The 220,782-nt window shown below is 67.4% G+C and carries 220 protein-coding genes, 3 pseudogenes and 1 riboswitch (1 of these 224 only partly in view); of the genes and pseudogenes, 128 read left to right on the top strand and 95 right to left on the bottom strand.

The window, feature by feature from the left end; all coding sequences use genetic code 11:
* From AXA74_RS04775 to AXA74_RS04745, 7 genes are all read right to left on the bottom strand, one after another.
* Window positions 1-95, bottom strand: partial view of a hydantoinase B/oxoprolinase family protein gene (locus AXA74_RS04775; protein WP_032977932.1) — the beginning only. 1,546 nt of this gene lie to the left of the window's left edge; only the first 95 of its 1,641 coding nucleotides appear in the window; it begins with the start codon at window positions 93-95; the stop codon falls past the left edge of the window.
* 6 nt (window positions 96-101) lie between these two features.
* Complete coding sequence (locus tag AXA74_RS04770) at window positions 102-2,120, bottom strand: hydantoinase/oxoprolinase family protein (protein ID WP_032977929.1); 2,019 nt, start codon at window positions 2,118-2,120, stop codon at window positions 102-104.
* Between the two features lie 86 nt (window positions 2,121-2,206).
* Window positions 2,207-2,902 carry an ABC transporter ATP-binding protein gene (locus tag AXA74_RS04765; protein ID WP_032977926.1) on the bottom strand — a complete coding sequence of 232 codons (696 nt, stop codon included), beginning with the start codon at window positions 2,900-2,902 and terminating at the stop codon, window positions 2,207-2,209.
* Entirely contained in the window at window positions 2,889-3,671 is a 783-nt protein-coding gene (locus tag AXA74_RS04760) for an ABC transporter ATP-binding protein (protein ID WP_029578361.1), read from the bottom strand. Before AXA74_RS04760 ends, AXA74_RS04765 begins: the two co-directional genes overlap by 14 nt.
* On the bottom strand, window positions 3,668-4,627 hold the full coding sequence (locus AXA74_RS04755) for a branched-chain amino acid ABC transporter permease (protein WP_080700912.1): 960 nt from the start codon (window positions 4,625-4,627) through the stop codon (window positions 3,668-3,670). Before AXA74_RS04755 ends, AXA74_RS04760 begins: the two co-directional genes overlap by 4 nt.
* 2 nt (window positions 4,628-4,629) lie before the next feature.
* Complete coding sequence (locus AXA74_RS04750) at window positions 4,630-5,505, bottom strand: branched-chain amino acid ABC transporter permease (protein ID WP_029578363.1); 876 nt, start codon at window positions 5,503-5,505, stop codon at window positions 4,630-4,632.
* Window positions 5,506-5,533: 28 nt separating this feature from the next.
* Window positions 5,534-6,676 carry an ABC transporter substrate-binding protein gene (locus tag AXA74_RS04745; RefSeq protein ID WP_032977923.1) on the bottom strand — a complete coding sequence of 381 codons (1,143 nt, stop codon included), beginning with the start codon at window positions 6,674-6,676 and terminating at the stop codon, window positions 5,534-5,536.
* A gap of 187 nt (window positions 6,677-6,863) precedes the next feature.
* Here AXA74_RS04745 and AXA74_RS04740 point away from each other — a divergent pair, with 187 nt between their 5' ends.
* Complete coding sequence (locus AXA74_RS04740; protein WP_032955474.1) at window positions 6,864-7,643, top strand: IclR family transcriptional regulator; 780 nt, start codon at window positions 6,864-6,866, stop codon at window positions 7,641-7,643.
* A 9-nt stretch (window positions 7,644-7,652) separates the two neighbouring features.
* Here the strand turns inward: AXA74_RS04740 and AXA74_RS04735 are convergent, their stop codons facing one another.
* The gene (locus AXA74_RS04735; RefSeq protein ID WP_029578365.1) at window positions 7,653-8,453 is read right to left on the bottom strand and encodes an IclR family transcriptional regulator; all 801 of its coding nucleotides are present in this window, start codon (window positions 8,451-8,453) and stop codon (window positions 7,653-7,655) included.
* A 5-nt stretch (window positions 8,454-8,458) separates the two neighbouring features.
* A complete protein-coding gene (locus AXA74_RS04730; RefSeq protein ID WP_032955473.1) occupies window positions 8,459-9,268 on the bottom strand; it encodes an HAD-IIB family hydrolase in 810 nt (269 codons plus the stop codon).
* A gap of 133 nt (window positions 9,269-9,401) precedes the next feature.
* Here AXA74_RS04730 and ribBA point away from each other — a divergent pair, with 133 nt between their 5' ends.
* The 6 genes from ribBA to AXA74_RS04700 all read left to right on the top strand — a co-directional run bounded on the left by ribBA (window position 9,402) and on the right by AXA74_RS04700 (window position 13,720).
* A complete protein-coding gene (ribBA, locus tag AXA74_RS04725; RefSeq protein ID WP_032955472.1) occupies window positions 9,402-10,577 on the top strand; it encodes a bifunctional 3,4-dihydroxy-2-butanone-4-phosphate synthase/GTP cyclohydrolase II in 1,176 nt (391 codons plus the stop codon).
* A gap of 9 nt (window positions 10,578-10,586) precedes the next feature.
* Window positions 10,587-11,108, top strand: coding sequence for a 6,7-dimethyl-8-ribityllumazine synthase (ribH, locus tag AXA74_RS04720; RefSeq protein ID WP_032955469.1), 522 nt, complete (start codon window positions 10,587-10,589; stop codon window positions 11,106-11,108).
* Between the two features lie 19 nt (window positions 11,109-11,127).
* Window positions 11,128-11,619: a transcription antitermination factor NusB gene (nusB, locus tag AXA74_RS04715; RefSeq protein WP_032955468.1), complete on the top strand. Its 492-nt coding sequence runs from the start codon at window positions 11,128-11,130 to the stop codon at window positions 11,617-11,619.
* 7 nt (window positions 11,620-11,626) lie between these two features.
* Window positions 11,627-12,595 (top strand): thiamine-phosphate kinase, encoded by a 969-nt coding sequence (gene thiL, locus AXA74_RS04710; protein WP_032977920.1) that lies wholly within the window; start codon window positions 11,627-11,629, stop codon window positions 12,593-12,595.
* A gap of 67 nt (window positions 12,596-12,662) precedes the next feature.
* Window positions 12,663-13,166 carry a phosphatidylglycerophosphatase A family protein gene (locus AXA74_RS04705; protein ID WP_032977917.1) on the top strand — a complete coding sequence of 168 codons (504 nt, stop codon included), beginning with the start codon at window positions 12,663-12,665 and terminating at the stop codon, window positions 13,164-13,166.
* Window positions 13,163-13,720, top strand: coding sequence for a CinA family protein (locus AXA74_RS04700; protein ID WP_032955466.1), 558 nt, complete (start codon window positions 13,163-13,165; stop codon window positions 13,718-13,720). Before AXA74_RS04705 ends, AXA74_RS04700 begins: the two co-directional genes overlap by 4 nt.
* A gap of 9 nt (window positions 13,721-13,729) precedes the next feature.
* Here AXA74_RS04700 and pyrF read toward each other — a convergent pair whose 3' ends face one another.
* The 9 genes from pyrF to AXA74_RS04655 all read right to left on the bottom strand — a co-directional run bounded on the left by pyrF (window position 13,730) and on the right by AXA74_RS04655 (window position 21,733).
* Complete coding sequence (gene pyrF, locus AXA74_RS04695) at window positions 13,730-14,548, bottom strand: orotidine-5'-phosphate decarboxylase (RefSeq protein WP_032977914.1); 819 nt, start codon at window positions 14,546-14,548, stop codon at window positions 13,730-13,732.
* Window positions 14,549-14,553: 5 nt separating this feature from the next.
* Entirely contained in the window at window positions 14,554-15,867 is a 1,314-nt protein-coding gene (locus tag AXA74_RS04690) for an NAD(P)/FAD-dependent oxidoreductase (RefSeq protein ID WP_032977911.1), read from the bottom strand.
* A 67-nt stretch (window positions 15,868-15,934) separates the two neighbouring features.
* Entirely contained in the window at window positions 15,935-16,327 is a 393-nt protein-coding gene (locus AXA74_RS04685; RefSeq protein ID WP_029578375.1) for a diacylglycerol kinase, read from the bottom strand.
* Between the two features lie 76 nt (window positions 16,328-16,403).
* On the bottom strand, window positions 16,404-17,297 hold the full coding sequence (locus AXA74_RS04680) for a YihY/virulence factor BrkB family protein (RefSeq protein WP_029578376.1): 894 nt from the start codon (window positions 17,295-17,297) through the stop codon (window positions 16,404-16,406).
* Window positions 17,298-17,449: 152 nt separating this feature from the next.
* Window positions 17,450-19,090 carry a chaperonin GroEL gene (gene groL / locus AXA74_RS04675; RefSeq protein ID WP_029578377.1) on the bottom strand — a complete coding sequence of 547 codons (1,641 nt, stop codon included), beginning with the start codon at window positions 19,088-19,090 and terminating at the stop codon, window positions 17,450-17,452.
* 34 nt (window positions 19,091-19,124) lie between these two features.
* Window positions 19,125-19,412, bottom strand: a complete 288-nt coding sequence (locus AXA74_RS04670) for a co-chaperone GroES (RefSeq protein ID WP_029578378.1) — start codon at window positions 19,410-19,412, stop codon at window positions 19,125-19,127.
* A gap of 458 nt (window positions 19,413-19,870) precedes the next feature.
* Window positions 19,871-20,641 (bottom strand): ImmA/IrrE family metallo-endopeptidase, encoded by a 771-nt coding sequence (locus AXA74_RS04665; RefSeq protein WP_032977908.1) that lies wholly within the window; start codon window positions 20,639-20,641, stop codon window positions 19,871-19,873.
* Window positions 20,631-21,047 carry a hypothetical protein gene (locus AXA74_RS04660; RefSeq protein ID WP_032977905.1) on the bottom strand — a complete coding sequence of 139 codons (417 nt, stop codon included), beginning with the start codon at window positions 21,045-21,047 and terminating at the stop codon, window positions 20,631-20,633. The genes AXA74_RS04665 and AXA74_RS04660 overlap by 11 nt, the downstream gene beginning before the upstream one ends.
* The gene (locus AXA74_RS04655; RefSeq protein ID WP_230588809.1) at window positions 21,044-21,733 is read right to left on the bottom strand and encodes a hypothetical protein; all 690 of its coding nucleotides are present in this window, start codon (window positions 21,731-21,733) and stop codon (window positions 21,044-21,046) included. Before AXA74_RS04655 ends, AXA74_RS04660 begins: the two co-directional genes overlap by 4 nt.
* 5 nt (window positions 21,734-21,738) lie before the next feature.
* Between AXA74_RS04655 and AXA74_RS23795 the strand changes: the two genes are divergently transcribed.
* From AXA74_RS23795 to AXA74_RS04640, 5 genes are all read left to right on the top strand, one after another.
* Entirely contained in the window at window positions 21,739-22,041 is a 303-nt protein-coding gene (locus AXA74_RS23795; protein WP_312026061.1) for a DUF2188 domain-containing protein, read from the top strand.
* Window positions 22,042-22,044: 3 nt separating this feature from the next.
* A complete protein-coding gene (locus AXA74_RS04650) occupies window positions 22,045-22,764 on the top strand; it encodes a toll/interleukin-1 receptor domain-containing protein (protein WP_032977899.1) in 720 nt (239 codons plus the stop codon).
* A 463-nt stretch (window positions 22,765-23,227) separates the two neighbouring features.
* Window positions 23,228-23,794: a hypothetical protein gene (locus AXA74_RS24110; RefSeq protein WP_126623660.1), complete on the top strand. Its 567-nt coding sequence runs from the start codon at window positions 23,228-23,230 to the stop codon at window positions 23,792-23,794.
* Window positions 23,795-23,809: 15 nt separating this feature from the next.
* Window positions 23,810-24,076 (top strand): TauD/TfdA family dioxygenase, encoded by a 267-nt coding sequence (locus AXA74_RS24845; protein ID WP_126623661.1) that lies wholly within the window; start codon window positions 23,810-23,812, stop codon window positions 24,074-24,076.
* Between the two features lie 86 nt (window positions 24,077-24,162).
* Window positions 24,163-25,626 (top strand): SIR2 family NAD-dependent protein deacylase, encoded by a 1,464-nt coding sequence (locus AXA74_RS04640; RefSeq protein WP_032977894.1) that lies wholly within the window; start codon window positions 24,163-24,165, stop codon window positions 25,624-25,626.
* A 339-nt stretch (window positions 25,627-25,965) separates the two neighbouring features.
* Here the strand turns inward: AXA74_RS04640 and AXA74_RS04635 are convergent, their stop codons facing one another.
* On the bottom strand, window positions 25,966-27,879 hold the full coding sequence (locus AXA74_RS04635; RefSeq protein ID WP_230586946.1) for a tetratricopeptide repeat protein: 1,914 nt from the start codon (window positions 27,877-27,879) through the stop codon (window positions 25,966-25,968).
* Window positions 27,880-28,137: 258 nt separating this feature from the next.
* Between AXA74_RS04635 and AXA74_RS23790 the strand changes: the two genes are divergently transcribed.
* Window positions 28,138-31,632, top strand: a complete 3,495-nt coding sequence (locus tag AXA74_RS23790; RefSeq protein WP_162266975.1) for an autotransporter domain-containing protein — start codon at window positions 28,138-28,140, stop codon at window positions 31,630-31,632.
* Between the two features lie 142 nt (window positions 31,633-31,774).
* Here the strand turns inward: AXA74_RS23790 and AXA74_RS04625 are convergent, their stop codons facing one another.
* Window positions 31,775-32,491, bottom strand: a complete 717-nt coding sequence (locus AXA74_RS04625) for a LysR substrate-binding domain-containing protein (protein ID WP_230588807.1) — start codon at window positions 32,489-32,491, stop codon at window positions 31,775-31,777.
* 67 nt (window positions 32,492-32,558) lie between these two features.
* On the opposite strand from AXA74_RS04625, the gene hisD reads away from it, so the two are divergent.
* The 9 genes from hisD to AXA74_RS04580 all read left to right on the top strand — a co-directional run bounded on the left by hisD (window position 32,559) and on the right by AXA74_RS04580 (window position 41,924).
* Complete coding sequence (hisD, locus tag AXA74_RS04620) at window positions 32,559-33,878, top strand: histidinol dehydrogenase (RefSeq protein ID WP_029578382.1); 1,320 nt, start codon at window positions 32,559-32,561, stop codon at window positions 33,876-33,878.
* The gene (locus AXA74_RS04615; protein ID WP_029578383.1) at window positions 33,875-34,642 is read left to right on the top strand and encodes an SDR family NAD(P)-dependent oxidoreductase; all 768 of its coding nucleotides are present in this window, start codon (window positions 33,875-33,877) and stop codon (window positions 34,640-34,642) included. The genes hisD and AXA74_RS04615 overlap by 4 nt, the downstream gene beginning before the upstream one ends.
* On the top strand, window positions 34,639-35,652 hold the full coding sequence (locus AXA74_RS04610; protein WP_029578384.1) for a LacI family DNA-binding transcriptional regulator: 1,014 nt from the start codon (window positions 34,639-34,641) through the stop codon (window positions 35,650-35,652). The genes AXA74_RS04615 and AXA74_RS04610 overlap by 4 nt, the downstream gene beginning before the upstream one ends.
* Window positions 35,653-35,750: 98 nt before the next feature.
* Window positions 35,751-36,737 carry a Bug family tripartite tricarboxylate transporter substrate binding protein gene (locus tag AXA74_RS04605; RefSeq protein WP_029578385.1) on the top strand — a complete coding sequence of 329 codons (987 nt, stop codon included), beginning with the start codon at window positions 35,751-35,753 and terminating at the stop codon, window positions 36,735-36,737.
* Window positions 36,738-36,763: 26 nt separating this feature from the next.
* Entirely contained in the window at window positions 36,764-37,549 is a 786-nt protein-coding gene (locus AXA74_RS04600; protein WP_032977890.1) for an HpcH/HpaI aldolase family protein, read from the top strand.
* Between the two features lie 243 nt (window positions 37,550-37,792).
* Window positions 37,793-39,127, top strand: a complete 1,335-nt coding sequence (locus AXA74_RS04595; protein ID WP_230588806.1) for an ABC transporter substrate-binding protein — start codon at window positions 37,793-37,795, stop codon at window positions 39,125-39,127.
* Between the two features lie 10 nt (window positions 39,128-39,137).
* A complete protein-coding gene (locus AXA74_RS04590; RefSeq protein WP_032955465.1) occupies window positions 39,138-40,013 on the top strand; it encodes a carbohydrate ABC transporter permease in 876 nt (291 codons plus the stop codon).
* Window positions 40,010-40,861 (top strand): carbohydrate ABC transporter permease, encoded by an 852-nt coding sequence (locus AXA74_RS04585; protein ID WP_095075217.1) that lies wholly within the window; start codon window positions 40,010-40,012, stop codon window positions 40,859-40,861. Before AXA74_RS04590 ends, AXA74_RS04585 begins: the two co-directional genes overlap by 4 nt.
* A 7-nt stretch (window positions 40,862-40,868) precedes the next feature.
* Window positions 40,869-41,924 (top strand): ABC transporter ATP-binding protein, encoded by a 1,056-nt coding sequence (locus tag AXA74_RS04580; RefSeq protein ID WP_029578390.1) that lies wholly within the window; start codon window positions 40,869-40,871, stop codon window positions 41,922-41,924.
* A 12-nt stretch (window positions 41,925-41,936) separates the two neighbouring features.
* On the opposite strand, the gene AXA74_RS04575 is transcribed toward AXA74_RS04580, so the two are convergent.
* Complete coding sequence (locus AXA74_RS04575; protein ID WP_032977887.1) at window positions 41,937-42,947, bottom strand: LacI family DNA-binding transcriptional regulator; 1,011 nt, start codon at window positions 42,945-42,947, stop codon at window positions 41,937-41,939.
* A gap of 134 nt (window positions 42,948-43,081) precedes the next feature.
* On the opposite strand from AXA74_RS04575, the gene AXA74_RS04570 reads away from it, so the two are divergent.
* Window positions 43,082-44,221: a cupin domain-containing protein gene (locus AXA74_RS04570; RefSeq protein ID WP_029578392.1), complete on the top strand. Its 1,140-nt coding sequence runs from the start codon at window positions 43,082-43,084 to the stop codon at window positions 44,219-44,221.
* On the top strand, window positions 44,211-44,972 hold the full coding sequence (locus tag AXA74_RS04565) for an alpha/beta fold hydrolase (protein ID WP_051593809.1): 762 nt from the start codon (window positions 44,211-44,213) through the stop codon (window positions 44,970-44,972). The genes AXA74_RS04570 and AXA74_RS04565 overlap by 11 nt, the downstream gene beginning before the upstream one ends.
* 47 nt (window positions 44,973-45,019) lie before the next feature.
* On the opposite strand, the gene AXA74_RS24100 is transcribed toward AXA74_RS04565, so the two are convergent.
* Entirely contained in the window at window positions 45,020-45,193 is a 174-nt protein-coding gene (locus tag AXA74_RS24100; RefSeq protein WP_155271624.1) for a hypothetical protein, read from the bottom strand.
* On the opposite strand from AXA74_RS24100, the pseudogene AXA74_RS04560 reads away from it, so the two are divergent.
* The 5 genes and pseudogenes from AXA74_RS04560 to groL (AXA74_RS04540) form a co-directional block, all read left to right on the top strand.
* A pseudogene (locus tag AXA74_RS04560) lies at window positions 45,192-45,551 on the top strand (helix-turn-helix domain-containing protein); the annotation flags it as partial. The gene AXA74_RS24100 and the pseudogene AXA74_RS04560 overlap by 2 nt on opposite strands.
* Window positions 45,552-45,589: 38 nt before the next feature.
* The gene (locus AXA74_RS04555) at window positions 45,590-45,979 is read left to right on the top strand and encodes a LysR substrate-binding domain-containing protein (protein ID WP_051593907.1); all 390 of its coding nucleotides are present in this window, start codon (window positions 45,590-45,592) and stop codon (window positions 45,977-45,979) included.
* 80 nt (window positions 45,980-46,059) lie between these two features.
* Window positions 46,060-46,680 carry a hypothetical protein gene (locus AXA74_RS04550; protein ID WP_029578410.1) on the top strand — a complete coding sequence of 207 codons (621 nt, stop codon included), beginning with the start codon at window positions 46,060-46,062 and terminating at the stop codon, window positions 46,678-46,680.
* Window positions 46,681-46,839: 159 nt separating this feature from the next.
* The gene (locus AXA74_RS04545) at window positions 46,840-47,157 is read left to right on the top strand and encodes a co-chaperone GroES (RefSeq protein WP_029578394.1); all 318 of its coding nucleotides are present in this window, start codon (window positions 46,840-46,842) and stop codon (window positions 47,155-47,157) included.
* Between the two features lie 30 nt (window positions 47,158-47,187).
* The gene (gene groL, locus AXA74_RS04540; protein ID WP_029578395.1) at window positions 47,188-48,810 is read left to right on the top strand and encodes a chaperonin GroEL; all 1,623 of its coding nucleotides are present in this window, start codon (window positions 47,188-47,190) and stop codon (window positions 48,808-48,810) included.
* A gap of 85 nt (window positions 48,811-48,895) precedes the next feature.
* Here groL (AXA74_RS04540) and AXA74_RS04535 read toward each other — a convergent pair whose 3' ends face one another.
* Complete coding sequence (locus tag AXA74_RS04535; RefSeq protein ID WP_126623662.1) at window positions 48,896-49,426, bottom strand: MarR family winged helix-turn-helix transcriptional regulator; 531 nt, start codon at window positions 49,424-49,426, stop codon at window positions 48,896-48,898.
* A gap of 231 nt (window positions 49,427-49,657) precedes the next feature.
* On the opposite strand from AXA74_RS04535, the gene AXA74_RS04530 reads away from it, so the two are divergent.
* From AXA74_RS04530 to AXA74_RS04465, 14 genes are all read left to right on the top strand, one after another.
* The gene (locus AXA74_RS04530) at window positions 49,658-50,092 is read left to right on the top strand and encodes a RidA family protein (protein WP_051594312.1); all 435 of its coding nucleotides are present in this window, start codon (window positions 49,658-49,660) and stop codon (window positions 50,090-50,092) included.
* A complete protein-coding gene (gene cnbCb, locus AXA74_RS04525; protein WP_029578398.1) occupies window positions 50,089-51,012 on the top strand; it encodes a 2-aminophenol 1,6-dioxygenase subunit beta in 924 nt (307 codons plus the stop codon). Before AXA74_RS04530 ends, cnbCb begins: the two co-directional genes overlap by 4 nt.
* Before the next feature lie 29 nt (window positions 51,013-51,041).
* Window positions 51,042-51,854: a DODA-type extradiol aromatic ring-opening family dioxygenase gene (locus tag AXA74_RS04520; protein ID WP_029578399.1), complete on the top strand. Its 813-nt coding sequence runs from the start codon at window positions 51,042-51,044 to the stop codon at window positions 51,852-51,854.
* Window positions 51,855-51,910: 56 nt separating this feature from the next.
* Window positions 51,911-53,380: a 2-hydroxymuconic semialdehyde dehydrogenase gene (locus tag AXA74_RS04515; RefSeq protein ID WP_032961157.1), complete on the top strand. Its 1,470-nt coding sequence runs from the start codon at window positions 51,911-51,913 to the stop codon at window positions 53,378-53,380.
* Window positions 53,381-53,387: 7 nt separating this feature from the next.
* A complete protein-coding gene (locus AXA74_RS04510; protein WP_029578401.1) occupies window positions 53,388-53,825 on the top strand; it encodes a RidA family protein in 438 nt (145 codons plus the stop codon).
* 14 nt (window positions 53,826-53,839) lie between these two features.
* Window positions 53,840-54,652, top strand: coding sequence for a 2-keto-4-pentenoate hydratase (mhpD, locus tag AXA74_RS04505; protein WP_032977884.1), 813 nt, complete (start codon window positions 53,840-53,842; stop codon window positions 54,650-54,652).
* On the top strand, window positions 54,649-55,413 hold the full coding sequence (locus tag AXA74_RS04500) for a 2-keto-4-pentenoate hydratase (RefSeq protein ID WP_029578403.1): 765 nt from the start codon (window positions 54,649-54,651) through the stop codon (window positions 55,411-55,413). Before mhpD ends, AXA74_RS04500 begins: the two co-directional genes overlap by 4 nt.
* Window positions 55,414-55,467: 54 nt before the next feature.
* The gene (locus AXA74_RS04495) at window positions 55,468-56,406 is read left to right on the top strand and encodes an acetaldehyde dehydrogenase (acetylating) (protein WP_029578404.1); all 939 of its coding nucleotides are present in this window, start codon (window positions 55,468-55,470) and stop codon (window positions 56,404-56,406) included.
* A 15-nt stretch (window positions 56,407-56,421) separates the two neighbouring features.
* Complete coding sequence (dmpG, locus tag AXA74_RS04490; RefSeq protein WP_032958866.1) at window positions 56,422-57,459, top strand: 4-hydroxy-2-oxovalerate aldolase; 1,038 nt, start codon at window positions 56,422-56,424, stop codon at window positions 57,457-57,459.
* Window positions 57,460-57,743: 284 nt separating this feature from the next.
* Entirely contained in the window at window positions 57,744-58,661 is a 918-nt protein-coding gene (locus tag AXA74_RS04485; protein WP_080700905.1) for an N-acyl homoserine lactonase family protein, read from the top strand.
* A 38-nt stretch (window positions 58,662-58,699) separates the two neighbouring features.
* A complete protein-coding gene (locus AXA74_RS04480; protein WP_032977878.1) occupies window positions 58,700-59,563 on the top strand; it encodes an alpha/beta hydrolase in 864 nt (287 codons plus the stop codon).
* Window positions 59,564-59,598: 35 nt separating this feature from the next.
* Complete coding sequence (locus AXA74_RS04475) at window positions 59,599-60,582, top strand: alpha/beta hydrolase (RefSeq protein ID WP_048939851.1); 984 nt, start codon at window positions 59,599-59,601, stop codon at window positions 60,580-60,582.
* 222 nt (window positions 60,583-60,804) lie between these two features.
* Complete coding sequence (locus AXA74_RS04470) at window positions 60,805-61,188, top strand: DUF2231 domain-containing protein (protein WP_080666521.1); 384 nt, start codon at window positions 60,805-60,807, stop codon at window positions 61,186-61,188.
* Window positions 61,185-62,486: a PQQ-dependent sugar dehydrogenase gene (locus AXA74_RS04465; RefSeq protein WP_032977875.1), complete on the top strand. Its 1,302-nt coding sequence runs from the start codon at window positions 61,185-61,187 to the stop codon at window positions 62,484-62,486. The genes AXA74_RS04470 and AXA74_RS04465 overlap by 4 nt, the downstream gene beginning before the upstream one ends.
* A gap of 6 nt (window positions 62,487-62,492) precedes the next feature.
* On the opposite strand, the gene AXA74_RS04460 is transcribed toward AXA74_RS04465, so the two are convergent.
* Window positions 62,493-63,221: a hypothetical protein gene (locus tag AXA74_RS04460; RefSeq protein WP_048939852.1), complete on the bottom strand. Its 729-nt coding sequence runs from the start codon at window positions 63,219-63,221 to the stop codon at window positions 62,493-62,495.
* A 2-nt stretch (window positions 63,222-63,223) separates the two neighbouring features.
* Complete coding sequence (locus tag AXA74_RS04455; protein ID WP_032977872.1) at window positions 63,224-64,249, bottom strand: TRAP transporter substrate-binding protein; 1,026 nt, start codon at window positions 64,247-64,249, stop codon at window positions 63,224-63,226.
* Window positions 64,250-64,396: 147 nt separating this feature from the next.
* Here AXA74_RS04455 and AXA74_RS04450 point away from each other — a divergent pair, with 147 nt between their 5' ends.
* The 7 genes and pseudogenes from AXA74_RS04450 (at window position 64,397) to AXA74_RS04420 (ending at window position 71,522) form a co-directional block, all read left to right on the top strand.
* A complete protein-coding gene (locus AXA74_RS04450; RefSeq protein ID WP_032977869.1) occupies window positions 64,397-65,224 on the top strand; it encodes an IclR family transcriptional regulator in 828 nt (275 codons plus the stop codon).
* Window positions 65,225-65,262: 38 nt separating this feature from the next.
* Window positions 65,263-65,643: pseudogene (locus AXA74_RS24610) on the top strand (VOC family protein); the annotation flags it as partial.
* Window positions 65,644-66,071: 428 nt separating this feature from the next.
* Window positions 66,072-66,575 carry an RNA polymerase sigma factor gene (locus AXA74_RS04440; protein ID WP_032977867.1) on the top strand — a complete coding sequence of 168 codons (504 nt, stop codon included), beginning with the start codon at window positions 66,072-66,074 and terminating at the stop codon, window positions 66,573-66,575.
* A complete protein-coding gene (locus AXA74_RS04435; protein ID WP_029578417.1) occupies window positions 66,572-67,555 on the top strand; it encodes a FecR family protein in 984 nt (327 codons plus the stop codon). The genes AXA74_RS04440 and AXA74_RS04435 overlap by 4 nt, the downstream gene beginning before the upstream one ends.
* A gap of 374 nt (window positions 67,556-67,929) precedes the next feature.
* Window positions 67,930-70,140, top strand: a complete 2,211-nt coding sequence (locus AXA74_RS04430) for a TonB-dependent siderophore receptor (RefSeq protein ID WP_162230781.1) — start codon at window positions 67,930-67,932, stop codon at window positions 70,138-70,140.
* Window positions 70,141-70,281: 141 nt separating this feature from the next.
* Window positions 70,282-70,761: a carboxymuconolactone decarboxylase family protein gene (locus AXA74_RS04425; protein ID WP_029578419.1), complete on the top strand. Its 480-nt coding sequence runs from the start codon at window positions 70,282-70,284 to the stop codon at window positions 70,759-70,761.
* An 11-nt stretch (window positions 70,762-70,772) separates the two neighbouring features.
* On the top strand, window positions 70,773-71,522 hold the full coding sequence (locus tag AXA74_RS04420) for an SDR family oxidoreductase (RefSeq protein ID WP_032977864.1): 750 nt from the start codon (window positions 70,773-70,775) through the stop codon (window positions 71,520-71,522).
* A 16-nt stretch (window positions 71,523-71,538) separates the two neighbouring features.
* On the opposite strand, the gene AXA74_RS04415 is transcribed toward AXA74_RS04420, so the two are convergent.
* From AXA74_RS04415 to AXA74_RS04405, 3 genes are all read right to left on the bottom strand, one after another.
* Window positions 71,539-72,561, bottom strand: a complete 1,023-nt coding sequence (locus tag AXA74_RS04415; RefSeq protein ID WP_032977861.1) for a LysR family transcriptional regulator — start codon at window positions 72,559-72,561, stop codon at window positions 71,539-71,541.
* 91 nt (window positions 72,562-72,652) lie between these two features.
* Complete coding sequence (locus AXA74_RS04410) at window positions 72,653-73,087, bottom strand: cupin domain-containing protein (RefSeq protein ID WP_032954806.1); 435 nt, start codon at window positions 73,085-73,087, stop codon at window positions 72,653-72,655.
* A 111-nt stretch (window positions 73,088-73,198) separates the two neighbouring features.
* Complete coding sequence (locus AXA74_RS04405) at window positions 73,199-74,077, bottom strand: RNA polymerase sigma-70 factor (protein ID WP_029578423.1); 879 nt, start codon at window positions 74,075-74,077, stop codon at window positions 73,199-73,201.
* A gap of 103 nt (window positions 74,078-74,180) precedes the next feature.
* Between AXA74_RS04405 and AXA74_RS04400 the strand changes: the two genes are divergently transcribed.
* Together AXA74_RS04400 and dbpA are read left to right on the top strand one after the other, a co-directional pair.
* A complete protein-coding gene (locus AXA74_RS04400; protein WP_032954807.1) occupies window positions 74,181-74,609 on the top strand; it encodes a bleomycin resistance protein in 429 nt (142 codons plus the stop codon).
* A gap of 83 nt (window positions 74,610-74,692) precedes the next feature.
* Entirely contained in the window at window positions 74,693-76,081 is a 1,389-nt protein-coding gene (gene dbpA / locus AXA74_RS04395; protein WP_029578425.1) for an ATP-dependent RNA helicase DbpA, read from the top strand.
* A gap of 13 nt (window positions 76,082-76,094) precedes the next feature.
* On the opposite strand, the gene AXA74_RS04390 is transcribed toward dbpA, so the two are convergent.
* Entirely contained in the window at window positions 76,095-76,772 is a 678-nt protein-coding gene (locus AXA74_RS04390; RefSeq protein ID WP_029578426.1) for a GntR family transcriptional regulator, read from the bottom strand.
* Window positions 76,773-76,936: 164 nt separating this feature from the next.
* A complete protein-coding gene (locus AXA74_RS04385; RefSeq protein WP_029578427.1) occupies window positions 76,937-77,635 on the bottom strand; it encodes a GntR family transcriptional regulator in 699 nt (232 codons plus the stop codon).
* A 139-nt stretch (window positions 77,636-77,774) separates the two neighbouring features.
* On the opposite strand from AXA74_RS04385, the gene AXA74_RS04380 reads away from it, so the two are divergent.
* The 16 genes and pseudogenes from AXA74_RS04380 to AXA74_RS04310 all read left to right on the top strand — a co-directional run bounded on the left by AXA74_RS04380 (window position 77,775) and on the right by AXA74_RS04310 (window position 92,457).
* Window positions 77,775-79,505: an acetolactate synthase catalytic subunit gene (locus AXA74_RS04380; RefSeq protein WP_029578428.1), complete on the top strand. Its 1,731-nt coding sequence runs from the start codon at window positions 77,775-77,777 to the stop codon at window positions 79,503-79,505.
* A gap of 40 nt (window positions 79,506-79,545) precedes the next feature.
* Complete coding sequence (locus AXA74_RS04375) at window positions 79,546-80,430, top strand: branched-chain amino acid ABC transporter permease (protein ID WP_032954808.1); 885 nt, start codon at window positions 79,546-79,548, stop codon at window positions 80,428-80,430.
* Window positions 80,427-81,434 carry a branched-chain amino acid ABC transporter permease gene (locus tag AXA74_RS04370; RefSeq protein WP_029578430.1) on the top strand — a complete coding sequence of 336 codons (1,008 nt, stop codon included), beginning with the start codon at window positions 80,427-80,429 and terminating at the stop codon, window positions 81,432-81,434. The genes AXA74_RS04375 and AXA74_RS04370 overlap by 4 nt, the downstream gene beginning before the upstream one ends.
* Window positions 81,427-81,900, top strand: a pseudogene (locus tag AXA74_RS04365) (ABC transporter ATP-binding protein); the annotation flags it as partial. The gene AXA74_RS04370 and the pseudogene AXA74_RS04365, both read left to right, overlap by 8 nt.
* Window positions 81,889-82,146, top strand: a complete 258-nt coding sequence (locus AXA74_RS24840; protein ID WP_407060209.1) for an ABC transporter ATP-binding protein C-terminal domain-containing protein — start codon at window positions 81,889-81,891, stop codon at window positions 82,144-82,146. The pseudogene AXA74_RS04365 and the gene AXA74_RS24840, both read left to right, overlap by 12 nt.
* A complete protein-coding gene (locus AXA74_RS04360; RefSeq protein WP_306377999.1) occupies window positions 82,133-82,843 on the top strand; it encodes an ABC transporter ATP-binding protein in 711 nt (236 codons plus the stop codon). The genes AXA74_RS24840 and AXA74_RS04360 overlap by 14 nt, the downstream gene beginning before the upstream one ends.
* Before the next feature lie 42 nt (window positions 82,844-82,885).
* Window positions 82,886-84,148 carry an ABC transporter substrate-binding protein gene (locus AXA74_RS04355; RefSeq protein WP_032954811.1) on the top strand — a complete coding sequence of 421 codons (1,263 nt, stop codon included), beginning with the start codon at window positions 82,886-82,888 and terminating at the stop codon, window positions 84,146-84,148.
* A gap of 26 nt (window positions 84,149-84,174) precedes the next feature.
* Complete coding sequence (locus AXA74_RS04350; RefSeq protein WP_029578434.1) at window positions 84,175-85,218, top strand: zinc-dependent alcohol dehydrogenase; 1,044 nt, start codon at window positions 84,175-84,177, stop codon at window positions 85,216-85,218.
* Window positions 85,219-85,245: 27 nt separating this feature from the next.
* Entirely contained in the window at window positions 85,246-86,262 is a 1,017-nt protein-coding gene (locus tag AXA74_RS04345; RefSeq protein ID WP_029578435.1) for a cyclase family protein, read from the top strand.
* 10 nt (window positions 86,263-86,272) lie between these two features.
* Window positions 86,273-87,037 (top strand): SDR family NAD(P)-dependent oxidoreductase, encoded by a 765-nt coding sequence (locus tag AXA74_RS04340; protein ID WP_029578436.1) that lies wholly within the window; start codon window positions 86,273-86,275, stop codon window positions 87,035-87,037.
* Between the two features lie 77 nt (window positions 87,038-87,114).
* Window positions 87,115-88,065, top strand: a complete 951-nt coding sequence (locus AXA74_RS04335; RefSeq protein WP_029578437.1) for a Bug family tripartite tricarboxylate transporter substrate binding protein — start codon at window positions 87,115-87,117, stop codon at window positions 88,063-88,065.
* A gap of 29 nt (window positions 88,066-88,094) precedes the next feature.
* Window positions 88,095-88,838 (top strand): SDR family NAD(P)-dependent oxidoreductase, encoded by a 744-nt coding sequence (locus AXA74_RS04330; RefSeq protein WP_029578438.1) that lies wholly within the window; start codon window positions 88,095-88,097, stop codon window positions 88,836-88,838.
* 12 nt (window positions 88,839-88,850) lie between these two features.
* Window positions 88,851-90,056: an acyl-CoA dehydrogenase family protein gene (locus tag AXA74_RS04325; RefSeq protein ID WP_032961191.1), complete on the top strand. Its 1,206-nt coding sequence runs from the start codon at window positions 88,851-88,853 to the stop codon at window positions 90,054-90,056.
* Complete coding sequence (locus AXA74_RS04320; protein WP_029578440.1) at window positions 90,040-91,104, top strand: phosphotransferase family protein; 1,065 nt, start codon at window positions 90,040-90,042, stop codon at window positions 91,102-91,104. Before AXA74_RS04325 ends, AXA74_RS04320 begins: the two co-directional genes overlap by 17 nt.
* Window positions 91,101-91,799, top strand: coding sequence for a CoA transferase subunit A (locus AXA74_RS04315; protein ID WP_029578441.1), 699 nt, complete (start codon window positions 91,101-91,103; stop codon window positions 91,797-91,799). Before AXA74_RS04320 ends, AXA74_RS04315 begins: the two co-directional genes overlap by 4 nt.
* A 16-nt stretch (window positions 91,800-91,815) precedes the next feature.
* The gene (locus AXA74_RS04310; RefSeq protein WP_029578442.1) at window positions 91,816-92,457 is read left to right on the top strand and encodes a 3-oxoacid CoA-transferase subunit B; all 642 of its coding nucleotides are present in this window, start codon (window positions 91,816-91,818) and stop codon (window positions 92,455-92,457) included.
* On the opposite strand, the gene pcaC is transcribed toward AXA74_RS04310, so the two are convergent.
* The 4 genes from pcaC to pcaH are packed head-to-tail and all read right to left on the bottom strand — an operon-like array spanning window position 92,450 to window position 95,482.
* A complete protein-coding gene (gene pcaC, locus AXA74_RS04305) occupies window positions 92,450-92,827 on the bottom strand; it encodes a 4-carboxymuconolactone decarboxylase (RefSeq protein WP_029578443.1) in 378 nt (125 codons plus the stop codon). The genes AXA74_RS04310 and pcaC overlap by 8 nt on opposite strands.
* A complete protein-coding gene (locus AXA74_RS04300) occupies window positions 92,820-94,175 on the bottom strand; it encodes a 3-carboxy-cis,cis-muconate cycloisomerase (RefSeq protein ID WP_029578444.1) in 1,356 nt (451 codons plus the stop codon). Before AXA74_RS04300 ends, pcaC begins: the two co-directional genes overlap by 8 nt.
* 10 nt (window positions 94,176-94,185) lie before the next feature.
* Window positions 94,186-94,761 carry a protocatechuate 3,4-dioxygenase subunit alpha gene (pcaG, locus tag AXA74_RS04295; RefSeq protein ID WP_029578445.1) on the bottom strand — a complete coding sequence of 192 codons (576 nt, stop codon included), beginning with the start codon at window positions 94,759-94,761 and terminating at the stop codon, window positions 94,186-94,188.
* 4 nt (window positions 94,762-94,765) lie between these two features.
* Window positions 94,766-95,482 carry a protocatechuate 3,4-dioxygenase subunit beta gene (pcaH, locus tag AXA74_RS04290; protein ID WP_029578446.1) on the bottom strand — a complete coding sequence of 239 codons (717 nt, stop codon included), beginning with the start codon at window positions 95,480-95,482 and terminating at the stop codon, window positions 94,766-94,768.
* 93 nt (window positions 95,483-95,575) lie between these two features.
* On the opposite strand from pcaH, the gene pcaQ reads away from it, so the two are divergent.
* On the top strand, window positions 95,576-96,502 hold the full coding sequence (pcaQ, locus tag AXA74_RS04285) for a pca operon transcription factor PcaQ (protein ID WP_032954816.1): 927 nt from the start codon (window positions 95,576-95,578) through the stop codon (window positions 96,500-96,502).
* A 4-nt stretch (window positions 96,503-96,506) separates the two neighbouring features.
* Here the strand turns inward: pcaQ and AXA74_RS04280 are convergent, their stop codons facing one another.
* Genes AXA74_RS04280 through AXA74_RS04265 form a run of 4 tightly spaced genes read right to left on the bottom strand, consistent with a single transcriptional unit; the run spans window position 96,507 to window position 99,843 of the window.
* Window positions 96,507-97,787: a TRAP transporter large permease gene (locus AXA74_RS04280; protein WP_032977858.1), complete on the bottom strand. Its 1,281-nt coding sequence runs from the start codon at window positions 97,785-97,787 to the stop codon at window positions 96,507-96,509.
* Window positions 97,784-98,350, bottom strand: a complete 567-nt coding sequence (locus tag AXA74_RS04275) for a TRAP transporter small permease (RefSeq protein WP_029578449.1) — start codon at window positions 98,348-98,350, stop codon at window positions 97,784-97,786. The genes AXA74_RS04280 and AXA74_RS04275 overlap by 4 nt, the downstream gene beginning before the upstream one ends.
* Before the next feature lie 32 nt (window positions 98,351-98,382).
* A complete protein-coding gene (locus tag AXA74_RS04270; protein ID WP_029578450.1) occupies window positions 98,383-98,820 on the bottom strand; it encodes a type II 3-dehydroquinate dehydratase in 438 nt (145 codons plus the stop codon).
* Between the two features lie 18 nt (window positions 98,821-98,838).
* The gene (locus tag AXA74_RS04265) at window positions 98,839-99,843 is read right to left on the bottom strand and encodes a TRAP transporter substrate-binding protein (RefSeq protein WP_029578451.1); all 1,005 of its coding nucleotides are present in this window, start codon (window positions 99,841-99,843) and stop codon (window positions 98,839-98,841) included.
* Window positions 99,844-99,946: 103 nt separating this feature from the next.
* On the opposite strand from AXA74_RS04265, the gene AXA74_RS04260 reads away from it, so the two are divergent.
* The gene (locus AXA74_RS04260) at window positions 99,947-100,759 is read left to right on the top strand and encodes an IclR family transcriptional regulator (protein ID WP_029578452.1); all 813 of its coding nucleotides are present in this window, start codon (window positions 99,947-99,949) and stop codon (window positions 100,757-100,759) included.
* Window positions 100,760-100,766: 7 nt separating this feature from the next.
* Here AXA74_RS04260 and AXA74_RS04255 read toward each other — a convergent pair whose 3' ends face one another.
* Complete coding sequence (locus tag AXA74_RS04255) at window positions 100,767-101,654, bottom strand: LysR family transcriptional regulator (protein WP_032977855.1); 888 nt, start codon at window positions 101,652-101,654, stop codon at window positions 100,767-100,769.
* A 149-nt stretch (window positions 101,655-101,803) separates the two neighbouring features.
* Between AXA74_RS04255 and AXA74_RS04250 the strand changes: the two genes are divergently transcribed.
* From AXA74_RS04250 to AXA74_RS04225, 6 genes are all read left to right on the top strand, one after another.
* Window positions 101,804-102,793, top strand: a complete 990-nt coding sequence (locus AXA74_RS04250; RefSeq protein ID WP_029578454.1) for a Bug family tripartite tricarboxylate transporter substrate binding protein — start codon at window positions 101,804-101,806, stop codon at window positions 102,791-102,793.
* A 20-nt stretch (window positions 102,794-102,813) separates the two neighbouring features.
* On the top strand, window positions 102,814-104,010 hold the full coding sequence (locus AXA74_RS04245; RefSeq protein WP_029578455.1) for an FAD-dependent monooxygenase: 1,197 nt from the start codon (window positions 102,814-102,816) through the stop codon (window positions 104,008-104,010).
* Between the two features lie 181 nt (window positions 104,011-104,191).
* Complete coding sequence (locus tag AXA74_RS04240) at window positions 104,192-105,814, top strand: MFS transporter (RefSeq protein WP_032954820.1); 1,623 nt, start codon at window positions 104,192-104,194, stop codon at window positions 105,812-105,814.
* A gap of 82 nt (window positions 105,815-105,896) precedes the next feature.
* Complete coding sequence (locus tag AXA74_RS04235) at window positions 105,897-106,925, top strand: carbon-nitrogen hydrolase family protein (protein ID WP_029578457.1); 1,029 nt, start codon at window positions 105,897-105,899, stop codon at window positions 106,923-106,925.
* Window positions 106,922-107,683 (top strand): maleate cis-trans isomerase family protein, encoded by a 762-nt coding sequence (locus AXA74_RS04230; RefSeq protein WP_060833138.1) that lies wholly within the window; start codon window positions 106,922-106,924, stop codon window positions 107,681-107,683. Before AXA74_RS04235 ends, AXA74_RS04230 begins: the two co-directional genes overlap by 4 nt.
* 88 nt (window positions 107,684-107,771) lie before the next feature.
* The gene (locus AXA74_RS04225) at window positions 107,772-108,608 is read left to right on the top strand and encodes an IclR family transcriptional regulator (protein WP_029578459.1); all 837 of its coding nucleotides are present in this window, start codon (window positions 107,772-107,774) and stop codon (window positions 108,606-108,608) included.
* 21 nt (window positions 108,609-108,629) lie between these two features.
* Here the strand turns inward: AXA74_RS04225 and AXA74_RS04220 are convergent, their stop codons facing one another.
* From AXA74_RS04220 to AXA74_RS04200, 5 genes are all read right to left on the bottom strand, one after another.
* On the bottom strand, window positions 108,630-110,126 hold the full coding sequence (locus tag AXA74_RS04220) for a catalase (protein WP_223850586.1): 1,497 nt from the start codon (window positions 110,124-110,126) through the stop codon (window positions 108,630-108,632).
* Window positions 110,127-110,323: 197 nt separating this feature from the next.
* Entirely contained in the window at window positions 110,324-110,806 is a 483-nt protein-coding gene (locus AXA74_RS04215; protein ID WP_029578461.1) for a GlcG/HbpS family heme-binding protein, read from the bottom strand.
* Between the two features lie 89 nt (window positions 110,807-110,895).
* Window positions 110,896-111,519 (bottom strand): response regulator transcription factor, encoded by a 624-nt coding sequence (locus AXA74_RS04210; RefSeq protein ID WP_032954821.1) that lies wholly within the window; start codon window positions 111,517-111,519, stop codon window positions 110,896-110,898.
* Window positions 111,516-112,946: a sensor histidine kinase gene (locus AXA74_RS04205; RefSeq protein WP_230588804.1), complete on the bottom strand. Its 1,431-nt coding sequence runs from the start codon at window positions 112,944-112,946 to the stop codon at window positions 111,516-111,518. Before AXA74_RS04205 ends, AXA74_RS04210 begins: the two co-directional genes overlap by 4 nt.
* Window positions 112,947-113,029: 83 nt before the next feature.
* A complete protein-coding gene (locus tag AXA74_RS04200) occupies window positions 113,030-114,052 on the bottom strand; it encodes an extracellular solute-binding protein (RefSeq protein WP_032977852.1) in 1,023 nt (340 codons plus the stop codon).
* A gap of 276 nt (window positions 114,053-114,328) precedes the next feature.
* On the opposite strand from AXA74_RS04200, the gene AXA74_RS04195 reads away from it, so the two are divergent.
* From AXA74_RS04195 to AXA74_RS04180, 4 genes are all read left to right on the top strand, one after another.
* On the top strand, window positions 114,329-115,408 hold the full coding sequence (locus AXA74_RS04195) for an ABC transporter ATP-binding protein (RefSeq protein ID WP_032977849.1): 1,080 nt from the start codon (window positions 114,329-114,331) through the stop codon (window positions 115,406-115,408).
* Entirely contained in the window at window positions 115,405-116,292 is an 888-nt protein-coding gene (locus AXA74_RS04190; protein WP_230584595.1) for an ABC transporter permease, read from the top strand. The genes AXA74_RS04195 and AXA74_RS04190 overlap by 4 nt, the downstream gene beginning before the upstream one ends.
* Window positions 116,289-117,104: an ABC transporter permease gene (locus AXA74_RS04185; RefSeq protein WP_051593905.1), complete on the top strand. Its 816-nt coding sequence runs from the start codon at window positions 116,289-116,291 to the stop codon at window positions 117,102-117,104. The genes AXA74_RS04190 and AXA74_RS04185 overlap by 4 nt, the downstream gene beginning before the upstream one ends.
* 61 nt (window positions 117,105-117,165) lie before the next feature.
* On the top strand, window positions 117,166-117,786 hold the full coding sequence (locus AXA74_RS04180) for a helix-turn-helix domain-containing protein (protein WP_032961208.1): 621 nt from the start codon (window positions 117,166-117,168) through the stop codon (window positions 117,784-117,786).
* A gap of 9 nt (window positions 117,787-117,795) precedes the next feature.
* On the opposite strand, the gene AXA74_RS04175 is transcribed toward AXA74_RS04180, so the two are convergent.
* The 3 genes from AXA74_RS04175 to AXA74_RS04165 are packed head-to-tail and all read right to left on the bottom strand — an operon-like array spanning window position 117,796 to window position 123,344.
* Window positions 117,796-119,277: an aldehyde dehydrogenase family protein gene (locus tag AXA74_RS04175; RefSeq protein WP_032971125.1), complete on the bottom strand. Its 1,482-nt coding sequence runs from the start codon at window positions 119,275-119,277 to the stop codon at window positions 117,796-117,798.
* Window positions 119,274-121,280, bottom strand: coding sequence for a hydantoinase B/oxoprolinase family protein (locus AXA74_RS04170; protein WP_032961214.1), 2,007 nt, complete (start codon window positions 121,278-121,280; stop codon window positions 119,274-119,276). Before AXA74_RS04170 ends, AXA74_RS04175 begins: the two co-directional genes overlap by 4 nt.
* 18 nt (window positions 121,281-121,298) lie before the next feature.
* The gene (locus AXA74_RS04165; RefSeq protein WP_032961216.1) at window positions 121,299-123,344 is read right to left on the bottom strand and encodes a hydantoinase/oxoprolinase family protein; all 2,046 of its coding nucleotides are present in this window, start codon (window positions 123,342-123,344) and stop codon (window positions 121,299-121,301) included.
* A gap of 186 nt (window positions 123,345-123,530) precedes the next feature.
* On the opposite strand from AXA74_RS04165, the gene AXA74_RS04160 reads away from it, so the two are divergent.
* Genes AXA74_RS04160 through AXA74_RS04150 form a run of 3 tightly spaced genes read left to right on the top strand, consistent with a single transcriptional unit; the run spans window position 123,531 to window position 126,303 of the window.
* Window positions 123,531-123,824: a (2Fe-2S)-binding protein gene (locus AXA74_RS04160; protein WP_032961219.1), complete on the top strand. Its 294-nt coding sequence runs from the start codon at window positions 123,531-123,533 to the stop codon at window positions 123,822-123,824.
* A complete protein-coding gene (locus tag AXA74_RS04155) occupies window positions 123,821-125,185 on the top strand; it encodes an FAD/NAD(P)-dependent oxidoreductase (protein WP_032977846.1) in 1,365 nt (454 codons plus the stop codon). Before AXA74_RS04160 ends, AXA74_RS04155 begins: the two co-directional genes overlap by 4 nt.
* Entirely contained in the window at window positions 125,182-126,303 is a 1,122-nt protein-coding gene (locus tag AXA74_RS04150) for an NAD(P)/FAD-dependent oxidoreductase (protein ID WP_032961224.1), read from the top strand. The genes AXA74_RS04155 and AXA74_RS04150 overlap by 4 nt, the downstream gene beginning before the upstream one ends.
* Here the strand turns inward: AXA74_RS04150 and AXA74_RS04145 are convergent.
* The 7 genes from AXA74_RS04145 to AXA74_RS04115 form a co-directional block, all read right to left on the bottom strand.
* Window positions 126,296-127,675, bottom strand: a complete 1,380-nt coding sequence (locus AXA74_RS04145) for a M20 family metallopeptidase (RefSeq protein WP_032977843.1) — start codon at window positions 127,673-127,675, stop codon at window positions 126,296-126,298. The genes AXA74_RS04150 and AXA74_RS04145 overlap by 8 nt on opposite strands.
* Window positions 127,672-128,634: an ABC transporter ATP-binding protein gene (locus AXA74_RS04140; RefSeq protein ID WP_032954823.1), complete on the bottom strand. Its 963-nt coding sequence runs from the start codon at window positions 128,632-128,634 to the stop codon at window positions 127,672-127,674. Before AXA74_RS04140 ends, AXA74_RS04145 begins: the two co-directional genes overlap by 4 nt.
* The gene (locus AXA74_RS04135) at window positions 128,631-129,614 is read right to left on the bottom strand and encodes an ABC transporter ATP-binding protein (protein ID WP_029578466.1); all 984 of its coding nucleotides are present in this window, start codon (window positions 129,612-129,614) and stop codon (window positions 128,631-128,633) included. Before AXA74_RS04135 ends, AXA74_RS04140 begins: the two co-directional genes overlap by 4 nt.
* Before the next feature lies 1 nt (window position 129,615).
* A complete protein-coding gene (locus AXA74_RS04130) occupies window positions 129,616-130,512 on the bottom strand; it encodes an ABC transporter permease (protein ID WP_029578467.1) in 897 nt (298 codons plus the stop codon).
* Window positions 130,513-130,521: 9 nt separating this feature from the next.
* Window positions 130,522-131,439, bottom strand: coding sequence for an ABC transporter permease (locus AXA74_RS04125; protein WP_029578468.1), 918 nt, complete (start codon window positions 131,437-131,439; stop codon window positions 130,522-130,524).
* A gap of 24 nt (window positions 131,440-131,463) precedes the next feature.
* Window positions 131,464-133,005 (bottom strand): ABC transporter substrate-binding protein, encoded by a 1,542-nt coding sequence (locus AXA74_RS04120; protein WP_048940468.1) that lies wholly within the window; start codon window positions 133,003-133,005, stop codon window positions 131,464-131,466.
* Between the two features lie 138 nt (window positions 133,006-133,143).
* A complete protein-coding gene (locus tag AXA74_RS04115) occupies window positions 133,144-133,848 on the bottom strand; it encodes a GntR family transcriptional regulator (RefSeq protein ID WP_048940596.1) in 705 nt (234 codons plus the stop codon).
* Between the two features lie 219 nt (window positions 133,849-134,067).
* Between AXA74_RS04115 and AXA74_RS04110 the strand changes: the two genes are divergently transcribed.
* Together AXA74_RS04110 and AXA74_RS04105 are read left to right on the top strand one after the other, a co-directional pair.
* Window positions 134,068-135,240, top strand: coding sequence for a pyridoxal-phosphate-dependent aminotransferase family protein (locus tag AXA74_RS04110; RefSeq protein ID WP_032954825.1), 1,173 nt, complete (start codon window positions 134,068-134,070; stop codon window positions 135,238-135,240).
* Between the two features lie 20 nt (window positions 135,241-135,260).
* Window positions 135,261-136,310 (top strand): serine hydrolase domain-containing protein, encoded by a 1,050-nt coding sequence (locus AXA74_RS04105; protein WP_032954826.1) that lies wholly within the window; start codon window positions 135,261-135,263, stop codon window positions 136,308-136,310.
* A gap of 114 nt (window positions 136,311-136,424) precedes the next feature.
* On the opposite strand, the gene AXA74_RS04100 is transcribed toward AXA74_RS04105, so the two are convergent.
* Complete coding sequence (locus AXA74_RS04100; RefSeq protein ID WP_032955016.1) at window positions 136,425-137,225, bottom strand: IclR family transcriptional regulator; 801 nt, start codon at window positions 137,223-137,225, stop codon at window positions 136,425-136,427.
* A gap of 127 nt (window positions 137,226-137,352) precedes the next feature.
* On the opposite strand from AXA74_RS04100, the gene AXA74_RS04095 reads away from it, so the two are divergent.
* Genes AXA74_RS04095 through AXA74_RS04070 form a run of 6 tightly spaced genes read left to right on the top strand, consistent with a single transcriptional unit; the run spans window position 137,353 to window position 142,105 of the window.
* Complete coding sequence (locus tag AXA74_RS04095) at window positions 137,353-138,084, top strand: RraA family protein (RefSeq protein WP_029578474.1); 732 nt, start codon at window positions 137,353-137,355, stop codon at window positions 138,082-138,084.
* Between the two features lie 21 nt (window positions 138,085-138,105).
* The gene (locus AXA74_RS04090) at window positions 138,106-138,993 is read left to right on the top strand and encodes an SMP-30/gluconolactonase/LRE family protein (protein ID WP_223850496.1); all 888 of its coding nucleotides are present in this window, start codon (window positions 138,106-138,108) and stop codon (window positions 138,991-138,993) included.
* Window positions 138,994-139,044: 51 nt separating this feature from the next.
* Window positions 139,045-140,001, top strand: a complete 957-nt coding sequence (locus AXA74_RS04085; RefSeq protein WP_029578476.1) for a Bug family tripartite tricarboxylate transporter substrate binding protein — start codon at window positions 139,045-139,047, stop codon at window positions 139,999-140,001.
* 12 nt (window positions 140,002-140,013) lie between these two features.
* Window positions 140,014-140,961, top strand: a complete 948-nt coding sequence (locus AXA74_RS04080) for a 2-hydroxyacid dehydrogenase (protein WP_032954827.1) — start codon at window positions 140,014-140,016, stop codon at window positions 140,959-140,961.
* Between the two features lie 12 nt (window positions 140,962-140,973).
* Window positions 140,974-141,291: an NIPSNAP family protein gene (locus AXA74_RS04075; protein WP_029578478.1), complete on the top strand. Its 318-nt coding sequence runs from the start codon at window positions 140,974-140,976 to the stop codon at window positions 141,289-141,291.
* Between the two features lie 7 nt (window positions 141,292-141,298).
* A complete protein-coding gene (locus tag AXA74_RS04070) occupies window positions 141,299-142,105 on the top strand; it encodes an HpcH/HpaI aldolase family protein (protein ID WP_032954828.1) in 807 nt (268 codons plus the stop codon).
* 13 nt (window positions 142,106-142,118) lie between these two features.
* On the opposite strand, the gene AXA74_RS04065 is transcribed toward AXA74_RS04070, so the two are convergent.
* Complete coding sequence (locus tag AXA74_RS04065) at window positions 142,119-142,508, bottom strand: YbaN family protein (protein ID WP_223850497.1); 390 nt, start codon at window positions 142,506-142,508, stop codon at window positions 142,119-142,121.
* A gap of 142 nt (window positions 142,509-142,650) precedes the next feature.
* Between AXA74_RS04065 and AXA74_RS04060 the strand changes: the two genes are divergently transcribed.
* Window positions 142,651-143,601, top strand: a complete 951-nt coding sequence (locus AXA74_RS04060; RefSeq protein WP_032954829.1) for an arsenic resistance protein — start codon at window positions 142,651-142,653, stop codon at window positions 143,599-143,601.
* A gap of 21 nt (window positions 143,602-143,622) precedes the next feature.
* Here AXA74_RS04060 and AXA74_RS04055 read toward each other — a convergent pair whose 3' ends face one another.
* Window positions 143,623-144,048 carry a MarR family winged helix-turn-helix transcriptional regulator gene (locus AXA74_RS04055; protein ID WP_032954830.1) on the bottom strand — a complete coding sequence of 142 codons (426 nt, stop codon included), beginning with the start codon at window positions 144,046-144,048 and terminating at the stop codon, window positions 143,623-143,625.
* 67 nt (window positions 144,049-144,115) lie between these two features.
* On the opposite strand from AXA74_RS04055, the gene AXA74_RS04050 reads away from it, so the two are divergent.
* Both AXA74_RS04050 and AXA74_RS04045 read left to right on the top strand, forming a co-directional pair.
* Complete coding sequence (locus AXA74_RS04050; protein WP_029578483.1) at window positions 144,116-145,888, top strand: chloride channel protein; 1,773 nt, start codon at window positions 144,116-144,118, stop codon at window positions 145,886-145,888.
* A complete protein-coding gene (locus AXA74_RS04045; protein ID WP_032954831.1) occupies window positions 145,885-147,045 on the top strand; it encodes a D-alanyl-D-alanine carboxypeptidase family protein in 1,161 nt (386 codons plus the stop codon). The genes AXA74_RS04050 and AXA74_RS04045 overlap by 4 nt, the downstream gene beginning before the upstream one ends.
* A gap of 153 nt (window positions 147,046-147,198) precedes the next feature.
* On the opposite strand, the gene AXA74_RS04040 is transcribed toward AXA74_RS04045, so the two are convergent.
* The gene (locus AXA74_RS04040) at window positions 147,199-147,459 is read right to left on the bottom strand and encodes a hypothetical protein (protein ID WP_080700539.1); all 261 of its coding nucleotides are present in this window, start codon (window positions 147,457-147,459) and stop codon (window positions 147,199-147,201) included.
* Between the two features lie 123 nt (window positions 147,460-147,582).
* Between AXA74_RS04040 and AXA74_RS04035 the strand changes: the two genes are divergently transcribed.
* The 3 genes from AXA74_RS04035 (at window position 147,583) to AXA74_RS04025 (ending at window position 151,357) form a co-directional block, all read left to right on the top strand.
* Window positions 147,583-148,095 carry a ferritin-like domain-containing protein gene (locus AXA74_RS04035; RefSeq protein ID WP_029578918.1) on the top strand — a complete coding sequence of 171 codons (513 nt, stop codon included), beginning with the start codon at window positions 147,583-147,585 and terminating at the stop codon, window positions 148,093-148,095.
* Window positions 148,096-148,163: 68 nt separating this feature from the next.
* Window positions 148,164-149,357, top strand: coding sequence for a chromate efflux transporter (chrA, locus tag AXA74_RS04030; protein WP_029578919.1), 1,194 nt, complete (start codon window positions 148,164-148,166; stop codon window positions 149,355-149,357).
* Window positions 149,358-149,449: 92 nt separating this feature from the next.
* Window positions 149,450-151,357, top strand: coding sequence for an LTA synthase family protein (locus tag AXA74_RS04025; protein WP_032954832.1), 1,908 nt, complete (start codon window positions 149,450-149,452; stop codon window positions 151,355-151,357).
* Between the two features lie 22 nt (window positions 151,358-151,379).
* Here the strand turns inward: AXA74_RS04025 and AXA74_RS04020 are convergent, their stop codons facing one another.
* From AXA74_RS04020 to gabT, 10 genes are all read right to left on the bottom strand, one after another.
* A complete protein-coding gene (locus AXA74_RS04020; protein WP_048939866.1) occupies window positions 151,380-152,717 on the bottom strand; it encodes an amidase in 1,338 nt (445 codons plus the stop codon).
* Entirely contained in the window at window positions 152,714-153,460 is a 747-nt protein-coding gene (locus tag AXA74_RS04015; RefSeq protein ID WP_029578922.1) for an ABC transporter ATP-binding protein, read from the bottom strand. The genes AXA74_RS04020 and AXA74_RS04015 overlap by 4 nt, the downstream gene beginning before the upstream one ends.
* Window positions 153,457-154,218 carry an ABC transporter ATP-binding protein gene (locus AXA74_RS04010; protein WP_029578923.1) on the bottom strand — a complete coding sequence of 254 codons (762 nt, stop codon included), beginning with the start codon at window positions 154,216-154,218 and terminating at the stop codon, window positions 153,457-153,459. Before AXA74_RS04010 ends, AXA74_RS04015 begins: the two co-directional genes overlap by 4 nt.
* Window positions 154,215-155,108, bottom strand: coding sequence for a branched-chain amino acid ABC transporter permease (locus AXA74_RS04005; protein WP_029578924.1), 894 nt, complete (start codon window positions 155,106-155,108; stop codon window positions 154,215-154,217). The genes AXA74_RS04010 and AXA74_RS04005 overlap by 4 nt, the downstream gene beginning before the upstream one ends.
* A 6-nt stretch (window positions 155,109-155,114) precedes the next feature.
* A complete protein-coding gene (locus AXA74_RS04000; protein WP_029578925.1) occupies window positions 155,115-155,993 on the bottom strand; it encodes a branched-chain amino acid ABC transporter permease in 879 nt (292 codons plus the stop codon).
* Between the two features lie 13 nt (window positions 155,994-156,006).
* The gene (locus AXA74_RS03995; protein WP_032954833.1) at window positions 156,007-157,248 is read right to left on the bottom strand and encodes an ABC transporter substrate-binding protein; all 1,242 of its coding nucleotides are present in this window, start codon (window positions 157,246-157,248) and stop codon (window positions 156,007-156,009) included.
* Window positions 157,249-157,374: 126 nt separating this feature from the next.
* The gene (locus AXA74_RS03990) at window positions 157,375-158,580 is read right to left on the bottom strand and encodes a CaiB/BaiF CoA transferase family protein (RefSeq protein ID WP_051593904.1); all 1,206 of its coding nucleotides are present in this window, start codon (window positions 158,578-158,580) and stop codon (window positions 157,375-157,377) included.
* An 11-nt stretch (window positions 158,581-158,591) separates the two neighbouring features.
* Window positions 158,592-159,365, bottom strand: a complete 774-nt coding sequence (locus AXA74_RS03985) for an enoyl-CoA hydratase/isomerase family protein (RefSeq protein ID WP_032954835.1) — start codon at window positions 159,363-159,365, stop codon at window positions 158,592-158,594.
* Window positions 159,362-160,342 (bottom strand): aminopeptidase, encoded by a 981-nt coding sequence (locus AXA74_RS03980; RefSeq protein WP_032954836.1) that lies wholly within the window; start codon window positions 160,340-160,342, stop codon window positions 159,362-159,364. Before AXA74_RS03980 ends, AXA74_RS03985 begins: the two co-directional genes overlap by 4 nt.
* Window positions 160,339-161,667: a 4-aminobutyrate--2-oxoglutarate transaminase gene (gene gabT, locus AXA74_RS03975; RefSeq protein WP_029578930.1), complete on the bottom strand. Its 1,329-nt coding sequence runs from the start codon at window positions 161,665-161,667 to the stop codon at window positions 160,339-160,341. The genes AXA74_RS03980 and gabT overlap by 4 nt, the downstream gene beginning before the upstream one ends.
* A gap of 176 nt (window positions 161,668-161,843) precedes the next feature.
* On the opposite strand from gabT, the gene AXA74_RS03970 reads away from it, so the two are divergent.
* Complete coding sequence (locus AXA74_RS03970) at window positions 161,844-162,542, top strand: GntR family transcriptional regulator (protein ID WP_029578931.1); 699 nt, start codon at window positions 161,844-161,846, stop codon at window positions 162,540-162,542.
* A 23-nt stretch (window positions 162,543-162,565) separates the two neighbouring features.
* On the opposite strand, the gene AXA74_RS03965 is transcribed toward AXA74_RS03970, so the two are convergent.
* Complete coding sequence (locus AXA74_RS03965) at window positions 162,566-163,633, bottom strand: LysR family transcriptional regulator (protein ID WP_029578932.1); 1,068 nt, start codon at window positions 163,631-163,633, stop codon at window positions 162,566-162,568.
* 192 nt (window positions 163,634-163,825) lie between these two features.
* Between AXA74_RS03965 and AXA74_RS03960 the strand changes: the two genes are divergently transcribed.
* The 6 genes from AXA74_RS03960 (at window position 163,826) to AXA74_RS03935 (ending at window position 170,463) form a co-directional block, all read left to right on the top strand.
* Window positions 163,826-164,761 (top strand): glycosyltransferase family 2 protein, encoded by a 936-nt coding sequence (locus AXA74_RS03960; protein WP_032954837.1) that lies wholly within the window; start codon window positions 163,826-163,828, stop codon window positions 164,759-164,761.
* A gap of 191 nt (window positions 164,762-164,952) precedes the next feature.
* Window positions 164,953-166,524 (top strand): ABC transporter substrate-binding protein, encoded by a 1,572-nt coding sequence (locus AXA74_RS03955; protein ID WP_029578934.1) that lies wholly within the window; start codon window positions 164,953-164,955, stop codon window positions 166,522-166,524.
* A gap of 61 nt (window positions 166,525-166,585) precedes the next feature.
* Window positions 166,586-167,575 carry an ABC transporter permease gene (locus tag AXA74_RS03950; protein WP_029578935.1) on the top strand — a complete coding sequence of 330 codons (990 nt, stop codon included), beginning with the start codon at window positions 166,586-166,588 and terminating at the stop codon, window positions 167,573-167,575.
* Window positions 167,575-168,489, top strand: a complete 915-nt coding sequence (locus tag AXA74_RS03945; protein WP_032977836.1) for an ABC transporter permease — start codon at window positions 167,575-167,577, stop codon at window positions 168,487-168,489. The genes AXA74_RS03950 and AXA74_RS03945 overlap by 1 nt, the downstream gene beginning before the upstream one ends.
* Window positions 168,490-168,496: 7 nt before the next feature.
* Complete coding sequence (locus AXA74_RS03940) at window positions 168,497-169,471, top strand: ABC transporter ATP-binding protein (RefSeq protein ID WP_029578937.1); 975 nt, start codon at window positions 168,497-168,499, stop codon at window positions 169,469-169,471.
* On the top strand, window positions 169,468-170,463 hold the full coding sequence (locus AXA74_RS03935; protein WP_029578938.1) for an ABC transporter ATP-binding protein: 996 nt from the start codon (window positions 169,468-169,470) through the stop codon (window positions 170,461-170,463). Before AXA74_RS03940 ends, AXA74_RS03935 begins: the two co-directional genes overlap by 4 nt.
* An 18-nt stretch (window positions 170,464-170,481) precedes the next feature.
* Here AXA74_RS03935 and AXA74_RS03930 read toward each other — a convergent pair whose 3' ends face one another.
* The gene (locus AXA74_RS03930; RefSeq protein WP_029578939.1) at window positions 170,482-170,997 is read right to left on the bottom strand and encodes a hypothetical protein; all 516 of its coding nucleotides are present in this window, start codon (window positions 170,995-170,997) and stop codon (window positions 170,482-170,484) included.
* 151 nt (window positions 170,998-171,148) lie between these two features.
* Here AXA74_RS03930 and AXA74_RS03925 point away from each other — a divergent pair, with 151 nt between their 5' ends.
* From AXA74_RS03925 to AXA74_RS03910, 4 genes are all read left to right on the top strand, one after another.
* The gene (locus AXA74_RS03925; RefSeq protein ID WP_032955022.1) at window positions 171,149-172,027 is read left to right on the top strand and encodes a DMT family transporter; all 879 of its coding nucleotides are present in this window, start codon (window positions 171,149-171,151) and stop codon (window positions 172,025-172,027) included.
* Window positions 172,028-172,294: 267 nt separating this feature from the next.
* Window positions 172,295-173,968 carry an energy-dependent translational throttle protein EttA gene (gene ettA, locus AXA74_RS03920; protein WP_029578941.1) on the top strand — a complete coding sequence of 558 codons (1,674 nt, stop codon included), beginning with the start codon at window positions 172,295-172,297 and terminating at the stop codon, window positions 173,966-173,968.
* A 50-nt stretch (window positions 173,969-174,018) separates the two neighbouring features.
* Window positions 174,019-174,552 carry an isochorismatase family protein gene (locus AXA74_RS03915; RefSeq protein ID WP_029578942.1) on the top strand — a complete coding sequence of 178 codons (534 nt, stop codon included), beginning with the start codon at window positions 174,019-174,021 and terminating at the stop codon, window positions 174,550-174,552.
* Between the two features lie 201 nt (window positions 174,553-174,753).
* Window positions 174,754-174,975: a glycine zipper 2TM domain-containing protein gene (locus AXA74_RS03910; protein WP_029578943.1), complete on the top strand. Its 222-nt coding sequence runs from the start codon at window positions 174,754-174,756 to the stop codon at window positions 174,973-174,975.
* Window positions 174,976-175,067: 92 nt separating this feature from the next.
* Here the strand turns inward: AXA74_RS03910 and minE are convergent, their stop codons facing one another.
* The 4 genes from minE to AXA74_RS03890 all read right to left on the bottom strand — a co-directional run bounded on the left by minE (window position 175,068) and on the right by AXA74_RS03890 (window position 179,021).
* Window positions 175,068-175,340 (bottom strand): cell division topological specificity factor MinE, encoded by a 273-nt coding sequence (gene minE / locus AXA74_RS03905; RefSeq protein WP_029578944.1) that lies wholly within the window; start codon window positions 175,338-175,340, stop codon window positions 175,068-175,070.
* A 3-nt stretch (window positions 175,341-175,343) separates the two neighbouring features.
* Window positions 175,344-176,159, bottom strand: a complete 816-nt coding sequence (minD, locus tag AXA74_RS03900; protein ID WP_029578945.1) for a septum site-determining protein MinD — start codon at window positions 176,157-176,159, stop codon at window positions 175,344-175,346.
* Between the two features lie 94 nt (window positions 176,160-176,253).
* Window positions 176,254-177,078 (bottom strand): septum site-determining protein MinC, encoded by an 825-nt coding sequence (gene minC, locus AXA74_RS03895; protein ID WP_029578946.1) that lies wholly within the window; start codon window positions 177,076-177,078, stop codon window positions 176,254-176,256.
* A 182-nt stretch (window positions 177,079-177,260) separates the two neighbouring features.
* Entirely contained in the window at window positions 177,261-179,021 is a 1,761-nt protein-coding gene (locus tag AXA74_RS03890; protein ID WP_029578947.1) for a glutamine--tRNA ligase/YqeY domain fusion protein, read from the bottom strand.
* 118 nt (window positions 179,022-179,139) lie between these two features.
* Here AXA74_RS03890 and AXA74_RS03885 point away from each other — a divergent pair, with 118 nt between their 5' ends.
* Both AXA74_RS03885 and AXA74_RS03880 read left to right on the top strand, forming a co-directional pair.
* Window positions 179,140-180,477 carry a cytochrome ubiquinol oxidase subunit I gene (locus AXA74_RS03885; protein ID WP_029578948.1) on the top strand — a complete coding sequence of 446 codons (1,338 nt, stop codon included), beginning with the start codon at window positions 179,140-179,142 and terminating at the stop codon, window positions 180,475-180,477.
* Window positions 180,474-181,526, top strand: coding sequence for a cytochrome d ubiquinol oxidase subunit II (locus AXA74_RS03880; RefSeq protein WP_029578949.1), 1,053 nt, complete (start codon window positions 180,474-180,476; stop codon window positions 181,524-181,526). Before AXA74_RS03885 ends, AXA74_RS03880 begins: the two co-directional genes overlap by 4 nt.
* A gap of 12 nt (window positions 181,527-181,538) precedes the next feature.
* Here AXA74_RS03880 and risK read toward each other — a convergent pair whose 3' ends face one another.
* Window positions 181,539-183,005, bottom strand: coding sequence for a sensor histidine kinase RisK (gene risK / locus AXA74_RS03875; protein ID WP_029578950.1), 1,467 nt, complete (start codon window positions 183,003-183,005; stop codon window positions 181,539-181,541).
* An 11-nt stretch (window positions 183,006-183,016) separates the two neighbouring features.
* Entirely contained in the window at window positions 183,017-183,718 is a 702-nt protein-coding gene (locus AXA74_RS03870; RefSeq protein WP_029578951.1) for a response regulator, read from the bottom strand.
* A 178-nt stretch (window positions 183,719-183,896) separates the two neighbouring features.
* Here AXA74_RS03870 and AXA74_RS03865 point away from each other — a divergent pair, with 178 nt between their 5' ends.
* Together AXA74_RS03865 and recQ are read left to right on the top strand one after the other, a co-directional pair.
* Window positions 183,897-185,216, top strand: a complete 1,320-nt coding sequence (locus AXA74_RS03865) for a fimbrial protein (protein ID WP_407026522.1) — start codon at window positions 183,897-183,899, stop codon at window positions 185,214-185,216.
* Between the two features lie 110 nt (window positions 185,217-185,326).
* Window positions 185,327-187,147: a DNA helicase RecQ gene (gene recQ, locus AXA74_RS03860; RefSeq protein WP_029578953.1), complete on the top strand. Its 1,821-nt coding sequence runs from the start codon at window positions 185,327-185,329 to the stop codon at window positions 187,145-187,147.
* Between the two features lie 12 nt (window positions 187,148-187,159).
* Here recQ and ruvB read toward each other — a convergent pair whose 3' ends face one another.
* Window positions 187,160-188,227 carry a Holliday junction branch migration DNA helicase RuvB gene (gene ruvB / locus AXA74_RS03855; RefSeq protein WP_032954839.1) on the bottom strand — a complete coding sequence of 356 codons (1,068 nt, stop codon included), beginning with the start codon at window positions 188,225-188,227 and terminating at the stop codon, window positions 187,160-187,162.
* Between the two features lie 127 nt (window positions 188,228-188,354).
* Between ruvB and AXA74_RS03850 the strand changes: the two genes are divergently transcribed.
* Window positions 188,355-189,272 (top strand): complex I NDUFA9 subunit family protein, encoded by a 918-nt coding sequence (locus AXA74_RS03850; RefSeq protein WP_032954840.1) that lies wholly within the window; start codon window positions 188,355-188,357, stop codon window positions 189,270-189,272.
* A gap of 96 nt (window positions 189,273-189,368) precedes the next feature.
* Window positions 189,369-190,127, top strand: a complete 759-nt coding sequence (locus AXA74_RS03845) for a hypothetical protein (protein WP_223850498.1) — start codon at window positions 189,369-189,371, stop codon at window positions 190,125-190,127.
* Between the two features lie 15 nt (window positions 190,128-190,142).
* Here AXA74_RS03845 and ruvA read toward each other — a convergent pair whose 3' ends face one another.
* The 6 genes from ruvA to AXA74_RS03815 form a co-directional block, all read right to left on the bottom strand.
* Complete coding sequence (gene ruvA / locus AXA74_RS03840) at window positions 190,143-190,715, bottom strand: Holliday junction branch migration protein RuvA (protein WP_029578957.1); 573 nt, start codon at window positions 190,713-190,715, stop codon at window positions 190,143-190,145.
* Window positions 190,716-190,780: 65 nt separating this feature from the next.
* Complete coding sequence (gene ruvC / locus AXA74_RS03835; RefSeq protein ID WP_029578958.1) at window positions 190,781-191,326, bottom strand: crossover junction endodeoxyribonuclease RuvC; 546 nt, start codon at window positions 191,324-191,326, stop codon at window positions 190,781-190,783.
* A complete protein-coding gene (gene purH, locus AXA74_RS03830; RefSeq protein WP_032954842.1) occupies window positions 191,326-192,915 on the bottom strand; it encodes a bifunctional phosphoribosylaminoimidazolecarboxamide formyltransferase/IMP cyclohydrolase in 1,590 nt (529 codons plus the stop codon). Before purH ends, ruvC begins: the two co-directional genes overlap by 1 nt.
* A 65-nt stretch (window positions 192,916-192,980) precedes the next feature.
* Entirely contained in the window at window positions 192,981-193,220 is a 240-nt protein-coding gene (locus AXA74_RS03825; RefSeq protein ID WP_029578960.1) for a helix-turn-helix domain-containing protein, read from the bottom strand.
* 41 nt (window positions 193,221-193,261) lie between these two features.
* Complete coding sequence (gene dusB, locus AXA74_RS03820) at window positions 193,262-194,287, bottom strand: tRNA dihydrouridine synthase DusB (RefSeq protein ID WP_032977833.1); 1,026 nt, start codon at window positions 194,285-194,287, stop codon at window positions 193,262-193,264.
* A gap of 142 nt (window positions 194,288-194,429) precedes the next feature.
* The gene (locus tag AXA74_RS03815) at window positions 194,430-195,581 is read right to left on the bottom strand and encodes a UbiH/UbiF/VisC/COQ6 family ubiquinone biosynthesis hydroxylase (protein WP_029578962.1); all 1,152 of its coding nucleotides are present in this window, start codon (window positions 195,579-195,581) and stop codon (window positions 194,430-194,432) included.
* 94 nt (window positions 195,582-195,675) lie between these two features.
* Between AXA74_RS03815 and AXA74_RS03810 the strand changes: the two genes are divergently transcribed.
* Window positions 195,676-196,125 carry a TM2 domain-containing protein gene (locus AXA74_RS03810; protein ID WP_029578963.1) on the top strand — a complete coding sequence of 150 codons (450 nt, stop codon included), beginning with the start codon at window positions 195,676-195,678 and terminating at the stop codon, window positions 196,123-196,125.
* 18 nt (window positions 196,126-196,143) lie between these two features.
* Here AXA74_RS03810 and AXA74_RS03805 read toward each other — a convergent pair whose 3' ends face one another.
* On the bottom strand, window positions 196,144-197,487 hold the full coding sequence (locus tag AXA74_RS03805) for an aminopeptidase P N-terminal domain-containing protein (protein ID WP_029578964.1): 1,344 nt from the start codon (window positions 197,485-197,487) through the stop codon (window positions 196,144-196,146).
* Between the two features lie 95 nt (window positions 197,488-197,582).
* A riboswitch (yybP-ykoY riboswitch) is annotated at window positions 197,583-197,708 on the top strand.
* Between the two features lie 87 nt (window positions 197,709-197,795).
* Between AXA74_RS03805 and AXA74_RS03800 the strand changes: the two genes are divergently transcribed.
* The 5 genes from AXA74_RS03800 to AXA74_RS03780 all read left to right on the top strand — a co-directional run bounded on the left by AXA74_RS03800 (window position 197,796) and on the right by AXA74_RS03780 (window position 204,656).
* A complete protein-coding gene (locus AXA74_RS03800) occupies window positions 197,796-198,794 on the top strand; it encodes a sodium:calcium antiporter (protein ID WP_029578965.1) in 999 nt (332 codons plus the stop codon).
* A gap of 459 nt (window positions 198,795-199,253) precedes the next feature.
* Window positions 199,254-199,586 carry a hypothetical protein gene (locus AXA74_RS03795; RefSeq protein WP_029578966.1) on the top strand — a complete coding sequence of 111 codons (333 nt, stop codon included), beginning with the start codon at window positions 199,254-199,256 and terminating at the stop codon, window positions 199,584-199,586.
* A 293-nt stretch (window positions 199,587-199,879) separates the two neighbouring features.
* Window positions 199,880-202,615, top strand: a complete 2,736-nt coding sequence (gene mgtA, locus AXA74_RS03790) for a magnesium-translocating P-type ATPase (RefSeq protein WP_032954844.1) — start codon at window positions 199,880-199,882, stop codon at window positions 202,613-202,615.
* Window positions 202,602-203,723, top strand: coding sequence for a porin (locus tag AXA74_RS03785; RefSeq protein WP_032954845.1), 1,122 nt, complete (start codon window positions 202,602-202,604; stop codon window positions 203,721-203,723). Before mgtA ends, AXA74_RS03785 begins: the two co-directional genes overlap by 14 nt.
* A 72-nt stretch (window positions 203,724-203,795) precedes the next feature.
* Window positions 203,796-204,656 (top strand): cytochrome c oxidase assembly protein, encoded by an 861-nt coding sequence (locus tag AXA74_RS03780; RefSeq protein ID WP_029578969.1) that lies wholly within the window; start codon window positions 203,796-203,798, stop codon window positions 204,654-204,656.
* A gap of 13 nt (window positions 204,657-204,669) precedes the next feature.
* Here the strand turns inward: AXA74_RS03780 and galU are convergent, their stop codons facing one another.
* A complete protein-coding gene (gene galU, locus AXA74_RS03775; RefSeq protein ID WP_029578970.1) occupies window positions 204,670-205,509 on the bottom strand; it encodes a UTP--glucose-1-phosphate uridylyltransferase GalU in 840 nt (279 codons plus the stop codon).
* Between the two features lie 74 nt (window positions 205,510-205,583).
* Here galU and AXA74_RS03770 point away from each other — a divergent pair, with 74 nt between their 5' ends.
* A complete protein-coding gene (locus AXA74_RS03770; RefSeq protein ID WP_029578971.1) occupies window positions 205,584-207,101 on the top strand; it encodes a M48 family metalloprotease in 1,518 nt (505 codons plus the stop codon).
* Between the two features lie 10 nt (window positions 207,102-207,111).
* Here the strand turns inward: AXA74_RS03770 and AXA74_RS03765 are convergent, their stop codons facing one another.
* Genes AXA74_RS03765 through AXA74_RS03755 form a run of 3 tightly spaced genes read right to left on the bottom strand, consistent with a single transcriptional unit; the run spans window position 207,112 to window position 208,876 of the window.
* On the bottom strand, window positions 207,112-208,209 hold the full coding sequence (locus AXA74_RS03765; protein WP_029578972.1) for a YheT family hydrolase: 1,098 nt from the start codon (window positions 208,207-208,209) through the stop codon (window positions 207,112-207,114).
* Window positions 208,210-208,218: 9 nt separating this feature from the next.
* Window positions 208,219-208,641 carry a YybH family protein gene (locus AXA74_RS03760; RefSeq protein ID WP_029578973.1) on the bottom strand — a complete coding sequence of 141 codons (423 nt, stop codon included), beginning with the start codon at window positions 208,639-208,641 and terminating at the stop codon, window positions 208,219-208,221.
* Between the two features lie 31 nt (window positions 208,642-208,672).
* Entirely contained in the window at window positions 208,673-208,876 is a 204-nt protein-coding gene (locus tag AXA74_RS03755; RefSeq protein WP_029578974.1) for a zinc-finger domain-containing protein, read from the bottom strand.
* A 431-nt stretch (window positions 208,877-209,307) separates the two neighbouring features.
* Here AXA74_RS03755 and AXA74_RS03750 point away from each other — a divergent pair, with 431 nt between their 5' ends.
* The 3 genes from AXA74_RS03750 to AXA74_RS03740 all read left to right on the top strand — a co-directional run bounded on the left by AXA74_RS03750 (window position 209,308) and on the right by AXA74_RS03740 (window position 211,910).
* Window positions 209,308-209,979 carry an AzlC family ABC transporter permease gene (locus tag AXA74_RS03750; protein ID WP_370736519.1) on the top strand — a complete coding sequence of 224 codons (672 nt, stop codon included), beginning with the start codon at window positions 209,308-209,310 and terminating at the stop codon, window positions 209,977-209,979.
* Complete coding sequence (locus AXA74_RS03745; protein ID WP_029578976.1) at window positions 209,979-210,308, top strand: AzlD domain-containing protein; 330 nt, start codon at window positions 209,979-209,981, stop codon at window positions 210,306-210,308. The genes AXA74_RS03750 and AXA74_RS03745 overlap by 1 nt, the downstream gene beginning before the upstream one ends.
* A 162-nt stretch (window positions 210,309-210,470) precedes the next feature.
* Complete coding sequence (locus AXA74_RS03740) at window positions 210,471-211,910, top strand: DEAD/DEAH box helicase (RefSeq protein ID WP_126623665.1); 1,440 nt, start codon at window positions 210,471-210,473, stop codon at window positions 211,908-211,910.
* Between the two features lie 42 nt (window positions 211,911-211,952).
* On the opposite strand, the gene AXA74_RS03735 is transcribed toward AXA74_RS03740, so the two are convergent.
* Window positions 211,953-212,336 carry a thioredoxin family protein gene (locus AXA74_RS03735; RefSeq protein ID WP_029578978.1) on the bottom strand — a complete coding sequence of 128 codons (384 nt, stop codon included), beginning with the start codon at window positions 212,334-212,336 and terminating at the stop codon, window positions 211,953-211,955.
* A gap of 61 nt (window positions 212,337-212,397) precedes the next feature.
* On the opposite strand from AXA74_RS03735, the gene AXA74_RS03730 reads away from it, so the two are divergent.
* The 3 genes from AXA74_RS03730 (at window position 212,398) to AXA74_RS03720 (ending at window position 214,968) form a co-directional block, all read left to right on the top strand.
* Window positions 212,398-213,189 (top strand): EI24 domain-containing protein, encoded by a 792-nt coding sequence (locus AXA74_RS03730; RefSeq protein WP_126623666.1) that lies wholly within the window; start codon window positions 212,398-212,400, stop codon window positions 213,187-213,189.
* 19 nt (window positions 213,190-213,208) lie between these two features.
* Window positions 213,209-214,024 (top strand): competence/damage-inducible protein A, encoded by an 816-nt coding sequence (locus AXA74_RS03725; RefSeq protein ID WP_029578980.1) that lies wholly within the window; start codon window positions 213,209-213,211, stop codon window positions 214,022-214,024.
* 110 nt (window positions 214,025-214,134) lie between these two features.
* On the top strand, window positions 214,135-214,968 hold the full coding sequence (locus AXA74_RS03720) for an IclR family transcriptional regulator (RefSeq protein ID WP_029578981.1): 834 nt from the start codon (window positions 214,135-214,137) through the stop codon (window positions 214,966-214,968).
* A 95-nt stretch (window positions 214,969-215,063) separates the two neighbouring features.
* Here AXA74_RS03720 and AXA74_RS03715 read toward each other — a convergent pair whose 3' ends face one another.
* The gene (locus AXA74_RS03715; protein ID WP_029578982.1) at window positions 215,064-216,041 is read right to left on the bottom strand and encodes a tripartite tricarboxylate transporter substrate binding protein BugD; all 978 of its coding nucleotides are present in this window, start codon (window positions 216,039-216,041) and stop codon (window positions 215,064-215,066) included.
* Window positions 216,042-216,396: 355 nt separating this feature from the next.
* On the opposite strand from AXA74_RS03715, the gene phaP reads away from it, so the two are divergent.
* Window positions 216,397-216,975 (top strand): TIGR01841 family phasin, encoded by a 579-nt coding sequence (gene phaP / locus AXA74_RS03710; protein ID WP_029578983.1) that lies wholly within the window; start codon window positions 216,397-216,399, stop codon window positions 216,973-216,975.
* Between the two features lie 195 nt (window positions 216,976-217,170).
* Here phaP and AXA74_RS03705 read toward each other — a convergent pair whose 3' ends face one another.
* From AXA74_RS03705 to AXA74_RS03685, 5 genes are all read right to left on the bottom strand, one after another.
* Complete coding sequence (locus tag AXA74_RS03705; RefSeq protein WP_029578984.1) at window positions 217,171-218,226, bottom strand: quinone-dependent dihydroorotate dehydrogenase; 1,056 nt, start codon at window positions 218,224-218,226, stop codon at window positions 217,171-217,173.
* 42 nt (window positions 218,227-218,268) lie between these two features.
* Window positions 218,269-218,988, bottom strand: a complete 720-nt coding sequence (locus tag AXA74_RS03700; protein ID WP_029578985.1) for an arginyltransferase — start codon at window positions 218,986-218,988, stop codon at window positions 218,269-218,271.
* A 42-nt stretch (window positions 218,989-219,030) separates the two neighbouring features.
* Window positions 219,031-219,783 carry a leucyl/phenylalanyl-tRNA--protein transferase gene (gene aat, locus AXA74_RS03695; protein WP_029578986.1) on the bottom strand — a complete coding sequence of 251 codons (753 nt, stop codon included), beginning with the start codon at window positions 219,781-219,783 and terminating at the stop codon, window positions 219,031-219,033.
* Complete coding sequence (locus AXA74_RS03690) at window positions 219,780-220,361, bottom strand: NUDIX hydrolase (protein WP_032977830.1); 582 nt, start codon at window positions 220,359-220,361, stop codon at window positions 219,780-219,782. The genes aat and AXA74_RS03690 overlap by 4 nt, the downstream gene beginning before the upstream one ends.
* 10 nt (window positions 220,362-220,371) lie before the next feature.
* Window positions 220,372-220,782: substrate binding domain-containing protein (locus AXA74_RS03685; protein ID WP_211269875.1), on the bottom strand; the 411-nt coding region annotated here is incomplete at its 5' end.

Below are 220,782 nucleotides of genomic sequence, written 5' to 3'. Positions count from 1 at the left end.
AAGGCCGCGCGGCAGTGCGCCAGGTCCATCTCGTTGCAGACCTGGTGCAGCCCGCTCTGGATGACGGTGAGCGTGACGGGATCAATGGTAGCCATGATGACCTAGAGGGAGATGATGAGGTTGCCGTAGGCGTCGCCGCGCGCATGGGCGCCCGGGTCGATGACGATGGTGGCGTCCAGTTGTTCGATGATGGCCGGACCGGCCAGCCCTTCGGCGGGGACGTGTTCGCGGGCAAGGACGGGGGTGTCCACCCAGCCGGTGTCGGCAAACCAGACCGGACGGCGCCGGGCTTCGGCGGCGGGCGCGCCGGTGCTGCGCAGCATGTCCAGCGAGATGCCCTGCCGCTTGCCGACCAGGCTGGTGTCCAGCGTGACCAGCAGCGGGCGCAGTTCCGAGAGTTCGACCTGGAAGCGCTGCCAATAGGCGCGCGCGAAGGCTTCCTGCAATTGCGCCACCGTGGCCTGCCCGGGCTGCAGCGCCACGGTGAGCAGGTGGCTCTGGCCTTGGAACTGCATCTGCGCGTGATGAAAGACCTCGATCTCGGAGACGGCGATGCCGTCGCGGGCGATGGCGGCCCGGCCCTGGGCGATCTGCTCGCGCAGGCAATCGGCCAGGTCTTCGTCGCGCAGGTCCTTGAGCGGGCGGTTGAAGGATTTGACGAAATCGTGCCGGACGTCGGCGACCAGGCAGCCCAGCGCATTGGTCAGGCCCGGGCGCACCGGGATGAGGACAGTGGGGATGGCCAGTTCGCGCGCCAGGGCCACGGCATGCAAGGGGCCCGCGCCGCCAAAGGCAAAGAGCGCGAAGTCACGCGGATCGTAGCCGCGCGCCAGGCTGACCAGGCGCACGGCGCCGGCCATATTGTTGTTGCCGACCTGCAGGATGGCGGCGGCGGCCTGCACCGCGTCCAGGCCCAGCGGCTTGCCGATGGCCGCCTCGATGCGCCCGGCCACTTCGTCCACCGTCACGGCCCGGTCAACGGCCAGCAGGCGCTGGGGATCCAGCCGGCCCAGCACGAGGTTGGCGTCGGTCAGGGTGGGCAGCTCGCCGCCGCGGCCATAGCAGATGGGCCCGGGACGCGCGCCGGCGCTGTCGGGCCCCACGCGCAACAGGCCGCCCGCCTGCACGCGGGCGATGGAGCCGCCGCCCGCGCCGACGGTGTGAACGTCGACCATGGGGACGTGCAGCGGCATGCCGTACTCCAGTTCCAGCTCGCTGGACACCTTGGGCACGCCGTTCTCGATCAGGGCCACGTCGGAGGACGTGCCGCCCATGTCGTAGGTGATGAGGTTGGGGTAGCCCGACAGCCGTCCCGAATAGGCCGCGGCCATGACGCCGGACGCCGGACCCGACATGACCGTGTTGATGGCCGTGCGCGAGATGGCGCGCGCCGAGACCGTGCCGCCGTTGCCCTGCATGACCAACAGGTCGCTGCGAAAGCCGGCTTCGGAGAGGCTGCCTTGCAGGCGGTCGATATAGCGGTCCAGGATGGGCTGCACCGAGGCGTTGACCGCGGCGGCCGTGCCGCGCTCGAATTCGCGGAACTCGGAGATGATGGCGTGGCCGGCCGTGATGTATTGATTGGGCCAGTGCTGGCGCGCCAGTTCCAGGGCGCGCAGTTCATGCGCGGGATTGGCGTAGCTGTGCAGAAAATGGATGACCAGCGCCTCAACGCCGCTGTCGGCCAGTTCGCGCACGCGCGCCACGAAGGCCGCCTCGTCCAGCGGCACGAGCACCTGCCCCTGGGCGTCCATGCGTTCGGCCACTTCGCGGCGCAGTTCGCGCGGGATGAGGGGCACGAAGCTGCCGGTCAGGCCATAGGCCTGCGGGCGGGTGCGGCGCCCCAGCTCCAGGATGTCGCGAAAACCCTCGGTGGTGATGAGGCCCACCCGGGCGAGCTTGCGTTCGAGCACGGCATTCGTGGTGGTCGTGGTGCCATGGACGATGCTGTCGACCTGCTCCAGCGCGATGCCGGTTCGGCGCAGGGCCTCCAGCACGCCATAGGCCTGGTTGTCCAGGGTGCTGGGCACCTTGGAGATGCGCACCGAGCCGCTCTGGTCGTCGACCAGGATGAGGTCCGTGAAGGTGCCGCCGACGTCGATGCCTACGGTGACGGTCATGACGGTTCTCCCAAGCGGCGCAGGGCATTGCGGACGCGCGGCGGGCGTGAAAACAAGGATGGATGCATGTTTCTCTCGATCAGGAATTAGCGGCCCAGGTAGGCGTCCCGGACACGGGGATGGTGGCGCAGCGCGTGGGCCGTATCGGTCAGCACGATGCTGCCGTTTTCGATGACGTAGCCGCGGTCGGCCACGCCCAGCGCCAGGACAGTGTTCTGTTCGACCAGCAGCACGGTCATGCCGCCTTCGTTGATGCGGGCGATGCGCGCATAGACTTCCTCGGCCAGTCGCGGCGCCAGGCCCAGCGACGGCTCGTCCAGCAGCAGCAGCCGGGGGCGGGCCATGAGGGCCCGGCCGATGGCCAGCATCTGCTGCTCGCCGCCCGACAAAGACCAGCCCAGTTGGCCGGATCGCTCGTGCAGGCGCGGAAAGAGGTCATAGACGCGCTCGAAGTCCTCGCGCGAACCCCCGCCGCGGGGCGCGGCGCCGACTTCGAGGTTTTCGCGCACCGTCAAGCCCGGGAAGATGCGCCGGCCTTCGGGCACATGGGCGATGCCGGCGCGCACGCGCTTTTGCACCGGCAGGCCGTCGAGGGCCCGGCCGTCGAAGTCCAGCCGCCCGGTAGTGGGCAGCAGGCCCGAGATGGCGCGCAGCAGCGTGGTCTTGCCGGCGCCGTTCACGCCGATCAGCGCCACGGCTTCGCCGGCCTTGACCTCCAGGTCGATGCCGCGCAGGGCCACGATATCGCCATAGGCCGCGCCCAGGTTTCTACACTGCAACATGCTGGTAGCCTCCTCCGAGATAGGCCTCGAGCACGGCCGGGTTGGATTGCACTTCGGCGGGCGTGCCCTCGGCCAGCTTGGCGCCGAAGTTCAGCACCGCCACGCGCTCGGCCAGGCGCATCACCATGCCCATGTTGTGTTCGATCAGCACGACGGACAGGCGGTGCTGCTCGCGCAGGCGCCGCAGCAGGTCCATCAATTGCTCGACTTCGCCGGAGTTCAGGCCGGCGGCCGGTTCGTCCAGCAGCAGCAGCCTCGGCCTGGCCACCATGACGCGGGCCATCTCCACCATGCGGCGATTGCCATAGGAGAGCGAGCCGATGCTGCGGTCGGCGTAGGCGTGCAGATCGAAGTGGCGCAGCGTCTCGAAGGCGGCCTCCCGCGCGGCAAGCTCGCGCCGGCGGGCCGCGCCCGGACGCAGCAGCAGGCCGGCCAGCGAACGCGAGTCGCGCATGGCCGCGCCCAGCATGACGTTCTCCAGCACGCTCAGGCGCGTGAACAGCCGCCCGCTCTGGAAGATGCGGCCGATGCCGGCATGCACGATGGCATGCGTGGGGCGGCCGGTGAGCTCGGCGCCGTCGAAGCGGATACGGCCCGACGTGGGCGGCACCAGGCCCGTCATGACATTGAGCAGCGTGCTCTTGCCCGCGCCATTGGGGCCGATGATGGCGTAGAACTGATGGTCGGCGATGTCCAGGCTGACGTCCGACAGCGCCTGCACGCCGCCGTAGCGCTTGCTGATGTTCTCCACGCGCATGAGGGCGGTCATGGCCGGCCTCCCGCGATGGCGGCGCGGCGGCGCTCATAGGTGCTCCGGTCCAGCAGGCTGATGAGCCCGCGCGGCAGCACCACCAGGATGAGCAGCACCAGCACGCCGAAAATCAGCAGGTAGGCGTTGCCCACGCCGCGCAGCAATTCGGGCAACAAGGTCACGCCCACCGCGCCGAGGATGGCGCCGATGATGCTGCCTTCGCCGCCGACCACCAGCATGGCCAGGTAGATGATGGAGTGCGAGAAATTGAAGTCTTCCGGCGAGACAAAGCGGATGTGAAAGGCGAACAGGCAGCCCGCCACGGCGGCGTAGGCCGCGCCCAGCGTAAAGGCGGCCACCTTGACCCGCGTGACCGGCAGGCCCGTCATGGCCGAGGCCAGCTCGTCGTCGCGCACCGCCATCAAGGCGCGTCCGGCGTGCGAGCGGCGCACGCGGGCGGCCAGCAAGGCCAGGAACGCGAGGATGGCGAGCGAAAACCAATAGAAGCTGGGCTCGCTGTCCAGCGCCACCGGTCCCAGGCGCAGCGCCGGTATGCCCGAGATCCCGTTGGTGCCGCCGGTGACTTCCATCCAGTTGGATACCACGATGGTGAAGCTCACGTTCAGCCCCAGGGTGGCCAGGGCGAGGTAATGGCCCTTCAGGCGCAGCAGGATGCGGCCGGTCAGATAGGCGCTCAGGCAGGCCGCGGCGATGCCGGCCAGCGCGGCCTGCCAGGGATTCCAGCCGTGGCTGGTGGTCAGGATGGCGACCAGATAGGCCGCCACGCCCATGAAGGCCGCGTGCGCCAGCGAAATCAGGCCGGCGTAGCCGAACACGAAGTTCAGGCCGATGACGGCGATGGCCGAAATAATGGCGGTATTGGCCAGGCGGTTGCCATAGCCCTGCGTGAACAGGGGGAGCAGGGCAGCCAGCGCCAGCACGGCCAGCATGCCAAGCAATGTGGATCGTTTCATGGTCAGCCCCGGTCGGCGATGCGTTCGCCGAAAATGCCCTGCGGCCTGGCCAGCAAGAAGAGGATCATGATCCCGAAAGCCAGCAGGTCCTTGTAGGTGGAGGAGAGATAGGCCGCGCCGAGGATCTCGATCAGCCCGACCAGCAGGCCCCCGGCAATGGCGCCGGGCACGCTCCCGAAGCCGCCGATGATGGTGGCCGCGAAGGCCTTCAGCGCCACGGCGTCTCCCATGTTGACGTCGGCGAACCACATGGGACCGACCAGCAGCCCGGCGAAGCCGGCGAACACGGCGGCCAGCAGCCAGGCAAAGCCCAGGAGTGCCCGCACGGGCAGCCCCATGAGCTTGGCGGTCTCCACATCCTGCGCCACGGCCCGCATGGAACGGCCGATGGGCGTGCGGTGCAGCAGGGCGTACAGGCCGGCGATGAGCAGCAGCGTGATGCCTATGGTGGCCAAGGCGTGCACCGTGATGACGCCGCCGGCCAGGCTGACCGTGCCGTCGCCGAAAGGCGAGGGCATGCGAAACGGCCAGGCGTCCCAGATCAGCAGCGCGCCGTTCTGCATGGCGATGCCGGCGGCCACCGTGCCGATGATCACCGCCACCACCGGGCGGTTCTGCAAGGGCAGGTGGACCAGCACATAGAAAAGCAGGCCGAACAGCGCCATCATGGCCAGGGCCACCGGATAGGCCAGGGCGGCCGGCCATTGGGCCTGGATGATGGTGGTCACGCCGAAGAAAGTGCCCAGCATGACGAACTGGCCGGCGGCGAAGTTCACCACGCTGGTGGCGGAGTACACGATGACAAAGCCCAGCGCGGCCAGGGCGTAGACGCTGCCCAGCGCTACGCCGTTGACCAGCAGTTGGATCATTTCCTGCATGAAAGTCCCCTCGTGGCGGCGCCCATGCTCAGTCGACCTTGATGGCGCTGATGAACCGCATGTCCTTGCTGCCGTCGGCGAACTTCACCACCGCGACGTCATGCACGCCATTGCCCTTGGCGTCGAAACCGTAGACGTGCGAGACGCCCTGGTAGTCCTTCACGTTCTTGAGATAGGCCTGCAGCTTCTGCGGCTCCGTGCCCACGGCGTTGATGGCCTGGGCCATGAGCATGGCGCCGTCGTAATAAGCCGCGCCATAGGGATCGGCGTCCATGGAGAACCGCTGCTTGAAACGTTCGGCGTAGGCCTTGCCGCGCTCGGTGGCTGGCAAATAGGTGTCGATGACGCCCCAGACGTTTTCCAGGTCGCGCGGCGAGAGCAATTGCATGGCGGCCGGGACAAAGGCCGCCGACGAGGCCACCACCGGCTGCTTGATGCCCAGCATCTTGATCTGCCGCAGCAGCATGGCGCCGTCCTGGGGATAGACGAAGGCCAGGATGACGTCGGCGCCCTTGTTCTTCAGGCCGAGGATCTGGGCCGACATGTCCTTGTCGTTCTGGCCATAGGCTTCCATGCCGACCGCGGCGATGCCTTGTTCCTTGAGATAGGCGGCCGCGGCGTTGGCGCCGCCCTGGCCGAAGTCGTTCTGGATGTAGAGGATGCCGGGCTTGGCGAGTTTGAGCTCGTCCTTGACGAAGCGGGCCATCGCCACGGCCGCCGTGCTGTCCTGCGGCCGGATGCGGAACATCCAGGGGTTGCCCAGCTCGCCCACGGCGTCCGCGCCGCCGGCATACATGGCCGGGATGCCGGTCTTGGTGACTTCAGGGGCCACGGCGATGTTCTGCGTGCTGTAGCTGGTGAGGAAGGTGAAGGCGGGCTTGTTCTCCTGCACCAGCTTCACATAGGCGTTGACGGCGGTGCCGTTGGAAGCCTGGGCGTCCTCGAACACGAACTTGACCGGCTTGCCCTGCAAGCCCCCGGCCTTGTTGATGTCGTCCTCGGCCAGCTTGAGCGAGTTGTAGTACTGCTTGCCGGTCAGGGACAGCGGCCCGGTCAGGGGCACGGTGGCGCCGACGACCACATTCTGTGCGCCGGCCGCGCCGCTCAGGCCGGCCAGGGCAAGAGCCGCCAGGTGGCGGCGGGCGAAACGGTGAAAGCGTTGGACTGACATTGCTGCGCTCCTGTGACGTATCACGCTGAAGGCGGGCTTCCCCATGGAAGGTTCCCGGAGGGTGGTCGTTCCGGTTTTCGGAACAACGTTCCTTTTTTCGGTATAATAAAAAAAGCGCCGCCCCGCGGGCAAGACCGGGTTTTCCCGGGACGTGTCCGCCCTAAAATGCGCCACCAAGGAAAACACCATGAGCCAAGAGCCCAAACCTCCCCCGCTTGAGCGCTACACCCGCATCCTCGAACTGCTGGCCTCTTTTCCCGACGGCCTGGGCCTGACCGAAGTCGCGCGCATGCTGGCCTTGCCCAAGACCAGCGCCCACCGGCTGCTGGGCACCATGCAGGACTCGCAATTGGTGGACATGGTGGCGGGCGGGGCCTACGTGCTGGGCGGGCGCATCCGGCGCCTGGCCATGGCCAGCGCGGATACGGAGTGGGTGGCCACCGTGGTGCGGCCGCACCTGGCCGACATGGCGGCCGAAACCGACGAGACCTGCTATCTGGCCAAGATGCACGCCGGCACCAGCGTGTCGTCAGTGCTGATGGAGGCGCCCGACACGCCCTGGCGCGGCTTCGTGCTGCCGGGCAAGGGGATGGCGCCGCATGCCGCGGCTTCGGCCAAGGCCATCCTGGCCTTCCAGCCGGCCAGCGTCATCGACGCCGCCCTGGCCGATCCCCTGCCGCGCCTGACGTCCAACACCCGCACCGATCCGGACGACATCCGGCGCGAGTACGCGCGCATCCGCGAGCAGGGCTATGCCACCTGCATAGGCGAAATCGACGAGGAACTGGCCGCGCTGGGCGTGCCCATCCGCGGGCCGAGGCAGACCGTGATCTACAGCCTGGGCGTGACCGGGCCGCTGCAGCGGCTGCGGAACAAGGGCCACGAAGCGCTGGCGCAGGTCATGAAACGCTATGCGCGCCGCATCGAGGACGCGCTGGCGACCGGCGCGGCCAACCGCGCGGACTGAGCGCGCGGCTCAGGCGGCGCGCCAGCCCAGCTTGCGCGAAACCTCCTGGGCGCAGGCCAGCAGCGGCCGGGCGATGCTGCCGTTCCAGGAGACGTCGAACAGGCCGCTGGGGCCGATGGCGGTGATCGCCAGCGCCAGCTTGCCCGCATGGTCGAAGACCGGCACGGACAGGGCGTCCACGCCCGGCAGCGGGTTGCCCACGGCGCGCGCCATGCCGTGCACCCGGATGTCGGCCAGCATGGCTTGCAGATGCGCGGGGCGGGCCGATTTCAGCGGCGTCGCCAGCGTCGAGGTGACGGCCGTGTCGTTTTCTTCGCGCGCGATGTAGTGCTCGGCCACCTTGGGCGGCAGCCAGGCCGCGAACACCAGGCCGGTGGCCGTGTTGAGCATGGACATCACCGTGCCCTGGCGCATGTTCACGTGGACCGGATAGCTGGCCTCGGTGATATGCACCATGGTCGGACCGTGCGAGCCCAGCACGGCCAGGCCCACGGTGTGGCCGATGCCGGCCTGGAATTGCGCGACTTCGGGCAGCGCCACGCGCACCGGGTCCAGGCGCTGCAGGCTCACCAGGCCCATCTGCAAGGCGAAGGGGCCCAGCTCGTAGTGGCCGCTGATGCTGTCCTGCTGGACCAGGCCCACGCGGATGAAGCTCACCAGATAGGGATGGGCCTTGGCCGAGGTCATGCCGGCCGCGGCCGCCAGGTCGCGCAGCGTCATGGGCCGGGCCGCGTCGACCAGGGCCGCCAGCAGCGGAAAGCCCACCTCCACCGACTGGATGCTGCGGCGGCCGTCGTTGGCAGTCGCCATGATGCTCAGCCTCCGTGGCCGCGGCGGGCGGCAAGCAGGCGATCGGCCATTTCGACAAAGCCCGCGCCGCCGCGCGAGGGCGTGACGAAGGCCGGTTTTTGCTTGATGCGGTGCAGTTGCGATTGGATATTGGCCACGCCCACCGACAGCGGGAAGAACCCGAACATGGGCTCATCGTTGGGCGAGTCGCCGATGAACAGCGTGGAGGGCAGGGCCTGCACGATGTCCTGGCCCAGTTCGCGCTCGAAGAGCCGCCGCGTCATGCTGAGCTTGTCATAGTCGCCGTACCACCCGTTGACGTGGATGGAGCTGACCTTGGCCTGGGCGCCGGCCTCCTCAAAGATGCGCACGATGCGGTCGACCTGCGCCTGCGGCAGCGCGGGCACGTCCTCGCAGAAATCGATCGCCAGGTCCGCCGCGCGATAGGCCTGGTCGCTGGCCAGCGCCGCGCCGGGCACTTCGCGCAGCACGCGGTCGCGGATGGCGTCCAGCCGCGCGCGGTTGGCGGCGCGCGTGGCGGCATCGTCCCAGTAATGGGTCTTCATGCGGTGGGCGCTGCGGTCGTAGGCGTAATAAAAGGCGCCGTTTTCGCCGACCACGGCGCGCACCGGCCACATCCGCACGATGTGGTCGCACCAGCCCGCCGGGCGGCCGGTGATGGGAATGACGCGGATGCCGGACAGCTCCAGGCGCTCCATCGCGGCGTAGGCGCCGGCGGTCAGGCGGCCATCGGTGGTGATGGTGTCGTCGATGTCCGTCAGCACAGTGCGTACCGAGGCCGCAACCGAAGTGGGCAGGGCGGCTAGGGGTTGCATGTCACTCCTTTGTCTGGTGGTTGTCCGGCGGCAGGCCGATGCAGTGTACCCGCGGGCCGCATTTTGCCCTTGGGACGCGAAGGGGCCAAGGGCGGTAAAATCCGGAGTTTCCCGCCCGCTGGTCACTTTTCCCATGTCCGCCCAGATTTCCTCCGTTGCCGCCGATGCCGTTTCGGACTTCGGCATTGCCTCCGTTCCCGAGATCATCGCCGAGCTGCGCGCCGGCCGCATTGTCATCCTGGTCGACGAAGAAGACCGCGAAAACGAGGGCGATCTGGTCATGGCGGCGGAGTTCGTCACGCCCGAGGCCATCAACTTCATGGTGACCCACGGGCGGGGGCTGGTCTGCCTGACGCTGACCGAAGAGCGCTGCCGCCAGCTGGACCTGCCGCTGATGGCCAGCCGCAACGGCACTCGATACGGCACCAATTTTACCCAGTCCATCGAGGCCGCCGAAGGGGTCGAGACCGGCATTTCGGCCGCCGACCGCGCCCGCACCATCCAGGTGGCCGTGGCGCGCGACGCCAAGCCCAGCGACCTGGTCCAGCCCGGCCATATCTTCCCGGTGCGCGCCGTGCCGGGCGGCGTGCTGGTGCGCGCCGGCCATACCGAGGCCGGCTGCGACCTGACCGCCATGGCCGGCCTGACGCCGGCGGCGGTCATCTGCGAAATCCTCAAGCCGGACGGCACCATGGCGCGCCTGCCGGACCTGGTGCAGTTCGCGCGCGAACACGGCCTGAAGATCGGCACCATCGCCGACCTGATCCAATACCGCAGCGAGCACGAATCCATCATCCAGCGGGTGGGCGAGCGCCAGATGCAGACCCCCTGGGGCGAGTTCCGCGCCATCGCCTATCGCGATGACGCCACCGGAGCGCCCCATTTGGCGCTGGTACACGGTAAGATCGATCCGACCCGGGAAACCCTGGTGCGCGTGCATGAGCCGGCCTCGCTGCTCGATGCCCTCGACACCGGCGCCAGCCCGCATAGCTGGGGCTTGGGCCAGGCGCTGACCGCCATTGCCGCCGCGCCCGCCGGCGTGGTGGTGCTGATGAACTGCCAGTCCTCGACCGAACACCTGTTCGGCCAGATCGCCCACTGGAGCGAGCCCGGCCAGCAGGCCAAGACCCAGGACGGCGGCGACCGTTTCGGTCTGCGCACCTATGGCATTGGTGCCCAGATCCTGCGCGATCTGCACGTGGGCCAGATGCGGCTGCTCGCGCGTCCGCGCAAGATGCCGAGCATGGCCGGGTTTGCCCTGACCATTACAGGTTACGATTGCCCCCCCGCCCGCAACACTGACGAATAAGGCCGACGAATGAATCCCTATATCCTTACCCCCGATCTCAATGGCGAAGGGCTGCACATCGGTATCGTGCGCGCCCGCTTCAACGAAGAAGTCGGGCAGGCCGAACTGGCCGCCTGTCTGGAAGAACTCGGCAAGCTGGGCGTGGACGAGCGCGACGTCATGGTGGTGTCCGTGCCGGGCGCCCTGGAGATGGGCGTCGCCCTGGCCCGCATGGCCGAATCCTATGAGTTCGACGCACTGATCGCCCTGGGCGCCGTGATCCGCGGCGAAACCTATCATTTTGAAGTGGTCAGCAATGAATCGGCCACTGCAATCACCCGCATTTCCCTGGAAACCGGCATCCCGGTGGCCAATGGCATCCTGACGGTCGACACCGACGAGCAGGCCGCGGCCCGCGCCGAAGGCAAGGGCCGCGACTGCGCCCAGGTCGCCGTCGAGATGGCCAATCTGGTCGCCGCGCTGGAGCCCGAGGAAGACGACGAAGACGACGAGGACGAAGATTTTGACGACGAAGAAGACGACGAGCGCTGATAGCGCGGGGGCTGCCCAGATGGGGGCGGCTGCCCACGCGGGCGCGGCGCGCGCCAATGCGCGCAGCGCGCGCCGCCGCGCGCGCGAGTTCGCGCTGCAGGGCGTGTACGCCTGGCTGCTGCGCGGCGGCCAGGGCACGCAGGACGCCGGCGAGATCGACGCCCACCTGCGCGACGCCGAGGACTTTTCCGAGGCCGATGCGCAATGGTTCAAGACGCTCCTGCATGGCGTGCTGCGCGAGGCCCCCAGCCTGCGCGAGCGCTTCACGCCCTATATCGACCGTCCGCTGGGCGAGCTCTCGCCCGTGGAGCACGGCATCCTGCTGATCGGCAGCTACGAGCTGGTGCATCACGTCGAGGTGCCCTACAAGGTCGCCATCAACGAGGCGGTCGAGCTGGCCAAGTCCTTCGGCGGCACCGACGGCTTCAAGTTCGTCAATGGCGTGCTCGACAAGCTGGCCGCCGACGTGCGCACCGCCGAGGTCCAGGCCGCGGCCCAACAGCGCCGCTGAGGCGCCCGTGGCCTCGGAGTTCGACCTCATCGCCCGCCATTTCACACGCGCCGCGCCCGGGCACATCCTGGGCGTGGGCGATGACTGCGCGCTTTTTCCGGTGCCCGCCGGCATGCGCGTGGCGGTGAGCAAGGATCTCCTGATCGCCGGGCGCCACTTCTATCCGGACGCCGACCCCGAGTCGGTGGGCCACAAGTCGCTGGCCGTCAATCTATCGGACCTGGCCGCCATGGGCGCCCAGCCCCTGGGGTGCCTGCTGGGCCTGGCCTTGCCCGCCGTCGACGACGCCTGGCTGGCGGCCTATGCGCGCGGCTTTCATGCGCTGGCCCAGGCCAGCGGCTGTCCCCTTATCGGCGGCGACACCACGCGCAGCCTGCAAGACCTGACCATCAGCGTAACCGTCTTCGGCGCCGTGCCGGCCGAGGCCGCCTTGCGCCGCGATGCCGCCCAGGCGGGCGACGACGTCTGGGTGTCCGGCGCCCTGGGCGCTGCCGATGTCGCCTATCGCCTGCTGGACGGGCAGCTGCCGCCCGACGCGGCCCGGCTGGCCCTGACGCGCCGCGCGCTCGAATGGCCCCAGGCCCGCCTGGCGCTGGGCCTGGCCCTGCGCGGCCTGGCGCATGCCGCCATCGACATTTCCGACGGCCTGGCCCAGGACCTCGGCCACATCCTGGCCGCCAGCGGCGTGGGCGCCGAGCTGCGCTTTGCCGAGCTGCCCCGGGCGCCTGGCCTGGAAGGACTGGACGACGCCACCCTGCAACGGGCGCTGTTGGGCGGCGGCGACGCCTACGAACTCTGCTTCACCGCCCCGCCCGCGCAGCGCCAAGCCATCGCCCGCGCCGCGCGGGCCAGCCTGACGCCGGTCAGCCGGGTGGGCAGCATCGTGGCCGCTCCCGGCCTGCGCGTCGTCGATGCCCAGGGCCAGGCATTGACGCGGATCCCGGGCGGATTCGACCATTTCGGCGGCGCGGCCTGATACCATCCCGGGCACGCCCGTTCCGGGCACGATCCGCCCCGACATGACCGATCCCCATTCTCCTTCGATGCGCGAGCGTTCGCGCGTGGACTATCCCGCCTGGACCTGGGTCCGCGCCCGTCCGGCGCGCCTGCTTGCCTTTGGCCTGGGCAGCGGCCTGATCCGGCCGGCGTCCGGCACCTGGGGCACGCTGGCGGCCTGGATCCTCTGGCTGCTCCTGCCGTCCATCTCCGACCTGGCCATGGGCATCGCGCTCTTGCTGGCGTTTGCCTATGGCTGCTGGGCCTGCGGCCAGGCCGGACGGGAACTCGGCGTGCACGACCACGTCGGAATGGTGTGGGACGAAATGGTGGCGTTCTGGCTGGTGCTGTGGCTGGTGCCTGGCGGCTGGCTGGCCCAATCCCTGGCCTTTCTGCTTTTCCGGTTTTTCGACATCGTCAAACCGCCGCCCATCAAGGCTTTCGATGCCCGGCTTTCCGGCGGGTTTGGCGTCATGTGGGATGACATCGTGGCGGCCGCCTATACCTTGCTGGTCATGGCGCTCGCCGTTCGCTTAGGAGTGTTGGCATGAGTTTGCAGAACAGCAAGGGCCTGGCGCCCGCCGCCCTGAACGCCGCGACCATCCATGGCCTGGCCGAGCAGCTGGGGCCGGCCCTGCAAGAAAGGGACTGGTATCTGGGCACGGCCGAGTCTTGCACCGGCGGCCTGCTGGCCGGCGCCGTGACCTCGGTGGCCGGTTCCAGCGGCTGGTTCGAGCGCGGCTTCGTCACCTACAGCAACCAGGCCAAGATCGACGAACTGCAGGTCTCGCCCGACACCCTGAACCACTTTGGCGCCGTCAGCGAAGAGGTGGCCCTCGAAATGGCCCAGGGCGTCCTGCTGGCCTCGCCCGCCTGCCACGTCGCGATCTCGACCACCGGCATCGCCGGCCCGGGCGGGGCCACGCCGGGCAAGCCGGTGGGCATGGTGTGCTTCGGTTTTGCCACCCGCGCGCAGGGTGGCATCAACTCGCGCGCCGTCACGCATGTCTTCGCGGGCGACCGCGCCCAGGTCCGCCAGGCATCGGTGGAGTTCGCCTTGCGCGGCATCCTCGAATACCTGGGCGCGCCGGTCAACCGGCGCTGAGGCGGGGGATCAGCGCACCGCGTTGATCGCGTCGCGCAGGCCCTGCGCGGCCTGGGCGGCCGCTTCGCGCCAGTCGTCGCCGTTGCTGGCGTAGATGATGGCGCGCGAAGAATTGATCATCATGCCGGCGCGCGCCTGGTTGGCGCCCGCCTGCACGGTGGCGTTGATATCGCCGCCTTGCGCCCCGATGCCGGGCACCAGCAAGGGCATGCTGTCGCCGATGCGCTGGCGCACGGCGGCCAGCTCATTCGGGAAGGTCGCGCCGACCACCAGGCCGCATTGGCCGTCCCGGTTCCACTTCTCGGCCACCAGGCCGGCCACATGAAGATAGAGCGGCTGGCCGTCGGCCATCTGCAGGAACTGCAGGTCCGAGCCGCCCGGATTGGACGTGCGGCACAGCACGATGACGCCGCGATCGCGCCAGGCCAGATAGGGTTCGACCGAGTCCAGCCCCATATAGGGGCTGACTGTCACGGCATGCGCCTGATAGCGCTCGAAAGCCTCGCGGGCGTAGTTTTCGGCCGTCGAGCCGATATCGCCGCGCTTGGCGTCCAGCACGATGGGCAGGCCGGGATGCTGGCTGCGGATATGCGCGCACAGCGCTTCGAGCTGGTCTTCGGCGCGATGCGCGGCGAAATAGGCGATCTGCGGCTTGAAGCTGCTTGCGTAGGGCGCGGTGGCATCGACGATGCCGCGGCAGAATTCCAGGATGGCTTCGGGCCGGCCTTGCAGCTCATGCGGAAAGCGCTGCGGATCCGGGTCCAGGCCGACCTGCAGCAGGGAGTTCCGGGTGGCCCAGGCGTGTTCGAGTTTTTGTAGGAAAGTCATGGGGATCAGTGCAATTTGACCCTGGGATGCGTGCGCCGCATCAGCAGGCGCGCCAGGGCCATCGTGGCGGTTCGCGAGACGCCCAGCACCGCTCGGTGGTGCATCAGGTGCAGACTCATATACATCAGGCGTGCCAGTGTACCGCTTACGAAGAGCCCCCGTCCGGCGAGCTTGCCCATCAGGCTGCCCACGCCGGCTCCCTGGCCCAGCGACACCAGCGATCCATAGTCACGGTACACATAGGGCTCTTGCGGTTCGTCCTCGCCCTTGAGGCGGGCGCCCAGCTTTTTGGCGAGGTAGCTGGCCTCCTGGTGCGCCGCCTGGGCCCGCGCCGGCACGATGCGCTCGCCGCCCCAGGGGGCGGCGCAGCAATCGCCCAGCGCCAGCACATGGGGGTCTTCGGTTTCCAGGCGCGCATTGACGATCAGCTGGCCGGCCTTGTTCACCGGCAGGCCCAGCTGCGAGAGCAGGTCCGGTCCCCGGATGCCCGCCGCCCAGAGGCAGAGCGTGGCCGTGAATTTGCGGCCATCGGCCGTCTTGACGCTGTCGGGAGCCACTTCGGAGACCCGGCAGTGCGTCTCCACCCGTATGCCCAGCTCCGTCAGGCGAGCCGTGGCCGCGCGCGAGATCTTCTCGGGCAAGGCCGACAGAATGCGCGGCGCGCCCTCGACCAGCGTGATGGCCATGTCGCGGTCGGCCCGGAAATTGGGCAGGCCGTAGGCGCTCACGACATGGCTGGCCTCGGTCAGCTCGACGGCCAGCTCCACCCCGGTGGCGCCGCCGCCGACGATGACCAGGTCCAGCCGGGCCGAGGGATTGCGCAGCTTGTCCTGGTCCACCTTGGCCATGGCCTTCAGGATGGTGAGGCGAAAGGCTTCGGCGTTTTCGGTGTTGTCCAGCGTGACCGCATACTCGGCCGCGCCGGGCGTATTGAAGAAATTCGACGCGCTGCCCACCGCCAGCACCAGCGTGCCGTAGGCGAACTCGCGCGGACCGAGGATTTCCTGGCCCTGCTGGTCGCTGACCGCGCCGATCCGGATGCGCCGGGCCTGCCTGTCCACCGCGGTCAGCTCGCCCTGGGCGAAGCTGAAGCCGGTCAATCGGGCCAGCATGAGGTAGGACAGCCCCTCCTGGTGGATATCCAGCGTGCCGGCCGCGACTTCATGCAGCGACGGCTTCCAGATGTGGAAAGGGCGGCTGTCGATCAGGAGCACGTTTTCGGGGCCATGGGCGCGGCCTAGCTGGGCGGCCAGTTCCAGGCCGCCAGCGCCGCCGCCGACAATCACGATACGTTCCGAGGGGGAGGGAGCAGGCATCATGCGGGCGTCGCGAGGAGGGCATGGAGCTTCAGTATAGAAGCATGCCCGCCGCCTGCAAACGTCCCGCCTAGCTCAGCACGAAGCGGCTGACCGCCACCGCGACCCACACCGCGCCCGTGAAAATCAGCATCAGCATCACCGCGGCGCTGCCCAGGTCCTTGGCCCGCCCCAGGAGCGGGTGCGTCTCGACCGACAGCGCGTCGGCCAGGGCCTCGATGGCCGAATTGAGCAGCTCCACCACCAGCACCAGCACGACCGAGGCGATAAGCATGAAGACTTCATCGGTCGTGCGCCCAAGAAAGAACGCCGCCGGGATGAGCAGCACGGCCAGCGCCAGCTCCTGGCGGAAGGCCGCCTCGTACTTGACGGCCGCCTTCAGGCCCTGCCAGGAATAGCGCAGGGCATTCAGGATGCGGCGCAGGCCGCCGGTGCTCTTATAGGGCGAGGGATGTGGGGTCATGGAGCCATGCGGGAATCGGGTCTGCGGCTTTTTAACAGATTCGCGTGTCGTCCGTACATGCGCCGGCCGTCGCCCTTCAGGCCGCCGGCTCCGCCTCCAGGCGCTGGGCCCGCAAGGCGTACTGCCGCGTCACGACGGCGCCGAAGAAGAAAATCTGCGCCGAGTAATAAATCCACAGCAAAAGCGCGATCAGCGAGCCCGCCGCGCCATAGGCCGAGGCCACGCCGCCGCGGCCCAGATAGAGGCCGATGCCCCATTTGCCAAGCAAAAACAGGCCGGCCGTGACCACCGCGCCCGGGACCACATGGCGCCAGCGCACGGGCACCGAGGGCAGCAGCTTGAAGATCACCGCAAACAGCGCCGTCACCACCGAAAAAGAAAACAGATTGGCCAGCCACTCGCCGATCAGCGCCACCAGGGAGTAGGTCCACAACTCGCCGTAATAGCCGCGCGCCACGCCCATCGCGGCATTGACCGCCAGCGAAAACAGCAGAAAGCAGGCCAGCACCAGCACCAGACCGAAAGACAGCATGCGGCTGCGCACCAGGCCCTGGATGCCGCTCGAACGGTCGGGCCCGGCCTCCCACAATTCGTCCAGGCTGGCCTTGAGCTCGGCGAAAGCCGTCGTGGCGCTGAAGATCAGCACCCCGATGGACAGCAGGGCGGCCACCCAGCCCTTGCCCGACTCGTGCGCGCTGGCCAGCACCGTCTGGATCACCTCGGCGCCGCGCTCACCCGTCAGGTCGCGCACCTGGTCGAACAGTTCCGATCGCACGGCGTCCTCGCCGAAAAAGGCGCCGGCCACCGCGATCACCAGGATCAGCATCGGCGCCAGAGAAAACACCATGTACAGCGCCAGGGCCGCGCCCTTGCTGGCGGCGCGATGGCGCGACCATTGCCTGGCCGAATCCATCAACAGACCGCCCAGTTCTCTCGGATGGCAAAGCCGCAGCAGCGTGGGAAAACGCATGAACCCCTCCAGCAGTGTCAGGCCCATTGTAGGCATCAAAACGGGGGCGGGCGCGCATAAAACAAAACCCCCGGCGATGAACCGGGGGTCTTGATGGCAAAGGAGAGCCGCGCGGCGAAGGTACGCGGCACTCCCGGCAGGCTAGGCGGGACTTAGAAGTCCATGCCGCCCATGCCGCCCATGCCACCCGGCATGGCCGGGGCAGCGGGCTTGTCTTCAGCCAGTTCCACCACGGCGGCTTCGGCCGTCAGCAGCAGGCTGGCCACCGAAGCGGCGTTTTGCAGGGCGGTGCGGGTCACCTTGGTGGGATCCAGAACGCCTTGCTCGACCAGGTCGGTGTACTCGCCGGTGGCGGCGTTGTAACCGTAGTTACCCTTGCCGGCCAGGACGGTGTTCACCACGACGCTGGCTTCTTCGCCGGCGTTGGTCACGATGGTGCGCAGCGGCTCTTCGACAGCGCGCAGGATCAGCTTGATACCGGCGTTCTGGTCGGGCGTGTCGCCTTGCAGGCCAGCGATGGCTTGCTTGGCACGCAGCAGGGCAACGCCGCCGCCGGCAACCACGCCTTCTTCCACCGCAGCGCGAGTCGCGTGCAGGGCGTCTTCGACGCGGGCCTTCTTTTCCTTCATTTCGACTTCGGTGGCAGCACCGACGCGGATCACGGCAACACCGCCGGCCAGCTTGGCCACGCGCTCTTGCAGCTTTTCACGGTCGTAGTCGGAGGTGGCTTCCTCGATCTGGGCGCGGATCTGCTTGACGCGCGCTTCGATCGACTTGCCGTCGCCGGCGCCGTCGATGATCGTGGTGTTTTCCTTGGCGACTTCGATGCGCTTGGCTTGGCCCAGGTCTTGCAGGGAGGCCTTCTCCAGCGACATGCCGGTCTCTTCCGAGATCACGGTGCCGCCCGTCAGGATGGCGATGTCTTCCAGCATGGCCTTGCGGCGGTCGCCGAAGCCCGGCGCCTTGACGGCGGTGGTCTTCAGGATGCCACGGATGTTGTTCACGACCAGGGTGGCCAGGGCTTCGCCCTCGACGTCCTCGGCGATGATCAGCAGCGGACGGCTCGACTTGGCGACCTGTTCGAGCACCGGCAGCAGATCACGGATGTTGCTGATCTTCTTGTCGTAGATCAGGACGAAGGGATCGTCCAGAGCGGCGACTTGCTTGTCGGGGTTGTTGATGAAGTAGGGCGACAGGTAGCCGCGGTCAAACTGCATGCCTTCGACGACATCCAGTTCGTTTTCCAGCGACTTGCCGTCTTCGACGGTGATGACGCCTTCCTTGCCGACCTTGTCCATCGCGTCGGCGATGATCTGGCCGATCGAGCTGTCGCTGTTGGCCGAAATCGAGCCGACCTGGGCGATTTCCTTGCTGGTGGTCACCGGCTTGGAAGCCTTTTGCAGCTCGGCCACGGCGGCGGCCACGGCCTTGTCGATGCCGCGCTTGAGGTCGATCGGGTTGAAACCGGCGGCGACGTACTTCAGGCCTTCCTGGACGATGGCCTGGGCCAGCACGGTGGCGGTGGTGGTGCCGTCACCGGCGTTGTCGGAGGTCTTGGAGGCAACATCCTTGACCAGCTGGGCGCCGATGTTCTCGAACTTGTCCTTCAGTTCGATTTCCTTGGCGACGGACACACCGTCCTTGGTCACGGTCGGGGCGCCGAACGAGCGCTCCAGCACGACGTTGCGACCCTTGGGGCCCAGGGTGGTCTTAACAGCGTTGGCGAGAACATTCACGCCGCGAACGATGCGCACGCGGGCATCATCGGCAAACAGAACTTGCTTGGCAGCCATTGTCAGCTTCCTTCGAAAATAGGGGTTGGCGCAATTACTGGATCACGGCGAGGATTTCTTCCTCGCGGATGACGAGCAGTTCGTCGCCATCGACCTTGACGCTTTGGCCGGCATACTTGCCGAACAGGACCTTGTCGCCGACCTTCAGGTCGACCGGCAGGACTTTGCCGTCTTCCGTCTTCTTGCCGGGGCCGACGGCCAGCACTTCGCCTTGATCGGGCTTTTCAGCGGCGCTGTCGGGGATGACGATGCCGGAAGCGGTCTTACGCTCGTTGTCCAGGCGTTTGACGATCACGCGATCGTGCAGGGGACGCAGGGCCATGAGGAACTCCTGTTTCGATAACTAGAAGATTGATCGGTTATGCGCGGGAGGTTGTTAGCACTCACCGTCGACGAGTGCTAATTATAGGGATCACTCGTTAGGCTTCAAGGGGGAAGGCCAGTCCTGTTACATCTTGGACGGATGTCGAAAGTCAGCCTAAATGGAATTTGAGTCAACCCAGTTGAAATGGGTGACGCATTCGGTTCGCCGATGAGTTGGGCCCGGCAATATCTTTCTATGCCATTGAATTTGTGTGAAATTTTTCCTCGGCGGCCTGTTCAATGATTAACCAAAGCCCCATCTATAGCCGACTCCTAAGAATGGTTACTTGCGTCCGATTGATCAAAGTCTGACCAATCGAATGATTCACCGAACCTGGAATTTTCCGGGTTTTGTGCCAGCCTACTTGGAATTTTTCTTGCTCATGGTCGCCTAAAGGAGGCAGCCCAGTCGAGGAGCTATTTACCAGGGAGCAGAGTGATCATCGTTAAGACAGTGTTATCGGGCAGCTTGAGCGACTGAGTCTCCACGGTTCGCCGATAGACGTCGGGGCCCTGGAGCCAGCGGTCAGCAGCCTCTTTGACAGGTCTGGATAGTCCGCTTCCTTTTCCGAACGCCATTGAAAACGCAGCGGTGTCTTGATGCAGTTCTTGCTTAACGTAGAGGTCGTGTGGAAACGCGCGGTTCTTTTGGCTCCAGATTCTCTTCGTCTGGTTGTGGCAGGCGACGCAGGTCTGGGCTTGGGCACGCCTGGTTATCTTGAGCGCTGACGCGGTCAAACTCGCGTCGAAGTCGTCGCCAAGAGCCTTGGCAGTGTCCAGATTGATCCGCTTGCCTTCGAGCCAGGGGTCTACCAAGAAACTCGGCAAGATTAACTGGCTTGCGTATTCATTTGCATAGGCCTCCACATTCTTCGCTTCGGCGTTTTGAGGACCGATGTCTTCATTGGCGCACCGAAAAGAGCCACGATCTTTGTCACAAATCCAATGCGCCAATTCGTGCGCCAGCGAGAATCGCTGGCGGCTTGGATACGATTCTACGTCGACGCTAATAATTGCTTGGTCGCCGGCAGCCACCAGACGCGCAGCGCACCCGCACAAGCGACGATAGACGACCTCCGCTCCCCGATAGTTCGCGATGGCCTCCAAATCGATGTGAGACGGGTCGCGTACTCCGTATCGCCAGAGCAGCCTCTCAGCTGGGCTGAGCAGTGAATGATCAATTGCCATTGTCTTCCGGCTTGATAATTCCCATTCTTACCAAATCGTCGTAGACCGTGGCCAAGTCTTCGTCGGTCTGCTTCTTGCCATCCCGAAACGCCATAGCAACTTCGGGCTCGCGCATGAATGCCTCGGCCACGATCTCCTTGAGACGTTCCATTGCCGGGCGCACTGGGTTGACAGGTCGGTTTGCAGTCGAAGCCTTAATCGCTGTCTTGGCAAAGGCGAGCTTCGCTCGCATGCTGGCTGCCGCTACGTCTCGAAGCGTGTCATGCGTTTGCTTGGCAATCTCAGCGATGTCTTGGTCAGCCTCGCGATATTCGTTCCTGATTTCTTCGTCGCTGGTTTTTGCGAGATCGTCGAGCAACTTGGTGCGAATGAAGGCGATTTCCTTGCTTTCCTTGGACTGCCTCATGATTTCCTCCTGCCCGGCATCAAAGTGTTGAGGCCGCGGCGAAACCTTCGCCGTGCAGTATCGTACGTGGTTTGGTCCATGCCTGAAACGGCGCGGATTTCACTGGCTTTCATGCCGTCTTTGTCGCCCATGATGAGGAACTGGATTTCCTCGTCGTTCGCGAAATGCGCTTCAATGAGCGCAGCGTCGGCGGCGGCGCGAGCTTGCCGTTCATTTGTTTCTTCAATCTCCAGCGCCTGTTCGACGACATCGGGGGAGGAGAATCCTTCCCGCGCAAGAGCCAATTCTGCACCGCCGTCGTGACCTGCCATCGTTTCCAGGGACTCAGTCCGTGACTGAGTGACGGAGTTGCTGGATCCGTCCGCAATGGATTTCACGGTATTGATGATGTATGCCACAAAGGGCACGACCTTGGGCCAGTGCCGGCCCTCTTTGGCTCCCGCACCCTCAAGCGTGCGCTGCACCGCTTCGCCTAAAAGTTCACGTGGGTCCGTATATTCGGTGCCGAAGAGGGCATATTGGGCTGCGCGATGTATGCGCCCGAGTTCTGCCTCAGTCAGCCCTTCAATTGCTTCGCAGATCTCCTCGGCCGTGGCGTAATCTTGATCGGGTGGTTTTCCAGTTGTCACATGGCCCCCTTGTGCCTCGTCACTGGTATGTACGGAGTTTCTCGCCTGCGCGGACATATTTTATGCATTTTTGTCCGCGTTTCGATTCTCTGCCGCACATACATATGAGCAGCAATTCAGCTGTGAGAAAGGTGATTAGAATGGTCAAACGCAATCAGCACGTGCTCCCCCGTGAAAACGGGTGGGCTGTTCAGGGCGCCGGAGCAAAGCGTGCCACAGAGCTCTTCGACCGCAAGGCAGATGCGGTTGACCGGGCGCGGGAGATTTCCCGAAACCAAGGTACTGAACTGCTGGTCCACGGTCGGAATGGGCAGATTCAGTCCAAAGATAGCCACGGGAACGACAAGTTCCCGCCGAAGGGGTGATCCATGGCCAGGTGCACAGCCCCAGTTGAAGGTCATCGTTCATCGAGCGCCGCAGCGGCCTGCCCAGCGTGCCGCGGTCGCTATGGTCGCGGTGGTTACGGCGGCTACAGCGGCTACAGCGGCTACGGGTCGTACTCCCCCCGGTCCTACTCTTCGCCGGGTGGCGGGGGTACCAGCAGTGGAGGGTCCAGCGGCAGTGCAAGGCCGCGCTGGTCACGAGCAGGTTCGTCCGTCTCGTACACCTTTGCCCAGGTGGCATCCTTAACGCCGGTCCGTGCGGCTGTTGAAAGAGAAGCGGCGGCGAAGCCAGACCTCAGGGATTGCTTCCTTTGCCATGCTTGGGATGATAGGCAGGGAGCCGCCAAAGAACTGCACGATTTGCTCCAGGCAGCAGGAGTCAAAGTTTGGTTCAGCGAAAAGGACCTTGGACTTGGCGTGCCGATGATGCGCGCCATCGACAAGGGTTTGGCGGCCTCGAAAATTGGGCTCGTCCTTGTGACCCCGGCATTGCTAGACCGTCTTCCCAAAGAGGGAGTCGCCGACAAAGAGCTTTCGACCCTTCTGCAAGGTAATCGGCTCGTGCCCATCGTGCATGGAACGACATACACAGCGCTCCGCGAAGTGAGCCCCATGCTTGCTTCGCGAAGCGGTCTGGACACGTCGGAAGACACAATGGAGGTGGTAGCGGCCAAAATTTCCGAACTGGTCGCCATCTGGAGCTGATGCGCGGTCGAGGCGCACAATGTGGTGGTGGGGGTCCATTACCCAGTGCAGGCGAAAGCCAAGGAAGCCGTGAAGCGCTGCCCGTTGTCGGCGCGCTACTGCCAAAGAGCGGCGACGACGCTATCCCACGGCACCTCTCGACGAATTGCCACCGACTGCGCCATCATGGTCTTGGCCGCACTGGCGGATTGAATGGCTTTGGTCGCCATGGACCTTTCCCATCTGTCATCTCACACATCAAATACCAGCTTTTCCCGAAAACTATTTCCTTTCAGAACCTCTCATGGGTAGCCGCGCTGGTTGCTAAGCACGCGGCACCCGCTAGCATCGAGGAAGTCGCAGTTCGCATACGTATGTCCAAAGCGCCAGACATCGATCGGGTACTTGTGCATCGCCGCAGACTTCTGGCGAGACGCTGTTGGTGGCTCAGGGTCATCCGCCCGGAGGCGGTCGAGCTTACGTATTGAGCGCCTCGCACTGCCACCTCAAAGGTGTGTTCGATGCGGTGTCGCTGGTCGATACGCCGGGGGGCTTCTTCCCGGTGCCTGACACTGACGGTACCGTGGCTGGACGTGCTGCAGCGTTGGCCGTGCACGGCCTGTTGAAAATGGAGACGGTCTCTTACGGTTCCGAGAACGACGGGAATCTGTTCGTAAACCTCGTCGCGATGCCGGGGGCAGGTGCATTCGCCGAGAAATCGAAGGGCAGCATGCGTGGGCATACTGATGCCGTGAGCTTCCCCTTCAGTGGGGAAAATGATCCTCAATACGAACGTATTGCCCCGTCCCCTGATTTCGTCACTCTGGTTGGGTTGCGTAATCCGAATGGTGTGCCAACGAGACCTATCCCGTTGAAAGATGTGCTGGCGCGGCTATCGCCAGCCGATGTGGAAGAACTCAAAAAGCCCCAGTTCTCTATCCGCGCACAGAGGACCTTTAGGCAGGGGACAAAACGTATTTTGGGTGAAGAACACGTCGTCATCGACGTGCCTGTGTTGAAGGACTCGGGCGGTGACATCCACATTCGGTAGAGCCATAGCACCGTCTTGCCGACGGTTGAGGGCGGCCCTGCAGAGCAGGTTTTGAAAAAACTGGAGGACGCCTGCAACGCGAGCGCGAAGCTGGTGGTCGTCCAGCCAGGTGATGTGCTCATCGTCAGCAACCGCCTGGCCCTGCATGGTCGTGGCGAGGTCGGTGATGGTGTTGGGGGCCAATCACGGTGGCTTCTTCGCGCGTATGGGCTGGACACGTCCAACTTGCAGCAGTACAAGCGTTATTCCCCGGGGCCCTTGTCACACATGTTGTTTCCATAGCATGAGCTTGGCTTCACCAGTGATCAAAGGGGTCTACATTGACGGAAAACCAATCTATAGGTAATTCGCGCGCCGTTATCGGAGAGATGGCGGATCTGCTGGCTCGGCACAAGCTCGTGCCATTTTTCGGCGCAGGCATTTCGCGCCAGCATCTCGGGCTCGCGGCGGCTGAACTCGCCCGTGACATGGCCGCAAAGATCGGTAGTCCACCGGAAACGCCCCTGGCCGATCTCTCTGATGCGTATGTTGAGGCGCGAGGACTGGATGCCTTCGTGGCGTTTCTGAGCAGCAAGCTTGTCGTGGCGGAGTTGGACGAGCGCAAGGTGCCGTCGCATCGTCTGCTGGTAAGTCTGATGCAAAACGTGCTTTACACGACCAACCAGGACAACCTTTTTGAATTGGTCGCCGCCAAGTATGGCCGCCCCTATCGCCGCGTTGTCACGGTTGACGATTTGAGCGAGTCAATTCCAGGCGAACCGCTGCTTATCAAATTCCACGGCGATATGGCCGTCCCGGCATCGCTGGTATTCGGTACGAAGTCCTACCAAGCGCGCATGAGCGAGGAGGATCACCCGCTGGATATCCGACTCAAATCTGATCTTCTCGGTAAGCGCCTTATGTTCCTGGGATACAGCCTGAGCGATGAAAACATCGCCAAAATTTTCGCCACAGTAGCGCGTATCTTCAAAGGTACGCTTCCCCCGTCCTATCTCGTAGCGTTTGACGATGACCCAGTACTGATCGCAACCGCCCAGCAGTATCAAGTCAAGGTCGTCATTCCGCCTAGGATTTTCCCGGACGCGGCAAATAACGCCGAAGCCTTCGAGCGGTTCTTGCAGGTACTGTGCAACGAGACGCGTACTCGCCAAGTCAAGAACGGCACGGACGATCTTTTTTCAATGGGGCTGATCAACCCGCATATCGTCACGGATTTTGAGGTTCGGTCCGTTGCCACTGTCGTCCGGCGTGAGCCATTTGAAACCGCTGTTAATGCCTTCCGCGCGACCTTCGACTCTGCCCATGCGCCGGAATATCTGGAACAGGAGATCACAGACCTGTTCGTGGAACTGGTGGGACGGGTAGACCCCAAAGCCTCAGACCAGATGGCCGAGCTTGCCGCCGCCCTGTTCAATTTTCATATTTCCCCGGGCGCTGCATTTACCGCTACGGCGCATCTCATGGCCGCGTGCAACAAACGGCCGAAAGTATCCGGATTCGACCACTACCAACTGATCTCTCCGGCCCTGCCGAAAGGGTGTATGCCGGTAGCGGCCGCCGCAGCCGTTGCATTATTGAACGAACGGGGCGAGCCCATCACGGACAGCTTTCGACGATCCGCGGATTGGTGGTTCCGTCAGCACGACAAGGTTTCAGAAAACCTCAAGGATCAAGTCACGGCTGCAATCCAGGCCGTATGGTCAGGACCGCACGCGGCGCGTTCCCCACTGCGTCACCCACTTCCTCTTTTTGGCGGAGACGTGGACTTTCATGACATCCGAGACGATATGCTGGCAAGGTTACCCAAGCGGCCATTCCGGCCCAAGGAATAGTCCGTGCAGAAATGTACATCCTTGACCATGAACTTGGCTCCAAGCCTAAGGGAAGGGAGCTCGTCGTCGTTTTTGATGTTGGCTTGGAGCCTAAAAAGTGATGGGCATGGGAAAATTCCATCTAAGTAGACCCGCCGAGCAAAAAATATCAATCGAACTGACCCATCTGGTCCAGGATTATTGACCTGGAAAAATATAAATCATTGATTTTTCAGGTATTCCTGTTTCACTTCGCCTGACTTTCGACAACGGACGCCAAGCCGGCAATTATGTGTCCCTGATTTTTTGGCTTATTGAGCTTGGGGTCGGCTGTCGTGGACTCGCTCCCGCCGGGGGCCTTCACCAGCTTTGCGGGCCGTCGCCGGCGCTCTCGCGCAAGGCACGCAGCGCGACGGCCACCTCCTCCAGCACCGGCCGCCACGCCTGTATGGAGGGCTGGCGGAATAGGCGCAGCGAGGGGTACCACGGGCTGTCGCGGCGATCCCGCAGCCAGCGCCAATCGGGCGCGAACGGCAGCAGCACCCAGGCCGGGCAGCCGAGCGCGCCGGCCAGGTGGACCGGAGACGAATCCACCGACACCAGTACATCGAGCAGGGTGAGGATGGCCGCGGTGTCGTCGAAGTCGCGGATCTCCCGGCTCAATGGCACCAGGTCCAGGCCCGGCACGGGTGTGTCGGCCTGGGCGGCCGCCTCGCCCTGTTGCAGGCCGATGAAGGTGATTCCAGGTTGTGCCAGCGGCGCCAGATCGGCCAGTGCGAGGGAACGCTGGGCGTCATGCGGGTGGGTGGGCCGGCCGGCCCATACCAGGCCGACCCGCGGACGCGGTAAGTCCGCCAGCCGCGCGCGCCAGAAGGCCAGGCGGTCCGGGTCGGCGCGCAGGTAGGCCGTGCGCACGGGCAGGTCGGCAAGCCGCAAGCCCAGCACCAGCGGCAGGCTCATCAGTTCGCAGTGCAGGTCGAAGGCGGGCGGCGCCGAGCCGGCGGCGATGACCTCGTCGGCCAGGCCGCCGCGCCGCGCCAGGGCGTGGCATGGCTGCTTGACCTCCAAAATGACGCGCGCCCCGCTGCGTGCGCGGGCCAGCGCCACCAATTGCAGGAACTGGAAGGTGTCGCCGTAGCCTTGCTCGTCATGCAGCAATAGCGTCTGGCCCGGAATGGGGCGGCCATCCCAGCGGGGCTTTTGCACGTGGCGCGCCAGCATCGCCGTCCGCGCCAGGCGATAGCGGAAGCGGTATTCGCGCCAACCGGCATCGAAATCGCCTTCGGCCAGCAGCACCTCCGCCAGTTCCAGGCGCGACCCCGTGTCGCCCGGTTCGGCTCGCAGCACGTGTTCCAGGGCGAGGCGCGCTTCCCGCAGCTTCCCTTGCGGCCGCAGGGCCTGGACCAGCAGGCGCGATAGCGCGGCCTGCGGACTTCCCTGGGCCAGGGCCTGGCGCAATAGCGTTTCGGCCTGGCCGTGGCGGCCCGCGCGCAGCAGCGCCTCGGCCTCGCCCAGGACGTGTTCATCGGACGGCGCGGGCCGCATCGCGGTCGTGTCCGGGGCCGCCGGCGCCTGCCGTGGCCGCGCGCGCTCCAGCTCGGCCAGGTTCAGATGGGCCTGCGGCAGCAGGGGATCGATCTCGATGGCGCGCCGGAGGGCGGCCAGGGCGGCCTCGTGCCGGCCTTCGTCGCCCAAGGCCACCGCCATATTGCTCAAGGCTTGAGCGTAGTCCGGGTCGAGTTCCAGCGCGCGGCGGTAATGCGCCAAGGCTTGCGGATTGTCGCCCATCCGCTTGCAGGTATTGCCGAGGTTGTTGTGGGCTTGCGGGCTGTCGGGCCGCAGCGCGGCCACGCGATGCAAGCAATCGAGGCTGGCGGCGAGTTGGCCCGCCTCTTGCAGGATGATGCCCAGATTATTCCAGCCCTCGGCCAGCCCGGGGTCGGCGGCCACCGCGCGCCGGGCCGCGGCCTCGGCTTCGTCCAGCTTGCCCTGCTGGCGGCACACTTCCGCCAGGTTGCTGCAATAGACGGCCGGTGCCGCCGGGGCCTGGCAGGCGGCCCGCAGATGCGCCAGGGCCAAGTCGGGATGGCCATACGCATGGGCGATCAGGCCCAGCAGATGCCGCGCGTCGGGCTGGTCGGCCACGGCGCCCAGCACCCGCAGGCAAAGGTCTTCGGCTTGCGCGGCCTGGCCGGCGTTCCAGTGCGTGTGCGCCAGGGCGATGGCCTCGGAGACGGTCATCAGGCGGGCGGCGGGGTCGGCGGTCGGGCCCAAGAAGTTCGCTCCGTGCAGATCCGCGTTGGCGGCAAAAGCGGCATTATCTCCGCAATGGGCAGGAATTGACCATGATTGCGCCTTTCCTTTTCGGTTCAGCCGCCAGAGAGCCGGCTACTATGGTGCGCGAATTCTCCGGGCAGCCTTCGCCCACACAAAAAGCGGTTCGTCCCGCCGTGGATGCGCCGCGTTGATGGCATGCATCCGCGATTCGCGCACCGGGCGGCCGCGGCCATCGCAAGCACAGGGGACCGCACTTTGAACCACGTTTACCGTTTGGTATGGAATCGCCGCCTGCGCGCCTGGCAGGCGGTGTCGGAACTGGCGTCGCAGTCGCGCGCGGGGCGAGCTTCGCCCGGCGCCGTCATGCGTTCGCTGCCGCGCCGCCATGCGCTGGGCGTGGCGCTGGCGCTCGGACTGGCCTGGACCGGTACGGAGGCCCAGGCGGCCTGTAACCGCGTCGGCGTCAGCGTCCAATGCTCGTTGGCGGCGGACGCTTCATCGCCGTCCTACACAGATGCGTCCAACAACCTGCTCGTCAACGTCGCTGACGGGGCGTCGCTGGGCGTCTCGATCCCCGCGGGCGGTACCGCGCTGAACCTGACCGGCAGCAATGTGACCGTGATCAACAATGGCAGGATCGACCCCAACGCGCTCGGCGCGAATGCGGTCGCCTCGACCGGACTGTTCATCGGCAACGCCACGGCCAGCGCCATACGTGTGACCAACGAGGCCATGGGGACGCTCGCGGGCGTGACCGCCGGCGTCGGCGGCGGCACCAGCCTGCCGTCGCTCGACGGCATGGCCCTGGTCGTGCGGAACGGCAGCGGCGGGACGAGTTATCTCACCAATGCCGGCATGATAAGCAGCAGCGATGTGACGGGACGATCCTCGGCGCCGGCGGACAAGGCGGTGATTGCCGTCTACGGCGGCGGGAGTGTGGAATTCGTCAACGAAGGCAGCGGCACCATCGTCGGCCGCGTCGCGTTCGAGGCCTCCGGCATTCCCGGCCTGGGCCACAGCTTCACCAACGCCGGGACCATCGTCGGCGGCGTCTCGCTGGGCCAGGGCGGCTACAACACCTTCACCGCCGTCTCCGGTTCCGCCGTGCTGCGCGGCTCGGGAACGTCGTCGGGGGATCTGTCGGTGGCGGGCCTGTCCGGATTGGCCTTCGCGCCTGCCGGCAGGATCGATGGCGGTGCCGGCGGCAACAACACGCTGGTGCTGCAGAACGTCTTGCCGTCGAGCGGCACCGGCAGCGGCACAGGAGGGGGAGAGACCTCCATCTCGGGCCTTTCTTACGTCAATTTCCAGAACCTGCGCATCAATAGCGGCTCCTGGATATTGCAGGACAGGCCCCTGGCTTCCGGCGGCAGCGTGACCTTGAGCGGCGGCCTGGCGACGCTGGCCGATGGCGGCATGCTCGGGACGGGCCAGATCAATGCGAATGGGGGGGCGATCGCCGCCGGCGCCACCGCCGGGACCTTCACGGTGGACAACGATTTCGTGCTCGGCAATGGAGGATTGACGGTCACCGGCGCCAACGGCCTGACGCTGGCGGGCAGGCTGTCCGGCAGCGGCGGCCTCGCCTTGACGGGCACCGGCACGGTCATCCTGACCGGCGTCGGCGGCCATACCGGCGGCACTTCGGTGCAATCCGGCACCTTGCAGGTCGGCGATGGCGCCAACGCGGGCAGCCTGGCGGGCGATGCGGACATCGCGGCGGGCGCCGCGCTGGTCTTCAATCGCAGTGATGCGGTCCGCTTCGACGGGACACTGCGCGGCACCGGCCAGCTCCGCCAGGCCGGCAGCGGCACCCTGGTGCTGGCGGGGGAGAACCCCTTCGGCGGCACCACGGTCATCGATGCCGGCACCTTGCAGGTGGGCGATGGCGGCAATCACGGTTCGCTGAGCGGCAATATCGTCAACAACGCCAGCCTGCGTTTCGACCGCGCCGACGATTCGGTCTATGGCGGCGCGATCTCCGGCGCCGGCGCGACGACCAAGCTCGGCGCCGGCACGCTTGCGCTCACCGGCGACAGCAGCGCCTATGCGGGCGCCACGCAAGTGATGGCCGGCGCCCTGCAGGTGGATGGCAAGCTCGGCGGCCAGGTCCAGGCCGAGAATGGCGCGACCCTGTCCGGCACCGGAGTGCTGGGCCAGGTGACCATCGCCTCCGGCGCCATCCTGGCGCCGGGCACCACCGCCGCGTCCACGGGCCGCATGACCGTTCAAGGTAACCTGGCCTTTCAATCGGGCGCCGTCTATCACGTCGCCGCCACATCCGATGGCGCGGCCAGCAGTGTGCGGGTGGCCGGCAGCGCCACGCTGACGGGCGCCACCGTGCAGGTCGCCGCCGCGGCGGGGAACTACGCCGAGAACACGACCTACGACATCCTGCATGCCGACGGCACCTTCAACGGTACGCGCTTTGCCGGGACGTCGACCGATCTCGCCTATCTGACGCCTTCGCTCAGTTATGCGGCGAATGACCAGGATGTTCGCCTCACGCTGACCCGCAAGCAGGTCGTGGATCCCGGTAGCCCGGGGACCCCGTCGGAACCCGGCAGCGGCGGCACGCCTCCGTCCCGCTCGATCCGCTTCGCTGATCTGGTCAGCGGCCGCAATGCGGTGGCCACCGCCAACGCCGTCGACAGCATGCCGGCCGGCAACGAGGTGTACGGCCATGCCTTGAGTCTGCCCGACGGCGCACCCCAGTCGTTCTTCTCCGCGCTCTCGGGCGAAAGCCACGCCAGCGCCATCGGCGCGCTGCAGGGGCTGGGCGGACAGGCGCGCAGCCTGCCGTTTGCGCACCTGCGCGCCAATCTCGGCGCCGGCATGCGCGCCGGCGCGCCGACCGCGGCCGTGGGCGCGAGCGACGTGGCGCCGGCCTCGTCCGTCCTGCCCGCCTCCAGCGCGCAACCCGCCTGGGCCGAGCTGGTCGGCAATTGGCAGCGGCAGGGCGCGACCCGCGACACGGCGGAGGCGCGCATGCATACGGGCGGCGTCTTCGCCGGCGCGGACGGCGCCATCGGCGCCGGCTGGCGCCTGGGCGGCGCGCTGGGCTATACCGACAGCAAGTTGCGCACCGAGGGCTTGGACGACAAGACCGATATCTCCAGCTACAGCGCCATTGTCTATGGCGGCAAGGCCTTCGAGGCCGGGGCCGGCAAGCTCAACCTGCTGCTGGGCGCGGCCTACACCTGGCATGACATCAATAGCAAACGGCGCATCATGGCTGGTGGCCTCGACCAGACCCTGCGCGCCGATTACGGCGCCAACACCACCCAGCTCTTCACCGAATTGGGTTATGCGCTGCCCATGGGGCCGTCCTTCACCTTGGAACCCTATGCCGGCCTGGCCTGGGCCGATCTGCGCCGCCGCGCGTTCCAGGAAAGCGGCGGCAGCGCGGCGCTGTCGGGCGCCAGCCAGCGCAACCAAACCACCACCAGCACACTGGGCCTGCGCGGCGGCCAGGCGCTGGGGCTCGGCAAGCTCGAGGGCAGGATCACCGCGGGCGCCGGCTGGCGCCATGCCTTCGGCGACGTGAACCCCACTTCGCGGCTGGCTTTCGACGCGGGTAATGCGTTCACGGTGGCGGGAGCTCCCATTGCCCGCGATGCGGCGCTGCTTGAACTGGGGCTGGACGCCAAGGTTGGCCGCAGCGCCACGGTCGGGCTGAGCTACGCCGGCCAATTCGGCTCGGGCAACCAGGATCACAGCGCCACGCTGGCCTGGCGTTGGGCGTTCTAGCGACGCGGGGCGGAAGAGGGTGGGCTTAGGCCGGGCAGGCTGACCGCTGACGGCGGCGGGTCCTGGCGCCGGCCGGATGGCGCGGGATGGACCAGGGCAAGCCCGCGGCTGAAGCCGCCGCGCCGGACATCACGGCATAAGGCTAGGCTGGCGCGGGGGCCGCCCCTACTGTCGCCAGGTGGTCCAGGAGCAAGGACGCCGCCGGCGCCAGGGCGCGCTCGGGGTTGAAGCAGATGGCGAAGTGCCGCACGCTCCAGGGATCGCTCAAGGGCAGGACGCGCAGGCCATGCGCCTGGGCATAGGGCGCGGCGATTTCGAGGGGCGCCACGCTGATCGCCAGGCCGGCGCGCACCACGCGGAAGACCGACTCGAAATTGCTTACCGTGACGCGGTGCCGCAGCACCTTGCCGCTGCGGCTGGCGGCGGCCTGCAATAGCCGCAAGACGGCGCTTGCCGCCGGCATGTTGACGTGCTCGTAGTCCAGCGTTTCGTCGAAGCGCAAGGTGTCACGCTGGGCGAGGGCGTGTCCCGCGGCGGTGATGACCGCCAGCCGGTCGCCGCGGTAGGCGCGGGTGGCCAGTCCGCGGAAGTCGGCCGCGTCCCCGCAGATGCCCAGGCTGGCGACGCCTTCCTTGATCCCGCGCACCACGTCCTGACTGACCCTTTCCTCCAGGTCCACGCGGATATCGCGATGCGGCTCCATCTGCAGGAACGTGGCGATGTCTTCGGCCAGGAATTCGGCCAGGACCGACGCTGTCGCAAGGATGCGCACCTGGCCTCTGACGCCGCTGGCGTAGGCGCCGACGGTGTCTTCCAGTTGCGAGAGCGGTTTCGTCCTAGGGTTTCTCCCTATTTGCATACGTATGCAAGGCTTTGAGAGTGGCGTCACTTTGTTGAAACCACAACGTTTGCAGGGCCAGGAAACCATGATCCGTTATCTGAAGCGCGGCAGGACCGCCGCCGTCAAGACCGACGACGATGCCAAGGTGCGCGCCACCGTCGAGGACATCATCCGCGATATCGAAACGCGCGGCGATGAGGCCGTGCGGGACTACAGCCGCAAGTTCGACAATTGGGACCCGGCGGATTTCCGCCTGTCGCGCGCCGAGATCGAGGCGGCCCGCAAGCAGTTGTCGGCACGCGAAATCGAGGACATCGCCTTCGCCCAGAGCCAAGTCCGCAACTTCGCGCAGATCCAGCGCGATTCGATGCGTGACGTGGAGGTGGAGACCTACCCCGGCGTGATCCTGGGACACAAGCATGTGCCGATGAATGCGGTGGGCTGCTACATCCCCGGCGGCAAGTATCCCTTGCTGGCCTCGGCACACATGAGCGTGCTGACGGCCAAGGTGGCGGGCGTGAAGCGCATCGTGTCGACGGCGCCGCCATACCAGGGCAAGCCGCATCCGGCCATCGTGACCGCCATGGACATGGCGGGCGCGGACGAGATCCTGGTGCTGGGCGGTGTGCAGGCCGTGGTGGCCATGGCGGTGGGCACGCCCAGCGTGGCTCCCGTGGACATGCTGGTGGGCCCGGGGAATATGTTCGTGGCCGAGGCCAAGCGTCAGTTGTACGGCAGGGTGGGCATCGACCTGTTTGCCGGACCCACCGAGACGCTGGTGATCGCCGACGACAGCGTGGATGGTGAATTGTGCGCCGTCGACCTGCTGGGCCAGGCCGAGCACGGCCCCACCTCGCCCGCGGTCCTGCTGACCAACAGCGAGCAATTGGCCCGCGATACGCTGGCCGAGGTCGAGCGCCAATTGTCCATCCTGCCCACGGCGGGCATCGCGGCCAAGGCCTGGGCCGATTGCGGCGAGGTCATCGTCTGCGACAGCCTGGAAGAAATGCTGCGGGTGGCCGATGAACTGGCGTTCGAGCATGTGCAGGTCATGACGCGCGATCCCGACTACTTCCTGGACAACATGACCAACTACGGCGCGCTGTTCCTGGGGCCGCGCACCAACGTCAGCTTCGGCGACAAGGTGATCGGCACCAATCACACGCTGCCCACCAACCGCAACGCCCGCTATACGGGCGGCCTGTGGGTGGGCAAGTTCCTCAAGACCTGCACCTATCAGCGCGTGCTGACGGACGCCGCCAGCGCGACCATGGGCGAGTACTGCTCGCGCCTGTGCCATATGGAAAATTTCTCGGGCCACGGCGAACAGGCCAACATCCGCGTGCGGCGCTATGGCAACCGTCCCGACCTGCCCTGGTACCAGCCGGTGGAGGCGCGGGCATGATCGCGCTGCCCCAAGGGCCGGACTTCCGCCTGCAGGGCCGCCGCGCCCTGGTGACGGGCGGCAGCGGCGGCATCGGTGTGGCGGCGGCCGCCGCGCTGGGGCGGGCCGGCGCGCACGTTACAGTGGCCGCCCGGCGCGAGCCCGAGCTGGCGCAGGTGTGCGAGGCCTTGCGCGCCGCGGGCATCGGCTGTGCGTCGCGGGTGCTGGATGTCACGGATTCCGCCGCGGTGGACCGCCTGGTCCTGGATGACGAGCCTTTTGACGTCCTCGTCAACAATGCCGGCATGAACCGGCCCAAACCCTTGGTCGAACAGTCCGACGACGACATCGATGCCGTGCTGGACCTGAATGTCAAGGCGGCGTTCTATACCAGCCGGGCGGTGGCGCGCCGGCTGCTGAAGGCGGGCCGGCCGGGGTCGATCATCAATGTGTCGTCGCAGATGGGACATGTGGGCAGCCCGCGCCGCACGCTGTATTGCGCCAGCAAGCATGCGCTGGAAGGCATGACCCGCGCCCTGGCATGGGAGCTGGGCGCGGCGGGCATCCGCGTCAATACCGTGTGCCCGACTTTTATCGAAACGCCGATGACGGCCGGCATGCTGGAGGAGCCCGGTTTCCGTGAGTGGATCTGCGCGCGTAATGCGCTGGGCCGCGTCGGCCGGCTCGACGAGGTCATGGGCGCCATCGTGTTCCTGGCCAGCGACGCCTCCAGCCTGATGACCGGCTCCGCGCTGATGCTGGACGCGGGATGGACCGCGGCATGAGGACCGCGCCCCGCGCCCAGGACGTGGCGGATCTGGCGCAGGTGTCGCAGTCGGCGGTGAGCCGCACCTTCACCCCTGGCGCCAGCGTCTCCGAGGAGACGCGGCGCAAGGTGCTGGCGGCCGCGCAGAAGCTGGGCTACCGGCCCAATGCGCTGGCCCGCAGCCTGATCACCCGCCGCAGCCGCATCGTGGCGCTGGTGATGAGCTACCTGGAAAACCAGTTCTATCCGCTGGTGATCGAGCGGCTGTCGCAAAAGCTGCAGAAAGAGGGCTACCACGTGCTGATGTTCATCGCCGAGGTGGACGAGGCGGCCGACGGCGTGCTGGCGGAGATTCTGCAGTACCAGGTGGACGGCATCGTCATGGCCTCCGCCATGCTGTCGCCCAATGTAGCGCGCAGCTGCGCCGAGGTCGGCGTGCCCGTGGTGCAGTTCAACCGGGTGTCCATCCTGGGCGGGCTCGCGCGCCACGCGAGCAGCTCGGTGACGTCCGACAATTATGCGGGCGGGCAATTGGTGGCGCGTCTGCTGGCGGCGCGCGGCTACCGGCGCTTTGGCTACCTGGCCGGGCTGGAGGATTCTTCCACCAGCATCGAACGCGAACGCGGCTACCGCGATGCCTTGCATGAACTTGGCCATGAGGTGGCCTGCCGCGAAGTGGGGCATTACAACTTCGACTTGGCGCAGGCCGCGACACGGCGGATGTTTGCCGGCGCGCCGCCGGACGCGCTGTTTGCCGGCAATGACCACATGGCCATCGCGGCCCTGGATGTGTTGCGCCAGGAGCTGGGCCTGCGCGTGCCGCAGGATGTGGCCGTGGTGGGTTTTGACGACGTCCCGCAGGCCGCCTGGGGCGCTTATCGCCTGACCACGGTGCGCCAGCAGGTCGAACCCATGGTGGACGCCACGGTAGGCCTGTTGCGTGAACAGATGCAGGCAGAACTGCGGCCGCGCGACATCATCGTGCCCTGCGCCCTGGTCGAGCGCGCGACCGTGCGCCCGGCATCCTGAGGGCCCGGACTTCCTATCAGTTGACCCGCTTATTTTCCTACGAACCCTCCCAACAAAGCGCGCACAGACCGCGCTCATTGATTTCAGGAGACAAACGCATGCGCAGCATCTTCGTACGCACCCTGGCCGCCGCCGCGGCGATCGGGTTGAGCGTCAGTTTGGCCCACGCCCAAAGTGGCGCGCCGGCCTGGCCAAGCAAGAATATCCGGTACATCGTGCCGTTCTCGCCGGGCGGCGTGTCCGACGGCGTGGCGCGCCTGATGGCCGAGCAGTTGAGCGCGCGCCTTGGACAATCCGTCGTCGTGGAAAACAAACCTGGGGTCTCCGGCATCGTGGGGACGCAGCTGGTGGCGCGCGCCGAACCCGATGGCTACACCCTTGTCGGCGGCACCATCACCACGCATGCCGTCAATCCGTTTTTCATCAAGTCGCTGGGCTACGACCCGGTCAAGGACTTCACGCCCATCGGGCTGGTAGGCATGGTCAGCAACGCGCTGGTGGTGCGGGCCGATAGTCCCTTCAATACCGTGCAGCAGGTGATCGACGCCGCGCGCGCCGATCCGGACGGCCTGACCTACGGCACGGCCGGGGCGGGAACGTCGCAGCATCTGTCGGGCCAGCTCTTTCAGTCCATCTCGCACACGCGCCTGCGCCAGATCGTCTACAAAGGCGGTTCGCAGGCAATGGTGGACTTGATCGGCGGGCAGATCGACATGGTGTTCGAGACCGTTGCCGCCGCGCGGCCGATGATCGATTCCAAGCGTGTCAAGGTGCTGGGGGTCACGGCCGCCAAGCCGCTGGCGGACCTGCCCGGCGTCAGGCCGCTGGCCGAGCTGGGCCTGCCGGGCTTTGAGATGCAGTCCTGGCAGGGCATTTTCGCGCCGGCCGGCACGCCGGCGCCAGTGGTGGAGCGCCTCGGGCGCGAGATCGCGGCCATCGTCAACAGTCCCGATGTGCGCGCCAAACTGCTGATGCTGGGCGTCGCGCCCGACGGCCGAAGTTCGGCGGAATTCTCGGCATTCCAACGCAGCGAAATCGAAAAATGGGGCAAGGTGATCACGGACGCCGGTATCCAGGCCGACTGATCCCATCCCGATCCCTGGAGACTTGCATGAGCGATTCCCGTTTTCCCCTGGACGGCCGTCTGCCGGATATGCTGCGCAGCGGCAAGCCCTTGCGCGGCGTGTTCAACGGCTTGCCCAGCCCGGCCATTGTCGAGATGTGCGCGTATGCCGGCTTCGATTTCATCATTCTCGACAATGAGCACGGCAGCGCCGATCTGGGCATGACCGAACATATGCTGCGCGCGGCGCGGGCCGCGGGCATCGTGCCGGTGGTGCGCTGCTTCGAGCATGACCTGCCGCGCATCCTGGACATGGGCGCGAGCGCCGTGCAGGTGCCGATGGTCGAAAGCGCCGAGCAGGCGCGGCGGCTGGCCGGAATGATCCGCTACCCGCCGCTGGGGCGCCGCGGTAGCGCCTTCAGCACCCGCGCCGCGGGCTATGGCGCCTTCGGCGGGGCCGGCCACACCCAACGCAGCAATGAGGGCATCGGCTTCATCGCCATGATCGAAACACCGGAAGCCATCGCGGCCGCCGGGGAGATCGCGGCGGTGGACGGCGTGGACGCGGTGTTCATCGGCCCCAATGACCTGGCGCATGCGATGGGGCACGGCAGCGACTGGAACGCCGCGCCCGTGCAGCGCGCCATCGAACAGGGCCTGCGTGCGGTCGCCGCGGCGGGCAAGTGCGCCGGCATCATCGCGCTGACGCCCCAGGACGAGGAAAAATACGGCGCGATGGGGGCCCGTTACTTCGCCAACGTGTCGACCAGCATCATCACGCGCGCGCTGGCACAGGCGGCGTCGGCCGGACGCGATGCGCCCTTGCGGTATTGAAGCGGCCGCCCCCGGCGGCGCCGTCGCGTCCCGGGGAGCGCCTGGCGCGTTCCTTGGCGACGCGCGCGGGGCTGGCGCCATGATGCGACGCTAGGGTTATCTCCAATTTGCGTAACGCTGCAAGGGGCAGACAGTTCAGACGCATAAAAAGGCTTTCCGCGCCACCCGGCGTCTTTTTTTGGAAGTGCAGTGCATTCGAATGCATCACGCCGGCCACACCAGGACGGCGTGGAGGAGACAAGGATGAAAAGAAGGCAATTCCTGCAGACCGCGGGCCTCTATGCGGGACTGGGCGGTCTGTCCTTGCCGTCATGGGCGAACGCCCAGATCGACGGCCTGAAACCGGGCAAGCCCTACGCCGGCACGCGCCTATCGCTGATGCTGCCGCCCGCCTCGCAATTCCGCGCCCAGGAGAAATACCTGCCGCAGTTCGAGCAAGCCACCGGCATCAAAGTGGCCTACCAGTATGTGCCCTATGGCCAATTGCTGGAGAAGATCACGACCGAGGCGGTGGGCGGCGGTTCGGCCTACGACATGTTCGCCTACCAGGACAGCTGGCTGGCCGCGCTGGCCAACTACCTGCAACCCCTGGACAGCCAATTAAAGGCCGATGGCGTGGACATGAAGCGCTATCCGGAGGTCTATCGCCAAGCCTGCCGCATCAACGACGCGACCTATGGGCTGCCCGTGCGGGCCCATCCGCAACTGCTGTTCTATCGCAAGGACCTCTACGGAGAGGCCGGCGTGGCGCCTCCCGCCACCTGGGACGCGCTGCTGTCGGCGGCCGCGGCCGTGCAGCAGCGCAGCGGCGTGCCCGGTGTCGTCATGGACTACGTCAAGGGCAGCGGCTTTCAAAACCTGTGGTTGTGGTTCAACTGTCTGTGGGGCCATGGGTCGGACGTGCTGGACGCCGACCAGCGTCCGCTTTTCAACAATGCCGCCGGCGTGGCGGCGACCCAGGCCTATGTGGACTTGCTGCTCAAGCACCGCATCGCCAACCCGGGATCCAGCCAGTTCGATGAGTACGACATGGTCAATGCCATGGCGCAGGGCAATGGGGCGACCATGATGGTGTGGTGGTGGACGTATGCCGTGTTGACAGGCGACCGTTCCCGGCTGAAGCCCGAGCAGGTCGGGTTCGCGCCGATGTTGCGCGTGGGCAGTCCGGCATCGCCCACTGTCGCCATTGTGATGCCTTTCGGCATCGCCCGGCAGTCCAGGCATGCGCAGGCGGCTTGGGAATTCCTGAAGTGGGTGTCGAGTCCCGCGCTCGAAAAGGCCATCGTCTGCGACAAGAGCGATCCGCAGACAACTGATATCGTCGCCACCCAGACCGCCACCTACCAGGACGAGGAGGTCAATCGCATCAATCACGGCCTGCATCGCGTTGCGCTGCAAAGCCTGGCGGGCGCGCGCACGGTGCCGCAGATGGCGATGTGGCCCCAGGTGGGGACGGTGCTGGAGAGCACGATCTCGGAGATCGTCTCGACCGGCAAGCCGGTGAAGGCGGCCCTGGACGAGGCGGCGGCGCAGGTCGAGCGCAGCGTGCGCCGCTCGGGCGGCCGCCGCCGCGGCTGAAGGAGGGCGCATGAAAGACCGCCATTTGAAGTACCTCCTGCTGGCGCCGGCCGTGCTGGTGTGCGCCGTCACGCTCTTCTTTCCGCTGGTCCAGTCGCTCGTCTATTCGACGCAGGACTGGAACCTGGCGCGCGCCCCGGGGCCGGAGGGTTTCGTCGGCTGGACCAATTACGCGGACCTGATCTGGCATGACCCTGAGTTCCTGGGCAGCGCATGGGTAACGCTGGTCTTCACGGTGCCGTCGGTGGCGCTCACCATCGGCCTGGCGATGGGCATGGCCATGCTGCTGGCCGGCGACGGCCGGCTCCAGATCAACGCCCGCACCCTGCTGGTGATTCCCTTCGCCATGTCGCCCGCGCTGGTGGGCATCTCCTGGCGCTTCATGCTGAACCCGGAATTCGGCGCTGTCGACGCTCTGCTCAAGGCCCTGCTGCCGGGATGGTCGGGGGCGCCCGTGCTGGCGGACCCGGTGTGGGCGATGGTCGCGCTGATCGCGGTGGACGTCTGGCATTGGGCGCCGTACTTTATGTTGACCTTCGTGGGCGCGCTGGCGGCGTTGCCGCAGGACACGCTGGATGCCGCGCAAGTCGACGGGGCAGGCGGCCCGCGCATCTTCTTCGAGATCGTGCTGCCGCAGCTCAAGCCGGTATTGGCCATCGCGGTGCTCCTCAAGACCATCTTCTCTCTCAAGATGCTCGACCAGGTCGTCACCATGACGGCGGGCGGGCCCGGGACGGCCACCGATACCCTGCCGCACATGGTCTACAGCACCGCGTTCCGCTTCTATGACATCGGCTATGCGTCCGCCATGGCATGGCTGCTGGCCGTGGTCATGATGGCGCTGGCCTTTCTCTATTCTCGTTTCGCCATGGGGCGCACCACATGATGAGCAAAACCCTGGCCGTGGGCGCGCAGGCGCGCAGCCGCGGCGTTCGCATGCCTTGGCGCAAGATCGCCATCTGGATGGCGACCGCGCTCTGGATCGCTCCCGTACTCTGGATCGTCGCGACGGCATTCAAGCCCCGCGCCGAGGTCTACACGCTGGCAATCCTGTTCAGGCCCACGCTGGACAGCGTGATCTCGGCCTTCGGTTCTCCTTACCTGCTGGGCGCGCGGCTGCTCAATAGCGTGCTGGTGACGGCCGGCACGCTGGCCATGGCGATTCCCGTCTCCACGCTGGCGGCCTATGCCTTTTCGCGCTTCCGCTTTCCGGGCGGGCAGGCCGGCCCCTTGCTGCTGCTGGCCACGCAGTTCCTGCCGCCCGTCATTATCGTGATTCCGCTGTTCGTGGTGTTCCGCCACCTGGACATGCTGGATACGCGATGGGCCTTGATGATCGCCAACCTGTCCTTCGTGGTGCCGTATGCCACCTGGATGATCAAGGGATTTTTCGACGGGTTGCCGCCCGATATGGAAGAAGCCGCCCAGATCGACGGCGCCTCCCGGCTGCGCGCCATGTGGGACGTGGTGGTGCCCGTGGCCTTGCCGGGCATTGCCACCGCCGCCATCTTCTGCTTCGTGGTTTCCTGGAATGAGTTCTTCTACGCCTTGGTGCTGACGCGCGAACAGGCCGTGACGCTGCCGGTGGCGCTGATGAGCGCGCGCACCGAACAGGGCGACGCCTGGGATGTGATGGCCAGCATGGGGCTGTTCATCATTGCGCCGATGCTGCTGATTTCGCGCTTCGTGCAACGCTATTTTGTCCGCGGCCTGACGGCAGGCGCGATACGGTGAGGAAAACATGGCATCCGTGAAACTGATCGACGTGGAAAAGCGGTGGGGCGACGTGGTGGGCGTGGCGCGCCAGTGCCTGGATATCGCGGACGGCGAATTCGTCGTCTTCCTGGGGCCCTCGGGTTGCGGCAAGACCACCACGATGCGCATGGTCGCCGGCCTGGAGGCGCCCAGCGCCGGCGAGATCTGGATCGGCGGGCGCGACGTGACCGATGCGCTGCCCAAGGACCGGGACGTGGCCATGGTGTTCCAGAACTACGGGCTCTATCCGCATATGACCGTGGCCGAGAATATCGCCTATCCGCTGAAAGTCCGCGGCCTGGGGCGCGCCGAGCGCGCCGCGCGCGCGGGCGAGGTGGCCGAGAAGGTGGAGCTGTCGCATCTGCTGGACCGGCGGCCCCGCGATCTCTCCGGGGGGCAGCGCCAGCGCGTCGCGCTGGCCCGCGCCATCGTGCGCAAACCGCAGGTCTTCCTGATGGACGAGCCGCTGTCCAATCTGGACGCGAAGTTGCGGGTCTCCATGCGCGCGGAGATCCGGCGCCTGCAGAGCGAGCTGCGCATCACCACCATTTACGTCACGCACGACCAGGTCGAGGCCATGACGCTGGGCGACCGCGTCGTGGTGATGCGCGGCGGCGTGATACAGCAGGTGGGAACGCCCAGCGAGGTCTACAACCGTCCCGCCAACCTGTTCGTGGCCGGCTTTGTGGGATCGCCGCCGATGAACTTGCTGCCGGCGCGCGGGCACGACGGCGCGCTGGACGTCTGCGGACACCGGGTGGCGGGCCTGGCCGCGGCGCACGGCCGCGAATTGGTGCTGGGAGCGCGGCCGGAGGATATCGCCTTGACCGCCGCCGGCGACGGCGACCTGGATGCCGCGGTCTATTTGTCGGAACTGACCGGGGACGCGGTGCTTGTCACGCTGGAAATCGGATCGGTGCGTTTTTGCGTGCGCGGCGACCGGCACCTGCGCCTGGACATCGGGCAAAGAGTGGGGGTGACGCTGCCGCGCGCGCATTGCCACCTGTTCGACGCCCGGACCGAAGCCCGCATCGAGCCCTGAGCCATGGAGACGTCAAAGCGCCGACTCGCGCACCACTCGTTCGCCGGGATACCGCTCGATGAGCGCGGCTCGGCCGGGCTGCTGCCGTCGCGCCAGCAGCAGCTCCACGGCGCGGCGCGCCATGGTTTCGATCGGCTGGCGGATGGTCGTGATCCGGTAGGGCGGGCGGGCGCCTTCCGGCACGTCGTCGAAGCCGGCCACCATCAGGCGGCCCGGAACGGGCCAGCCCAGTTGATGGCGGCAGGCGTCGATGACGCCCATAGCCATCTGGTCATTGGCGCAGAACACCGCGTCGGGCGGAGCGCCTTCGCGCATAGCATCCAGGAAGACGGCGCGCGCCTGGTCGTAGGAGAACCCTCCATCCAGGACCCGGGGCGCGGGCCGCCCCGCGGCGCGCAAGCCGGCCTGAAAACCCTTGATGCGCTCGCGGCCCACGGGCGAAGACGCGGGCCCGCTCAGGCAGAGGAAATCCCGGCCGCCGGCGGCCGCCATGTCGCGGGCCAATTGGCGCGCCGCCGCGCCATGATCCGTGGAGACGCTGTCAGCATGGGGGGAACCGGACTGCCGGTTGAAGAACAGCACCGGCACGCCGCGGGCCGCCAGGTTTTCGATATCGGCCGGCTGCATGGACGCGCAGGCGATCAGTCCGTCCAGCGGATAGCCGCCCAGGCCACGCAGCGCCTCCTGGACACCCGAGTCGTCATCGACGGGCAGCAGGATCATATGCTGCCCGGCCAGGGCGAGCTCGTCGCCCAGCGTATAGAGCAGGCTCGGCGTGCCGTGCAGGGTGTAGCGGGTCACCAGGACGCCTATCACGTTCGAGCGCCGCGTAATGAGCGAGCGCGCCAGCGAATTAGGCGTGTAGCCGAGCCGCTGGGCCACCGTGAGCACGTGCTTGCGCGTCTCTTCCGAGATGTTGCTGCCGGCCTGGAAGCAGCGCGACACCGTGGATTGCGCGACGCCGGCGGCGATGGCGACGTCGTAGGAGGTGGCGCGCGGGCGGGGAGATTTCGGTATGGGCATGGCGGTGTCCGTGGCTTGCGGCGCGGATATTTGTTTTGCCGGTATTGCATTCGAATGCACGAGCACTATACCGCAGCGTGCAGCACACATTGGTCAATGAGCGGCGCCAGGTCATGCCGCATGGAGGAAATGCAATGAAAGAAGTCGTATTGCAAGCGGCGCAGGCCGAGCGCCGGGCGGTGCCCCGAAGCGCCATGGTCGCCTGCAAGCTTGCCTTCATCGATTGCAAGCTGCCCGGTTCCGACCAGAAGGAAAACTACTCGATCATCGGCGCCGGTGTCACGCAATCGAAGGACCAGGTGGTCAATTTGACCGAGCCGCACGGCTTCAGCGTGGGCGCCGCGGCGATGCCGCCCGGCGTGACGAACAACCTGCACCTGCACTTCACGGCGGAAGTCTTCCTGATCCACAGCGGGCGCTGGCGGTTCCGGTGGGGCGTGGGAGAGCAGGCCGGCGAGATAGAAGGCGGGCCGGGCGACGTCCTGAGCATCCCCACCTGGATATTCCGCGGGTTTTCCAATGTGGGCGAGGACAAGGGCTGGATTTTCACGGCGCTGGGCGGAGACGACACGGGCGGCATCATCTGGCATCCCGACGTGCTCAAGGCGGCGGCGGGATACGGGCTATATCTGGGGCAGGACAACAGCCTGATCGAAGGCGCGCCGGGCCGGCCGCCGGAGGGGCCGCTGGTCGAACCCTTATCTCAGGCGGACCTGGATGCCTTGCCCCGGTACGACGCGCGGGCCATGCGCGCGCGGCTGCAGCGCGGCGCGGACCTGGACTGGTCCTCGCATGCCTTGCTGGGCGCCTCGCCGGGATGCGAACTGGCGCCGGTGATCGGCCATGGCTTGAGCGAGGATGCGCGGCAACGGGCGCCCATGCTGGATGTCCATGGTTTCTCGGTGGATTGGCTGCGCCTGGGCAAGGGGGCATCCACGGGGCGCCATCTTCTGCATGGCAAGCTCGTCCTGCTGGTGTTCGAAGGCGCGGTCGACATCATCCTGAACAAGCCGGACCAGGCCGTCGCGATCCGTGTCGAGGCGCAGGGTGTCTATTCCCTGCCGGCGGAGGTATGGCGCGAGATCCGGCAGGCCGGAGACCGCCCCGCGCTGCTGTCGCTGGTGGCCAGCGGCGACGCCCGCAAGCGGCTGGTGTGGGACGCCGGCGCGCTGCGGCAGGCGGAGGAGCGCGGCGTCACGCTGGATCCTGGCGGCTACCTGAGCGAACGGCGGTTGTTGCCGCTTACCGCCCATGGAGTGGGATTTGCCGACTGATCGCGATAGCGGCCTGCCCCTGGTGCTGTTGCCAGGCACGCTGTGCGACGAGACGCTATGGTCGTCCACGCTCGCGCGCGATGCCGTGCTGGCGGCGCGCGCGCGGCCGTGGCCGCTCGCCGGCCGCAGCGTCGCCCAGGCCTGCGAGCAGCTGGCGGCCCGGCTGCCACGGCGCTTCGCCTTGGCTGGCTTCTCGCTGGGAGCCATCGTGGCGCTGGCGCTGGCGCGCCGCATGCCGGACCGCGTGGCGGGTCTTTGCCTCATCGCGGGCAATGGGCGCGGCCTGCCGCCCGGCCAGGCGCCGGCGCGGCGCGAAACGCTGCGCCTGGCCGGCGAGCTCGGGCTGGGTGATTATGTCCGCGCGCATCTATGGCCGCGCTATGTGGCGCGCGCCGCCCTGGGCGACACACCCCTGCGCGAGCACATTGTCGCCATGGCGGAACGGGCGGGCCTGCAACGCTATGCGGACCAGATCGAGATCGCGATCCACCGCCGCGACAGCTTGCCGGCCTTGCCCGGCTTGCGGCTGCCGGCGCTGGTCGTGGGCGGCGCCCAAGACGCCATCAATCCGCCGGCCCTGCAGCGCGAATTGGCCGAAGGGATCCCGGGCTGCCAGTTGCTGATAGTGCCGGACGCCGGCCATTTCGTGCCGCTGGAGACGCCGGACAAGCTGGCCGCGGCGATGACGGGCTGGCTGCGTCGCTGCGATGGCGCGAGGCAAGACCCATCCAACGCTCAAGACCCGGCCTGACGGCCACCGCCGCTTTCGACGGCAACCGTGGCGGCAGGCAGGGCAGGCTAGGGCGCCGGCAAGGGCGCGCGCAGCAGGCATCCGGTGGCCGATCCGGTCATCACCACCGAGCCGCCATCAGTCGTGACCGCGATGTTGGTCACGGTCTGGCCGCCAGGGCTGCGCGGGAAGTGGCTGACATTGCCCCGGGCGTCTAAAAGATGGAATGCAGGAGCCCCCATGCCGCGTAAAGCCGCTACGGAATCGCCGGTCGACCGCGATGCCGCCGAGGGCGGCGTCGCCGCGGTGGACCGGGCCTTGAGCCTGATGCCGGTATTCGGGGAAAGGGATTCGGCGCTGTCGCTGGTCGAGCTGACCGAACGCACCCAGCTGTACAAGAGCACCGTGCTGCGCTTGCTGGCTTCGCTGGCGCATGCCGGATGGGTCCAGCGCCTGGATGACGGCCGCTATGCGCTGGGACCGGAGGTGGCGCGCCTGCACGGCCTGTACGCGGCGTCTTTTTTGCTGGAGTGCATCGTGATGCCGGTGCTGTGCGACCTGGTCGCGGCCACCGGCGAGAGCGCCGCCTACCATGTGCAGTCAATGCCCATGACCTGGATGGAGAGCCCTTTGTTTCATTGACGCAGGGCGATGGCACCCGGGCGGCGGTCGATGCCGCTTTCGAGCCGGATCGCCGCAAGCTCATCCTGGATACGCCCTACGCAGCCACCATCTGCCGCATGGTGGCGATGGGATCGGGGGTAAGCGTGATCAACCCGCTGGTGATGCGGCATTTGAAGATTCCGGGCGTGGTCAGCCTGCCGTTTGCGCCGGCGGTCGTCTTCTCCCGCTACCTCCTGGCGGCGCAACAGCAGGCCTCATCGAACTTGACCGCCGCATTCCTGGACTGTCTTCGCGGCGAGCAAGGCCGCCTGCAGCTTGCGGCTTCAATCGTTCCGCTGCCCCGACAATTTCCGCCAGCATCGCGCGGGGGCGGGCCCGCACCGCGTTGGAGCCCCCCGGCTTGAGCGGCCGCATCCGACACGATAAATTTAGAGCAACGATATGCCTGACGCAGCCTGGGCTGCAACGTCGTTGGAGTCAGCGAATGGATATCCTTGAGACCATCACTTCGCACACCGCCGCGCTGCGGCTGCCGCTTTATGCCGTCAGCCTGAGCGCGACGCAAAAGGCGGATACGCCGATCATGCTGATCCTGCATTGGCATGGATTCCACCGCAATGAGGCCGCCGCCGGGGCCTTGCGCTCCGTGGCCGGTTCCGCCATGCAGATCAATCAACGCTGGGACGACTATGCCGTCATCGACCGCGCAATGCTGGAGGCGGCATGGCGGCTGGGCGCCTGGGACGTGGAGCGTGTGGCGCGGCCCGCATGGTGGCGCCTCAATGCGCCGGTGTCCGAAGCGCTGGCCTGCCGCAGGGCGTTCGCGGATTATTCAGATGTCCGGCAAGCGGGCGAGGCTGTCGTCGTCGAGGCGCCGGATCAGCAAGCACTGCTTGAACTGGCCGCCCGGCGGGGCTATGTGCGGTGGCTGTTCCGGCCTCGCAAGGGCGGGCTGTGGAGCCAAACAGAGGGCGACGACGGCACCCTGGATGCCGACGGCGGGCGCTCCGCGCCCTGTCCCGTCCCGCTGCAACCCGAGGGACGGGAACTGCGGCGCAAGGTCGTGTACCGCTTGGGGCGCGGAAGAGATTTTTTGATTCGTTAAGTTGCATTTTGAATCATTGTCCCCCTCTTGAAGCGGTTGGCGGACGCCCATAGTTTTTTCGCGCACCCTTCCCGGGCTGTACGGCGAGGCCGCCGCGTCCTGTCGCGGCAGCGCGCCGGCATTCACTTTTTGATGATCAAGACTTTAGGAGATTGAGTCATGAAGATCCGTCCCCTTTACGACCGGATTATCGTCAAGCGAATCGAACAGCAACGCAAGACAGCTTCCGGCATCGTCATCCCGGACTCGGCCGCGGAAAAGCCGGAACAAGGCGAGGTCCTGGCGGTGGGCCAGGGCAAGCGTCACGCAGACGGTTCGCTGCAACCGCTGGAGCTTGCCGTGGGCGACCAGGTGCTTTTCGGCAAGTATGCCGGCCAGACCGTGAAGGTCGATGGCGAGGAACTGCTCGTCATGCGCGAAGAGGATGTCCTCGCCGTGCTCACTTCGCAAGACGCTCAATTGAAGAAGGCGGCCTGATGCCGCCCGCCAATGATCGAGGAGCAAGCAATGAGTGCGAAAGACGTCAAGTTTCATGACAGTGCCCGCAGCCGCGTGGTCAAGGGCGTGAATATCCTGGCCGATGCCGTGAAGGTGACGCTGGGGCCGAAGGGGCGCAATGTGCTGCTTGAGCGCAGCTTCGGCGCGCCCGTCATCACCAAGGATGGTGTCTCGGTCGCCAAGGAGATTGAACTGAAGGACAAGTTCGAGAACATGGGCGCGCAGATCGTGAAGCAGGTGGCATCGAAGACCGCCGACGTTGCCGGCGACGGCACGACCACCGCCACGGTGCTGGCGCAGGCGGTCGTCCAAGAGGGTATGAAGCATGTGGCCGCCGGCATGAACCCCATGGACCTCAAGCGTGGCATCGACCAGGCCGTGGCCGGTGTCGTGGAGGCGCTGCGCAAGATGTCCAAGCCCATCTCCACCCGCAAGGAGACGGCGCAGGTCGCCGCGCTGTCGGCCAATGCCGATGAGGCGATCGGCAAGATCATTGCCGATGCGATGGACAAGGTCGGCCGCGAAGGGGTGATCACGGTCGAGGACGGCAAGTCGCTGGACAACGAGCTGGATATCGTCGAAGGCATGCAGTTCGATCGCGGCTATCTGAGCCCTTATTTCATCACCGATCCCGAGAAGCAGGTGGCCCAGCTCGATGATCCGCTGGTCCTGCTGTATGACAAGAAGATCTCGAATGTCCGCGAGCTGCTGCCGGTGCTCGAAAGCGCCGCCAAGGCGGGCAAGCCGCTGCTCATCATTGCCGAGGATGTGGAAGGCGAGGCGCTGGCCACCCTGGTGGTCAACGCCATGCGCGGTGTGCTGAAAGTCACGGCGGTCAAGGCGCCCGGCTTCGGCGACCGCCGCAAGGCCATGCTGGAGGACATCGCGACCCTGACCGGCGCCACTGTGATCTCGGAAGAAACCGGCAAGCAGCTGGACAAGGCCACCCTGGAGGACCTCGGCAGCGCCAAACGGATCGATGTCCGCAAGGAAGAGACCATCATCATCGGCGGCGGCGGCAAGCAGGAGGCCATCGACGCCCGCGTCAAGTCGATCCGCAAGCAGATCGACGAGGCAAGCAGCGACTACGACCGGGAAAAGCTGCAGGAGCGTGTGGCCAAGCTGGCGGGCGGCGTCGCCGTCATCCGCGTGGGCGCGGCGACCGAAGTTGAGATGAAAGAGAAGAAGGACCGTGTCGAGGATGCGCTGCACGCCACCCGCGCGGCGGTCGAGGAAGGCATCGTCCCGGGCGGCGGCGTGGCGCTGCTGCGGGCCCGCGCGGCGATCCAGGAGATGAAGGGCGCCAATGCCGATCAGGATGCCGGCATCCGCATCATCCTGCGGGCGCTGGAGGCGCCGCTACGCGCCATCGTCGCCAATGCCGGCGAAGAGCCGTCGGTGGTGGTGGCAAAGGTGATGGAGGCCAAAGGCAACTATGGCTACAACGCCGCCACCGGCGAATACGGCGATCTGGTCGATATCGGTGTCGTCGATCCGACGAAGGTCACCCGGACCGCGCTGCAGAATGCGGCCTCGATCGCGGGTCTGATCCTGACCACCGCCGCCACCATCGCGCAAGTTCCGGAAGAGACCAAGCCGCAGCCTGCCGCGGCTGAAGCGATGGACTTCTGACGCCGGCGAGCCGGCCGTGGTCCTGGGCATCGCGCCGCCGGCGCGATGCTTTTTTTTACCTCCGGCATGCCGGCCGGGGGATGTGTCAGTCGGCATGGGGCCGCTGCGTCTCGCCGCGGTCGTCGGCGATCAGGCGCAGGCATTTCACGAAGAGCCCCCGGTATTCCTCGGGCAGGCGGGCCAGCAGCTCGTCCTCGACCGCGACGTCGCGCGGCATGATGCGCGACAGCAGCGCCACGCCGGCCGGCGCCACATAGAGCTGGTAGGCGCGCGCGTCCGTCGGCGATGGCCGGCGCTCGATCAGGCCGCCGTGATGCATGCGCTTGACCATCTCGGCGACGGTGTTGCGGTCCATGGCCAGGCGTTCGGCCAGGGAGTTCTGGCTCAGTCCCGGATCTTGATAGAGCAGGATCAGGGCCGCCTTTTGCCTGGGCGTGACGCTTTCGCCGGAGAAGGTGTTGGCGAAGATTTCCTCGGCCTTGAAATGGGCGCGCCGCAGCAGATGGGACGGCACGTCTTCGAGCCGGAAATTCTGCAATAAGGCGTGCACTTCCGGGGCGAGCTTCGCGGGCGAGGCAGGCGGACGTTCGGGGCGGGCTGAACGGGTACGGGGCATCGTGCTGAGCTTGTTCCTTGGGCTAGTGGGCATATTACGCTGGGATCCAGCATTGTTACAATAGCATGTGTACGTACATAGTGCTAGCCTGAGAGAAGCCCAGAAAAAACATAGGGAAACCATATAAAGGGTAAATACCATGTTTCATGGCCGGCTCCCTTGCCATAAGATAGTACGCATACGTCTTATATGACGGTTGCGTAGGCGCTCGTGGCGCAGGAGGGTCGAGAGATGAATGCTCCAGGCAGGCCGCCGGCCGCACAGGCCGGCTTGCGCCGCATCGAGCGGTCCGCCGCGCTGCCCGCGCCGCGCTTCCTTTATTCGCCGGCCGTCCAGGCCGGTTCCGATGTCTATATCTCGGGCCTGGTGGGCCTGGACCCCGCTTCGGGCAGGCTGGCCGAAGGCGGGGCCGGGGAGCAGACGCGGCGCATTTTCCTGAATCTTCGCGCGCTGTGCGAGGAGCAAGGATGGCCGGTCGAGCGCATCGTGGTGGCCCGGGTCTATTGCGCCGGCCGCGAGGCCGCCGACGGCATGAACCAGGCCTGGGGCGAGTTTTTCCGGGAGATCCCGCCGCCTGCGAGAACCTTCTCCGTCGTCGAGTCCCTCCCGCTGGGGGCCGCGGTGGAAATCGAGTTTCAGCTGTCCATTCAAGGAGATTCGCCATGAGCGAAGGAATGATTGTCGCTGGTTTCCTGGCCCCCCATCCGCCGCACCTGGTGTATGGCGAAAACCCGCCGCAGAACGAGCCGCGCTCGGAAGGCGGCTGGGAGCCGCTGCGCTGGGCCTATGCGCAGGCCCGCGAGAGTATCGAGCGCCTGCGGCCGGACGTGCTGTTGGTCCATTCGCCGCATTGGATCACCCAGGTGGGACATCATTTCCTGGGGGTGCCGCGGCTCACGGGCCGCTCGGTCGACCCCATTTTCCCCAACCTCTTCCGCTATGACTTCGGCATGGATGTCGATGTCGAGCTGGCCGAGGCTTGCTGCGAGGAGGCCGCCAAGGCCGGCCTGGTCAGCAAGATGATGCGCAATCCGAAGTTCCGGCCGGACTACGGCACGATCACCACACTGCACATGATCCGCCCGCAGTGGGACATCCCGGTGGTGGGGATCTCGGCCAACAACACGCCTTACTACCTCAACACCAAGGAAGGCCTGGGCGAGATGGACGTGCTGGGCCGCGCCACGCGCGAGGCCATCCGCAAGACGGGGCGCCGCGCCGTGCTCCTGGCCAGCAACACCTTGTCCCATTGGCATTTCCATGAAGAGCCGGAGCTTCCCGAGGACATGACCAAGGAGCATCCGGAGCGTTACGACGGCTACAAGTGGGATGTGCGCATGATCGACCTGATGCGCCAGGGCCGCATGAAGGAGACGTTCCAGCTGTTGCCGCAATTCATTGACGAAGCCTTCGCCGAGGTGAAATCCGGCGCCTTTACCTGGATGCACGCGGCGATGGGCTATCCCGAACTGGCGGGCAAGCTGCATGGCTATGGGACCGTCATCGGCACGGGTAATGCGGTGATCGAATGGGACCTCCAGCAAGCGGGGCTTTCAAGCCTGCAGCCGGCGGGCCAGGGCGCCTGACGGCGCGCCAAAAGAAAAGGGGAAATCACATGACCATCGTATCGGCGTTTCTTGTTCCCGGCAGCCCGCTGCCGCAGCTGCGGCCCGACATCGCGCCCTGGGGCCGTCTTCGCGAGGCCCTGGGCAAAGCGGGGAAGTCGCTGGCGGCGTCCCGGCCGGATTGCGTGCTGGTTTATTCCACGCAGTGGTTCGCGGTGCTGGACCAGCTCTGGATCACGAGGCCGCGCAGCACGGGCCTGCACGTCGACGAAAACTGGCACGAGTTCGGCGAGCAGCCCTTCGATATCCGCTCCGAGTCGGCCCTGGCGCAGCGCTGCGTCGAGGCCTGCAACCGCGCCGGCATCAAGGCGCGCGGCGTGGACTATGACCAGTTTCCGATCGATACCGGCACCATCACCGCCACCACGCTGATGGGCTTCGGGACGCCGGCGCTGCCTGTCGTGGCCGCCGCCAACAATCTTTACCACAGCGGCGGGCAGACCGAACAGCTGGGCGCGCTTGCCGCCTCCGCCTTGCAGGACAAGCGCGTGGCCGTGGTCGGCATCGGCGGCCTGTCCAACAATATGTTCCGCGAAAACATCGACCTGCACGAAGACCGCTTCTTGTCAGAGAGCGATGACACGTGGAACCGCAAGCTGCTCGGCCTCATGGAAAGCGGCGATCGGCAGGCCCTGCGCGCCATGCTGCCCGAATATGCCGAGCAGGCGCGTCCGGACATGGGCCTGAAGCACTTTCATTGGCTGCTCGGCGCGATGGGCGAAGGCTATCGGCAGGCCGTCGTGCATGAGTATGCCCCGCTATACGGCAGCGCCGGCGCTGTCGTGGAGTTCCAGCTCCAGTAGCGCGTATCCGCAGGGCTTGCGCAGCGGGCCCGTATTTGCCCCAAGGAGCATTCGTGTTGAAGCAGTACAGAAATTTCATCAATGGGCGCTTCGTCGAAAGCGGGAAACGGTTTGCCGGCGTCAATCCGGCAACCGGCTTGCGCTTCGCCGAGGTGCATGAGGCCACCGAGTCCATGGTCGACGAGGCCGTCGCCGCCGGTCACCAGGCCGTGCGCGGCTGGGGCGCCGCCTCGGTCGCAGACCGGGCCGATATGCTCTATCGCATCGCCGACGAGATCGACCGGCGCGCGGAGGATTTCCTGGAGGCGGAAGTCAGCGATACCGGCAAGCCGGTGTCGCTGGCCTCCAAGCTGGACATCCCGCGCGGCGCGGCGAATTTCCGCATCTTCGCCGACATCCTGAAGACGGCCCCGCTGGAGACGTTTCGCACGGAGCTGGCCGATGGCGCCCATGCCATCAACTACGCCGTGCGCAAGCCGCTGGGTGTGGTCGGCATTATTTCGCCTTGGAATCTGCCCCTGTTGCTGTTTAGCTGGAAGGTCGCGCCCGCGCTGGCCTGCGGCAACGCCGTGGTGGCCAAGCCGTCGGAGGAGACGCCCGGCACCGCGACGCTGCTGGCCGAGGTGATGCAGTCGGTAGGCCTGCCCCAAGGGGTGTTTAATCTGGTGCATGGCTTCGGCCCGAACTCGGCTGGCGAGTTCATCACCAAGCACCCGGACATCAGCGCGATCACCTTCACGGGGGAGTCCAAGACGGGCACGGCCATCATGCAGGCCGCCGCGGCCGGCGTGAAGCCAGTGTCCTTCGAGCTGGGCGGCAAGAACGCCGCCATCATCTTCGCCGACTGCGATTTCGAGAAGACCGTCGAGGGCATGGCGCGCGCGGCTTTCCTGAACAGCGGCCAGGTCTGCCTGTGCTCCGAGCGCATTTTCGTCGAACGGCCTATCTACGATCGCTTCGTGGCCGCCCTGGCCGAGCGCGCGAAGCGCATCAGGCTGGGGGATCCCACCGATCCGTCGACGGAAATGGGGCCGCTGATCTCGGCGGCGCACCGCGACAAGGTGCTGAGCTACTACGCCCTGGCGCGCGAAGAGGGCGCCCAATTCATCGTCGGCGGCGGCACGCCGCGTGTTGGCGGCGCCCTAGAGGGCGGCTTCTGGGTCGAACCCACGCTGATCGCCGGGCTGGCCGATGACGCCCGTTGCGTGTCCGAGGAGATCTTCGGCCCCATCGGCCATATCACGCCCTTTGATTCGGAGGCCGAAGTCATCCGGCGCGCCAATGCCACGCCCTATGGGCTGGCCGCGACGATCTGGACCAGCAATGTCAACAAGGCGCACCGCGTCGCCCAGTCCATGAACGTCGGCGTCGCCTGGGTCAATGCCTGGTTCCTGCGCGATCTGCGCACGCCTTTCGGCGGCAGCGGCCTGTCCGGGATCGGCCGGGAGGGCGGCCTGCACTCGCTGAACTTTTATTCCGAACTCACCAACGTCTGCATCCACGTCGATGCGGCACCCAATGACTGAGCAAGCCATGGAAAAGAACACGGTTTCATCGGCTGTCGTCCAGGGACGGGCGCAGCCGCGCGGCAGGTTTCCGCATGTCAAGCGGGCCGGCGATTTTCTCTTTGTCTCGGGTACCAGTTCGCGCCGCGCCGACAACAGCTTCGCGGGGGCCGAGGCCGACGCCATGGGTGTGCTCGACGCCGACATCCGGGCCCAGACACGCGCGGTCATCGAGAACATCAAGGCGATTCTGGAGAGTGTCGGCGCCGGTTTGAAGGACCTGGTCGAGGTGTCCGCCTATCTGGTCGATATGGGCGATTTCAAGGGCTACAACGAAGTCTACGCCGAGTATTTCGACTACGACGGCCCGGCCCGGACCACCGTGGCCGTGCACCAGCTGCCGCATCCGATGCTGCGCATCGAGATCAAGGCGGTGGCCTACAAGCCGCTTTCTCCCAACGCATAAAGAAGGGTTCCATCGTGACACCACAACAACGAGACGCAGCGGCCGATGCGCTCTATCGCGCTTCGCAGACCGGCCAGCCCATCGCGCCCTTGCGCGACCGCTTCCCGGGCATCTCCGTGGACGACGCCTACGCCGTGCAGGCCATCAACATCGCCCGCCAGGTCGGGCAGGGCCGCCGGATTGTGGGCCGGAAGATAGGCCTTACATCGGCAGCCGTGCAGCGCCAGCTGGGCGTGGACGAGCCGGATTTCGGCACGCTGCTGGACGATATGTCTTTCGGCGATGGACAAGCCATCCCGATGTCCCGCCTGCACCAGCCCAAGATCGAGGCCGAGATCGGCTTTGTCCTGGGCCGCGACCTGGATATGGCGCAGCCCGCCCACCACGAGGTGCTGCGGGCCGTGGATTATGTGATCCCCGCGCTGGAAGTCGTGGGCAGCCGCATCGCGGACTGGAATATCAAGCTGGCCGATACCGTGGCCGACAACGCCTCTTGCGGGGTGTATGTGCTGGGCTCCACGCCGGTCAGCCCGCGCGGGCTGGACCTGGGCCTGACGGGCATGTCCTTGTCGCGCCGCGGGGAGCCGGTGTCCACCGGCGCGGGCGCGGCTTGCCTGGGCCATCCGCTGAACGCCGTGGTGTGGCTGGCGCGGACCATGTCGCGCCTGGGCCAGCCCTTGCGCGCCGGCGAACTCATCCTGTCCGGCGCGCTGGGGCCCATGGTCGCGGTCCAGGCCGGCGATGTGTTCGAGTGTCACATCAATGGCCTGGGCAGCGTGCGCGCCGAATTCGAATCCACAGGAAAAGCGACGGGAGCCTCGGCATGAGCGCGCACGAAGAAATCATCACCCGCCTGGACGACGCCGCCCGCTACGCGCGCGAGACGCCGCAGTTCGACACCGGCAACCGGCTCAGCCTGCCGGAAGCCTATGAGATCCAGCGCGCCTCCATCGCGCGCCGTCTGGCCAGGGGCGAGCGCCGCGTGGGGCTGAAGATGGGCTTCACCAGCCGGGCGAAGATGGTCCAGATGGGGCTGTCCGACGTTATCTGGGGCCGGCTGACCGACGCGATGCAGCTGGAGGAGGGCTCCATCGTGCAGCGGTCCCGGTTCGTGCATCCCCGCATCGAGCCGGAACTGGCCTTTCTCTTGAAAAAGCCGCTGGCGGGCAAGGTCACGGGCGCGCAGGCATTGGCCGCGGTCGAGGCCATCGCGCCGGCGCTCGAGTTGATCGACTCCCGCTACCAGGACTTCAAGTTCACCTTGCCCGAGGTCATCGCGGACAATGCGTCGTCCAGTGGTTTCGTGGTGGGAGGCTGGCATGCGCCCACGACGGATTTCAGCAATCTGGGCCTGGTCATGAGCATCGACGGCCGCGCCGTGCAGGTGGGTTCGACGGCGGCGCTGTTGGGCGATCCCCTGCGCTCGCTGGTGGCCGCCGCGCGGGTTTCGGCGGAAGCGGGCGAGCCGCTGGAGGCCGGCTGGATCGTCCTGGCCGGCGGCGCGACACCCGCGGAGTGGATTCATCCCGGCCAGCACATCTCGATGCGCATGCAGGGACTGGGCAGCGTCGGCTTCCAGCTGGCCTGACCGTGGCAACGGCCGCGCGCAGGGCCGCGCGCGGCGGCAACGCATGGAGTTTTCATGACCCGGAAATTCAAGGCTGCCATCATCGGCAGCGGCAACATCGGCACCGACCTGATGATCAAGATCATGCGGCACGGCCGGCATATCGAGATCGCCGCCATGGCGGGCATCGACCCTGCCTCGGATGGGCTGGCGCGCGCCGGCCGCCTGGGGGTGGCCACCACGCATGAAGGGGCGCGGGGCCTGGCGAGCTTGCCCGTCTTCGAGGACATCGACTTTGTATTCGATGCCACCAGCGCGGGCGCGCACGTCCAGAACGACGCGCTGCTGCGCGAGCGCAAGCCCGGCATCCGCCTCATTGACCTGACGCCCGCGGCCATCGGTCCTTATTGCGTCCCGGTGGTCAACGGCGCGCAGCACCTCGATGCGCTGAACGTCAATATGGTGACCTGCGGCGGGCAGGCGACCATTCCCATGGTCGCCGCGGTATCGCGGGTGGCGAAGGTGCACTACGGCGAAATCGTGGCCTCCATCGCCAGCAAAAGCGCCGGGCCCGGAACCCGCGCCAACATCGACGAGTTCACCGAGACGACGTCCAAGGCCATCGAGGCGGTGGGCGGGGCGTCCAAGGGCAAGGCCATCATCGTGCTCAACCCGGCCGAGCCGCCGCTGATCATGCGCGACACCGTGTATACCCTCAGTGATCCGGCCGACGAGGCCGCCATCGCCGAGTCGGTCGCGCGGATGGCGGCCGAAGTCCAGGGCTATGTGCCCGGTTATCGCCTCAAGCAAGCGGTGCAGTTCGACCGCGTGGAGGACCTCAAGCTGCCGGGGGTGGGACGCCTGAGCGGCCTGAAGACCAGCATATTCCTCGAGGTGGAGGGCGCGGCGCATTACCTGCCCGCCTATGCCGGCAACCTCGACATCATGACCAGCGCGGGCCTGCGCACGGCGGAACAGATGGCCGCCCGCATGGCGGCCACCGTCGCGGCCTGACTGCGGAGAAGGGAAATGAGCCAACAAGACATCGCGGCGCCCGCGGAGCTGTACATCTCCGATGTGACGCTGCGCGACGGCAGCCACGCCATACGCCACCAGTATTCCTTGTCCCAGGTAAGGCAGATCGCCCAGGCCTTGGACGAGGCGCGGGTCGATTCCATCGAAGTGGCGCACGGCGACGGCCTGCAGGGGTCGAGCTTCAACTATGGTTTCGGCGCGCATACCGACCTGGAGTGGATAGAGGCGGTGGCCGGCGTGGTCAAGCACGCCAAGATCGCCACCCTGCTGCTGCCGGGCATAGGCACCGTCCATGATCTGCGGGCAGCCTATGAGGCGGGCGCGCGCATCGTGCGCGTGGCGACGCACTGCACCGAGGCGGACGTCTCGCGCCAACACATCGAGCTGGCCCGCAAGCTGGGCATGGACACGGTCGGTTTCCTCATGATGAGCCATATGTCCGCGCCGCGCGAACTGGCCCGGCAGGCCAAGCTGATGGAGTCGTATGGCGCCACCTGCTGCTACGTGGTGGATTCGGGCGGGGCGATGAATATGGACGATGTGCGCGATCGTGTGCGGGCCTTGCGCGAGGCGCTTCGGCCCGAGACGGCCATCGGCATCCACGCCCACCATAACCTCAGCCTCGGGGTGGCCAATTCCATCGCCGCGGTGCAGGCCGGGGCCGTGCGGGTCGACGCCAGCCTGGCCGGCATGGGAGCCGGCGCGGGCAACGCGCCGCTGGAAGTCTTCATCGCCGCGGCCGAGCGCATGGGATGGCCGCATGGCACGGATCTCTACCGCCTGATGGACGCGGCCGATGACATCGTGCGGCCTCTGCAGGACAGGCCGGTGCGCGTGGACCGCGAAACGCTGGCGCTGGGCTATGCGGGCGTCTACAGCTCCTTCTTGCGGCATGCGGAGGCCGCCGCGCGCAAGTATGGCCTGAAGACCGTCGATATTCTCGTGGAGCTGGGCCGGCGCCGGATGGTGGGCGGCCAGGAGGACATGATCGTCGATGTCGCCCTGGACCTGAAGAACCGCCTGGCCGCCTGACCGGTGCGCGCCCGGCGGGCATCGAGCCCGCCGGGGCCCGCCCCGGGCCAATGCCACGATGTCGCTGCATGCGATCACGGCCACCCCGCAGCAATTCTCCGCCTTCATTGCCTCGGAGAACGAGAAGTGGGACCAGATCGTGCAGGTTTCGGGCGCCAGGGCGGAATAGCGGACCGGGGCAACGGCGCGGACCTGGCCTTTTTTCCGGGCGGTCCGGTGGCGGCGCCCGGGTCTTTTCTTGAGTGACGGCGATGGGCGCCGTGTGACTTCGCGGGGGTCGAACAATGCAAGATCAAGTGCTTTCCAGAAAGACTGACTGGTCGATATGGTCGGTGGCCTATTGCCAGGTGGACATGGCCCAGGATTTCTTCGGCGGCGCGGGCATTTATTCCAATGCCGGCAATAGCATCAGCCCGATGATCTACACCCTGCTGGTCGGCGGGGAGGTCGGCGGCAAGCGGCATGTGGCGCTGGTGGATTGCGGCTTCCAGAACAACCATTGGCTGACGCGCTATGCCTTTTCCAGCTGGGAGGAGCCCAAGGATGTGCTCGGCCGCCTGGGCTTCGCGCCGGAAGATGTGGAAACCATTCTGGTGACCCATATGCATTTCGACCATATGGGGAATTTCGAGGCCTTTCCGAACGCCAAGCTCTACATCCAGCTGGATGAGTACACGGGGTGGTCGGACGCGGTTTGCGCCGTGCACCAGCATGAGACCGCGCAGGAAAAGGAATGGGTGTTTTCGTCATTCGATCCGGTGGACCTCATGCGGGCGGCTCAGGGCGTCTCGGAAGGGCGGGTGAAGTTCGTGCGCGGCGACGAGGAGATCTTGCCGGGCGTGACGGCCAGGCTCGCGAAGGACAGCCATACCTTCGGTTCGCAGTGGTTCGAGGTCAGCACGGCCAATGGCCCCTTCATCGTGGCCGGAGACATCGCCTATTGGTATTCCAACATCGAGCATATGTGGCCGCCAGGCTACCACCAGGGCAATGCCTTCAACCAGATAAAAGTCTATCGGCAGATGCGGGAAGTGCTGAAGGGCAAGACGGACCGCGTCATACCGGGCCATGACGCGGAGCTGTGGAAGCGGCACGCGACCTGGACTGCGCCCAGCGGCAACCAGATCGCGGAGATCAATCTGCGGCAGGACGATACCTCAAGGCGTCCGGACGCCAACGGCAAGAAGCAGCACTTCATCTGAAGCCAATCCGATTATCGCCATCACGCCCAGGAGAGCCTATGCCCTATTTGTATCGCGGGTTCACGACGCAGGAAGAGATCGACGCGCAATACGACGTCGAGAGGTCCGTTCCGGATTTCCGGATCTACGCCCAACATTATGTGCAGGAAAGCGAGAACGCCAGGAAGCGCCTGCCGGCGCAGCTCGATGTCCCCTACGGACCGACGCTGGACGAAACCCTCGACATCTTTCCCGCGGCGCAAGCCGGGGCGCCGGTGTTTGTCTTTCTCCATGGAGGCGCCTGGCGCATTCTCAGCAGCAAGGAATTCTCCACCGTCGCGCAAGGCCTTGGCGCCCGGGGCTTTACCACCGTCGTTGTCAATTACTCGCTCTGCCCGAAGGTGGGCATCGACGAGATCACGCGCCAATCGCGCGCCGCCGTGGCCTGGGTGCTGCGCAATATCGCGCGCTTTGGCGGGGATCCCGGGCGCGTCGTCCTCGGCGGCCATTCGGCGGGCGGCCACCTGACGGCCATGTGCCTGCAGACGGATTGGGAAGGGGAGTACGGGTTGCCCAGGGATCCGCTGGCCGCGGCGGTGATGGTCAGCGGGGTGTTCGAGATCGCGCCATTCCGCTGGTCGGCGATCCAGCCCATGCTGCAGATCGACGACGGGGTCATCCGGAGAAACTCCCCGCAGCACAGCGTGCGCCCCTGCCAGACGCCGATTCTCGTGTCCTGGGGCAGCGAGGAACCCGCTGAATTCGCCCGGCAGTCGCAGGCCTTTGTCCAGGCCTGGGGCGAAGCCGGCAACCGGGCCCAGACCCTGTGCCAGGCGGGCCGGAATCATTTCGATGCCATCTATGGCTTCGAGCAAGCCGACCATCCGTTGACGGAATGGATCGCGAACAGCGTCAAACGCTGAATGTAAATTTCATGCATAACAGCAAGGGGATACACATGAAGAACAGCCTCACCGGGAGCGGGCCCGCCCGCCGCACCTTTCTGGCCGCCGGCGCCGCGCGGGCCGGCGCCGCCTTGGCCGGCCCGCTGCGGGCCAACCCGCCGGCCGTCAAGGGAAAAGCCGTCTGGAGGGATATGGACCAGGCGGCCTTGGACAAGGCGTATGACCAGGCCGCCTGGGCGCCCAATATCGAAACCCTCATCGCGCGCTGCGAAACCAATACCGAGGTGGCGCGCCGCCGCATCGGCGCGCCGCGCAAGATCGCCTACGGGCCGGGTGCCTATGAAACCCTGGAGCTGACCGCCGCCAAGCCGCAGGGCGCGCCGGTGCATATTTTCATCCATGGCGGCGCCTGGCGCGGTTCCTCGGCCGCCCAATGGGGCTTCATGGCGGAGAACTTCGTGGCCCACGGCATGCATTACGTGGCGCCCGATTTCATCAATGTCTTGCAGGCCGGCGGCAGCCTGGTGCCCATGGCCCAGCAGGTCAAGCAGTCCATCGCCTGGGTGTACCGCAACGCCAAGTCCTTTGGCGGAGATCCGCAGCGGATCTACCTGTCGGCGCATTCGTCCGGGGCCCATCTGGCCGGCGTGGCCCTGACCACCGATTGGGAGGCCGAGTTCGGCCTGCCCGGCAATATCGTCAAGGGCGCGGTCCTGGTCAGCGGGCTCTACGACCTCAAGCCGGTCAGGCTGTCCTCCCGCAGCAGCTATGTCGCCTTCGACGACGCGGTCGAGGAGGCGCTGAGCCCGCAGCGGCACCTGAAGCGGCTGCAGACGCCGCTGGTGCTGGTGCATGGCATGCTGGAGACGCCGGAGTTCATCCGGCAGACCCGGGATTTCGGCGCGGCGGTCGCGCGGGCCGGCCATGCGGTGGAGGTGATCAGCGGCCCCGAGTACAACCATATCGAAATCGTCGAAACCCTCGGCAACCCCTTCGGCCTGGCGGGGCAGGCCGCCTTGAAGCAAGCCCTGGGCTAGCCGGCCCGGCCGGCGCCAAGCGCGGCGGCCGGCCGACCTTTTTACGGCGCGGCGCCTCTCGATCGGAAAAAACGACGCCTGCCGCCGCCGCTTTGCCGGGCGACCGCCCGGGATCGCCGTGGGCACGGGGCTTGCAGCGCCGGGCATCCATGCCTGTCCATCCGAGAGGAGCCTACGGTGATCCCAACCCTAGAAAATCGGTACGCGCCCGCGGGGCGCCCGATGCACGCGGTATTCCTGGCGGGGATGTTCCCCTTGTTCCTGGGCGCTGCCCTGGGCGATGCGGCCTATGCCCAGTCTTTTGACATTCAATGGAATAATTTCGCTTCCTGGCTGCTGGTGGGCGCCCTGCTGTTCAGCGGTATTGCCCTGGTCCTGGCCCTCATCGATCTGTTGCGGCCCGCGCGGCGCGTAGCGGGGACGGTGGCCTATGTGCTGGCCTTGCTGGCGCTATGGGTCGTGGGCATTTTCAATGCGCTGGTACATGCCCGCGACGCCTGGGGCAGCATGCCGGCGGGCCTGGTCTTGTCGGTGCTTGCCGTCGTGCTCGCCTGCGCCGTGATATGGCTCGGCTTTCGCGCCCCGCCTGTCAGGAGCCCCGTATGAAACGCCCCGCCTGGCTCGCGGCGTTGCCGCTGTCTGTCTTGATTGGAATCGTTAGCGCCCAGGCTGGGCCCGGGCAAGTCGGACCTTCGCCCGAACTGCCCAAGCCCGAGCGGGGGATATTGCCCGATATGGTGATCGCCAAGCCCGCGGAATGGGGCGGCAAGGCGCCGACGGTGCCCGAGGGCTATACGGTGACCGCCATCGCGACCGGCCTGAAAATCCCGCGCCAGACCCTGGTATTGCCCAACGGTGACATCCTGGTCGCCGAAGGGCGGGGCGGCAATGCCCCCAAACTCAAGCCCAAAGACGTCATCGCCGGCATTATCAAGGCCCGCGGCACCAGCCCGGTCCAGGGTGGCAACCGCCTGACATTGCTGCGCGACGCCGGCGGCAATGGCAAGTACGAGGCATCGACCTTCGCGGAGAATCTCAACGCGCCTTACGGCCTCGCCTTGGTGGGCAACAGCCTCTATGTCGCCAACCAGGACGCCGTGGTCCGCTTCGACTACCGTCCAGGGCAAACCAAGGCCAGCGGGCCGCCCGAGACGGTGACGCCGCTGCCGTCGGAGATCAACCATCACTGGACCAAGGCCATGACCGCCAGCGCCGATGGCCAGTATCTGTATGTGGGCATAGGCTCCAATAGCAACATCACGGAACGCGGCATGACGGTGGAAGCCGACCGCGCCCGGATCTGGCGGATCAATGCCCGCAGCGGCGAGCATAAGGCCTACGCCACCGGGCTGCGCAACCCCACCGCGCTGGCCATCCAGCCGGAGACCGGCCAGTTATGGGCGGTCGTCAATGAGCGCGATGAGATCGGCCCGGATCTGGTGCCCGACTATCTGACCGCCGTGCGCGAAGGCGCTTTCTATGGCTGGCCCTACAGCTATTGGGGGCAACACGTGGACGAGCGCGTGCGCCCTCAGGATAGCGCCAAGGTCGCCGCGGCGATCAAGCCCGACTACAGCCTGGGCTCCCACGTCGCGGCGCTGGGCGTGGATTTTTCGAACCGCGCCATGGGCGAGCGCTTCGCCGACGGCGTGTTCGTCGGCGAGCACGGCAGCTGGAACCGGCCCGACCCCGTGGGCTACAAAGTGGTCTTCGTCCCATTCCGCGACGGCCGCCCGGCCGGCGCGCCCGTGGACTTCGTCACCGGGTTCCGCGATAGCGACGGCACGACGCGCGGCCGCCCGGTCGGCGTGACGGTCGATCCCAAGGGCGCGCTGATCGTGGCCGACGACCTGTCGAACACGATCTGGCGCATCACCCCGGCGCCCGCCTCGCGGGGGCGATAGCCGGCGTCATCCGCGCGAGGCGAGGCTGTCTCGCGCCTGGGGGGCGGGTTCGTCCCGGGCTTCGGGGGCGCTCAAGGTATGCGACAGGCAATAGAGCTCGGACCAGATGCTCGCCCGTTCACTGCAGGCCTGGAATTCCTGGGTATTGAGAATCTCGCCATCGCAGGCGGCCACGGCGTTGATGGCATAGCCGGTGACGATGTAGATCCAGTCGGCGGCGCCGTCGCGGCCGCCGCGGATCCGCTGTTCCGTGGTGGCCGACACCGGCGGGGTGTCCGTCATGAGCAGATGCGCGCCGGAGAGCCCGGGCAAAGCCGCCACGGTCCGCGCATGCGCCCGCAGGCAGGCGCGCAGATCATCCTGCGCGCCAGTGCGCGGAGAAAGGCGGATCGTCAGCGCGTAGCGCGCCAGGCCGCTGCCCGTGCTTTCCAGGACACGGCACTGGCTGCGGATCATGTTGCGGTGCTGCGGCATGAGCTTGGTGGACCAGGGCGTGGGATGGTTGAGGCGCTCCAGGTAGGCGGGGGAAGCCAAGGTGGGGTAGGCGTCCAGTTCGTAGAGCACGAAGAAGCCCGTGCCGCCGCGCGCGCTGGTCCAGCGCGAGCCGCGCAGAAAGCCGGGGATGCCCATGCGCTCGGGAAAGTGCTCATGGGTATGCCAGTCTTCGAACTCCGCCCGCCAGCCCGGCGAGATATCCCACCACATTGCGATGGCGGCCTTGCCGTGCATGGCCATGATCAGTTCCTGGCGCGCAGGGCAGCCAGTTCGGCGTTGACCTGTTGCATGACATCCGGGCCGATCTCGGCGGCGAATTTGTCCACGACCGGTTTGACGGCGGCGCGCAGGCGGTCGACTTCTTCGGGCGCCAGGGTGTTGACCTGCATGGCTTTGCGCAGTTCGTCGAGGGCGACGGCTTCCTTGGCCTGCGAGATGCGGCGCTGCTCGGTCTTGGCCTGGGCGGCCGCGTCGAGAATGATCTGGCGTTCCGTTTCACTCATGCCGTCCCAGGTCTTGCGGCTCATCAGGAAGGGCATGCCGGTGTAGATGTGGCGGGTCAGCGACAAGTATTTCTGCACTTCCGCGAACTTGGCCGACAGGATCACTCCGAGCGGATTGTCCTGCCCGTCTATGGCCCGGGATTCCAGCGCGCTATAGACCTCGCCGAAAGTCATGGGCAGGGGATTGGCGCCCAGCGCCTTGAACATGTCGATGTAGACGGGCGCGGCGATGACGCGGATCTTCAGGCCCTGCAGGTCCTGCACCTGTGCGATCGGGCGCTTGCTGTTGGTCATGTTGCGAAAGCCCAGGTCCCATATGCCCAGGCCGACCAGGCCATGCGCGGACAGGCTGGCGAGCAGGCGCTGGCCCGCGGGTCCGTCCGAGACGGCATAGGCTTCGCGCGCGTCATTGAACAGGAATGGCAGGTCATAGACCATGAACCGCTTGTCGATGCCCGCCAGCAGGCCCGTCGCCATCGACGTGAAGTCCAGTGTCCCGCCGCGCACGGCCGACAGGTTTTGCGGATCGCTGCCGAGCACCGCGTTGGCGAAGATGGCCACTTTGATCTTCCCGCCGCTTTTCTCGGCGACGAGGTCGGCGAACTTCTGCGCGCCCTGGCCCAGCGGATGATCCGCCGCGAGGCTGAAGGCGAACTTCAGGGTGCGCGTCTTGATTTCCTGGGCGGTGGCGGTGATGGCCAGGCAGGCCAGCATGGCCGCCGCCGCGGCCTGGGCGATGCGCAGAGGTGTTCTGTTGAGGTTCATCACAAGCACCTGTTATCGGTTGACATTGGCAAGGGCCGCTTGACATGGTGGCCGGTGCGAGCATAGGGCATAATTTTGAACGGCGTTCAAAATTCGATGGAATTCAAAATTTGAACGGTCTTCAGCAGCAAGCTTCGGGAGAGGGCGATGAGCGGCGCGATCGAGAAAACACTGGCACTGCTGGAATACCTGTCGGCGCATCCGGACGGCGCCAGCCTGGCCGATATCGCGGATGAGCTGCATCAGCTGCGCAGCGGGTGCCACCGGACGCTGCATGAGCTGATGAAATTCGGATATGTGCGGCAGACCGCGGTGCGAGGCGAGTATGCGTTGACGACCAAGCTGGCGTCCATGGGCCTGAGTTTCCTGAGCCGCTCCGGGGTGATAGACATCGCCCAGCCCGTCATCGACCGCTTCGCCATGGCCACGGGCGAACTGGTGCGCCTGGCCATCGTCGACGGCAAGCGCCTGACCCTGGTGGCCAAGGCCCAGGGCGCGAAATCCGGCCTGCTTTACGACCCGGACATGGGCATCGATCTTCGGCTGTCGTGCAGCGCGGCCGGCCATGCGTGGCTGATGACGCTGCCCGAAGACCAGGCCATTGCCTATGTCACCGAACAGGGCTTGGGCAAGCCGCGCGACTATGGCCCCAACGCGCCCACCTCCATCCGCGCCTTGCTGGCCAGCCTGGATACGCATCGACGGCGGGGCTATAGCATTCTCCAGGATGTCTATGCGGCCGGCATGAGCGCGATGGCCGCGCCCGTGCGCCGCCCGGGCCACCAGAGCACCGGTATCCTGGTGGTGGCGGGGCCTTCGCAACGGCTCACCCTCAAGGTCATGGAGAAGTCCGGGCCGGCGCTCTTGCGCGCGGCAAGCGAGCTGGCGCAGGCCGTGGATGCATCGCCGCTGTTGCGGTCGGCGCAGGTGGGCACGTGGGGCAATGGCCCGGAGGTCGCGCCGCGCGCAGCCTGATGCTAGGCTTGTCGCTTCAAGCGATCGGGAGGCGGCTGATGTTCTCGCATATCGTTGTCGGAGTATCCGATTTTGACCGGGCGCTGCGTTTCTACGAGCCGCTGTTTGCGGTGCTGGGCGTGTCGCGGCGTTTTTGCGAACCCGGCGTGCCGTGGGCCGGATGGCACAGCGGGGAGGGGGCGCGGCCCTTTTTTGTGATCGCCCGGCCTTTCGACGGCGCCGTCCATGTGGCCGGAAACGGCCAGATGACGGCCTTTCTTGCCGAGTCCCGCGAACAAGTGCGGCAGGCGCATGCCGCCGCGCTGCGGGCCGGGGGCGCCTGCGAGGGCGCCCCGGGCTTGCGGCCGCAATATCACGCGGACTATTACGGCGCATATTTCCGCGATCCCGACGGCAACAAGCTCTGCGTGGCGTGTCACCGCCGCCCGCCATGTCATGAGGGGGGCGCGTTATCGTGGTGGCAGCCTCTCCGGGCCCGTCCCAGCAGGAAGCCGATGCTTATGAAGATCTCCCGTTCCACCGCGCGGCGCGCCCTGCTTGCCATGGCGGCATGCGCCTCGATCGCCGGCTGCGGGGCGGACAATCCGCCCCGGCAGACCTCCATCGACTACCGCAGCCCGCCGCCCTCCGCCGGCCAGGCCAGGGACGGGGGCGATTTCTCGGGCCGCCGCCTGACCATCCAGTCCGGCGAGGGCGAGCGGCTGATCCTGCCCTGGTTCATCCAGGACACCCAGGATTGGATCAACCGGAACTGAAGCGGCGCGGCTGGATAGGGTAATCGGCATCCTTTACAAGAATTATTCTTATTTGCAATAATTGCCGGCTTCGTCCCTTCCTTTTGCTTCGCATGCGCCGGACCCGCCCCGCCGAACACGGTTGGCTCGCCTATTACCGCGAGCTCCTGGGCACATGGCAGCGCAAGGGGCATGCCGCCGGCGACGTCGAAGACACGGCCCATGACGCCATCGCCAACTTGCTCGAAGGCGATGTCTCGGCGATCCGCAATCCGCGCGCCTATCTGCATCGCAGCGTCTATCACGGCCTGGCGAACCAGTACCACAAGCGGTCGCGCGCGGCCGCCATCCCTTTGCAGGATCTGGACGAGGGGGAGCATCCCGCGCAGGACGGCCCGGAGGCCGGCGCGCGCACGGCGCAACTGTCGCGCGCATTGCGCCAGGCGCTCGATGAGCTGCCCGAACCCTGCGCCGCGGTCTTCGCCTGGCACCGGCTGGAAGGCTGGACGGTGCCGGAGATCGCCAGCCACATGGGACTCTCGGTCAGCAGCGTGGAAAAATACCTCACCCGCGCCATGCGCCATCTGCACAGCCGGCTGCACGCCTACTCGCCATGACATCCGTTCCCAAGCCCCCGAGGGATCCCCTGGACGCCGCCGCCTATTGGTTCGCGCGCGACCACGGCGGCCTGATGACGGCCGACGAGCGGCGCCAGTTCGAGGCCTGGCGGCGGGCCGATGCCGCGCATGAGCGCGCCTACCAGGAGATGCTGCAGGTCTGGGACCTGGCCCAGGCCGTGCCCGACCGCGAGCTGCGCGCGCTGCTCGCGCAACTGGCGCCGGCCCGCGCGCGGCCGCCCGGACGCCGGCGCTTCGCCTGGAGCCTGGCCGCCACGGCCTGCGCCCTGGCCGGCGCGGGTCTGGCCTGGCCGCTCTGGCGGCCATCGCAGCCGCTGTTCCAGCAAGGCTACGCCACCGCCCGCGGCGAACGCCGCAGGCTGGCCCTGCCGGACGATTCGGTGCTGACGCTGAATACCGCCACCCAGGCCGAGGTGCGCTATACCCGTGATGAGCGCCGCGTCGCATTGCGGGCCGGCGAGATGCTGTTCGATGTCGCGCCGGACCCGGCCCGGCCCTTCATCGTCGAGACCGAGCTGGGCCGGGTGCGCGTCACCGGCACCCGCTTCAACGTGCGCTACGAGCGCCAGCGCCTGGAGGTCGCGGTCGAATCCGGTTCCGTCGAGGTGGCCACCGGCGCATGGTGGCGCCGCGAGCGGGTGCGATTGGCCGCCGGCCAGGGCACCACGCTGGGCCGCGCGGGCCAGGCGCTGCGGGCCGAAGCCGTGGACGTGGCCGCGCTGACCGCCTGGCGCCAGGGCAAGGCTGTCTTCGACAACGTGCCGCTGGCGCAGGTCGTGGATGAGATCAACCGCTACCGCGAGCAGCCCATCCGCGTGGCCGCCGCGCTGCGCGGCATCCGCATCGCCGGCGTGTTCGACGTGGACGATACCCGGGGTTTTCTGGCCGCCCTGCCTGCCTTGATCCCGGTGCGCGTGGTGCCGCGGGCCGACGGCGGCAGCGAGCTCGTGGCCCGCTGACGGCGGGTCCGCCATGCGCGCTATACATTTGGTTGCAAATTCGGGTTGAGAATCATTACGGGGTTTGAGCCTCGATCCGCTCATAGCGGTAAGCGGGTTTTTTGTCCCGCATGAACCCGCCGGCCGGTCGCTTCCCAGGACCGCCGCCCCGATCGAGCGCCATTGTGATCCACTTCTTCGCCCCGCCCGGCCGCCTCGCGCGCCGCCCCTTGAACGCCGTCCTCGGCACGCTGGCCCTGGCCCTGGCCCTGGGCGCCGCGCCGCCGCCCGCCCGGGCCCAGGACGCCGCCGCCGTCCGCATCGACATCCCCGCCCAGTCCCTGGCGCAGGCCTTGCTGCAACTGGGCCGCCAAACCCGGCTGCAGATCTACTACCTGCCCGAAGCGCTGGGGGAGCGCCGCGCGCCGGCGGTCAGCGGGACGCTGACGCCGCAACAGGCGCTGGACCAAGTGCTGGCCGGCACCGGCCTGGTGGCGCGCATCGATGGCAATACCGCCGTGGTGCGGCCGGCCGGCGAAGAAACCGCCACGCTGCCGAGCGTCGCGGTTTATGGCGACACGCATGCCGACGCCATCGACGGATTGGTCGCGCGCCGCAGCCGCACCGGCACCAAGACCGACACGCCGCTCAACGAGATTCCGCAGACCATCAACGTGGTCACCGCGCAGCAGATCGAGATGACCGGCGCCACGGACATCAACCAGGCGCTGCATTACGTGCCGGGCTTCTCCAGCTATGGTTCGGACAATCGCTCCGACTGGTACTCGGCGCTGCGCGGCTTCACCCCGACCGCTTATGTCGACGGCCTGCCGGTGCCCAACACGCTCAACCTGGCCAGCTGGCGCGTCGATCCCTACCTGATCGACAGCATCACGGTGTTGCGCGGCCCGACCTCGGTGCTGTACGGCCAGGGCGACCCGGGCGCCATCGTCGATGTACAGAGCAAGCTTGCCAATGGCGAACATATCCGCGAAATCGAAGTCCAGGCGGGCAACTACGCCCGCAAGCAGCTGGGCTTCGACATCGGCGACAGCCTGGATGAGACGGGCGCACTGTCCTATCGTCTGCTGGGACTGGGCCGCGACGGCAATGCCCAGACCGGCCCGAACAAGGACCAGCGCCTGGCCCTGGCGCCGTCGCTGCGCTGGCAGCCAAGCGCCGCCACCAGCCTGACGCTGTCGGCCACGTACCTGGAGGACTGGGGCGACATCAATACCAACTTCCTGCCCGCCCAAGGCACGGTGCTGCCCAATCCCAACGGCCGGATCTCGCGCGATGTCTATACGGGCGAACCGGACTTCAATGACTATCACAAGAAGCAATGGTCGGTCGGCTATGCGCTCGAGCACCGGCTCGGCCCGGTCTGGACCCTGCGCCAGAACACCCGGCTGATGCACCTGGAACTGAACAACCGTTCGGTCTGGGGCGGCGGGCTGGACGACAGCGACCCGACCATGGCGTCGATCACGCGCTATGCCGGCCGCTTCCAATTCAATTACAGCCGCTTTGACATCGACAACCAGGCCGAGGCCAGATTCCGCACCGGCGCGCTGGACCACACGGTGCTGACCGGCCTGGAATACAGCCGCCAGTCCACCACCGACAGCGAATGGATGGCGCTGGCGCCGTCGCTCAATGTCTACAACCCGGTGTATACGCCGATCAACCGGTCGATCTTCTACGGCCCGAACGCCTTTCCGCGCACCGACACTTATAGCGTGATGAACACTGTCGGTCTGTATGCCCAGGATCAGATCAAGTGGGATCGCTGGGTGCTGACGCTGGGCGGGCGCAAGGACTGGGCCAAGACGCGCCAGACCGACCGCGAGGCCGACAGCCGCGCGTCGCAGCTGGACCAGGCCTTCACCGGCCGCGTCGGCCTGACTTATCTGGGGGACTACGGCCTGTCGCCCTATGTCAGCTATTCGACCTCCTTCAATCCGGTGTCCAACACCCGCCTGGCCGATGGCGACTGGGCCAAGCCGACCCAGGGCAGGCAGATCGAAGCCGGCCTGCGCTGGCAGCCCGAGGGCAAGCGCCTGACGCTTAACGCCGCGGTCTACCAGATCAGGCAGACCGACGTCGTCACCGACAATCCGGACGATCCTACCCACAGCAGCTATGTGCAGACCGGCGCGGTGCGCTCGCAGGGCATCGAGCTGAGCGCGGTGGGCCAGCTCACGCCGGAACTGTCTATCGTCGGCGCCTACGTATTCCAGAACGTCAAGATCACCCAGGCCAACGACGAGACGCAGGGCAAGTGGCCCGTGGACATCCCGCGTCCGCGCCAGATGGCCTCGCTGTGGGCCGACTGGACCTGGCGCGCCGGCGCGCTGGAGGGCTTCGGCGCCGGCGTGGGCGTGCGCTACCAGAGTTCGGCGGCGGGTGCGCCCGACAACTCGCTGAAGATCCCCAGCTACACCGTCTACGACGCCGGGCTGCACTACGAAATGCCCAACTGGCGATTCGCGCTGAACGCCGCCAACCTGTTCGACAAGCGCTACGTCAGCGGCTGCCAGTCGTACGGCGTGTGCATGTACGGCAATGGCCGCACAGTGGTGGCTTCGGTGAAGTACTACTGGTAGGCGCACGCCGTGCGGCGATTGTCGCCGCACGGGCAACATCATGATGCCTGCCTCGCGCCTTCTGCCCATGGCGCCGCGGACCTACGATTCAGACAGGCTTGCGCCATCTGCCGGCGCGCCATCCTTTCAAGAGGAATCATCATGAGCCAGCGTCTGAACGCCTTCGCGCAATCGCCCGAGCTTTTCAAGAAATTCGTCGAATTCGGCATGCTCCTGAAGTCCGGGGCCATCGAACAATCCATCCTGGACCTGGTCGAGATCCGGGCCTCGCAGATCAATGGCTGCGGCTTCTGCCTCGACATGCACATCAAGCAGGCCAAGCTGCATGGCGAGCGCGAGCTGCGCCTGCACCATGTCGCCATCTGGCGCGAGTCGGCCGAATTCTCGCCGCGCGAGCGGGCCTGCCTGGCCTGGACCGAGGCGCTGACCATCCTGGGCGCGCACGGCGTGCCCGACGAGGTCTACGAGCGCGTGCGCGGTCAGCTGTCGGAGAAGGAAATCTCCGACCTGAGCTTTGCGGTGATGGCGATCAATGGCTGGAACCGGCTCAATGTGGGCTTTCGCACCGTGCCCGGATCGGCCGACAAGGCGTATGGCCTGGACAAGGCCACGTTCAACTAAAAGGGGCCATCATGAAAGTCCTCGTCATCGGCGGCACGGGCCTGATCGGGTCCAAGCTCGTCAAACGGCTTATCGGGCGCGGCCACGAGGCGATGGCGGCCTCGCCGGCGACGGGCGTCAATACGCTTACCGGGGAAGGGCTGGACGCGGCGCTGGCCGGCGTCGATACCGTGGTCGACGTCGCCAATTCACCGTCCTTCGAGGACAGGGCCGTCCTGGACTTCTTCCGGGCGTCCGGGCGTAATCTTCTGGCGGCCGAGGCCCGGGCCGGGGTGCGCCACCATGTCGCGCTGTCGGTGGTTGGCACACAGCGGCTGGCCGAGAGCGGTTATTTCCGCGGCAAGATCGTGCAAGAGCAATTGATCAAGGCGGCAAGCATCCCCTATACGATCGTCCAGAGCACACAGTTCTTCGAGTTCCTGGGTGGGATCGTGCAGGCGGGCACGGTGGGCGGCGAAGTGCGTCTGTCGCCGGCTTGGGTGCAGCCCATCGCTTCGGACGATGTGGCCCAGGCCATGGCTGACGCGGCCCTGGGACCGGCCTTGAACGCGACGGTCGAGATCGCGGGTCCCGAACGGATGCGCCTGGCGGAGCTGGCGGAACGCTATCTGCGCCAAATCGGCGATACCCGTCCGGTCAGGGCAGACTGGAGCGCGCGCTACTTTGGCGCCCTGCTCGGCGAAGACACGCTGCTGCCGGGGCCGCGCCTGGGAACCATCGGCTTCGACACGTGGTTCAGCCGTTCCGGCGCACGGCATTAGCAGGCGGCGGGAGCTCTCATGCGCAGACTGAGGCCGCCGCCCCCATCCAGCCTGGACGAGTGCCGGGGCGGGGATTTTCAGCCTCGAGCGCCCGGATTTGCTCGGTCATGTAGTCAATGAACAGCCGCATGCGGGCCGGAAGATGCTGGCGGCCCATGAAGCACAGGTAGTGGCCGCGATCGTCGGGCGCATACTGCGGCAGGAAGGCGACCAGGCGGCCCGCCCGCAGGTGGTCGCGGACCTGATAGCCGGCCATCTGGGCGATGCCGTGCCCGTCGAGCACGGCTTGCAGCACCAAGTCGGCGTCGTTGAACGTGAGCATGGCCGGCGGCGTGAACTTGCGCAGATGGCCCCCGATCTTGAATTCCCATTCGTACACCCTCCCCGAGGCAAACATGAAATTCACGCCGTGGTGGCCGGCGAGCGCGTCCACGCTGGCTGGCACGCCGTGGCGCGCGGCGTAGCCGGGCGATGCGCACAGCATCATCTGCATGGGGATGATCTTCTTGGCGATCACCTGGCTGTCTTCCATGCGGCCGTTGCGAAACGAGAGGTCGACGCGGTCGGTGGTGAAATCGGTGGGGCCGTCATCGAGCCGCAACTCCACCGAGATGGCCGGATAGCTTGCGCGGAATCCGTGGATCAGCGGAGCCACGATCTTGCGGCCGAAGCCGACGGTCGAGCAGACGCGCAGCTGGCCCGTGGGCGGTCCGTCGCGCAGTTCGCGCATGTCGTCCAGGGCCCGGATGATGCGCTCGACGCCGGGCTGGCATTGGTCGAGAAAGCGCTGGCCCTCGACGGTGAGGGTGGTATGGCGGGTGGTGCGCACGAACAGCCGGGTGCCCAACTGGTCTTCCAGTTTTTGCACGGCGCGGCTGACGGCCGAGCGGCCTATGCCCAGCCTGTCGCCAGCCTTGGCGAAATTGCCTTCGGTGGCCACGGCGATAAAGGCGATGACGCCGGCGTAGCTGGTCGCGAAAGTGCCGGCCAAGGAATCCGGCTGGCGGGAAACCAGGAAATCGGGATGGGGTATCGACATGGCGATGGTGTCGGTATGAAGGGATCCTATCTCCTAAGACGGTTCAGCAGACGGGTTTGTGACATCGCCGGCAAAAAAAGTTGCCGGCTGCCTACTTGATGGGGGTCAGCGCGGGGGCGCCCTGCGTCTTGACCAGTACCGCCAGGAACCTGGCCGGCTGGGTCAGGCTGGCGTTGCGGCCCACCAGATGGATATCGCTGGGGCCCTCGTAGAAGGTCTGGCCGGGCGCCAGCGTGACCTCCCGCCCGCCTTCGACCTGCATGACGATGTTGCCTTCCAGGACATAGACGAAGGCGGAGGCGTCATGGCGATGGATGGGGTCGGCCGCGCCGGGAGGGTAGTCGACCAGGAGCATCAGCCCCTCCTTGCCGGGGATGTCGGCCAAGGCCTGGCTCATCAGCGCCGTGATGACCGGAGGCGCCGGGGGCACGGCGGATGGGGTATGGCCGGGGGGCGCCGCCCGCGCGCCCGTCAGCAGACTGGCGGCGATGGCGAGGGACGCTGCGAAGCGGGTGATCTTGGGCATGGCCTGTCCTTGGGGATGGAGTGACAGGTCCATGGTAGAGGCGTGCCGGGCAGGGAGGTAGGCCCGCGCCAGGGATCACCGTGTTGCCCGGCCGGCAACACAGGCGGGGCATCAGGCCCGGGCCAGCGTGGAGGCAATGCGCGCCAATTTGTCGGGATTGCGCTGCACCAGCACGCGCGTCAGGCGCTGCCCGTCCGTTTCGTAGGACTGCACGGACTCCAGTGTGCCTTCGATAAAACGCAGCAGCGTCCATTGCCCGTTGACCTGCAACACCTCGGTATGCAGCGCGTCGCGGTAGCGGCGCTTGCCGGCGTAGAACAGTTGCGCCAGGCGCTTGCCGCCCACCAGGCTGGCAAAACTGCTCACCTTGCCGCCGCCGTCGCCGATGAGCTCGGCGTCATCGCTCAGCAGGGCGTGCAAACCATGGAAATCGCCCTGCTGCATCGCTTCGGAGAACGCCAGCAGCAGGCGCCGCAGGGTTGCGCGAGGCACGGTCTCGCGGGGCGAGCCCTGGCGCAGTTGCAGTTTGGCGCGCCGCACCAGCTGCCGTGTGGCGGCTTCGGTCTTTTCGAGGGTGCGGGCGACGTCTTCATAGTCGGCATCGAACACTTCACGCATCAAAAAGGCCGCGCGCGCGTCCGGCGACAGCCGCTCCAGCATGAAGAGGAAGGCCACCGAGACATCATCGGCCCGTTCATGGATTTCTTCCGGCGTGGAGGGGGCGGCCATCAGGAGGGGCTCGGGCAGCCAGACGCCCACATAACGCTCGCGCTCGGCCCGGGCCGCGCGCAGGCGATCAATGGCCAGCCGCGTGGTGACGCTCACCAGCCAGGCTTCGGCATTGCCGATCTTCGGGCGGTCGGCCTCGTGCCAGCGTAGCCAGGCGTCCTGCACGACATCCTCGGCTTCGGCGACGGCGCCAAGCATGCGGTAGGCGATGCCAAAGAGACGGGGGCGGTGGAGGTCGAAGAGGGCAGCGGAGTCGGTCATGAGCCAGGCCAACGCCCAGGGATTGACGCAGGACATTGTGCCGCAGCGGGGCGGTGGCGACAAGGTTCTGGCATGATGTCGGCTGCCCAAGAGGAGGGGTTTCATGCAAACCTTGCAACGCGCCCGCATGGTGCCGGAATTGCTGGTCAGCGATCTGTCGCGCAGCCTGGCGTTCTGGATGGATCTGTGCGGCTTTGAAATCGCCTACCGCCGCGAGGCGGAGGGCTTTGTCTATCTGGACCTGGATGGCGCGCAATTCATGTTGGAAGAGGTGCGCGGGGGGGACAACTGGATCACCGCGGACCTGCAGGCGCCGCGCGGGCGGGGCATCAATTTCGAGATCAAGGTGGCTTCCATCGAACCCATGCTGGCGCGGCTGGCGCGGGCCGGCTGGCCCTTGTATCGCGAGCCGCAGGAGCGCTGGTACCGCAGCAATGCCGTCGAAGTCGGCGTGCGGCAGTTCCTGGTGCAGGACCCCGACGGCTATCTGCTGCGGTTCTCGGCCTGGATCGGCGACCGGCCGGCCATATAGGCCTGGCGCGGCCGCTGTCCGGCCGTAGCGCATACACTGTCGGTCAACCCTGTTTTTCGCGGATGTCGCCATCCGACCCTATTGTGACCGACACGTCTTTTTCTTCCCTGCCGCTGCTGCCGGCGCTGCTGGAAAATCTCCAGGGCCTGGGCTTCGGGCAGATGACGCCCATCCAGGCGCAGAGCCTGCCGCTCATCCTGGAGGGCCGCGACCTGATCGCGCAGGCCAAGACCGGCAGCGGCAAGACGGCGGCCTTCGGCCTGGGCCTGCTGCAGACGCTGGAGGTCGACCGCCTCGTGCCGCAAGGGCTGGTGCTTTGCCCCACGCGCGAGCTGGCAGACCAGGTGGCGCAGGAGCTGCGCCGCCTGGCCCGGCTGATCCCCAACGTCAAGGTGCTGACCCTGTGCGGCGGGGCCGCCGCGCGTCCGCAGGCCGAGTCGCTGGCCCGCGGCACCCATCTGGTGGTGGGCACGCCCGGCCGCATCCAGGATCACCTGGCGCGCGGCAGCCTGGATCTGTCGGGCCTGAAAACCCTGGTGCTCGATGAAGCCGACCGCATGGTGGACATGGGGTTTTATGACGATATCGCCGCCATTGCCTCGCACTGCCCGCTCAAGCGCCAGACCCTGCTGTTTTCGGCCACCTACCCGGAGAACATCCGCAAGCTCAGCGCCCGTTTCCTGCGCAATCCGGCCGAGGTCAAGGTCGAGGCCCAGCATGACGCCAGCCGCATCGAGCAGATTTTCTACGAGGTCGACGAGGACGAGCGGCTGGACGCCGTGGTCGCGCTGCTGGCCCATTTCCGGCCGGTGTCCACGCTGGCGTTCTGCAATACCAAGATCCGCAGCCACGACCTGGTCGAGCGCCTGCAAGCCGCGGGCATCAGCGCCCAGGCGCTCAACGGCGACCTGGAGCAGCGCGAGCGCGACGAGATCCTGATCCAGTTCGCCAACCAGAGCTGCGCCGTGCTGGTGGCCACCGATGTGGCCGCGCGCGGCCTGGACATCCAGAACCTGGGCGCGGTAATCAATGTGGACGTGACCAAGGACACCGAAGTCCATGTGCATCGCATCGGCCGCAGCGGCCGGGGCGAACAGAAGGGACTGGCGCTGAGCCTGTGCTCGGCCGAGGAAATGCGCTGGGCCAATCTGATCGAACAGTACCAGGGCGCGCCGCTCAAATGGGCCGATATCAAGACGCTGCGCCCCAAGTCGGACCGCCCCTTGCGGGCACCCATGATCACCTTGTGCATCCAGGGGGGCAAGAAAGACAAGCTGCGGCCCGGCGATCTGCTCGGCGCCCTGACCGGCGATGGCGGGCTGACGTTCGAGCAGGTGGGCAAGATCCATATCACCGAGTTCACCGCCTACGTGGCGCTGGACCGCCAGATCGCCAAGCAGGCTTTCTCGCGCCTGTCCAACTGCAATATCAAGGGCCGCCGCTTCCGCATGCGCTTTCTCGAAGCGCTTTGAGCCCCGCCGCCGTCTAGGAAGCGCCGCCCAGCTGGCCGGCGACGTGGTTGGCCGCGCGCTCGATGTGCGACCGCATGAGGGATTCGGCAAGCCGCGCGTCGCGGCGGGAGATGGCGCGCACGATCTGCCAGTGCTCCTCGAAGGCGTCGTCCTTGCGCTCGAGCACGGAGCCCGAATGGCGGCGGTAGATGCGCAGCAGATGATAGAGATCGTCGCACAGCGCGGTGATGATGCGCTTGTTGCCGCTGGCCCGCACGATGCGCTCGTGCAGGTCGAAGTGGCGGCCGGCGCCGCCGCGCGCGGCGCGGCTTTGCTGGTGGGCTTCGAGGTCGCGCTGCAGCTGATCGATATCGGCGTCGCTCATGCGTTGCGTGGCCAGGAAACAGGCCACGCCCTCCAGGCCCATGCGCATCTGGAACAGCTCCAGGGCCGAGGCGGCCGTCATGGTGACCACGCGCGCCTTGGTGTAGGGCTCGCGCGTGACGATCTGGATGCCCTGCAGGCGGCGCACGGCCTCGCGCACCGGGCCGCGGCTGACACCGAACTCGCGCGCGAGCTCGACCTCGTTGATCACGCTGCCCGGGGCGAGCGCCCCGGCATAGATGCTGTCCAGCATGCGTTGGTACACCACGTCGGTCAGTGGCGCGTCGATGCCGTCTTTGTCAATCGTCGTAATAGGCCTGTCCTTCATGGGGCGTAAAGGTAGAAGGACGGCTTTTCAGTGTCAACGCTTTTACGAGGGGAAAACCGGCCGGTTTGCCGGTGGGAGCCATCGAGGCGCCGCTGCCTGGCGATGTGAGACAGCGCCGGACAGGGCCTTGCGGGGGCTGACCCGGCGTCCCGGGCCGCGCCCTGTCAGCGCGCCGTTTCTTCCAGCCCCACCAGGATGGCGCGGCCGCCATCGATGATGTCGCGCTCGGTCGCGGCGGCGCAGGCTTCGGGATCGCCGGCGCGCAGGGCCTCGAACAGCCGCTCATGCGGATGGGGCTCGATCGTGGTGGGGTCGACGTGGTGATAGATGAGGTTGAGATAGGGCCCGGTGCGTATCCAGAGCGATTCGATCAGGGCCACCAGCTCGGGGCGTTCGCTCAGCTGGTAGACGGCGAAGTGCACCTCGCGGTTCAGCCGCATGGTGGCCGGATAGTCGCCGGCGCGCTTGGCCGCGATCATGCGTCGATGCAGGGCTTCGGCCGCGTCGATGGCCGCGGGGCTGGCGTGGGGCGCGGCGCAGCGGCTGGCAAGGCGTTCGAGCGCCACGCGGATATCGCGCAATTCGATGAACTGGGCCTTGCTCAGGACCGGCACCGTGACGGAGCGGTTCAGGTTCATGGTCAGCGCGCGCTCGGCGACCAGCTGCAGCATGGCCTCGCGCACCGGCGTCTGGCTCACGCCCAGGCGTTCGGACACCATGCGGCCGGTCAGTTTCTGGCCGGGCAGCAATTCCCCGTTGGCCAGGGAGGCGCGCAAGGACTGGTAGACCTTGGACGACAGGCTGCTGTGGGCAATGCGCTCGCCGGGGACGGCATCGTCAAAAGAAAGGGGATCGGGCGGCATCGATAGGGGCGTTGCGGAAAGTTTTAGCTTCATACCACACAACAAGCGCCGTGAACGGCGGCGGCCGGGATACAGTTGTTACGTTGACACAGTTTATATTTTATAGAATATTAAAAAAGACCAAGGAGGAGACACCACAATGAGCGTCACGCACGCATTGCATTCCCGCGGCCTGTTGCAACACGGCACGGTCGCCCATCGCATCGCCGCCGGCCTGAAGCGCCACGGCGTGGAATTCCTGTTCGGGCAGAGCCTGCCCTCACTGGTGCATCTGGCCGGCCGCGAGTTCGGCATCCGCCAAGTGGCGTATCGCCAGGAGAACACGGGGGGGTATATGGCGGACGCCTATGCCCGCGTGAGCGGCAAGCCCGGGATCGTGACCGCGCAGAACGGCCCGGCGGCCGCGCTGTTGGTGGCGCCGCTGTCCGAAGCGCTGAAGGCTTCGGTGCCCGTGATCGCGCTGGTGCAGGATGTCAACCGCGACCAGACCGACCGCAATGCCTTCCAGGAGCTGGACCATGAGTCCATGTTCCGTCCTTGCGCCAAGTGGGTGCGCCGCGTCATCGACGCCAGCCGCATCGACGATTACCTGGACATGGCCTTTACCGCCGCTTGCGGCGGCCGTCCCGGCCCCGCCGTGCTGCTCCTGCCGGCCGATCTGCTGCTGGAGACCGCGCCCGAGCCGGACCTGGCCACGCGGCGCGCCAGCCTGGGCCACTTTCCGCTGGACCGCGGCCTGCCGGCCGGCGAGGCGCTGCAGGAGGCCGCGCGCCTGATCGCCCAGGCCGAGCGCCCGGTGGTGATCGCCGGCGGCGGCATCCATCTGTCGGGCGCCAGCCAGGCGCTGGCCGCGCTGCAGGAGGCCGCCTCGCTGCCGGTGGCCACGACGGTGATGGGCAAGGGCGCGGTGGACGAGACCCATCCGCTGTCCATCGGGGTGGCGTCGTACTTCATGGGCGAAAACGGGGCGGCGCGGCCGATGAAACCCCTGATCGCCGAGGCCGACGTGGTGCTGCTGGTGGGCAACCGGACCAACCAGAACGGCACGGATTCCTGGAAGCTGTATCCGCGCGACGCGCGCTATATCCACATCGACGTCGATCCCCAGGAGGTGGGCCGCAATTATGAGGCGCTGCGCCTGGTGGGCGATGCGCGGCTGAGCCTGGAGGCCCTGGCGCGCGCATTGCAGCAGCAGGACCTGGGCCGCCGCCGCGCCGCGCGCGCCGGCGTCGAGGCGGCCATCGCGCAAGGCCGCCAGGCGTATGAGCGCCAGACCGGCGACGTCAACGGCAGCGAAGCCTCGCCCATCCGTCCGGAGCGGCTGATGCGCGAGATCGACCGCCTGTTGACCCCCGAGACCCTGGTGGTGGCCGACGCCAGCTATTCCTCCATCTGGGTGGCCAACTGCCTGCGCGCCCGTGGCGTGGGCAGCCGTTTCATCACGCCGCGCGGACTGGCCGGCCTGGGTTGGGGCCTGCCGATGGCGCTGGGCGCGCGCGTGGCGCGGCCCGAGGCGCCGGTCATCTGCCTGGTCGGCGACGGTGGTTTCGCCCATGCCTGGGCGGAACTGGAGACCGCCGTGCGCATGAAGCTGCCGGTGGTGCTGGTGGTGCTGAACAACGGCATCCTGGGCTATCAGAAGCACGCCGAGAACATCAAGTTCGGCGCCTATACCGACGCTTGCGAGTTCGCGCCGGTCGACCATGCCGCCATCGCGCGCGCGGTGGGCGCGCGGGGCCAGCGCATCGAGCATGCCCGCGAGCTGGCGCCGGCGCTGCGGCAGGCCCTGGCCGCCGGCACGGTCACCTTGCTGGACGTGGTGACCGACCCGAACGCCTACCCGCCGGTGACCTGGTACGAGGGCGCCTGAACGCCCGCGCTTCTCGCAACCCGGTTTCTGGAGGGCCAGTATGGAAACCGTTGTGCAGTTGTTGATATCAGGGGTTTTGTTGGGCGGAGTCTATGCCTTGGGCGCGATGGGGCTGAACCTCATCTTCGGCGTGGCCAAGGTGGTGAACTTCGCCCACGGCGAATTCCTGATGATAGGGATGTATGCGGCGTATTGGCTGTGGACCCTGACGGGCATCAATCCGTACTGGGGTTCGCCGCTGATCTTCGCCGGCGGGGCCGTGCTGGGCCTGGTGTTCTATCAAGGCCTGATCCGCTACACGATCTACAAGACCGAGATGACCCAGGTGTTCGCCACGCTGGGCGTGGGCATCGTGTTGCAGAACGTGGCCTTGATGGCTTTCTCGGCCGACTATCTCACGGTGAAGATCCTGCCGCCGCAGCAGGAATCCCTGCCTTTGTTCGGCGCTTATGTGAGCACCACGCGCCTGGTGTCTTTTCTGTTCGCCGTGGCGGCGATGGGCGGCACGCTGCTTTTCATCAAGCGCACCTACCTGGGCAAGGCCATCGAGGCGGTCTCGCAGGACCTCTCGGCGGCCCGCCTGGTCGGCATCAATGTCAACCGGGTGCTCAGCGTGGCATTCGCGCTGGGCATCGGGCTGACGGTGCTGGCCGGCGGCGTGCTCATTCCCAGCTTCTATGCCTTTCCCAGCGTGGGGTCGAGCTTTGTGCTGATTTCTTTCGTGGTGGTGGTGCTGGGCGGGCTGGGCAATGTGGCCGGCACGGTCGCCGGCGGCCTCATCCTGGGGCTGATCGAGACCGTGGTGGGCTTTTTCGAGCCGGACCTGAAGGAAGCCACGCATTTCGTGTTGCTCATCGTGCTGCTGGCCTGCCTGCCCAATGGCCTGTTCGGCGTCAAGGGCGCGGAAAAGGAGGGGCTGAAATGAAAGCCTTCGCTTGGCTGGACCGGCGGCGGGGAGATGCCGCCGGCGCCTTGGCGCTGCTGGCGCTGGCCCTGGGCCTGCCCTTTGTGATCGAGGACCGCTTCTACCTGAACCTGCTGTTCCTGGTGATGCTCTACGGCGGGCTGGCCTCGGCCTGGAACCTGCTCGGCGGCTTCGCGGGCCAGTTCTCGCTCGGCCACACGGCCTTTTTCGGGATAGGCGCGTATACCTCGACCTTGCTCTACACCATGGCGGGGGTGTCGCCCTGGATCGGCGCGCTGGCGGGCGTGGCCCTGTCGGCGCTGCTGGCCTTCCTGATCTCGTATCCGACCTTCCGCCTGCGCGGCGTGTTCTTCTCCATGGCCACCATCGCGGTCGGCGAGACGGCGCGCATCGTGCTGTTGTGGCTGCGCCGCTACGCCGAGATTCCCTATGGCATCAGCATCAACTATGAGCCGGGCCTGGCGCGCATGATGTTCGCCGAGCCGCGCAGCTATGCGCTGCTGGGCGGTCTGTTCATGCTGCTGGTCTGCGCCGTGGCCTATGTGCTGTCGCGCAGCCGCCCGGGCTATTACCTCAACGCCTTGCGCGACAACGAGGAGGCGGCCCGCGCCAGCGGCATCGATCTGCGCCGCTACAAGCTGCTGGCCTTGCTGCTGAGCGCGGGCTTCACCTCGCTGGGCGGCACGCTGATGGCGCAGTACGTGCTGTATATCGAACCGGGCACGGTGTTCAGCCTGGCGATCTCGGTCGACCTGGCGCTGATGTCCATCCTGGGCGGGCTGGGCACGCTGGCCGGCCCGCTGCTGGGGGCGGCCGTGGCGGTGCCCCTGCAGGAGTTTCTGCGCGACTGGCTGGGCTCGGCCGGCGCCGGCGCGCATCTGGCGGTCTACGGCGCTTTGCTGGTGGTCATCGTCATGCTCATGCCGCAGGGCGTGGTCGGGGCCTGGTCGCAGCGCCGGCGCAAGCAGGCCAATCGGACCCGGGAGGCGGCGCGCCATGCTTGATGTCGATACCGTGGAAAAACGTTTCGGCGGCCTGTGCGCGGTCGACAAGGTCAGCCTCTCGGTGGCCGAGGGCGAGATCCTCGCCCTGATCGGCCCCAACGGGGCGGGCAAGACGACACTGTTCAACCTGATCGCCGGCGCGCTCGCGCCGGACGCGGGGAGCATCCGCTTTCAGGGCGAGACGCTGCCCGCGGGCGACGCCGCTGGCACCTGCCATCGCGGCCTGGCGCGAACCTTCCAGATTCCCCAGCTGTTCGGCTCGATGTCGGTGCTGGACACCGTCATGGTGGGGGCCTTGCGCCGCCATGCCGACATCGGCCGGGCGCGCGAGCTTGCCCGGGAAGTGGTGCAGCGGGTCGGCCTGGGCGGGCGCGAAGACCAGCCGAGCGCGACGCTGACCATCAGCGGCAAGAAGCGGCTGGAGGTCGCGCGCGCCCTGGCCACGGGCCCGCGCATGATCCTGCTGGACGAAGTCATGGCCGGCCTGGTGATGGCCGAGGTCGCGGGCATCCTCGAACTGATACGCGCGCTCAGGGACGGCGGCATGACGGTCCTGCTGGTCGAACACAACATCGAAGCGGTATTGAGCGTGGCCGACCGCGTGGTGGTGCTGGACCAGGGCCGCAAGATCGCCGATGGCGCGCCCAGGGCGGTGCTGGATCATCCCGACGTGGTGCGGGCCTATCTGGGAGACGACTGTGTCATTGCTTGAGATCGACGGGCTGCACGTCTCGTACGGCGACACCCGGGTGCTCTTCGGGGTGGACATCACGCTGGAGCAGGGCGAAGTGGTGGCCATCGTCGGCGCCAACGGCGCGGGCAAGACCACGCTGATGCGCGCCATCGCCATGCTGCAGCCGGCCGACAGCGGCAGCGTCCGGCTCGACGGCCGCGACCTGACCGGCACGGCCACGCATGATGCCGTGGCGCGCGGGCTGGTCTATGTGCCCGAAGGCCGGCGCTTGTTTCCCCGCCTGAGCGTGAAGACCAACCTCGAACTGGGGGCTTTCACGCCGCATGCCCGGGCCGGACGCGAGCGGATGCTGCAGACCGTCTATGAGCTGTTTCCGGTGCTCAAGGCGCGCGCCTCGCAGCTGGCGGGGACGATGTCCGGCGGTGAGCAGCAGATGTGCGCCATCGGTCGCGGCCTGATGGCCCAGCCGCGCGTGCTGATGATAGACGAGGTCTCGCTGGGCCTGGCGCCCGTGGTGGTCTCCAAGGTCTACGAGGCCATTGCCCGCATCCGCGCGCTGGGCACCTCGGTGCTGTTGGTGGAGCAGAACGTGCGCCAGGCCATCAAGGCTTGCGACCGGGGGTATGTGATCAAGCAGGGCCGGGTGGTGCTGGCCGGCAGCCGTGATGAGTTGAACGACAACCCCGAGGTCCGACGGGCCTACCTGGGGATTTAACCCGAAAACACAGGCCCGCATGAACGGGCGGAGGAGACGATTATGTTCAAGCAAGGCTGGGCGGCGGCGCTGGGCGCCCTGGTCGCGGCGGTTTGTTTGGGGGCGGCGCCGGCGGCGCGGGCCGAAGTCAAGATCGGCGTGGTGTTGCCGCTGACCGGCCCGCTGGCCTCCCTGGGCAATGATGTCAACCGGGGCTTCGAGCTGGCCCGCGAGATGGTCAACGCCAAGGGCGGGGTCAAGGGCGAGAGCGTGCGCTTCGTGACCGTGGACGTGCCGGGTTCCAATGAGGCGGCCTCGCAGGCCACGCGCCTGATCACGCGCGACGGCGTGAAGGTGATCGTGGGCTCCTACGCCAGTTCGATTTCCTTTGCCGCCAGCCAGGTGGCCGAGCGCAATGGCGTGATCTATGTCGAGCAGGGCGCGGTGGCCGATGACATCACCAAGCGCGGCTTCAAGAACCTGTTCCGCTTTATTTATCCCGCGTCGGAGCTGGGACGCGGCGGGGCGCAGTACGCCACCGATGTGCTCCTGCCCCGCCTCGGGCTGGAACCGGGCAAGACGCGGGTCGCCATCATGAACGAGGACAGCTCGTATGGCGAGGCGGTGGCCGAGGGCGCGCGCAAGTGGCTCAAGGAAAAGGGCGTGCAGGTGGTGGATTCGGCCAGCTATAGCTACCGGACCACCGACCTGTCCTCGGTGGTGCAGCGCTTCAAGGCCAGCCGCCCCGACATCGTGATCGCCTGCTCGTATACGCCCGACGGCATCCTGTTCTGGCGCCAGGCGCGCGAAGCGAACCTGGAACTCAAGGCCATGATAGGCAATGGCGGCGCGCACAACATCCCGGATTTCGCGCAGGCCCTGGGCGATGACGTCAATGGCATTTTCAATGCCGGCACCTCGGCCTATTTCAATCCGGAAGGCCTCAAGCCCGAGGCGGCGCAGCTGTTCCGCGATTTCCACCGCGAGTACGAAAAGAAGTTCGGCCGCAAGCCTTCGGCGCACTCTGCCATGGGCTTTAACGCGATGTGGGTGCTGCTGAACGATGTGCTGCCCGCCGCTGGCGGCACCGACCCGAAGAAGGTGCGCGAGGCCTTCCTGGCCCTGGACAAGCCGGTGGGCTCGACCATGGTCGGCTGGGGCCTGAAGTTCGATCCGCAGACGGGCAACAACACCCGCGCCTTTCCGATGATAGACCAGTGGCAGGAGCAGCAGATCCGCACCATCTATCCCACCGAATTCGGCGTGACCGACCGCATTACCGTGCCGCTGCCGGCCTGGGGCCAGCGCGCCAACGTCGGCAAATAGGCACGGCCATTCCACAAGGAGATCGCATGCTTGCCTTGCGCAAGACGGGCCCGCAGCCGGGCCTGAATTTCGAGGAAGTCGCGGCCCCGGGGGCGCCCGGCCCGGATGAGGCCTTGATACAGGTGGAGGCCGCCGGCATCTGCGGGTCCGATCTGCATGTCTACGACTGGGATGCCAGCTATGAGTTCATGCGCGCCCGCCTGCCGGTGACGATAGGGCATGAGTTCTGCGGTCGCGTCGTGGCGCTGGGCAGCCAGGCCGCCGGGCTGGCCGAAGGCGACCTGGTGGCCGTGGTGCCCACGGCCAGCTGCATGAAATGCCAGCTGTGCGCGGCCGGCCAGCCGCAGCGTTGTCTGTCGCGCTCCACGCTGGGCCTGACGCGCGATGGCGCTTTCGCGCGGCAGGTGCGGGTGCCGGCCCTGAGCTGCATCCGCCTGGCCGGGCACACGCTGCCGGCCTTGGCCGCCATGCTGGAGCCGCTGGCGGTGGGCGACAACGCCGCGCTGGTGGGCGAGATCGGCTTTGGCGATACGGTGGTGGTGCTGGGCCCGGGCACGATAGGGCAGGCCATCGCGCGCGCGGCGCGCTGGCGCGGCGCCGAGCGCGTGGTGGTGGTGGGCAAGGGCGACGGTCCGCGCCTGCGCACGGCGCTGGCCGTGGGCGCCACGCATGCCATCGACCTGGAGGACGGCCTGACGCTGCCCGAGGCGCTGGAGCAGGCCCTGGGCGCCGGACTGGCCGATGTGGTGGTGGAGGCGACCGGGCATCCGTCCAGCGTTGCCGATGGGCTGTCCATCCTGCGCAAGGACGGCGTGCTGGTAAGCGCCGGCATACATGCGCGGCCCGCCAGCCTGGACATGACGGCGCTGGTGCGCAACCGCCAGCAGATACGCGGCGCGCATGCTTCGCGGCGGACCTCATGGCTGAGCATCGCGCGGCGCATCGCCGAGCAGCCCGAGGACGTGCTGCCCATGGTGTCGGCCGAGCTGCCGCTGGCCGAAGGCCTGCAGGGATTTGCGCAGTGCCGCGCACGCGCGGTGTCCAAGATCATTCTGCGTCCCGGCGACTAGACCGGCGCGCGCTCAAAGGAGATAGCGATGGCAGGGAGATGGAAACAGCGGCCCCCCGGTTCCAACTGGGGCGATTTCGGGCCGGACGATGAACTGGGCCGCTTGAACCTGCTCACGCCCGAAGGGCGGGTGCGGGCCGCGCGCGAGGTGCGGACCGGCGAGGCATTCTGCTTGAGCCTGCCGCTGGACCTGCCCGGCGGCACGGCGCTCAACCCCAACCGGCATCCGCCGGTGCGGCACGTGGCCCGGCGCAAGGAGGGCCGGCCCAGCGTCAACTATCCGCTGCGGCTGGAGGACGAGCGCTATATCGATTGCTCCAGCGACGATTCGGTGACGCTGTTCACGCAGTATTCCACGCAATGGGATGCGCTGTCCCATGTGGGCCAGCATTTCGACGCCGACGGCGACGGCGTGGCCGAACCGCTTTATTACAACGGTTTCCGCGGCGGCGAGGACGTGCTGGCGCCGCAGGACGGCGGCCCGGTGGCGCGCCGGCTGGGCATAGAGAAGATGGCCGAGACCGGCGTGCAGGGCCGGGGCGTGCTGGTCGATCTGCACGCCCATCTGGGCAATGAGCGGGTCTATGTGGGCTATGAGCAGCTGCGCGCCATCATGCGCGCAGACGGCGTGGAGGTCGAGCGCGGCGACATGCTCTGCCTGCATACCGGCTTTGCCCAGCGCCTGATGGACATGGGCGGCGATCCCGATCCCCATGTGCTGCATCATAGCTGCGCGGTGCTGGATGGCCGCGACCCCGAGCTCCTGCGCTGGATCGACGAGAGCGGGATCTCGGTGCTGATCGCCGACAACTTCGCGGTCGAGGGCTATCCCTACGACCACGGCGATTGTTCGCACTGCGAAGGATTGCCGCTGCACCAGGCCTGCCTGTTCCGCCTGGGTATCCACCTGGGCGAACTCTGGTATCTCACCCCGCTGGCCGCCTGGCTGCGCGAGCACAAGCGCCATCGTTTCATGCTGACCTGCCCGCCCTTGCGCTTGCCCGGCTCGTTCGGCTCACCGGTCACGCCCGTGGCCACGGTCTAGGAGCGCGCCCATGGGACGCTTTGACAGCCGTGTGGCGGTGGTGACGGGCGGACAGCGCGGCATCGGGCTGGCCGTGGCCGCCCGCTTGTGCGAGGAGGGCGCCAGCGTGGTGCTCTTCGACCTCGACGAGCAGGCGCTGGCAGCGGCCTGCGCCCGCCTGGATGCCAGCGGCGCCCGGGCCATGGCGGTCAGCGGCAGCGTGGCCAGCGCGGCCGACACCGCGCGCCTGGCCGAAGCAGCCATCCGGCGCTACGGCCGCATCGACATCCTGGTCAACAACGCCGGCATCTCGCCCAAGCACGGCGGTGTGCGCGCGCCCACCGCCACGGTCGACCCGGACGAGTGGCGGCAGGTGCTGGAGATCAACCTGACCGGCGCCTTGCTCTGCGCCCAGGCCTGCCTGCCGCATATGCGGCGCCAGCGCTATGGCCGCATCGTCAACATCGCTTCGCAGGCCGCGCGCATGGTGTCGGCCATCGCGGGCGGGCATTACGCGGCGTCCAAGTCCGGCCTGCTGAGCCTGGCGCGCACGCTGGCGCTGGAGGGCGGCCCGGATGGGATCACCGTCAATTGCGTGGCGCCTGGACGCATCATGACGCCCATGGCCGCCGAGGCCGGCGCGGCGGCCAACGCCAAGTACCTGGAGCGCATCCCGGTCGGGCGGCTGGGCACGCCCGGCGATGTCGCCAGCGCGGTGGCCTACCTGGCCTCGGAGGAAGCGGGCTTTGTGAGCGGCGCGATCGTCGATGTGAACGGGGGAAGCTATATGCCCTGACCGCGCGCGCCCGGACGCGGCGGCAAGCACGGCGCACCGCGCCGGATAACAGGCCCAGGAGGCCGAAGGAGACAAGGATGCAAGGGTTCAAGCATGTGGTGGCGGCGCTTTGCCTGGCCGGCGCGGTCGGCGCGCAGGCCGCCTATCCGGAGCGGGAGATCCGGATGGTGGTCAATTACGGGGCGGGCGGCGTGACCGATGTCGCCACGCGCGTGATGGTCAAGGCGCTGGAGGCGCGCCTGGGCCAGCCCGTGGTGGTCGAGAACAAACCGGGCGGGCAGGCCACGCTGGGGCCGGCCTATGTGGCGCGCCAGCCGGCGGACGGCTACACCCTGGGCGTGGTGACGTTTTCGGCGGTGGCCATCACGCCGCACATGGTCCGCACCCCCTATACGGCGGATGATTTCAACTTCATCGGCGGCTTCGGGCGCTTCCGCTATGGCCTGGCCGTGCAGGCCGACTCGCCTTACCGCAATGTGCAGGACTTTCTTGCCGCCGCGCGCGATAAACCCCTGTTCTTCGCCACGCCCGGCGCGCCCAACAACCTGGCCTTCTTCGACATGGGAACGAAATACGGCGCGAAGTTCGAGCAAGTGTTATACAAGTCGGGTACGGAATCGGTCTCGGCCCTGGTCGGCGGCCAGGTGCAGGCCGTCATCCAGACGCCGTCGGAAATCCTGCCCCAGGTCGAGGGCGGCCGGCTGCGCCTGCTGGCCTCGGTCAGTCCGGCACGCTGGGATAACCTGCCCGACATGCCGACCATGACGGAGCAGGGCGTGGACGTGGCCATCGATTCCTGGATGGGGATCGCCGTGCCGCGCGGCACGCCGCCGGCCGTGCGGGCCAGGCTGGAGGCCGCGCTGCAGGCGGCCATGCAAGACCCCGCGCTGCGCGAGGGGCTGAACAAGATGGGCATCGATCCGGTCTGGGCGTCGGGCCAGGATTACGACAAGATGCTGCGCGAGGGCTACGCCACCATGCGTGCCCGGCTGGAGCAGGCGGGCGCGCCTGTGCTGCCCAAGCCGTGAACGGTTGCGGTTCATCATAGGGAGCGGGTATGGCATTGCAAGCGGATCTGCGGGGCAAGCGGGCCCTGGTCACGGGAGCTTCCAGCGGCCTGGGCGCGCATTTCGCCGCGGTCCTCCTGGCGCACGGAGCCGAGGTCATCATCGCGGCGCGCCGCTTGCCGCTCTTGCAGGAACTGGCCGCCCGCCTGGGGCCCGGGACGCAATGCCTGGAGCTGGATGTGACCGACGGCGCCTCCTGCCAGGAGGCGGCCCGCCGCGCCGGGGCGGTCGATATCCTGGTCAACAACGCCGGGCTGGTCAGGGAAGGTCCGGCCATGGCGCACGCCGAGGCGGATTGGGACTGCGTGATGGACACCAATCTGAAGGGCATGTTCCTCGTGGCGCAGGCGCTGGCCGGCGGCATGCGCGAGCGCGGCGGCGGCAACATCATCAATATCGCCTCCGTGCTGGGGTTGCGGCAGGCCAGCGGGGTGGTCTCCTATGCGGTGTCCAAGGCCGGCGTGATCCAGCTCACCAAGACGCTGGCGCTGGAATGGGCCCGCCACGGCATCCGCGTCAACGCCCTGGCGCCTGGCTATATCGAGACCCCGCTGAACCAGGGCTTCTGGCAAAGCGAGGGCGGGCAGGCCCTGATCCGGCGCATCCCGCAGCGGCGGCTGGGGCAGCTTGGCGACCTGGACGGGCCGCTGCTGCTGCTGGCCTGCGACGCCTCGCGCTACATGACCGGCTCGGTGCTGGCGGTCGATGGCGGCCATCTGGTCAACACACTCTGAAGGAAGTCAGCCATGTTCACTCAAGCCCCCACGGAGCGCAGCCGCCTCATCGCCGAGCGCGTCGAGGCCTTCGTGCGCGACAAGGTCGTGCCTTATGAGCGCGACCCGCGCAATGGCGCGCACGGGCCGTCGGAAGACCTGCTGCGCGAACTGCGGGCGCTGGCCCGCGAAGCCGGCGTGCTCACGCCGCACATCCTGGACGATGGGCAGCACCTGACACAGCGCGAGACGGCCGCCGTGCTCAAGCGCTCGGGTTTGTCGCCGCTGGGGCCGGTGGCCGTCAACACCATGGCGCCGGACGAGGGCAATATGTATCTGCTGGGCAAGATCGCCACGCCGCCGCAGCGCGAGCGCTTCCTGGACAAGCTGGTGCGCGGCCAGGCGCGGTCGGCCTTTTTCATGACCGAGCCGGCCGAACTGGGCGGGGCGGGGTCCGATCCCTCCATGCTGATGACCCAGGCGGAGCAGGACGGCGGGGACTGGGTCATCAACGGCCAGAAAATGTTCATCACCGGCGCGCAGGATGCGGCCGTGGGCATCGTCATGGCGCGCTCGGGGACCACGCCGGACAACAAGGTGCAGGCCACCATGTTCCTGGTGGACCTGCCGCATCCGGCCATCCGCATCGCGCGCGTGCTGGACACCCTGGACAGCTCCATGCCGGGCGGCCACGCCCATGTGCTGATCGAGAACCTGCGGGTGCCCGCCAGCCAGATACTGGGCGAGCCGCACAAGGGCTTCCATTACGCCCAGGTCCGGCTGTCGCCGGCGCGCCTGTCGCATTGCATGCGCTGGCTGGGTTCGGCCGCCCGCGCCCATGAGATCGCCACCGCCTATGCGGTCAAGCGGCGCGCCTTCGGCAAGCTGCTGATCGATCATGAGGGCGTGGGCTTCATGCTGGCCGATAACCTCATCGACCTGCAACAGGCGGCGCTCATGATCGATTGGTGCGCCGAGGTGCTGGACGGCGGCTCGCTGGGCACGGCCGAAAGCTCCATGGCCAAGGTCGCCGTCTCCGACGCCCTGTTCCGGGTGGCGGACCGCTGCGTGCAGGTGATGGGCGGCTCGGGCGTGCTGCGTGACAGCATCGTCGAGCAGGTGTTCCGCGAGATCCGGGCCTTCCGCATCTATGACGGCCCGACCGAAGTCCACAAGTGGTCGCTGGCCAAGAAGATCAAGCACGAGGCGGGGGAGGCGCGCCATGGCCAGCACCTTTGACGGCACGATGCCGGTGCGCGAGCCGCACCGTATCGACCCCGGCGCGGTCGAGCAGTGGATGAGACAGCATGTGCCCGGCTATGCCGGCCCGCTGTCCATCGAGCAGTTCAAGGGCGGGCAATCCAATCCGACCTATTGCCTGCGCACGCCGGGACGCAGCTATGTGCTGCGCCGCAAGCCGCCCGGCGTGCAGATCAAGGGCGCCCACGCCGTGGAGCGGGAGGCGCGCGTCATGGCGGCGCTGGGCCAGGCGGGCTTTCCGGTGCCGCGCGTGCTCGGGCTGTGCACCGACGAGGCGGTGATCGGCAGCTGGTTCTTCGTCATGGAAATGGTCCAGGGGCGTATCTTCTGGGACGCCGGCTTTCCGGACCAGGCGCCTGGCGAGCGGGGCGCGTACGCGGACGCCATGAATGCGACGCTGGCGGCCTTGCACCGGATTGACCCGGCGCAGGCCGGGCTGGCCGACTATGGCAAGCGCGAGCCCTATGTGGCGCGGCAGGTGGCGCGCTGGTCGCGCCAGTATCTCGATGACGGACTGGCGGGCCGCCATCCCGCCATGGACCGCCTGATCGAATGGCTGCCCGAGCATCTGCCCGGGACGGAGGAGGTGGCCATCATCCATGGCGATTTCCGTGTCGACAACATGATTTTCCATCCCACCGCGCCGCGCGTGATCGCCGTGCTCGACTGGGAACTCTCCACGCTGGGCAATCCGCTGGCCGACTTCGCCTATCACGCCATGATGTACCGCATGCCGCCGGACATCCTGGGCGGCATCGCCGGCCGCGCGGCCGAAGGCATGCCCGGCGAGGCCGATTATGTGCGCGCCTATTGCGAGCGCACGGGGCGCGCCGGCATCGCCGACCTGGATTTCTACATCGCCTTCAATATGTTCCGTTTCGCGGCCATCCTGCACGGCATCCGCGGGCGGGCCCTGCGCGGCACCGCGGCCAGCGCCGACGCGGTCGCCATGGGCGAGCGCTACGGGCGCGTGGCGGACCTGGCCTGGGCGCAGGCCCTGCGCGTCGGGCGCGAGGAGACAACATGAACAAGATCTATCCGGATGCGGCCAGCGCGCTGCGCGGCCTGCTTGCCGACGGCATGACGCTGGCCGTGGGGGGCTTCGGCCTTTGCGGCATCCCCGAGGCGCTGATCGACGCGGTGCGCGAGGCTGGCGTCAGGCAGCTGACCGCCATTTCCAACAATGCCGGTGTCGATGGCTTCGGCCTGGGCAAGCTGCTGGAGACGCGCCAAGTGCGCAAGATGATCGCCAGCTATGTGGGCGAGAACAAGGAATTCGAGCGCCAGTACCTGGCCGGCGAGCTGGAGCTGGAGTTCACGCCCCAGGGCACGCTGGCCGAAAAACTGCGCGCCGGCGGCGCGGGCATCCCGGCTTTCTTCACGCGCACCGGCGTGGGCACGCTGGTGGCCGAGGGCAAGGAGCTGCGCGAGTTCGACGGTCAGACCTATGTGATGGAGCGCTCGCTGGCGCCCGAGCTGTCCTTGATCAAGGCCGATGTGGCCGACACGGCCGGCAATCTGCGCTTCCGCTATACGGCGCGCAACTTCAATCCCGCCGCCGCCATGGCGGGCAAGGTCTGCGTGGCCGAGGTCGAGCGCATCGTGCCCGCCGGCAGCCTGGCGCCCGACGACATTCACCTGCCCGGCATCTATGTCCATCGCATCGTCGTGAACGCGGCGCCCGAGAAACGCATCGAAAAGCGCACCACGCGCGCGGCCTGAGGGAGGGGCCCACAGCATGGCCTGGAATCATGAGCAGATGGCCGCCCGCGCGGCGCGCGAATTGCAGGATGGCTTTTATGTGAACCTGGGCATCGGCATCCCGACGCAGGTGGCCAATCATGTCCCGGAGGGCATGGAGGTCTGGCTGCAATCGGAGAACGGCATGCTGGGCATCGGGCCGTTTCCGCTGGAGCATGAGGTCGACGCGGATCTGATCAATGCCGGCAAGCAGACGGTGACCACCTTGCCGGGAACCTCCATCGTCAGCAGCGACCAGTCCTTCGCCATGGTGCGCGGCGGCAAGATCAACCTGAGCATTCTGGGCGCCATGCAGGTCTCCGAACAGGGCGACCTGGCCAACTGGATGATTCCGGGCAAGATGGTCAAGGGCATGGGCGGCGCCATGGACCTGGTGGCCGGCGTGGCGCGCGTGGTCGTGCTGATGGAGCATGTGGCGCGGCGCAAGGATGGCGGCTTCGACCTGAAGATCCTGCCGCGATGCACGCTGCCCCTGACCGGCGTGGCCGTCGTGGACCGCATCATCACCGACCTGGCCGTGATCGACGTCACCCCCGAGGGGCTGAGGGTGGTCGAGCGCGCGCCGGATGTCAGCGCCGGCCTGCTGCGCGAGCGCACCGGCGCGCCGCTCATCATGTAGCGTCGGCGAAGATGCTCTGCGCCAGGTGGAAGGCCGAGTTGGCGGCCGGCACGCCGCAATAGATGGCGGTCTGCATCAGCACTTCCTTGATCTCGTCCTGGGACACGCCGTTGTTCTTGGCCGCCCGCAGGTGCAGCGCCAGCTCTTCCTGCCGGTTCAGCGCCACCATCAGCCCGATGGTGAGCAGGCTGCGCGTATGGCGGGGCAGGCCGGGGCGGGTCCAGATCTCGCCCCAGGCATAGCGGGTGATGAGATCCTGGAATTCGTGGGTCAGCTCGGTGCGTTTTTCCAGCGAGCGGTCCACATGGGCGCTGCCCAGCACTTCGCGCCGCACGGACAGGCCCTGCTCATAACGTTGTTTCTCATCCATGGGTTTTTCCGCTTGATGATGTGGCCAGCACGGCGTCCACGAAAGCCTGTGACTGGCCGGTGTAGTGATCGGGGGCAAGCAGCTCGGCCAGGCGCGGGCGCGAGAGGTATTGGGCGATGCGCGGGTCGGCCGCCAGGACGTCCAGCAGCGGCAGGCCCCGCGCCTCGGCCTGCCTGACGGCCTCCTCGACCCAGCCATGGGCCTGCAGCCGGCCGGCCTGCGCGCCCAGGGCCAGCATGACCGCCTCGGCCATCATCTGGCCGCCGCCGGACGCCAGGTTCCGGCGCATGCGCGCCGCATCGACCTCCAGGCCGGCGATGACCTGGGTGGCGTTGGACAGGCAGCCCGAGGCCAGGATGACGAGCTCGGGCAGGGTATCCCACTCGGCCTGCCAGCCGCCCAGGGCGCGCTCATGCTCTTGCACCATGGCCGACAGCAGCGTGGCCACCAATTGCGGCGCGCGTATGGCCGCGCTCAGGATGGCGGCGCAGCCGACCGGATTGCGTTTGTGCGGCATGGTCGAGGAGCCGCCCTTGCCGGGCGCGGCCGGCTCGCGCAGCTCGCCCACCTCGGTCTGGGCTTGCAGCGAAATATCGCGCGCGAGTTTGCCCAGGCTGCCGATGATCAGGCCCATGAGGGCGCCCGCCTCGGCGATGCGGTCGCGCTGCGTGTGCCAGGGCACGGCGGGCAGGGGCAGCCCCAGATCGCCGGCCAGGGCGGCCGCCACGCCCGGCGCCTGGGCGCCCAGGCTGGCCAGCGTGCCGGCCGCGCCGCCGAACTGCAGGCACAGCACACGGACGCGGACCTCGGCCAGCCGCTGGCGGTGGCGCTCGACGGCGTCCAGCGCCTGGGCCAGCTTCAGGCCCAGCGTGACCGGCAGGGCCTGCTGCATCCAGCTGCGCCCGGCCATGACGGTGTCGCGATGCAGGCGGGCCTGGCGGGCCAGCGCCGCGGCCAGCGCCCGCAGGCCCGCGTCGATCCCGTCGAAGGCCGCGCGAAGCTGCAGCAGCATGGCGCTGTCGATGATGTCCTGGCTGGTCGCGCCCCAATGGACGTAGCGCGCGGCCTCGGCGTCCTCGCGGGCCACGGCGGCGGTCAGTTGTTTGACCAGGGGGATGGCCAGGTTGCCGGCCAGGGCCGCCGCCTCCTTGAGCGCCTCGGTGTCCAGCGCCGCGGCCTGGCAGGCCCGCTCGATGGCGGGCACCGCGCTGGCCGGGATGACGCCCTGCGCCGCGCAGGCCCGCGCCAGGCCCGCCTCCACGCGCAGCATGGCGCGCAGCGTCGCCGCCCCGTCCCAGAGGGCCAGCATGTCGGGCGCGCCGCGCAGTCTGTCGGTCAGGTCGTTCATGGTTCCGTCCTCAGAGATCGAAGAAGACGGTCTCGGCCGGCCCTTGCAGGTGGATGTCGAAGACATAGACGGCGGCGTTGCCCGCCTGGCGCCGCGCGATCAGCGTCTGGCGCCGCTGCGGCTCGACCGCGCCCAGGATGGCATCGCCCTCGTTGGCGGCGGCCTCATCATCGAAATAGATGCGGGTGTAGGCATGCAGCAGCATGCCGCGCATATGGACGATGACATCGATGGCCGGCGCCCGGCCCGGACCGGCCGGGCCGGGCTTGACGGTGCGCAGCACAAAGCGCTGGGCTGGATCGGTGCCCGTGCCCACCCGCGCGAAGCCCCGGAAGGCGCCGCCGGCTTCGGTGGCGTAGACGCCGTCGGCGTCGGGCTGCAGGAATTCCAGCATGGCGTCGACGACCGGCGCGCCGCTGCCGTCATAGACATTGCCCATCACGATGATGTGCTGGCCCGGCGCCGAAGGGTCGGCCAGCGTCTCGGTGAACAGGCTCTTGAAATCGAAGTCGTACTGCTGCGGGCACAGGCCGTAGGCGAAGTAGGGACCGACGGTCTGCGAAGGCGTTTGTTTCAGTGAGCTCATGCGCTTACTCCATGGGGGTCTGGCGGGCGCCGCGCAGGACGATGTCGAACTCATAGGCCAGGGCATAGCCCTCGCGCGTGTGTTCGAGCGCGAAGCGCGACACCAGGCGGTCGCGGGCATGCGCCGGCGTGCCCTGGAAGATCGGGTCCAGCGCCAGCAGCGGATCGCCCGGGAAGTACATCTGCGTCACCAGGCGCGAGCCGAAGTACTGCCCGAAGAGCGAGAAATGGATGTGGTTGGGGCGCCAGGCATTGCTGTGGTTGCCCCAGGGATAGGCGCCCGGCTTGATGGTGAGGAAATGATAGCGCCCGTCCTTGTCCGTCAGACAGCGGCCCGCGCCCAGGAAATTGGGGTCCAGCGGCGCATCGTGCTGGTCGCCCTTGTGCACATAGCGGCCGGCCGCGTTGGCCTGCCAGATCTCGACCAGGGTGTGCGGCAGGGGGCGTCCCGATTCATCCAGCACCCGGCCGGTCACAATGATGCGCTCGCCCAGCGGAGCGCCGTTCTTGGCGGCATTGACGGTGAGGTCGTGGTCATGCGCGCCCAGGTCGCCGGCGCCGTAGACCGGCGCGCGCAGATCCTTCAGCGCCGCGGGCACCGGCATCAGCGCGCGGGTCGGGCTACGCAGGATGGACGATTTGTAGTCGGGGTATTTATAAGGCGGATGCTGCGGCCAATCACGGTCGGCAAGCAGGATGGGGCCAGGTTCGGGGTGGTCCATGGGGTTGTCTCCGTAGCGTGTAGCGGCCCACTCTACCTGCGCATTATGGTTATGATAAGTGACATTAATGGTCAATTAATCGCCTGAAAAGTTATGGATAAACGTCGGGTCAAGCTGCGGCATATCGAGTGTTTCCTGGCGGTCGCCCAGCTGGGCAGCCTGCAGCGCGCCGCCGAGTCTTTATCCATCACCCAGCCCGCGGTCTCCAAGACCTTGTCGGAGCTGGAGGAGGTCGTGGGCAGCGAGCTGTTCGAGCGCGGCCGCCAGGGCGCGGCGCTCACGGCCGCCGGCCGGCGCTTTGCGCCCTATGCGCGCGGCTGCCTGGGCAGCCTGCACGAAGGGCTGGCCGACCTGGGCGGCCTGAACGCCAATCCGCCCACGGTCGTGCGCGTCGGCGCCCTGCCCACGGTGGCCAGCGTGCTGCTGCCGCCGGCCTTGCGCGTATTCGGCCAGGAGTGGCCCACGGCCACGTTGGCCGTGAGCACGGGGCGCAACAGTGAGCTGCTGGATGCGCTCAAGGCCGCGGAGCTGGATTTCGTCATCGGCCGCATGGCCGAGCCCAAGGCCATGGCGGGCATGGTGTTCGAGCATTTGTTCCGCGAGCCGCTGACGGTGGTGGTGCGGCCGGGCCATCCGGCGCTGGCCGGGCCCCAGGCCCTGGCCGGCCACCCCTTGCTGATGCCGCCGGCCGGCACGTTGATCCGCCAATCGGCCGACAGCCTGATCGCCAGCTGGGGCATCCTGGCCCAGCCGGGCCGGGTGGAAAGCCTGTCGGTGTCGCTCAACCTGGCGCTGACGCTGGGCAACGACGCGGTCTGGTTCGTGCCCTTCAGCCTGGTCGAGACGCTGCTGGCGCAGCGCCGCGTGGTGGCGCTGCCCTTTGCCGGTCCGGGCACCGACGAGCCGGTGGGGCTGTTGCGGCGCACGGACGTGGCGCTGGGGGCGGCGGCCAGCCGCCTGTTCGAGGCCGTGCGCGCCAGCGGCCTGGAACGCGAGCGCCTGCGGCTGGCGCGCGGCTGAGGGCCTAGCCGCCGAACCAGCGCGCCGGCACTGTCACCAGCGGCGGGAAGAGCACCATCACGAACATGATGGCGAATTCCGCGATCATGAAGGGGATCACGCCCCGCGTGACGTCATCCATCTTCATCTTGCCCACGCCGGCCACCACATTGAGCACCACCCCCACGGGCGGCGTGATCAGGCCGATGGAGTTGTTGATGATGAAGAGCACCCCGAAGTAGACCGGGTCGATGCCGGCGGCGCGCACGATGGGCATGAGCACGGGCGTCAGGATGAGGATGGTGGGCGTCATGTCCAGCGCCGTGCCCACGATCATGACCAGCACCATGATCGCGGCCATGAGCAGGATCTTGTTCTCCATGAAGGGCGCCAGCATGTCCACGACCTTGGACGGCAGGTCGGCCACCGTGATCAGCCAGGCCGTGACCATGGCCGCGGCGATGAGGAACATCACGATGGCGCTGGTCTTGGCCGCCGACACGAACAGGCCGTAGAGCCGGCTGGGCGGCAGTTCGCGGTACACCAGCGTCGAGATCAGGAAGGCATAGACGGCCGCGACCACCGCCGCTTCGGTCGGCGTGAAGACCCCCATGCGCAGGCCGACCAGGATGATGACCGGCAGCATCAGGGCCCAGAGCGATTCGCGCAGCGCGCGCAGCACCTCGGCCCGCGGACGGCGCGGCGGCGGGACGACTTTCTCGTTGCGCGCCAGCCAGTACCAGGTCAGCCACAGTGCGCCGCCGATGAGCAGGCCCGGGACGATGGCCGCCATGAAGAGCTTGGAGATCGAGACGTTGGCCGCGACGCCGAAGATCACCAGGCCGATGCTGGGCGGAATCACCGGGGCGATGACGCCCGTGGCGGCGATCAGGCCGCCGGCGGTTTCCTTTTTGTGGCCCGCGGCCACCATCATGGGCAGCACCAGCGCGGTCAGGGCGGCCGCGTCGGCGACCGCCGATCCGGACAGCGCCGATAGCAGGCAGCCGGCCATGATGGCGACATAGCCCAGCCCGCCGCGCACATGGCCGACCAGGGCCAGGGCGAGGTTGACGATGCGCCGCGACAGCCCGCCCTCGTTCATGATTTCGCCGGCCAGCATGAAGAAGGGCACGGCCAACAGGGGGAAGCTGTCGGCGCCGCCGATGACGTTCTGCGCCAGGATCTGGGCGTCGAAGACGTCCAGATGCCACATCAGCGCCACGCCGCTGGCCAGCAGGGCGAAAGCGATCGGCACGCCCAGCGCCATGACGCCCAGCAGCGAAAAGACAAAGACGGAAATGGTCATGGCTTGCCTCCCTGGCCGGCCTGCCCATGCTCCTGCAGCAGCTGCCTGAGCTGCCCGGCGTCTTCGGATTCCTGGATCATGATCAGGTCGTCCTCGCGCAGCCGGCCGGTGACGGTGCGATACAGGTCGACCAGCAGGATCAGCCCGGACAGGACCGCGAACACGACTCCCGAGGCATACACGATGGCCATGGGCGCGCCGCTGACCGGCGCCTTGACATCGGCGTTGATGACCGCCTGCTCCCAGCTGCCGATGAGCACCAGGCCGACGATGTAGAGCATCAGCAGCTGCCCCAGGACGAGGCAGCACTTCTTGCCTGTCCGCGACAGCCTGGAAACAAACATGTCCATGCCGAGATGGCCGCGCTCGCGCAGCGCCACCACCGCGCCCAGGAAGGTCATCCAGATGAACATCCAGCGCGAAAGTTCTTCCGAGATGGTGATCCCGGAGTTAAAGCCATAGCGCGCCACCACATTGCCGAAGACGAGTATCACCATCACCGCGAGCAGGGCGGCGATGGCGAAGTTCAGCATGCGGCAGACGGAATCGATGCATCGGTCCACGATCTGCATTGCCTTGTCCTTGTCGTTGGGGCTCAGGCCGGCCGAAGCAGCTCGACCAGTCCTCTGAGGGCCATCAGGTAGGACACCGGGCCCAGGCCCTGTATCGTCCCCCTGACCGCGGGCGAAATGATGGAATGCGCCCGCCAGGGCTCGCGCGCCGCGATATTCGACATATGGACTTCCAGCGTCGGAAAGGGCATGGCCTTGATGGCGTCGTGCAGCGGCACGCCATGCTGGGTCAGCCCGGCCGGATTGACCAGCGCGCCCTGCGCCAGGTCGATGTTGCGGTGCAGGAAATCGATCAGGTCGCCCTCATGGTTGGACTGCAGGGTGTCCAGCTCGACGCCGAGCTCGGCGGCCAGCGCCGCCAGGCGCTGGTTGATCTCGGCCAGCGTGGTGCTGCCATAGATATGCGGTTCGCGGCGGCCGAACAGGTTCAGGTTCGGGCCATGCAATACGAGGATTTTCATGGGTGTCGGCCAGCCGGTTTACTTGCGGATGCGGGCGAGTTCGTCGTTGTACAGCTTGAGGATGGCAGGGTCGTAGTCACTGGTCAGTTTGGCCACGACGGGCTTGACGATCTGCTGCATGCGGGCCTTCTCGGCCGGCTCGATGGTGTTGAATGCGATGCCCTTGGCCTGCAGTTCGGCCACCGCCTTCTGCGCGGCGGCCCGGCTGGCCTGGCGCTGATAGGCGCGGGCCTCGATGGCGGATTCCGACAGGATGCGCTGTTCATCGGGCGAGAGCTTGTCCCAGAACTTCTTGCTCACCAGCACGATATTGGCCGCATAGACGTGGTTGGTCGAACTCACGTACTTCTGCACTTCGTAGAACTTATTGGACAGGATCACCGAATAGGGATTTTCCTGGCCGTCCACCGCGCGCGACTCCAGCGCGCCGTAGAGTTCGGCAAAGGGCATGGGCACCGGGTTGGCCTTGAATTCCTTGAAGGTTTCCAGGAACACCGGATTGGGGATCACGCGGATTTTCAGGCCGGCCAGGTCCTCGGGCTTGCGGATGGGATGCTTGGAGTTGGTGACATTGCGAAAGCCCAGGTCCCAGAAGCCCAGCGCCACCAGGCCTTTTTCGGGCAGCTTGTTGATCAGGGCCGTGCCCAGCGGGCCGTCGAGCAGGGCGTCGGCCTGGCCGAAGTCGGTGACCGAGAAGGGCAGGTCCACCAGCCCGAACTCCTTGACGATGCCCACCAGCGACGTGGTCGCCGGGGCTGTCATCTCCTGGACACCGCCCTGCAGGGCGGATTGCTGCTGCATCTCGTTGCCCAGCTGAGAAGCAGGGAATTCCTTTACCTTGAGCTTGCCGCCGCTCTTGGCCGCCACCAGCTCGGCGAACTTCTGCACCCCGGCGCTCACGGGGTGATCGGTGTTGTTCAGGTGCCCGAAGCGTATGGTGCGTTCCTGGATCTGCTGCGCGGCAGCGCCGCCGGCCAGGCCCAGGGCGGCGGCCAGGGCCAGCGCCATCATGCGGTAGTTCATTTGTCTCTCTCCCGGTGGTGTTGTGGACTGGAATGTAATTCCACCTGGAATGAAATTCCAGTTAGGGTTATCATCCATCCCACCTCAACCGACCTGGAACGACATGGCTGGAGTACTTGAACGCGCCCTCGCCGTGATGGAATACCTTTCGGACAAGCCGGAAGGCGAGCCCCTGGGCGCCATCGCCGAGCGCCTGGATCTGCCCCAAAGCGCGGCGCACCGCGTGGTTACGGAGCTGTGCCGCTGCGGCTATGTGCGCCAGGTGCGCGACCATGGCGCCTACGCCTTGACCGCGCGCGTGGCGTCCATCGGCCTGAGCTATCTCGCGGCCACGGGCATCGTCGATATCGCGCAGCCGCTGATCGAGCGGCTGGCCGAGATTTCGGGCGAATTGGTCCGCCTGGCCATTGTCGACGACGACAGGCTGACCTGGGTGGCCAAGGCGCAAGGGGCGCGCCATGGCCTGCGCTATGACCCGGACATCGGCGCCGAGGCGCGCCTGTCCTGCAGCGCGTCCGGCCACGCCTGGATGCTGACCATGACGGACGAACAGGCACTGGACCTGGTCGCGCGGCAAGGCTTCGGCTCGCCCGAGGAGTACGGGCCCAATGCGCCCACCACCATCGCCCAGCTGATCGATATCCTGCATGCCGGCCGCCAGCGCGGCTATGCCATGATCAACGAGGTCTTCGCGCCGGGCATGACAGCCATGGCCGCGCCCGTTCAGCGCCAGCCGGAGCCGGCCATCGGCGTCCTGAGTATCGCCGGGCCGGCCATGCGCCTGACCGAAGCGCGCATGCGGGCGCTGGGCCCCGAGCTGCTGGCGGCGGCCGAGGAACTGGCCCTGGCGAGCCTGGCCTCGCCCATGTTCCGCAAGCGCTTCCCCATGCAGGGCCGCAACGACCAGGCTTCCTGACGCCGGCTCAGGACGGCGGCACGCCCTGCGCGGCTTGGCGCAGGCACTGGGAGAATCCTTCCAGGGCGGCATTGAGCGGCCTGCCGCTGCGGCTGATGACGAAGTAATCCACCGCGACCCGCGGCGCGAGGGCCTGCAGCCGGACCCGCCAGCGCCTGCCCGCCACCGCCGAGAACGAGGGCACGACAGCCTCGCCCAGGCCGGCCTCGACCATGGCCAGCACCGTCTCCAGATGGCTGTACGTGCCGCGCCGGCGCGGCGCGGGGGGCAGCAGCCTGTCCACTCTTTGCTGGATGGCGTTGCCGGCCGGCAGAGAGATCAGCTTTTCCGGGTCTATCCGGTTCCAGGCCAGGGCGGCCTTGCGCCTGGGCGCATCGGGCGGCTGGGCCAGCATGAGCTCGGCCGGAAACAGCTGGCGCCGGCGTATGCCCGCCGATTTCTGGAAGAAAGCCCCGAAACCCGCGTCCAGCGCGCCGTTCTCCACCCCTTGTTCGATCAGGCCGCGGTCCAGGTCGGCCACCTCGGCGCGCCAATCGGGATGCCGCAAGGCGAAGGCCTGCAAGACCTGCGGCAGGATGCTGCTGGCGATCAGCGGCGTTACGCCCAGGCGCAGGACCTGCTCCTGGCCGGCGTTGCGCGCCGAGACGTCCTGGATGGCGCCGGACAGGTCGGCGACCGTCTTGCGCACCGTGGGCAGCAGGTCGCGGCCGGCGGCGGTGAGCGAGACCGAGCGCGTGCTGCGCTCGAACAGGCGGCAGTCCAGGGACTGTTCGAGTTCGCGGATCATGGCGCTCAGGCCCGCCTGGGTGACGTGCAGCTGCGCGGCGGCCTTGGTGAAGCTCGCGGTCTCGGCGACCGCGAGAAAGGCGCGGAGCTGGCGGAAAGAGAAGTTCATGGGTTGCCGGATAAACAAGCAATGTTTGTTAATTGACAAAACATCATAGTTTTACTTGTTTATTGCTTTGCGGTGCAATGCCTGCAAGCGCCCTGGCTTTCACCCGAGAGCCCGCCATTAGAGAGCGCTACCCTTCTCAGGAGAGACTTGTGTTCGGTTCTTCATTGCGCCAAGCGGGCGCGCGACTGTTGGGCGGCGCCTGCCTGGCCCTGGCCGCTGTTGCCACGATGCCGGCCCATGCCGCCGGCTTTCCCGAAAAACCCGTGCGCCTCGTCGTGCCCTTCCCGCCGGGCGGGCCGACCGACACCAGCGCCCGGCTGTTCAGCAAGGTGATGGCGGAGAAGCTGGGCCAGCCGGTCATCGTCGAGAACCGCTCGGGCGCGGGCGGCTCGGTGGGCACGTCCTCGGTCAAGCGCGAAGCCGCCGACGGCTATACCTTGCTGTGGGGCGGCACCAGCAGCATGGTCGTCGCGCCGGCGCTCTATCCGCACCTGGACTATGACCCGGTGAAGTCCTTCACGCCCATTGGCATGGCGGTGCGCGGGCCGCTCATCCTCGTGAGCCGCCCGGAGCTGCAGGCGCGGGACCTGGCCTCGCTCATCGACCTAGCGGGCAAGAAGAAGCTGACCGTGGCATCGGCCGGGACCGGCTCGGTGGGCCACCTGACCGCCGAGCTCTTTGACCGCAGCGCCGGCGTCGACATCCTGCACGTGCCCTATCGGGGCGGCGCGCCGGCCTTGAGCGACGTGCTGGGCGGCCAGGTCGATCTCCTGTTCGATACGGTCAGCCTGCTCTACCCGCAGGTGACGGCCGGCAAGCTGCGCGCCTACGCGGTGACGGGCGCCCAACGCTATTCGCGCCTGCCCGATGTGCCGACGGTGGCCGAAGTGCTGGGCAAGCCTTTCGAGGCCTATTCGTGGTTCGGCCTGATGGCGCCGGCCGGCACGCCCGAGGCGGCCGTCAAGCGCCTGACCGAGGCCCTGGCCGCGGCCGCGCAGGACCCGGTCGTCAAGCAGCAGCTGGGCGACCTGGGCCTGGAGGCCGTGGGCGACACCCCCGAGGAATTCGGCCGCGCCATCCGCGTCGATCTCGACAAATGGACGCAAATCGTCAAACAGGCCGGCATCAAGCCGGACTAAACCTCAAGAAGCACATTGCAATGACAACTTCACAGCCCACTTTCCTCATCGCCGGCGCCGGGCTCGGCGGCCTGACGGCGGCGCTGGCCTTGCAGCGGCGCGGCATGCGGGTATTGGTGCTGGAGCAATCGCCGGTCCTCAAAGAGGTCGGCGCCGGCATCCAGCTCAGCGCCAATGCCAACCGGGCGCTCTACCAGCTGGGGCTGGGCGAAGCCCTGGGCCGCGTGGCGCGTCCCACCGACGGCAAGCGCATCCGGCTGTGGTCCACCGGCCAGACCTGGACGCTGTTCGATCTGGGCGGCGAATCCGTCGCGCGCTACGGCTATCCCTACCTGACCATCTATCGCGCCGACCTGCATCGCATCCTCGCCGAAGCGGTGCTGGCCAACGATCCGGACGCGATCCGCCTGGGATGCCGGGTCGAGGGTTTCGAGCAGGATGGCGCGGGTGTGAGCGTGCTGCTGGCTGGCGGCGAGCGCATCGCGGGCGCCGCGCTGATCGGCGCCGACGGCGTGCATTCGCGTATCCGCGCCGCGCTGGCCGGCGCCGACGCGCCGGTCTTCTCGGGCACGGTGGCCTGGCGCGGCGTGATCCCCGCCGCCAAGCTGCCCGAGCGCCTGCGCCAGCCCTATGCCTTCAACTGGGTGGGACCGGGCGCGCATGTCATCCACTACCCCCTGCGCCAGGGCGCGCTGGTCAATTTCGTCGGCATCCTGGAGCGCGATGACTGGCAAGTCGAATCCTGGACCGAGCGCGGCTCGGTCGAAGAATGCGCGCGCGACTTCACGGGCTGGCACGAGGATGTGCAGACCCTGATCCAGGCGCTCGATGAACCCTTCAAATGGGCCTTGATGCTGCGCGAGCCCCTGCGGACCTGGTCCAAGGGCCGGGCCACGCTGCTGGGCGATGCCTGCCATCCCACCCTGCCCATGCTGGCCTCCGGCGCGGCCATGGCCATCGAGGACGGCTATGTGCTGGCGCGCGCCCTGGAGGCCCATCCCGTCGAAGAAGCTTTCAGGCGCTATGAGGCCGCGCGCGTCGAACGCACGGCCAGGGTCGTGCGCGGCTCGGCCGACAATGCCCGGCGCTTTCATAACCCCGCGCTCGCGCATGCGGAGGGCGCGGCGCAATATGTGGACCGCGAATGGAACGAGGCCCGCGTGCGCGAGCGTTATGAGTGGCTGTTCAGCTACGACGTGGACGCGGTGGAGATCTAGCCGGCGCCGGCGGCGTCCGACACCTGACACATCGCCATCGGGGACGACCATGACTAATGGTTTTCCCCGATTTTTTACGTCCCCTCATTGATTTGATAATGTATGTGTCTTTTGATAAGACCAAAATATTAATCATCGGGGTTACGTGATGGGTACGTTAAATACCGCGGCCGGCGCCGCCATGCCGTCTTTGACGCTCAGCCGCAAGGAAGAGCGCCAGGTGGTCGTGGCGTCCACGGTCGGGACGTTGTTCGAGTGGTACGACTTTTTCATCTATGGCGCGCTGGCCGTCTTCATGAGCCAGGTGCTTTTTCCGCAGGACAATCCCACCGTCTCCCTGTTGGCCGCATTGGGCGCGCTGGCGGTGGGCTTTGTCATCCGGCCGCTGGGGGCGGTGCTGTTCGGCTATCTCGGCGACCGCCTGGGCCGCAAGTACACCTTTCTGGTCACCGTGGTCATGATGGGGGGCGCGACCGTCCTGATCGGCTGCCTGCCCAGCTATGAAAGCGCCGGCCACCTGTCGTGGATCCTGCTGCTGACGCTGCGCGTCATCCAGGGCCTGGCCGTGGGCGGCGAATACGGCGGCGCGGTGATCTATGTCGCCGAGCATTGCGAGCCCAGGCGCCGCGGCCTGCTCACCGGCTGGATCCAGATCACGTCTTCGGCCGGCCTGATTCTCTCGTTGCTGGTCATCGTCGCCACCCAGGCCAGCATGAGCGCGGACGACTTCCGCCAGTGGGGTTGGCGCGTGCCCTTTTTGCTGTCCATCGTGATGCTGGCCGTCTCGGTCTATGTCCGCGCGAAGCTGCATGAGTCGCCCGTCTTCGCCCGCATGAAGCAGCAGAACCGCCTGTCGCGCAATCCGGTCAAGGAGACCTTCGGGCAATGGGCCAACCTTCGTCTGGTGCTGATCGCGCTGGTGGGGGTGACCGCCGGCCAGGGCGCGACCTATTTCACGGGCCAGTTCTACGTGATGATCTTCCTGCAGCAGGCCGTGCAGATGAGCCAGCAGCAGGTCAACCTGCTCTTGATCATCGGCTTTGCCATCGGCGCGCCCACCTTTATCTTCTTTGGCTGGCTGTCCGACCGCATCGGCCGCAAATGGCTGATGATGGCGGGCCTGTTCGCGGCGGCCGTGGGCTACAACCCCATGTTTTCGGCCTTGCTGCAGGCCGGCAATCCGGCGCTGGCCGAGGCCGTGCGCAGCACGCCGGTGCGCATCCATGCCGACACCCGTGATGGCGCCTGCGACTTCGGCCTGCAGGCCGCGCTGGTCAGCTCGCACGCCGATCATAAAAAGGCTTGCGTCCAGGCCAAGAAATTCCTCGTGTCGCGCGGCATCAATTTCGAGTACGTGCCGGCCTTGCCGGGCCAGGCCATCGCCATGTCGGTGGGCGGCGCGACGGTGCCGGGCTTTGACGCCGCGGCCTATGGCAAGGCCCTGGCCGAGGCGGGCTATCCCAAGGCCGCCGATCCGGCGCGCGTCAACCGCCTGGCCATCGTCGCCATCCTGATCCTGATGACCGCCGTCGTGGCCATGGTCTACGGCCCGGTGGCGTCCTATCTGGTGGAACTCTTCCCGCCGCGCATCCGCTATACGGCGCTGTCCTTTCCGTATCACATCGGGGCGGGCATCTTCGGCGGCATCGTGCCCTTTACCGCCACCTATCTGGCCCAGGCCAGCGGCAATGTGTTCGGCGGCCTGATGTATCCGGTCGTGGTGACCGCCGTGGTCGGCATCCTGGGCTGCATCCTGCTGCCCAACACGCGGGCCGTGGCCATCGACGAAGACATCCGGCACTGACGCTGGCGGCGGGCCCGCGCCCGCCGCGCGGCCCGGCCCCGCCGGGCGTTTCCTTTATTTCTTTTTTAGAAGCAGAGCCTCCATGCTTGACCTTCCTTGTTTCAAGGCCGCCGCGGTACAGACCGCACCCGTGTTCCTGGACACCGACGCCACCGTCGACAAGACCATCGGCCTGATCGCCGAAGCCGCCGGCAATGGCGCGCGTCTGGTGGCCTTCCCCGAGGTTTTCATCTCGGCCTATCCCTATTGGAGCTGGATCGGCAATCCGGTCCAGGGCAGCCCCTGGTTCGAGAGACTGGCGCGTTCGGCCATCGAGATCCCCGGCCCCGAGATCGCCAAGATCGCCGCCGCGGCGGCGCGCCACAAGATCAATGTCGTGATCGGCGTGAACGAGCGCAGCCGCCATGGCGTAGGCACCATCTACAACACGGTGGTCACTATCAGCGACGAGGGCCGCATTCTCGGACGTCATCGCAAGCTGGTGCCGACCTGGGCCGAGAAGCTGACCTGGACGCCGGGCGATGCCTCGGCGCTGCGCGTGCACCAGACCTCGGTCGGCCCGCTGGGGGCGCTGGCCTGCGGCGAGAACACCAACACCCTGGCGCGCTTCGCCTTGCTGTCCCAGGGTGAACTGGTGCATGTGGCCAACTATATTTCGCTGCCCGTGGCGCCGCCCGACTACGACATGGCCGAGGCGATCAAAGTGCGCGCCGCCGCGCACAGTTTCGAGGGCAAGCTGTTCACCATCGTGTCCTGCTCCACGGTCTCCGAGGAGATCATCCGCGCGCTGGAACCCGATTTCCCCAATGCCCGCGCCTTGCTCAGCCGCCGCGACAGCGCTTTCTCGGGATTCATCGGCCCGGATGGACGCACCATCGGCGAACCGCTTATCGACGACGAGGGCATTGTCTACGCCGAACTCGATCTCGCGCGCTGCATACAACCCCGGCAGATGCATGACATCGTCGGCCACTACAACCGTTTCGACGTCTTCGACCTGCGCGTGAACCGGCGCTTTCTGCAGCCGGCGCAGTTCGATGACAACGGGTCGCAGGAAGACCTCAACCGTGACCTGAACATGACCGAAGCCAGTCAGGAGATACAAGCATGAACGCCACCCCCCGGCGCTATCGTATCGGTCAGATCGTACCGTCGTCGAACACGACGATGGAGACCGAGATTCCCGCCATCCTGCGGGCGCGCGAGGCCATCGAGGCCGAACGCTTCACGTTCCATTCCAGCCGCATGCGCATGAAGAAAGTGACCAAGGAAGAACTGGCGGCGATGGACGCGGACAGCGACCGCTGCGCGCTCGAGCTGTCCGATGCCCGTGTCGACGTGCTGGGCTATGCCTGCCTGGTGGCCATCATGAGCATGGGCTTGGGCTATCACCGCGTCTCCGAGGAACGGCTGGGCCGCCGCACGGCCGAGAACGGCGGCGCGGCGCCGGTGGTCACCAGCGCGGGCGCGCTGGTCGACAGCCTGCATGCGATGGGCGCCAAGAAGGTGTCGCTGCTGGCTCCCTACATGAAGCCCTTGACGCAGCTGGTCATTGACTACATCGAGAACGAAGGCATCGAAGTCGTGGACAGCATTTCGCTGGAGATCCCCGACAACCTGGAAGTCGGCCTGCGGGATCCGCGCGCGCCCATCGAGATCACCAAGAAGCTCAAGACCTCGGGCGTGGACGCCGTGGTGGCTTCGGCCTGCGTGCAGATGCCTTCGCTGGACGCCATCCAGCCCATCGAGGACCGCGTGGGCCTGCCGGTGGTCTCTTCGTCGGTGGCGACCACCTACCAGGTGCTCAAGAAGCTCGGCCTGTCCACCCGCGTGCCCGGCTACGGCTCGCTGCTGTCGGGCCGCTACTGAAGCGCGCCGCCGGCCGGCGCCTGGCCTGCGCAGGGGCGGTTTGATAGTAAATTAGCCCCTGCACAAGATCACTCCAAGACGCCGAGCAATGCCCAAACGACCCACGACCGACGAGCAGACCGCCGACGCCAAACCCAAGGCCAGGCAACGCGGCATCCAGTCGGTGGAAATCGGATTCTCCATCCTGGACACCATGGTGCGGGCCGGCGGCCCGCTGCCGCTGAGCCGCGTGGCCGAAGAGACCGGCCTGACCGTGGCCAACGCCCATTACTACCTGGTGAGCTTCCAGCGGGTCGGGGTGGTGCAGCAGGATGCCGATACCGGCCATTACGGCCTGGGCAGCTATGCCCTGAAGCTGGGTGTGGCGGCGCTGGAACAGTTCGACGTCTACAAGCTTGCCCGCCCCGCCATGATAGACATCAGCGCCCAGTCCGGGCATACCGTCTTTCTGGGCGTATGGGGCAACAAAGGGCCGACCATCGTCAACCGTATCGAAGGCCGGCGCGGCCAGCCGCTGCTTGAACTGCGCGTGGGCAGCGTGCTGCCGCTGCTGTCCTCGGCGCTGGGCCGCAACTTCGCGGCCCATCTGCCCGAGACCGTGACGGCCTCGCTGCTGCAGGAAGAACTGTCCCTGCAAAGCCTGGTGGCCGAACCCCAGGATGCCGGCGTACCGCGCAACGTCGAGGCCTTCCGCGAGATGGCCGCGCGCATCCGCGAACAAGGCTATAGCCGCTGCCGCAACAGTCTGCTGCCCAACTTCACTTCCTTGTCGGCGCCCATATTCGATCTGTCGGGCACCATCATCGCGGCCCTGACGGTGATGGGCCCCAACCATCTGCTGCACGAGGCCTCCGAAGCCCAGACGCTGGCGCTGCTCAAGGCGCATGCCGCCGAAATCTCGCAGACGGCCGGGGTCTACGGCTAGGCGGACCGTGCCGACCGGCGCTCAGTCCTCCAGCTCCTTGGCCAGGGCGCGGACGCGGGCCAGATCCGCCCGCGCGACGCGAGCCAGCGCTTGCCCATACTCAGGGTCGGCCTTGTAGAAGTAGGAAATCATGGTGTGCTTGGTCGCGTCGTTGACCCGTTCCAATTCGCTGCCCAGGCTCTGGACCAGGTCGGCGCGTTCTTTTTCGCTATAGCTGCGATAAAGCTCGCCGGCTTGTTTGAAGTTCTGCTGGCGCGCGATCGGGCGCTGCTGCACCGTGCCCGACAGCGGGGTGGGCGTGGCGGCGGCCTGGGCCAGCTCATGGCTGGGCGCCATGTGGCTGGGCTGGTAGTTGACGCTGCCGGTGCGCTGGCCGGCGTTCATGGCGCCATCCTGGTTCTGCGTATGCACGGCGCCGCGCGGACGGTTGATGGGCAGCTGCAGGGCGTTGGCGCCAACACGGTACATCTGCGTGTCGGCGTAGGCGAACAGGCGGCCCTGCAGCAGACGGTCTTCGGAGGGTTCGATGCCCGGGATCAGGTTGCTGGGCGCCATGGCGACCTGCTCCGTTTCCTGGAAGACATTTTCCGGGTTGCGGTTGAGCACCATCTGGCCCACCTTGCGGCTGGGAACATCGGGCCAGATCTTGGTGGGGTCCAGCGGATCGAAGTCAAAACCGGCCATCTGCTCGGGTTTGAGCACCTGGATGTAGAGATCCCATTTGGGAAACTCGCCGCGGTCTATCGCCTCGACCAGGTCTCGCGTCATATGGCTGTAGTCCTTGGCTTGCACGGCCTGGACCTCTGCGGGGTCGAGATTCTTGCGGCCCTGCAGCGTGCGCCAGTTGAATTTGACGTAATGGACTTGGCCCGCGGCATTGACGAATTTATAGGCATGGACGCTGTTGCCATCCATATGGCGATAGCTGGCGGGCGTGCCCTCGTTGGAGTAGAGCTGCGTCAGGGTCCGCGTCGCTTCGGGAAAGAAAGAGAAGAAATCGAAGCGGCGGCGGTCATCGTCCAGATTGGTGCGCGGATCGGTCTTGAAGGCGTGGACCATGTCCGGAAACTTGATCGCGTCGCGGATGAAGAAGGTGGGGAAGTTGTTGCCCACCAGGTCCCAGTTGCCCTGGCCGGTATAGAACTTGACCGCGAAGCCGCGGGGGTCGCGCAAGGTCTCGGGCGAATGCAGCCCGTGGACCACGGACGAAAAACGCACGAATACCGGCGTCTTGACCCCCTTGCGGAACAGTTCGGCCATGGTCAGGTCCGACAAATCCTCATGGGCGGTGAACTCGCCATGGGCGCCGGTGCCGCGCGCGTGCACGACACGCTCGGGGATGCGTTCGCGGTCAAAGCGTTGCAGCTTCTGCAAGAGTTGCACGTCTTGCAGCAGCACTGGGCCGTTCGGGCCGGCGGTTTGCGAGTGCTGGTTATTGCCTACCGGCGCGCCGTTGTCGCGGGTCAGCGTGGGTTCTTGCGCCAGCGCGGCATTACAGAGCGTGGTGGCCAGGGCCAGGGCGACGAAAGTCCTTTTCACGAGCAACTCCTTGAACAAAAAGGAGCCCGAGGTTAGGAGGAAAGCCGCTGGCGGCCGATGAATTTTTCGCTCACGCGCCATAGCCGGATGCTATGCCGCTGTTTTCCCGGGGAGCCTGGCCCGTTTCCGGCGCCAGGGCGCGGCCACGGGCTAGGACCGATTACCGTGGCGCCGGCCTATTGGAAGCGCGCCGCGTTGTCCCGCAGCGCGGTGTCCGCGCACTCGGCATCCAGATTGCCGCCGGGCGCGCCGGCCACGCCGATGGCGCCGATCACGGTGTCGCCCGACTTGACGGGCACGCCGCCGCCCAGGAGCAGAAAACCCGGGATGTCGGTCAGATTGGCCGCGCCGGGGTTTTTCTGGGCGTTTTCCATCATGGCCAGCGTGGGCAGCTTGGCCGAGGCCGAGGTATAGGCTTTCAGGCGGCTGCCTTCGATGGTGTGCGGGCCGGCGTTGTCGGCGCGGGACAGCGCCTTGAGGACGCCGGCGCGGTCGACCACGGAGGCGGTGACGTGATAGCCCTTGGCCTGGCAGGCGGCCACGGCCGCGTCGGCCAGTTGGCGGGCGTCTTGCAGGGAGACGTTTTTTTCGGTGAGCGCGGCGGCCTGGGCGGTGCCGCACAGGGCGAGGCCGGCAAACAGGAGAGCGGTGTGGCGCATGGGGGTCGTCCTTGTTGGAAAGAGCCTCCAGCTTAGGCAGCCGCGCCGCGGCGCGGTATTCGCCCGGCTACGCAGCCGGCTCCGTAGCGCTACGGAGGAGGCGGATCCAGCAGCAGGGCGTATTGGCGTATGAGCTGCGCCAGCGAACCAGCCTCCAGCTTGGCGAAGACGTTGGCGCGATAGGTTTCGACCGTGCGCGGCGAGAGCGCGAACTCGCGCGCGATTTCTTTGTTGGCGCAGCCTTGCACCACGCGCCGGGCGACCTCGCGTTCGCGTGCCGACAGGCGCTGCAGGCGCGCCCGGGCCGCTTCGCTTACGGCGGCGCGTTCGCGGCTGGCGCTATGGCCGCGCACGGCCGCCTGCACGGCGTCCAGGAAGATGTCGTCGTCCATGGGCTTTTGCAGGAACTCGATGGCGCCGCCCTTGAAGGCCCGGCGGCAGAGATCGACGTTGGCGTGGCCGGTGAGCATGATGACCGGCAGGTCGCTCTGTCCGGCCAGCCGCGCCAGGACGTCCAGTCCGCTGATGCCAGGCATGCGGATGTCGAGCACCACGCAGCCGATGGCCTGGGCGTCCAGGTCGTGCAGGAAGCGCAGCGGATCGGCATAGCCCGCGCTGCGCAGGCCCACGCTGCGCAGCAGGAGGGCCAGCGCCTCGCGCACCGCGTCGTCGTCGTCGACCAGATAGACCACGGGGGTGTCGGGAGCGTTCATGGCGGCGTCTCCAGGGGCAGGCTGAGCGTGAAGCAGGCGCCGCCGCCAGGCAGGTTGGCGGCCTCGATGCGCGCATCCATGGCGCCTGCCAGGGTTTCGCACAAGGCCAGCCCCAGCCCCATGCCGTCGGGCCGCGTGGTGTAGAACGGCTCGAACAGATGCGGCAGATGGCTCTCGGCGATGCCGGGACCGTTGTCGCTCAGGCTGAAGCGATAGTGCTGGGCATCGGCCTGCCCGCGCAGGCGGATGCGGCGCGGTCCGGGGCGGGCCTGGAGCGCGGCGATGGCGTTTTGCGCCAGGTTGTGCAGGATCTGCGCCACCGCGACGGGGTCGCCCAAGGGGCGGGTGCCGGGCGCGGCATTGGACCAGTCGAAGGCGATCTGGTGGCGGGCCAGTTCCGGCTCGCACAGGAAGGCGAGATCGGCGGCCAGGGCGTCCGGGGCCAAGGGCTGGCGCGCGGCGGCCGCGCCCGGGCCGACCAAGGCGCGCAGGCGCTGGATGATATCGGCGGCGCGGCGCGCCTGCTGGGCGCTGGCTTCCAGGGCCTGGCGCACCGCCGGCGCTTCGCCGGGCTCGTCCATCAGCCGCTGGGCCGCCCGGGTCTGCGCCAGGATGGCCGTCAGGGGCTGGTTGAGCTCGTGGGCGATGCCGGCGGCCATCTCGCCCAGCGTGCTCAGGCGCGTCAGGGCGGCCAGGCGCGCCTGCTCGGCCTGGCGGCGCGCCTGCCGGCGGCTGTTGCGCCAATAGCGGGCCGCGCCCACCAGCACGGCGCTGGCCGCGATCCAGGCGGCCCAGGCCAGCCAGGGCCAGCTGGCCGGACCCAGCCGGCGGCTGGCCTGCATCACGAAAGGCTGGCTGGCCGAGCCCAGGGGCTTGGTGATGGACAGCAGGGGCCCCCAGGCCGGCGCGGCCTGCCGCAGCGCCAGCGCCTCGCCGCCCACGGCCACGGTCAGCGTGCCGATCTCGGCCGCGATGTCGCCGGCCGCAAGCAGTTGGCCGGCGTCGACCAGCATGCTCCAGGACGAGGGCGCGACCAGCCAGTAATGGCGCGCGTCCAGAGGCAGGGTCACGGCATGGCCGCGGGCCGCGGCGCGCGCAACGGCTTCATCCAGGCCGGCCGGCGCGGGCTGGCTGCCCTGCCAGCCTTGCGGCGAGCGCCATCCCAGGCCCAGCAATTCGGCCTGCGCCGGACGCAGGCTGGGCAGCAGGCGCTCGGGCGCCGGGGGATGCGAGAGCGCGGCCAGGGTCTCGAGCACCGCCTCGTGCTGCACGGCTTTCTGGCTCAGCATGCGATGCGCGATGCTGGCGCCCTGCAGAAAGCGGTCGCGCTGCGCGAGATAGTCCTGGCGGCCCAGCAGCAGAATGCCGGCCAGGCTCAACAGCAGCCAGGCTCCGATGCTGCGCCAGCGGTTGGCGAAAGTGATCACGATGGCGCCATTATCGCAGCGGGACGCCTCGGGCGGTCTCCGTAGCGCTACGGAGACCCGCGGTCACGCGCTGGAAGGGCGCGCTAGCGTACGGTCTTGTTCCACTGTTCGACCCAGGTCCCCGCCCGCTTGCCGATCTCTTCATAAGGCGCGATCAGGATCTGGCTGGCCGGCGTGATCTGGTCTTTGACCGCTTCGGCGTACTGGGTCTTGGTGTTGGACATGGCATACCGCATGGCCGAGCCCCAGCAGCCTTGCGCCTGTGGCGAGAGCACGGTGTTGATGAATTGGTAGGCCAGCGGTGAGCCGTTCTTGACCTTCTGGATGAAACTGGAGCTGATGGGCGCGCCGGGCTGCGGGTTGTAGTAGAGGACGTCCGGATTGCCCTCGTCGTGGAAAGCCCAGGCCCGTCCGTCCCAATACATGCCGATGTCGATCTGTCCGGTCTTCATCAGGCTCAGGAATTCGTTGACGTCGTTCCAGAAGATCAGGTGGCCGGAGTCGTGCATGGCCTTGATTTTCTGCAGTGCCGGCGCGATGTTGTCCAGATCGTCCTTGGCGTACAGGTGCACGAAGAGCCATAGGGCGGTAATCGTGGTCGAAGGATAGGAAATCCCAGGCATGGCGGCGGTCCAGTCGCCGCGGATGGTGCCTTCGACGAATTCGTCCCAGCTCTTGGGAGGCTGTTTGACGCGCTTCTGGCTGTAGGCCAGACCCATGGCGCCGTAGCCGTAGAGCGCCCCGTGGCCCTTGGTCACGTCTTTGAACTGCGGCGCGACGTCGGCGAGATTGGCAACGTCCTTGTCGCTGAAGGCATCGACCAGCCCGCGGCGGATCGCCTCGTAGCCGGTGTCGGTGGTGTTGGTCACCACGTCGATGGGCGGCTTTTGCGGATTGGCGGCAATCTGGTTGAGCCATTGCGCCGGGGTGCCCAGCACCACATCCACCTTCTTGCCCGTCTGTTTTTCAAACGGCTCGATCACGCATTTGCGGTAGTTCTGTTCCCAGATGCCGCCAAAGGCGGTCACCGTGAGATCGGCCGCCTGGGCGCTGTTTCCTAGGCTCCAGCATGCCAGGGCCGCCGCGGCCCATCCGTATCGCTTCATCTTGCTTCCCCTTGCGCCTGCCCGGCCCAAACACAAACAATATGTTGAAAATCTAGAGCGTATCTGTTCAATGAAACCTTGGTGATTTTCACTGCGCTCATGGCGAGAATACGAACAAAGAACCGCCGCCGTTATTGGTGTTTCCCCTTTGTTTTCGCCAGTTTGTGCCGAGAAAAAGGCGGGTCGCTAGTGAAAGCCCTTAGTCGCTAAGGCTTGTGGAAATTTCAATTTATTGTAAATTTCTCATCGTTGTTCACTCGTTTTCGGCGTGCGACCATGAAGCCTTCCCCGGTTGAACTTATCCAGATCAGCAAGCGCTTCGGCGCGGCCCAGGCCCTTAGTCCGCTCGATTTGCGGGTCGAGGGCGGCGAGCTGATCGCCTTGTTGGGCCCCTCGGGCTGCGGCAAGACGACGACCCTGCGCATTCTGGCGGGCTTCGAGACGCCCGATACGGGCTCGGTCCATATCGACGGCCGCGATGTCACCGATCTGCCGCCCAATCGGCGTGGATTGGGCATGGTGTTCCAGAACTACAGCCTTTTTCCCCATATGACGGTGGGCGAGAACATCGCCTTTGGCCTGAAGATGCGGCGGATGAGCCGCGCCGACCAGGCGGCCCGGGTGCGCGAAATGCTGGACCTGGTGCGCCTGGGCGGCTACGAGGACAGGCAGATCCACCAGCTCTCGGGCGGCCAGCAGCAGCGTATCGCGCTGGCGCGCGCGCTGGTGACCAACCCCGCCGTGCTCCTGCTCGACGAGCCGCTGGGCGCCTTGGACAAGAATCTGCGCGAAGGCATGCAGTTCGAGTTGCGCGCCCTGCAGCAGCGCCTGGGCATCACTTCGGTCATGGTCACGCACGACCAGGAAGAGGCCGTGACCATGAGCGACCGGGTGGCGGTGATGTCCGCCGGGCGCATTGTGCAGATCGGCGCGCCGCGCGAGGTCTATGCGCGGCCCTTGACACGCTTTGTGTCGGAGTTCCTGGGCACCTCTAACATCTTCGAGGGCGTCTTCGGCGCCGACGGCGATGGCAATCCGGCGGTCCAGCTGGACATCGCTCCGGGCCGGCTGTTGCCGGTCGATGCCGCCGGCAGCGTGCCCGACCGCGGCGCGCGCGTGCAGGTGGCGGTGCGGCCCGAGCGCATCCGGCTGGCCCAGCAGGGCGAGCTGTCCGCCAAGGTGAGGGCGGTGATCTTCCGGGGCAGCCACTATGCCTACGAAATGGACGTGGCCGGCCGCGGCCAGCCGGTCTTTGTCTACCACCAGGCGCACAGCCCGGTGGCCGGTGTGGGCGAGAACGTGGCCCTGACCTGGGACGCCCATTCCGCCGTGGTCCTCAACGAGGCCCGCGAATGATGGGCGGCCAGCCATCCGTGGCGCTGCCGCAGCGCCGGGCGACCGCGCGCAAGCGCAGGCCCTATGTCCTGATCCGCCCGCTCTGGGCCCTGCCGGCGGTGATCTTCCTGGTGGTCTTTTTCGTCCTGCCCCTGGCGGGCAATTTCCTGCGCGGCATGGGCGGCGACAGCCAGGGCTATTGGTTCTACTACGGCAAGCTCTTCACGGATATCTATTACCTGGGCGTGCTGGGCGAGACGTTGCGGGTCAGCCTGGTGGTGACGCTGGCCTGCCTGCTGCTGGGCTATCCGGTGGCCTATTTCATGGTGCGACATGCCGGAAAATGGAACGCGCTTATCCTGTTCTGCCTGATCACGCCGCTCTTGACCTCGGTCATCATGCGCACCTTCGGCTGGCAGGTCCTGTTGTCGCGCACGGGGCTGCTCAATCAGTTCCTGCTCTCCAGCGGGCTGATCGAGCGGCCCATGGACCTGGCGCGCCAGCCTATCGCCGTCTACATCGGCCTGGTGCATGTGCTCATCCCTTTCATGGTGCTGTCCATCGCGGCCGTGCTGCGCGGCATCGACGCGCGCCTGGAGGAGTCGGCCCGGGTGTTGGGGGCGACCAAGCTGGGGGCCTTCTTCCGTGTCACCCTGCCGCTGAGTCTGGATGGCGTGGCCACGGGTTGCATCCTCGTCTTCGTGCTGACCAATGGCAGCTTCGTGACCATGCTGCTCTTGGGCGGCGGCAAGGTGGTGACACTGCCCCTGTTGATCTACCAGCAGTTCAATCTCACCCAGGACACCCTGTTCGCCAGCGCCATGGGCAATGTGCTGCTGGTGGCGGCCTTGCTCTGCCTGGCCGCGCAGTTGCGGTTTATCCGACGCAAAGGAGTGAAGACATGAGCCTGACGCGGCGCCGTCGCGCGCACTCGCTGGAAAAATGGCTGCTGGGAGCCTATGTGGCGCTCTTCGTGCTGTTCATCCTGGGCCCCATCGTGCTGGTGGTGGTGGTGTCTTTCACGTCGGCCTCGTTCATCGCCTTTCCGCTGGAAGGCTATTCGTGGCGCTGGTATCAGCGCATCATCGAATACAGGCCTTTTTTGGATTCGTTGCTGGTGAGCATCAAGCTGGCCATCGCTTCGGCGGCCGCCGGGGTGCTGATCGGCGTGCCCGGCGCGCTGGCCCTGGCGCGTTCGCCCGGGCGCCTGGCGGCCGGCCTGTCGGCTTTTTTGCTGGCGCCGATCTCGATTCCGGCCGTGGTGCTGGGTTTTTCCCTGCTGTACTTCCTGTCCGCCCTGATCCACGGGGTGTCTTTCCTGTCGCTGCTGATCGCGCATACCGTGTTGGCCATTCCCTACATCACCCGCACGGTGCTGTCGGTCTACCGCTCCATGTCGCCCGATCTGGAGGAGGCCGCCGCCGTGCTGGGAGGCAACCGCTGGCAGGTGTTGCGCCATGTCACGCTGCCGCTGGTCAAGCCGGGCATCTTCGCCGGCGCGGTGTTCGCGGTGCTGACTTCATTGGATAATCTGCCGATCTCTTTCTTCTTCGGTACGGCCACCACCAATACCCTGCCGGTGGTGATGCTGAGTTATATGCAGAACCAGTTCGATCCCTCCATCGCGGCCATCAGCACGGTACAGATGCTGCTTTCGGTGCTGGTGCTGCTGTTGGTCAATCGTTATTACGGCATTGCCAAGCTCAATACCGCCTGAGTCCGGATTGCTATCCGCATACGATGCTCTGACGTGCAACCCGCCACGCTACCAGAAACCTATGGCACGAAAAAACACTCAAGAGACTCCTCCCGAGCCGGCCGGCACTGTCGGCAGCCGCCTGCGCCGCCTGCGGCGCGACCTGAATCTTTCCTTGAAGACCCTGGCCGAGCTGGCCGATGTGTCGGTGGGGATGATCAGCCAGATCGAGCGCGACCAGGCCAATCCTTCCATCCGCGTGCTCGAGAAGCTGCGCACGGCCCTGCACGTGCCGCTGTCCGCGCTGCTCGAGGGCGAGGGTACGACCGGCCCCGCGCCGGTGCCGCCCCAGGTGCCGGATTTCGTGCGGCGCGCGGACCAGCGTCCACGCTTTCGCGTCGGCCCCAATGGCCTTCTGAAGGAATTGCTCTCGCCGCCAGGCGACCATGACCTGCAATTCATGGTCATCCTGATTCCGCCGCACTCGCGTTCCGAAGAGGTCCTGCTCGGGCGCGGGGAGAAGGCTGGCATGGTGCTGGAAGGCACTATCTCCCTGGTGCTGGCCAACCGCGAAGCCATTCTCAACGTGGGCGATAGCTTTCAGTTCTCCAGCGCCATTCCGCACGGGGTATCCAATCCCACGGACACCCCAGCGCGTCTGCTGTGGATCATGAATACCGAGCGTCCCGTGATCCACCTCTGAGGCCGCCCGTCAGGCCGCATCGAAATCCACCAGCACGCTCTTGTAGCGCAGGCTGGCTTCCATGGCCTGGCGGCCCAGGTCCTTGCCTATGCCCGAGCCCTTGAAGCCGCCCGTGGGCATGATCATGTCGCCGCTGCGGCCATAGCGGTTGATCCAGACCGTGCCGGCTTCCAGGCGGCGGGCGGCGCGCAATGCCTGGCCGATGTCGCGCGTATGCACGCCGGCGGCCAGGCCGTAGACCGGATGGTCGGCCAGCGCCAGCCCTTCAGCCTCCGTCTCGAAGGTCTGCACCGTCAGCACGGGTCCGAAGACCTCTTCGCGTAGGACATCCATGCCGGGCCGCACGCCGTCGAGCACCGTGGGGCGGTAGAAGGCCGGATGATCCGCGAATCGGGCACCGCCGGTCAGCAGGCGCGCGCCCTGGGCCTGGGCGTCGTGCACGATGCGCGCGATGCGGTCGGCCTGGGCGCTGCTGATGATGGGGCTGTAGGCCGTCGCGGCCACCCAGGTGGGACCCGGCGCGATGCTTTGCAGCTCGGCCAGCACGGCCTCGACCAGGTCCCGGGCCAGCCGGCGGTGCACGATGAGGCGGGTGCCGGCCACGCAGGCCTGACCGCCGTTGGCCGTGAAACCGCGCGCCACACAGCGCGCGACGTGGGCCAGGTCGGGGACATCTTCGAAAACCAGCTGGGGGCTTTTGCCTCCCAGCTCCAGTGTCATGGGGCGCGCGCCGTGCCGGCCGGCCTCGCTCATGATGGCGCCGCCGGTCCGGGTCGAGCCGGTGAACGAAATCTTGCCCACCAGGGGATGGCGCGTCAGAGCGCCGCCAGCCTGCGGGCCGCGGCCGTTGATGACATTGAACACGCCCTCGGGCAGGCCGGCTTCCACCGCCAATTCGGCCAGGCGCAAGGTGGAGTAGGGCGTCAACTCGGAGGGCTTGAGCACCACGGCGTTGCCTGCGGCCAGCGCGGGCCCGCATTTCCAGGAGGCCATGGACAATGGGAAGTTCCAGGGGGCGATGGCCGCGACCACGCCATAGGGCTCGGGCACGATCATGCCCAGGCTGTCCTGCCGGGTGGCGGCGACGTCGCCGCCGACCTTGTCGGCCAGCTCGGCGAAGAAGCGGATGGCTTCGGCGGTAAACGGGACATCACCGTGCACGGCTTCGCTGACGGGGCGGGTCGAGGCCGCGGCCTCCAACTGCCCGAGTTCGACCGCGTGCCGGTCGATGAGGTCGGCCCACCGGTTGAGCACACGCGCGCGCTCGCGTGGCGCGCTGTGGCCCCAGCCGCTGGCCGTCCAGGCCCGCCGGGCGTCCTGCACGGCGAAATCCACCGTGCTCTCGTCGGCCAGGGCGATGCGGCCCAGCGGCTGCCCGTCGCAGGGTCGCAGCACCTCCAGCGTTTCGGCCGCGCCGACATGGCGTCCGCCGATGTAATGCCCTTCGGCTCGCGCCAGGTCCGCGGGTTGGAAATCCAACGTCGTGCTCATTGCGGCTCCGCGGCGTGGCGGTTCAGGGACAGGGTGGCGTACTTGTCGGCCAGCGCGGTGAAGATATGCTGCATCTGCCTGGGGTCGTCCGCATATTCTCCGGCCTGCACGGCGTCGAAGACCTTGCGTTTGAGGTAGTGGCGCCAGGCGATGGGCGCGCTGGCCAGAAAGCGGGTGAGCATGTCGTAGCGCTCGCGGGTCCAGAGCGATTCGAAGGCCTGCCGCGCCGTGCCGTGATCGAAGTGGGCGTCGCCGGCGGGCGTCTGGCGCGCCAATTGTGAGCGCAGGGCCGCGGTGGCCGTTTCATCGACGTCGCCGCGCTCATCGAGCACGACGCCGTAGGATTCGCGGGCCTGACCGATGGATACCAGGCCGCTGGCGACATCCTCCCGCACGCGGCGCGTATCGCGCTGCAAAGGATCGCCATAACCGCCGGCTCCCGGTCCGATGACGCGGATGACATCGCCCGGATCGCAGGCCACGACATCGATATTGCCCAGCTCCAGCGCCTCGGGCGTGCCGGGGTTCTTGGTGAAGGTGGACAGGATGCCGCTGCGGCCGCCCCGCACGCCCCAGGAGGCGAAACGCGAACGGTTGCGGTTGCGCGCGGTGACCACGGTATTGGGCGAGGAGACGCGGAATTCCATGACGGTGGACATGCCGCCGCGGAACTTGCCCGGGCCTCCCGAGTCCGGCCACAGCCCGTAACGCAGGAAATGGATGGGCACTTCGGCCTCGGTGATCTCGATGGGCGTGTTCTTCAGGAAGGCCGAGGCACCTCCGCAGCCTTCGGGGCCGTCGGAGATCGGCGTGGCGCCGCCGCCGCCGCCCACCGGGCCGATGGAAGCCATGACGCTGCGGTCTTCGCGATCCTGAGTTTTGACGTTCATGATGGCATTGCCGCCTGGCGCGGTGACCGGCATGCGCTCGGGCAGCGCCAGCGAAAATGCGCCGAAGGTCACGACCTGGGTGATCATGCAGGTGAGCGAGCGCATGCCCACCGCGGCCGGCGCTTCGCAATTGACCACCGAGCCCTTGGGCAGGATGGCGCGCGCCACGCGCAGCGTGCCGGCATTGAGCCACAGCCTGGGGTCCAGCGTGACCAGCACATAGGTCAGGCCCACCAGGGTGAGCGGGTGGCGCTCGCGTCCGCCGGTCGGGATGTTGAGCGAGGAGGCCAGCTGCGGATCGCTGCCGCTGTAGTCCAGCTCGACCTCTTCGCCACGCACTCGCAGCGTCAGCGCCACGCGGCAGGGATGGCCGCCGTCGCCGTCTTCGTCGGCATAGTCGGCAAAGAAGTAGTCGCCATCGGGGATATCGCGGATGATGTTGCGCGCCTGGTTCTCGGCGTAGTCGAGGATGGCCAAGGCCCCCTCCTTGAACCCGTCGAAGCCGAAACGATCGATGATCTCCTTGATCTTGCGCTCACCGATGTTCACCGAAGCCAGCTGGGCCTTGAAGTCGCCCCAGTTCTGGTCTGGCGCGCGCACGTTCAGGCGCATGATGGCGGCGACCTCCTCATTGAGCACGCCGGCCCGGACGATCTTCAGCGGCGGCACGCGCAAGCCTTCTTGCACAATCTCCGTGAGCGTGCGCGACAGCGAGGCCGGCACCGCGCCGCCGACGTCGGTGTTATGGATATGGCCGACCACGAAGCAGGCCAGCTTGCCTTCGTGGAAGACCGGCTTCCAGATGTGCAGGTCGGGCGAGTGCGTGGCGACGTTGCCGCTATAGGAGTCGTTGGTGATGCAGATATCGCCTTCTTCGTAGTCATCGATCATGCGCAGCACCGGACCGTAGTCGATGCCGCTGTACCAGGGCGCTCCGTAGCTGCGCGGGTTGGCGAAGCACAGGCCGGTGTCGGTCACGATGGCGCAGGAGAAATCTTCCGTCTCCTTGACGAAAGTCGAGTGCGCGGTGCGCATCAGGGTGTAGGCCATGGCGTCGGCGGCGGCCGAGCAGTAGTTCGCCAGGACCTGCAGATTGCGGCGGTCGATAGCCATTGCGGTTTCCTCTGGGCTTCAGGCGGGATGGACGGAGATCACCAGGTTGCCGTAGGCGTCGACCTGCACGCCCATGTCCGGCAGCACGCAGGTGGTGCAATCGGCCTGGGCAATGATGGCCGGCCCCTCGAAGGCGTGGCCGGCGCGCAGGTCTTCGCGGTGATAGACAGGCACTTCGCGCCAGGTGCCGTCGACATGCACGCGGGTGCGGCCGCGAGGCTCGGCCGGCGCCCGCGCGGCGGCCAGGGGCAGCAGCCGCGGCTTGGGCGTGGCGCCGGCGATCACCAGCCGCAGATTGATGATCTGCACTTCAGTGTCGCTGTCGCTGTGTCCGAAGAGGCGCCGGTGCTGTTCGTGGAAGGCCTGGGCCAGGCGTTCGGCCTGGCCTTCGAGCAGCCATTCCGGTTCGATGGGCGTGTCGATCTCATACGACTGACCCCGGTAACGCATGTCGGCCGAGCAGCTCAGGCGGCTTTCGCCGCGAAAACCCTGGTCGTCGTACAGCCAGGCGCGGGCCCGCGCCTGCAGCTCCTGCAGCGCCTGGCGCAACAGCGGCAGGGTTTCATCGCTCAGCGGGCGATAGATGGTGCGGATGAAGTCGTTCTTCAGGTCGGCGATCAGGCCTCCCAGCGCGCTCAAGACGCCCGGTGTCGGCGGCACGGCCACGCCCTTGACGTTGATTTCGCGTGCCAGGTAGCAGGCCATCATGGGCCCGGCGCCGCCGAAGGCGAGGAAATGGAATTCGCGCGGGTCGATCCCGAACCGCGAGACCAGTCCACTGGTGTCGGCGAACATGCCGGAGACCGCAATGCGGATGATGTCCTCGGCGGTCTCCTCGACGGTGGTGCCGAAGTGCCCGGCCAGGGGGGCGATGGCCTGGCGGGCGCGCTCGGCATCGACCTGCACGGCGTTGTAGCCCAGGTCGGTATGGCCGATCCAGCCGCAGACGGCAAAGGCGTCGGTAACGGCCGGGCGCGTGCCGCCTTTGCCGAAACAGGCCGGCCCGGGGCGCGAACCCGCGCTTTCGGGGCCGACCTTGAGGATGCCCAGCTCGTCCACCCAGGCGATGGAGCCGCCGCCCTGGCCGATGGAGGTGACGGAGATCGAGGGGATATGGATCTGGAACTCGCCGATCAGCTCGCCGCTGCCGTACTCGGCCTGGCCATCGACGATCACCGCCACGTCGGCGCTGGTGCCGCCGATGTCCAGGCTCAGGATTTTGCCCAGGCCGGTGGCCTGGGCCAGGAAGCCCGCGCCGATCACGCCCGAAGCCGTGCCCGACAAAATCATCTGCACGCATTCCGACTTGGCCTGCTCCACGCCCATCACGCCGCCATTGGACTTGGTGATATGCGGCGCGGCCGGCACACCCAGCCCGGACAGCGCCTGCTCGAAGGCCGTCAGATAGTGCGCGACCTTGGGCTGCACATAGCCGCTGATGCAGGCCGTGACCGTGCGTTCATATTCGCGGATGATGGGCCAGATTTCGCTGGCCGCGCAGACCGGCATCTCGGGGGCCCATTCCTGCAGCAGGGCGCGCGCGGCGGCCTCATTGGCCGGATTGCGGTAGGCATGCAAGAACGCCAGCACGATGCCCTCGCAGCGGGCCTCGCGCGCACCCCGCAGCGCCTGGCGCAGGCTGGCCTCATCGATGGCCTGCAGGACGGCGCCGCTGGCGTCGATGCGCTCGTCGACCGGAAAGACGCGGTCGCGCGAGACCAGCGGCGCGGGCCGACGGGCATAGAGGTTGTGGAAATTGGGCATCTTCAGGCGGGCCAGTTCCAGCACGTCCTCGAAGTTGCGCGTGGTGAACAGCGCCAGGCGGGCGCCGCTGCGTTGAATGACGGTGTTCACGCCCACCGTGGTGCCATGCGTGAAATATTCCACCTCAGCCGGCGCGATGCCATCGCGTTCGCCCAGTATGCCCAGGCCCTGGATGACCTCCGCGCCGGGCTGGTCCGGACGCGATAGCACCTTCAGGGTCCGGATGGTGTTGTCCGCCGCATCCAGGACCGCAAAGTCCGTGAACGAGCCCCCGATGTCCACTCCCACTCGATAAGCCATGATCGTGATGGTCCTGATTGAAAAGTCGCCGGGAAAGTATTCATCATATTGAAATTACGGTCAACGAAATCCCAATTTCCCCGTATTAGGGTGTTCCCTAGATGAAATTTGGCCGTGATACAACCAATATATTGAAAATTCTTTGGCGGGTCTGAAACCCCGTCTCCTCATGCCGAGGTCCGATTCATGATTGCGAGATTCCGCCGGCTGGCCGAGACCGACCGAGCCCCAGTGAACTTTTCCGTCGATGGCCGGCCGGCCCAGGCCCTGACTGGCGACACCTTGCTGGTGGCCCTGCTGACCCAGGGCGCAATGCTGCGCCGCGCCGAATTCGGTGGCGAAGACCGCGCGGGCTTCTGTCTCATGGGCGCTTGTCAGGATTGCAGCGTCTGGACGGCGCAGGGCGAGCGCGTGCGCGCCTGCAGCACGCCCGTGACCGAGGGGCTGGCGGTCTACACCGCCATGCCGGCGCTGCTATGAAGACCGTGGCCGTGGTGGGCGCCGGTCCGGCCGGCGTGCGTTGCGCCCAGGCGCTGGTGCGGGCGGGGCTGCGCCCGGTGGTGATCGACGAAGGCCTGCGCGACGGCGGGCAGATCTATCGGCGCCAACCCGAGGGCTTCAAGCGGGGTTACGCCGCCCTTTATGGCACCGAGGCCTCGCGGGCCCAGGCCCTGCACCAGACCTTCGATGCCTTGCGCGGCGCGATTCAGTACGAATCCGAGACGCTGGTGTGGAACGCCAGCCCGGGACGGCTGCATCTGCTGCACGCTGGACATAGCCGGGATCTGGCCTTCGATGCCGCTGTGATCTGCTCCGGGGCGACCGATCGCCTGATGCCGGTGACGGGTTGGCATCGCGCCGGCTGCTACAGCCTGGGCGGCGCGCAGATCGCGCTCAAGTCCCAGGCCTGCGCCATCGGCGAAAAGGTGGTCTTCATGGGCACGGGGCCTTTGCTCTACCTGGTGGCCGCGCAATACCGCAAGGCGGGCGCCCAAGTGGCGGCCGTGGTCGACACCTCGCGCCGCGCCGATCTCTGGCGCGGCCTGCCCGGCATGTTGGCGCGGCCCGATGTGCTGAAGAAAGGCCTGGCGTTGATGGGCGCTTTGCGCGGCGTGCCGGTCTACCAGGGCGCCCAGGTGCTCGAGGTGCTGGGCGAGGATGCGGGAGGCGTGAACGGCCTGCTCTTGCGTGAGGCATCGGGCGCTACGCGCGAACTGCGCTGCGACGCGGTGGCCATGGGCTATCACCTGCGCGCCGAAACCCAGCTGGCCGACCTGTTGCGCTGCCCCTTCCGTTTCGACGAGGCCAGCCGCCAGTGGCTGCCGCGGATCGACCCCTGGGGACGCGCGTCGGTGGCGGGCGTCTATCTGGCCGGCGATGGCGTCCGCTTGCAGGGCGCCGACGGCGCCGAGGCCTCGGGCGAGCTGGCCGCGCTGGCTGTGCTCAAGGACCTGGGGCGCGAGATCGACGAGGGGCGCGCACGGGCCTTGCTGCGCGTGCTGGCGCGCATGGAGCGCTTTCGTCAGGGTATCGCGCGGGCCTTCCCCTGGCCGCATGCGTCGGCGGCTTCGCTGCCCGATCGGGCCGTGGTCTGCCGCTGTGAGGGCATCAGCGCCGGCGAGCTGCGCCGCGTGGTCAGCGAGGAAGGCGCGCGCGAAGCCAATCGCGCCAAAGCCTTCAGCCGGGTGGGTATGGGCCGTTGCCAGGGCCGCTATTGCGGCCACGCCGGCGCCGAAATCGTCGCCGCCGCCGCGGCGGTCGATATCCGCGATGTCGGGCGCCTGCGTACCCAGGCGCCCGTCAAACCCCTGCCCGCCACGACCCGCCAGGCCCAACCATGAAGAACGAATCCGAAGTCCTTATCGTCGGCGGTGGCCTCATGGGCGCATCGGCGGCCTTTTTCTTGCGCCAGCGCGGCAAGTCAGTGACCTTGCTGGAGCGCGGCCTGGTGGGCCAGCAGGCCAGCGGCACGAACTTCGGCAATGTGCGCCGCCAGGGACGTTTCCTCGGGCAACTGCCCTTGGCCAACCGCTCGCGCGAGATCTGGGGCCGCCTGCCCGAGTTGATCGGCCATGACGTGGAGTTCCTGCCGTCGGGGCATATCCGAGTCTGCTACGGCCAGGAAGAGGCCGACCGGCTGGAGACCTATGCGCGCGATGCGCGGGCCTACGATCTGGAACTGGAGATGCTGCGCGGCGAGGCGATGCGGTCGCGCTTTCCGTATCTGGGCCCCGAGGTGGTCGCGGTATCGTACTCGGCGCGTGACGGCCATGCCAACCCCCGCCTGGCGGCGCCCGCTTTCGCGCGCGCCGCCGCGCGGGCCGGCGCCGAGGTGGTCGAGAACATCGAGGTGGCGCAAGTGGAACGCTCGGGCGGCGGCTTTCTTGCCACCAGCGTGGACGGCCGGCAGTACCGCGCGCCGGCGCTGCTGATTACCGCAGGCGCATGGGGCAATCAATTGTCGGCGCAATTCGGCGAGCCCGTGCCCATCGCGGTGCATGGGCCCCAGATGGCGGTGACCGAGCCCGTGCCGTATTGCCTGGAGCCGGTGGTGGGAGCGACCTCGAGTTCCATCGAGGAGGTGTTCTATTTTCGCCAGGTCAAGCGCGGCAACATCGTCATGGGAGGCTGCGCGCGCGGCCCGGCCTATCCCGATGCGCGCCGCGCCTATGTGCTGCCCGATAGCCCGCTCAAGCAGTTCGTGCAGCTCGAACGCATCATTCCGGCGCTCAGGCGGTTGAGCATCATCCGGGTCTGGAGCGGGATAGAAGGCTACATGCCGGACGATGTGCCCATCATGGGGCCCAGCGCCAAGGTGCCGGGCCTGTTCTATGCCTTCGGCTTCTGCGGACATGGCTTCCAGCTGGGACCGGGCGTGGGGTACACCATGGCCGAACTGATCGACCGCGGCCACAGCGGCGTGCCGATCGAGCCCTTCCATATCGGCCGCTTCAGTTAGCGGCCGCGCCCAGGTCCCAGTACAGGCCCGTCATGCCCAGCAGGCCTTCGCGCAGCAATTCGGGCGGCAGGTGTTCGTTGGGCGCATGCTGCGAGCAGCCGGGGTAGGAGTGCGGCACCCAGATGGTTTTCAGGCCCAGCACGTCGGTGAAGATGTCGTTGGGCAGGGAGCCGCCCAGGTTGGGCAGCACGGCGGTCTTCTTGCCGCTGGTGCGCGCCAGCGAGTCCACCGCGAAGCGCACCCAGTCGTCGTCCGGATCGATGCGCGTGGCCTTGAACATGGTCTCGCGCGTGGTGGCGATCTGCACCATCGGGAAGCCCTGGCGGTCCAGGTGGCGCCGCAGCGCGGGCAGGAGTTCATCGGCGTCCACGCCGACCACGAAGCGCAGCTGGCAGCGCGCCCAGGCGCGCGGCGGGATGGCGTTGACGGGCGTCTCGGGGTTGCCGGTCTTGTAGGCCAGCACCTCGAAGGAGCACCAGCCGAAGACCCGTTCGGCCGGGCTCAGGCCGGGCTCTCCCCACTCGGGTTCGATCTGCGGGCCGTCGGCGCCGCCGTCGACCTCGCAATCGGCCAGGGCGCGGCGCACCGAGTCCGGCAGGCTGGCCGGCACCCATTCGGGGATGCGGATCTGGCCGGTGGGCGAGACCAGGCTGGCGATGGCGTGGGCCAGCTGGATGCCGGGGTTGGAAATCAGGCCGCCCCAGTTGCCGGAATGATGGCCGCCGGCGCGCGCCTCGATGCTCAGGTCGAAATTCAGGCTGCCGCGCGCGCCGAGGAAGACGGTGGGCCGCGCCGGCGCCAGCCGCGGGCCGTCCGAGGCGATCAGCAGGTCGGCGGCCAGGCGCTCGCGATGGGCCTCGCAGAGTTCGCGCAGGCCGGGCGAGCCGGTCTCTTCGCCCATTTCGATGAGGTATTTGGCGTTGAAGCCGAGCTTGCCGCGCGTGGCCAGCACGCTGCGCATGGCTTCCATATTGACGCTGTGCTGGCCCTTGTTATCGGCGATGCCGCGGCCGTACCAGCGGCCGTCGCGCGGGGTGAGCGTCCAGGGCGACAGGCCCGCGTGCCATTCCGGCTCCAGGCCGCGTATCACATCGCCGTGGCCATAGCCCAGCACGGTGGGCCGGGCCGGGTCCTCGATGCGCTGGGCAAAGAGAAAGGGCGCGCGCGCCTTGGGATGGGTGAGCTGCCGGCATTCGAAGCCCATGGCCTGGAAGGCCGGCGTCATCTCGTCGTCCAGATAGCGCGCCAGCTCGCCGGCGCGTTCGGGGTTCTGGCTTTCGGTGGGGATGGCGATGCGGCGGGCCAGGAGCTGCTGGAATTCGCCGGAATCAAAACACTGTGCGGCGTGTTGCAAAGCCTGTTCGCGACTCATGAGTTCTGGGCTCCGGAATAAAGATGGCAGGCGACGCGCGCGCCCTCGTGGGCGCGCAGTTCGGGACGGCTGCGCGCGCACGAGGGCGTGGCGTGCTGGCAGCGGGGATGGAAGGGACAGCCGGCCGGCGGGTTGAGCGGGTCGGGAAAGGACAGGCCCAGGCCCATGTCGGGGATGCCCAGGCCGGGCTCGGGCGTGAGCACCGAGGCCAGCAGCGCCTGGGTATAAGGGTGGCGCGGACGGGCATAGAGTTCGGCCGTAGGCGCGGACTCGACCACCCGGCCGAGATACATCACCGCCACGTGGGTGGCGATATGTTCGACCACGGCCAGGTTATGGCTGATGAAGACATAGGTGAGGTTGAAATCGCGCCGCAGGGCCATCAGCAGGTTCATGATCTGCGCCTGGACGGAGACGTCCAGGGCCGAGGTCGGCTCGTCGCAGATGACCAGATCCGGCTTCATGACCAAGGCGCGCGCGATGGCCACGCGCTGGCGTTGTCCGCCCGACAGCTGGCCCGGCGTATTCTGCGCCAGGCGCGGCGGCAGGCCGACGCGCTCCAGCATTTCGATGGCCTTGTGCTGGCGCGGATTGTCGATGCCGTGCACCTCCAGCGGCAGCGAGACGATGGAGGCGATGCTGCGGCGCGGGTTGAGCGAGGAATAGGGATCCTGGAAAACCGGCTGCACGCGCCGCGCCATGGCGCGGCGGTCCAGGCCGCGGATGTCCTGGCCGTCCAGTTCGATGCTGCCGCCGCTGGGCGGGGTCAGCCCCAGCAGCAGGCGGGCCAGGGTGGACTTGCCGCAGCCCGATTCGCCCACGATGCCCAGCACCGAGCCGCGTTCGACCTGGAGATCCACGCCGTTGACGGCGTGCAGGGTGCGGCGCGCGCGGAACATGCCAGCGCTGATGTCAAAGCGCCGGCTCACCTGGCTGGCGCGGAGCAGGGGCAGGGTCATGCGGCCACCTCGAAGTCGGTATGGACGCAGCGCCAGGACTGGCCTGCGGGATTGGCGTGGACGGGGATGGCGCCGCGGCAGGCCGCGCCGGCATGGCGGCAACGGTCGGCGAAGGCGCAGCCGGCCAACTCACCCACCAGGGCCGGCACCACGCCCGGGATGGTGCCCAGCTGCGAGCCCGGCACGCTGCGGCCGGGCACGGGGATACAGCTCAACAAGCCCCGGGTGTAGGGGTGGCGTGGCGCGGCGAACAGATCGGCCGCGCGGCCTTGCTCGACGATCTGGCCGGCATACATCACGGCGACCTCATGGGCAATGCGCGCCACCACGCCGAGGTCATGGGTGATCAGCACCATGGCGATGCCCAATTCGGCCTGCAGGTCGGCCAGCAGCCGCAGGATCTGCGCCTGGATGGTGACATCCAGCGCGGTGCTGGGTTCATCGGCGATCAGCACTTCGGGGCCGCACATCAGCGCCATGGCGATCATGACGCGCTGGCGCAGGCCGCCGGAGAGCTGGTGGGGATATTGGGCCAGCCGCTCGCCGGCCGAGGCGATGCCCACCTTGTGCAGCAGCTCGGCGGCGCGCTCGCGGGCCTGGGCCGCGCTGGCCCGGCGGTGATACAGATAGTGCTCGGTCAGTTGCGAGCCTATGGTGTAGGCCGGGTTGAGCGCCGTCATGGGTTCCTGGAAGACCATGGCCATGCGCGCGCCGCGCAGGGCATTCACGCGCCGCCGGCCGGCCTGGCCGATGTCCTCATCCATGAGCGCCAGCCGCCGCACGCTGCGCCGGGCCGCGCGCGGCAGCAGGCCCATGATGGCCAGCGAGGTCATGGACTTGCCGCAACCCGATTCGCCCACCAGGCACAGGGTCTCGCCCGGCCTGACCCGGAAGGACACGTCGCGCACGGCGTGCAGGGCGCCGGCCGGAGTGTCGATGTCCACGCACAGGCCTTGCACGTCGAGGGCGTAGTCGGCCATGTCAGCTCCTTTCTTGCGGCGTGAGCAACTGATGCAGGCCGTCGCCGGCCAGGTTGATGGCGAAGATCAGCACGGCCAGCGCGCTGCCCGGGATGGCGATGAGCCAGAAGGAGAAGAACATATAGGCCTTGGCTTCGGAGATCATCAGCCCCCACGAAGGCAGGGGCGGCTGCACGCCCAGGCCCAGGAAGGACAGGGCGGCTTCGAGCAGGATGGCGCTGGCGGCTTCCAGCGTGGCGATCACGATCAGGTGGGGCACGACATTGGGCAGCACTTCGCCGCGGATGATGCGCCAGGTCGAGGCGCCGGCGGCCTGGGCGGCCGCGACGTATTCCAGCGAGCGCACCTGTTGGGTGGCGCTGCGCATGACCACGGCGAAGCGGTCCCATTTCAGCAGGCCCAGCACGAGGATGACCACCCATAGCGAGCCGCCCACCAGGGCGACGGTGGCCAGCGCCACCAGGATGACGGGCAGGGACAGGCGCGTGGTGATCAGGAAGGAGACCACCATGTCGACCTTGCCGCCGAAGTAGCCGGCGGCCATGCCCATGGCGGTGCCGATGAGGCCGGAGATCAAGGCCACGCTGGCGCCGATCAACAGCGAGATGCGCGCGCCGTAGATCAGGCGCGAGAGATAGTCGCGGCCCAGCTGATCGGTGCCCAGGGGATGCAGCCAGGTGCCTTTGTCGTACCAGACCGGCGGGGCGGTGCGATAGGCCAGGTCCTGGAAGTAGGGATCGTGGGGCGCCAGCCAGGGCGCGAACACGGCGACGAGCACGATGAGCAGCAAGAGGCCGCCGCCCACCGACAGCGCCTTGTTGCGGCCCAGGTGGCGCAGCCAGCCCTGGCTGCGCTTGGGCAGCGGGGCGGCAGGGGAGGGAATCGCGGGTGTCTGCATGCGTTTTCCTCAGGTCACGCGGATGCGCGGGTCGAGCCAGGCGTTGGCCAGGTCGGCCGCCAGGGTCAGCAGCACATAGAGCACCGACAGCAGGAGCACGATGAGCTGCATCACCGGGAAATCCTTGAAGGTGATGCTCTGGTAGGCCAGGTAGCCCAGACCATCGAGCGCGAAGATGGTCTCCACCACCACCGAGCCGCCCAGCAGATAACCCAGCTGCACGGCGGCCAGGGCCACCACCGGCACGATGGCATTGCGCAGCGCGTGCTTGAAGACCACCTTGCCGGCGGGCAGCCCCTTGGCGCGCGCGGTGCGGATGTAGTCGGCGCCCAGGACCTCGATCATGCCGGCGCGTATCAGCCGCATGAAGGCGGGCGCCACGTAATAGCCCAGGGCGATCGAAGGCATCACGAAATGCTGCCAGCTGCCGCTGCCCGAGACGGGCAGCACGCGCAGCGTGATCGAGAACAGCATGATGAGGATAAGGGCGAAGAAGAAGTTGGGCAGCGCCTGGCCCAGCACCGCCACGGCCAGGCATAGCCGGTCGACGAGGCTGCCCTTGTAGAGGGCGGCCAGCACGCCCAGCGGGATGGAGATCAGCAAGGCCACCGCCAGCGACCCCATGCCCAGCAGCAGCGTGGTCTTCAGCTTGGACCAGATCAGTGGTCCGACCTCGGTCTTGAAGTACACCGAAGTGCCGAAATCGCCCTGCAGGATGTGCCAGAGCCAGTCGGCATACTGCACCAGCATGGGCCGGTCCAGTCCGTAGGCGCGGCGCACCGCGTCGATGTCGGCCTGGCGCGCCCCTTCGCCGGCCAGGGCCAGCGCCGGGTCGCCCGACAGATGCAGCAGCAGAAACGCCAGCACCGATACGGTCAGGGCCACCAGCAAAGCCAGCCCCAGGCGTCTGAGCGCGAATCCCAACATGTTTTCCCCTTATGCCCTTGACGCCTACTTCCAGCTCATGTCCCAGAAGCGGGTGAGCTCATCCGGATAAGGCTTGAAGGCCAGATCCTTGTTGGCGACGTAATAGACCGGCAGCGTCCACAGCGGCACCGCATAGGCCTTGTCGGCGATGATGGACAAGGCTTCCTTGTAGGCCGCCGCGCGCGGCGCGGCCTCGATGGTGTGATCGCCCTTGTCCAGCAGCGCCTTGACCTTGGCGTCGCGCGTGATGTCGTCGTTGCCGAAGCCGAAGTACACCGGCGTGGAGGCCGAGACGTCGTTGACCAGGTTGGAGGCCCAGGTCTGGTGGGTGATGGAGGCCTTGCCCGCGCGTATCATGTCGCGCATGGCGGCGTATTGCAGGAAGTTGAGCTTGGCGCGTATTCCCACGGCTTGCAGGTAGTTGATGATGGCCTCGGTCTGGTTGCGCTCGCGATAGGCCAGGATGTCGATGTCAAAGCCATTGGGATAGCCCGCCTCGGCCAGCAGTTTCTTGGCCTGGGCCGGGTCGTATTTGTAGGTGGGCACGTCCTGGGTGCAGCCGACCTGCGACGGGGTGCAGATGGCGTTCAGGATGGCGCCGCCATCGCCCACGATGTTCTTGAGGATGGCCTGGCGGTCGATGGCATGCACGATGGCGCGGCGCACGCGCTCGTCCTTGAGCTGCGGCGCGGGCGAATTCTCCAGGATGTTCATCTGCATGAAGACGATGCGCATGGTTTCGCCGTTGACCACTTGCAGCGTGGGCACCGCGCGCAGCTGGTCGGCCTGGTCCTTGGGCACGCTCATGATGAGGTCTTCGCCGCCGGAGATGACTTCAGCCATCTGCGTCTGGCGGTCGGGGATGAAGCGGATGACCACCTTGCCTATCTTGGGCTGGGCCTTGGGCGAGTCCTTGAAGTAATCGGTATTGCGCTCCAGCGTGATGGACTTGCCGGGCTGGTAGTCCGCCACCTTGTAGGGGCCCGAGCCCACCGGCTTGGCGTTCATGCCCTTGGGGCCGACTTCCTGGTAGTACTTGGCCGGATGGATGGCAACCGTGGTGGACAGATATTCCTTGGCGCCGGGGAAGGGTTCCTTGGTAGTCAGGCGCACATGGTATTTGTCGATCTTCTCGACCTTGTCGATCCAGGCCACGTTCTGCTGCGTGACGGCCTTGTTCTTGGGGTCGGCCACGAAGTTCAGCGTATAGACGACCGAGTCGGCGTCGAACTCCTCGCCATTATGGAATTTCACGCCCTGGCGCAGCTCGAACTCCATGGTCTTGTCGTCGACCTGCTTCCAGCTCTTGGCCAGCTGGCCCTTGTACTCGTTGGTCATGGGGTCGCGGTAGAGCAGCGTGTCCCAGACATTGGCCGCGATGATCACGCCGATGCGCACATTGTTGTAGTACGGGTCCACGCTCTCGGGCGCCTGGTCATACGCCATGCGCAGGGTGTCGTCCTTCTTGGCCGCGTGGGCATTGAACGCCAGGCCCAGCGCGAGCGCGCAGGCGCCCAGGCGCAGGCCGGACCGCCCGGCGGAGAGTAAGGCAAGCGAAAAAGCCATGATCGGATTCCCCATGTGCCGGCCATTGCATGGCCGTGGTGGTTGGACAAGATGCTGCCGGGTGCTGCGCACTGCTTACTATCTGTCTTCTCCGTGGCTGGCCTCTTGGCGTGCCAGTCCCGTATGGCCTGGGCGGGGCTAGGCCGGCGGCGGCCACATGGCGCGCAGCACCGCATCGCATTTGCGCTGCAGATGCTGGCGCATGATGGCGGCCAGGCGGTCGGCATCGCGCGCGGCCAGGGCCTCGGCCATGGCGACGTGCTCGGCCATGGCCTGGTCCCATTTGGCGCGGTCTTCGTTCGAGGCAAAGCGCAGGTGCTGGATGCGCGCGTTCTGCGCCTCGTACACCTGGTTGAGCAGGCGGTTGTGCGCCGCATGGCTCATTTTTTCGTGGATGGCGTGGTTCAGGCGGTAGTAGCTGGGCAGGTCGCGCCGCGCGTGGCTGGCCATCATTTCGTAGGTGAGGGCCTGGATCTCGGCGATCTCGGCCTGGCTGGCGCGCTCGCAGGCGAGCCGGCTGGCCATGGCCTCCAGGCCGCCTATCACTTCGAACGCTTCGCGGATGTCCTGCTCGGACAGCGCCACCACCTGGGCGCCGCGGTTGGGCTGCAGGTGTACCAATCCCTCGGCGGCCAGCAGGCGCAGCGCTTCGCGCAAGGGGGTACGCGAGACGCCCATCAGCTCGCAGAGGTAGCGCTCGCTCAGCCGGGCGCCGGGGGCGAGCAGGCCCTGGATGATGCGTTCGCGCAAGGACGCGGCCACCGTCGCGGGCAGCGTGCCGCCGCCGCGCTCGGGGCCGGCCAGAAGCTCGCCGCTGTCTTCCGTGTAGGCTTCACTGCTCATTGGTATACCAAAATCCGGCTGTGAATAGCGGCCACTATAGACCCGCCGGGCGGGATTGCTGCATGCGTGGATACCCTAGATCACGCCGTAAAAAACATGGCGTAGAGTGTGCGCGAAGGTTTTTCGGCAGGAGGTCCGCCGCCTTGCGCGGCCGGCCGCCTGTCGCCCTGCTGTCCATGTCGTGCTTTTTGGTATACCACTCTCTGACCGAGGCCACGCATGCTCGTCCTGAACCGCCATCCTTCCGGCCGCCACTTTCTGCAGATACCCGGGCCGAGCAATGTGCCCGACCGGGTCTTGCGCGCCATCGACCATCCCACCATCGATCACCGCGGCCCGGAGTTCGGCGAGCTGGGCCGGGCGGTCTTGGCCGGGATGCAGGACATCTTCCAGACATCGGGGCCGGTCATCATCTATCCGGCCTCGGGCACGGGCGCCTGGGAAGCCGCCCTGGTCAATACGCTGTCGCCGGGCGACCGGGTCCTCATGGCCGAGACCGGCCATTTCGCCACGCTGTGGCGCCGGCTTGCCGCACGCCTGGGGCTGGAGGTGCAGTTCCTGGAGGGCGATTGGCGCCATGGCGTGGATCCGGGCCGCATCGAAGCGGCCTTGCGCGCCGACCCCGGGATCGCCGCGGTCTGCGTGGTGCACAACGAGACCTCCACCGGCGTGACCAGCGACATCCCCGCCGTGCGCGCGGCCATCGACCGCGCCGGCCACGACGCGCTGCTGATGGTCGACACCATTTCTTCGCTGGGCGCCATCGATTACCGCCACGAAGAATGGCGCGTGGATGTCAGCGTGTCCGGCTCGCAGAAAGGCTTGATGCTGCCGCCCGGGCTTTCTTTCAACGCCGTCAGCCCGCGCGCGCTGGCGCGGGCCCAGGACGCCCGCCTGCCGCGCGCCTATTGGGACTGGCGCGATATGCTGGCGGTCAACGAGAAGGGCTATTTCCCGTATACCCCGGCCACCAATCTGCTCTACGGCCTGCACGAAGCCATCGCCATGCTCAAGGCCGAGGGCCTGCCGGCCGTGTTCGCGCGCCACCAGCGCCATGCCGAGGCCACGCGCGCCGCGGTGCGCGCCTGGGGCCTGGATATCCTGTGCCAGGAAGCCGGCGGCCACAGCCCCGTATTGACCACGGTGATGATGCCCGAGGGCCACAGCGCCGACCGCCTGCGCGCCGTGGTGCTGGAACGCTTCGATATGTCGCTGGGCCAGGGCCTGGGAAAGCTGTCCGACAAGGTTTTCCGCATCGGCCACCTGGGCCACTTCAATGACCTGACGCTGTGCGGCACCCTGGCCGGCGTGGAGATGGGGCTGTCGTTGCTGGGCGTGCCGCATCGCGCGGGCGGCATGGCCGCCGTCATGCAGCGCCTGGCCCGTATCTGAATTTTTCTCAAGGACATCACATGAATGCACTGATGCAGGAGGCGATTCAGTTCGCCCGCGACCACGAATCCACCTGGGACCGCAGCGTCAAGGGCAATTGGGGCGTGCACCAGCAAGACCCCGCGCCCTATAACCGCCTGTTGGGGCCGGTGCACGACCGGGGCCCCAATAGCGGGGTGGTGTGCGTGGACGGCAAGACCCTGGCCGAATGGGGCGAGCCGGGCCGCGCCGACCTGACCTTCAGCGTGGCCAAGCTGTATCTCGCCATCCTGGCGGGCGTGGCGCACGACCGGGGCCTGCTGCCCGATGTCGAAGAGCCCGTGCGCAAGCGCGTGCCGGGCATCGGTTTCGACGCCGGCCAGAACGCCGAGATCACCTGGCGCCAGCTGTTGCAGCAGACCAGCGAATGGGAGGGCGAGCGCTTTGGCGTGCCGGACCAGGTCGACCGCTATCGCGCCGTGACCTTCGGTGTGCCGCCCAATGGCAAGAAGGGCGATGCGCGGCCCTTGCAGCGCCCCGGCACCTATTGGGAATACAACGATGTGCGCATCAACCAGCTTTCCTATGCCTTGCTGCATCTGTTCCGCCAGCCCTTGCCCGAGGTCTTTCGCGAGGCGGTGATGCGCCCCATCGGCGCGAGCGAGGACTGGCAATGGGTGGGCTATGACAATGCCTGGGTGGAGATCGACGGCAAGCGCATGCCCTCGGTGCCGGGCGGCTCGCATTGGGGCGGCGGCATGTCCGTCAGCGCGCGCGACCAGGCCTTGATCGGGCAGATGCTGCTGGACGAGGGCCAGGCCCGGGGCCGCCAGGTGCTTTCGCGCGACTGGATACAGGCCATGCGCCAGCCGGTCGATATCGCGCCGTACTACGGCTATCTGATCTGGCTGAACCACCAGCGCAAGATGTTCCCCAGCTTGCCGGAATCCAGCTTCTTCGGCGTGGGCGCGGGCAGCTCCTTCACCTGGGTCGAGCCCGAGCGGCGCATGGTCGTGATCGTGCGCTGGCTCGATTCGGCCCATGCCAACGAACTGTTCGGCAAGATCCTCCAGGCCGTGGACGCGGGCTGAGCGCCGCGGGCGGCGGCGCATTGCCGGTGGCGGTGTCAGACACCGCCGGGCGCGTTTCCAGGCCGCGAGACCCTGTCACGAGGTGTCCCGCCATGTGGCCCGCCCATGGCACGCTCAGCGCGCCGAGGCATTGACGCAGCCTTCGGCGATACGCCGGGCCAGGCCGTGCAGGACCTCGGCGTGACGGGCTTCGGCGGCCTCGTCCAGCGCCTCGGTGGGCAGGGTGCGGGCCAGGCTGCCCAGCAGGCGGCCGCTGGGCGCGAGAATGGGCACGGCCACGCCGCTGATCAAGGGTGTGATGGTGCCGTGGCTGGTGGCGTAGCCGGTGCGGCGCACCGCCACCATGCTGCGCCGGAACTGCTCCCAGTTTTCGCCCAGGCCGGCGCGCGCGATGGATTTCGGATTCTGTAGATAGGTCTGGCGTATCCGGTGTGCCGACAGCCAGGGCAGCATGGCCAGCGAGGCCGCGCCCTGGAACAGGGGAAAGGGCAGGCCGCGCGCGCGCCGTATGGTGATGCGCTGGCCGCCGCACTCCAGTGCGTCGGGACCGGCCTTGAGAATACACAGCACCTTGTCCTCGTAGAGGTTGTGCAGGAGCAGCGCCGTATTGGTCTGCCGCTCCTGGGGCAGCACGTCCAGGCCGGCCCGGTAGAGCGGGTCGGTCAAGGCCATCAGGCGCTCCAGTTCAATGATGCGCGGCCCCAGGCTGTAGACGCCGGGCGCGGCCTGGGTGATCAGGCCGGCGCCGGCCAGCTCTCGCAGATAGCGGTAGGCGGTCGAGCGCGTGTATGCCAGCGCTTCGGTGACATATTCGACCGTCACGATGGGATGGGCCAACGTAAAAAGATCGAGCACGGCGAAGGCGCGGCCCAGGCTGGTGCCGCTGTCCTTGGTGGGGGCGGGAGCGTATTTCACGGCGCCAGCATAGCGCGCCGGCACGCCGCATTGTGGCAAAAACGAAAAAATCCCACGATTTGGAATCTATGCCGTTTCCGAAATGGCGAGTTAATTTTCGCGGCAGTCGATCCTCCCCTGAGCGGAAATGAATCCCAAACCCCTGACCGGGCGCGTGCCGCCCGAAGCCATACGCTGCACGGACCTGCCCAGGCTGGCGCCTGAATGGCTCGCGCGCTACGCCGCGCTGCAGGACCTTACCGGCGCGGTGTCCGATGCCATGGACGCGCTGGGCCTGCGCGGCGCCATACCGGCGTCGGTGCTGGCGCCCACGCTAGGGCCGCGCCGCATGGTCGGCCAGGCCGTGACGGTGCGCAATGTCGAACGCGCCGAGGATCCCGGCGCGGCCGCGGCCGGCGGCCGCGGGCTGATGGGCGAACACGAGGCCTACAACCAGGCCGAGCCGGGCGATGTGGTGGTGATCGAGGGCCTGACCGGCGTGTCCAACATGGGCGGCCAGTCGGCGGCCGTGGCGCATCGCGCCGGCTGCGCCGGGGCGGTCATCGACGGATCGTTCCGCGATCCGGACAGCGGCCGCGAACGGGATTTTCCGATCTGGTCCCGCGGCGCGACGCCGATCACCGGCAAATGGCGCCTGCGGACGGTGGAGATCAATGGCCGGGTGCGCATCGCCGGCGTGGCGGTCGATGCCGGCGACCTCGTGGTCGCCGATGAGGCCGGCGTGGTCTTCGTGCCCTTCGCGCAGGCGCGGCAGGTCTTGGAGCAGGCCGAGAAGATCGACGCCGGCGACAAGCGGCAGAAGGCCGACATTGCCGCCGGCATCAGCCTGGCCGCGCTGGCCGCCACCCGATACAAGTGATTGCAAACCAGGGAGTGCAGCATGATGGAAAGCCCCGTCCGGGTGGCCGCGCAGACGGCCGATATCCTCGGTGAAGTCCCCTTGTGGTGCGCGCGCACCCAGCGCCTGTGGTGGATCGACGTGCGCCGCCCGGCGCTGCAATGGTATGAGCCGGCCACCGGCCGCCACGCCGCGCAGCGCCTGCATCCCGAGCTCGTCACCGGGTCCATCGCCTTGCGCGAGCAGAGCGGTTTTTTGCTGGCCGCGCCGACCGGCCTGTATGTCTTCGACCCGGCCAGCGGCCAGCCCGGACGGCGCATCGCCGATCCTTTGCAGGGTGCGCCCGGCATGCGGCTGAACGACGGTAAATGCGACCGGCGCGGCCGTTTCTGGGTGGGCAGCATGCACGACACCCGGCGCGAGCCGCTGGGCACGCTCTATCGCCTGGATCCGGACGGCCGCTGCACCGCCAGGCTGGACGGCTTCGTGCTGCCCAATGCGATCAGCTTCAGCCCGGACGACCGCCATATGTATTTCGCCGATACGCACAACCAGATGATCTGGGTCTTCGATTACGACATCGACGCGGGCGAAATCTCCAACCGGCGGGTATTCAAGGATTGGACGCACCAGCAAGGCCGCCCCGACGGCGCCACCGTGGATGCCGAGGGCTTTGTGTGGAATTGCATGGTGGCCACCGGCCAGTTGGTGCGGCTGGCGCCCGATGGCCGCGTCGACCGCGTCATCCAGCTGCCTGTGACCAACCCGACCTGCCCGGCCTTCGGCGGCGAGCAGCTCGACACCCTTTACATCACCAGCCATTCCCAGCGCTTTACGCCCGAGCAGCAGGCCGCCGAGCCGCTGGCCGGCGCGCTGCTGGCCCTGGATGTCGGCGTGCGCGGCCTGCCCGAGCCGCGTTTCGGCGGCTGAACCGGGCGCAAACAGACCCATAGCGGGCCGGCGAGCCCGAGGAGACAAGCTGTGCGACTGACTTTCAAACACGCCGCGCGATGCGCGGCCCTGGCCCTGGCCGCCTGCGCCACGCCCACCCTGGCCGCCGATGTGGTCAAGATCATCGTCCCCTTCGCGCCGGGCGGCCCGGCCGACCAGATCGCGCGTATCGTGGCGCCCGGACTGAGCAAGGCATTGGGCAAGACCGCCGTGGTGGAGAATCGGGGCGGGGCGGGCGGCACCGTGGGCACGGCCTTTGCCGCCAAGGCCGCGCCCGATGGCGCGACCCTGCTGTTGACGACCTCCAGCCTGGTGCTGAGCGCCGGCACCACGCCCAAGCTGCCCTATGACCCGCGCAAAGACCTGGAGCCGGTCTACCTGCTGGGCGAGGTGCAGACCATGCTGGCCGTGCGCCCCGATCTGGGCGTGAACTCGCTGCAGGACCTGGTCGCCAAGGCCAAGGGGGCGCACAAGCTCAACTACGGATCCACCGGCGTGGGGGGCACCATGCATGTGGGCGCCGAGCTGTTCGCGCGCACGGCCCACGTGCCCCTGGTGCACATTCCCTACCGGGGCGCGGCGCCGGCGCTGATGGACCTCATCGCGGGCAATGTGGACTTGGTCAACGCCGATGTGCCGGTGCTCAAGCCCTATATCCAGGATGGCCGGATCAAGGGGCTGGTGATCTTCGACACCAAGCGCTCGCCGCTACTGCCCGACATCCCCACCGCCCAGGAGGCCGGCATGCCCGAGCTGCGGATGAGCAATTGGTATGGCGTGATGGTGCCGCGCGGCATGGCGGCCGAGCGCAAGCGGGAACTGGCGCAAGCCTTGGCCCAGACCGTCAGGCTGCCCGATGTGCAAGCCAAGCTGGCCGATGCCGGTTTCAGCAATCCCCAGGACACGGCGGCTTTCAAGGCCAAGCTGGAAGCCGATTTCGACCGTTGGGTGCCGTGGCTGCAAGCCGCCGGCATCCGGACGGAATGACGCGCGGGCATCATGACCATGGACACTCACAGGACGCTCTTGCAGATCGGCCCGTTGCCGCCCGGGCTGGAACAGTCCTTGCGCGAGCGCTATGTCTTGCACCCCTATTGGCTGGAGCCCGACCGGGCGGCGTTTCTGCGCGCCAATGCGGGCCGCTATGCGGGGGCGGTCACGATGTCGCGCCATGGCTGCGCGGCCGAGGTCATGCAGGCCGTGGCCGGCGGCGTGGTCGCCTGTTTCGGCGTGGGCCATGACGGCATCGACCTGGCCGCCGCCCGCCGCCACGGCGTGGCGGTAAGCACCACGCCCGATGTGCTCAATGCCTGCGTGGCCGACACCGCGCTGGCGCTGATGCTGTCGGTGGCGCGGCGCATCGTGGATGCCGACCGCTATGTGCGCGAGGGGCGGTGGCTGTCCGGCGCCTTCGGGCTGGGCGCCCGTGTCAGCGGCAAGCGCCTGGGTATTCTGGGCCTGGGCCGCATCGGCATGGCGATCGCGCGCCGCGCCGAGGGCTTTGACATGTCGGTGCGCTATCACGGCCGCAAGGCGCGCGCCGATGCGCCCTACGGCTTCGAGCCCGATCTGCGGGCGCTGGCGCGCGACTCGGATTTCCTGGTGGTCGCCTGTCAGGGGGGCGAGGCCACGCGCAACCTGGTGGATGCGCCGGTGCTGCGGGCCCTGGGCCCTGATGGTTTTCTCATCAACATCGCGCGCGGCAGCGTCGTCGACGAGCCGGCCCTGGTCCAGGCCCTGCAGGAGGGCGCGATCGGCGGCGCCGGGCTGGATGTCTATGCGCGGGAACCCCAGGTGCCGCCCGCCCTGATCGCCAGCGAGCGCGTCGTGCTGCTGCCGCATATCGCGGCGTCCACGCGCGAGACGCGCGCGGCCATGGAGGCGCTGGTGATGCGCAATCTGCAATCCTTTTTCGAGACCGGCCGCGTCCTCACGCCGCCGGTTTGAGGCCCAGCCCCGATGATTTTCGAGCAACGCACCTATACCGTCGCCCATGGCCGCATGGAGGACTATCTAGCGCGCTATGAGCGCGATGCGCTGCCGCTGCAGCGCAAGCACCTGGGCCGGCTGTTGGGCTTTTTTGTCAGCGAGATCGGCCCGCTCAACCAGGTCGTGCATATCTGGGTCTATGACAGCCTGGCCGACCGCGAGGCCAGGCGCCAGGCCATGGACGCCGACCCGGCATGGCAGGCGTTCAAGCTGGGCAACCGCGGCACCTTCGTGGCGCAGGAGGTCAAGATCCTGACCCCGGCCCCGTTCTGCCCCACTTATCTATGAGGCCGGCATGCCGCAGGACCTGGACAGCCTGACCCGCAATCCGCTCAAGACGCTCCTGGCCGCCGGCGGCGTGGCGGTCTCCATGAGCGTGCGCATCATGCGCGGCCACGAAATCGGCCGTATCGCGGCCGGCGCCGGGTTCGATACGCTGTATGTGGACCTGGAGCACAGCGTCCTGTCGCTGGAAACCACGGCGCGGATCTGTCACGCGGCGCGCGAGGCCGGCGTGGTGCCGTTGGTGCGCCTGCCGGCTGTCGATGCCGCGCTGATCGGCCGCGTGCTCGATGGCGGCGCCATGGGCCTGATCCTGCCGCACCTGGAGGATGCCGCCTCCGCCCGCCAGGCCGTGGCCGCGGCCTGCTATCCGCCGCGGGGACGGCGTTCGGTGGGCACCGGCCAGCCGCTGCTGCACTATCGCGCTTTCCCGGCCGGCGAAGCCTGCGCGGCCCTGAACCGCTCGCTGTTCATCGCCGTCATGGTCGAGAGCGCCGCGGGCCTGGCCCAGGCCGAGGCGCTGGCCGGCGTGGACGGGGTGGATATGTTGTTCGTCGGCGCGGGCGACCTCGGCGCGGAACTGGGCTGGCGCGCCGATGACGATGAGGCGGTGGCGGCCGCCTTCGCCCAGGTGCTGGCCGCCGCGCGCCGGCATGGCAAGACCGTGGGCGCGGGCGGCGTGGCCCAGCGCCCGGCGCTGGTGCGCCGGCTGGTGAAGATGGGCGTGTGTTTCGTGTCCACCGGCACGGATCTCGCTTTCCTGGCGGCGGGGGCGGCGCGGCAAGCGCGAAGGGCCAGGCGGGCGGCCGCGGCCGCCTAGCGCCGCCGCGCGCTCAGTCCCTGGGCGCCGGGCGGGTCAGCACCCAGGCCGCGCAGGCGGCCATGCCGGCGGCCACCCCGCAGGCCAGCGGCCAGCCGGGCCGCGCGCCCCACAAAAAGACGACATAGCCGGCCGCCATGCCCGCCGCGGCATAGCCCTTGCCCTTGCGGCTGATGGCGCCTTGTTCGCGCCACTGCCGCAGCGGCGCGCCGAATCGCGGATGATGCAGGAGCCAGGCTTCCAGGCGGGGTGAGGAGCGCGCAAAGCAGCCGGCCGCCAGGATGAGGAAGATGGTCGTGGGCATCACGGGCAGGAAGGCGCCGATAAAACCCAGCGCCACCATGGCCCATCCGAGGCAGGCCCAGGCATAGCGCTTCCATCCTGTGGGGGGTGATCCAGACAAACTCGTGCTCCCTATCTCCGCGCCGAGTGTAGAGCAGTCTGGGCTAAGATTTCGCGCTGTTGTCCCCGGAGCGCACCATGCACAGCCGCTTGTCCGACCGCATTCCCGCCGCCGCGCCACCGGCCGGCCGGGCCGCCGCCTGATGTCCGGCCTGCGCGCGCGGCTGGAGGCCCGGCAGACCGCCATCTATTTCAGCGCGGTGCTGCTGGCTTTCGTGGCGGCCTGGCTGATGCCGGCCACCCGCCTGTTGTCGGCGGCCGTCGATCCGCTGCTGGCACTGATGCTCTTCGCCACCTTCCTGCAGGTGCCCCTGGGCGAGTTGCGCCGCGCCATGCGCGATCTGCGTTTTGTCGGCGTGCTGCTGGCGGCCAATTTCGCCGGCGTGCCGCTGCTGGTGGCCGCGCTCCTGCCCTGGGTGCCCGGCGATCCGCTGATACGCTTGGGGTTTCTGCTGGTGATGCTCTGCCCCTGCGTCGACTATGTGGTCGCCTTCGCGCATATGGGGCGGGCCGATGCGCGTTCGCTGCTGGCCGCCACGCCGCTGCTGCTGGCCGGACAGATGCTGCTCCTGCCGGCCTACCTGGGCATTTTCCTCGGCGAGGACGCCCGCCAGCTGGTGCGCTGGGAGCCCTTCGCCGCGGCCTTCGTCTGGCTGATCGCCGTTCCGCTGGCGCTGGCCGCCGCCTGCCAGGCCTGGGCCCGGCGCGGTGGCCTGGGAGCCCGCGTGGTGGATGGCCTGGGGCTCTTGCCCGTGCCGGCCACCGCCGCCGTGCTGGCCGTCGTGGTGGCGGCCGTCACGCCCGGGCTCGGCCTGGCGCTGGACGCGGTGCGCGGCGTGGCGCCCGTCTACCTGGCGTTTGCCGTGCTGGCGCCGCTGCTGGGCTGGACGCTGGCGCGCCGGCTGCCCGCCCGGCAGCGCCTGGCCGTCGCCTTCAGCGTGTCGACACGCAACTCCCTGGTGGTCCTGCCCTTGGGGCTGGCGGTCGCCGGCGCGCTGCCGCTGGTGCCGGCCGTCATCGTCACGCAGACCCTCATCGAGCTGGTGGCCGAGCTGATCTATGTGAGGCTGGCCGCCAGGCAGGTGCCGGCCTGATCCGCGCCTAGCCGGCCGCGCCTAGCCGGCCGCATCGATATGTTCCAGGAGGCGTTGCAGCAGGGGGCGTATGGCGCGCAGCTCCTCCAGGTGCGCGGCCGAGAGTTCGGCCAGGGTCCGCTCGGACTGCGGAGTCAGCACGACCATCACGCGGCGCCCATCCATGGGGTCCGGGACCCGGCTCGCCAGGCCCTGGCGCTCCAGCCGCGACACCAGCTCGGCCGCCGTATGCGGCTTGATATGCAGCCGTTCAGCGATCTGCCCCACATAAAGCCCGCCCGCGCCCTTGACGGCCAGCAGGGCCTGATGCTGCTGCGGCGTCAGGCCCAGGGAGGTGGCCGCCTCCTCGCTGAAGGCAATGAAATTGCGCAAGGCATAGCGGAAGTCGGCCAGCATGGCGTAGTCGGCCGGGGTCAGCTTGCGCGGGCGGCTAGGGCGGGTGTTCATGGAACGAAGTGTAGTTTATATCGTAATACGATATACTTCGGCGTCCTGTTTCCTTTGACCGCATTCCATGTCGCTGTCCACCCCCAGAGGGGCGCGCCTGGCGGATTTCAACGCCGACCGCCGTGTCCTCCTGCTCTTGATCCTGGCGCTGCCCATCGGCCTGCTCGCGGTGCTCGCCGGCTGGCTGCTGCTGCACCTCATCGCCCTGTGCACCAACCTGGCCTATCACGGCGTATGGTCCTGGCAGGCGGCCGATCCCGATCCTGCCCGGCTGGGCCCGCTGTCCGTCCTGGTGCCGGTGGCCGGCTGCCTCGTCATCGGCCTGATGGCGCGCTATGGTTCCGAAAAAATCCGCGGCCATGGCATACCGGAGGCCATGGAGGCCATCCTCATCGGGCAGAGCCGCATTTCGCCCAAGGTGGCCGTGCTCAAGCCGCTTTCTTCGGCCATCTCCATCGGCACGGGCGGCCCGTTCGGCGCCGAAGGGCCCATCATCATGACCGGCGGCGCCATCGGCTCCCTGCTGGCCCAGACGCTGCACCTGACCTCGGCCGAACGCAAAAGCCTGCTGGTGGCGGGCGCCGCGGCCGGCATGACGGCGATCTTCGGCACCCCGCTGGCCGCCATCCTGCTGGCGGTGGAGCTGTTGCTGTTCGAATGGAAGCCGCGCAGCTTCCTGCCGGTGGCCGCGGCCGCCTTGCTCGCGGCCACCGTGCGCCCCTGGCTGCTCGATGCCGCGCCGCTATTTCCTTTTGCCGCCGCGCCCGATCTGGCCCTGGCGCAATTTCCCGGCTGGGTGGCCGTGGGCATCGGCGCCGGCCTGGGCGCGGGCGTGCTGACCCTGGGGGTCTATGCCGTGGAAGACCTCTTCGAACGGCTGCCGCTGCACTGGATGTGGTGGCCGGCCCTGGGCGGCCTGGCCATCGGCCTGGGCGGCCTGTTGGACCCGGCCGCGCTGGGCGTGGGCTATGACAATATCCGGCAGATGCTGTCGGGCAATCTGGCCTTGCAGGCCGCCCTGTCGCTGCTGCTGGTCAAGCTGGCGATCTGGACGGTTTCGCTGGGCTCGGGCACCTCGGGAGGGGTGCTGGCGCCCCTGCTGATCTTCGGCGGCGCCATGGGCACGCTGGCCGCGCCCTGGCTGCCGCCGGCCGCGCCGGGTTTCTGGGCCCTGCTGGGCATGGCGGCCATGATGGGCGGCACCATGCGCGCGCCTTTGACAGCCACGCTGTTCGCGCTGGAGCTCTCGGGCAATCTGTCCTTGCTCTTGCCGGTGGCGGTGGCCTGCACCACGGCCTATGGCATGTCGGTGCTGCTGCTGCGCCGTTCCATCCTCACCGAAAAGATCGCCCGCCGCGGCCTGCACCTGACGCGCGAATACCATGTCGATCCCCTGCAGGTCGCGCGCGTTGCGGATATCATGCGCGCGCCGGTGCAGGGCCTGGCGGCTGACATGGATAGCGCCGCGGCCCAGCGCCAGCTGGCCGCGCTCGACGCGGCGCACACGGCCTACCCGGTGCTCGACGCCGCGGGGATTCCGCTGGGCTGGATCCGGCATGCGCAGGCCTTGGCCTGGGGCGCCGAAGACATCGCCCGGCGGCCGCGCCTGCGCGATATGGTGGCCGGCCAGGTGCCCGCGCTCGCCTATCCGGGGGAACTCGGTTCGGCGATCGCGGATCGGATGGCCGGCGGCGGCCCTTCCCGGGTGGCCGTCGTGGACCGCGAAAGCGGCCGCATGCTGGGCATGGTGGCGCGCAGCGATCTGTTCATCGCGCGCCAGCGTCGCCTGATCGAAGAGTCGATACGACAAGCGCCCTTGCGGCGCAGACAAGCTGAATGAAACTGCACAATATTCTCGGAGCCGCCCTGTTCGCCTGGGCCTTGGGCGCCCAGGCCGCCACCCCTCCCGCCGTCGCCGCCCGCGCCTGGCTGCTGCTGGACGTCACCACGGGGCAGGAGCTGGCCTCCAGCCAGGCCGACCTGCGCATCGAGCCGGCCTCGCTCACCAAGATCATGACCGCCTACCTGATCTACGAAGACCTGGCCGCGCGGCGCCTGGCGCTGGATCAGCGGGTGCGTGTCTCCACGCGCGCCTGGCGCGTGCCGGCCGGCAGTTCACGCATGTTCCTGGAGGCCGGGCAGTCGGTGAGCATCGAGGCCCTGTTGACCGGCCTGATGGTGCAATCCGGCAACGACGCCGCCGTGGCGCTGGCCGAGGCCAGCGCGGGTTCGGTCGAAGCTTTCGTCGCGCGCATGAACCGCCGCGCCGCCGAGCTGGGCCTGGCGCATACGCGCTTTGCCAGCCCGGCCGGCCTGCCCGATCCCGGCACTTATTCCACGGCGCGCGACCTGGCCCGGCTGGCGCAGCATTATGTGGCGGATTTTCCGCAGTGGTCCGCGCGCTTTGACGCCCAGCGCGAGTTCGAATACGGCGGCATCAAGCAGCGCAACCGCAACCGCCTGCTCTGGCAGGACAGCAGCGTGGACGGCATCAAGACCGGCCACACCGGCGCGGCGGGCTATTGCATCATCGCCTCGGCCAGCCGCCCCGACCAGGGCGTGCCGCGCCGCCTGATCGCGGTGGTGATGGGCACGGATTCCGACAAGAGCCGCACCCAGGCCGGGCAGACCCTGCTCGATTGGGGCTACCAGGCCTATGACCTCGCGCCGGCCTGGGGCGAACCGGCCAGCGCCCGGGTCTGGATGGGCGCGGCCGAGCAGGTCGGCTATGCGCCTCTGCACGGTCCCTATCTCGCCATCCCTGCCGGACGTCAGGTGGAGCGCCAAGTCAGCCTGCGGACGCCGCTGCGCGCGCCCTTGCAGGCGGGCCAGCAGGTCGGCGAAGTGCGCTGGCTGGTCGACGGCCGTCTCGTCGGCCAGGCGCCCTTGCTCGCGCGCGAGCCGGTGGCGCCGGCCTCCTATGTCGGCCGCATGATGGATGCGGCCACGCTATGGGTGGGCGAGACCTGGAACATCGGCCCGGCGGCCCGGGGCTAAGTCCGCTCACCACGGCGGGAACATCAGCAGCACGCCGATGGCCAGCAGGGCGGCCAGGACCAGCAACAGGGTCTTGCGGTTTTTCATCGGGGTCCTCTCAGCGGCAGCGGCGGGCGGTAATTCTTGCCGCCGGCTCCGGCCGGCGGCCCGCCTTCAATCGCCTTTCTTCGTGGGCAGGACGGCTGGCGTATCGTCCTTGGGCTTGAACCATCCTGTCTCGCGCTCGGTTCGCGGCTGGGGCGAGCCGTCGAACTGCGTCGCCGGTTCGGCCGGCGGCTTGCGCCCGGGCCGGGCCTTTTTGGCTTCCTGCTGGATGTCGGTGGCGATATCTGTCTGCGGCTTGGCCGACGGTTCGGGGGGAGGTATCTCCGAGTAGGCCTCTGGAGGGGCGGGGGGCTTGGGTCTGGGGGCCATGGTCATCTCCTGGGTGGCGCCGACCTGTCCGCAAGCGGCGTTCCCGCCGCGGACGGGCATGCCGCTTGCCCCGGCAGGGCGCGGTCCGCGATAGCGGGGATCGCCATTCACAAGGAGATGACAATGAAGCGCAATGATGAGGGCAGGGAACAGGTGCTGGACTGGCTGCGCGATGCCCACGCGATGGAAGCCCAGGCCGAGACCATGCTGGAGGCCATGGCCTCGCGCCTGAAAAACTATCCGGAACTGGAGTCCAGGATCCGCGAGCATATCGAGCAGACGCGCAGCCAGGCCGCGAGGGTGCGGACCTGCATTGAACGGTTGGGCGGCGATACGTCGACCCTGAAAGACGCCGCCGGCAAGTTCATGGCCACCATGCAGGGTTTCTCGGGCGCCATGGCCTCCGACGAGGTCGTCAAGGGATGCATGTTCAGCTATGCCTTCGAGAACATGGAGGTCGCCGCCTACCGCATCCTGATCGTGGCGGCCCGGCAAGTCGGCGAACCCGACATCGCCGCGGTGTGCAGCGACATCCTCGAAGAAGAAATCGCCATGGCGCGCTGGCTGGAAGAGCATCTGGAGAGCGTGGTCGGCCGCTTTCTCGGGTCCGGGGTCCAGGACGGTCCCAAGCGCTGAAAAGCGCGCTTGCCCGGCCTGCATGCCCATGGAACAATCGCCGGCTATTGCATATCGGCGACAGGTCTATGGGCGGGGATCACAAGGGCGGTGCGCGGGAGGTGCTTGCCGCCTTCTTCAAGCTGGGCCTGACGGCTTTTGGCGGGCCCGTGGCGCACCTGGGCTATTTCCGGGCTGAATTCGTCGCCCGCCGCCGCTGGCTGGACGACAAGAGCTACTCCGACCTGGTGGCGCTCTGCCAGTTCCTGCCGGGGCCGGCAAGCAGCCAGGTGGGCATCGCCCTGGGCCTGGGCCGGGCGGGCTGGCCGGGCGCGCTGGCGGCCTGGGCCGGCTTCACCCTGCCATCGGCCCTCCTGCTGCTGCTCTTTGCCTACGGGGTGGGGCGCTGGTCCGGGCTGGCCGCATCCGGCGTCCTGCATGGCCTGAAGGTCGTGGCGGTGGCCGTGGTCGCCCAGGCGGTCTGGGGCATGGCGCGCTCGCTCTGCCCGGACCGGCCACGGGCCGGGCTGGCGGTCGGCGCCGCCCTCCTGGCGCTGGCCCTGCCCGGCGCGGCGGGGCAGCTCGGCGCCATCGTGCTGGGCGGCTTGCTGGGCTGGCGGGTCCTGCGCCCGGACGCCTTGCCGCCTTCGGAACACCGCGACTACGGCGTGTCGCGGCGCCAGGGCGCGGCGCTGCTGGCGGTCTTCGCGGCCTTGCTGATCCTGCTGCCCTTGCTGGCGGCGGGTGCTTCTTCCATCGTGCTGCCGGCCATCGCCACCTTCTACCAGGCCGGCGCCCTGGTCTTCGGCGGCGGCCATGTCGTCCTGCCGCTGTTGCAGGCCGGGGTGGTGGGCCCGGGCTGGGTGGGCAATGATGCCTTCCTGGCCGGCTATGGCGCGGCCCAGGCCGTGCCCGGCCCGCTTTTCACATTCGCGGCCTACCTGGGGGCCGTGATGCCCGCGCCGCTGGGCGGCCCCCTGGGCGCCTTGCTGCTGCTGCTGGCCATGTTCCTGCCGGCGTTCCTGCTGGTGGCCGGCGCCTTGCCCTTCTGGGAGGCCTTGCGCCAGCGCGCGGCCATACAGCGCGCCATGGCCGGGATCAACGCCGCCGTGGTTGGCGTGCTGGCCGCCGCGCTTTACGATCCGGTCTGGACCAGCGCCATCCTGGGGCGCGCCGATTTCGGCCTGGCGCTCGCGGCTTTCGGGCTCCTGGTGTATGGCCGCCTGTCGCCGCTGCTGGTCGTCGTCTTGACGGCCCTGGGCGGCGGGTGGCTTGCCGCCTAGCTGATTGTCCGCCGATCATGAAAATTTGACGGCTTTTCTTCTATGGTCTTGTGTTTGGCGCAAGCCCGCGCCCGGGGTTCAGGTAGCAGGTCATGTATTCACAGATATTGGTCTTCATCGTCTCGACGCTGGTTTTCCTGACGGTGTGCCGTCTCGCCCTGATGCTGTGGCAGCGCAAGCGCGTGGCCGAGGCCGGGCATCCGCTGCGCATCCTGGTGGGCGGCCTGCGCATCGATGCCCACCTGATCGGCATCATGGTCGTCCTGCCGCTGGCCCTGGCGCCGTGGCTGGGCCCCTGGCCGGGCGCCATCGCCGCCAACGGGGTCTGGCTGGTCTTCGCCTGGTCGGTGATCTGCCTGCTGGAGTTCTCCACCCCCCAATACGTCATCGAGTACGACACCCGCCCCAACCAGCTCTACGTCATCTACCTGAAATACCCCCGGGAAGTCTTCTCGATGCTCTTCAAGGAGTACCGGCTGGCGCTGTTCCTTGGGGTGGCCGCCCTGCTGGCCATGGTGGCCCTGGGCTGGCGGCTGCTGGGCCAGGCCTGGCTCTTTCCCGAACCGTCCATCGCCTGGTGGCTGCGTCCCCTCCTCACCCTGGCCGGCATCGCGGCCTGCGTGCTGGCCATACGCGGCACGCTCAAGCATCGGCCCATCAATCCGTCCACGGTCGCCTTCTGCGGCGACGGCCTGGTCAACGCGCTGGCCCTGAACTCGCTCTACAACGTGATGTTCTCGGTGTACTCCCTCAAGAACGAAGCCTCGGCCAGCCGCGCCTATGGCGACATGGATGACTCCGAGATCCAGGCGCTGGTGCGCGAGGCCTCGCGCATCGCGGGCGCGCCCTCCGATCCCGCCATCCCCACGCTGCACCGGCAGCAGCCAGCCGAGCGTCCCAAGAAAAAACGCCATCTCGTGCTCATCGTCGAAGAAAGCCTGGGCGCGCAATTCGTCGGCCATCTGGGCGGCAGCGGCTGCACGCCTGAGCTGGACCGCCTGGCGCCCCATGCCTGGACCTTCAGGCAGGCCTATGCCACGGGCACCCGTTCGGTCCGTGGCCTGGAGGCGCTGTCGGCCGGCTTTCCGCCATCGCTGTCGCAGGCGGCCTTGCGGCTGCCGGGGGCGCAATCGCGTTTCTTCACGTTGGCGCAGCTGCTGGGCACGCAGGGCTACCGCAACGGCTTCGTCTATGGCGGCGAGGCCCATTTCGACAATATGAAGGCCTTCTTCCTGGGCAATGGCTTCACCGAGCTCTACGACCTGAAGACCTTCGACAACCCGGCTTTTGTGGGCACCTGGGGCGCCAGCGACGAGGACATGTTCAACCGCGTCCATGCCGTGCTGGAGCAGGCGGGCGACGAGCCTTGCTTCATCCTCGCCTTCAGCGTCAGCAACCATTCTCCCTGGGAGTATCCGCAGGGCCGCATCACGCCGGTGGGCGACCCGGCTACGGTGGGCAACACGGTGCGCTATGCCGATTGGGCCATCGGTCGCTTTTTCGACCGCGCGCGCCAATCGGCCTATTGGGACGACACGGTGTTCCTGGTGACGGCCGACCATGACGTGCGGGTCGGCGGCAAGCAGCGCATCCCGCTGCGCCACTTCCATATCCCGGCCCTGATCCTCGGCGGCCCGGTGCGCCCGCGCTTCGACGAGCGCGTGGTCAGCCAGATCGACTTCCCGGTGACGCTGCTGTCATTGCTGGGCATCGAGGGCGAGCATCCCATGATCGGCTTCGACCTCACCGACGAGCGCGCCGGCGGCCGGGCCTTGATGCAGTATGGCGACGTGTACGGCCTCCTGCAGGAACGCACGCTCACCATCCTGGAGCCCGGCAAGGCCGGCTCCCAGTATCTCTACCAGGGCGGCGACGACTATCAGCCCATCATCCCGCCGGATCCGGCCGCGATCCGCAAGACCCTGGCCCATGCCCTGTGGCCGCAGCGGGTCTATCGCGACCAGGCCTACACCCTGCCGCATCTGCGCAAGAAGCGCTGAGCGCTTCCTGCGCTGGCCGCGTTCAGGTCTCCCCGGCGCGGTTGCCCAATACCGCTTCGACGCGCCTGGCGTGGCGCAGCAGGCGGGCGTCCTCCTTCTGGAATCCCACCAACTGCACCGCCAGGGGCAGGCCTTCGGGGCTGCGGCCCACGGGCAGCGAGATCGCGGGGTTGTGCAGGAGCGACCAGGCCCGGATGAAGACCGAGCTGCCGGTGCTGGAGACCGGCGTGGCCACGCCCAGCGTGGCCGGCATGAGGATGGCGTCGATCTCGCGGGCAATGTCATGGAATTGCCGGCGGCAGCGGTCGGCGGCATCCAGGGCGGCGGCGTAGTCCGCATCGGTATAGGTGGCGCCCAGGTCCAGGTAGGCCAGCAGTTCCGGGTCGCACAGGGCGGCATGGTCGCGGCGGATGGCGGCGTATTCGCGCGCCAGGTCGTAAGCCATGATGACATCCTGGATCTCGCCGATGTCTTCATAGGCCTGCGGCATGGCCAGCACCTGCAGCGGCACGCCCACCTCGGAGAGGCGGCGCAAGCTGTCCTCGAAGACGGCCTGGGCGGCCGGCTCGGCGGCGGGCCAGTCGCGCGGGCGCCAGATGCCCAGGCGCATCCCGCGCGCGGCGGCGTCGTCGGCGCCCGGCACGAAGCGCGGGTCGCCGGCAAAGGCATGCATGAAAAGCTGCGCGTCTTCCACCGAACGGCACAGGGGGCCGATCACGTCCAGGGGACGCGAGTAGCTGCGTATGCCGACATAGGGGATGGCGTCCAGCGTGGGCTTGAAACCCACCGCGCCGCAGAACGAAGCCGGCCGCAGGATGGAGCCGGCCGTCTGCGTGCCGATGGATAGCGGCGCCATGAAGTCCGCCACCGCCGCGCCCGAGCCCGCCGACGAGGCGGCCGGGCTGCGGTTGAGGTCATGCGGGTTGCGGCACGGCCCCGGCAGCATGATGGCATGGCGCGAGACCGTATTCTTGCCCAGCAGCACGAAACCCTGCTGGCGCGCCCGCGCGACCACCGGCGCGTCGGCCGCGGGCCGGCGGCCCGCGAAGATCTCGGGTTCGCCCAGCTCGGTGGGCATGTCGGCGGTGTCGATGGTGTCCTTGATGCCGATGGGCGCGCCCTCATAGCGGCCCTGGCGGCCGCGCCGGTCGATGGCGCGGGCCTGGGCCAGCGCGGCCTGGCCGGCCACATGGACCCAGGCCTTGACCTCATCATTGCGCTGCGCGATGCGCTCCAGGCAGGCCTCGGCCCAGGCTTCGGCGCTCAGCGTGCCCTGGTCCAGGGCGCGCAGGCCCTGGGCCAGAGTCAGGTGGGCGCGTTCCGAAGGCGCGGGCCGGGCCGCTGCCTTGATTGCAGTCATGCGGTTTCTCCTTTGGGATCGTGGCGTTGCCCGATATAAAGCTCCGCCATCTCTTCATTGGCCAGCAGGTTGGCGCCGGAGTCGGTGAGCACGATGCGCCCCGAGTCCAGGATGTAGCCGCGGTCGCTGAAAGCCAGCGCCTGGCGGGCGCGCTGCTCGACCATGAGCACGGCGATGTCCAGCCCGGGCAGGCGCTGCACTTCCTCGAATACCTGGGACGTCAGCGCCGGCGAAAGCGCCGCGGACGGCTCATCCAGCAGCACCATGCGCGGCGAGGGCATGAGGGCGCGGGCGAAGGCCAGCTGCTGGCGCTCGCCGCCGGACAGATTGGCCGCATGGGTGCGGCGCCGGCGCGCCAGCGCCGGGAACAGCTCGAACATTTCCTCCATGCGCCGGCGCGCGTCGCTGACATGTTCGACGACCTGCAGGTTCTCCAGCACCGTCAGGTCGCCGAAGACGTTCTGCACCTGCGGCACATAGGAAATGCCGATGCGCACGCGGTCTTCCACGGCCAGCCGGCGCAGGTCGCCGCCGTCAAAACTCAGGGCGCCCGACAGGCGCGGCAACAGGCCCATGACGGCCTTGATCAGCGTGGATTTGCCCGCGCCGTTGGTTCCCGCGATGGTCACGATCTCGCGCGGGGCGACATGCAGGTCGATGCCGCTGACGATGTCCACATCGCCGTAGCCGCCGGCCATCTTGTCGATGACCAGAAGCGGCGCGGCTGCGCTGGCGGCGTTCATATCACTCCTCCCATATAGGCTTCGCGCACGGCGTCCTGGGCAAGCACTTCGCGCGGCTGTCCCTGGGCAATGACCTTGCCGCGGTCCATCACATACATGCGCGGCACGATGCGCGCCAGTTCTTCCAGGTTGTGCTCGATGATGAGCACGCTCATGCCGCGCCGGTTGAGTTCGACGATGCGCTCGGACAGCTCGCCGATCAGCACCGGGTTGACGCCGGCGAAGGGCTCGTCGAGCATGATGCAGCGCGGCTCCAGCATGAGTAGCCGGCCCAGTTCCAGCAGTTTCTTCTGGCCGCCGGACAGCTTGCCGGCCGGGGTGTCGGCCACGCGCGCGAGGTTGAGGAAGCGCAGCAGCTCCTGGGCGCGCGCGGCCACGCGCTCTTCCTCCCGCCGGACCTGTCCGGGCGCGAAGAAGATGGACAGCAATTTCTCGCCCTGGGCATCGGGGGCGGCGGCCATCATATTGGCCATCACCGACAGCTGGGAGAATTCGCGCGGCACCTGGAAGGTGCGCGCCAGCCCCTGCCTCACCCGGTTGTGCACCGCCATGTGCGAGATGTCCTGGCCGGCAAAGCGCACCGACCCGGCCCGCATCGGCACATAGCCCGTGATGACCGAAAACAGCGTGCTCTTGCCGGCGCCGTTGGTGCCGATCAGGCCCAGCAGCTCGCCCTGCGCGAGGTCCAGGCTGACATCGTCCAGGGCCAGCATGCCGCCGAAGCCGGCGCTTATGTTTCTGACAGTCAGGAGGCTCATGCCGACTTCCTCGCCTTGGTTCCCAGAATCCCTTGCGGGCGGTACAGCACGATCAGGATCAACGCCATGCCGATGACCCAGATGCGCACGCTGGCCATCTGCACCTCGGAGATGCCGCCGACAAAGTCGCGCACAAAGCGCGAGCCTTCGAGAAAGCCCACCATGATGACCGTCCCCAGGGCCACGCCCAGCAGCCGGTTGGCACCGCCGACGAAGATGGCGATCCAGATGTAGAAGGTGATGAGCGGCACGAATTGCTCCGGGCTCAGGAAGGTGAGGTAGTGCGCCTGGAAGGCGCCGGCCAGGCCGGCCAGCCCCGCGCCCAGCATGAGCGAGCGCGTCTTGAAGCGCGCCGGGTCCTTGCCCAGGGCCCGCACCGCCACCTCGTTGTCGCGCACCGCCTCGATGACGCGCCCGAAGGGGCTCTTCACCACGCGGGTCACCAGCCAGAAGACCACGCCGTTGACCAGCAGCAGGGTGATCATGATGGCCAGGTCGATCTGGTTGGCCGGCAGCCAGCCCTCGTACATGCGCGGGATGCCGGGCAGGCCGTGCATGCCGCGCGTGAGCCACTCCTCGCTTTGCAGCATCATGCGCACCGACTCCGAAAAACCCAGCGTGACGATGGCCAGGTAGTCGCTGCCCAGGCGCAAGGCCACCATGCCCAGCGGCCAGGCCGCCAGGGCCGTCAGCAGGGTGGCGCCCAGCATGGCCAGCGGAATCGGCACGCCCTGGAAGGCGAGCAGGGCCGAAGTGTAGGAACCGATGGCGAAGAAGCCGACATGCCCGAAGTTGACCAGGCCGGTGAAACCGTAGTGCAGGGACAGCCCCACGGCCATCAGCATGTAGATCAGAATGCCGATGGAGATTGCGATCAGATAGGCTTCCATGTCCGTTTACCTCGCCATCATGGGGCGGCCGAAGAGTCCCTGGGGCCGGAACAGCAACAGCAGCAGCAACACCAGGAAGGCCATGACGATCTTGTAGGAGGGGCCGACATACAGCGTGGCGATCTCCTGTGAAATGCCGAATACCAGCGAGCCCACCACCGCGCCGATGGGGTTGCCGATACCGCCCAGCACCACGGCCGCGAACATGGGCATCAACAGCTCGAAGCCGAGTTCGGGCACCACGACGGCCTTGATGGCCAGCAGCACGCCGCCCAGTCCGCAGAAAAACCCGCTCAATATCCACAGGTACAGCATCACGCGCCGGGCGCGGATGCCGCTGGCCGCTGCCAGGTCGGGGTTGTCGGCCACGGCCCGCATGCGCCGGCCCAGGGGCGTGGCATGCAGGATCAGGAAGGCGATGGCCAGGGCGCCGATGGCGGTCAGCAGGATGTAGACATCCATGGGCAGGATGCGGATGCCGTGGTAGTTCCAGGCGCGCATCATGCGGGGCATCTCCAGGTTGTACTGGTCCTGGCCGGCGAAGAAGGTGATGGTGGTGCGCACCACGAAGGCCACCCCCAGCGAGGCGATCAGCCGCGCCACGTTGGAGCGCTGCGCCAGCGCGCGGAAGACCCACAGGTAGAAGAACACCGACACCAGGGCCGTCACCAGGCCGGCGCCGAGCACGGCCAGGACCAGCGAGCCGCTGATCCAGGTCTGCGTGGCCACGGCGGTGTAGGCGCCCAGCGTCATGTAATCGCCGGTGGCCGCGTTGGGAAAGCGCGAGATGCCGAACACCATGGTGATGGCGAGGATGGGCAGCGACAGCAGGGTGCCCAGCACGATGCCATTGATGACCGCGTTGATGATCGCGATGAATTCCATCTTCGTTCCGCCTTCAGCGCGTACCCGGCACGGTCTCTTTGAGCACCAGCTTGCCGTTCTCGATTTCGGAGACGCCGAAGTCCGGCACCGTCTCGCCATGCTCGCCGAACTCCAGGTTGGAGGACGCGCCGTCGTAGTCCACGGCCTTGCCGGCGCGCAGCCGCTCGCGCCCCTGCGCAAAGGAGGACACCTTCTCGCCGCCGTGCCGCGTGACCGCCTTGATGCGGCCGTTGATGGCGGCCGTGTCCGCCGCCGGGCCGGCCGCCTCGATGGCCAGCGCCAGGGCGATCACCATGTCGTAGCTCTGGGCGGCGAAGATATCCGGGTCTTGCTTGAACTTGGCGCGGAAGCGCTCCGAGAAGCTCTTGTAGGCGGCGTTCTCGCTGGCGGCCACGTTGGAGATCGAGATGATGCCCTCGGTGGCCTCCTTGCCCAGCGCCTTGACCAGCGCTTCGTTGGCCGTCCAGCCCGGCATGATGAACTTGCAGTCCTGGCCGGTCTGGTACCACTCGCGCAGCAGGATGGTGGCGTCCGGACGGTAGGAGCCCAGCGCGATGACATCGGGCTGGGTGGCCAGCACCCGGTTCAGTTCGGTGCGGTAGGTGGTCTGGTTGGGCTCGTAGATCACCATGCTGCTGATCTTGCCGCCATCCTTCTCCCAGGTTTCCTTGAAGTAATTGGCCAGGCCCACGAAGGTGGAGTTGTTGAAGGCCATGACGGCGGGGCGCTTGAAGCCGCGCTCACGCGCCACCTGGGCGAAGGCGCGGCCGAACACCGCATTGGAGGCCTGCAGCATCCAGGTCAGGCCCTTGCGGTTTTCGGTCAACATCTCGGGAGCGCCGCAGGTGTTCATCATGATGAGCCCCGCGTTATTGGTGATGGGCATGACGGCCAGCCCCACCGAGGAGGGCCAGATGCCGACCACGGCCTGGACCTGGTTGACCTCGATCAGCTTCTTGGCCGCCAGCACGGCGGCATCCGGCTTGGTCTGGTCGTCCTCGGCATAGAGCTGGATCTGGCGGCCGGCCGCGCCGCCGGCGGCATTGACCTCGTCGACGGCGATGCGGATGGCCTCCAGCATGGCGCCGCCATAGGGCCCGCCCACGCCCGTGATCGAGTTCAGGGCGCCCAGGCGGAATGGCTGCGCCGGCTGGGAGGCGCGCACGCTCCAGGGCGCCAGGCTCGCGCCGGCCAGCACCAGGCCGGTCGAGACAAAGCGGCGGCGGGAGCGGTTCATGGGTTGCTGCAGTTTCATATTCGTTCCTTCTGCGCATGGCGCGCGATGATCAACTTCGAATATGCCGGCTGACTCTCCGGCCCCTTGGACTTCTTCTTCTTGTGCCGGCAGCATAGGCGCAACCGGTCGGTGGCGAAAAGCGTCCTACTGCACGACGCCGAGCTCACGCCACAGGGCGATACGCTCGGGCGGGACGCCGAAGCGGCTCAGGACTTCATCGGTATGCTGGCCATGCAGCGGGGCCGGGCGGCGCAGCCGGCCCGGGGTGCGCGAGAACTTGGTCGGGATGCCCACCGTTTTCATGCGGCCCAGCTTGGGGTGGTCCAATTCCTCGACCATGCCGCGCGCCGCGTAATGAGGGTCCTGCATGGCCTGGCCGAAGTCGTTGATCGGCCCGCAAGGCACCTGGGCCTGTTCGCAGCGCGCGATCCAGGTGGCGGCGTCGGCGCGGGCGAATTCGGCCTCCAGCAGCGGCTCCAGTTCGGCGATGTTGTCCAGGCGGTCGCTATTGGTCAGGAAGCGCGGGTCCCGGATGAGTTCGGGGCGGCCCAGCACGTCGGTGCACAGCCTTTCCCAGGTGCGCTGGTTGGCCGCGCCGATGATGATGTAGCCGTCGCCCGTATTGAAGGCCTGGTAGGGGGCCGAGACGCGGTGGCGGCTGCCGGTGGCCTTGGGCACGGTGCCCTCGGCGAAATAGGCGGCCGCCTCCCAGATGAACCAGGGCAGGCCGCACTCGGCCAGGGAGATGTCGATGTGCTGGCCCTCGCCGGTGCGCTGCTGGTGCAGGCAGGCGGCCAGGATGGCGTAGGCGGCGGTCAGGCCCGCGCCCACGTCGTAGATGGCGATGCCGGACTTCACCGGGCGGCCGTCGGGTTCGCCGGTCATGCTCATGATGCCCGTCATGCCCTGCGCCACCAGGTCGAAGCCGCCCTTGCCCGAGTAGGGGCCGGTCTGGCCATAGCCCGAGATGGAGCAATACACCAGGCGCGGATTGACCTGGCTCAGCGTCTCGTAATCCAGGCCCAGCGAGCGGGCGACGCCGACGCGGTAGTTTTCGATCAGCACATCGGCCCAGCGCACCATGTCCAGCACGGTCTCGCGCAGCTCCGGGCGCTTGAGATTGAGCGAGATGCCCAGCTTGTTGCGGTTGATCTGCGCAAAGCAGCTGGACTCGCCATTGACGTAGGGACCCATTTCGCGCGAATCATCGCCCGCGCCGGGCTTTTCCACCTTGATGACCTCGGCGCCCAGGTCGGCCAGCACCATGGTGCAATAAGGGCCGGCCATGATCTGCGACAGATCCAGGATCTTGATGCCTTCCAGCGGCATCGCGGCAGTGTTTGGCTTCATTTGCATTCCTTTCAGCGTCCGGCGAAGACCGGCTTTTCCTTGTTCAGGAAGGCGCGCTGGCCCTTGCGGTAATCCTCGGTGTCAAAACAGGCGTAGGCCTGGGCCAGCTCGGCCTCGGCCAGCTCGCCGCCGGCCTGCAGGCGGCGCACGAACTGCTTATGCCAGCGGTTGACCAGGGGCGCGCCGGCGGCGACGCGGCGGGCGGCCGCATAGGCCTGGCCGGCCACCACGTCGTCATCCACCACGCGCGTCACAAGGCCTTTGCTCAGGGCTTCGTCGGCGCCGAAGATGCCGCCTTCCAGCAAGATCTCCAGCGTGCGCGTCCCGCCCAGCAAGGCCAGGAGATCGGCCAGCTCGCGATAGTCCAGCGTCAGGCCGATGCGGTTGATGGGCACGCCGAAGCGCGCGCTGCGGCCGGCCACGCGGATGTCGCACATGGCGGCGATCTCCAGGCCGCCGCCTACGCAGGCGCCCTCGATGCAGGCCACGGTCGGATGCGGCGTGAGCTTGAGCCGGTCGGTCATCGCCAAGGTGAATTCGGCGTACTCGCGCGCCTGGGCCGCGCCGCTGCGGCTCTCGTCAAAGCCGCCGATGTCGCTGCCGGCGCAGAAGGCGCCGCCGGCGCCGCGCACCACGATGCAGCGCACGCTGTCGTCGGCGTTGAGCTGGTCGAAAACCTCGCCGAACTCGCGGTACATCTGCAGCGTGAAGGCATTGCGCTTGGCGGGCCGGTCCATCAGCACGGTGGCGATGCCATGTTCGCCGCGTTCGAGACGTATGCTCATGGCGCTTCTCCGAGCTTGAGCGTGGTGCCGTCGAGCACCAGCCGGCCGTCCAGCCAGAGCTGGGCGTCGGTGACGATGGTGTCGTAGTGAGCCGCGGCCTTGACGGTTCCGCCGATATAGGCGCTGGTGCCCAGCGCGAGCTGGATGGAGCCGTAGACGCTCTCATCGGACAGCATGGTGCCGTCCAGCTGGCAGCAGGGGTTCATGCCCACGCCCAGTTCGCCCAGGTTGTAGACCAGCGGATCGTTGAAGCCGGCAAGCAGTTCGCGGAATTTGCGCGCCTCGGCGCCGCCCTCGATGGAGACGGCCATGCCGCGCTCGTAGACGATGCGCACCGGCTCGTCGCGGATGAGCGACACGCCGGGGATGCTGGCATTGACCACGATCACGCCTTCGGCCGTGCCCTCGACCGGCGCCAGGCTGGATTCCAGGCAGTAGCCGGCCGAGATGTCCTCGGTATTGGCAAAACCGTGCAGCGCCCGGCCCCGGCGGCCGGCGATGCTCATGGTGATGTCGGTGCCCGCCGCGCTGGTCACGCGCGCGGTGTCGGCGCGGGTCAGCGCGTCGGCCAGTCCCTGGATCTGCGGGCGCAGGGCCTGGAAGTCGGCATTCCAGCCCTCGGCCATGAAGAAGTCGGGCAGGTCGGATTCAGGCAGCACGATCACGCCCACGCCGGCGCGCGTGGCCTTTTGGCGCGCCTCGGTATGGGCGGCGTTGGCGCGGGTCAGGGCGATGACCAGGTCGGCGCTGCACATGGCCTCGGCCACGATGCCCGAGAAAGGACGGCCGTGCTGGCGGCTGCCCGGCACCTGCAGCAGGTGCGGGACGGCGCCGCACTCATTGAGCGCGATGGCCAGCGGCTGCACGTTGTGTTCGGTATAGAAGTCGTACAGCACCAGCACATTCATCCCGGGGCGCGTGTCGCCCAGCAGGCGCACGACCTTGCGCGCATTGTCCAGCTTCAGCAGGGTGTTCATGCGCGCACCTCGGCGGCGATGGCGCGTTCGAGGATGTCCAGGCCGCGCTCCAGCTGCGCGGCGCTCATGTTCAGCGGCCCCAGGAAGCGCAGTACATTGCCATGGAAGCCCGCCTTGACCAGGATGAGGCCGTTTTCATAGGCGCGCTGCACGATGCGGGCCGTGGCCGGCCCGTCGGGCTTGTGCGAGGCTTTGTCGGTCACGATCTCGACGGCGCGCATGGCGCCCAGGCCGCGCGCATCCCCCACGATGGGGATATCGCGCTTCCAGGCCTCGAAACGCGCCGCCAGCTGGCGGCCCAGCGCCTCGGCGCGGCCGGCATAGTCATCGCGCTCCATCACGCCGATGGCGGCCAGCGCGGCGGCGCAGGCCAGCGGATTGCCGGCATAGGTGCCGCCCAGGCCGCCCACATCGGGCGCGTCCATCAGCTCGGCACGGCCCACCACGGCGGCGATGGGCATGCCGCCGCCCATGGACTTGGCCAGGGTGTAGAGGTCGGCGGCCACGCCGCTGTGCTCGATGGCGAACCAGCGGCCGGTGCGGCAGAAGCCCGACTGGATTTCGTCGGCGATCAGGACGATGCCATGGCGGGTGCAGAACTCGCGCAGCCGGCGCATGAAGCTGGCCGGCGCGGCATGGAAACCGCCTTCGCCTTGCAGCGGCTCGATGATGACGGCGGCGACCTGCGTGGCGCCGATCTCGGTCTCCACCATGCGCTCGAAGCGCTCATAGGCCTGGCGGGCCACGGTTTCCTCGTCCGCGCCGCCGCGGTAGACCACGGGGAAGGGCGCGCGATAGACCTCGCTGGCCAGCGGGCCGAAGCCAGTCTTATAGGCCGGCGCCTTGGCGGTGAGCGCCAGGGCCATATTGGTGCGGCCATGAAAAGCGCCCTCGAAGGCCACGATGGCCTGGCGGCCCGTGGCGCGGCGGGCGATCTTCACGGCGTTCTCCACCGCTTCGGCGCCCGTGCTTTGCAGCATCACCTTCTTGGGGCCCTCGCCGGGCAGCTTGCTTGCCAGGGTCCGGGCCAAGTCGATGTAGCCCGGATACATCACGATATTGAAGCAGGTATGCAGAAAGGCGTCGGCCTGGCGCTTGACCGCCTCGACTACGTCGGGGTGGGCATGGCCGACGTTCAGGGTGCCGATGCCTCCGGCGAAGTCCAGAAAGGTATTGCCGTCGAGATCGGTCACCTCGGCGCCGGCGGCCTGGCGGGCAAAGACGGGCGGGCCATTGGCCACGCCCCGGGCGACGAACTGCTCGCGCTGCTGTTGATACTGCTGACACAGGGGTCCCGGCAGGGACGCTGGCGTGGCGGATGGCAAGGCATTCTCCTTCGAGAAAAAGCGTCGGGCGATGCGATGCGGCGTATCTTGCGCCTGTGCAATCCATTGTGTCAACTATGATGTGCAAAATAAAATTCATGATTGTGTACAATCGTGGACGCGATTCGGTGCTATCATGAACCGTCCCTCACCCGACCCTTGATGTGCCCGCCCACATGGCCACTTCCTCCAAGAAAACCAAGCCGGAAACCGGCCCAGCCAAAGAGCGCAAACCCATGGCCTCGACGCAGGCGGTCGTGCTGGATGTGCGACGGCGTATCGCCTCGCAGGCCTTGCTGCCCGGCTCGCGGCTGCCCGAGGAAGAGTTGGCGCAGGCCTATGACATCCCGCGCGCCAAGGCGCGCGAAGTGCTGGCCACGCTCGAAGACCGGGGCCTGATCGAGCGTGTGCCCAACAAGGGCGCCGTGGTGGTGCCGGTCGACATGGAAACCACCTATCGCCTCTACCAGGTGCGCGAAGCCCTGGATGGCCTGTCGGTGCGGCTGGCCATGGAAAACGCCACGCCCGAAGACTATGCCCAGCTGCAGGAAATGCTGGGCAGCCAGTTCGAGGACAGCCTGCGCCAGGGCGACATCGAAGCCCACGTCGACACCATCGCGCGCTTTCGCAACCGCCTGAACGAGCTGGCCGGCAATGCGGTGCTCAGCGACCTGATCGAACGCATCTACGAGCGCACCCAGGTGACGATGCGCCGCGTGGCCTTGTTGCCGGGCCGCGCCGAAATGGGCATCAAGCAGTATCGCGGCCTGCTGGCGGCCATGGTGCGCAATGACGTGGATGCGGCCGACCGCTGCGTGCGCGAGCTCAACCAGAGCGCGCGCGACTACATCCGCCGCTACAAAGACTATCTCTGAGGAGGCCGGCGCGCCGGCCCGGTTCAGTGCGCCGAAGAATCCGGCGCGCGCGGCCGGCCGCGGCGTTTCGGCGCCGGCAGCGCCGCCTGCGGGCCTTCGGCAAGCAGCATGTCGGCGTCGGCCGCATCGCTTTCATCGTCGGCCGCGGCCAGCGGACTGGCCGGCGGCAGGCTGCCCGCCGGGCCCAGCTGCGGGCGGATGAAATCCATGAAGGCACGGGTCTTGGCCGGCAGGATCTGTTGCGGGAAGTGCCCGTAGATCGAGATCGGTTGCACCTGCCAGTGCGGCAGCACGCGCCTGAGCGAGTGCCGCTCGATGATGGGATCGAGCGCCTGGCAGAAGGGCAGGCGGGCGATGCCCAGGCCGAGGCCGGATAGCGTGCCCATGACACTGATGTTGTTGCCGGCGAGGTGGCCGCCGATTTCCACGCGCTCGGTATGCTTGCCGTTGGTGAGAATCCAGAAGGAATGCGCTTCGTCGATGGCGGTGCGCAGGCATTGGTGGTCGACCAGGTCGGCCGGCGTGCGCGGCTCGCCGTGCTGGGCCAGATATTCGTCCGAGGCGTAGAGATAGTTCTCCAGCCGGATGATCTCATCGATCACGGCGGCGTTGTCGTCATGGAAGTCGCTGCCGTCGCGCCCGAAGCGCAGCATGATGTCGAAGGGCTCGCCCTGCGAATCCGCCGTCGATTTCATGTTGAGGTCGAACTCGCATTCCAGGTCGGGATAGGCGTCCATGAAGGCGCGCAGCGAGGTCGGCAGCAGCCAGATGGCCAGGCTGTAGGGCATGGAGATGCTCAGCCGCCCCTTGGGCTTGCTGGACAGCGACAGCAGCTGTTCCTGCGCCAGGCGCGCCTCGTCGATCAGGCCCTGGCAGCGGCGCAGATAGATGGAGCCCGCATCGGTGAGTTCCAGCCGCCGGGTATTGCGGTTGATCAGGCGCAGTCCGATGGCGCGTTCCAGCTGGCCGATGCGCCGCGACAGGGTCGAGGTCGGCATATGCAGGGCCCTGGCCGCCAGGCTGAAGCTTTTGCGCTTGGCGACTTCGACGAACAGGGCGATGTCGTTGAGCTGGACGGTGTTCGGTTCCATGAGTGGGCGCTTGCAGAGGTCCGCGAGGGCAAAGTGTACCCCGCGCAAGCCGGGCGCAGCCGCGGCGCGGTGATATATTCGATTTCAATTATGGGTTTTTTGGCACGAATTTAGGGTTTTTCTCTCCTAAACTGCGGCGTTGATGACTATTGCAGGCGGAGCGCGGCATAGTTTGGCGACAGGCCAGAACGCATGAACAAACCCAATTACCGCTTTACGGTGCTCACACCGACCTACAACAGGGCGGCCACGCTGCATCGTGTCTACCAGTCCCTAGCCGGGCAGACCTTCCGCGATTTCGAATGGCTGGTCGTCGATGACGGCTCGACCGACAACACCCACCAGATCATCGGCGAATGGCAGGCGCGCGCCGCCTTTCCCATCCGCTACGTCTGGCAGAAAAACCAGCACAAGAAAACCGCTTTCAACCGCGGCGTGCGCGAGGCCCGCGGCGAACTCATCGTGGCCCTGGACAGCGACGACGAAATGACCCCGGACGCGCTGGCGATCCTCGACGAGGCCTGGCGTGCCATCCCCGAGGCCGAGCGCGAGCGTTTCGTGGCGGTCACGGGCCTGTGCGCCCGCCCGGACGGCAGCATCGTGGGCGACCGCTTTCCCGCCGATGTCTTTGACAGCAATGCCGTGGACATGTACTTCCGCCAGCGCATCCAGGGCGAGAAATTCGGCTGCATGCGCGCCGATGTCCTGCGGCGCTTTCCGTTTCCGCAAGAGGTCCCCGGCTTCGTGCCGGAAAGCCTGGTGTGGTGGGCGATCGCCCGGCAGGGCTACCGCAGCCGTTTCATCAACCGCGTGGTCCGCATCTACCATGACTCGGCCGATGGCCTGAGCCAGAGCGCGGTCTCGCTGCGCGGCAATGCCCAAGGCCTGTACCTGCTGGCCTGGGACATGCTGCAACACCACACCGGAATGTTCCGCTTCCGGCCCAAGGGGTTTTTGATGGCGGCGGCGCGCTACACCCGTTTTCGGCTGCTGCTGGCCCACTCGGGCCGCGAGACCGCCGTCGGCAGCCACCGTCTGACTCACCCCGCGGGCCGGCTGCTCGTCTGGCTCATGTGGCCGCTGGGCTATCTGCTCTATCTGCGGGACCGGCGCCGCGGCCTGCTGTAGCCGTCCGGGCGGGCTCGGCACGGGCCGAGGCGGCGGCCCCCTGGCATATTCCCTGCCGTGATATTCATATGTCCCCAGATTTCACGATAGTGGTGAATACTGGGCCCCTATGCGCGCAAACCCTCAATTGACGCGGGATTCGGCGCTACGGCAATATCCGCCCGTCATTCAGATTAATGTCAGGAGTTCCTATGCGCCGCACCCTGATCGCGCTGGCTATCGCCTCCGCCGTCGCAATGCCCGCCGCCACGCAAGCCAAAACCTTGCGCTGGGCCGCCCAGGGCGACATCCTCACCTTCGATCCGCATTCCCAGAACGAAGGCATGACCATCGCGGCCAACAGCTATATCTACGAACCCCTGGTCGATTACGACAAGGATTTCAAGGTGGTGCCGCGCCTGGCGACCTCCTGGGAGCAGGTCTCGCCCACGCTGTACCGCTTCAAGCTGCGCGAAGGCGTGAAGTTCCATGACGGCTCGGCCTTCACCGCCGACGACGCGGTGTTCTCGGTGCATCGCGCCATGGCCCCGACCTCGAACTACAAGGCCTACACCACCGGCATCAAGGAAGCGCGCAAGATCGACGATCACACCATCGAGATCGAGACCACGGCGCCCAATCCCGTGCTGCTGCGCCAGTTGCCCAATGTCTTCATCATGAGCCGCGCCTGGTCGGAAAAACACAACGTCGCCAAGCCGCAGGATTTCGTCAACAAGGAAGAAACCTTCGCGGCGCGCAACACCAATGGCACCGGCCCCTACAAACTGAAGTCGCGCGAAGTCGACGTGCGCACGACCTTCGAAGAAAACCCCGATTGGTGGAACAAGAAGGACAAGGTCGGCAACGTGACCGAAGTCATCTTCACCCCCATCAAGCAGAACGCCACCCGCACGGCCGCGCTGCTGTCCGGCGAGATCGACTTCGTGCTCGATCCGGCCGCCCAGGACCTGGACCGCCTGCGCCAGCAAGCCAAGGTCGTGGAAGGCAACGAGTACCGCACCATCTATATCGGCTATGACCAGAAGCGTCCCGAGCTGCTGTACTCCAGCATCAAGGGCAAGAACCCCTTCCAGGACGTGCGCGTGCGCGAGGCGCTGTACCGCGCCATCGACGTCGAGGCCATCAAGCGCGCCGTGATGCGCGGCCTGTCGGCGCCGACCGGCACCATGATCGCGCCCCAGGTGCATGGCTGGACCGCCGAGCTGCACAAGCGCATCCCCTACGACCCGGACAAGGCCCGCGCCCTGCTCAAGGAGGCCGGCTACGACGGCACGCTCAACTTCACCCTGGACTGCCCGAACAACCGCTACATCAACGACGAGGCCATCTGCCAGGCCGTCGTGGGCATGTGGGCCAAGGTCGGCGTCAAGGCATCGCTCAACGCCATGCCGCGCGCCACCTACTTCCCCAAGGTGCAGAACCACGACACCAGCGTCTATCTCTTCGGCTGGGGCGTGCCGACCTTCGACGCCATGTACACGCTGCAGAACCTCATCCGCAGCAAGGGCGAGGGCGCCGACGGCATGTACAACCTCGGCAATTACAGCAACAAGGAGGTCGATGCCATCATCGACCGCGTCAAGACCGAAACCGATGTCGCCAAGCGCGACGCGGACATCCACAAGGCGCTGGAGATCCACGCCAAGGAGTTTGGTCATATTCCGCTGCATGATCAGGTCATTCCGTGGGCGATGCGCAAGAATGTCAGCGTGATCCATCGCGCCGACAATCGCCTGGTGGCCGACTGGGTCAAGGTCGACTGACCTGTCCTGTTTCACGCGCGGCGGCCGGCCCACGGACCGCCGCGCCTTGCAGTGAGCCCCTATGTTTGCATTTATTCTTCGACGGCTATTGCAAGCCGCCGCGGTGATGGTCACCGTTGCCTTGCTGGCCTTCGTGCTGTTTCAGTACGTGGGCGACCCCGTGACCATCATGCTGGGCCAGGACGCCACCGATGCCGAGCGCACCGAACTGCGGCACAAACTGGGCCTGGACGATCCCGCGCCCGTGCAGTTCGCCCGCTTCGTCGGCAATGCGGTCCAAGGAGATTTCGGCATCTCGCTGCGCCAAAGCGAGCCGGTCTCCAGCCTGATCAAAAGCCGCCTGCCCGCCACGCTTGAACTCTCCCTGATCGCCGCCTGTCTGGCGCTGGTGGTCGGCCTGCCGCTGGGCGTCTATACCGCCTTGCGCCGCAAGGGCTGGCTGGCGCAGATGGTGCTGGCGGGCTCCCTCCTTGGCGTGTCCCTGCCCACCTTTCTCATCGGTATCCTGCTCATCCTGGTGTTTTCCGTGCACTTGGGCTGGCTGCCCAGCTATGGGCGCGGCGACACGGTCAGCCTGGGCTGGTGGAGCACCGGATTGCTGACGGCCACCGGCTGGAAGCATCTCATCCTGCCCTCGATCACGCTGTCGCTGTTCCAGATGACCCTGGTGCTGCGCCTGGTGCGCTCCGAGATGCTGGAGGTGCTGCGCGCCGACTACATCAAGTTCGCCCGCGCACGGGGCCTGAAGCGCCGCGCCATCCATTTCGGCCACGCGCTGAAAAACACCATGGTGCCGGTCATCACCATCACCGGCTTGCAGCTGGGCGGCATCATTGCCTTTGCCATCGTCACCGAGACGGTGTTCCAGTGGCCGGGCATGGGGCTGCTCTTCATCCAGGCCGTGCAGTTCGCCGACATCCCCGTGATGGCGGCCTATCTCTGCCTGATCGCCCTGATCTTCGTGATCATCAATCTGGCGGTCGACCTGTTGTATTTCGTGGTGGATCCGCGCCTGCGCTCCGGATTGTCGCGTCAAGGAGGAGGCCACTGATGCAAGCCATGCTCAAACGTTGGTGGGACAGCGACCTGTGCTGGTCCTGGCGCCACACGCCGGTGGCCATCGTGGCCAGCATCCTGCTGGCGCTCATGCTGGTGGGCGCCTTCGGGGCCGGCTGGGTGGCGCCGCACAATCCCTTCGACCTGACCTCGGTGGAACTGCTCGACGCCCTGCTGCCGCCCGCATGGGAGAGCAACGGCCTGGCCAAGTATCTGCTGGGCACCGACAGCCAGGGGCGGGATCTGTATTCGGCCATTCTCTATGGCACGCGGGTGTCGCTGCTGATCGGCCTGGCCTCGGTCGCCCTGTCCATGCTGATCGGCGTGGTGCTGGGGCTGGTGTCCGGCTATGCCGGCGGCCGGATCGACGCCCTCATCATGCGCGTGGCCGATGTGCAGCTGTCCTTCCCCGCCATCCTGATCGCCTTGCTGATCGACGGCGTGGCCCGCGCGGTGGTGTCGCGCGAGATGCACGAGGTCATCGCCTTCCCGGTGCTGGTGGGAGCCATCGCGCTGGCCGGCTGGCCGCAATACGCGCGCACCGTGCGCGGCTCCACCCTGGTCGAGAAGAACCGCGAGTATGTGCAGGCGGCCCGCGTGATCGGCGTGGCCTCGCCGGTCATCATGTTCCGCCATGTGCTGCCCAACGTCACCGGCCCCGTGCTGGTGCTGGCGACGGTGCACCTGGCCACGGCCATCATCACCGAAGCCACGCTGTCCTTCCTGGGTGTCGGCGTGCCGCCCACGGCGCCGTCGCTGGGCACCCTGATCCGTATCGGCAACGATTTCCTGTTTTCCGGCGAATGGTGGATCACCATCTTTCCCGGCGCCGCGCTGGTGTTGCTGGTGCTGTCGGTCAACCTGGTGGGCGACTGGCTGCGCGATGCGCTCAACCCGCGGCTGAATTGAGGCAACCATGAGCGCATTGCTGCAAGTGAATCATCTCTCGGTGGAGTTCCCCACGCGCCGGGGCACCCTGAAGGCCCTGGACGACGTGTCCTTCTCCATCGCGCCGGGCGAAGTGCTCGGCGTGGTCGGCGAATCCGGCGCGGGCAAGTCCCTGACCGGCGCGGCCATCATCGGCCTGCTCGAGCCGCCCGGCCATATCAGCGGCGGCGAAATCCTGCTGGAGGGCCGCCGTATCGACAATCTGCCCGAAGAGCAGATGCGGCGCGTGCGGGGCCGCGAAATCGGCGCGGTCTTCCAGGACCCGCTGACCTCCCTCAACCCGCTCTATACCGTGGGCCGCCAGCTGGTCGAGACCATCCTCACCCATCTGCCGCTTTCGGCCAGGCAGGCGCGCGAGCGCGCCATCGAACTGCTGGCCGCCACCGGCATCCCGGCCGCCCGCGAGCGCATCGACCACTATCCGCACCAGTTTTCCGGCGGCATGCGCCAGCGCGTGGTGATCGCGCTGGCCCTGGCGGCCGAGCCCAAGCTGGTGGTGGCCGATGAGCCGACGACCGCGCTGGACGTCTCCATCCAGGCCCAGATCATCGAGCTGCTGAAAAAACTCTGCCGCGAGCAGGGCGCGGCCGTCATGCTGATCACCCACGATATGGGCGTGATCGCCGAGACCGCGGACCGCGTGGCCGTCATGTATGCCGGGCGGCTGGCCGAGATCGGGCCGGTGGCCGATGTCATCCACCGGCCCCGCCATCCCTACACCACCGGGCTGATGGGCTCCATTCCCACGCTGGAAGGCGGCGCCGAGCGCCTGGTGCAGATCGACGGCAGCATGCCGCGCCTGAACGCCATCCCCCCGGGGTGTGCCTTCAATCCGCGCTGCGGGCGGCGCATGGACCGCTGCCGCCGCGATCGGCCGGAATTGATGCCGGCCGGCGCATCCCGCGCGGCCTGTTGGCTGCTGGAGCAAGGGGGGGCGGCATGAGCGGCGCACTCGTGAAAGTCAATGACGCGGCGCGCTGGTTCGACGTCTCGCCGCCCTGGCTGGAGCGCGCGCTCGCGCGCAAGCCCCGTGTCATGCTGCGTGCCGTCGACGGCGTGTCCTTCGAGATCGCGCGGGGCGAGACGCTGGCGCTGGTGGGCGAGTCGGGCTGCGGCAAATCCACCGTGGCGCGCATGCTGGTGGGCCTGTACGGCCTGACCCGCGGCAGCATCACCTTCGACGGCCAACCGCTGTCGCACATGGAGGGCCGGGCGGGCCGGGTGCTGCGCCGCCGGCTGCAAATGATCTTCCAGGACCCCTATGCCAGCCTGAATCCTCGCTGGCGCGTGGGGCGCATCATCGCCGAGCCCCTGCTGACCCACACCCGGATGACGCCTGCCGAACGCGCGCAGCGCGTGGCCGAGCTGCTGCTCCAGGTCGGCCTGGACCCCGCCGACCAAAACCGCTACCCGCACCAATTCTCGGGCGGGCAGCGCCAGCGCATCTCCATTGCGCGGGCCCTGGCGGTGCGGCCGGAATTCCTGGTGTGCGACGAGCCTACCTCGGCCCTGGACGTGTCGGTCCAGGCCCAGGTCCTCAACCTGATGAAGGACCTGCAGCGCGAGCTGGGCCTGACTTATCTGTTCATTTCGCACAACCTGGCGGTGGTCCACCACGTGGCCGACCGGGTTGGCGTCATGTACCTGGGCCGCATCGTCGAGGTGGCGGGGCGCGACGCGCTGTTCCAGCGGCCCCGGCATCCCTACACCCGCATGCTGCTGGAAGCCATCCCCGACCTCAACGGCACGGGCAAGCCGCGCACCGCCGTCGCCGGCGAGGTGCCCAACCCGCTGAACCCGCCCTCGGGCTGCGCCTTCCATCCGCGCTGTCCGCATGCCAATGCGCGCTGCAAGAGCGAGGCGCCGCTGGCCCTGCCGGCCGGCGACGGGGTGTCGGTGGCTTGCCACGCCGTGCAGGAGGGGCGGCTGGACTGAGGCCGGCCCCGGGGGCGCTCAGTGGCGGTGGCCGCGATGGCCGTGGTCGTGGTGGTCCTCGTGGCCGCCGTCGTCGTTGTCGTCGTCTTCCTCGTCGTCGTCCAGCACGTCTTCGGCGTTTTCGTTGAGATCGAAGGGCAGCACATCGGACAGCACGTCCGACCAGGCGCATTCCTCGCCCTCCTGGTCGATCTTGATGAAGCGTTCGCCCTCGGCCAGCGAGATCTGGATGGCCCAGAGGTAGAGGCAGTCATAGGCCTGGGTGGCCGTATCCGGCAGGCCGCCGCGGCCGCCTAGAATGCGGGCGCCCGCGCCGCCCATCTGCATATGGGGGCGCTCGTCTTCGTCCGCATCGGCCTCGTCCAGCGCCACGCCAAAAGCGACCCACTCCGTGCCTTCCTCGCCTTCGGCGACTTCGGCCAGCACCGGCTGACCCAGATAGGCGCTCAGGGCGTCGGCCGTCTTGGCCAGCATCTCGAGTTCGGGTTCGCTGAAACGGGCGAGCGCGGCGGGCGGTTTGGCGGAAGCGGACATAGGAAACCTGGAAGTCGGGTTGCAAAAACCCTATTGTCGCGCTTTCCCGGGACGGCGGCAGGGGCGGAACCGGCGCCGGGAGACAGGCGCGCTAATATCCTGGGGTTTCCCCCAATCCGAAGTCGCTATGCCTCCCGCCTCCGCCCGCTATATGGCCTTTCCCGCACTGGCCGCGCTTATCTGGTCCGTCAACATGGTGGTGACCAAGATGGCCGCCAGCGTGATTTCCCCCGCGGCCATCGGCTTTTACCGCTGGGTGATCGCGCTCGTCCTGCTGGCGCCCTTCACCTTGCCGGGCGTGCTGCGGCAGTGGGCGCAGATCCGGCCCCTATTGTGGCGCCTGGCGGCGCTGGGCGCCCTGGGCATGGCGGTGTTCCAGGGGCTGTCCTATGTCGCGGCAGCCACGACCACGGCCACGAATATGGGCATCATCACTTCCACCGTGCCGCTGATGACCATCGCCGTCGGTGCGCTGCTGCTGCGCGAGCGGCCCACGGTCATGGCCGTGCTGGGCGCGCTGGTGGCGCTGTTCGGGCTGGGCATCCTGATGGGCGAGGGCGATCCCTCCCGCCTGCTGGCCATCGGCGGCAGCCTGGGCGACGGCCTGATGGCGCTGGCTTCGCTGTCCTATGCCTTGTATGGCGTGCTGCTGCGCAAATGGCGGCTGCAGATCGGCGTGTGGCAGTCCCTGTTCATGCAGGCCGCTTTCGTGGTCCTGTTCCAGCTGCCCTTTTTCTTGTTGGCCGCGCCTTCGCCGCTGAACGCGCAGAACCTGCCGCTGGTGCTGTACGCGGCGATCTTCCCGTCGCTTTTCGCGCCCTTTTTGTGGATGCAGGGCGTGCGCTACCTGGGGCCGAACCGCGCCAGTATTTTCCTGAACCTCATGCCGGTGGCGACAGTGGCCATCGCCGCCTTGACCCTGGGCGAGCATCCGCATGCCTATCATATCGTCGGCGGCCTGCTCGCCCTGGCCGGGGTCAGCCTGGCGCAGCTGCGTCCCGGCCGACCGCGCGCGGCCGCGGCATCCTAGTGCTGAAGACCGCCTGACTCGGATTCGGTGCTCTTCGGTCTCAGGCCTATGCCGGCATCCTGGCCGCGCTGGCGGTGCGCTTCGTGATCTGCCCCTGTGCCCTCCACGCACAAGCGGGACGGCTGGCGCGGCCCCGACCGTGATCTCGCGCCCTTCAGCGGGGCTGGGCGGCAAGGCGCTTGAACAGGCCCGGGGGCGCCTCGTCCCCGGGCAGCACGGTTACGGCCTACAATCCAGGGTTCTTCCGCATCATTCTGACACGAGCCCATGGCCCAATACGTCTACACCATGAATCGCGTCGGCAAGATCGTGCCGCCCAAGCGGCAGATCCTGCGCGACATTTCCCTGTCTTTTTTCCCCGGCGCCAAGATCGGTGTGCTGGGCCTGAACGGCTCGGGCAAGTCGACGCTGCTCAAGATCATGGCCGGCGTGGACAAGGAGATCGAAGGCGAAGCCATCCCCATGCCCGGCCTGAACATCGGCTACCTGCCGCAGGAGCCGCAGCTCAACCCCGGGCACACCGTGCGCGAGTCGGTGGAAGAGGGCCTGGGCGCCGTGTTCAATGCCAAGAAGCGCCTCGATGAGGTGTACGCGGCCTATGCCGAGCCGGATGCCGATTTCGACGCCCTGGCCGCTGAACAGGCCGAACTGGAAGCCGTCATCGCCGCCGCCGCCTCCAGCGGCGCCGACGATATCGAACACCAGATGGAAATCGCCGCCGATGCGCTGCGCTTGCCGCCCTGGGACGCCACGGTGGGCAATCTGTCGGGCGGTGAAAAGCGCCGCGTGGCGCTGTGCCGCCTGTTGTTGTCCAAGCCCGACATGTTGCTGCTGGACGAGCCGACCAACCACCTGGATGCCGAAAGCGTCGAGTGGCTGGAGCAGTTCCTGCACAAATTCCCGGGCACGGTCGTGGCCGTGACCCACGATCGTTACTTCCTGGACAACGCGGCCGAGTGGATCCTCGAACTCGACCGCGGCCACGGCATTCCCTGGAAAGGCAACTACAGCTCCTGGCTCGAACAGAAAGAGGCGCGCCTCAAGCAGGAAGAGGCCAGCGAATCGGCCCGCCAGAAGACCATCAAGAAAGAACTGGAGTGGGTGCGCCAGAATCCCAAGGGCCGCCAGGCCAAGGCCAAGGCGCGTATCGCCCGCTTCGAGGAGCTGTCTTCCTACGAATACCAGAAGCGCAACGAAACCCAGGAAATCTTCATTCCCGTGGGCGACCGCCTGGGCAACGAAGTCATCGAATTCAACCATGTCAGCAAGGCCTATGGCGACCGCCTGCTGATCGACGATCTCAGCTTCAAGGTGCCGCCCGGGGCCATCGTCGGCATCATCGGCCCCAACGGCGCCGGTAAATCCACGCTGTTCCGGATGATCGCCGGACGCGAACAGCCGGATTCGGGCGAGGTCAATCTGGGCCAGACGGTCAAGCTGGCCTATGTGGACCAGTCGCGCGACTCGCTGGACGCGGACAAATCGGTCTTCGATGCCGTGGCCGACGGCGCCGACCTGCTGACGGTGGGCAAATTCGAAATGCCTTCGCGCGCCTATCTGGGCCGCTTCAATTTCAAGGGCGGCGACCAGAACAAGATCGTCGGCCAGCTCTCGGGCGGCGAACGCGGCCGCCTGCACCTGGCCAAGACGCTGATCGCCGGCGGCAACGTGCTGCTGCTGGACGAACCGTCCAACGACCTGGACGTCGAAACCCTGCGCGCGCTCGAGGACGCCTTGCTGGAATTCCCCGGCAGCGTCATGGTCATCAGCCATGACCGTTGGTTCCTGGATCGTATCGCCACGCACATCCTGGCGTTCGAGGGCGAGTCGCAGGTCGTCTTTTTTGACGGCAACTACCAAGAGTACGAGGCCGACAAGAAGCGCCGCCTGGGCGAGGAGGGCGCCAAGCCCAAGCGCCTGCGCTACAAGGCCCTCAAGTAAACCCGCCCGAACGGAAGGCCGTCCGGCCTTCCGTCTTCCGGAGATCCGCCATGCTGCTGCGCGCTGACCAATCCATTGTGCTTGTGATCGACATGCAGGAACGCCTCATGCCGGTGATAGACCGCGGCGAGCAGGTGCTGGCCACGGCCGACAAGCTGGCGCGCGCGGCGCGGCTGCTCGACGTGCCGGTGGTGGCCACCGAACACCATAGCCGCATGCTGGGTGCGACCGTGGCGCCCCTGCGCGAACAGGTGCAGGCGACTTTCCAGAAGATGCATTTCTCGGCCATGCGCGAGCCGGGATTCGAAGCCTGGCTGCCGCCGGCGCGCAAAACGGTGCTGGTGACGGGCTGCGAGGCGCACATCTGTGTGCTGCAGACGGTGCTGGGCCTGCGCCAACAGGGCTGGCATGCCGTGCTGGTGGCCGATGCCGCCGGCTCGCGCAAGCCTGCCGACCACCATGCCGCCCTGCGGCGCGCGCGCGCGGCCGGCGCGGACATCGTCACCAGCGAAATGGCGATTTTCGAGTGGATGGAGACCTGCGAGCACCCGCGTTTCCGCGACGTGTTACGTTTGGTCAAGTAAAGGCCCCGGCACGCAACATCTGGCCCGGGGTGTAAGGGTTTTCCAATCCCTTGACACAAAAATTGGGCAAACTTCACAGCATATGGCCACGCTTTTTGCCATCCTGGGCATGTAGACCCAGGAAGGGACGCGCATGTCGCGCGTGGCAAGGAAGACCTGCTGCTGGTGCGCGGTCCCAGGCACGACAACAGGAGAACCATCATGAAGACAAAGACGATTTCTAAAGTGTGCCTGGCGGTGCTGTTGGCCGCTTCGATGGCGGGCTGCTCCTCGTGGGACAGCATGAGCCGTCGCCAGAAGAGCGCGGTGGGCGGCGCGGCCCTGGGCGGCGTGGCCGGCGCGGTGATCACCAACGGCGGCATCCTCGGCACGGTGGGCGGCGCGGCCATCGGCGGCGTGATCGGCGATCAGGTCGGCAAGTAAACCCGCCGGCGTGCCGGAAAACAAAAGCCCTGCGCAAGCAGGGCTTTTTGCTTTTTTCGGCAGGGCGCCGTCAGGCGCCCTTTCTCCAGGTTTCAGGCCGACGCCTGTGTTTCGCTCTGCGGCATTTCGATCTTGACTTCGAGCACTTCCAGGGTGTCCTGGCGCTCAAGGTTGACCTTGATATCGTCGGGATTGATCTTGACGTACTTGGAAATCACGGCAACCAGCTCCTGCTGCAATTGCGGCAGGTAATCGGGCGAGTCGCCCCGGCCCGAGCGCTCATGCGCCAGGATGATCTGGAGCCGTTCTTTGGCGACGCTGGCCGAGGATTTCTTCTGGCCGAGCAGAAACGACAGGAAGGACATTGCTTACTTTCCTCCGAACAGGCGCTTCAGGAAGCCGGGCTTTTCGTATTCGGTAAAGCGCAGCGAGCGTTCTTCGCCCAGATAACGGGCCACCACATCCTTATAGGCCTCGGAGACATCGCTGTCCTTGAGGTGGATGGCGGGCAAGCCCTGGTTGGACGCCTGCAGCACCGCTTCCGACTCGGGCACGACGCCGATCATCTTGATGCGCAGAATGTCTTCGATATCGCCCAGCGACAGCATTTCGCCGTCGACGACGCGCTTGGGGTTGTAGCGCGTGAGCAGCAGGTATTCCTTGACCGGCTCGTCGCCTTCGACCGCGCGGCGCGACTTGGCGGCCAGGATGCCGAGGATGCGGTCGGAGTCGCGCACCGAGGATACTTCGGGGTTGGTGACCACCAGGGCGTCGTCGGCGTAGTAGGCGGCCAGGAGCGCGCCGGTCTCGATGCCGGCCGGCGAGTCGCAGACGATGTAGTCGAAGCCCATTTCCTTGAGGTCTTCGATCACCTTGCCCACGCCCTCCTGCGTCAGCGCGTCTTTGTCGCGCGTCTGCGAAGCCGGCAGGATGAAGAGATTGTCGAGCTGCTTGTCTTTGATGAGGGCTTGCTTGAGGCTTGCCTCGCCTTGGATCACGTTGACAAAGTCGTACACGACGCGGCGCTCGCAGCCCATGATGAGATCGAGGTTGCGCAGGCCGACATCGAAGTCGATGACCGCGGTCTTGAAGCCGCGCATGGCGAGGCCCGAGGAAAAGCTGGCGCTGGTGGTGGTCTTGCCCACCCCGCCTTTGCCGGAAGTCACCACAACAATACGTGTCATGACGATCAAACCCTTATGTTCGTATAAATCGCGTTATCGTAAAGCAAAAAGCCCTTAATGGCTTCTTACAACTGTATGGCCGCCGCGCCTCGCGTCAGCCTTTTAGCGCCTCGATGTGCAGCGTGTCGCCGTTGAGCCGGACGAGCGCTGGCTGGTTGTGCAGATTGCGGTCCAGGCGGTCTTCCACCACGCGGTAGACGCCCGCCACGGCGAGCAGTTCCGCGTCCAGGTGCGTGGTGAAAATGCGTGCCGAGGTGTCGCCCCGCGCGCCGGCCATGGCCTTGCCGCGCAAGGGACCGTACACATGGATATTGCCGTCGGCGATGACCTCCGCGCCCTGGCTCACCATGCCGATCACCACCAGGTCGGTGTGGCGCGCGTAGACACGCTGGCCGGAGCGCAGCGGCTTGGTGATGACCAGCGCGGTCGAGGATTGGGGCGCGGCCGGCGTGTGGTTGGCCGCCTCGGTGGTCTCGCGCGCGGCCCGGGTGGGCACGGCCTCGGCGTCGCCGTTGGGCTGGGCCGCCGGGCTGGCCTCGGGGGTCGCCGGCACGGGCGTGGACACATGGTTGGGCGGCGCCGGATCCACCACCTGGGGCGCGCGCGGCGCGGTGGCGGACAGCTCCACCGGCGTCAGGCCGGCGTCGCGCGCGGCCTGCAGGTTGGCGCCTTCGGCGACCACGCCAATGGGAGGCAGGTTGTGGGAGACCAGCGCGCGGACCAGGGCCGGCCAGTCCACCGGTTCGGTGAGGCGGCTGGCGTCGACCACCACGGGTTCGTTCTCGAAGAAGCTGCCGGCGTCGGCCATGCGTCTGGCCAGGGCCTGCTGCAGCTGTTCCAGGTCGGCGCTATGCAGCACCACGCGGATGGCATAGAGCGTGGCGCTTTTGAAATCCAGGGCGAGGGGTTCGGTGTTCATCAGGGGTTTCTTGCGGTCGGTCCGGGCTCGGCGCGGACCGGTCGGGAATGTCGGGCATGATAACCCGGCTGACCCGCTTCGGTCGCCTCCGGCATGGGGTTTGCCGCCGGTTTGTGACGCCTGGCGTCCGGATGCGACAACGCCCCCTGGGCGGGGGCGTTGTCCGGACCGGCGGCAGGGGCTCAGGCGCCCCAGGAGTCCTTGAGCGTGACGATGCGGTTGAGCACCGGCGCCTCGGGCCGCGAGTCCTGGCTGTCGACCGTGAAATAGCCCAGGCGCTCGAATTGCCAGGTCGCGCCCGGCTCGACCCGGGTGCCCGGCTCCAGCCAGGCGCGGACGGTCTGGATGGAGTTGGGGTTCAGGCAGGCCAGGAAGTCCTTGTCGCCGCCGTCCGGGTGCGGATCGGCGAAGAGGCGGTCATACAGGCGCACCTCGGCGGGTATCGCGTGCGCGGCGCTCACCCAGGTGATGTTGCCCTTGACCTTGACGCTGTCGGCGCCGGGCGTGCCACTCTTGGTGTCGGGCAGGTACTCGGCCTGGACCTCGGTCACATTGCCGGCCTCATCCTTGGTGAAGCCCGTGCAGCGCACCACATAGCCGTACTTCAGGCGCACCTGGTTGCCGGGGAAGAGGCGGAAATATTTCTTCGGCGGCTCTTCGCGGAAGTCGTCGCGCTCGATCCAGAGCTCGCGCGAGAAGGGGAACTCGCGGTGGCCGGCCTCGGGGTCGTGCGGATTGCGCGGCGCCGTGCAGGCCTCGGTCTGCCCTTCGGGATAGTTGGTGATGACGAGCTTGATCGGGTCGAGCACGGCCACCGAGCGCGGCGTGCCCGGGTCCAGGTCATCGCGCACCGCCTGCTCCAGCAGGCTGTAGTCGATGCGCGAATCGGATTTGGAGACCGCCGTGCGGTCGCAGAACAGGCGGATGGCAGAGGCGGTATAGCCGCGGCGGCGCATGCCGAACAGCGTGGGCATGCGCGGGTCGTCCCAGCCGTCCACATAGCCTTCGCGCACCAGCTGCAGCAGCTTGCGCTTGCTGGTGACGATATAGGTCAGGTTCAGGCGCGCGAACTCATACTGGTGGGGCAGGGGCCGGGCCAGCTTGCCCAGTTCGGCCAGGCGCGCCAGGATCCAGTCGTAGAAGGGGCGCTGGTCTTCGAACTCCAGCGTGCAGATGCTGTGCGTGATGCCCTCGAGCGCGTCCTCGACCGGATGCGCCCAGCTGTACATCGGGTAGATGCACCACTTGTCGCCGGTACGGTGGTGGGTGGCATGGCGCACGCGGTACATGACCGGATCGCGCAGATTGATATTGGGCGAGGCCATGTCGATCTTGGCGCGCAGCACCAGGCTGCCGTCCGGATGCTGGCCATCGCGCATTTCGCGCAGCCGCGCCAGGGATTCGGCGGCCGGACGGTCGCGGAAGGGCGAGTTGGTGCCGGGCTCGGTCAGCGTGCCGCGCTGGGCCCGGATCTCGTCGGCGCTCTGTTCGTCGACGAAGGCATGGCCGGCCTCGATCAGCGCTTCGGCGAACTCGTACATGAACTCGAAGTAGTCGCTGGCAAAGAACAGGTTGTCATTGCCGTCGGCCTTCCAGTCGAAACCCAGCCAGTGGACCGCCTCGATGATGGCGTCGACGTATTCCTGGTCTTCCTTTTCGGGATTGGTGTCGTCAAAGCGCAGGTGGCAGACGCCGCCGAATTCCTTGGCCATGCCGAAGTTGACACAGATGCTCTTGGCGTGGCCGATGTGCAGATAGCCGTTGGGCTCGGGCGGGAAGCGAGTGCGGATGCGCGCCGGATCGGGGGCGCCCGCCGCCTGCACGGAAGCCGGACCGGGCTTGCCGGCCCAGCGCTTACCCTGGAAGCGGTTGGCCGCCAGGTCTTCTTCGATGATATTGCGCAGGTAATTGCTGGCTGCGTGAGGCGTGGGGGTCTGGGTCATTCTGGGGCGAAGTCGAAAAATGCGGCCACAAAAGACCCATTTTGCCACGATCGGGAGGGACTTCCGTTGCAAAGCCGGCTCCCACGCCCCGGAAACTGGCTCTACACTACCGCCCATCATGAATATCGCCCCCCTCCAGCTGGCCCGGACCCAGTTCACGGCAAGCCTGAGCTTCCTGGCCTTGTTCCTGGCGTTGTCCATGGCGCTGGCCTGGATATTGCTGTTTTTCAAACTGCGCGCCCGCGGCGCCCAGGCCGGGTGGATCGCCGCCTACCGGTTCTGGGTGCGTATTTTCGCGCTGTCCTTCGTGCTGGCGCTGGCCAGCGCCATGCCGGTGCTCGTGCAGCTGGCCAGCCTCTGGCCCGGCCTGATGGACAAGATCGGCAATGTGGCAGGGCCGCTGCTCGGTTTCGGCGTGCTGTCGGTCTTTATCCTCAAGTCCTGCTTCCTGGGCGTGATGCTGTTCGGGCAGCGCCGGGTTTCCGACCTGGCCCATACCCTGGCGGTGCTGATGGTGGCCATCGGCCAGGTCGTCGCTGTCGGCTGGGCCGTTTCGCTGCAGTCCTGGCTGCAGACGCCGGACGGCGCGGCCATCATCGACGGGCGCTACCAGGTCTATGACTGGGCGAGCGTGATCTTCAACCCCTCTTTCGGCTGGCGCATGGGCCTGACGGTGCTGGGCGCTTTCCTGGCCGCGGCCTTCCTCATCCTGGGAGTGACGGCCCTGCAGGCGCTCAGGCGCCCCCTGGACGACGGTGAGCGCCATGCCTACAAGACCGCCCTGGTGCTGGCCCTGGCCGCGAGCCTGCTGCAGGCGCCGGCGGCCTGGGGCCTGGGCGAGGTGACGGGCCGCCTGCAGCCGGCCAAGGCGGCCGCGCTGGCGGGCTATTGGCATAGCGGCACGACGCCCTCGGTGGTCATCCTCGGCCTGCCCGACCCGGCGTCACAGCGTAATCTCGGGGCCTGGGCCTGGCATGATGCCGGCGGCCGCTGGCTGGCCCGGGATACCGACGCGGGCTATATCGGCCTGGACAAGTATTCGGGGATGCAGCCGCCGGTGGCCTTTGTCTTCCTGTCGCTGCGCGCCATGTGGCTGTTGGGCGGCCTGATGTTCATTGCGGCGGTGTTCTCCTTCTGCCTGAGCTTCCGGCGCGGCTACGATCCGGCGGCCATGCCGCGCTGGTGGCTGCGCGTGCTCACCGCGATGATGTTCAGCGGCGGCCTGTCGGTCGTGCTGGGCATCTGGGTCGCCCAGGTCGGCCTGCAGCCCTATATCGTCAACCGCACGATCACCCAATCCGAAGTGCTCGGCGCCGTGCCGGCCTCCACCCTGTGGTGGGGGCTGGCCGGCTACGGCGCGCTCTATGCCTTGTTGCTGAGCGCTTTTGTCGGCATGTTGTTCCACGCCGCGCGCTACGGCGTCGTGCCCGTGCGCAAGATCGGAGGCTCGCCATGATCGCCACCCTGGCCGCTTCGCTGGGCCTGAGCCCCGAAGACCCGACCTTCTGGATGCCCATGGTCTTCATGGGCCTGCTGCTGCTGCTCATTGCCGCGGGCATCGTGCTCGACGGTTTCGACATCGGTGTGGGCATCCTGCTGCAATTCGCGCCGGCCGAGGAGCGCGGCCGCATGATGGGCCTGCTGAGTCCCTGGCGCGACGCCAATGAATTCTGGCCCTTGCTGGGCATCGGGCTGTTCGGCTCGGCCTTCCCGTTTGCCTGGGGCGCCATCCTGGGCAAGCTGTACGGCCCCCTGGTCGTCATGGTCCTGGGTATCGTCCTGCGCAGCGTGGCGTTCGAGTTCCGCATCCGCGCCCGCACCGAGCTCAAGCCGCGCTGGATTTTCGGCTTCTGGGTGGGTTCGCTGCTGGCCGCCATCGGGCAGGGCATGGTGCTGGGGCGTATCGCCACCGACTACCAGAGCGATGCCGGCTATGGCTGGTTCTCCCTTTTCGTGGGCCTGTGCGCCGTGGCCGCCTATGCGCTGCTGGGCGCCTGCTGGCTGGTCATGCGCGTCGACGGCGAGCTGCAGCGCCGCGCCGCCTCCTGGGCGCGACACGGCATACGCTGGACGGCGGCCGGCATGGTGGCCATCGCCGTCACGCTGGGGCTGGCCAACGCCGGCATCTTCTACAAATGGAGCAATGCCGCCCACCTGGGCGCGGCGGCGGGCGTCTGGGCGGCGATGCTGCTGGGCTTCGTGGCGGCCGAGATGCTGCTGGCGCGCCTGCCGGGCAAGGCCGACCGCTTTGCCTGGCTGCCCTTCGTGCTGTGCGTGGCGCTCTACCTGCTGATGCTGGCCGGCCTGGCCTACAGCTTCTTTCCCTATCTCATCCTGGATGACATGACGATCTGGGACGGCAGCGGGGCGCTGGGCTCCATGCGCCTGGTGCTGGCCGGCGTGGTCATCGGCGTGCCGGTGGTGCTGGTCTTCAATATCCTGGCCTACCGCTCGGTCTTCGGCCGGGAGCGCCGGCCGGTGGCCTTGTTGCCGCCGCCGGGCTGAACCCTGGCGGTTTCAGGCGCGCGGCAGGCGTATCCGGACCAGCAGGCCGCCGCCGGCATCGGCGTCCAGTTCCAGCGAACCGCCGTGCGCGCGCGCGATGGCCTCGGCCAGGGCCAGGCCCAGGCCGACATTGCCGCTGCGGGTGCGGGCGTCGTCCAGCCGGGCAAACGGCCGCAGGGCTTCGGCGCGCCGCTGGGGCGCGATACCGCTGCCGTGGTCGGCCACCTCGATGACGGCGTGACGCTCGTCGCCGCCCAGCCGCACCTCGATGGGCGGCGCGCCGTGATGCAGGGCGTTGCCGATCAGGTTGTCCAGCAGCCGCCCCAGCGCCACGGCATCGCCCTGGATGGTCAGGCCGTCATCGTCGGCGGCGGCCAGCGAAATCGCCGTGCCCGCGCCTTTCCAGCTCTGCACCCGTTCGCTGATCCACTCGTTCAGGTTCAGCGGCGCATAGCGATAGGCCGCCGGGTCGGTGCCGCGCACGAACCCGATGAACTGGTCCACCATGTGCTGCATGTCCTGCAGGTCCTTGCGCAGGCCGTCCTTGAGCGCGGAGTCGTCGGCCAGCTCGATGCGCAGCCACATGCGCGACAGCGGGCCTTTCAGGTCATGAGGCAGGCCCGAGAGCAGGGTGCGGCGCACGGAGTCGGATTCGGCCAGGGCATCGAGCATGGCATTGAAGCGCTCGCCCAGCACGCGGGTTTCGTGCGGCCCCGAGGGTTCGACGCGCTGCGGCTGGCCGGCGGCCAGCCGGTCGGCGGCATCGGCCAGCCGCGTCAGCGGCCGCGTGATGTGCCAGGAGAAGCCGGCCGCCAGCAGCAGCACCAGTCCCAGCCCGCCCAGCCAGAAGGCGATCATGGGCGTGGCCACGGGCGGATCCAGCCGGTCCAGCGGGATGACCAGCCATTCCCGCAGGGCGGGGACGTCCTCGCTGGCGGTATTGGGCGCCAGCGAGATGAAGATTTCCGGGCGCGGGCCGCGCGACAGGGCCACGCGGGTGCCGTCGTTCAGGCGCACGTTGAGCTCCTGGACCAGGCGGCGCAGGTCGCGGCGCACGTCGTCGCTGGGCGGCGCCGGCGGGCGGCGGCGGACCTCATCGTCATCGAAGCGCCTGCGCGCGCCGGGGTCGCCGTCGGGCGGCGGCATGCCGCTGGGCCCCATGCGCTCGGGCGGCGGATGGTTCAGGCGCTGCAGGCGGGCCTCGGCCGGCAGGCCGCGGGCCCACCAGCGCCATTGATTCTGCGAGGCGACGCGCACGAATTCCGCCCGGTCTTCGCTGGGCACTTGCGCCAGCGCGGCGCGCAGGGTGCGGATGGTGGTGGCGATATAGCCGATCGCCACGTCCTCGATGAATTTATGCCGGTAGTAGGAGACGGTGGCCAAGGTCGCCGCCTGGGCCAGCAGCACCGAGCCCAGCACGAGCAGGATGAGCCTGGCGCGCAGCGAGCGCGGCAGGGCGAGGGACAGCGGGAATTTCATCGCGGTGCCGCTCAGGGCGCGAACCGATAGCCGATACCCCAGACGGTCTGTATCCAGCGCGGCTGCTTGGGATCGTCTTCGATGGCGCGGCGCAGGCGCAGGATGGCGATGTCGATGGCGCGGTCGTTGCGCTCGCCGCTGTCGTCGTCGCGCGCCAGCGCGAGCAGGCGCTCGCGTGACAGCGGCTTGCCGGCATTGCGCACCAGGGCTTCGAGCAGATTGATCTCGCCGCCGGTCAGCTTGACCACCGCGCCTTCGCGCAGCAGCTGGCGGGTGGCCGGGTCGAACACGAAGGGGCCGAAATTGACCGGCTGGTCCTTGACCAGGGCCGAGGGGCCGCGCTTGCGGCGCAGCACCGCCTCGATGCGCGCCAGCAGCTCGCGCGGGTCGAAAGGCTTGCCCAGGTAATCGTCGGCGCCGGCCTCCAGGCCGATGATGCGGTCGACCGCCTCGTCGCGCGCCGTCAACAGGATGACGGGGATATCCTCGCCCTGCTCGCGCAGGCGCCGGCAGGCGTCGGCGCCGTCGCCGCCGGGCAGCATGCGGTCCAGCACCAGTAAATCGGGGGCGTAGCGGGTGATGCGCGCCGGCAGGTCGCTGGCATCGGGGGCGAGCAAGGTGTCATAGCCGTGCCGATTAAGATAATCGGCCAGCAGTTGCCGCAATGCGGGATCGTCGTCGACGACCAGCAGTTTGGTGTGAGGGCTGTCCATGGCGAGATAGTGCCCGGGCAGGGCCCGCTCCGACAAGGGGAAAGAAACGATCTGAAATAAGCCCTGGCAAAATTGGTCATAGAATAGCGAGCCGCCAGGCAGCATGGGAGATCCCGTGCTGTTTTATTAACTTCGTTTACAGATGCCGCGCCCGGGAATTCCTACACTGATTCGCGTTATGGTGATCCGCGAACGCGAGCGTAAACGGATATCGCGCACGGTGCTGGTCGCCGCGCTGGCGGGCAACATGGCCCTCGGGGCCTGCGCCATGCCTGGCAACGATAAATCCGTCCCCGATAGTTCTGACGCCCAGCCTGCCGCAGCACGGCCTGCCTCGCCTTCCGTGGCGCGGGCCCCCGAGGAGGCGGCGCGCTACGGTATCGGCGTGCTCGCGCCCGCCATGCCGCAGGCGGTGCAGCTTCCGGGTCCCATCGAAGGCTATGCCCTCTCTCCCGAGCCCGATCCCTGCGCGGAGTGGGCCGGGCCCCCCGCGCCAGCGGGGCTGGAGGCCGCCCCCGGGCAGGCCGCGCCCGGCGATTGCCAACGGCCTTTCCCGGACTACGAAGTGCCCCAGCTCAGCCCCTCCTATGCCCTGGACCTGGAGCGCAACGAACTGGCCCGCACGCGCCCGGTCCTGAACCAGGGCGTGGTCCTGCCCCGTCCGCGCTGGTTCTCCGCCATCAACGCGCGGCCCACGCTCAGCTACGGCGACCGCAACTGGCTTTATCGCAGCCCCGAGGGGCCGTCGGTCGGTATCGGCAATCTCACGGCCAACGCGCCGGCCTGGGGCGGGAGCGCCCCGCTGGGCGGTGTCCAGGTCTCCGACCAGTTCGACAGCGCGAGCAATATCGGCGCGGGCAAGTTCGGCTACTCCTCCTCGCTCGGGCGGCTCAACCTCATGGACCCCGCGGCGACCCAGGGCGCGGTGGACTACGGCGCGCCTGCCGGCAGCGGCACGGTGCGCTACGGACTGACCAGCGCCATGACCCTGGAAGGCCAGCTGCAGACCACGCGCGGCCTGACCACGCGCGGGCTGGGCACGCGCTATAACGCCGGGGAGATCGGCACCTTCGAGGCGGGCGTCACGCAAAGCAGCTTCGATTCGGTCAATGCCTGGCGCTATCGCTTCGGCTACAACGTCACCATGGCCGACGCCGTCCAGCTGGGCGTGACGGGCGAAGACATCGGCGCCGGTTTCGGCGACCTGAGTTCCTATAGCGCCGGAGGCGCGGCCACGCGCCAGATGCGCAGCACGCTGTCGGCCGGCGTGCCGCTGCGGGGCATGGGCACGTTGAGCGGCACCTATACCTCCGATGTCCTGGGGCGGGGCGACCCGAATGACAGGCGGGTGGGGCTGGAGCACAGCATGGAACTGGCGCCCCGGGTCCAGTTCGCGCTGGGCGCCGACCGGGACCTGCTCTCGGGCGATTACGAATGGAAGGCGAGGCTGTCGATGCCGGTGGATACCTTCATGCGGGGGCATTGGCTGGGGTTCTAGCGTCCCGGCATTGCCCGCGCGTCATTCCGCCCGTTTTGCAAAGCGCGCACGGTTTGCGCGATGCGCCTTAAAATGCCCCTCCATGATTCAAGTCTTCCTTCCCGTCTCTCATGTCTGATCCCCGCGCGCTTGGCGTGTTGCAGCGCGTCTTCGGATACGAATCCTTTCGTGGCGACCAGCAAGCCATTGTCGAGCATGTCATCGGCGGTGGCGACGCGCTGGTGCTGATGCCGACCGGCGGCGGCAAATCGCTTTGTTATCAAGTGCCTGCGCTGGTGCGCGAGGGTACCGGCATTGTCGTCTCGCCGTTGATCGCCCTCATGCAGGACCAGGTCGACGCCCTGACCGAGCTGGGCGTGCGCGCCGCCTTCCTGAACTCCACCCAGGAATGGCAGCAGGTCCGCGAGGTCGAACGCGCCTTTGTCGCCGGCGAGCTGGACCTGCTCTACGTGGCGCCCGAGAGGCTGTTGACCGACCGCTGCCTGCAATTGCTGGAGCGCGGCCGCATCGCCCTGTTCGCCATCGACGAGGCGCACTGCGTATCGCAATGGGGGCATGACTTCCGGCCGGAATACCTGGGCCTGTCCATGCTGCATGAGCGCTGGCCGGAGGTGCCGCGCATCGCGCTGACGGCCACGGCCACCGCGGCCACGCGCAGCGAGATCGCCCAGCGCCTGGCGCTGGACCAGGCGCGCCATTTCGTGGCGAGCTTCGACCGTCCCAATATCCGCTACCGCATCGTCGAGAAAAACGAGGTGCGCCGACAGTTGCTGGACCTGATCCGCAGCGAGCACGAGGGCGATTCGGGCGTGGTCTATTGCCTGTCGCGCGCCCGGGTCGAAGAAACCGCCGAGTTCCTGTGCAGCCAGGGCGTCAACGCCTTGCCCTATCATGCTGGCCTCAGCGCCCAGGTCCGGGCCGGCAACCAGGCGCGCTTTCTGCGCGAGGATGGCGTGGTCATGGTGGCGACCATCGCCTTCGGCATGGGGATCGACAAGCCCGACGTCCGCTTCGTCGCGCATATCGACCTGCCCAAGTCGGTGGAGGGCTATTACCAGGAAACCGGCCGGGCCGGCCGCGACGGCCTGCCCGCCACGGCTTGGCTGGCCTACGGCCTGCAGGATGTGGTGCAGCAGCGCCGCATGATCGACGAGTCGCCCGGCGACGAGAGCTACCGGCGCCGCCTGGGCCAGCAGCTCGACGCCATGCTGGGCCTGTGCGAGACGGTGGAGTGCCGCCGGGTGCGCCTGCTGGCCTATTTCGGCCAGACCATCACGGCTTGTGGCAATTGCGATGTCTGTCTGGAGCCTCCCGAAGCCTGGGACGGCACGGTGGCCGCGCAGAAAGCGCTTTCGGCCATCTACCGCCTGGGCAAGGAGCGCGGCCAGCGCTATGGCGCGGGCCATATCATCGACATCCTGCGCGGCAAGAGCAGCGATCGAACGCGCCAGCACGATCACGAGTCGCTCAGCGTTTTCGGCGTGGGGGCGGACCTGTCGGAAACCGCCTGGCGCGGGGTCTTGCGCCAACTGCTCGCCAAGGGCCTGCTCATGGTGGACCACGAAGGCTATGGCACGCTGGCGCTCACAGAGGACAGCCGGGCGGTGCTGCGCGGCGAGATGCAATTAATGCTGCGCCGCGAATCCGAGAAAAAACCCCGCAGCCGCGGCGGCACGCGGGCCAAGGCGCCGGTCATCGATCTGCCGGCCGACCGCATGCCGGTTTTCGAGGCCTTGCGCGGCTGGCGTGCCGAGGTGGCGCGCAATCACGGCGTGCCGGCCTATGTGATCTTCCATGATGCGACGCTGCGCGAAATCGCCCTGGCCCTGCCTGACACCCACGAGGCCCTGGGCCACATCAGCGGCGTGGGCGCGCGCAAGCTCGAAGCCTATGGCGAGGAAATCCTGCGCTGCGTGGCCCGGCCCCGCTAGGGCCGGCCAGCGCTAGAACAGCTCGCCCGAGGCCGCCTGGCTGCCGGCCGGAGGCTGCAGGCCCAGGTGGCGCCAGGTGGTTTGGGTCGCCATGCGGCCGCGCGGCGTGCGCTGCAGATAGCCGTGCTGGATCAGATAGGGCTCGATCACGTCTTCGATGGTGTCGCGCTCTTCGCCGATGGCCGCGGCCAGGCTGTCCACGCCCACCGGGCCGCCATCGAATTTATGCACGATGGCTTCCAGCAGCTTGCGGTCCATGAGGTCCAGGCCCTGGGGGTCGACTTCGAGCATGGCCAGGGCCTGGCTGGCGGCCTCGGTGTCGATGCGCCCGTTGGCCTTGACTTCGGCGTAGTCGCGCACCCGGCGCAGCAGCCGGTTGGCGATGCGCGGCGTGCCGCGCGCGCGGCGGGCGACCTCGCGCGCGCCGTCGGCGGTGATGTCGGCATTGAGCAGGCTGGCGCTGCGCGTGACGATGCTGGCCAGGTCGTCCGTGTTGTAGAACTCCAGGCGCGAGACGATGCCGAAGCGGTCGCGCAGCGGGTTGGTGAGCATGCCCGCGCGCGTGGTCGCGCCCACCAGCGTGAACGGCTGCAGATCGAGCTTGACGCTGCGCGCGGCCGGCCCTTCGCCGATCAGGATATCGATCTGGAAGTCTTCGAGCGCCGGGTAGAGGATTTCTTCGACGACCGGCGAGAGGCGGTGGATTTCGTCGATGAAGAGCACGTCGTTGCGTTCAAGATTGGTCAGCAGCGCGGCCAGGTCGCCGGGGCGCTCCAGCACGGGGCCGGAGGTCTGGCGCAGCTGCACGCCCATCTCGTGGGCGATGATGTGGGCCAGGGTGGTCTTGCCCAGGCCCGGCGGGCCGAACAGCAGGACGTGATCCAGCGACTCGCCGCGCTTGCGCGCCGCCGCGATGAAGATCTCCAGCTGCTCGCGCGCGCGCTGCTGCCCCACGTACTCCTGCAGGGCCTTGGGCCGCAGGGCGCGCTCGATGGACTCTTCGTTGGGCGAGACAGGCGCCGGTGTCACCAGGCGGTGGGCATCGGGGCGGGAGGAGAGCGAATCGGACTGGATTGCCATGGATGAAAGCGCCGGAACTGGTTGCTTGTACAGCATTGTCCCATGTCCGGCCGCCGGGCTCCAGCGGCTTGCGGTAGAGCCGCCGGGCGGGGCAGAATGCCGGGAAGACAGCGGGGAGGGCGGTGATATGCGTATCCTGGTCATGGGTGGCACGGGCTTCATCGGCCGCCGGGTGGCGGCGCGACTGGCGCGCGCCGGGCATCGCGTCCGCGTGCCCACGCGCCGGCTGGCCCATGGCCGCGAGCTGCTGGTGCTGCCCACCGTCACCGTGCTGGAGCGCGACGTCCACGACGACGCGGTTCTGGACGCCTTGCTGCGGGATTGCGATGCCGCGGTCAACCTGGTGGGCATCCTGCATGGCGGCCGCGGCCGGCCTTATGGCGGGGGCTTCGCGCGTGCGCATGTCGAACTGCCGCGGCGCCTGGCCCAGGCCTGCCTGCGCCAGGGGGTGCGGCGGCTGGTCCATGTGAGCGCCCTGGGCGCCGACAGCAACGGTCCCAGCATGTACGCCCGATCCAAGGGCGATGGCGAGGCCGCCATCCGCGAGGCCTACGCCCAGGCCGCCCATCCGGGCTGGACGATACTGCGTCCTTCGGTGGTGTTCGGGCCGGAGGACAATTTCACCAATCTGTTCGCGCGTCTAGCGCGCTGGCTGCCGGTGCTCATGGTGCCGGGCGCCCGCAGCCGGGTGCAGCCGGTCTATGTCGGCGATGTCGCCCAGGTCATCTCGACCGTGTTGCGCGACCCCGAGGCCGCCGGCGCCTGCCATGAACTGGCCGGGCCCGAGATCTACACGCTGGCCGAGCTGGCCGGCCGCTGCGCCCTGTGGAGCGGCCATCCGCGGCCGGTCATGGGCTTGCCGGGCGCGCTGGCCCGCCTGCAGGCCGCCGTGCTGGAGTGCCTGCCGGGCGAACCCCTGATTTCACGCGACAACCTGGATTCGCTATCGCGCGACAACATCGCCAGCGGCCCGCTGGATCCGGCCCTGCGCCTGGTGCCCACGGCGCTGGAGGCCGTCGCGCCGGCCTACCTGGCGCGACAGTAGTATGATCGCCTGCCTGATTTTTCCCGTTTGAGCCTTACCCGGGGCGGTTCTCGCCGCCGGGCTTCCCACTTTCGTCAAATCCAGAGGTGCTTGGTGATGCATCACAAGCTTCGCCTGGCCGCGGTCGCGGCCAGTGTTGCGTTGAGCGGTTGCGCGGGCAATATGAAAGTCCAGCCCATGACGACCGACCCGGAAGGCTATTCCGCCAATACGTTTTCCTATGCTGCATTGCCTGTGGCCACCCAGGCGCTGATCAAGCCGCCGGGCGCCGATCCCTATCCCTTCAAGCGCGCCGTGGTCAAGGGGTCCAGCTTCGACAAGAAAAAGCCGGAAGACAAGCTGGTCTTCGAGACCATTTTCATCAACGACCGGGATGATGGCATGCTGCGCCAGATCGGCAAGAACGAGGCCAACGGCCTGTTGGTCAACCGGTTCTTTGCCGCGGTCTACCACGGCGCGGTGGCCCTGGGCGTCCAGAGCGCCATTCCGAGCCGGGCAATGACCGCGCCGCCGCGCTATTCGCGCGCGGCCAAGGCCTGGGACAGCCTGGCCGATGTGAAGGAGAACAGCGAGTACCGTTTCGAGTTCCGCGAGGGCACCAAGGACCCCCTGGACACGGGACGGCCGTGGTTGCGCGTATGCAGGACGGGCGCCGCCTATCCGGCCAGCAAGCTGCTGCCCGGCTTGGCAGGTCAGGCCATCGACATGACCTGCGTCGATGCCAACGAGAATGCCGTCACGCAGCGCGAAGTGGTCTACGGCTGGCTGGTGGACTACAAGCTGGCGCTGGGGTTAAGCAGCAAGACGACTGGCGGGGTGTATGTCACCGAGTACGAGAGCGTGCAGTTCCAGTAAGGCTGCCCGGCGCGCCTAGCGCGCCAGCGCCTTGAGCGCCTGGCGGATGCCATCGGAGACGCCGACGCCCTCGGGCAGCGTCTTGAGCGCGGCCAGCGATTCTTTCTCCGAGTAGCCCAGGGCGACCAGCGCGTTGAGGATGTCGCCCTGGCTGTCGGGCACGGCATGCGGGGTGGCGCCGATGTCGGCGCCCAGTTTGCCGCGCATCTCCAGCAGCAGGCGTTCGGCCGTTTTCTTGCCGATGCCGGGCACGCGGGTCAGCCGGCCGCTTTCCTGCAGCGTGATGGCCTGCGAGAGTTCGGCCACCGACATGCCGGACAGCACGGCCAGCGCGGTGCGCGCGCCGATGCCGCTGACCTTGATCAGCTCGCGGAAGGCGGCGCGCTCGCTGGGGGTGCCGAAACCATAGAGCAGATGCGCGTCCTCGCGCACCACCAGGTGCGTGAAGAGCGTGACGCGCGCGCCATTGTCCGGCAGCGCGTACAGCGTGCTCATGGGCACGTCGATCTCATAGCCTACGCCGTTGACGTCCACGCAGACCACGGGCGGCGCTTTTTCGATCAGGGTTCCGGTGATGCGACCTATCATGGGGAGAATCTTGCCTGAAGAGGGGGGCGCCGGTGGGTCGGCCCCGATGGCGCGATTCTATACGCTCAGCCCAGCAGGCGCCCGTTGCGCACCCGCGCCTTGCCCGTGCGCGAGACGGTGGACAGGGGCGCCAGGCGGCTTTGCAGCGGCCCGGTATGGGCGTGGCAGATGGCGCAGGCCAGCGCATCGGCGGAGTCGGGCGCGGGCGTGCCGTCCAGTGACAGCAGGTGCTGGACCATCATCTGCACCTGTTCCTTGGCCGCGCGGCCAGTGCCGACCACGGACTTCTTGATTTGCAGCGCCGTGTATTCGTGCACGTCCAGCGCGCTTTCGGCCAGCGCGCACAATGCCGCGCCGCGGGCATGGCCCAGCAGCAGGGTGGAGGATGGATTGGCGTTCAGGAAGACGATTTCGAGCGCGGCCACATCGGGCCGCGTCTCGCGCGCCACCTCGCGCAGATTGTCGAGGATGACCTTCAGGCGCTGCGCCAGCGCCAGCTCCGGCGGCACCACGATGGTGCCGCTGGCCACATAGCGCAGGCGCATGCCTTCGGCATCGATCACACCGAAGCCGGTGCGGCGCAGGCCGGGGTCGATGCCGAGGACGCGCATCAGTGGCGGAAGTGGCGGGTGCCGGTCAGGACCATGGCGATGCCATGCTCGTCGGCCGCGGCGATGACCTCGTCATCGCGCACGCTGCCGCCGGGCTGGATCACGCAGGTCGCGCCCGCGGCCACGACCACGTCCAGGCCGTCGCGGAAGGGGAAGAAGGCATCCGAGGCCACGGCCGAGCCCTGCAGCGTCAGGCCGGCGTTCTCGGCCTTGATCGAGGCGATGCGGGCCGAATCGATGCGGCTCATCTGCCCGGCGCCCACGCCCAGCGTCATGCCGCCGCCGACGAACACGATGGCGTTGGACTTGACGTACTTGGCGACCTTCCAGGCGAAGGCGAGGTCATTCATCTCGGCTTCGGTGGGCTGGCGCTTGCTCACGACCTTCAGGGCGTCGCGCGGCACCTGGAAGGCATCCGGCGTCTGCACCAGCCAGCCGCCGCCCACGCGCTTGACGTCGAAGGCGTTCTGGCCCGCGCCCGCCGGCACTTCGAGCACACGCACGTTCTTCTTGGCGGCCAGGATGGCCAGCGCGGCGCCGTCATAGGCCGGCGCGAGCAGCACTTCCAGGAACTGCCCGCTCACGGCTTCGGCGGTGGCCGCGTCGACCGGGCGGTTGAAGGCGATGATGCCGCCGAAAGCGGACGTCGGGTCGGTCTTGAAGGCCTTCTGGTAGGCCTCCAGGTTGCCGCTGGCCACGGCCACGCCGCAGGGATTGGCATGCTTGACGATGACGCAGGCCGGGGTATCGAAGCTGCGCACGCATTCCCAGGCCGCGTCGGCGTCGGCGATGTTGTTGTACGACAGCTCCTTGCCTTGCAGTTGGCGGTAATTGCCCAGCAGGCCGGAGGGGCGCTGCGGATCCACGTAGAAGGCCGCGGTCTGGTGCGGGTTCTCGCCATAGCGCAGGGCTTGTTCCTGCTGCACTTGGATGGTCAGGGTGCGCGGCCATTCATGGCGGGCCGGCACGGCGTCCTGGGCCGGCGCGGGCTCGGCCAGGCTGGTGAGGTAGGCGGCGATGGCGCCGTCATAGGAGGCGGTGTGCGCATAGACCTTGGCGGCCAGCGCCAGGCGCAGGGCGTAGGAGGTGCCGCCGCCCTGGTCGATCTCGGACAGCACGCGGCTGTAATCGGCCGGATCGATGACGACGGTCACGCCGCCGGCCTCGGTGCCGTGGTTCTTGGCCGCGGCGCGCAGCATGGCCGGGCCGCCGATATCGATGTTCTCGACCGCGTCGGCGAAGGTGCAGCCGGGCTTAGCCACGGTTTCACGGAAGGGGTAGAGATTGACCACCAGCATGTCGATGCGGTCGATGCCCGAGGCGGCGATCGTGTCCATGTGCTCCTGGCTGTCGCGGCGCGCCAGCAGGCCGCCGTGGATCTTCGGGTGCAGCGTCTTGACGCGCCCATCGAGGATTTCCGGCGAGCCGGTGTGCTGGGCCACTTCGGTGACGGTCAGGCCGGATTCGGCCAGCAGGCGGGCGGTGCCCCCGGTAGAGAGCAGGCGCACGCCGCGCGCGGCCAGCGCGCGGGCGAATTCCACGATGCCGGTCTTGTCGGACACCGAAAGCAGGGCAGTTTCGATTTTCATGATGGTGGTGGGTCAGGGGCGTCCGGCGAGGGACGCGGATACAGGGAAATCCGTCGATCCGCCCTTCAGGGCTGGATGTTGTGCGCCAGCAGTTTCTTGCGCAGCGTATTGCGGGTGATGCCCAGCATTTCGGAAGCGCGCGACTGGTTGCCGCCAGCTCGTTCCAGGGCGACTTCGAGGACCGGGCGCTCGACGCAGCGCATCACCATGTCCCACATATCGTGGGGCTCGGAATCACCCAGGTCTTCGAAATAGCGCTCCAGGCTGGCGCGCACGCATTCTTCCAGGACATCTTTTTTGCTCATTTTGGTTTTGAGTACAGATATTTTTATGGTGGGGCTGGCGCTCATGCCGCCAGCAAGTTCGAGGTGGCGGCAGGGCTTGGATTGCCGCCACCCATAAGCGAGTGATCGAACCAGTCGGCCACCGCCCGGAACTGCTCGGCGGTGTTGTCGATGAGGTTCATGCGGGCGCGGAAGGCCTGCGCGCCCGGCAGGACGTCGATATACCAGCCGATGTGCTTGCGCGCCGTGCGCACGCCGGTATGTTCGCCATAGAAACGATAGTGATCGTCCAGGTGCTCGAGCAGCAGGTCGCGCATCTCGGCGAGGCTGGGCGGGGCGAGCGTCTGGCCGGTGCGCAGGAAATGATCGATTTCGCGGAAAATCCAGGGCCGGCCCTGCGCGGCGCGCCCTATCATCACGGCGTCCGCGCCGGTGTAGTCGAGCACCTGGCGGGCTTTTTCGGGGCTGTCGATATCGCCGTTGGCCACGACCGGAATGCCGATCTCGGCCTTGACGGCCCGGATGGTGTCGTATTCGGCCTGCCCGGCATACAGGTCGCAGCGGGTGCGGCCGTGCAGGGTCAGGGCCGCGATGCCGCTTTGCTCGGCCAGCCGGGCCACGCGCAGGGCATTGCGGCTTTCGCGGTCCCAGCCGGTGCGGGTCTTGAGCGTGACCGGCACGCCCAGCGGCGCGCAGGCGCCCACCACCGCATCCAGGATGCGGGCGATGAGATCCTCGTGGCGCAGCAGCGCCGAGCCGGAGGCCAGGTTGCAGACCTTCTTGACCGGGCAGCCCATGTTGATATCGATGATGCGCGCGCCCTTGTTCACATTGAACACGGCGGCTTCGGCCATCATTTCGGGGTCAGCGCCGGCGATCTGCACCGAAACGGGCGCCATCTCGCCTTCATGGTTCAACCGGCGCGACGTCTTGACGCTGTCCCACAGGCGCGGGTTGCTCGCGGCCATCTCGGACACAGCGTAGCCCGCGCCCAGCCGCTTGCAGAGCTGGCGGAAAGGACGATCCGTCACCCCGGCCATGGGGGCGACGAAAACGTTGTTGGAAAGAGACCAGGGGCCGATGCGCATGCTCACATTTTAACCGTCTTGGGCCCGGCCCCGTTTTGCCCGGCCCCGCGGAATATGAATCCGGAGGCAACGGCGGCGCCAGACCCCTCTGAAGAGGCCGATTGCGAAGGGCGTTCGGGAAGAACACGCCCGTTGGGACAGCCTAGACGCGCAACCCCTGCAGAAGATGGCGCGCCAGCGGCGCGCGCAGGGGCGAGGACAGGTCCAGGGCGAGCAGGGCCAGGCCGCAGGCATGCTCGACCGGCGCCAGGCCGGTGGCGAAGACGCGCGGCATGAGGTCGGTCAGGCCGGCCGTGATCCAACGGTCGGCGCTGCGGGCGCGGGCAAAATCGGCCAGGCGGGCGCGCGGATCATCGCCGTCGCGCCAGCCCTGCAGGGATTGGGCCAATTGCGCGGCATCGCGCAGGCCGAGGTTCAGCCCTTGCCCGGCCACGGGATGCAAGGTCTGGGCGGCGTTGCCTATGGTGGCGACACGCCCCTGCGCCTGCGCGTGGCGCGCCTTGAGCTCCAGGGGAAAGATGTGGCGCGGGGCCTGGCTGTGCAGCCGGCCCAGCCGCTGGCCGAAGGCGGCGCTCAGCTGGGCGGAAAACTGCGTGTCGTCCAGGGCGGCCAACGCCTGGGCGCGTGCCGGCGCCACGCACCAGACCACGGAATAGGTGTCGGGCAGCTGCGGATGCGGCAGCAGCGCCAGGGGCCCTTCGGAGGTGAAGCGTTCCCAGGCCCAGCCGGCGCGGGGCAGGCTGGCCCGCGCGCTGGTGATGACGGCATGCTGGCCGTAATCGCGCCGCAGGTCCGTGCCGCCGGCGCCGTCGCATTGCACGGCGATCCGGCAGGACAGCCGGGTCTCGCCCTGAGCCAGCAGGACGCCGTCCGGACCCTGGGCGCGGACGCTGGCCGCCGGGCCGTTCAGGACGGTCACGCCGCTTTGCGCCACGCGCTCGGCCAGGCGGCCGTGCAGCCCGGCATAGGGCACGACGCTGCCGAGCTGCGGCACGCCGAAATCCTCGCTGTCGATGAGGGTGCGGCCCAGGCGGCCGCGCTGTGACACATGGATGTGGCGGATGTCGGCATGCTGCGCGGGCCAGGCGTCCAGGCTTTCGAGCAAGACGCGGCTGCCGTGGTTCATCGCCAGCACGCGCGGGTCGGCGGCCGGCAGCGCCCGAGCCTGGACGGGCTGGCCCGCCAGCAGCGCAATGCGTTCGGGCTGCGGCCAGGCGCGCGCCAGCAGCAGCGCCAGCGCCTGGCCCACCGGCCCCGCCCCCAGGATCGCAACGTCATACACCGATAGATTCATAGCCGGGATTTTACCGGGGGTTCAACTTGCCGCGCGCCGGCCCTAGAATGTGGCTCGACCCGCGGGCCGCGCCCGCCCGCTCCGGAGGCTCATGATGACGCAGGCCCAGACATTGGCAACGCCGCCGCGCGCGCCGCGCAGCAAGGTGGTCGCGGGGCTGCTGGCCTGTCTGCTGGGCGTGGTCGGCGCCCAGGGCTGGTATCTGGGGCGCCGCCATGCCTGGATCGTGACGCTTTATGCCGCCCTGTGCCTGGCCGGCACGCGGGCCTTCGACTCGTGGTGGGACAACCCGGCCTTCTTCCTGCTCTTCATCCCCATGATCGCCGGTTTCATCGAGGCCGCCGTCTACAGCCTCATGGCCGACCAGAAATTCGACCAGCGCTACAACCCCGGCCTGGGCCCGGTCTCGCGCACCGGCTGGCCCGCCGTCCTGGTCGCCCTCTTGTCCTGCCTGGCCGGCGGCATCGTTTCCATGCTCGCGGTCGCCATGGTGGTGGTCTACGTATGGACGGCCATGGGCTGGCTCGACGGCTACGTGTTCTAGCGCCGGGGCCGCCGGCCGTCATTCCCGCATCAGCGCTTCGATTTCCCGTGCATCGACAGGCACGCCGCGGGTGATCAGTTCGCAGCCCGTCTCGGTGACCAGGGCGTCGTCTTCGATGCGGATGCCAATATCCCAGAACCGGGCCGGCACGTCGTCGGCGCGGCGCACATAGATGCCGGGCTCTATGGTCAGCATCATGCCGGGCTCCAGTGTCCGCCAGGGGCGGGCCGCCCCGGGGGAGGGCGCCGCGGCGCGGTAGTCGCCGACATCGTGGACGTCCAGCCCCAGCCAGTGACCGGTGCGGTGCATGTAGAAGCGGGTGTAGGCGCCGGATTCCAGCACCCCGTCCAGGCTGCCGCGCAGCAGTTTTTCGTCCAGCATGCCCTGGGCCAGCACCCGCAGCGCCGCCTGGTGGCCGTCGTCCCAGCTGCGCCCCGGCGCGGTGGCGGCCGCGGCCGCTTCCTGCGCCGCCGCCGTCAGGTCGTAGAGGGCGCGCTGCGCGCCGCTGTAGCGCCCATTGACCGGGAAGGTGCGGGTGATATCCGAGGCATAGCTGTCGTACTCGCAGCCGGCATCGATCAGGACCAGCTCGCCATCGCGCAGCTCGGCGTCGCCGGCCTGGTAATGCAGGATGCAGGCATTGGCGCCCGAGGCCACGATACTGTTGTAGGCCACGCCCTGCGCGCCATGGCGGCGGAATTCATGCAGCAATTCGGCCTCCAGTTCGTATTCGCGCATGCCCGGCCGCACATGGCGCATGGCGCGCGCATGCGCGCCGGCCGAAATCCGCGCGGCGCGCCGCATGGAGGCGATCTCGGCGGCATCCTTGACCAGGCGCATGTCGGCCAGCAGCGGATTGAGGTCACGCAGCGCCGAGGGCGGGCGGGCGCCGCTGCGTCCCAGGCCGCGCGCGGCCTGCATCCAGGCCTGGATGCGCTTGTTCGTGGCCTCGCTGGCCGTCTGCGACAGCCAGAGCGAAGGCTGGTCCAGCAGCCATTCGGGCAACAGCTCGTCCAGGCTGTCCACCGGATGGGCGTCGTCCATGCCGAACCGCGCGGCGGCCGCCTCCGGGCCGACACGCAAGCCTTCCCAGATCTCATGCGCCTCGTTGCGGGCGCGGCAAAAGAGCACGGCGCGCGGACTGGCGCCCGCGATCAGCACCAGCCAGGCCTCGGGTTCGATGAAGCCCGTCAGGTAATAGAAGTCGCTGTCGTGGCGATAGGGATAGTCGGCGTCGCGGTTGCGCATGGCCTGCGGCGCGGTGGCGAGGACGGCCACGCCGCCGCCCTGGGCCTGCATCCAGTCCAGGACGCGGCGGCGGCGTGCCGCGAAGGGGGAGAGATCGTCGGCGGGCAGGCTCATGGGACGGGCTCGGGTAACGGAAGGGCAACCTGCCTACTGTACCGTAAGCCGCGCAGGGCATCGCTGGCCTTTTGCCGCGACGCTGCTACAATCGCGCCACTGTCATTGGGGAGTAGCCATCCTTTGTATCCCCAAAGGAGTCAGCGTCAACAAACTTGGTGGTTCATCCCCATGGCGCTGGCAGCCTTGCGGTGCCGTGTCGCGGCAGCCGCCAAGCGCCCGGCGAGACCTTTGGCCACATCGCGTTCACCCCAGCCGGGCGAGCCGCGTTGTCGCGCCAAAGTCATCTGCTCGCTCGGCTGCCTATCATGTTTCTCTCGATATTCCTGTTCCTGCTGGCCGCGGCGATCATCTATTTCGCCTGTGAGTTCTTCGTCAATGGCGTTGAATGGGTCGGACACCATTTCCGCCTCGGCGCCACCGCCACCGGCACGGTTCTCGCCGCTTTCGGCACGGCCTTGCCGGAAAGCGCGGTCACCTTCATGGCCGTGGTGTTCGGCCAGACCCCCGAGCAGAAGGACATCGGCGTGGGCGCCGCCATGGGCGGGCCGCTGGTGCTGGCGACCCTGGCTTATGCCGTGGTCGGGCTGACGATGCTGCGCGCCCGGGGCGCCGGCCGCGCTTCGGCCATCAATGCCGACCAGCCGCGCCTGGCGCGCGACCAGGCCTGGTTCATGGGCATTTTCGTGTTCAAGGTCGGACTGGGCTTGCTGGCCTTTGCCTGGAAGCCCTGGCTGGGCCTGCTCTTTCTGGGCACGTATGCGCTGTACGTCAAGCGCGAACTCTCCAATGACGAAGAATGCCTGGACTGCGAAGACCTCGAACCGCTCAAGCTGCGCCCGCGCGACACCGACCCCTCGCTGTTCTGGTCCTGTACGCAGACGCTGCTCGCCCTGGTGGTGATCGGCGTCGCCTCGCATGTGTTCGTGCGCCAGATCGAGTTCCTCGGCGTGGCCATGGGCGCATCGCCCCATCTGGCCGCCTTGCTGCTGGCCCCCGTGGCCACCGAGCTGCCCGAAATCATGAACGCCCTGATCTGGGTGCGCCAGGGCAAGGAACGCCTGGCCCTGGCCAATATCTCCGGCGCCATGATGATCCAGGCCACCATCCCCAGCGCGCTCGGAATCTTCATGACGCCCTGGCTGCTGGACGGCCCGTTGCTGGTCGCCGGCCTGATGACGCTGGTGGCCATCATGCTGCTGTGGCTGCGCTTTCGCCAGGCGCGCATGAGCGTGCCGGCCCTGGCCGCCGTGGGCGGCCTGTATGGCGTCTTTGCCGCCTACCTGGGCTGGCATTTCTACGCCTGAACCGTGGCGTGGCGATCCCGGCGCCGGCGCGCCGGGATTTTTTTGCGCAAAACCTTGTCCATCAGTACAAACCCGCGTAAAATCTTGCTGTTTTCAATCTCAGGAGTTGTTCTGTGAACACCGATTCCGGCGACAGTAGTAGTCGATCTAGTATCGACATCGCTGCTTAACAGGATCACGCAGAACGTCTCTGCCGCGCCTGTCAAGCAATGCAGGTTGCGGCGTCCCGCCCGACTCTCCAGTAAACCGCCCCATGCGTCCCTGACGTAATGCGGCCGATGTGCTGGTGAGCCTTTCAGCAGCAAGCTGATCGGACCGGGCAGTCTCCCCAACACCTACGCCAGAACCGCCGTTTTATCGCGTGCCCATGTCTTGCGCCGTCCGTCTGCGCAAGCGCGTGCCGCGAGAGCCGGTGCGTGTGCTCGCAGTGCGTCTCCGCTTTGCTGTACGGAGGTCGTCATGCGCTTTTTCGACTTGTTCCTGCGTCGTGCCGGTGTGGATCGTGCCGGCTCCCAGAACCGCCGCCAAGGGACTTCGCGGTTGACCGTGGTATGCCCGCGCGATGCGCTGGGCGACGTGCGCAAGCAGATCTGCCTGGACTTCTCCGCCGCCGGCCTGAGCGTGGCGCATTTCCAGGTGGACAGCTCTCAGCATGCCGACCTGGCCTCGGCCTGCGTCACCGTCAAGTGTCCGCCCGAGCTGCGCGGCGAACTGATGTCCCAGGCCAAGCGCCTGAGCGCCAATCCGGTCGTGCGCCAAGTGCGTTTCGGCGCGCATTCCGCGGGCGCCTGAGCCTCTCGCGTCCGCATCCCTTCCCCCCTTGCCAGGAGCGTCCGTCCATGCCCGCTACCGCCGATCCCGAGCCTCGATGGCGCCGGGCGCGCAAGGCGCGACGCCTCTCCGAGCGATGTGACATCCGACCCCTCCGTCGCCGGAGGACTCGGATCTGACGTCTCCTGGATAAGCCGGCCATCCGGCCGGCTGCTTGTCGACTCCTCGCTTTCCCGGCGCATCGCCGATTTTCTTCCGGTCGAATCCCGGCGCTGACGCACGCCTGTCGTCAGCGTCCTCCTCGGAGAATTCCGATGCTGCACGTACTCAAAGCCTTGTTTTCCACGGCGGCGCAGGTGCGCCATGTTGGCCGCTATTTCCGCCGCGATCCCATTCTCGAACAGATCGGCGCCGACCCCGGCGCGGCCGCCGACATGGCCCGCCGCAGTGGCGGGCGCACGCTGGAGCTGGCCTACGTGCCGCTGGACTCGCTCTATGCCGGTCTGGGCAGCAGCCCCTTGGGCCTGACCGAAGCCCAGGCCGAAGCCGCGCGCCTGGCGCACGGACCCAACCAGGTCGACCACGAGCGTCCCCTGTCCTGGCCCGTGCACTTGTGGCTGTCCTTCCGCAACCCGTTCAACCTGCTGCTCACCGCCCTGGCGGCGCTGTCCTGGTTCACCGATGTGCATCTGGCGCAGCCCGATGAGCGCAGCTGGGCCTCGGTCGTCATCATCGGCAGCATGGTGCTGATCGCCACCGTCCTGCGCTTCGTCCAGGAGCGGCGCTCCAACCGCGCGGCCGACGCCTTGCGCGCCATGGTGCAGAACACCGCGACCGTCCTGCGGCCGGGCGTGGCCCGTGGCCTGGAGCTGCCCCTGCGCGACCTGGTGCCGGGCGACGTGGTGGCACTGTCGGCCGGCGACATGGTGCCAGCCGACTGCCGCATCCTGACGGCCAAGGACCTGTTCGTGGCCCAGGCCGCGCTGACCGGCGAATCGCTGCCCGTGGAGAAGTTCGCGCAGCCGCGCCCCGGCCTGCGCAATGCGCTGGAGCTGGAGAATATCGTCTTCATGGGCACCAATGTCGTCAGCGGCTCGGCCCTGGCGCTGGTGCTGGCCACCGGCGGGCAAAGCAGCTTCGGCCAGCTGGCCGGCACCGTCACCGCCACCACGCGCGCACCCACGCAGTTCCAGCGCGGCATCAACCGCGTGAGCTGGGTGCTGATCCGCTTCATGCTCGTCATGGTGCCGCTGGTTTTTCTCATCAATGGCGTGACCAAGGGCGACTGGCTCGAAGCGCTGCTGTTCGCCCTGGCGGTGGCCGTGGGCCTGACCCCGGAAATGCTGCCCATGATCGTGACCTCGACCCTGGCCAAGGGCGCGGTGGCCATGTCGCGCAAGAAAGTGGTGGTCAAGCGCCTGGACGCCATCCAGAATCTCGGCGCCATGACGGTGCTGTGCACCGACAAGACCGGCACGTTGACCCAGGACCGCATCGTGCTCGAGCGCCATATCGATGTCGACGGCGCACCCAGTGACGCCGTGTTGGCCTATGCCTATCTCAACAGCCACTACCAGACGGGCTTGAAGAACCTGCTGGATGTCGCCGTGCTGGAGCACGCCGAGATCGGCCGCCAGCTCAATCCAGCGGCCAACTACCTGAAGATCGACGAAATTCCCTTCGATTTTTCGCGCCGGCGCATGTCGGTGGTGGTGAGCGAGCGCGACGGCGACGGCAGCCATGAGCTGATCTGCAAGGGCGCCCTGGAGGAAATCCTGTCGGCGTGCACGCGCGTGAGCACCGCCGACGGCGAGGCCTGGCTGGACGACTCGGCGCGCGATGCGATCCGGCGCGGCACCAGCGAACTCAATGCCGAGGGCTTGCGCGTCATTGCCGTGGCCATCAAGCGCCTGCCGGCCGATCATGGCCCCTATCGGATCGCCGACGAGAACGCGCTGACGCTGGTGGGTTATATCGCCTTCCTGGATCCGCCCAAGGAGTCGGCCGCGCCCGCGCTGCGCGCGCTCATGGCCTCGGGCATCGCGGTCAAGGTGCTGACCGGCGACGTGCAGGCCGTGGCGCGGAAGGTCTGCCGCGAAGTGGGCCTGGATGTGGAGCACGGCTACCTGGGCGACGATCTGGACGCCATGGACGACGCCGAGCTGGCCGAGGCCGCCCGCCGGGGGACCCTGTTCGCGAGACTCACGCCCGCCCACAAGGAGCGGCTGGTGCGCGCGCTGCGGTCGCAGGGGGCCACGGTCGGCTTCATGGGCGATGGCATCAACGATGCGCCAGCGCTGCGCGCGGCCGACGTCGGCATTTCGGTGGATTCGGCCGTGGATATTTCCAAGGAGGCCGCCGACATCATCCTGCTCGAGAAAAGCCTCACCGTGCTGGAGGACGGCGTGGTGGAGGGACGCCGCATCTTCTGCAACATGCTCAAGTACCTGAAGATGACAGCCAGTTCCAACTTCGGCAACGTGTTCTCCGTGTTGGTGGCCAGCGCCTTCCTGCCTTTCCTGCCCATGCTGCCCATCCAGTTGCTGCTGCAGAATCTGCTCTACGATTTTTCGCAGACCGCCATTCCCTTTGACCGCGTGGATGCCGAGCAGCTGCAGGCGCCGCAGCGCTGGGATCCTGCCGGGCTTGGCCGATTTATGGTGTTCTTCGGCCCCATCAGCTCGATCTTCGACATCATGACCTTTGCGTTGATGTGGTACGTTTTCGGGGCCGACTCGCCGGCGCATCAATCCTTGTTCCAGTCCGGCTGGTTTGTCGAAGGCCTGCTGTCGCAGGCCCTGGTCGTGCACCTGATCCGTACGCGCAATATTCCTTTCGTGCAAAGCCGCGCGGCACCCGCCCTGCTTGTCATGACGGCGCTGGTGATGCTGGCCGGCCTGCTGTTGCCTTTCACGCCTTTGGCGGCCTATTTCGACATGCAGCCTTTATCCTGGACGTATTTCCCTTTCCTCGCGGCCATCCTGCTGGGCTACGCCTGCCTGACCCAGCTTCTCAAAAACGTGTGGGTGCGGCGCTATGGCTGGCAATAAGAAGAGGGCAGGCGGGCCGCGCCGGGTCCTGGGCGTGCTCCTGGCCGCCTCGGCCTGGACGGGTGGCGTCCACGCCGAGGAGGCCGGCTTGCAGCTCTATGGCGTGGTGGATGCCGCCGTCTCCAGCACCCATGTCAGCGGCGGCGAGTCTTCCGGCACGCGCAACGGCATCCTGTCGGGCGGGCAGACCGACAGTCTCTGGGGCCTGCGCGTGACCGAGCCGCTGGGCCAGGGCTGGCGGGTCAATGCCGGCCTCGAGAGCGGTTTCGACGCCGGCAACGGGCAGTCCGACAATCCCGGCCAGTTGTTCGACTACGGCAGTTGGGTCGGGCTGGCCAGCGACAGCCTGGGCGAGATCCGCCTGGGGCGGCAGTCCACCATAGCCATGAGCTATGGCAACGCCCTCGAAGTCGCCTCCTGGCGCGAGATGGGCATGGGCGCGCTGTTCAAGGCCTCCGACAACTATCGCCGCGACAATCTGCTCAATGTCTACACGCCGCAATGGGGCGCTTGGCAAGCCGGCCTGGGCTATGCCTTCGACGCGGCCGGCCCCGGCGGCCCCTCGCTGCAGGGGCGTGGCCATGCCTGGAGCGCCGGTCTCAAGTACGAGGCCGATCCCTGGCTGGCCGTGCTGACCTGGGATCGCCTGCACCCGGGCGCCGGCAGCGCGGCGGCCGGGCGCGCGCCCACGGCCTGGCAGGCCGGGCTGGCCTATCAGGCCGAGGACTGGAAGGTCTCGCTGGCCTGGTCGCGCCAGCGCGACGGCTTTGTCGGGCAGGACGGCGGCGGCGTCGAGGGGCTGGGGCCGCTGGCTTTCGTGCAGGGCGGGCGGGCCGATGCCTGGCTGCTGGGCGCGGAACTGCCGGTCGGCGCGGCCTCGGCCATCCTCGTGCAAGCGTCGCTGGCGCGTCCGGACTGGCATTGGGACAACGGCCAGCGCGCGCGCACCGTGCAGCTCTACACGCTGGGGTGGCGCCAGGACCTGTCGGCGCGCGCGAGCGTGTATGCCTTTGTCGGCCGCCTGCTCAACGGCACGCTGGACGACACCTTCACGCCGGAGGCCACCCGCACGACGCGCGTCGCCGTGGGACTGACTCAGCGGTTCTAGCTACAATCAGATCCAGGCGGCCGCCCTGCGGCCTGGCGCAGCGTTCAGGTTTCCTGGAGGTCCGGTCGCGGCATGGATGTTCTCGCTTGGCTCATTCCCTGGGAGTTTTCTCCTACGCTGGTGCTGGCCTTTGCCGTGGCCATCGTGCTCTTTGTGCGCGGCCAGCGCGTGCATCGCGTCACGCTGGCGCGCCAATTATTCTTCTGGAGCGGCATGGTGCTGCTCTATCTGTCCCTGCATACCCGGCTGGACTATTACGCCGAGCGCATGTTCTTCATCCATCGCGCGCAACACCTGGTTCTGCATCATCTGGGGCCCTTGCTGGTCATGGCGGCCTTTCCGGGCTCGGTGATGCGCGCGGGTCTGCCCCTGGCCTGGCGCCGGCGCCTGCGCGACGCCCTGGCCACCGCCTGGGGCCGGGCGCTCGTGGGCCTGCTCACGCACCGCATCTTCGTGCCCGCGCTCTTCGTCTTCCTGGTGCTGGTCTGGCTGCTGCCCACTGTCCAGTTCTACTCGATGCTGGACTGGCGGCTGTACCGGCTGATGAACTGGTCCGTGGTCATCAGCGGCTTCATGTACTGGAACCTCATCCTGGACCGCCGTCCCAGTCCGCCGGCGGCCATGTCGCCGGGCGGGCGGGTGCTGTCCCCCATCCTGACCATGGCGCCGCAGATGGTGGCGGGCGCGGTCATCGCCTTCACCGAGAGCGATATCTATCCGTTGTTCGAATTGTGCGGGCGCGCGATCGCCATGTCGGCCCAGACCGACCAGACCATAGGCGGGCTCACGATGTGGATCCCGGCGGCGCTGGTCGAGGTGGTGGGCTTGCTGGTGGCCCTGGGCACGCTGATGCGCCTGTCCGCCAAGGGGCGCCTGCGGCGCGTCGATCGCTTGGCCCGGCAGTCGCCGGGCCCGGCCCAGGGCGGGGTGTGAGGCCCGCCCCCGTTCAGTCGGGGATCAGGCCGTGGTACTTGCGGCCGAAGGCCACCGTGGCCTGGAACATCCCGGCCTTGCTGCCGCAATCGAAGCGGCGCCCCTCGTAGCGATAGGCGAACACCGCGCGTTCGCGCATCATCGCCGCGATACCATCGGTGAGCTGGATTTCGTTGCTCTTGTCCATCTGCGTGGAACGCAGATGATCGAAGATCTGAGGCTCCAGCACATAGCGTCCCACCACGGCCAGCGTGGACGGCGCCTGCTCGGGGGCGGGTTTTTCCACCATGTGCGAGACGCGCTCGGTGCGCGGCGCGACTTCGGTGGCGGCCACGATGCCGTACTTGCGGGTGTCCTCGCGCGGGACTTCCTGCACGCCCAGCACGCTGCCGTTGTGTTCCGTGGCGCAGGCGATCAGCTGCGACAACACCGGCGTGTCAGCGTCGATGAGGTCGTCTGCCAGCAACACGGCAAAAGGCTCATCGCCCACCGCCGGCGCGGCGGTAAGCACGGCGTGGCCCAGGCCCAGCGGGGCGGACTGGCGGATATAGATACAGTTCACCTGGGGAGGCAGAATATCGCGCACCAGGGCGAGCAGCTCGTTTTTGCCTTTTTTCTCGAGATCGGTTTCAAGTTCGGGCGCCGTGTCGAAATGATCCTCGATGGCGCGCTTGTTGCGGCCGGTGACGAAGATCAGGTCGGTGATGCCCGCGGCCACGGCTTCTTCCACGGCGTACTGGATCAAGGGCTTGTCGACCACCGGCAGCATTTCCTTGGGCATGGCCTTGGTGGCGGGCAAAAACCTCGTCCCCATGCCAGCAACGGGAAAGACGGCCTTTCGCACGGTTTTCATCGAGACTCCAACAAAATTGATCGATAGGTAGGTTGATGGCAAAAACTTTTTCCGGCTCTGGCTATCATAGTGCCATGAACCGCCATACCCGCTTATTTTCGCTCAAGGCTGGAAATCGTTCATTGGCCGCGCTGCTTTGCCTGGCGCTGGGCTTGCCGGTGGCGCCGGCCATGGCCCAGCCCATGGGGCTGCCCTCCATGGGCGCGGCCTCGTCGGCCGACCTGTCTCCCGCCCTGGAAAGGCAGCTGGGCGAAGCCATCATGGCGCAGGGGCGGCGCGATCCCACCTATGTCAATGACCCCGAACTGGCGCAGTATCTCACCACCATGGGGCGCAAGCTGGCATCGTTCTCGCCCGGGGGCGTGCCCGATGTCGAGATGTTCGGAGTGCGCGATCCCGAAATCAACGCCTTCGCCATGCCGGGCGGCTTCATCGGCGTCAATACCGGGCTGATCGTCTCGTCGGCCAGCGAGTCCGAGCTTGCCGCGGTGCTGGCCCACGAAATCGGCCACGTCGTGCAGCGCCACATCGCGCGTGGCATGACGCAGCAGAACCAGAACAGCGTGGTCATGATGGCCAGTCTCGCGGCCGCCTTGCTGGCCGCGCTGGCCGGCGGCGGCGGCAATTTGGCCATGGGCGTGGCTGCCTTCGGACAGGCGGCCGCCATCAACCGGCAACTGGGTTTTTCGCGCGACGCCGAGCGAGAAGCCGACCGCACCGGGCTGCAAATGCTCACCCGCGCCGGCTATGACCCTTCCGGCATGGCCCGCATGTTCGAGCGCCTCATGAACGCCTCGCGCCTGAACGAGGGCATGGGCGGCGGCGCCTGGGCCAGCACCCACCCCTTGTCCATCGAGCGGATGTCGGATGTGCAGAACCGTATCCGCGAGCAGCCTGCCTCGCGCTATATCGACAGCGATGATTTCTGGTTCATACGCGCCAAGATGCGCGTGGTCCAGGGACGCGACACCACCGGCCTGCGCACGGCGCAGCAGCAGCTGCAGGACGAAAGCCGGGCCTTGTCGGGCGTGCGCCGCGCCGCCGCGCAATATGGCCTGGCCTATTACCACTTCCAGCGCAATGATCCGGCCCAGGCGCAGAATTTCCTCGACCAGGCCTCGGCCGACGGGCGGACCTCGCCGCAGATGGCCAAGCTCGCCATCGATATCGCCGCCGCGCGCAAGGACGGTGCGCGCCAGCTGGCGCTGGCGCAGGCCGCCATCAAGCAGTGGCCCGACCGCCGCGCCCTGGGCATGGCCTATGCCCAGGCCTTGCAGGACAACGGCCGCAATCCCGAGGCCCAGGCCTATCTGCGCCAGCGCATCCAGCAATGGGGCAGCGACGAACCCGAGCTTTATCAATTGCTGGCGCAGAGCCAGGAGCGCACCGGCCGGCCGGTCCAGGCGCGCCGCGACATGGCCCGCTTCTATGTGGCCACGGGCGCTTATGCCGCTGCCGAGTCGCAGCTGCAGCAGGCGCGCAATATGTCCACGGATTTTTATGAGCAGTCCCAGATCGACGTGCAGATCCGGGAGGTCAAGCAGAAACTGGCCGACGAGCGCGCGCTGCTGGAGCGTTTCCGTTCCGGCTAGGGGCGCCGGCTTATTTGCCGGTCTCGAAAAAGCGGCCCAGCCGCTGCGGCAGCCAGTTCAGGTGGGCCGGGAAGGGGCCGGTCGGGAAACCCGCGTGGCCGCCCGCGGCGGGCTGGTGCAGCAGCACGGCGTCAGCGCACTCGGCGGGCACTGGCAGCGCGCTTTCCGGCAAGAAAGGATCGTTGCGCGCATTGAGCACCAGCGTGGGCACGGCGATCTTGGCCAGCCACGGCTTGCTCGAGGCCCGTGTCCAGTAATCGAGCGCATTGCGAAAGCCGTGCATGGGCGCGGTATAGGCGTCGTCGAAGTCGCGCAGGTCGCGCGCGTGCGCGATGCGCATGACATCGATGGCGCCCGGAAAGCGCTTGGCCTTCTCGAGCACCTTGTGCTTCATGGTGCGCAGGAAATAGGGCGTATAAACGCGCCGGCCGAAAAAGCCCTGGCATAGCGCCTTGCCGCCGGCCACCAGGTCCAGCGGCACGGACACGCCAGCCGCGCCCGCCAGCCATTGCGTGCGGTCGGCGTGTTCGCCCAGGTACTTGAGCAGGGCATTGCCGCCCAATGAAACGCCCACGGCGTGCCAGCGCGCCTGCGGAATGCGCGCGCGCACCGTCTCCAGCATGAAGCCGACTTCGTCGGAGTCTCCGGAGTAATAGGCGCGCGCCAGGCGGTTGGGCACCCCCGAGCAGCCGCGGAAATGGGCGATCGCCACGATCCAGCCGCGTGCGCGGAAATGATGCGCGATGGACTGGGCATAGCGGCTGTCGCTGCCGCCTTCCAGGCCGTGGAACAGCACCAGCGCCGGGGTGTCGGCGCTGCGGGGCAGGGAGCTCCAGTCTTCGGGCGTCATCCAGCGCGCCGCGGCGGTCTTGCCGTTGACCGGCGCATCCCCCGTGACGGCGCGGCCGTCGGCCGCCTTGTGCGGAAACAGGCCCGGCCCGGTCCAGTCGAAATCGACGAAATCGGTGTCCGGCGTATCCACCCGCTCGCGCACGAAGGCAATGCGGTGATATTGGGCCAGCGAGGCCGCGTACAGCGTCTGGCTATGGCCGTCGGGCAGCCAGGACGGGACGGGGCAGGCGGTGAGGTCTATCCGAGTTGCGGCCAAGGAGCGTACCTAGTGCAACCGGTCCGGGACGTCGTGCAGATCCAGCACGCCCGCTTCGGCCGGCGCCTGGGAAGCATGGTGCATGACCATGCGCCAGCCCGTCGGCCCTTTGTGATAGATGTTGGTGGCGTAACAGTTGGCGAACTGGGTGCCTTCCCGCGTGAGGACGGTGATCTGTTCGACCAGGACGTGGACCGCGCACATCATGCTCTGCACCACGACCGGGCGCAGGGGGCGGATGTGCAGCGGGCCATTGGCCAGCACCTGCTGCCAGGATTCGTGCACGGCGGTATGCCCCACGATGCGCAGGCCGCCCGGATGGATGCAGACGACTTCTTCGTCGTCGGCCCAGATCTGCATGAGCCGGTCGGCGTCGGCCTGCTCAAGGGCTTCGTAGAAAGCGTGCTCGGCTTCGTCGGGAGTGGCGAACATGGCTGCGGGGCAAGCGCGCGTGGCGCGGCGGTTAGTGGCCGTGGACGACCGTGCCGGGCTTGAGCCGGTACTCGGTGCCACAGTAGGGGCAGCGGGCGCTGCCGGTGTGGGCGACGTCGAGGAAGACGCGCGGATGCATGCTCCACAGGGGGGCCTTGGGGCCAGGGCAATACACCGGGAGATCTTCGGCGCCGACTTCGATGGCATTTTGCGCGGCTTGGGCAGCTGCGGTCATGGGACGTTCCTAAAAAAACGTAAGACGATCAATCGTGGGAAAGGTTCATCGCCGCCGGGACGTGGTCGGCGGCTTGGCATCGGAGGGAGGGCGGAAGGGCGCGGCCGGCAACAGCGCGGCCGGCAACGGCGCGGCCGGCAAAAACGGCCCGCCCGGCGACATCGGCCGTCCAGACGAATCCATTGCGATGAGCCATCGGCATGCCTTCCTCCTTCCAGTGCGCCGTATTGTATCAAGCAGGAAGGTTACAATAAGGGTCTATTCGTGCCTTGGTCCTGTGCCGGGGCGCAAACCCCGCTTTCATCCTAATCCCGTGAGCCCCATGTCGTCGTTCCCCCAGAGGCCTGGCCGTGGCTTCTGATTCTTCCGACTGTACGCTTGAAGATGCCCAGCAGGCCCGCCGCGAGCGGGTCGATGCTTTCCGCCAGGGGGTGCATGCGATCGTTCCGGCCCTGATCGCCACCGGCACCTGGGGCCTGGTGACCGGCGTGGCCATGGTCAAGTCCGGCCTGACCGAGTCCATGGCCCTGGCCATGACGCTGCTGCTGTACGCCGGCTCGGCCCAGCTGACTTCGCTGCCCCTCATCGCCTCGGGGGCGCCGCTTTGGCTGATCTTCGCGGCCGGCTTCGTGGTCAATCTGCGCTTCATCATCTTCGGCGCGGCCTTGCAGCCGTATTTCCGGCACCTCAGCTGGCCCAAGCGGCTGGGGCTGGGGTATTTCACGACGGACATGGGTTTCGTGCTGTTCATGCCGCGTTTCGGCGAGGCCAGCGTGCGCGGCACGCGCGAGCAGCTCTGGTACTTCCTGGGCACCATCAGCCCGGGCTGGGTGGTCTGGCAGACGTCCTCCATCGTCGGCATCTTCCTGGGCAGCATGGTGCCCTCGGCCTGGTCGCTGGATTTCGCCGCCGTGCTGGCGCTGATGGCGATTACCGTGCCGCTGGTCAATTCCCGGCCCATGGTGGTGTCGGTGCTGGCCGCCGGCCTGGTGGCCTGGATCGGGCAGATGCTGCCGCTGCGCCTGGGGCTGGCCGCCGCCGTGATTGCCGGCATCGTCGCCGGGATCTGGGCCGAGCGGTATTTCAAACGGTCGGCGCGCTGATGAACGACCACGAAATCTACGTCTATGGCGCCATCTTGCTGCTGACCCTGTGCAGCGTGATCACGCGCGCCGGCTTCATGCTGTTCGGCGACTACCTGCCGCTGCCGGATTCGGTGCGCCGCGCCTTGCGCTATGCGCCGGTGGCCGCTCTGACGGCCATCGTGGTGCCGGACTTCCTGCCCTGGAAAGCGGGGTTGGGGCCGGTTTTCGATTACAAACTGGTCGCCGGCCTGCTGGGCGTCATTGTTTTCCTGCGCACCCGCAGCGCCGTGCTGGTCATCGTGGCCGGCATGCTGGCCCTCTGGGGCCTGCGTTGGCTGGCGGCCTGAACCGCGGCGCCCAAGGGGCCGGCCCCGCCCGTCCAGGCCCCGTCGGGGCCCCGGCGGGGGGCCTGTCTCGCGGCTGCGCTAAAATAAAGTTATCCACAGCAATCCGGGCTAGCCGCAATCCGTTTTGTTCTTTTCCCGTGGCCCCGGTATCTGCCCATCCCGATGACTGAATCTACCTCCTCCGCCGCGCCCTCATCAGAGGTGCGCACCTTCGCCGAATTCGGACTTCATCCGCTACTGCTCAAGTCCATTGCCGAGACGGGCTACACCAGCCCCACGCCTATCCAGGCGCAGGCGATTCCGGTCGTCGCGGAAGGACGCGACGTCATGGGAGCCGCGCAGACCGGCACCGGCAAGACGGCCGCGTTCACGCTGCCCATTCTGCACCGCCTGATGCCGCTGGCCAACAGCAGCGCCTCGCCCGCCCGTCATCCGGTGCGCGCCTTGATCCTGACGCCCACCCGCGAACTCGCCGACCAGGTCTACGAGAACGTCAAGCGCTACAGCCTGCATACGCCGCTGCGTTCGGCAGTGGTCTTTGGCGGCGTGGATATCGGCCCGCAGAAAGAAGCCCTGCGCCGCGGCTGCGAAGTGCTGGTGGCCACGCCCGGCCGGCTGCTCGACCACGTCGAGCAGAAGAACGTCAATCTCGGCCAGGTCGGCATCCTCGTGCTGGACGAGGCCGACCGCATGCTGGACATGGGCTTTCTGCCCGACCTGGAACGCATCATCCGCCTGCTGCCGCCGCAGCGCCAGGGCCTGCTGTTTTCCGCCACCTTCAGCAATGAAATCCGCAAGCTCGGCCGCTCCTATCTCAACCAGCCGGTCGAGATCGAAGTGGCGGCGCGCAATGCCACCGCCGACACCGTCACGCAGATCGCCTACCAGATGTCGGGCGAGGCCAAGCGCGCCGCTGTCGTGCACCTGGTGAAGTCGCGCGGCCTGAAGCAGGTCATCGTGTTCTCCAATACCAAGATCGGCACGGCCCGCCTGGCGCGCCAGCTGGAGCGCGATGGCGTGAAGGCCGAGTCCATCCACGGCGACAAGTCGCAGGCCGACCGCATGAAGGCGCTCGAAGCCTTCAAGGCCGGCGATCTCGAAGTCCTGGTGGCCACCGATGTGGCCGCGCGCGGCCTGGATGTCGCGGGCGTGCCCTGTGTCATCAACTATGACCTGCCGTACAACGCCGAAGACTATGTGCACCGCATCGGCCGCACGGGCCGCGCCGGGGCCAGCGGCGAGGCCATCGCGCTGTTCACAGGCGAAGAAGAACGCTATCTGCTGGACATCGAGAAGCTGATCAAGCGCCAGGTGCCGCGCGGCAAGCTGGAGATTCCGGCCGAATTGCTGGCGCACAGCCACGGCCGCGGCGGCGAACGCGGCAGCGGCCGCGAAGGCCGCGAGGGCGGGCATCGCGACAGCCGCGAGGGCGGGCGCGAAAGCAGCCGCCGCGCGCCGCGCCAGCCGGTCGACGACTTTTTCTACAAGCCCTATGTGCCTGCCGCGCCGAGCGCCGCGCCCGAGGCCGAGGCGCCGCGCGCGCCGGCCGCGGGCAAGCGCCAGCTGGCCGTGCTGCTGGGCGGCAGCCGCAAGCCCAACTGAGCGGGCGGGGCCGCATGCCTTCGGGCCTGGCCGGCGCGCGGATCAGGCCTGGATCAGCAGGGCAGGGACATCCGGCAGCGCGGTCTTGACGGCCGGCGCGTCGGCCGAGAGGCTGTCGAGCAGCCGTTCAAGGTGGCCGATGTGCGGCAGCATGGTGCCGTAGAAAAGCGTGCGCCCTCCCGCCTGCACCAGCAGGGTGGGGAAGTTCTCGACATCCTCGTCGCCCAGCAGATCCGGGTGGTCCTCGATATCGATCCACGCGAAGACATGCTCCGGGCGCGTTTGCGCCAGGGCTTCGAGCTTGGGGCGGTATTGCTGGCAGGTATCGCACCAGGCGGCGCAGAAACAGGCGACCAGCCAGCTGTCGGGCCGCGCCAGGGCCTGGCGCAGGCTTGCGGAGTCGGTTCCGGGCAGTAGTAGAGGCATGTGGGCAAATCGCAGCGTGTTTGACTATCATACCCGGCATGCATTTCTTCCGGCAGCGCCCATGACCATCCCCCCCCACCCGCCCGCGTCCGCCGCCAGCACCGGGGCCGATGTCGCGCGCGCCTTCAAGCGCGCCCTGGTCTCCCAGCTGCACCCGAACATGCTGTTCGCCGTGCTGCTGCCTTTCCTGATCGCCCTGGTCGGTGCCATCTTGCTGCTGTGGCTGTTCTGGACGCCGCTGACCGATTGGCTGCGCATCGAAGCCTCGCAATGGGAGATGGTCAACCGAGTCGACGACTGGCTGGTGGCCATTGGCCTGTTTTCGCTCAAGCTCTATCTCGTTCCGCTGCTGGCCGCCGCCATCCTGCTGCCGATATCGGGCATCCTGGGCCTGGCCATCGCCGCGGTCTTCGTCATGCCGCTGGTGCTGCGCCATGTGAGCCGGCGCGAATATGCCGGCCTTTCCCGGCTGGGCCGCAACGCGACCGCCGTGAGCGTCTGGAATGCCATCTGGGTCAGTGTGCTGTTCGCGCTCGGCTGGCTGCTGACCCTGCCTTTCTGGCTGGTGCCGCCCATGGCGCTGCTGCTGTCGGTGTTCTGGTGGGCCTTCGCCTTCTCGCGCATGCTGCGGGTCGACGCCATCGTCGAGCACGCCAGCCCCGAGGAGCGCCGTTGGCTGCTGGCCCGCAACAACATCGGCTTCTGGATCATCGGCCTGGTCTGCGCGCTGCTCAACCTGCTGCCGCCGGCCTGGATCATCCTGCCGGTCTACTCCAGCCTGGTGTATGCGCACTATGGCCTGGACAGCCTGCAGCGCCTGCGCGCGCGCCAGCCGCTGGTGATCGATAACTAATCCCCCTTCAGGAATCCTCATGGCCGCAGATACTGCTTCCCGCCGCATCGGTCTTGTCATCGTGGGCGACGAAATCCTTTCCGGACGCCGCCAGGACAAGCATTTTTCGAAAGTGATCGAGATGCTCGGCGCCCGTGGCATGAAGCTGTCCTGGGCCGAGTTCCTGCCGGACGACCGCGACACGCTGGTGGCGGCCTACCGGCGCAGTTTTGCCAGCGGCGATATCGTGTTTTCCTGCGGGGGCATAGGCGCCACGCCCGACGACCATACCCGCCAGGCCGCCGCCGAAGCGCTGGGTGTTCCGCTTGCGCTGCACCCCGCCGCCGAAGAGGCCATCGTGCAGCGCACGCATGACCTCGCCGCCAAGGGGCAGGGCACGGTGGACATGAGCACGCCCGAGAACCAGCAACGCCTGCAGATGGGCGTCTTCCCGGCCGGCTGCGAGATCATCCCCAACCCGTATAACCGCATCCCGGGTTTCTATATCCGCGAACACAGCTTCGTGCCCGGTTTTCCGGTCATGGCCTGGCCCATGCTCGAATGGACGCTGGACACCCGCTACCGCGAGCTGCAGCACACCGTGCGCCACAGCGAGCACTCCTTCCTGGTGTTCAACATGCCGGAGTCGCGCATCACGCTGTCCCTGCAGGCCCTGGAATCGCGCTGGCCCGCCGTCAAGGCTTTCAGCCTGCCCAGCGTGGGCGAGGCGGGCGCGCCGGGCCATATCGAGCTGGGCGTCAAGGGCGAACCCGAACCGGCGGCCGAAGCGCTGGAGTTCCTGCGCGCCGAGGTCCTTCGATTAGGGGGACAGTTCGTGCCGCCCGTCAAAGGCTGATGTCAGCCGTGCCGGGTTACAAATAACGGTTGCCAAATCGCCGGCTGAATTTCACAATACGATAAATAAAATTTTGCTGCGTTGCCGCATTTGGGCGCGCGCCTGAGACCATGTCCCGTCTGCCTTCTGCCTCCGTCACCACGCCGGACCCCGACGCCGGCCAGCCGCAAATCGCCATCCAGGTGATCGAGCGCGCCATGAGCCTGCTCGACGCCCTGGCCGCGCAGCCGGAGCCGGTCACGCTGAAAGAACTCTCGGCCACGACGGGCCTGCATGCCTCCACGGCACACCGCATCCTGAACGATCTGGTCATCGGCCGCTATGTCGAGCGGGTGGACAACGGTCTGTACCAACTGGGCATGCGCCTGCTTGAACTGGGTTCGCTGGTCAAGGGCCGCCTCAATGTGCGCGAGGCCGCCATCGGCATCATGCGCAACCTGCACCGCTCCACCGGGCAGACCATCAACCTCTCGGTGCAGCAGGGCGACGAGATCGTCTACATCGACCGCGCCTGGAGCGAGCGCTCCGGCATGCAGGTCGTGCGGGCCATTGGCGGCCGCGCGCCGCTGCACCTGACGTCCACCGGCAAACTGTTCCTGTCGACCTGGGACCAGCGCCAGGTGCGCGCCTATGCCTTGCGCACCGGCCTGGCGGGCCATACCCGCAACAGCCTGACCGAGCTGGACCGCCTCGAGCGCGAACTGGCCTTGGTGCGCCGCCACGGCTATGCGCGCGACAACGAAGAGCTGGAGCTGGGCGTGCGCTGCATCGCCGCGGGCATCCGCGACGATACCGGCCGCCTGGTGGCGGGCCTGTCCATTTCCGCGCCGGCCGAACGGCTCCAGGACGAATGGGTGCGCCTGCTCACCGATGCGGCGGCGACCATCTCCGAAGCCCTGGGCTTCGAGCCCGACGGCCATCCCGGCAGCGTGGCCGCGGCCTGAGTACGGACCGGCCTGTCCAGGCACAAAGACAAATGCCCCCGAAAGGGGGCATTTGCCTTGAAGCCGCCCGTCCACGCGGACGGGCGCTTGACGGGTTATTGCTTTTCGACACCCGCCTTGGAGAACAGCTTTTCCCATTGCGGGACTTGCTGCTTGACCTTGGCGTCCAGCGCTTGGGGATTGGCGTCCGAGCTCAGCACCGTGGCGCCCAGCTGCTTCATGCGGTCTTGGAACTTGGGGTCGGCCAGGCCGGCCTGCAGCGCCTTGATGAGCTTGTCCTGCACGGCCTGGGGCGTGCCTTTCGGCACCCACATGCCGTGCCAGATACCGACTTCAAAACCCTTGAAGCCCGACTCGTCCATCGTGGGCAGGTCGGGCAGCGTGGGTACGCGCTTGAGGCTGGTGACGGCATAGGCCTTGACCTTGCCCGAGGTGATCTGCTGGGTCGTGTTGGTGGTCTGGTCGCACAGCAGGTCCACCTGTTTGCCCAACAGGTCGTTCATGGCCGGCGCCGTGCCCTTGTACGGGATGGTGAGCAGGTTCACGCCGAAGGCTTCGGCCAGCATGACGCCGCACAGATGGCTGGCCGCGCCGATACCGGCATTGGCCAGCGAGATCTTGTCGTGATTCTTCTTCACGTACTCGGCCAGTTCCTTGATGTTGTTGGCCGGGAAGTCCGAGCGCGCGATGATGGTCATGGGCACGTCCACCACCAGGCCGATCGGCGCGAAGCTGGTGTAGGGATCGTAGCCGGGGCTCTTGTACAGCGACGGCGCGGTCGAGAAGCCTGCGTGCATCAGCAGGACCTGGTAGCCATCGGGCTGGGCACGGGCCACCTGGTTGGTGCCGATGGTGCCGCCCGCGCCGCCTTTGTTTTCAACGACGATGGTTTCGCCCAGCGTAGGACGCATCGCTTCCGCCAGGGAGCGCGCGACGTTATCCGTCGGGCCGCCGGCGGCGAAGGGCACCACCATGTTGACGGGGTGATCCGGGTAGGCGGCCAGGGCGCTGCCGGCGGCGAACATCGTGCCAGCGGCGAAGGCTGCCGTAAGCGTGCGGGAAAGGCGGGTCATGGAGTCTCCAATGCAGGGGAAAAACGCTGCGAATGACTTTTTTATGGACTTGTCTTCGCCTGACTTGTAATGGATTGTTATCAGTCGGGTGAGGGGCAAGTGTAGAAAACTCTGCTTGATGCGTCACCCTGGGGAAATTCCTGACGGCCGGCAAAAAATGCTTTGCAGACAAGGATTTGCTTCTGTTGTTGCAACGCACAAAAAAAGCTTGACAGCCTTTTTTTCCGACCTACAATACGAATTGTGCATTGCAGCAAACGAGCCGGCGGTGAGGTCACCAGGTCCGCGCCCGTTTGGTGGTAGGTCACCGGCCCACGAGGCCGGTCCATCCTAATTACTGTGAAGGAGAACCCCTATGAGCGCCATCCCCCAACACGTCCTGGCCCGCCAGAAATCCGCCATCCAGACCCTGGTCGCCGCCCAGACCGCCGTTTTCGGCGGTTTCGAGAAGCTGGTCGACCTGAACCTGAAGGTGGTCAAGGCCACGCTGGACGAGGTTGCCCAGAAGTCGCAGCAAGCGGTCGATCTGAAGGATGCGCAGGATGCGGCTTCCTTCACCTCCGGCCTGGTGCAGCCCAGCGCCGAAAAGGCCCTGGCCTACGGCAAGCATGTCTACGACATCATCAACACCGTCCAGGCCGATCTGGCCAAGCTGGCTGAAGAACAGATCGCTGAAGGCCAACAACAGCTCCAGGAAGCCGTCGAGCAGTTCTCCAAGAACGCGCCGAGCGGTTCCGAAAGCGCGGTTGCCCTGATCAAGTCCTCGCTGGCGACCGCCAACAGCGCCTACGATTCGCTGACCAAGGCCGCCAAGCAGGCCGCCGAAGTCGCCGAGTCCAACCTGAACGCCGCGGCCAACGCCACGTTCAAGGCGGCCTCGGACGCCGCCGAAGTCGCCACCAAGGCCGCCGGTCGCACGCGCCGCTCGGCCTGATGCAAGTGGTTGGCTGACGGTCCATGGCCCACCGGCGCTTTTGCCGCCGGTTTTTCGCGCGGTGGGCTTGTTGTTGTGACCGTGTCTGTAGTACTGTTGAGTGACAGAGCAGAGCTGGAATTAGGGCCACCCGTAACGGGGTGGCCTTTTTTTATGCGCGGCCCGCCCGGCTGCCCGGGCGGACGGCTGCGCGCTTTAGCGGGTGGGCGCCGTATTCTTGAGCGTGCCCACGCACTCGCCGACCAGGCCGGGGCCACGGTAGATCAGGCCGGTATAGAGCTGCACGGCGTCGGCGCCCGCGGCGATTTTTTCGCGGGCCTGCTGGCCCGAGACGATGCCGCCCACGCCGATGATGGCCAGCGCCGTGCCGACACGCTGGCGCAGGCGCTCGATGACGGCCAAGGAGAGCTCATGCACCGGCGCGCCCGACAGTCCGCCCGCTTCATTGGCATGGGGCATGCCCTGCACGGCCTCGCGCGACAAGGTGGTGTTGGTGGCGATGACACCATCCACGCCATTGGCCAGCAGGGTGTCGGCGATGACGTCGATCTGCTCCTGCGTCAGGTCGGGGGCGATCTTGACCACCAGGGGCACCTGCCGCTGATGCTGCTGGGCGAGCTCGGCGCGCTTGTCGCGCAGCGCGGCCAGCAGCTGGGAGAGTTCGTCGCCGCCTTGCAGGGCGCGCAGGTTCTTGGTGTTGGGCGAAGAGATATTCACCGTGACGTAATCGGCGTGCGGATAAACGCCGGCCAGGCCGATGAGGTAGTCATCGGCCGCGCGCTCGATGGGCGTGTCGGCGTTTTTGCCGATGTTCAGGCCCAGGATGCCGCCTTCGCTGCGGAAGCGGCTGCGCGTGACATTGGCCAGGAAGGCATCCAGGCCCTGGTTATTGAAGCCCAGCCGGTTGATGAGGGCGTTGGCCTTGGGCAGGCGGAACATGCGCGGCTTGGGGTTGCCCGGCTGGGCGCGCGGGGTGACCGTGCCCACTTCCACGAAACCGAAGCCCATATTGCCCAAGGCGTCGATATGGGCGCCGTTTTTGTCCAGCCCCGCGGCCAGCCCCACGGGATTGCGCAGCGGCATGCCCATCAGCGTGGTCGGCAGGCGGGGCTGGTCATGCAGCCAGCGCCGTGTCGCGCCGCAGTCATAGGCGCGCTGCAGGCCCGCGAGCGTGACTTCGTGGGCGGTTTCCGCGTCCATGGCGAACAGCGCCGGGCGGGCCAGGGGGTAGGCATTGAACAGGATAGACATGAGGCGGAATTGTAAGCGAGACGGCGCCCGCGCCAAGCGCGCTCAGGGCGCGCGCCACTGGCCGTCGACGTGGATTTCCTGGGGCTGGAAGCCCGCCTTATAGGCCATTTTGCGGCTGTCCTTGATCCAATACCCCAGATATAGCCAGGGCAGGTCCAGCATGCGGCATTGTTCGATCTGCCACAGGATGCTGTAGGTGCCCAGGCTGCCGGCCGCATCGGGATCGTAAAAGGTGTAGACCGAGGACAGGCCGTCTTCCAGGACGTCGATGATGGACACCATCATCAGCGCGCCGTCGGGCCGGCGGAACTCGACCAGCCGGGTGTTGACCCGCGAGGTGAGGAGGAATTGCGCATACTGGCTGCGGCTGTCGTCGTCCATGCCGCCGCCCGGGTGCCGACCCTGTTGGTAGCGCGTGTAGAGCTCATAGTGTTCGGGCGACCAGGCCAGCTCGGCCACGAAGGCGCGCAGATCCTGATGGGCCTTCCAGGCGCGGCGCTGGCTGCGGTTGGGCGCGTAGCGGGCTGTATCCACCCGCACCGGCGTACAGGCCCGGCAGTTGTCACAATGCGGCCGGTAGGTAAACAGGCCGCTGCGCCGGAAGCCCTGCTGCACGAGCTGGGAATAGGTGCCGGCATTGATCAGATGGCCGGGCGCCGCGACCTGGGACCGCGCCTGGCGGCCCGGCAGGTAGCTGCAGGGGTAGGGCGCGGTGGCGTAGAACTGTAGCGTCGAAAAGGGAAGTTCTTTGAGCTGGCTCATCCGTTCGGCAGCCGGCGCATAGAGGCGCGGCCGAGATCCATATTAACGCTGATCGGCCGCGCTGATGATCTCGCCGGTTTGAAGGAGCGTGCCCGGGCGCCAGGGCGGGGCGGGCAGCGTGATGGCGCGCGCCACGTGCTCCAGGAAGCGGGCGCGGGGCACGGGGCGCGCGCCCAGGCTGGCGAGGTGCCGTGTCTGTTGCTGGCAGTCTATCCAGGCCACGCCGTGGCGTTGGAGCAGGGCGACCAGGTGGGCCAGCGCGATCTTGGAGGCGTCGGTGGCATGGGCGAACATGGATTCGCCGAAGAACATGCCGCCCAGGCTGACGCCATAAAGGCCGCCCGCCAATCGGCCGTCCATCCAGGTTTCGATGCTGTGCGCCTGGCCGGCCGCGTGCCAGGCCCGGTAGGCGGCCTGCACTTCGGCGGTGATCCAGGTGCCCGGCTGGCCCTGCCGCGTGCCGGCGCAGGCCGCGATCACCTCATCGAAAGCGGTGTCCACGCGCACCGTGATCCGGGGCGAGGCGTCCTGTGCGGCACGCGCCAGGCCGCGCAGCTTCTTGCGCAGGGAGTGCGAAGGTGAAAAATCCGCGCAGGCGAGCACCATGCGCGGGTTGGGGCTCCACCAGAGTATGGGTTCGCCTTGCGAATACCAGGGGAAAATACCCTGGGAATAGGCTTGGCGCAGCCGGGCGACCGTCAGCTCGCCCCCGGCGGCCAGCAGTCCGTTGGGTTCGGCCAGCGCCGTGTCGGCCGGCGGAAACGGGGTGTCGGCGTCCAGCCAGGGCAGCTTCAAGATGGGCGGTGCGACTCTAGCGTGTAGTGATGCGTCGGAAAGCTGCCGCAGCGGCGGTCCCGCAGATAGCGTTCCAGCGTGGTGGCGACGGTGCGGAAGGCCAGGTCATCCCAGGGGATCTCGGCTTCGTCGAAGAAGCGGGCCTCCAGGCTCTCGGGGCCGGGGTCGAGCTCGGGGCCGAGCACCTCGGCCAGATAGAAGAGGTGCACCTGCTCGATCTGGGGGACGTCGATGATGGTGTAGAGCTGGCCCAGCCGGATCCGCGCGCCGGATTCCTCCAGGGTTTCGCGGCCGGCGCCCTGGGCGGTGCTTTCGCCCAGCTCCATGAAGCCGGCGGGCAGCGTCCAGGTGTCGTAGCGCGGCTCGATGGCGCGGCGGCACAGCAGGATACGTCCCTGCCACACCGGAACCGTGCCGACCACCATGCGCGGATTCTGGTAATGGATGGCGCCGCAGTGGTCACAGACGTCCCGTTCGCGGTTGTCGCCTTCTGGCACGCGGTGGCGGATGGGCGAGCCGCATTGGCTGCAAAAATTGGCGCGGCGCGGGGCCGGGAAGTAGTGAGTGGGCGCGGTCATGGGCTTGATTCTACCGGTTGCGTCCGCCGCCGGCAGGGGAAGTTTGCTTGCCGAAATGCGTTTCGAGGTGCTCGACGAAGGAGCGCACCTTGGGCGAGAGCAGGCGCCGATGAGGATAGACGGCCATCATGGTGATGGGCGGGCGCGCATACTCGGGCAACACCGGCACCAGCCGGCCAGCGCGCAAGTCTTCGCCGACCAGGAATTCGGGCTGCTGGATGATGCCGTGCCCGGCCAGCGCGGCGGTGCGCAGGACATCGCCATTGTTGGCCCGCATCGCCGGATTGACGCGCACCAGCGTGGTCTGCCCGTCTTTTTCGAAGGCCCAGTCGTTGCCGCCGCTGGCATAGCTGTAATGCAGGCAGCGATGCTGGCGCAGGTCTTCCGGGTGGGCCGGCGTGCCATGGCGGGCCAGATAGGC

It is taken from the genome of Bordetella hinzii LMG 13501, assembly GCF_001548475.1.
In the GTDB taxonomy this organism is placed as follows: domain Bacteria; phylum Pseudomonadota; class Gammaproteobacteria; order Burkholderiales; family Burkholderiaceae_B; genus Bordetella; species Bordetella hinzii.
This window is presented reverse-complemented; position numbering and strand designations above follow the sequence as displayed.

Excerpts from the sequence above, each read along its gene's own strand:
- AXA74_RS04770 (WP_032977929.1), bottom strand. The coding sequence starts at position 2,120 with ATGACCGTCACCGTAGGCATCGACGTCGGCGGCACCTTCACGGACCTC.
- AXA74_RS04765 (WP_032977926.1), bottom strand. The coding sequence starts at position 2,902 with ATGTTGCAGTGTAGAAACCTGGGCGCGGCCTATGGCGATATCGTGGCC.
- AXA74_RS04760 (WP_029578361.1), bottom strand. The coding sequence starts at position 3,671 with ATGACCGCCCTCATGCGCGTGGAGAACATCAGCAAGCGCTACGGCGGC.
- AXA74_RS04755 (WP_080700912.1), bottom strand. The coding sequence starts at position 4,627 with ATGAAACGATCCACATTGCTTGGCATGCTGGCCGTGCTGGCGCTGGCT.
- AXA74_RS04750 (WP_029578363.1), bottom strand. The coding sequence starts at position 5,505 with ATGCAGGAAATGATCCAACTGCTGGTCAACGGCGTAGCGCTGGGCAGC.
- AXA74_RS04745 (WP_032977923.1), bottom strand. The coding sequence starts at position 6,676 with ATGTCAGTCCAACGCTTTCACCGTTTCGCCCGCCGCCACCTGGCGGCT.
- AXA74_RS04740 (WP_032955474.1), top strand. The coding sequence starts at position 6,864 with ATGAGCCAAGAGCCCAAACCTCCCCCGCTTGAGCGCTACACCCGCATC.
- AXA74_RS04735 (WP_029578365.1), bottom strand. The coding sequence starts at position 8,453 with ATGGCGACTGCCAACGACGGCCGCCGCAGCATCCAGTCGGTGGAGGTG.
- AXA74_RS04730 (WP_032955473.1), bottom strand. The coding sequence starts at position 9,268 with ATGCAACCCCTAGCCGCCCTGCCCACTTCGGTTGCGGCCTCGGTACGC.
- ribBA (WP_032955472.1), top strand. The coding sequence starts at position 9,402 with ATGTCCGCCCAGATTTCCTCCGTTGCCGCCGATGCCGTTTCGGACTTC.
- ribH (WP_032955469.1), top strand. The coding sequence starts at position 10,587 with ATGAATCCCTATATCCTTACCCCCGATCTCAATGGCGAAGGGCTGCAC.
- nusB (WP_032955468.1), top strand. The coding sequence starts at position 11,128 with ATGGGGGCGGCTGCCCACGCGGGCGCGGCGCGCGCCAATGCGCGCAGC.
- AXA74_RS04705 (WP_032977917.1), top strand. The coding sequence starts at position 12,663 with ATGCGCGAGCGTTCGCGCGTGGACTATCCCGCCTGGACCTGGGTCCGC.
- AXA74_RS04700 (WP_032955466.1), top strand. The coding sequence starts at position 13,163 with ATGAGTTTGCAGAACAGCAAGGGCCTGGCGCCCGCCGCCCTGAACGCC.
- pyrF (WP_032977914.1), bottom strand. The coding sequence starts at position 14,548 with ATGACTTTCCTACAAAAACTCGAACACGCCTGGGCCACCCGGAACTCC.
- AXA74_RS04690 (WP_032977911.1), bottom strand. The coding sequence starts at position 15,867 with ATGATGCCTGCTCCCTCCCCCTCGGAACGTATCGTGATTGTCGGCGGC.
- AXA74_RS04685 (WP_029578375.1), bottom strand. The coding sequence starts at position 16,327 with ATGACCCCACATCCCTCGCCCTATAAGAGCACCGGCGGCCTGCGCCGC.
- AXA74_RS04680 (WP_029578376.1), bottom strand. The coding sequence starts at position 17,297 with ATGCGTTTTCCCACGCTGCTGCGGCTTTGCCATCCGAGAGAACTGGGC.
- groL (WP_029578377.1), bottom strand. The coding sequence starts at position 19,090 with ATGGCTGCCAAGCAAGTTCTGTTTGCCGATGATGCCCGCGTGCGCATC.
- AXA74_RS04670 (WP_029578378.1), bottom strand. The coding sequence starts at position 19,412 with ATGGCCCTGCGTCCCCTGCACGATCGCGTGATCGTCAAACGCCTGGAC.
- AXA74_RS04665 (WP_032977908.1), bottom strand. The coding sequence starts at position 20,641 with ATGGCAATTGATCATTCACTGCTCAGCCCAGCTGAGAGGCTGCTCTGG.
- AXA74_RS04660 (WP_032977905.1), bottom strand. The coding sequence starts at position 21,047 with ATGAGGCAGTCCAAGGAAAGCAAGGAAATCGCCTTCATTCGCACCAAG.
- AXA74_RS04655 (WP_230588809.1), bottom strand. The coding sequence starts at position 21,733 with ATGTCCGCGCAGGCGAGAAACTCCGTACATACCAGTGACGAGGCACAA.
- AXA74_RS23795 (WP_312026061.1), top strand. The coding sequence starts at position 21,739 with ATGCATTTTTGTCCGCGTTTCGATTCTCTGCCGCACATACATATGAGC.
- AXA74_RS04650 (WP_032977899.1), top strand. The coding sequence starts at position 22,045 with ATGGCCAGGTGCACAGCCCCAGTTGAAGGTCATCGTTCATCGAGCGCC.
- AXA74_RS04640 (WP_032977894.1), top strand. The coding sequence starts at position 24,163 with ATGGCGGATCTGCTGGCTCGGCACAAGCTCGTGCCATTTTTCGGCGCA.
- AXA74_RS04625 (WP_230588807.1), bottom strand. The coding sequence starts at position 32,491 with ATGCAAATAGGGAGAAACCCTAGGACGAAACCGCTCTCGCAACTGGAA.
- hisD (WP_029578382.1), top strand. The coding sequence starts at position 32,559 with ATGATCCGTTATCTGAAGCGCGGCAGGACCGCCGCCGTCAAGACCGAC.
- AXA74_RS04615 (WP_029578383.1), top strand. The coding sequence starts at position 33,875 with ATGATCGCGCTGCCCCAAGGGCCGGACTTCCGCCTGCAGGGCCGCCGC.
- AXA74_RS04610 (WP_029578384.1), top strand. The coding sequence starts at position 34,639 with ATGAGGACCGCGCCCCGCGCCCAGGACGTGGCGGATCTGGCGCAGGTG.
- AXA74_RS04605 (WP_029578385.1), top strand. The coding sequence starts at position 35,751 with ATGCGCAGCATCTTCGTACGCACCCTGGCCGCCGCCGCGGCGATCGGG.
- AXA74_RS04600 (WP_032977890.1), top strand. The coding sequence starts at position 36,764 with ATGAGCGATTCCCGTTTTCCCCTGGACGGCCGTCTGCCGGATATGCTG.
- AXA74_RS04595 (WP_230588806.1), top strand. The coding sequence starts at position 37,793 with ATGAAAAGAAGGCAATTCCTGCAGACCGCGGGCCTCTATGCGGGACTG.
- AXA74_RS04590 (WP_032955465.1), top strand. The coding sequence starts at position 39,138 with ATGAAAGACCGCCATTTGAAGTACCTCCTGCTGGCGCCGGCCGTGCTG.
- AXA74_RS04585 (WP_095075217.1), top strand. The coding sequence starts at position 40,010 with ATGATGAGCAAAACCCTGGCCGTGGGCGCGCAGGCGCGCAGCCGCGGC.
- AXA74_RS04580 (WP_029578390.1), top strand. The coding sequence starts at position 40,869 with ATGGCATCCGTGAAACTGATCGACGTGGAAAAGCGGTGGGGCGACGTG.
- AXA74_RS04575 (WP_032977887.1), bottom strand. The coding sequence starts at position 42,947 with ATGCCCATACCGAAATCTCCCCGCCCGCGCGCCACCTCCTACGACGTC.
- AXA74_RS04570 (WP_029578392.1), top strand. The coding sequence starts at position 43,082 with ATGAAAGAAGTCGTATTGCAAGCGGCGCAGGCCGAGCGCCGGGCGGTG.
- AXA74_RS24100 (WP_155271624.1), bottom strand. The coding sequence starts at position 45,193 with ATGGGGGCTCCTGCATTCCATCTTTTAGACGCCCGGGGCAATGTCAGC.
- AXA74_RS04550 (WP_029578410.1), top strand. The coding sequence starts at position 46,060 with ATGGATATCCTTGAGACCATCACTTCGCACACCGCCGCGCTGCGGCTG.
- AXA74_RS04545 (WP_029578394.1), top strand. The coding sequence starts at position 46,840 with ATGAAGATCCGTCCCCTTTACGACCGGATTATCGTCAAGCGAATCGAA.
- groL (WP_029578395.1), top strand. The coding sequence starts at position 47,188 with ATGAGTGCGAAAGACGTCAAGTTTCATGACAGTGCCCGCAGCCGCGTG.
- AXA74_RS04535 (WP_126623662.1), bottom strand. The coding sequence starts at position 49,426 with ATGCCCCGTACCCGTTCAGCCCGCCCCGAACGTCCGCCTGCCTCGCCC.
- AXA74_RS04530 (WP_051594312.1), top strand. The coding sequence starts at position 49,658 with ATGAATGCTCCAGGCAGGCCGCCGGCCGCACAGGCCGGCTTGCGCCGC.
- cnbCb (WP_029578398.1), top strand. The coding sequence starts at position 50,089 with ATGAGCGAAGGAATGATTGTCGCTGGTTTCCTGGCCCCCCATCCGCCG.
- AXA74_RS04520 (WP_029578399.1), top strand. The coding sequence starts at position 51,042 with ATGACCATCGTATCGGCGTTTCTTGTTCCCGGCAGCCCGCTGCCGCAG.
- AXA74_RS04510 (WP_029578401.1), top strand. The coding sequence starts at position 53,388 with ATGGAAAAGAACACGGTTTCATCGGCTGTCGTCCAGGGACGGGCGCAG.
- AXA74_RS04500 (WP_029578403.1), top strand. The coding sequence starts at position 54,649 with ATGAGCGCGCACGAAGAAATCATCACCCGCCTGGACGACGCCGCCCGC.
- AXA74_RS04495 (WP_029578404.1), top strand. The coding sequence starts at position 55,468 with ATGACCCGGAAATTCAAGGCTGCCATCATCGGCAGCGGCAACATCGGC.
- dmpG (WP_032958866.1), top strand. The coding sequence starts at position 56,422 with ATGAGCCAACAAGACATCGCGGCGCCCGCGGAGCTGTACATCTCCGAT.
- AXA74_RS04485 (WP_080700905.1), top strand. The coding sequence starts at position 57,744 with ATGCAAGATCAAGTGCTTTCCAGAAAGACTGACTGGTCGATATGGTCG.
- AXA74_RS04480 (WP_032977878.1), top strand. The coding sequence starts at position 58,700 with ATGCCCTATTTGTATCGCGGGTTCACGACGCAGGAAGAGATCGACGCG.
- AXA74_RS04475 (WP_048939851.1), top strand. The coding sequence starts at position 59,599 with ATGAAGAACAGCCTCACCGGGAGCGGGCCCGCCCGCCGCACCTTTCTG.
- AXA74_RS04470 (WP_080666521.1), top strand. The coding sequence starts at position 60,805 with ATGCACGCGGTATTCCTGGCGGGGATGTTCCCCTTGTTCCTGGGCGCT.
- AXA74_RS04465 (WP_032977875.1), top strand. The coding sequence starts at position 61,185 with ATGAAACGCCCCGCCTGGCTCGCGGCGTTGCCGCTGTCTGTCTTGATT.
- AXA74_RS04460 (WP_048939852.1), bottom strand. The coding sequence starts at position 63,221 with ATGGCCATGCACGGCAAGGCCGCCATCGCAATGTGGTGGGATATCTCG.
- AXA74_RS04455 (WP_032977872.1), bottom strand. The coding sequence starts at position 64,249 with ATGAACCTCAACAGAACACCTCTGCGCATCGCCCAGGCCGCGGCGGCG.
- AXA74_RS04450 (WP_032977869.1), top strand. The coding sequence starts at position 64,397 with ATGAGCGGCGCGATCGAGAAAACACTGGCACTGCTGGAATACCTGTCG.
- AXA74_RS04440 (WP_032977867.1), top strand. The coding sequence starts at position 66,072 with ATGCGCCGGACCCGCCCCGCCGAACACGGTTGGCTCGCCTATTACCGC.
- AXA74_RS04435 (WP_029578417.1), top strand. The coding sequence starts at position 66,572 with ATGACATCCGTTCCCAAGCCCCCGAGGGATCCCCTGGACGCCGCCGCC.
- AXA74_RS04425 (WP_029578419.1), top strand. The coding sequence starts at position 70,282 with ATGAGCCAGCGTCTGAACGCCTTCGCGCAATCGCCCGAGCTTTTCAAG.
- AXA74_RS04420 (WP_032977864.1), top strand. The coding sequence starts at position 70,773 with ATGAAAGTCCTCGTCATCGGCGGCACGGGCCTGATCGGGTCCAAGCTC.
- AXA74_RS04415 (WP_032977861.1), bottom strand. The coding sequence starts at position 72,561 with ATGTCGATACCCCATCCCGATTTCCTGGTTTCCCGCCAGCCGGATTCC.
- AXA74_RS04410 (WP_032954806.1), bottom strand. The coding sequence starts at position 73,087 with ATGCCCAAGATCACCCGCTTCGCAGCGTCCCTCGCCATCGCCGCCAGT.
- AXA74_RS04405 (WP_029578423.1), bottom strand. The coding sequence starts at position 74,077 with ATGACCGACTCCGCTGCCCTCTTCGACCTCCACCGCCCCCGTCTCTTT.
- AXA74_RS04400 (WP_032954807.1), top strand. The coding sequence starts at position 74,181 with ATGCAAACCTTGCAACGCGCCCGCATGGTGCCGGAATTGCTGGTCAGC.
- AXA74_RS04390 (WP_029578426.1), bottom strand. The coding sequence starts at position 76,772 with ATGAAGGACAGGCCTATTACGACGATTGACAAAGACGGCATCGACGCG.
- AXA74_RS04385 (WP_029578427.1), bottom strand. The coding sequence starts at position 77,635 with ATGCCGCCCGATCCCCTTTCTTTTGACGATGCCGTCCCCGGCGAGCGC.
- AXA74_RS04380 (WP_029578428.1), top strand. The coding sequence starts at position 77,775 with ATGAGCGTCACGCACGCATTGCATTCCCGCGGCCTGTTGCAACACGGC.
- AXA74_RS04375 (WP_032954808.1), top strand. The coding sequence starts at position 79,546 with ATGGAAACCGTTGTGCAGTTGTTGATATCAGGGGTTTTGTTGGGCGGA.
- AXA74_RS04370 (WP_029578430.1), top strand. The coding sequence starts at position 80,427 with ATGAAAGCCTTCGCTTGGCTGGACCGGCGGCGGGGAGATGCCGCCGGC.
- AXA74_RS24840 (WP_407060209.1), top strand. The coding sequence starts at position 81,889 with ATGATCCTGCTGGACGAAGTCATGGCCGGCCTGGTGATGGCCGAGGTC.
- AXA74_RS04355 (WP_032954811.1), top strand. The coding sequence starts at position 82,886 with ATGTTCAAGCAAGGCTGGGCGGCGGCGCTGGGCGCCCTGGTCGCGGCG.
- AXA74_RS04350 (WP_029578434.1), top strand. The coding sequence starts at position 84,175 with ATGCTTGCCTTGCGCAAGACGGGCCCGCAGCCGGGCCTGAATTTCGAG.
- AXA74_RS04345 (WP_029578435.1), top strand. The coding sequence starts at position 85,246 with ATGGCAGGGAGATGGAAACAGCGGCCCCCCGGTTCCAACTGGGGCGAT.
- AXA74_RS04340 (WP_029578436.1), top strand. The coding sequence starts at position 86,273 with ATGGGACGCTTTGACAGCCGTGTGGCGGTGGTGACGGGCGGACAGCGC.
- AXA74_RS04335 (WP_029578437.1), top strand. The coding sequence starts at position 87,115 with ATGCAAGGGTTCAAGCATGTGGTGGCGGCGCTTTGCCTGGCCGGCGCG.
- AXA74_RS04330 (WP_029578438.1), top strand. The coding sequence starts at position 88,095 with ATGGCATTGCAAGCGGATCTGCGGGGCAAGCGGGCCCTGGTCACGGGA.
- AXA74_RS04325 (WP_032961191.1), top strand. The coding sequence starts at position 88,851 with ATGTTCACTCAAGCCCCCACGGAGCGCAGCCGCCTCATCGCCGAGCGC.
- AXA74_RS04320 (WP_029578440.1), top strand. The coding sequence starts at position 90,040 with ATGGCCAGCACCTTTGACGGCACGATGCCGGTGCGCGAGCCGCACCGT.
- AXA74_RS04315 (WP_029578441.1), top strand. The coding sequence starts at position 91,101 with ATGAACAAGATCTATCCGGATGCGGCCAGCGCGCTGCGCGGCCTGCTT.
- AXA74_RS04310 (WP_029578442.1), top strand. The coding sequence starts at position 91,816 with ATGGCCTGGAATCATGAGCAGATGGCCGCCCGCGCGGCGCGCGAATTG.
- pcaC (WP_029578443.1), bottom strand. The coding sequence starts at position 92,827 with ATGGATGAGAAACAACGTTATGAGCAGGGCCTGTCCGTGCGGCGCGAA.
- AXA74_RS04300 (WP_029578444.1), bottom strand. The coding sequence starts at position 94,175 with ATGAACGACCTGACCGACAGACTGCGCGGCGCGCCCGACATGCTGGCC.
- pcaG (WP_029578445.1), bottom strand. The coding sequence starts at position 94,761 with ATGAGCTCACTGAAACAAACGCCTTCGCAGACCGTCGGTCCCTACTTC.
- pcaH (WP_029578446.1), bottom strand. The coding sequence starts at position 95,482 with ATGGACCACCCCGAACCTGGCCCCATCCTGCTTGCCGACCGTGATTGG.
- pcaQ (WP_032954816.1), top strand. The coding sequence starts at position 95,576 with ATGGATAAACGTCGGGTCAAGCTGCGGCATATCGAGTGTTTCCTGGCG.
- AXA74_RS04280 (WP_032977858.1), bottom strand. The coding sequence starts at position 97,787 with ATGACCATTTCCGTCTTTGTCTTTTCGCTGCTGGGCGTCATGGCGCTG.
- AXA74_RS04270 (WP_029578450.1), bottom strand. The coding sequence starts at position 98,820 with ATGAAAATCCTCGTATTGCATGGCCCGAACCTGAACCTGTTCGGCCGC.
- AXA74_RS04265 (WP_029578451.1), bottom strand. The coding sequence starts at position 99,843 with ATGAACTACCGCATGATGGCGCTGGCCCTGGCCGCCGCCCTGGGCCTG.
- AXA74_RS04260 (WP_029578452.1), top strand. The coding sequence starts at position 99,947 with ATGGCTGGAGTACTTGAACGCGCCCTCGCCGTGATGGAATACCTTTCG.
- AXA74_RS04255 (WP_032977855.1), bottom strand. The coding sequence starts at position 101,654 with ATGAACTTCTCTTTCCGCCAGCTCCGCGCCTTTCTCGCGGTCGCCGAG.
- AXA74_RS04245 (WP_029578455.1), top strand. The coding sequence starts at position 102,814 with ATGACAACTTCACAGCCCACTTTCCTCATCGCCGGCGCCGGGCTCGGC.
- AXA74_RS04240 (WP_032954820.1), top strand. The coding sequence starts at position 104,192 with ATGCCGTCTTTGACGCTCAGCCGCAAGGAAGAGCGCCAGGTGGTCGTG.
- AXA74_RS04235 (WP_029578457.1), top strand. The coding sequence starts at position 105,897 with ATGCTTGACCTTCCTTGTTTCAAGGCCGCCGCGGTACAGACCGCACCC.
- AXA74_RS04230 (WP_060833138.1), top strand. The coding sequence starts at position 106,922 with ATGAACGCCACCCCCCGGCGCTATCGTATCGGTCAGATCGTACCGTCG.
- AXA74_RS04225 (WP_029578459.1), top strand. The coding sequence starts at position 107,772 with ATGCCCAAACGACCCACGACCGACGAGCAGACCGCCGACGCCAAACCC.
- AXA74_RS04215 (WP_029578461.1), bottom strand. The coding sequence starts at position 110,806 with ATGCGCCACACCGCTCTCCTGTTTGCCGGCCTCGCCCTGTGCGGCACC.
- AXA74_RS04210 (WP_032954821.1), bottom strand. The coding sequence starts at position 111,519 with ATGAACGCTCCCGACACCCCCGTGGTCTATCTGGTCGACGACGACGAC.
- AXA74_RS04200 (WP_032977852.1), bottom strand. The coding sequence starts at position 114,052 with ATGAAGCGATACGGATGGGCCGCGGCGGCCCTGGCATGCTGGAGCCTA.
- AXA74_RS04195 (WP_032977849.1), top strand. The coding sequence starts at position 114,329 with ATGAAGCCTTCCCCGGTTGAACTTATCCAGATCAGCAAGCGCTTCGGC.
- AXA74_RS04190 (WP_230584595.1), top strand. The coding sequence starts at position 115,405 with ATGATGGGCGGCCAGCCATCCGTGGCGCTGCCGCAGCGCCGGGCGACC.
- AXA74_RS04185 (WP_051593905.1), top strand. The coding sequence starts at position 116,289 with ATGAGCCTGACGCGGCGCCGTCGCGCGCACTCGCTGGAAAAATGGCTG.
- AXA74_RS04180 (WP_032961208.1), top strand. The coding sequence starts at position 117,166 with ATGGCACGAAAAAACACTCAAGAGACTCCTCCCGAGCCGGCCGGCACT.
- AXA74_RS04175 (WP_032971125.1), bottom strand. The coding sequence starts at position 119,277 with ATGAGCACGACGTTGGATTTCCAACCCGCGGACCTGGCGCGAGCCGAA.
- AXA74_RS04170 (WP_032961214.1), bottom strand. The coding sequence starts at position 121,280 with ATGGCTATCGACCGCCGCAATCTGCAGGTCCTGGCGAACTACTGCTCG.
- AXA74_RS04165 (WP_032961216.1), bottom strand. The coding sequence starts at position 123,344 with ATGGCTTATCGAGTGGGAGTGGACATCGGGGGCTCGTTCACGGACTTT.
- AXA74_RS04160 (WP_032961219.1), top strand. The coding sequence starts at position 123,531 with ATGATTGCGAGATTCCGCCGGCTGGCCGAGACCGACCGAGCCCCAGTG.
- AXA74_RS04155 (WP_032977846.1), top strand. The coding sequence starts at position 123,821 with ATGAAGACCGTGGCCGTGGTGGGCGCCGGTCCGGCCGGCGTGCGTTGC.
- AXA74_RS04150 (WP_032961224.1), top strand. The coding sequence starts at position 125,182 with ATGAAGAACGAATCCGAAGTCCTTATCGTCGGCGGTGGCCTCATGGGC.
- AXA74_RS04145 (WP_032977843.1), bottom strand. The coding sequence starts at position 127,675 with ATGAGTCGCGAACAGGCTTTGCAACACGCCGCACAGTGTTTTGATTCC.
- AXA74_RS04140 (WP_032954823.1), bottom strand. The coding sequence starts at position 128,634 with ATGACCCTGCCCCTGCTCCGCGCCAGCCAGGTGAGCCGGCGCTTTGAC.
- AXA74_RS04135 (WP_029578466.1), bottom strand. The coding sequence starts at position 129,614 with ATGGCCGACTACGCCCTCGACGTGCAAGGCCTGTGCGTGGACATCGAC.
- AXA74_RS04130 (WP_029578467.1), bottom strand. The coding sequence starts at position 130,512 with ATGCAGACACCCGCGATTCCCTCCCCTGCCGCCCCGCTGCCCAAGCGC.
- AXA74_RS04125 (WP_029578468.1), bottom strand. The coding sequence starts at position 131,439 with ATGTTGGGATTCGCGCTCAGACGCCTGGGGCTGGCTTTGCTGGTGGCC.
- AXA74_RS04120 (WP_048940468.1), bottom strand. The coding sequence starts at position 133,005 with ATGGCTTTTTCGCTTGCCTTACTCTCCGCCGGGCGGTCCGGCCTGCGC.
- AXA74_RS04115 (WP_048940596.1), bottom strand. The coding sequence starts at position 133,848 with ATGAGCAGTGAAGCCTACACGGAAGACAGCGGCGAGCTTCTGGCCGGC.
- AXA74_RS04110 (WP_032954825.1), top strand. The coding sequence starts at position 134,068 with ATGCTCGTCCTGAACCGCCATCCTTCCGGCCGCCACTTTCTGCAGATA.
- AXA74_RS04105 (WP_032954826.1), top strand. The coding sequence starts at position 135,261 with ATGAATGCACTGATGCAGGAGGCGATTCAGTTCGCCCGCGACCACGAA.
- AXA74_RS04095 (WP_029578474.1), top strand. The coding sequence starts at position 137,353 with ATGAATCCCAAACCCCTGACCGGGCGCGTGCCGCCCGAAGCCATACGC.
- AXA74_RS04090 (WP_223850496.1), top strand. The coding sequence starts at position 138,106 with ATGATGGAAAGCCCCGTCCGGGTGGCCGCGCAGACGGCCGATATCCTC.
- AXA74_RS04080 (WP_032954827.1), top strand. The coding sequence starts at position 140,014 with ATGACCATGGACACTCACAGGACGCTCTTGCAGATCGGCCCGTTGCCG.
- AXA74_RS04075 (WP_029578478.1), top strand. The coding sequence starts at position 140,974 with ATGATTTTCGAGCAACGCACCTATACCGTCGCCCATGGCCGCATGGAG.
- AXA74_RS04070 (WP_032954828.1), top strand. The coding sequence starts at position 141,299 with ATGCCGCAGGACCTGGACAGCCTGACCCGCAATCCGCTCAAGACGCTC.
- AXA74_RS04060 (WP_032954829.1), top strand. The coding sequence starts at position 142,651 with ATGTCCGGCCTGCGCGCGCGGCTGGAGGCCCGGCAGACCGCCATCTAT.
- AXA74_RS04055 (WP_032954830.1), bottom strand. The coding sequence starts at position 144,048 with ATGAACACCCGCCCTAGCCGCCCGCGCAAGCTGACCCCGGCCGACTAC.
- AXA74_RS04050 (WP_029578483.1), top strand. The coding sequence starts at position 144,116 with ATGTCGCTGTCCACCCCCAGAGGGGCGCGCCTGGCGGATTTCAACGCC.
- AXA74_RS04045 (WP_032954831.1), top strand. The coding sequence starts at position 145,885 with ATGAAACTGCACAATATTCTCGGAGCCGCCCTGTTCGCCTGGGCCTTG.
- AXA74_RS04040 (WP_080700539.1), bottom strand. The coding sequence starts at position 147,459 with ATGGCCCCCAGACCCAAGCCCCCCGCCCCTCCAGAGGCCTACTCGGAG.
- AXA74_RS04035 (WP_029578918.1), top strand. The coding sequence starts at position 147,583 with ATGAAGCGCAATGATGAGGGCAGGGAACAGGTGCTGGACTGGCTGCGC.
- chrA (WP_029578919.1), top strand. The coding sequence starts at position 148,164 with ATGGGCGGGGATCACAAGGGCGGTGCGCGGGAGGTGCTTGCCGCCTTC.
- AXA74_RS04025 (WP_032954832.1), top strand. The coding sequence starts at position 149,450 with ATGTATTCACAGATATTGGTCTTCATCGTCTCGACGCTGGTTTTCCTG.
- AXA74_RS04020 (WP_048939866.1), bottom strand. The coding sequence starts at position 152,717 with ATGACTGCAATCAAGGCAGCGGCCCGGCCCGCGCCTTCGGAACGCGCC.
- AXA74_RS04015 (WP_029578922.1), bottom strand. The coding sequence starts at position 153,460 with ATGAACGCCGCCAGCGCAGCCGCGCCGCTTCTGGTCATCGACAAGATG.
- AXA74_RS04010 (WP_029578923.1), bottom strand. The coding sequence starts at position 154,218 with ATGAGCCTCCTGACTGTCAGAAACATAAGCGCCGGCTTCGGCGGCATG.
- AXA74_RS04005 (WP_029578924.1), bottom strand. The coding sequence starts at position 155,108 with ATGGAAGCCTATCTGATCGCAATCTCCATCGGCATTCTGATCTACATG.
- AXA74_RS04000 (WP_029578925.1), bottom strand. The coding sequence starts at position 155,993 with ATGGAATTCATCGCGATCATCAACGCGGTCATCAATGGCATCGTGCTG.
- AXA74_RS03995 (WP_032954833.1), bottom strand. The coding sequence starts at position 157,248 with ATGAAACTGCAGCAACCCATGAACCGCTCCCGCCGCCGCTTTGTCTCG.
- AXA74_RS03990 (WP_051593904.1), bottom strand. The coding sequence starts at position 158,580 with ATGAAGCCAAACACTGCCGCGATGCCGCTGGAAGGCATCAAGATCCTG.
- AXA74_RS03985 (WP_032954835.1), bottom strand. The coding sequence starts at position 159,365 with ATGAGCATACGTCTCGAACGCGGCGAACATGGCATCGCCACCGTGCTG.
- AXA74_RS03980 (WP_032954836.1), bottom strand. The coding sequence starts at position 160,342 with ATGAACACCCTGCTGAAGCTGGACAATGCGCGCAAGGTCGTGCGCCTG.
- AXA74_RS03970 (WP_029578931.1), top strand. The coding sequence starts at position 161,844 with ATGGCCACTTCCTCCAAGAAAACCAAGCCGGAAACCGGCCCAGCCAAA.
- AXA74_RS03965 (WP_029578932.1), bottom strand. The coding sequence starts at position 163,633 with ATGGAACCGAACACCGTCCAGCTCAACGACATCGCCCTGTTCGTCGAA.
- AXA74_RS03960 (WP_032954837.1), top strand. The coding sequence starts at position 163,826 with ATGAACAAACCCAATTACCGCTTTACGGTGCTCACACCGACCTACAAC.
- AXA74_RS03955 (WP_029578934.1), top strand. The coding sequence starts at position 164,953 with ATGCGCCGCACCCTGATCGCGCTGGCTATCGCCTCCGCCGTCGCAATG.
- AXA74_RS03950 (WP_029578935.1), top strand. The coding sequence starts at position 166,586 with ATGTTTGCATTTATTCTTCGACGGCTATTGCAAGCCGCCGCGGTGATG.
- AXA74_RS03945 (WP_032977836.1), top strand. The coding sequence starts at position 167,575 with ATGCAAGCCATGCTCAAACGTTGGTGGGACAGCGACCTGTGCTGGTCC.
- AXA74_RS03940 (WP_029578937.1), top strand. The coding sequence starts at position 168,497 with ATGAGCGCATTGCTGCAAGTGAATCATCTCTCGGTGGAGTTCCCCACG.
- AXA74_RS03935 (WP_029578938.1), top strand. The coding sequence starts at position 169,468 with ATGAGCGGCGCACTCGTGAAAGTCAATGACGCGGCGCGCTGGTTCGAC.
- AXA74_RS03930 (WP_029578939.1), bottom strand. The coding sequence starts at position 170,997 with ATGTCCGCTTCCGCCAAACCGCCCGCCGCGCTCGCCCGTTTCAGCGAA.
- AXA74_RS03925 (WP_032955022.1), top strand. The coding sequence starts at position 171,149 with ATGGCCTTTCCCGCACTGGCCGCGCTTATCTGGTCCGTCAACATGGTG.
- ettA (WP_029578941.1), top strand. The coding sequence starts at position 172,295 with ATGGCCCAATACGTCTACACCATGAATCGCGTCGGCAAGATCGTGCCG.
- AXA74_RS03915 (WP_029578942.1), top strand. The coding sequence starts at position 174,019 with ATGCTGCTGCGCGCTGACCAATCCATTGTGCTTGTGATCGACATGCAG.
- AXA74_RS03910 (WP_029578943.1), top strand. The coding sequence starts at position 174,754 with ATGAAGACAAAGACGATTTCTAAAGTGTGCCTGGCGGTGCTGTTGGCC.
- minE (WP_029578944.1), bottom strand. The coding sequence starts at position 175,340 with ATGTCCTTCCTGTCGTTTCTGCTCGGCCAGAAGAAATCCTCGGCCAGC.
- minD (WP_029578945.1), bottom strand. The coding sequence starts at position 176,159 with ATGACACGTATTGTTGTGGTGACTTCCGGCAAAGGCGGGGTGGGCAAG.
- minC (WP_029578946.1), bottom strand. The coding sequence starts at position 177,078 with ATGAACACCGAACCCCTCGCCCTGGATTTCAAAAGCGCCACGCTCTAT.
- AXA74_RS03890 (WP_029578947.1), bottom strand. The coding sequence starts at position 179,021 with ATGACCCAGACCCCCACGCCTCACGCAGCCAGCAATTACCTGCGCAAT.
- AXA74_RS03885 (WP_029578948.1), top strand. The coding sequence starts at position 179,140 with ATGAATATCGCCCCCCTCCAGCTGGCCCGGACCCAGTTCACGGCAAGC.
- AXA74_RS03880 (WP_029578949.1), top strand. The coding sequence starts at position 180,474 with ATGATCGCCACCCTGGCCGCTTCGCTGGGCCTGAGCCCCGAAGACCCG.
- risK (WP_029578950.1), bottom strand. The coding sequence starts at position 183,005 with ATGAAATTCCCGCTGTCCCTCGCCCTGCCGCGCTCGCTGCGCGCCAGG.
- AXA74_RS03870 (WP_029578951.1), bottom strand. The coding sequence starts at position 183,718 with ATGGACAGCCCTCACACCAAACTGCTGGTCGTCGACGACGATCCCGCA.
- AXA74_RS03865 (WP_407026522.1), top strand. The coding sequence starts at position 183,897 with ATGGTGATCCGCGAACGCGAGCGTAAACGGATATCGCGCACGGTGCTG.
- recQ (WP_029578953.1), top strand. The coding sequence starts at position 185,327 with ATGTCTGATCCCCGCGCGCTTGGCGTGTTGCAGCGCGTCTTCGGATAC.
- ruvB (WP_032954839.1), bottom strand. The coding sequence starts at position 188,227 with ATGGCAATCCAGTCCGATTCGCTCTCCTCCCGCCCCGATGCCCACCGC.
- AXA74_RS03850 (WP_032954840.1), top strand. The coding sequence starts at position 188,355 with ATGCGTATCCTGGTCATGGGTGGCACGGGCTTCATCGGCCGCCGGGTG.
- AXA74_RS03845 (WP_223850498.1), top strand. The coding sequence starts at position 189,369 with ATGCATCACAAGCTTCGCCTGGCCGCGGTCGCGGCCAGTGTTGCGTTG.
- ruvA (WP_029578957.1), bottom strand. The coding sequence starts at position 190,715 with ATGATAGGTCGCATCACCGGAACCCTGATCGAAAAAGCGCCGCCCGTG.
- ruvC (WP_029578958.1), bottom strand. The coding sequence starts at position 191,326 with ATGCGCGTCCTCGGCATCGACCCCGGCCTGCGCCGCACCGGCTTCGGT.
- purH (WP_032954842.1), bottom strand. The coding sequence starts at position 192,915 with ATGAAAATCGAAACTGCCCTGCTTTCGGTGTCCGACAAGACCGGCATC.
- AXA74_RS03825 (WP_029578960.1), bottom strand. The coding sequence starts at position 193,220 with ATGAGCAAAAAAGATGTCCTGGAAGAATGCGTGCGCGCCAGCCTGGAG.
- dusB (WP_032977833.1), bottom strand. The coding sequence starts at position 194,287 with ATGCGCATCGGCCCCTGGTCTCTTTCCAACAACGTTTTCGTCGCCCCC.
- AXA74_RS03815 (WP_029578962.1), bottom strand. The coding sequence starts at position 195,581 with ATGAATCTATCGGTGTATGACGTTGCGATCCTGGGGGCGGGGCCGGTG.
- AXA74_RS03810 (WP_029578963.1), top strand. The coding sequence starts at position 195,676 with ATGACGCAGGCCCAGACATTGGCAACGCCGCCGCGCGCGCCGCGCAGC.
- AXA74_RS03805 (WP_029578964.1), bottom strand. The coding sequence starts at position 197,487 with ATGAGCCTGCCCGCCGACGATCTCTCCCCCTTCGCGGCACGCCGCCGC.
- AXA74_RS03800 (WP_029578965.1), top strand. The coding sequence starts at position 197,796 with ATGTTTCTCTCGATATTCCTGTTCCTGCTGGCCGCGGCGATCATCTAT.
- AXA74_RS03795 (WP_029578966.1), top strand. The coding sequence starts at position 199,254 with ATGCGCTTTTTCGACTTGTTCCTGCGTCGTGCCGGTGTGGATCGTGCC.
- mgtA (WP_032954844.1), top strand. The coding sequence starts at position 199,880 with ATGCTGCACGTACTCAAAGCCTTGTTTTCCACGGCGGCGCAGGTGCGC.
- AXA74_RS03785 (WP_032954845.1), top strand. The coding sequence starts at position 202,602 with ATGGCTGGCAATAAGAAGAGGGCAGGCGGGCCGCGCCGGGTCCTGGGC.
- AXA74_RS03780 (WP_029578969.1), top strand. The coding sequence starts at position 203,796 with ATGGATGTTCTCGCTTGGCTCATTCCCTGGGAGTTTTCTCCTACGCTG.
- galU (WP_029578970.1), bottom strand. The coding sequence starts at position 205,509 with ATGAAAACCGTGCGAAAGGCCGTCTTTCCCGTTGCTGGCATGGGGACG.
- AXA74_RS03770 (WP_029578971.1), top strand. The coding sequence starts at position 205,584 with ATGAACCGCCATACCCGCTTATTTTCGCTCAAGGCTGGAAATCGTTCA.
- AXA74_RS03760 (WP_029578973.1), bottom strand. The coding sequence starts at position 208,641 with ATGTTCGCCACTCCCGACGAAGCCGAGCACGCTTTCTACGAAGCCCTT.
- AXA74_RS03755 (WP_029578974.1), bottom strand. The coding sequence starts at position 208,876 with ATGACCGCAGCTGCCCAAGCCGCGCAAAATGCCATCGAAGTCGGCGCC.
- AXA74_RS03745 (WP_029578976.1), top strand. The coding sequence starts at position 209,979 with ATGAACGACCACGAAATCTACGTCTATGGCGCCATCTTGCTGCTGACC.
- AXA74_RS03740 (WP_126623665.1), top strand. The coding sequence starts at position 210,471 with ATGACTGAATCTACCTCCTCCGCCGCGCCCTCATCAGAGGTGCGCACC.
- AXA74_RS03735 (WP_029578978.1), bottom strand. The coding sequence starts at position 212,336 with ATGCCTCTACTACTGCCCGGAACCGACTCCGCAAGCCTGCGCCAGGCC.
- AXA74_RS03730 (WP_126623666.1), top strand. The coding sequence starts at position 212,398 with ATGACCATCCCCCCCCACCCGCCCGCGTCCGCCGCCAGCACCGGGGCC.
- AXA74_RS03725 (WP_029578980.1), top strand. The coding sequence starts at position 213,209 with ATGGCCGCAGATACTGCTTCCCGCCGCATCGGTCTTGTCATCGTGGGC.
- AXA74_RS03720 (WP_029578981.1), top strand. The coding sequence starts at position 214,135 with ATGTCCCGTCTGCCTTCTGCCTCCGTCACCACGCCGGACCCCGACGCC.
- AXA74_RS03715 (WP_029578982.1), bottom strand. The coding sequence starts at position 216,041 with ATGACCCGCCTTTCCCGCACGCTTACGGCAGCCTTCGCCGCTGGCACG.
- phaP (WP_029578983.1), top strand. The coding sequence starts at position 216,397 with ATGAGCGCCATCCCCCAACACGTCCTGGCCCGCCAGAAATCCGCCATC.
- AXA74_RS03705 (WP_029578984.1), bottom strand. The coding sequence starts at position 218,226 with ATGTCTATCCTGTTCAATGCCTACCCCCTGGCCCGCCCGGCGCTGTTC.
- AXA74_RS03700 (WP_029578985.1), bottom strand. The coding sequence starts at position 218,988 with ATGAGCCAGCTCAAAGAACTTCCCTTTTCGACGCTACAGTTCTACGCC.
- AXA74_RS03690 (WP_032977830.1), bottom strand. The coding sequence starts at position 220,361 with ATGACCGCGCCCACTCACTACTTCCCGGCCCCGCGCCGCGCCAATTTT.